Consider the following 230,686-nt stretch of genomic DNA (forward strand, 5'->3'; position numbering starts at 1 on the left):
GTGGACAGCCATACTTCCGAATTATGGCAGCAAATTTTATCGATTATTCAAACCAAATTAAGCAAGCCGAGCTTTGATACCTGGTTTAAGGCTACTAAAGCGATAACCTTCAACTCCCAGGTTCTCATTATCTCGGCACCTACAACGTTTGCTGTAGAATGGCTGGAAAGTCGTTACACCAAACTGGTAGGAGCAACCGTCTACGAAGTCACAGGGAAACAAGTGGATGTAAAATTCGTGATTGAAGAAAGCAAGCCGCCTGAGCTTGTGGTTCAGCAATCCGCTCCGACTCCCGTAGTATCAAGAGAAGAAGCACAAACGCATCTGCTTAATCCAAAGTACACTTTTGACACCTTTGTAATCGGCTCTGGGAACCGCTTTGCGCATGCAGCCTCACTGGCAGTGGCCGAAGCACCAGCCAAAGCATACAATCCCTTGTTTTTATACGGTGGAGTAGGTCTGGGCAAAACCCATTTGATGCACGCAATTGGGCACTATGTCCTGGAACATAACCCAAATAACAAGGTAATTTACATCTCGTCTGAGAAATTCACGAATGAATTTATCAATTCGATCCGTGATAACCGCGGTGAAAGCTTCCGTAACAAGTATCGTAATGTTGACATTTTGCTTATCGACGACATTCAATTCCTCGCTGGAAAAGAGTCTACACAGGAGGAGTTTTTCCATACTTTCAATGCGCTCCACGAAGAACGCAAGCAAATTATCATCTCCAGCGACCGACCACCAAAGGAAATTCCCACACTGGAAGAACGGCTGCGTTCCCGGTTCGAATGGGGCTTGATTACGGATATTCAACCACCAGATCTGGAGACCCGGATTGCGATTTTACGCAAAAAGGCTAAGGCAGAGAACCTTGATATCCCTAATGAGGCCATGATGTATATTGCCAACCAGATTGACACCAATATTCGTGAGCTTGAGGGTGCATTAATCCGGGTAGTTGCTTATTCTTCGCTTACCAACCAGGATGTAACCACTCATTTGGCAGCTGAAGCGCTCAAGGATATTATTCCTTCCAGTCGTCCCAAGATGATCACCATCGCTGATATTCAGCAAAAAGTCGGAGAATACTACAATTTGCGCCTTGAAGACTTCAAAGCACGCAAAAGAACCAAGGCCGTAGCGTTTCCACGTCAAATCGCAATGTATCTATCCCGTGAACTAACGGATTATTCACTGCCTAAGATTGGTGAGGCTTTCGGAGGACGTGACCATACGACCGTCATTCATGCGCACGATAAAATTACACAGGCATTAAAGGTCGATCAGGAGTTGTACAAAGTGGTAAATAATCTTGCGGAGAAAATTAAAAATCCTTCCTAAGAGGAACAAAGAGCCTATACACAATCTATACACATGTGGGTAGGCTTAATTTTATGCTGTTTGGTGGGGTTATCCACATATTCGTCGCCCCTACTACTAATACTATTAAATAACTATAATAATTCATCATGTAAAGACGCGTAATTAACAGACTCAAATCCATCGAAATTCCCAATTTTTCAGCTAGGAGTGAAATCATGAAAATAAGCATTCTTAAAAATGAGCTCAACGAATCCATTCAACACGTATCCAAAGCTATATCCAGCAGAACAACAATCCCTATTTTGACCGGTATTAAACTGGAAGTTAGCCATCAAGGCGTCACATTAACTGCAAGTGATACCGATATTTCTATTCAATCGTTTATTCCAGCAGAGAATGACAGCCACACCATCGTGAAGATAGATCAGCCAGGAAGTGTTGTTCTTCCCGCTAAATTTTTCGTCGAGATTATTAAGAAGCTGCCCTCCAAAGAAATCCACATGGAAGTAAAAGAAGGATTCCAAACGTACATTTCTTCCGGATCCACTGAGATTCAGATGGTAGGTTTAGACCCTGAAGAATTCCCAGTGTTGCCGAGCATTGAAGAGAATGACACGATCTCTCTACCAGGTGATTTGCTGAAAAATATGATTAAACAAACAGCCTTTTCTATTTCTACCCAAGAGACAACTCCGATATTAACGGGTATACTATGGAATCTGAGCGACAATGAGTTTAAGTTTACAGCGACTGACCGTCACCGCTTGGCAACAAGAGCTGCTAAACTTGAAGGCACGGAAAATGTCAATTTCGGAAATATTGTTATTGCCGGTAAAACCCTTAATGAGCTCAGCAAAATTATCCCTGACCAAAATATGCTGGTTGATATTGTCGTTGCGGATAATCAAGTTCTCTTCAAAATCGACAAAGTACTGTTTTATTCACGGATCCTTGATGGGATTTATCCTGATACTTCTAGAATTATTCCAACAACCTACAAAACAGAACTAACTTTAGATACAAAAAAATTAAGCGAATCGATTGATCGTGCTTATTTGCTGTCCCGGGAAGAGAAAACAAATATTGTTCGTATGCAGACGCTTGATCAAGGCGGTATTGAAATTTCTTCAAGCTCATCAGAGCTGGGTAAAGTTCGTGAGGAACTTGAAGTCATTGATTTCAAAGGTGAACCTCTCAAAATATCTTTCAACTCGAAATATATGCTTGATGTATTAAAGGTCATAGAGAGTGAGCAGCTCGTTATTGCATTTACAGGGATGATGAGTCCGATCATTTTGAAACCACTTGACCAAACCAATAGCTTGTATATCATTTTGCCTTACCGTACAACAAATTAATGCCAACATTCATGAACATGTGGATAAGTGGCTGAAAGGATAAAAACCATGAAAAAAATACTTATCCACAGTGGATACATTAAGCTGGACCAATTTCTGAAACTCGCAGATTGTGTATCCACAGGTGGAATGGCCAAAGCGTTATTGCAGGAAGGTCACGTTCTGGTCAACGGAGAGGTAGAGGAACGGCGCGGCAGAAAACTTTATCCGGGTGACAAAATCGAAGTGCAGGATAACGGGACCTTTGAGGTTGAAGGCGGAGGAGTAAAAGAGTAGTACGCTAGGGGAGGAACCATTTCGTGTTTGTTAAAAATATCGGTCTGCAGCATTATCGGAATTACGGGCTGCTGCGTCTGGAGAGCCTGGGCGATGTGAATCTGATTCTGGGTCAGAACGCCCAAGGCAAAACAAACCTCATGGAGGCATTGTTCGTCCTGGCGATGACCAAAAGCCACCGTACCTCTAAGGACCGCGAACTTATCTCCTTCGATGCCCCCGGAGATGCAGCTCAGATCGTTGCCGAGGTAGAACGAAAGTATGGCGATCTCAAGCTGGAGCTCACCCTATCTGCCAAAGGTAAAAAAGCCAAGATCAATGGCTTGGAGCAGCGGCGCCTTAGTGAGTTTGTTGGATCTCTGAATGTGGTCATGTTTGCACCGGAAGATTTAGAGATTGTAAAAGGAACCCCTGGCATCAGACGGCGTTTTCTTGATATGGAGATCGGCCAAGTCCAGCCTAGTTATCTATTTCACCTACAGCAGTATCAAAAAATTCTCTTGCAAAGAGGTAATCTCTTAAAGCAATTATGGGGAAAAGAGGCTGCAGGGAAAGAGCTTTTGGAAATCTGGGATGCTCAACTTGTAGAGCATGGTGTTAAAATCGTCAAAAAAAGGAAACAATTCATAAAGAAGCTGCAAATATGGGCTGAAAGCATTCACCGGGGGATTACGAACGGCGGAGAAGAACTGAAATTGCTCTATGTCCCCTCTTTCGGCGATCGGGATGAGGAAGATGAAGCTGTCTTATTAGACAATTTTATGTTAAAGTTATCACAAACGAGAGGACAAGAAATCAGGCGCGGCATGACGCTGACGGGTCCCCATCGGGATGACCTGTCCTTTTTTATCAACGGAAGGGAAGCTCAGGTCTACGGTTCTCAAGGACAGCAGCGTACCACGGCTTTATCGCTTAAGCTGGCGGAAATCGAGCTGATCCATGAAGAAATCGGAGAATATCCTGTGCTGCTTCTTGATGATGTTTTATCCGAGCTTGATCCTTACCGCCAGACCCAGCTTATTGAAACCTTTCAAAGCAAGGTACAGACATTCATTACCGCTACCGGAATTGAGGGTCTGAATGCCGATAAATTAAAGGACGCCAGCCTATTTCATGTTCATGATGGAAAAGTTGAGTTATAAAAGAGCGGAGGACGATCATGTATATTCATTTGGGCGGGGAGAAGATCATTAGGTCTTCGGAGTTAATTGCTATATTTGATATTTCGATTGAGAAATCTTCCAAGGTATCTAAGCAATTCGTTATTCACTCTGAGCAGGATAAGAAGCTTGAGCGGATTGGCGAAGAGGAAGCAAAATCTATTGTCGTAACTAAAAATATCGTGTATTACTCCCCCATTTCCTCCTCCACTCTTAAAAAAAGAGCCAAAAATTTGCTCGAAATATAACTTGCATTTGGTAACAAAGAGATAATCAGAAAGAAGTAGGTGAAGGCATGTCAATGAATCAACCGACATATGATGAGAGCCAGATTCAGGTACTGGAAGGGCTGGAAGCGGTTCGGAAACGTCCGGGCATGTATATTGGTTCGACTAGTTCTAAAGGTCTCCATCACTTGGTATGGGAGGTCGTCGATAATAGTATCGATGAGGCACTCGCAGGTTATTGTGACCGGATTCAAGTGATTATACATGAGGATAACGCGATCACTGTTATCGATAATGGACGTGGCATACCTGTAGGTGAGAATGTAAAGCTTAAGAAGTCGACGCTTGAAGTCGTAATGACCGTGCTGCATGCAGGCGGTAAATTCGGCGGTGGCGGATATAAAGTTTCCGGTGGTTTGCATGGTGTGGGTATCTCTGTAGTAAATGCCTTGTCTGAAAAGGTCCTTGTTAAGGTCAAACGTGACGGTCATATCTACCAACAGGAATATAGACGCGGTGCACCGCAGTATGATATCAAAATTGTTGGCGATTCAGATGAGACAGGAACGACTACAACCTTTCATCCGGATCCTGAAATATTTACGGAAACCACAGTTTTTGAATATTCGACACTGCTTACTCGTATTCGGGAGCTAGCTTTTCTTAACAAAGGAATCGAGCTTTCGCTTCATGATGAGCGGACGGATGTCACCAACGTGTTCAAATACGAGGGTGGTATCGTTGAATATGTGAAATATTTGAATGAGAAAAAAGAAGCACTACATGAGGATCCGATCTACGTGGAAGGCTCACGCGATATGATCCAAGTTGAAGTGGCTCTCCAATATAACGATTCGTATACTGAGAACATCTACTCTTTTGCGAATAATATTAATACGCATGAGGGCGGAACGCATGAATCCGGCTTTAAAAGTGCGCTGACCCGTATCATCAACGATTATGCTCGTAAAGCGGGAGTACTGAAGGATAGCAATTCGAATCTGACTGGTGATGACGTGCGTGAAGGATTGACAGCCATTATTTCTGTCAAAATTCCAGATCCACAATTCGAAGGTCAAACGAAAACTAAGCTCGGAAATAGTGAAGTGCGGGGTATCGTAGAATCACTGTTCGGAGAGAAATTACAAGAGTTCCTGGAAGAAAATCCAGCAGTATCACGTCGCGTTCTTGAGAAATCACTTTCCGCTTCACGCGCACGAGAAGCTGCCCGTAAGGCACGTGAGTTAACCCGTCGGAAGAGTGCGCTTGAAGTCAGTGCTCTGCCTGGTAAACTCGCCGACTGTTCATCCAAGGATGCCTCGATCAGCGAACTATACATCGTCGAAGGTGACTCAGCGGGTGGATCGGCTAAGCAAGGCCGGGATCGCCATTTCCAAGCGATTCTACCGTTGCGTGGTAAGATCCTAAACGTTGAAAAAGCTCGGCTTGACCGTATTTTATCTAACGCCGAGATTCGCGCCATCATTACGGCTTTGGGCACAGGGATCAGCGATGACTTTGACTTATCGAAGGCTCGCTACCATAAAGTCGTTATTATGACCGATGCCGACGTCGATGGAGCCCATATTAGAACGCTATTACTAACGTTCTTCTATCGTTACATGCGGAAGCTAGTAGACGCGGGTTATATCTATATTGCACAGCCTCCTCTCTTTAAGATTGAGCGCAATAAGGTTATCCGCTACGCAGGCAGCGAGAAGGAACGTGATGATATTATCGCTTCTTTTGGAGAAAATGCGAAGGTTAACGTCCAACGTTACAAAGGTTTGGGAGAGATGAATGCAACCCAACTTTGGGACACAACGATGGACCCAGAGACCCGTATGATGCTCCAGGTTACGATTGAAGATGCGATGCTGGCAGATAGTATTTTTGATACACTTATGGGTGACAATGTTGAACCAAGACGTGACTTTATCCATGAGCATGCCAAGAACGTTAGATACCTTGATGTGTAAGAAAAATATTTAATACAACCTCCGGCTTCTATTCCTAACGGAATGAGAACGCTGGAGGTTCTTTGATTTCAAGCTTCTTTTTAGGCTCTTGTAGATTGTTTATTGCGGGTCGAATAAGGGGATTTTCTTGCTTTTACACGTCCATAGGCTACGGCATAGCGATGTATTTTACGATAGATTGATTTATCAGGAAATAATTTGAATACAGCAATGGACGGAAGAGTGTTGACTTCCAGCAGCCACATATCCAGATGTTGATCCATGGCAATATCCAGACCAATCTCTTTGATTCCTGGATAGGCAGATTGAAGCTGTGTCGCAATTTGTATACCCAAAGCTTTTAAGTGATTGATCGTAACTAGGACTTGGGAGGGCGGCATATAGTTTTTTAGTAGAGTACTTACGGAAAGGATACTGCCTCCACTGTGATAATTGGTGACGATTTTTTGAGGGGCAGCTACTCTTCCAAGCATTCCTGTTGTTTCCCATACTCCTGATGGAGTCTTTTGGGTAAGAACCCGAAGATCAAAAGGGCGGTCTTGATGACGCAGAAGGTCAATCCCTTTTTGAATCAAATAGGTTCGATTCTGAATTCGTTTCTGTAAGTTCTCATACAGCTCTTCTGGTGAGAAAAACACTTCCGCAGTCTTCCCATATCTTAAAATATACAAGATCTGTTCTTCGGGCTCTTCTTTATTAACGTTATCGAGGTCGGTACCGTGTTCAGCTTTCTGTTTGCTAGTGCTAAGAGTTACAGTACGCTGCTCAGCTCTCATTACACCGATACCATAACTTCCCCGATCAGGCTTAATATAGACCATTGTATATAACGCAAGCATTTCCTTAAGAGCATTGACATCGAATTTACGGGTATCAGGCACATATTGCAATAGAGAGTGATTTTGAAGGATGACTTTCGTTTTAGCCCATTTGCTTGGGACGCGTTGAATCTTCATTATCTTCCTCCTTATGAGTTTTGTGCAGGAATAGGTCCTTTGGGTTCCTTGTTGTAAAAAATGCAGTGGCAGCATAATCTTTGACAGCTGAAAATCAGGACAAGCTACCTAAACAATGGTATAATATAAGGATATGGGGTTATGCCTTATCGAACGATATTAGGATAATAAAACCGTGTTTCTTGTCTTTACAGTCTATGTAGTAAAGATATTTGCGGAAAGGGCAAATACCCTGATAAGCGCAAAAAGAAATCAATATTAGAAGATAAAAGGCTATCATGTTTAATTGTGCTACTTTTGTGAAAGTAATATAATTAAGGGTAGCGGTTTTTTAACTGAAGGAGGTCCAGCAACTCATGGCTGAACAAAATAACCCACAAGTCAAAGATCGGGACATTGGCGTGGAAATGCGTGAATCCTTTATGGATTACGCAATGAGCATCATTGTTAGCCGGGCTTTGCCAGATGTGCGGGACGGACTCAAGCCGGTTCACCGACGCATTTTGTTTGCGATGTCGGAGCTTGGAATGTCTGCGGATAAGCCTCATAAGAAATCTGCAAGAATCGTTGGTGAGGTTATCGGTAAGTACCACCCTCACGGTGACTCAGCTGTCTATGAAACAATGGTACGGATGGCTCAGGATTTCTCGATGCGCTATATGCTTGTAGACGGTCACGGGAACTTTGGTTCGATTGATGGTGATATGGCCGCGGCGATGCGGTACACAGAAGCCCGTCTTTCCAAGATTGCAGGCGAAATGCTTCGTGATTTGAACAAAGAGACAGTTGACTTCGCACCCAACTATGATGGTGAAGAGAATGAGCCGGTTGTATTGCCAGCCCGTTATCCGAATCTGCTCGTAAATGGGGTATCTGGTATTGCTGTAGGTATGGCTACTAATATTCCACCGCATAACCTTGGTGAAGTTATCGATGGTGTGCAGGCGATGATTAAGAATCCTGATATCACGCCAATGGAATTGATGGAGTTTATCCAAGGTCCGGATTTCCCTACGGCTGGATATATTTTGGGTCGTGAGGGCATTCGTCAGGCTTATCGTACGGGTCGTGGTTCAGTAACCATGCGTGCGAAGGCAACGATCGAAGAGAACAACGGCAAGGCTCGCATCATTGTGCATGAGCTTCCATACCAGGTTAACAAAGCAAGATTGGTTGAAAAAATCGCAGAATTAGTACGTGAGAAACGGATCGAAGGTATAACGGATCTTCGAGATGAGTCTGACCGTAATGGTATGCGTGTAGTTGTTGAGATGAGACGCGATGTTAATCCAAATGTAGTATTAAACAATCTATATAAACATACTTCTATGCAATCCACATTTGGGATCAACATGCTTGCCATCGTAAATAACGAGCCGAAAATTCTTAATCTGCGTGATGTACTTTATCATTATTTGCAGCACCAGATTGAAGTTATTCGTCGTCGTACTATATTTGATCTTAAAAAAGCTGAAGCACGCGCTCATATCTTAGAAGGTCTGCGCATTGCGCTTGATCATCTGGATGAAGTGATTGCGTTAATCCGTGCTTCGCGGACAACTGATATAGCCCGCGAAGGATTAATGAGCACCTTTAGCCTCAGTTTAGAGCAGGCCCAGGCTATCCTCGATATGCGGATGCAACGTCTGACCGGTCTGGAACGGGAAAAGATCGAGAATGAATATAACGAATTGATCGTTAAAATTGCAGAGTACCGTGAAATTCTGGCTAACGAGCATCTTGTACTGGAAATCATCAGCAACGAGCTGCAGGATATCCGTGATAGATATTCTGATGAACGCCGGACAGAGATTACGGTTGGTGAAGAAAGTATCCTGGATGAAGACCTTATTCCACGTGAAGAGGTTGTTATCACTATTACACATACAGGATATATCAAACGTCTACCTGTCAGCACCTACCGCAGTCAGAAGCGCGGAGGTCGCGGAGTCATGGGGATGGACACCAAGGACCAGGATTTTGTGGAGCATCTCTTCGTGAGTAACTCTCATAACTATCTGATGTTCTTTACCGATAAGGGTAAAGTATACCGGATTAAAGCTTATGAGATCCCAGAATTGGGTCGTACAGCCCGGGGGACACCAATCATCAACCTGATTCAAATCGAACAAGGTGAGAAGATTAGTGCGGTAATCCAAGTGGAAGATGGCGATAGCGACAAATATTTGTTCTTTGCTACCCGCGAGGGTATCGTGAAGAAGACGCCTCTTGGGGATTATAATAACATCCGTAAAGGCGGTCTTATTGCTATTAATCTTCGTGAAGAAGATTCCCTGATCGAGGTTAAGCTGACTGATGGACAGCAAAATCTCATTATCGGTACAGCTCGCGGAATGTCGATTACGTTCTCAGAGAATGATGTGCGTTCTATGGGACGTAGCGCGACTGGCGTTAAGGGTATTACGCTTGACGGTAATGACCATGTTATTGGTATGGACTGTGTCGATAAAGAGCTTGAGGTTCTGATTGTTACTACCAAGGGTTATGGTAAACGGACACCAGCCGGTGATTATCGTTCCCAGACTCGTGGTGGTAAAGGGATCAAGACCATTAATCTCACAGATAAGAATGGTCCTGTAGTGGGTCTTAAGGTCGTTAAGAAGGATGAAGACTTAATGATCATTACGACTAGCGGTACCCTGATTCGTACCAGCATGGATGGAATCTCTACTATGGGCCGTTATGCTCAAGGGGTTAAGCTGATTAACATCCGTGAGGATGACGCAGTAGCTACCCTGTGTAGAGCTGACAAGAACGAAGAGGATGAATCTGAGGAAGTGGAAGGTCTGGAAGGCTTGGAAGGGCAAGAAGGCCTGGATGGGCAAGATACAGTCGAGGAATCTGGCGATATTGATCAGCCTGAGATCCTGACTGAGGACGAAGACACTGACTTAGAATAGGTTGAATTCAAAAAAGAGCAAGGGCTTCTATTCCAGAAGTTCTTGCTCTTTTTGCTGCTTTTTGAATGACCGATGCTTCATAAAATAAAATAAATATTTTGAAAGAATAGTTTTCACTGCACTAGTGTCTTCCATTTTTCCGTACTATAATTAGCCAATAGAATCCTATAAAGTACTAATTTCTCAGAAATTATCTGTCTTATCAATGTGAGGTAATGCTGGGTGTACGGCTTATAGAAATTAAGGGGCTGAGTATATGCCAAATATATTGGTTGGAGAAGTTAAAGCAGGCTCAAAGATAATAAAGGATGTAATTACACCTTTAGGGGGGACTTTATTCACTAAGGGAAAAATATTGCTCCCTCGTGATCTAGATATTTTACAGGCTTTTTTGATTGGGCAAGTGGAAATCGAAGGTGACCAAGGTGAGGCGAGTTCGGATGGAGCCAAAACAACAGCTAAGCAAGCTTCCCCTAAAGCTGGAGCCATTATCAACGAATCGATGTTGGCCAAGACTAATTCTCCTCTACATGATGAATACGATAAACTGCTCACTCTTATTAAGAACAGCTATCGATCGGTAACGGCAGCTTCACTTCCTATTTTTGAGCTGCGCAGTCAGTTAGAGACACTAATAGGTTATTTGAAGGATTATCATGTCTTGAAGTTTACACCGCGCACTTTAAAATATGAGGATTACAACTATCATAATGCTGTGTTGTCCGCGTTGACCTCCTATAAAATCGCTCAGTGGTGTGGGTACCCACAAAAGGATTGGATGCAGATTGCTTTTGCAGGATTATTACATGATATCGGCAATGCAAAAGTAGACAGCTCACTTTTACAGAAACCGGAGTCGCTTAACAATAGTGAAATAGAAGAGGTTCGCCGACACACTACATATGGTTATCAATTATTACGCAATGTTACAGCGATTAATGAAGGGGTAAGACTTGCCGCCTTGCAGCATCATGAGAAGGTTGATGGCTCTGGTTATCCATTGAAGCTGGATGGCAGTCAGATTCATTTCTACGCTAAAGTAGTCGCAGTAGCAGATATATTCCATGCTATGACCTTAGAAAGAGCCTACAGAAGAGCACAGTCTCCTTATTTGGTACTAGAGCAGATTCTGACAGAAAGCTTCGGTAAGCTTGACCCAGTGATTGTGCAGACGTTTATACAGAAGAGCACTGATCTCTTTAATGGCACTAGAATCAAATTAAGTGATGGCCGTCATGGGGAGATTATCTTCACTGATCGCGCAAACCCTACACGTCCGATGGTTAAAATTGAAGATACGATAGTTAACTTGATGTTGGAACGTGAATTGTATATTCAAGAGATCATTGCTTAGGGTGTAGTTACAAGGGAATAAGGCTGTGCTAGCCATTATATATCGCAGTATTGAGGCTTATGGCAGCACAGTCTCTCATTTATCTATTATATTTCAAAAAAACTCTTGCAATGAATCTCTATACATGATATATTCTAAGTCCGGCCAAGAAATACACATGCCGAGCTCGAAAATGAGGTTAAAAAAAGAGCTTGACATTAAATAGCCGAACATGATATAGTATAAGAGTTGCTGCTGAGACATTAAACGGCGTCAACGAGAACTTGATCTTTGAAAACTGAACAACGAGTGAGTAGGAAATCACGCAAGTGAAATCCAAAATTAGAGAATTAATTTTCTCGTCAGATGTTTCAAAATGAGCATATCGCTCTTTTCAATACTAATTGGAGAGTTTGATCCTGGCTCAGGACGAACGCTGGCGGCGTGCCTAATACATGCAAGTCGAGCGGAGTTATTTTGAAAGCTTGCTTTCAAAATAACTTAGCGGCGGACGGGTGAGTAACACGTAGGCAACCTGCCCTTCAGACTGGGATAACTACCGGAAACGGTAGCTAATACCGGATAATTTCTTTTTTCTCCTGAGAGAAGAATGAAAGACGGAGCAATCTGTCACTGAGGGATGGGCCTGCGGCGCATTAGCTAGTTGGTGGGGTAACGGCCCACCAAGGCGACGATGCGTAGCCGACCTGAGAGGGTGAACGGCCACACTGGGACTGAGACACGGCCCAGACTCCTACGGGAGGCAGCAGTAGGGAATCTTCCGCAATGGGCGAAAGCCTGACGGAGCAACGCCGCGTGAGTGATGAAGGTTTTCGGATCGTAAAGCTCTGTTGCCAGGGAAGAACGTCCGGTAGAGTAACTGCTATCGGAGTGACGGTACCTGAGAAGAAAGCCCCGGCTAACTACGTGCCAGCAGCCGCGGTAATACGTAGGGGGCAAGCGTTGTCCGGAATTATTGGGCGTAAAGCGCGCGCAGGCGGCTATTTAAGTCTGGTGTTTAAACCTTGGGCTCAACCTGAGGTCGCACTGGAAACTGGGTGGCTTGAGTACAGAAGAGGAAAGTGGAATTCCACGTGTAGCGGTGAAATGCGTAGATATGTGGAGGAACACCAGTGGCGAAGGCGACTTTCTGGGCTGTAACTGACGCTGAGGCGCGAAAGCGTGGGGAGCAAACAGGATTAGATACCCTGGTAGTCCACGCCGTAAACGATGAGTGCTAGGTGTTAGGGGTTTCGATACCCTTGGTGCCGAAGTTAACACAGTAAGCACTCCGCCTGGGGAGTACGGTCGCAAGACTGAAACTCAAAGGAATTGACGGGGACCCGCACAAGCAGTGGAGTATGTGGTTTAATTCGAAGCAACGCGAAGAACCTTACCAGGTCTTGACATCCCTCTGAATCTGCTAGAGATAGCAGCGGCCTTCGGGACAGAGGAGACAGGTGGTGCATGGTTGTCGTCAGCTCGTGTCGTGAGATGTTGGGTTAAGTCCCGCAACGAGCGCAACCCTTAACTTTAGTTGCCAGCAGGTTAAGCTGGGCACTCTAGAGTGACTGCCGGTGACAAACCGGAGGAAGGTGGGGATGACGTCAAATCATCATGCCCCTTATGACCTGGGCTACACACGTACTACAATGGCCGGTACAACGGGAAGCGAAGCCGCGAGGTGGAGCCAATCCCATCAAAGCCGGTCTCAGTTCGGATTGCAGGCTGCAACTCGCCTGCATGAAGTCGGAATTGCTAGTAATCGCGGATCAGCATGCCGCGGTGAATACGTTCCCGGGTCTTGTACACACCGCCCGTCACACCACGAGAGTTTACAACACCCGAAGTCGGTGGGGTAACCCGCAAGGGAGCCAGCCGCCGAAGGTGGGGTAGATGATTGGGGTGAAGTCGTAACAAGGTAGCCGTATCGGAAGGTGCGGCTGGATCACCTCCTTTCTATGGAGAATCGTTCTCTGCAATGAGGACATTCAAATCGGAAGCTCAGCTTCCAAAACTCAGGTTTAGGCCTGTTACTCACTCGTTGCTCAGTTTTGAGAGTTTAAGCTCTCAAGTAAGACTTGATCCTTGAAAACTGGATACCGAAACGAATTTGCGTTTTAGAACATCTTTTAGCAACTTGTGCAAACAAGTAAATGTTATTAGTGAGATGATTCCAAAGAGAATATCATCGTATGATATTTTCCTACGGAAGAATCAAGGTTAAGCTAATAAGAGCACACGGAGGATGCCTAGGCGCCAGGAGCCGACGAAGGACGTGGCGAACAACGAAACTGCCTCGGGGAGCTGTAAGCAAGCTTTGATCCGGGGGTGTCCGAATGGGGAAACCCAGCTGTGGTAATTCGCAGTTACTCATTTCTGAATACATAGGAAATGTAGAGGCAGACCAGGGGAACTGAAACATCTAAGTACCCTGAGGAAGAGAAAACAATAGTGATTCCGTCAGTAGCGGCGAGCGAACGCGGAACAGCCTAAACCTAAGAGCTTGCTCTTAGGGGTTGTGGGACGTCTCACATGGAGTTACAAAGGAATATGGTAGGTGAAGAGGTCTGGAAAGGCCCGCGATAGAGGTAAAAGCCCTGTAACCTAAACTGTGTTCTCTCCGAGACGGATCCCGAGTAGTGCGGGGCACGTGAAACCCCGTATGAATCCAGCAGGACCATCTGCTAAGGCTAAATACTACCTGGCGACCGATAGTGAAACAGTACCGTGAGGGAAAGGTGAAAAGCACCCCGGAAGGGGAGTGAAATAGAACCTGAAACCGTGTGCTTACAAAAAGTCAGAGCCCGATCTATGGGTGATGGCGTGCCTTTTGTAGAATGAACCGGCGAGTTACGTTTAACATGCAAGGTTAAGCCGAGAAGGTGGAGCCGCAGCGAAAGCGAGTCTGAATAGGGCGATTTAGTATGTGGACGTAGACCCGAAACCGTGTGATCTACCCCTGTCCAGGGTGAAGGTGCGGTAACACGCACTGGAGGCCCGAACCCACGTACGTTGAAAAGTGCGGGGATGAGGTGGGGGTAGCGGAGAAATTCCAATCGAACTCGGAGATAGCTGGTTCTCCCCGAAATAGCTTTAGGGCTAGCCTCGGTATAAGAGTAGTGGAGGTAGAGCACTGATTGGGTGCGGGGTCCGCAAGGATTACCAAGCTCAGTCAAACTCCGAATGCCATATACTTATTGCCGGGAGTCAGACAGTGAGTGCTAAGATCCATTGTCAAAAGGGAAACAGCCCAGACCATCAGCTAAGGTCCCCAAGTGTGTGTTAAGTGGGAAAGGATGTGGAGTTGCACAGACAACCAGGATGTTGGCTTAGAAGCAGCCACCATTGAAAGAGTGCGTAATAGCTCACTGGTCGAGTGACTCTGCGCCGAAAATGTAACGGGGCTAAACACACCACCGAAGCTATGGCTAGATACGTATGTATCTGGGGTAGGGGAGCGTTGTGTAGGGGTTGAAGGTGTACTGAAAAGAGCGCTGGACACTACACAAGTGAGAATGCCGGTATGAGTAACGAAAAGATCAGTGAGAATCTGATCCGCCGAAAGCCCAAGGTTTCCTGAGGAAGGCTCGTCCGCTCAGGGTAAGTCGGGACCTAAGGCGAGGCCGAAAGGCGTAGTCGAAGGACAACAGTTTGAAATTACTGTACCACCGTAATCCGCTATGAGCGATGGGGTGACGCAGGAGGGTAGTGACGCGGACTGATGGATGTCCGTCTAAGCAGTGAGGCTGATGTGTAGGCAAATCCGCACATCGATAAGGCTGGGCTGTGATGGGGAGCGAAAATTATAGTAGCGAAGGTCATGATCTCACACTGCCAAGAAAAGCCTCTAGCCAGGAGAAGGTGCCCGTACCGCAAACCGACACAGGTAGGCGAGAAGAGAATTCTAAGGCGCGCGGAAGAACTCTCGTTAAGGAACTCGGCAAAATGACCCCGTAACTTCGGGAGAAGGGGTGCCCCGGTAGTGTGAATAGCACGAGGGGGCCGCAGTGAAAAGGCCCAAGCGACTGTTTAGCAAAAACACAGGTCTGTGCGAAGCCGCAAGGCGAAGTATACGGGCTGACGCCTGCCCGGTGCTGGAAGGTTAAGGGGAGTGGTTAGGGGTAACCCGAAGCTATGAACCGAAGCCCCAGTAAACGGCGGCCGTAACTATAACGGTCCTAAGGTAGCGAAATTCCTTGTCAGGTAAATTCTGACCCGCACGAATGGCGTAACGACTTGGGCGCTGTCTCAACGAGAGATCCGGTGAAATTTTAATACCTGTGAAGATGCAGGTTACCCGCGACAAGACGGAAAGACCCCATGGAGCTTTACTGCAGCTTGATATTGAATTTGGGTACGATCTGTACAGGATAGGTGGGAGCCGTAGAAATCGGAGCGCAAGCTTCGGTGGAGGCGCCGTTGGGATACCACCCTGATCGTATCTAGGTTCTAACCTAGTGCCCTTATCGGGTACGGGGACCGTGTCAGGCGGGCAGTTTGACTGGGGCGGTCGCCTCCTAAAGAGTAACGGAGGCGTTCCAAGGTTCCCTCAGAATGGTTGGAAATCATTCGCAGAGTGCAAAGGCATAAGGGAGCTTGACTGCGAGACCTACAAGTCGAGCAGGGACGAAAGTCGGACTTAGTGATCCGGTGGTACCGCATGGAAGGGCCATCGCTCAACGGATAAAAGCTACCCTGGGGATAACAGGCTTATCTCCCCCAAGAGTCCACATCGACGGGGAGGTTTGGCACCTCGATGTCGGCTCATCGCATCCTGGGGCTGAAGTAGGTCCCAAGGGTTGGGCTGTTCGCCCATTAAAGCGGTACGCGAGCTGGGTTCAGAACGTCGTGAGACAGTTCGGTCCCTATCTGTCGTGGGCGCAGGAAATTTGAGAGGAGCTGTCCTTAGTACGAGAGGACCGGGATGGACGTACCGCTGGTGCACCAGTTGTTCCGCCAGGAGCATGGCTGGGTAGCTACGTACGGACGGGATAAGCGCTGAAAGCATCTAAGCGTGAAGCCCCCTCAAGATGAGATTTCCCAATTAGTAAGACCCCTTGAAGACGACGAGGTAGATAGGTTGGAGGTGGAAGTGCAGTAATGCATGGAGCTGACCAATACTAATCGGTCGAGGGCTTATCCTATACGTAGAATGCAGATTCGTTTCGGATTCAGTTTTCAGGCATCAAGCCTGAAATACGCTTAGAAATTCATTGTCACTTCTGGTGATGAACCGAATTTCACGCGGCAGCGTCTGTTTCACAGACGCATGTTTGGTGGCGATAGCGGAGGGGTTCCACGCGTACCCATCCCGAACACGACCGTTAAGCCCTCCAGCGCCGATGGTACTTGGACCGAAGGGTCCTGGGAGAGTAGGACGTTGCCAAGCACGCAAGACCACTGTTGAGTAATCGACAGTGGTCTTTTTGTTATGTATATTTACTTAAGGATTGTTGCAAATTAAATTATGTTTGACAGACTACAGTGTTTAACCCATAATACAATTCATACTAAACATATAAGAATTATAGGGGGAGCGAATTATGTCATACTTTAGTGTATCTATTAAGAAACCGATTCTGTTGGGGGCAATAGCAGTTTTGCTATTGATGTTAATTGCAGGGTGCTCGGGGTCTAATAATAAGGCTGATTCAAATAAAGAGGCACAGGAAAGTGCGAGTCCGGCAACTCAAAGTCCTCAAACTGCAGAACCTGCAACGGGAGGGACTTTCGTCTATGGACGACCTGCTTCTGTAACTTCGCTGGATTTGCATAATCAGATTACGTCCAACAATGCTTTTGCAATCGACAAAGTCTTTGAATCATTAGTCGCTTTTGACAGCGAAGGTGAAATTGTAGATTGGCTTGCTAAGTCACATAATATCAGTGAAGATGGTCTGACGTATACATTCGAGCTTCGTGATGGTTTGAAGTTTTCAAATGGTACGGATGTGACTGCAGAAGATGCTGTTTTCTCTCTTGAGCGGCACTTGAAGGTAGGCGGCCCGCTGGCAATATCTGCAAAGGTGGACACAATCAAAGCGCAAGATAACAAAACGCTTGTTATTACACTTAAAGAGCCTTATACACCATTTATCTCGGAGCTATCTAATTTCTCAAATGGTATCCTTCCTAACAATTTCGGTGGAGTATCCGAAGAAGAATTCTTCAAGAAACCAATCGGTACGGGACCTTTTGTTGTTGAAACATGGGACACTGCAGGTGATCTGACCTTCACTAAGAATACATTCTACTGGCAAGAAGGTAAACCCTATATTGATAAGCTTGTTTATAAGCTGATTGAAGATGACAGCCAAGCGATTAACCAGCTGAAGGCTGGAGAAGTTAATGCTATTGAATCTTTGGCTCTGCAAAATGCCAATGAGATTAAAGATGGGGCTGACACTAAAGTAGTTACTAACGGTAGTTGGGTGACAGAGCAATTGTTCTTTAATACGTTGGATGAACATTTTTCTGATGTGCATGTCCGTCGCGCTCTGGCGCTGGCGCTTGATCGTGAGGGCTTGACCAAGGCGCTAACCTTTGGTTATGCACAAACAGCAAACTCATTGCTGCCAACAACGATTCCTTATAACGCAAATGATACAATCAAAGCACTGAACTTTAATATCGAAGCAGCCAAGGAGGAGCTTGCAAAATCTGCCTTCCCTAATGGCTTCACTACCAAATTACTTGTAGCATCCGGTAATAGCACAAGAGCTCAAGAGGCACAAATTATTCAGGCAGCGGGTCAAACGATCGGGATTAAGATTGAGATTGAATCGATTGAACTTGCCACTTTCCGTGAACGTTTCTTCGCATATGATTTTGCGGCAATGCTGAACAGCGGTCAGGCGGATTCCCCTGAAGCGAACTCAATTATTGCTTTCCAAACTGATCCGGAAGGCTTCAGCAAATCATATTGGACGCATTATACAAATAATGAAGTTACGAAGCTTCTATATGAGGGACAAAAAACTGCGGATGGCGATGAACGTGCACAAATCTATACTAAGCTGCTGCAGACCCTTGCTGATGAAGTTCCGTATATTCCGCTTTACTATCCAGATGTTTTAAAAGGTATTCGTTCTTCAGTTGACGGTCTCGTTGTTCTACCGAACGGCAGTGCCCGTTTCGAAGATGTCCGCATCAGCCAATGATGAATCTTAAGCAGGCGTTAAATCAACCGAAAGGAAGCAAGGGTTCTTATAACTGGCTTGTGATATCTCTTATAAAAGCATTGGCAGTGATCTTCTGTGTAATGATAGCAGTCTTTTTCATCATTCGAATCGTGCCGGGAGATCCAGCAAAAATGATTTTGGGAGAATACAGCACCCCTGAGGCGCTCAAGAGTATGCATCATACTCTTGGGCTGGACCTCCCTTTATGGGAGCAATTCATCCGATTTGTGAAGACGCTGTTTACTCGAGGAGATACTGGAAACTCCATTATTATGGGGACATCAACAAGAGAGTTGATTACACAACGGGCCCCTGTTACTTTGCTGCTCATCGTGATGGCTTGTGTGTTGGCGATTTTTGTATCTCTTCTGCTCGCTACGGTAGCCGCTACGCATAAGGATAAACTGCTGGACCATTTGATACGTATTTTTCCTACAATTACTCTAGGTATGCCAATCTTCTGGGTTGGCTTACTTTTAATTTTGCTCTTTAGTGTCCGGCTTGGCTGGTTCCCTGTTGGGGGAGTAAGTGAAGGGTGGGTCGGAACCTTGCATAGTCTTGCACTTCCAGCAATCACTGTTGCTTTTTCACAGGTTCCTACGCTTGTTCGTTCATTAAGAGCGCAGATGCTTGAAGTGTTAGAATCGGATTTTGTAGTCACCCTTAAGGCTGCGGGCATACCAAACAGGGTTATTTTATTTAAACATGTGCTGCGCAACTCTGCTCTTCCTACGCTAATGCTGCTGGGTGTGAATATTTCTTATTTAATCGGAGGCACCTTGGTCGTTGAGCAGGTATTTGGAATTAAGGGAATTGGCAGCTTATTGTTCACTTCAATTTCGAAACGGGACTTTCCGGTTATTCAAGGAATAGCACTTTACTGTGCGCTATCTGTTGTGATCATCAGTCTCTTGATTGAAATCATTTCCTGGTGGCTTGATCCCAGAACGAAAGGAAAACAATGAAAACTATAAGACTAGACTCGCGATTGTATGAAGACGGTAAGGTAACAAGCGGCTTAAAGCGAATATGGAATACCCCTTCACTTTTAGTGGGAATTATTATGTTTGCAGCTCTTATTCTCTTGACTGTGTTTATACCTTATATAAGTCCTTATGACCCCTCTGAGCAAAATTTGAGTGCCTTTTTACAGCCTCCGTCAGCCGAACATTGGTTGGGAACTGATCAGTTAGGGCGTGATTTGTTTACTAGACTGATCTATGCAGCGAGGACTGATTTGAAAATCATGGTCTTGGCAGAAATCATTCCCTTTTGCACAGGTGTATTTCTAGGAATGCTGGCAGGATATTACGGCAAATGGATCGATACAGTTATTACGCTGTTGTCAGATACATTCATCGCCTTTCCTTTTTATCTGATCGTTATTATCGTTGCTTTTGCTAGTGGAGCAGGAGAACGAGGCATTTATATTACTTTTATCTTTGTAGGATGGATTGTCTTTGCCCGTGTCGTCAGAGGTCTTAGTGCTTCTTTTCGCAATCAGGAATGGGTGGCATCCGCTCAAACCTTAGGGCTACCTGGAGTGAAAATTATTTTACGTCATCTCCTGCCTAATGTACTTCCGCAAGCCGTGGTCGTCCTTATGACAGATATGATTGGATTGCTTGTTGCCATTGTTACGCTCGGGTATCTTGGTATCGGCATTACACCGCCAACTCCTGACTGGGGGACAATGATTTCAGATGGACAGCCCTTCATCACTACAGCTTGGTGGCTCTCGGCCGTGCCGGGATTTGCAGTGGTGTATACGGGGATAGCTTTGTCGCTCCTAGGTGATGGTTTGGCAGACATATGGAGGAAAAAATGATGTCTATACAACCCATTTTAGAAATAGAGGCGCTATCGCTGGCAGCTAAGTCAAATGAGAGATTGGTCAATAATGTTAGTTTTTCGCTGGGTAAAGGGGAGAGTCTGGGATTAGTAGGTGAATCGGGATCAGGAAAATCACTTACACTGCGTGCAATTTTAGGCTTGCTTCCAAATGGTGTTGAACAGACTGGTGGCACCATTAAAAGTGCCGTAAGCAGTGCAATGGTATTTCAAGATCCAAGAGGTGCGCTTGATCCGCTCTGTACGGTTGTCAAACAACTGGCTGAAGTTGTGTATTACAGACAGAGAGTAAGCCGTAAGACCTCGCGGGTAATTGCACTGGAACTGCTCGAAAGGCTTGGTCTCCCCGATTCATTGAAGAAAAAGGACCGGTATCCGAGTCAGCTGTCAGGCGGTCAGTGTCAACGGGTAGTCATCGCTCTGGCACTGGCGTGCAAGCCAGGCATACTTCTCTGTGATGAACCGACAACGGCGCTGGACGTCACGGTTCAACGGCAAATTATTGAGACGATCACGAGCCTCCAGCATGAGCTCAGTTTTGCCATGGTATTTGTTACGCATAACCTAGCGATTGCAGCAAACTTGTGTTCACGGCTATGTGTAATGAAACAGGGACAGATTGTTGAGCAGGGCAATACCCTTGATATTTTGCAAAATCCGAAAGACCCTTACACACAGATGCTGATTGATTCGGTGCTTCCTTTGCCAGAGCTTGAAAGGAGTAGAGAATCATGAAATTAGCCTTGCAAATAAAAGATTTAACTGTTGATTATGGCGGCTTTACTGCACTGGATCGTATCAATCTGAATCTTGAGCAGCACACCACCCTTGGGCTTGTTGGAGAATCCGGATCAGGGAAATCTACGCTGGCGCGAGTAATTGCTGGACTGATTGCCCCAAATGAGGGGCAGATTCTGTTGGGTACCCAAGAATTAAAAAAGAAAAGAAGCCGTGAGCAGCACAAAACAATCCAGATGATATTCCAAAATCCAGATGCTTCGCTAAATCCTAAACATTCGATTAGGCAAATTCTTTCCGAGCCCTTATTGTTTCATAAGATAGTGGGGCGTACAGGTGTTGAACAAAGATGCAAAGAGCTTTTGAATCAAGTTCATTTAGAACAGAAGGCCTTAGACAAATTCCCACATGAATTTTCCGGCGGCCAGCGTCAACGGATAGCGATCGCTCGTGCATTAAGTGTTGAGCCAAGCATCCTGATCGCGGATGAACCTACAAGTGCGTTGGATGTATCTGTGCAGCTTAGTGTGCTCGAACTGTTTAATACGCTGAAGGCTGAGCTTAATCTCACCATGCTTTTTATTTCTCATGATCTAGGTGTAATCAATGCAATTAGTGATACGGTAGCAGTTATGCGGCAAGGAAAGCTCGTGGAGCAGAGTCCGCGGGACCAATTCTTCATCCGTCCTAAACATGAATACAGTTATGAGCTGTTGTCAGCGGTTCCGAAAATGCCAAAATAAAGTACATCAGGAGGTTTTCTTATGAACCGAGAACATAAAGGATACGTGCCACTTTCACTGGCTGAGTACAATAAGCTAACACATTTAATTTCCAAAGTTTTGTTTACTGAGCACCCTCCAGTTATCATCCCGGCTGAGGCAATCCTTGGAATCGAGGCGGTAGCCGCCGGAATAGCTGCACCTGGTCGAACCATTGTAAATATAGTAACAGGTCCCTATGGAAGTTTATTTGGAAAATGGCTTGAGCGGGGTGGAGCAACGGTTGTTGAAGTAAAGGTTCCTTTTGATGAAGTGGTCACTAGCGACCAAGTTGCTTCCGCAATTAAGGAGTTTAAACCTTGTGCCCTTTCTTTTGTTCAAGCTGAAGTGGTTACTGGAGGCTCTAATCCTGCTAAAGAAATATTTGAAATTGCAAAAGAATTCAATCTTATTACTGTGTCGGACTCCGTATCTGCGGTTGGGGGAGAGGCCCTGCTGGTGGATGAATGGTCCGTTGATTTTGCAGTTATAGGTGCGCAAAAAGCCTTAGCTGGACCCAACGGTGTTAGTGCCGTAAGTATTTCTCCACGTGGCTGGGAATTTCTTGAGTCGAATGAAAATGCTCCACGCAATTCTATTTTATCCTTGCTGGATCTGAAACCATCACTGGGAGACGCCGCGCCACTGCGGGTTGCCCCAAACATTCCTACGCTGGAGGCTAGAGCCTTGATTCAAGCTTTGACACGAATTGAAGAAGAAGGATTGGATCAAGTAATCAAACGCCATGAGCGAGCCGCAGCAGCTGCTGTAGCTGGTATTAAATCCTTGGGGCTTGAGCCTTGGCAAAAGGACAGCAGACATTATTCTACGCTGACTACAACGGTGCGGATTTCTGAAAAGCAAGAGTTGCGGATTGAGCAGCCTATAGGCATTGTGGCTCCCGGAGACGGAGAATTATTTGGCCATCTTCTGCGGATCAACCATTTTGGAACGAATGCTGAGCGGCAAAGTGTGGAGAAGGCTATATCCACGCTTGCCGAACTGTTGAAACAAGACCCTGTTCAGGCATTAGCAGCTGTTCGGCTGGCATGGGGGGAATGAAGATGATCCTTAAGCATCCAGAGCTGCAAACGTTCAATGATATTTTTATAGCAGGTATCGAAGGCAGACGTTTTGATGTCGTGATAAAGGATGGTCGTTTTTCATCCATTACTGAAGCGGAGCCGCATCAAGTGGAGTCAAATCTTGCAGGAACAGATCTGTGGCTAAGTCCGGGTATTATTGATCTTCATACGCATTTAGCTTGGACAGATTTTGACCACTCTGATCAATTGAAGCGCGATGCCAACCAGATCGAAATTATGCAGGCACAAGCTTTTGAAGCTACTCTTAGGACGGGTGTAACGACTGCCCGTGATGCAGGTGGGATTCTGCCGAGCACAGTGCAGCATCTTGTTCAGCAATATCAGCATCCATTAAGAGTGCAGGCCAGTAGCGATATGATTGGAGCAGCAGATGCCCGTGGTCTCAAGCATTTAGAACAACGCATGGCGGAAATCTTTGCTACAGGAGCGGGTTGGATAAAAATCATGGCCACAGGCGGGCTTGGAGCACCTACCGAGAAAGTCGTTGACCCGATCTTTTCCGAAGAAGAGTTCGCGTTCATTGTTCGTAATGCACATGCCCATGATAAGAAGGTACTGGTTCATACCTGGGGTGGAGTGACGATAGACTGGTCCATCCAGGCCGGCGTGGCATCAATAGAGCATGGGATGTTTTTAACTGAGGATCAGGCAGGAAGACTTGCTAACTCGGGGGTAGCGTTTGTGCCCACCACATCAATTTATCGTATTGCTGCAGACCCAAAAGGCGTTCTAGCGTTAAACCCGATCATTTGCGACCGAGCTGCCCGAGCTACCGAATGTCATTCCAAGGCCATTCATTATGCAAAAAGAGAAGGCGTTCGTATTGGATTCGGTACAGATTATGCCACACCTGCACTACATGGCTATAACCTTCAAGAACTGGATACATTGATTGATTATGGCTTAACTCGGAGAGAAGCGTGGCAGGCTGCGACTAAAAGTGCTGCTGATATTCTGGGGAGCGGTAACGAGCTGGGGCAAATTGCAGAAGGCTTTATTGCAGATGCTGTTGTTTTCAAAGTGGATCCATACGAAGCGCACGATGCAGATGCCCTTCGAAACAATATCGTTGCCGTAATTACTGAAGCGAAGGAAGCGGAATTAATCTAGAATCGTCTAAGCTTCTTCTAAAAAAACAACTGTTATCTTCTGCAGTTGTTTTTTACTTTCTAGATAATTAGATGATAAGTGGAGGTAGTTATTATAATACGATAATACATAGATGATGCTTTATGCTTTTGATTTTATATAAAAAAACTCTTGCAATGAATCTCTATACATGATATATTCTAAGTCCGGCCAAGAAATACACATGCCGAGCTCGAAAAAGAAGTTAAAAAAAGAGCTTGACATTAAATAGCCGAACATGATATAGTATAAGAGTTGCTGCTGAGACATTAAACGGCGCCAACGAGAACTTGATCTTTGAAAACTGAACAACGAGTGAGTAGGAAATCACGCAAGTGAAATCCAAAATTAGAGAATTAATTTTCTCGTCAGATGTTTCAAAATGAGCATATCGCTCTTTTCAATACTAATTGGAGAGTTTGATCCTGGCTCAGGACGAACGCTGGCGGCGTGCCTAATACATGCAAGTCGAGCGGAGTCATTTTGAAAGCTTGCTTTCGAAATGACTTAGCGGCGGACGGGTGAGTAACACGTAGGCAACCTGCCCTTCAGACTGGGATAACTACCGGAAACGGTAGCTAATACCGGATAATTTCTTTTTTCTCCTGAGAGAAGAATGAAAGACGGAGCAATCTGTCACTGAGGGATGGGCCTGCGGCGCATTAGCTAGTTGGTGGGGTAACGGCCCACCAAGGCGACGATGCGTAGCCGACCTGAGAGGGTGAACGGCCACACTGGGACTGAGACACGGCCCAGACTCCTACGGGAGGCAGCAGTAGGGAATCTTCCGCAATGGGCGAAAGCCTGACGGAGCAACGCCGCGTGAGTGATGAAGGTTTTCGGATCGTAAAGCTCTGTTGCCAGGGAAGAACGTCCGGTAGAGTAACTGCTATCGGAGTGACGGTACCTGAGAAGAAAGCCCCGGCTAACTACGTGCCAGCAGCCGCGGTAATACGTAGGGGGCAAGCGTTGTCCGGAATTATTGGGCGTAAAGCGCGCGCAGGCGGCTATTTAAGTCTGGTGTTTAAACCTTGGGCTCAACCTGAGGTCGCACTGGAAACTGGGTGGCTTGAGTACAGAAGAGGAAAGTGGAATTCCACGTGTAGCGGTGAAATGCGTAGATATGTGGAGGAACACCAGTGGCGAAGGCGACTTTCTGGGCTGTAACTGACGCTGAGGCGCGAAAGCGTGGGGAGCAAACAGGATTAGATACCCTGGTAGTCCACGCCGTAAACGATGAGTGCTAGGTGTTAGGGGTTTCGATACCCTTGGTGCCGAAGTTAACACAGTAAGCACTCCGCCTGGGGAGTACGGTCGCAAGACTGAAACTCAAAGGAATTGACGGGGACCCGCACAAGCAGTGGAGTATGTGGTTTAATTCGAAGCAACGCGAAGAACCTTACCAGGTCTTGACATCCCTCTGAATCTGCTAGAGATAGCAGCGGCCTTCGGGACAGAGGAGACAGGTGGTGCATGGTTGTCGTCAGCTCGTGTCGTGAGATGTTGGGTTAAGTCCCGCAACGAGCGCAACCCTTAACTTTAGTTGCCAGCAGGTAAGGCTGGGCACTCTAGAGTGACTGCCGGTGACAAACCGGAGGAAGGTGGGGATGACGTCAAATCATCATGCCCCTTATGACCTGGGCTACACACGTACTACAATGGCCGGTACAACGGGAAGCGAAGCCGCGAGGTGGAGCCAATCCCATCAAAGCCGGTCTCAGTTCGGATTGCAGGCTGCAACTCGCCTGCATGAAGTCGGAATTGCTAGTAATCGCGGATCAGCATGCCGCGGTGAATACGTTCCCGGGTCTTGTACACACCGCCCGTCACACCACGAGAGTTTACAACACCCGAAGTCGGTGGGGTAACCCGCAAGGGAGCCAGCCGCCGAAGGTGGGGTAGATGATTGGGGTGAAGTCGTAACAAGGTAGCCGTATCGGAAGGTGCGGCTGGATCACCTCCTTTCTATGGAAAATCGTTCTCTGCAATGAGAACATTCAAATCGGAAGCTTAGCTTCCAAAACTCAGGTTTAGGCCTGTTACTCACTCGTTGCTCAGTTTTGAGAGTTTAAGCTCTCAAGTAAGACTTGATCCTTGAAAACTGGATACCGAAACGAATTTGCGTTTTAGAACATCTTTTAGCAACTTGTGCAAACAAGTAAATGTTATTAGTGAGATTTTTCTTCGGAAAATCAAGGTTAAGCTAATAAGAGCACACGGAGGATGCCTAGGCGCCAGGAGCCGACGAAGGACGTGGCGAACAACGAAACTGCCTCGGGGAGCTGTAAGCAAGCTTTGATCCGGGGGTGTCCGAATGGGGAAACCCAGCTGTGGTAATTCGCAGTTACTCATACCTGAATACATAGGGTATGTAGAGGCAGACCAGGGGAACTGAAACATCTAAGTACCCTGAGGAAGAGAAAACAATAGTGATTCCGTCAGTAGCGGCGAGCGAACGCGGAACAGCCTAAACCAAGGGGCTTGCCTCTTGGGGTTGTGGGACGTCTCACATGGAGTTACAAAGGAATATGGTAGGTGAAGAGGTCTGGAAAGGCCCGCGATAGAGGTAAAAGCCCTGTAACCTAAACTGTGTTCTCTCCGAGACGGATCCCGAGTAGTGCGGGGCACGTGAAACCCCGTATGAATCCAGCAGGACCATCTGCTAAGGCTAAATACTACCTGGCGACCGATAGTGAAACAGTACCGTGAGGGAAAGGTGAAAAGCACCCCGGAAGGGGAGTGAAATAGAACCTGAAACCGTGTGCTTACAAAAAGTCAGAGCCCGATCTATGGGTGATGGCGTGCCTTTTGTAGAATGAACCGGCGAGTTACGTTTAACATGCAAGGTTAAGCCGAGAAGGTGGAGCCGCAGCGAAAGCGAGTCTGAATAGGGCGAATGAGTATGTGGACGTAGACCCGAAACCGTGTGATCTACCCCTGTCCAGGGTGAAGGTGCGGTAACACGCACTGGAGGCCCGAACCCACGTACGTTGAAAAGTGCGGGGATGAGGTGGGGGTAGCGGAGAAATTCCAATCGAACTCGGAGATAGCTGGTTCTCCCCGAAATAGCTTTAGGGCTAGCCTCGGTATAAGAGTAGTGGAGGTAGAGCACTGATTGGGTGCGGGGTCCGCAAGGATTACCAAGCTCAGTCAAACTCCGAATGCCATATACTTATTGCCGGGAGTCAGACAGTGAGTGCTAAGATCCATTGTCAAAAGGGAAACAGCCCAGACCATCAGCTAAGGTCCCCAAGTGTGTGTTAAGTGGGAAAGGATGTGGAGTTGCACAGACAACCAGGATGTTGGCTTAGAAGCAGCCACCATTGAAAGAGTGCGTAATAGCTCACTGGTCGAGTGACTCTGCGCCGAAAATGTAACGGGGCTAAACACACCACCGAAGCTATGGCTAGATACGTATGTATCTGGGGTAGGGGAGCGTTGTGTAGGGGTTGAAGGTGTACTGAAAAGAGCGCTGGACACTACACAAGTGAGAATGCCGGTATGAGTAACGAAAAGATCAGTGAGAATCTGATCCGCCGAAAGCCCAAGGTTTCCTGAGGAAGGCTCGTCCGCTCAGGGTAAGTCGGGACCTAAGGCGAGGCCGAAAGGCGTAGTCGAAGGACAACAGTTTGAAATTACTGTACCACCGTAATCCGCTATGAGCGATGGGGTGACGCAGGAGGGTAGTGACGCGGACTGATGGATGTCCGTCTAAGCAGTGAGGCTGATGTGTAGGCAAATCCGCACATCATTAAGGCTAGGCTGTGATGGGGAGCGAAAATTATAGTAGCGAAGGTCATGATCTCACACTGCCAAGAAAAGCCTCTAGCCAGGAGAAGGTGCCCGTACCGCAAACCGACACAGGTAGGCGAGAAGAGAATTCTAAGGCGCGCGGAAGAACTCTCGTTAAGGAACTCGGCAAAATGACCCCGTAACTTCGGGAGAAGGGGTGCCCCGGTAGTGTGAATAGCACGAGGGGGCCGCAGTGAAAAGGCCCAAGCGACTGTTTAGCAAAAACACAGGTCTGTGCGAAGCCGCAAGGCGAAGTATACGGGCTGACGCCTGCCCGGTGCTGGAAGGTTAAGGGGAGTGGTTAGGGGTAACCCGAAGCTATGAACCGAAGCCCCAGTAAACGGCGGCCGTAACTATAACGGTCCTAAGGTAGCGAAATTCCTTGTCAGGTAAATTCTGACCCGCACGAATGGCGTAACGACTTGGGCGCTGTCTCAACGAGAGATCCGGTGAAATTTTAATACCTGTGAAGATGCAGGTTACCCGCGACAAGACGGAAAGACCCCATGGAGCTTTACTGCAGCTTGATATTGAATTTGGGTACGATCTGTACAGGATAGGTGGGAGCCGTAGAAATCGGAGCGCAAGCTTCGGTGGAGGCGCCGTTGGGATACCACCCTGATCGTATCTAGGTTCTAACCTAGTACCCTTATCGGGTACGGGGACCGTGTCAGGCGGGCAGTTTGACTGGGGCGGTCGCCTCCTAAAGAGTAACGGAGGCGTTCCAAGGTTCCCTCAGAATGGTTGGAAATCATTCGCAGAGTGCAAAGGCATAAGGGAGCTTGACTGCGAGACCTACAAGTCGAGCAGGGACGAAAGTCGGACTTAGTGATCCGGTGGTACCGCATGGAAGGGCCATCGCTCAACGGATAAAAGCTACCCTGGGGATAACAGGCTTATCTCCCCCAAGAGTCCACATCGACGGGGAGGTTTGGCACCTCGATGTCGGCTCATCGCATCCTGGGGCTGAAGTAGGTCCCAAGGGTTGGGCTGTTCGCCCATTAAAGCGGTACGCGAGCTGGGTTCAGAACGTCGTGAGACAGTTCGGTCCCTATCTGTCGTGGGCGCAGGAAATTTGAGAGGAGCTGTCCTTAGTACGAGAGGACCGGGATGGACGTACCGCTGGTGCACCAGTTGTTCCGCCAGGAGCATGGCTGGGTAGCTACGTACGGACGGGATAAGCGCTGAAAGCATCTAAGCGTGAAGCCCCCTCAAGATGAGATTTCCCAATTAGTAAGACCCCTTGAAGACGACGAGGTAGATAGGTTGGAGGTGGAAGTGCAGCAATGCATGGAGCTGACCAATACTAATCGGTCGAGGGCTTATCCTATACTTAGAATGCAGATTCGTTTCGGATTCAGTTTTCAGGCGATTAAGCCTGTAACACGCTTAGAAATTCATTGTCACTTCTGGTGATGAACCGAATTTCACGCGGCAGCGTCTGTTTCACAGACGCATGTTTGGTGGCGATAGCGGAGGGGTTCCACGCGTACCCATCCCGAACACGACCGTTAAGCCCTCCAGCGCCGATGGTACTTGGACCGAAGGGTCCTGGGAGAGTAGGACGTTGCCAAGCACATTAAGCCATTGTTGATTTATCAGCAGTGGCTTTTTTGTTTTTTTTGGACAAGAGTGATATTTGAAGGGGAGTACAACATCTGAAGGGGCTGTAATTGAGTGACATTTTTGTTACCGACGCTGAGGTCGATACAAGTATAATAGATAAGTGCAAATAATAAGCAACATCTCTAATACGAAGGAACTACTCATAAATTCTAACTTTGAATTTTCTTGTGTCTTTAGATGCATTGTGGAGGTAAGGAGGATTTAAGGCATGAAACAAACAAGAATTATTAAGATATTAATTTTTTCGTGTATAGTAGCTTTAATACTGGCAGGCTGCGGTACGAAAGCGCCCAGCTGGGATGCTTTTGAGGGTGCGCTAAACGAGAAGAATTTCCCTGTACCCCAAGAGGCGTACTCACCAGACCAGACTACGACAAACGTTGCTATGGATTATGTACGTTATTCTTTACCTGGATTAAAGGAGAAGAATGGTATCCCAGAGGAGTATATGGATACTATTAAGGCCTGGGGATGGGTTGAACAGGAAGAGGAGAATACCGATTCATCTGGTGTTTTTCAGAAGGATGGAGTAACGGTTCATTTAACAGTACATGATGATTATTTTATAGTTATGATTCCTAAAGAAAAGAAGGCCTTAATTAAAGGTCTTAAGACAAAATAAATAATCGCCGTCCTTTATGGATGGCGATTTATTTATATGCGAATACAGGTTAACCGTACTCTATTGAGAGTAATAGGAGGCATCGGTTGGATTAAACTTCAGCATGCCTTCCTTGTTGCGTTGATTTATTTTGAACAGTGTATAGAGACGGGGTAGTAAAAGCCACAAGTGGCAAATAATCAGGGATACTGTAAATGCCGGTGGTGACCAAAAAATAAAGAGAGCTGCAATACAAAGACCAATATAAAAATTATGTAACTGTACTTTACGGAAAATGCGGTAACTAATGTGTTGATCTGGCATGAAGCCAAGCCACGGGATTTTAAATGAGATGGACCATCTTTTTGAAATAGGATGCCCGGAGATTAGAAGTACTGAGCGTGAAATAACATATTGAACCCAGAACATAACCGGAGCAGCTATAATTAAGTAGAGAATACTCCACCAAGAAAGAAAGACTGTCTCGAGCACAAGGACCAAAAAAGGGAGCAAAATATAAACACGCAGCAGAGGTGCCGTTAGATTAATTTTTTTGATTAATTTATATTGATAGAATGTAGCAGCGCCTTTGGTGTTGGATTCCATATAAAATAGACTAACCTCCTCACAGATTCATATGTTCTTAATATCGGCGAATGAAAGCATTTTATTAAACTATGGGCGAATATTCACCGATATGGGGGCAGCGGAATATATATAATACACGAAACGAAGGATATGAAAAAACTATGAAAAGGTTTAAAATGATAGAAGGTGTATCATACTGTTCTTAAAAGAGTCAAGGTGGGATGGTTATGGAACAGCAAACCGGGCAAGCTTGTATCATTTGTGGACAGGAAAAAGAAGAAGGTATTGTGATTGTCTCGCATTTTATTTGTGAGGATTGTGAGGCAGAAATGATCCGTACCGAGGCAGAAGATGCTAAGTACCGTTTTTTTATTGGCCAGATGAAGAAGATCGGATTGCAAAAGAACGCTTAAGTAAGTAGAGTAACTCTGTTAATTGATGCGGATAAGAGAGCGGTCTGGATGAAAGATATAAGGACTGCATTAGAGATATTCATATACGGCTTCCTCGTTGTTTAAGCGGGGGGAGCCGTTTTGCTGTTCAGTCAGATGCTTTTATGAGGAAACATAGGAGTTTTTGAATATTTACGTTAAAATAGAAGGAACCCTATGGGAAGGAATTTAATATGAATAAATTACAACGATGTAGGGCGCCTGTATACGAAATGCTGGAGCAATATAGAATTGTGGGTAATATATCTTATCATGTGCCGGGACATAAAAATGGAGCGGCATATGACGGCGTAGAAGGCGCTGGGTATCTAGATGAGGTTATGAAGTACGATGTTACGGAGATTACCGGCACGGATGATCTTCATCATCCTGAGGGAGTCATTAAGGAAGCACAGGAGTTGGCTGCTGATTGCTTTGGAGCAGAGGAGAGCTTTTTTCTAGTTGGCGGAAGTACGGCGGGCAACCTGGCGCTGATTCTAACGGCTTGCCCCGAGCCTGGAATGATTCTGATCCTTCAACGAAATGTGCATAAATCAGTGATTCATGGGCTTATGTTAGCTGGAGTGCGGGCTGTTTTCGTCGAGCCGCTGATTGATCCACTCAGCGGCTTGGCAGTAGCGCCGGCGGCAGAAGCTGTTGAGGCTGCACTTGCAGCCTATCCTGAAGCCGCCGCTGTATTAGTCACCATGCCCAATTACTACGGCATGGGCAGTGACCTCGCGCCCCTCGCGCGTATCTGCCACGAAAGCGGAGTACCGCTGCTTGTCGATGAAGCGCATGGGGCGCATTACGGGCAGCACCCGGCACTGCCTGCCGGGGCGCTTGCTTGTGGCGCGGATGGCGTAGTGCAGTCCACGCACAAGATGCTCACTGCGATGACCATGGGCGCTATGCTGCATGTTCAAGGGCAGCGGCTCGACCGTGCCCTGCTCTCGCAGCGGCTCGCCATGGTGCAGAGCTCCAGCCCATCATATCCTATGATGGCGTCGCTTGATCTTGCCCGGCGGCTGCTGCACAGCCGGGGCAGCGATGCTTTCACGGCGGGGCTGGCCGCCGTGGATGTCCTGCGGCGCGGCCTTGCCGAGCTGCCGCGCTATGGATTGGTGCAGCCGGTAGAGCAGCTGCACGACGGTACGCCGCTGCATAAGGCGGCGTACGAGATGCAGGACCCCTTCAAAGTCGTCATTTATGACGCCACCGGGGTCCTAGGCGGTTTCGAGCTGCAGCGCAGGCTCGAAGCTAAGGGCTGTGTGCCGGAGATGAGTGACGACCGGCACGTAGTGCTGCTGTTCAGCCTCGGTTCGAAGGCTGAAGATGCAGCAAGGTTATTGCAGGCGCTGCGGGAAATAGAGTCGGAGGATACATCCGAATCACCGCACACCGCTGCCATTTCAGAATCTCGAAATATTTCCACGTGGAACAATTTGAATGTTTTACAAATCTCAGCACCTGTTCCCTTCTCTTTGAAGCCGGTATCAGTCAATGAGGTAGAAAGTATTAATCTTGAACACAGCGTGGGGAGAGTAGCTGCAGAAATGGTAATTCCCTATCCACCAGGCATTCCATTATTATATCCGGGTGAGGTCATCACAGATCAGATACAGCAAAGACTGACTGGTTTAGCTTATGGAGGCGCGAAGTTCCAGGCTTGTGCTGATCCGGTCTTGCAGCGTATTAAGGTATACAACATTCAGAAGGGCGGAGAAGTATAAGTGGGCAAAGAAGGTTTCTTCATAACATTAGAAGGGGGCGAAGGCTCCGGAAAAACAACGGTACTGGGCAGAGTAGCAGCATATTTGCAGAATCGGTCCATGCCCTATCGAATTACACGTGAACCTGGAGGCATAGAAATCGCCGAAAAAATTCGCTCTATTATTCTGGATCCTGCCCATACTGCAATGGATGCACGTACAGAGGCATTGCTGTACGCTGCATCAAGAAGCCAACATCTCGCTGAAGTAGTAGAGCCGGCTCTTAGAGAAGGGCTTACAGTCCTCTGTGACCGCTTTGTAGACAGTAGTCTCGTTTATCAAGGACATGCAAGAGGATTAGGTATGGAAGAGGTGTGGAGTATTAACCGCTTTGCTATTGGAAATCGCATGCCCGATCTAACCTTTTATCTGGATGTAGAACCTGAGATTGGATTATCACGGATTGCGGCCAATCAAGATCGCGAAGTCAATCGTCTGGATATGGAGAGTCTTGCCTTTCATCAGAAGGTTCGTGAAGGATATCATTTATTAATTAAGGCGAATCCGGAGAGAATAGTAGTTCTTGATGCAAACCGCCCTATTCATCTGGTAGAACAAGATATCGTGAGAACTCTTGAAGAGAGAGTATTAAAGGGTTTTTAGGGTGTTTTGTCTAATATAATAAGAGAAGTAGCATATAACTAAGCGTTTGCTTATGAAGTGAGGTTACTACTAAGAACACATTAAGTAGTAATACTCCATAAAACTTTTTTGGGAGGGAATGCGAAGATGAAGTTGATCATTGCAATTATCCAGGATAAAGACAGTAACCGGTTATCCAGTGAGCTAGTAAAAGCCAATTTCCGTGCTACCAAACTCGCAAGTACAGGTGGATTTCTGCGGGCGGGAAATACGACATTTATGATTGGGGTAGAAGACAGTCAGATCGAAGCTGTATTGAACGTTATCCGTAACAGCTGTAAAGTGCGTGAACAACTAGTCACTCCAGTAACTCCGATGAGTGGCACGACGGATTCCTATTTACCGCTCCCTGTTGAAGTACAGGTCGGTGGCGCTACTGTATTCGTGCTTCCTGTAGATCGTTTCGAACATTATTAAGTATAATATAAATGAGCAAGTCATTTACAAAAAAGGGGCGGTAGATAACCTTTGAAGATCAATCCGGGATATAGGCCCTTAAAGAGTGAGCTTCCAAATGCAGAAGGGGCTAATAAGCCTGTTCAGCAGAAATCGTTCTCTGACGTTTTTCAGCAGCAAGGTGAACAGAAAACCAAAGATGAACTAAACCGCCAGATCAAAGAAATACAGTCACAAGGCGACCGTTTATCTAAGTCTATGACCATTCGTGAACTCACCATTTACCGGATGATGATCAAAAGGTTTCTGGAAGAAACCGCTCGTAGAGGCGTTATACTGAAAGAGACACGTGGATGGGATAGACGTGGGCGGGGCAAGCGTTACAAGCTGCTTGAGGAAATTGATGCGGCTTTGCTATCTATGGCAGACGATCTGCTGAATAGTGAGCAGGGCCGAATAGATCTGTTGGGACGTGTTGGAGAAATTCGCGGGTTGTTAATCAACCTTTCTTTTTAAAGTTTTGGGAGGAAATTATGCCTTTTCATGATATAGTAGGCCAGGAGCATGCTAAACGGCTACTCCAAAATGCCTTGCGCAAGGACGCTGTGAGCCATGCTTATTTATTTACAGGACCAGCAGGCAGTGGACAAATGAAGACGGCGCTGATGTTTGCCCAAGCAATTTTTTGCACTGAAAGCAAGGATGACGCCTGTGGCGAATGTCTAGAGTGCCGAAAGGTTGAGCATGGAAACCATCCTGATTTGTCATTGCTGCAGCCCGACGGTGCAAGCATAAAAATAGATCAGATCCGTGAGCTGCAGCGTGTCTTTTCCTATCGATCTGAGGGTGTGAATCCAAAGATTTATATTATAGATGGGGCAGACAAAATGACGGTACAAGCTGCCAATAGTTTGTTGAAGTTTCTGGAAGAACCGCCAGCTCCGGCAGTAGGAATCCTAATATCTGATAATAGTCGTTCTTTATTGCCGACGATTCAGTCACGGACTCAGCGGATTCCATTTAGTCCGTTAAATCCGGATATTATGCTTCAAGCGCTAGCAAGTGAGGGTGTGCCGATCCCCTTAGCTCGATGTGCAGTATCACTCAGTTCGGGACTTGATGGTTGCAGGGAACTTTTGGAACAGAATTGGTTTGCAGAAATGAGAAATCTAGTGTTACAATTAGCTAAGGAGTCCTTAAGCAAGGGCAGCTCCACGGTAGCAACTGCCGGGCAGAAGCTGTTCAAGACTGGGCTCGCTGAACATTTGGATATCCTTTTCAGCATGTTCCATCTATGGTTTAAAGATATGCTCTACTTCCTGTACCGCAAGCATGAAAGTATCGTTTTTATAGATCAGTTAGACTTTATTTCCAGGCATGCCCGTGGGCGCAGTGCGGAACAATGGGTGGCTTATATGGGATATGCAGCAGAAAGTACTAAGAAGCTGCGTTCCAATGCCAATGCCCAGTTGTGTCTGGAGCAGTTCTTAATCCGACTGGAAAGTTAAAGGATTAGCAATGATATATCCTCCGGATGTCGCTTTACCTGGAAGTATCGTTTTAACAGACGAGGAAGGACAAGCATGGATCATCAGGGAGCGGACATGCCCATAGGTTCCTTTTACCGGCAAACAAGGGGGTTAATTTTTGTACAGCGTAGTAGGTGTCCGTTTTAAAAAAGCGGGTAAAATATATTATTTTGATCCACTTGATTTTCCGATTGAACGAGATCAATGTGTTATTGTTGAGACAGCACGTGGGGTGGAATACGGTAAGGTTGTCGTAGGCAAAAAAGAGGTGGAGGAGTCCGATGTTGTACTACCCCTCAAAAAAGTGATGCGTATTGCCGGAGAAACCGACGCACGCGTAGTTGAGGAGAACAAAAGCGCCGCTAAGGAGGCTTTTACCACCTGTTTAAATAAAATACGCGACCACGGTCTCAAAATGAAGCTCGTAGATGTAGAGTTTACTTTTGACCGTAATAAGATTATATTTTACTTTACGGCCGAAGGACGCGTTGATTTTAGAGAATTGGTTAAGGATCTGGCAAGTATTTTTCGGACCCGCATTGAGCTTCGGCAAATTGGGGTACGTGATGAAGCAAAGATGCTAGGTGGACTTGGACCTTGTGGACGAGTGCTTTGCTGCTCCTCTTGGTTAGGGGATTTTGAACCCGTATCCATAAAAATGGCCAAGGATCAGAACCTTTCACTTAATCCGACCAAGATTTCCGGACTTTGTGGACGTCTGATGTGTTGTTTGAAATTTGAGCATGACAATTATGAGAGTGTAAAGGAAGAAATGCCAGCGGTCGGCAAGATTGTCGTGACCTCATTGGGGGATGGCAAAGTAGTAGGAATCAATGCCGGAAACCGTACGGTTCATGTACAGTTGTTTGAAGTGGGCAAAGTTAAGGAACTTCCAATGGATGATGTTGTCGTCAAGTAAACCATATAAGGTTACTTTCGGGGTGGAAACTTGGAGAAGAAAAATATATTTGCACACATGCAGGATATGGAAGCGCAGATGGAAACGATGCGCGCCAATCTTGGAGAATGGAAACAGACGGTAAAAGAACTGATGGAAGCTAACCAGAGGTTAACTCTGGAGAATGAACAGCTTCGCAAAATTTTAAAGCGGGATGCACCTTTGGATCCTACCGTAGATTCTGCGGAGGCGGAAGCTCTTTTAGCTACCGGAGAGGGAACAGAAGAGGTTGTCGGGGAAGGTTATGACAACTTGGCTCGACTTTACCACGAAGGCTTTCACATCTGTAATGTTTATTTTGGACATTTACGCACGGAAGGTGACTGTCTGTTCTGTCTTTCTTTTCTTAATAAATGAGGATATCCAGCCGTAGGAGATTAATCCTACGGTTTTTTTTGAATTTTGGCCAATAGGCATATGCATCTGAAGCAAGTTTTTTTCAACAAAACCTTTAGGAGATTATTACATGAAGAATTCTTTTAATGATATATCTGTCCCCTTGTTACCGACGGAGCGGGTGGATGATTTACTAACGCATGACCTGCGCATTATTCAAAGTGATGAAGTATTTAGCTTTTCTATGGATGCTGTATTGCTTGCTCGTTTCGCCAGTGTTCCGCCACGTGGAAGAGTTCTAGATCTTTGTACGGGAAATGGTGTAATACCGATTTTAATGACTACCCGGACAAAAGCCTCTATAGAAGGTATTGAAATACAACCTCGTTTAGCTGATATGGCTCGTCGTAGTGTGGCTCTCAATGGCCTTCAGGATCAGGTTGTAATTCATGAAGGTGATTTACGCGAGTTATATACTACCGCAGGACATGGTGTGTATGATGCAATAACGGTGAACCCTCCTTATATGCCGCTTAATGGCAGTGATCTGAAGCTGAACAACCATCAGGCTATGGCTCGTCATGAGATAGGCTGTACTCTGGAGGAGGTTATTCAGGCTTGTGTGCGATTGGTTCGGACGGGCGGAAAGGTAAGTATGGTTCATAAACCACAACGGTTGGTTGATATTATCAGTCTTATGAGACAATATAGACTCGAGCCAAAGATTATTCGGTTTGTACATCCACGTGCCCATCTAGAGGCTAATATGGTATTAATCGAAGCTGCACGTGATGGAAAGCCTGAGGTTCGTTTACAACCACCGCTCATCGTATATAATGAGGACAATCAATACTGTCCAGAGATTATGGACATCTACTATGGTGCTAAAGAGGGTAAATCATGACGATATCATGCCAAAGCAGTTTTCAAAACAAGACCAATACCAGTACTCAGGAGACAACAGGGTCGCTTTTTCTGGTGGCTACACCTATCGGTAATCTGGAGGATATGACCTATCGTGCAGTCCGCACTTTACAGGAATGTGATATTATTGCCGCGGAAGATACGAGACAGACCCGGAAATTACTCAGCCACTTTGAGATTTCACCTTCGATGTTGTTTAGTTATCATGAGCATAATAAGGCCGCCAGTGGACCTGAGCTTGTACGCTATATAATAGAAGGAAAAAATTTGGCACTCGTCAGCGATGCCGGTTTACCAGCGATTTCTGACCCTGGAGCGGATCTTGTAGCCCTTGCTATAAGTCATGGAATTCCGGTGATTCCTATCCCTGGAGCTAACGCAGCGTTGTCAGCTTTGATCGCTTCTGGTCTATCTACGAATACGTTCACTTTTATCGGCTTTCTTCCCCGAGAGCGTAAGGACATCCGAGCAGTATTAAGTCCACTTCGTTCGGCTCAAGGAACTTTGTTGTTCTACGAATCTCCCCATCGCGTAGTTAAGACACTTGCTCATCTTCAAGAAGCATTCGGCAATCGCCAGATTGTGTTGGCACGTGAATTAACGAAAAGATATGAGGAGTTTCTACGCGGTTCAATTGAGGAATGTACACTTTGGCTTACTGAACATCCTCCGCTAGGCGAATATGTTATTGTCGTAGAAGGGGAGAGCAAGGAAGATGCAGAAATCGCAGAATCGGCGTGGTGGCGTCAGTTAAGCATTGAAGATCATGTAGCTCATTACGAAGCACAGGATGTACCACGGAAAGAGGCTATGAAAAAAGCGGCATCAGACCGGGGTGTAGCCAAACGGGATATTTATAATGCGTTGCTTGATAGAGCAGAAGAGTAAGTGTTGTAGACGAATTCTTAGAATAAATAAGGATTGTCGGAAACGGCCTGCCCGAGCTTGAGTGATTTATCTGTGGGTTAAATGTACTTTGTACAGTTATTTTTGAATTTTTTTATGTATTTGTTCGTTTAGTTGTACTTCATACAGTTATAAAGGTGGAAAGGATTGATTTCTCGGAGATATAGGAAATATAAGTGTACAAAATACAATTAATTCGTTTAATGGTAAAAAGCATTTAAAATAACTGTAAGAAATACAACTAAGTATTACTAGTTCCCTCTTGAAGCACATTGCCCTTAGGGAGGGGATAACCAGGAGGGCAAACCCAGACATAAAAAATACCTCCCGCGGTCACGGGAGGTCAAGGAGATATGAAAAGGTTAGAATTAACAATTTGATTAGTTCTATTATATACTATTTAATTTAGTTTGTCACAGGGGTAGGGATGGAAGAAATGCATTCATGACAAACTATTTTTCCTTTAAAGTAAGTTACGTTCTCAGCGTTGCCACAGAAAATGCAGGCAGGCTCATACTTTTTAAGCATAATCCGTTCGCCATCAACGTAAATTTCCAGTGCGTCCTTTTCGCCAATGCCAAGTGTACGGCGTAATTCAATAGGAATAACAACCCGTCCAAGTTCGTCTACTTTTCTTACAATTCCTGTTGATTTCATCATAACAATCGTTACTCCTCTCAATGTTCCAAAAACGTCATTATTCGACATTGTTCACTGTTTTATGATACTTATAATACCAACGATTCCCAAATCAGTCAACCTTTTTTCATAGGCTGAATAAGAAAATTTCCATAAGAACTTTGAATGTCCCTATAAAAATTAAGAATTGCCCTGAAAGCATTTTGTCGATTTACCAAGACCAAAAATGATACTTTTCGACAAAGTACGACATAATTACTTATTATATACTGATATTAGTTAAAATCATATTAAATTATTAGAAGGAGTTGATCTCATGAAGCAGCCGCTCACGGAAGAAAAGGTTTTCAAGGATCCCGTTCATAATTATATTCATGTACAGGATACGATTATTTGGCGACTAATTAATACAAAAGAATTTCAGCGTTTACGCCGGATTCGCCAGTTAGGTACCTCATATCTCACTTTTCATGGTGCAGAGCATAGTCGTTTTTCTCATTCTTTAGGAGTATATGAAATTACACGAAGAATCATTTCGCAATTTGAGCGCAGCGGATATAAGGATTGGATTCCTGAAGAAAGTTTGCTTACTTTGTGTGCGGCTTTGCTGCATGATTTAGGGCATGGCCCATTTTCACATTCTATAGAAGAAGCTTTTGAAATGAACCATGAGGATTGGACCTGCCGGATTATTTTGGAGGACACGGAGATTACCGAAATATTGCGTGATGTGGAGGAGGATTTTCCTCGTAAAGTAGCTTCAGTTATCTCTAAGACTTATGAGCATGAAATTGTTGTCAATTTGGTTTCCAGTCCGCTGGATGCTGATCGTATGGATTATTTGCTGCGTGATGCGTACTATACAGGTGTAAACTATGGAACCATCGACATTGATCGGATTTTGAGAATGCTTCGTCCTTATAATGGGCGGATTGTAGTAAAAGAATCAGGTATGCATGCCATTGAAGATTATTTAATGTCACGTTATCAAATGTACTGGCAGGTATATTTTCATCCGGTGACGCGCAGCTCTGAAATTATTTTGCGTCAAATCTTCCGTAGAGCTAAAGAATTGTTTCAAGAGGGGTACAAATTTCGCTTTATGATCGCTCCGCTGGAAGATCTCTTTCGAGGAGAAGTAACAGTGAAGCAATATTTAATGCTTGATGAGGCACTGGTACAGACTGCTTTTATGCAATGGACACTTGAAGAAGATGAGTTATTAAGCGACTTGTGTACCCGTTTTATTCATCGTAAACTGTATAAATATGTAGAGATTGAGAATTTGGATACAGATATGATTACGGAAATCTGCAGCAGTTTTGCGGGAGTGGGACTTAACCCAGAATATGACCTAGAGATTGATTATCCGACAGATTTGCCTTATGATGTGTTCCATCCAGGAGCAGCCTTCGACAATAATCAAATTTTACTGCTTGATCGGAATGAGCAATTGCGGGAAATTTCAGAGGTATCGGATATTGTGCGCTCAATAAGCGGAATTCATCGTGGCAGATATCATCTATATTTCCCACAGGATAAGCTGAAAAAAGCCCTTACACGCTTGCCCTCTTCTGTAGCAGAGATTTTTGCAAAATAATACAAATATTTATGGAACTATTGATAAAAACAACAAGGAGTGAGCTTTAAAATGTATCTGTTCGACACACATACACATCTAGATGCGCCTCAATTCGACGAGGATCGCGAGGAAGTTATTGCTCGTGCAGTAGAGGCCGGAGTTAGCAAGATGATCAATATTGGATTTAATCGGGAAACGATCCCTTCAACGATGAAGCTGGCTGAATCTTATGATTATATTTATGCAGCGGTGGGCTGGCATCCACAGGATGCGATTGATATGAAAGAGGGAGACCTCGATTGGATCGCCTCTCTTTGCAGCCATGAAAAAGTGGTGGCCATCGGAGAGATTGGATTGGATTATTATTGGGATACCTCTCCCAAGGATGTGCAGCAGGAGGTCTTCCGCAAACAAATCGGACTAGCCCGTGAACTAAAAATGCCAATCTGTATACATGACCGTGATGCTCATGAAGATGTTGTACGGATTTTACGGGAGGAAAAAGCAAATGAAATTGGTGGCGTGATGCATTCGTTCTCAGGCAGCTGGGAAACAGCAAAAATGTGTCTAGACCTTGGATTTCATTTGTCATTTGGAGGACCGATAACGTTCAAAAATGCCAGAGTGCCTAAAGAGGTGCTTGCACAGACGCCATTGGACCGATTATTGATCGAAACAGACGCTCCATATTTGACTCCACACCCCTTCCGTGGCAAGCGAAATGAGAGTGCTCATGTGAAGTTAGTAGCAGAGGCTGCGGCTGAAATTAAAGGGTTAACATGGGAAGAATTGGCTAAAATTACGTATGCGAACGCACTGGAACGATTTGGGATTGTCTGAAAACAGGAGTAAAACGGGTGAAAAATAGAGAATAGCCGATATATTAAACTTTTTTAATATAAAAACGGCTGATTATTACAATATTTTAACCATATATTTGCTTAAACGTGGTTGAATCGTCCTTTACAACATGCATCAAAACAGGATATCATCTTTTCAGTGATGTGAGCTGTTGTTATTGTGACAGCCATTGATTCATGGATCGTCTCGCTGAGTCTCCGTATGGAGAACGGGGGAACCAATATTGAACTGCCGCATGCCTGTATCTTGAATACGACTAGGAATTGCCGCAGAACAATATTTGATTTCTTCACGTGGTCTTTGGGGTGAATTTAAGGGCAACCGCCGTGAGCGGGTGACCTGAAATAGGGCGTCTCTCTTTCGTCCGAACCCGACAGCTAACCCCGTAAGCGCAAGTAAGAGAGGCAACCTCGTGCACAAACATTCCCGCGTATTCTGACATCGGAGAAGCCACGAAAGAGTCCTCAAGAGAACTCTTTTTAGGCTTCTTTATTTTTGAATAAACTGAATGTTGCCCGCATACTGTTATATAACAGGTGTGGGAGTAGCTGTGCCGAGCAGGCGATCCATGAGCAGGAGACGCTAAGTTAATACGTGCGTATCCTGTGACAATCTCAAATAGTTTCGTCAAAGAAATTCAGTCCTCATGATATACAAATTGACGACGAGGCTATGTAAGGAGGATGGAGAGAATGGGCTTATTCCAACCAGAGGTATCCCATGATTCGCAGTCATCCAGCAGGTCTTTCGCATTACGGTGGGAGCAAGTAAATACTCGCGTACTTTTACTTGCAGGTGTGATTTCAATCGCAATCGCGCTGTTAATTCTGCTGTACGTACACGGTCAAAGTAACAAACAATTTGTTTTAGTAATAGACGGGCAAACACAGACACTTGAAACGCGAGAAGCACTTCTTGGTGATGTGTTGGAGAAAGAGCAAATTTCGCTGCAGCCGCATGATGAATTATCTTTAGGTCTGAGTGATGAAATAAAAGACGGTGACCGTGTCGTTATCAATCGTGCGCAGAAATTTAGCCTTACTGCGGACGGAGCAACAAAAACGTTATATACGACCGAAGACACTATCGGTCAGGCGATTGACAAACTGGGTATCAACCTAGAAGGCTATGATAAGATTTTTCCTTCGTTAGACACCACCATCTCTGCTGACATGGAGATTAAGATCGTTCGTATCAACAAGCAAACGGTACAGCGAACAACTAACTTACCTTTCCGTGTTATTAAGACAGCAGATCCCTCCCTTACTGTGGGAACAGTTAGAGTGGCACAGGCAGGCAAACCAGGCGTCATGGTTCAGCATATTGAAAAGATCTATCAAGACGGAGAACTGGCCTCTATGCGCATGATCGGCAAGGAAGTACAAACGGTAACAAAAGATAAGATCATTGCCGTTGGTACTAAAGCACTTCCTAAGCCTACTGTAGTTGCTAAAGCTACAACAACTTCCAAATCAAGCACTACCTCCAAAACGACTAAAGTTAGCGCTAAGACTAAGAACGTCACAAGCAAGGCTGGCGTAGACTTTGAGTACAAGAAGATGATTAAGAACGTCTCCATGACAGCTTATTCGTCAGAAGAGCCAGGAATAGGTACTAAAACTGCCTCCGGAACACGCGTAACGGAAGGTCGTACAATTGCAGTAGATCCGAATGTAATTCCTATTGGCTGGTGGGTTTATATCGATGGGCTTGGATTCCGCCGTGCAGAGGATACGGGCGGTGCCATTAAAGGCAATAAAGTGGATGTCTATTATGATTCCCTGAGCCATGCTCGTAATTTCGGCCGTAAATCACGTACCGTATATGTGATTGGACCTGTGAAACCAGAGCTTAACTAGAACTGAAGCTTTTGCAAAAAATCCTTTGATAAGCTATAGTGATGATAACCGTTAAGGAACGCTGGATGATCATTTCGTTGATCGCAGAGCAACCGCTCATCACTTATACATTCTTTAACCAAAAGAAGAGGAGCGAATCCTCTTCTTTTTGCTTTTTTTGGAAGGAGTCAAGAAATATGATTAAGGAATTAATCGTCGTTGAAGGCAAAAGCGATACCGTAGCCATTAAGCGTGCTGTGGAAGCAGATACGATTGAGACAGGCGGCTCTGCTGTAAACCGGACTGTAATTGCGAAGATTGCGCTAGCTATGGAACGCAGAGGGGTTATTATTCTTACGGACCCGGACCATGCCGGGGAGCGAATTCGTAAAATCGTTTCAGCGAAGGTGCCGGGCTGCAAGCATGCTTTTATTCCGGAGAAGGACGCAACTCGAAAAGGGGATATCGGTGTAGAGAATGCATCGCCAGAGGCGATTCGTCATGCGCTGCGTAATGTACATACCTCTTTTGAAGGAGCACCTGCTTTGATTGGTATTGATGACCTTATGGCCGCTGGAATGCTTGTACACCCTCGGGCTGCTGAAAGACGTATGGCGCTTGGTAATTTGCTTGGAATCGGATATTGTAACGGCAAACAGCTGTACAAGCGGCTGGCGATGTTTGGGATTACGCGGGAGGAATTTGCCGGGGCTCTCGCCCAAATTGATCAGGGAGGCATTACTTCATGAGTGGTAGAGAGGAAATTTCGACTCCAAAACGGACCAAAGAGATTATTCAACGTTATGGATTCAAGTTCAAGAAAAGCCTGGGACAGAATTTTTTGATTGATCAAAATATTTTGGACAAGATTGTAGACGCTGCTGGACTAGATAGCGATTCTGGGGCGCTGGAGATCGGGCCGGGAATTGGAGCGCTGACGGAGCGTCTGGCACTAACAGCCGGTGCTGTAACTGCCGTAGAGATAGACCGTAGACTGATTCCAATATTAAAAGACGTACTTTCCCCTTATCCCCATGTTAAGGTTCGTAACGATGATGTCCTCAATGTGAACTTGCAGGAAATGTTCAAGGAAGATTTCACCACTGTGAACAAGGTCAGTGTGGTTGCTAACCTGCCTTATTATGTGACTACTCCGATTCTGATGAAGCTGCTTGAAGAGAAGCTTCCCCTTGATAACATCGTTGTAATGATTCAGAAGGAGGTTGCGGAGCGTATGGCTGCATCTCCAGGTGGAAAGGAATACGGAAGTCTTAGCATTGCCGTGCAGTACTACAGCGAGCCTGAGCTCGTCTGTATCGTGCCGCGTACGGTATTCATCCCTCAACCTAATGTGGAGTCTGCTGTTATCCGTCTGAAGGTTAGAGAGCATCCTCCGGTAAAGGTGGAGAGTGAGAAGCATTTCTTTGAAGTGGTTCACGCTTCTTTCACACAGCGCCGCAAGACGATTGCTAACAATCTGAAGGCTCGTTACTTCCCTGAACAAGGACGTGAGCAGCTGGAGGCTTTACTCGCAGAAGCGGGTATTGAACCGACCCGTCGCGGAGAAACACTCAGTCTTGAAGAATACGCCCGCTTAAGCGGTGTTTTGCTAGCCGCTGGAATTGAATAAGCAATAAGAAACGGTTGTTGTCTTAAAGGACGACAACCGTTTCTCGTAGAAATATAAGGATGTTATTCTGGTGGAGCATTATACATTCTTATATTTAAAAATATGGCGAGTTATGAACCAACTGAGGCCTTTGCCCATACGATGGGGTAGAGGTGGTGGTTGTAATGAATTTAGGAGACTTGGTCGTTCGCAAATCTTATGGCGGTGATTTAACATTTCGTGTAGATAATATCGTGCAGGATAGAGCCGTCATTAAAGGCACAGATTTCCGCCTGTTGGCGGATTCTCCCCTGGATGACCTGGTTCAAGTGCCTCCTACCCGAATAACGGAACGGGGACAGCAAGCACAAATCAAAGCGAAGGAATCACTGACACAGCTGCGGAAGGACCGTCAGGAGCAAAGTCAGCGGAGCGGGGGAACCCTAACAGAGGGGACATGGGCTCCACCGTCCAAGGAAGCTCCTTATTTTGAAGTGCCGGGTAAAGTACTGCATCTGGATGGCGATCCGGCATATTTGAATAAGAGCCTTAGCTTATACGAGCAGCTGCGGATTCCCGCTGAAGGGCATCATGTTCATGAATCTGCAATGGCTGATACGTTATACCGGCTGTTGCCCCGTGTACGCCCAGACATTGTAGTGATCACTGGTCATGATGGGGTACTGAAGCAACAGCATACTTACGATCTATATAGTCTGAATAGCTACAAAAATTCGCAAAACTTTATAGCTGCTATTAGGGTAGCTAGGGAGTATGAGCGGAATTTTGATGCGTTGACTATTGTTGCCGGTGCTTGCCAATCTCATTTCGAGGCATTACTTGGAGCTGGGGCTAATTTTGCCAGTTCACCTGGTCGAATTTTGATCCATGCTCTGGATCCCGTTTATGTAGCAGCAAAATCATCCTTTACTTCCATCAGGGATACTGTAAATCTTAGTGATGTTCTGAATAATACCATCAGCGGTAATCAGGGTATTGGTGGTGTTGAGACCCGTGGCAGCTTCCGTATCGGAATGCCGCGGCTGCAGAATCTGTCGGCGCTAAAAGTGACACCATCAGCCATTTAAGCGGCAGAGATAGGTCTATGGTTTCAGGAATATAGGTAATTTGAATGGGCTGAATAGAATATCCGAAAGAAAGGGTGAGCGCTGAGCTTAACCCTTTCTTTTTTTCTTTGTGATGCCTATATTACAGATAACAAGGATATTAGTCCGGCGCTGATTTCTCGCAAAAAAATTCCGTTGACAACGAAATATGCATCAACTATAATTAATTATTTATTTGCTTTGACATTGTCCTGAAAAAGTTGTATAATGGACAAGAAAAGAGGTGGTCGTCAGGTAATGGCTAATAACGCGCTGTTGGAAATCAAACGCAGTCTTGAAGCTCACGTCGGTCATAAGATCACATTGCGTGCAAACGGAGGTCGTCGTAAAACCGTTGAACGCACAGGTGTCCTGGAAGAAACGTACCCTTCTGTATTTATTGTCAAACTGGATCAGGAGCAGCAAACTTTTAAGCGAGTCTCCTATAGCTATGCCGATATACTTACTGAATCTGTGGAAATCACAGTTTGTGAAGACGATGGGCAGATGCGGATTATGTATATTAAAGCTTAATGTTTCACGAACAGTCTCCTTTGGAGGCTGTTTTTTGTTTGCGTTTTTTGGGACAAATATTTGGTGCATGATCCGTGTTCTAAGCAAGCATACTAATTGGGCAACGGGTTAATCATTTATTTTCATAAGGGAGGAATTCCGTAATGAGCCGCAGAAAACGAGGCATGATGTCGGAGGAACTGAAGACAGAGTTAGCCAAGGAGCTGGGTTTTTATGAAACCGTAGAACGTGAGGGCTGGGGTGGAATTACAACTCAAGACGCTGGCAACATGGTGAAAAAAGCGATACAGCTTGCTGAACAGGCCGCGCGGAAATCTTAAATTTTAGGCTATAAAGTGAATATTACTGAAAAAGGGTGCGTCTAAAAGGCGACACCCTTTTATTATTGGACTTCATTAGAAGTTTCTCATATAATATGTTAAGTTGTTTTTACGGGAAAAGCTGAAGGTGGGTGAACGCCTTGAAAATGTATGAAAAGGCACCAGCTAAAATTAATTTGATGCTGGATGTGCTGCACAAACGTGCTGACGGTTTTCATGAGGTGGAAATGATTATGACCATGGTAGATTTAGCAGACCGCTTAGAGCTGTCTGAGCTGCCAAGGGATACTATTATAATATCAAGTCAGGCTGGTTATATTCCCCTGGACGAGAAAAATTTAGCTTTCCAGGCGGCAAGGCTTATTAAAGACCGTTATAACGTGAAGAGTGGGGTACATATCCATCTGGATAAAAGAATTCCGGTTGCGGCTGGCCTAGCTGGCGGCAGCAGTGATGCCGCAGCTACGCTACGCGGTCTAAACCGTCTGTGGCGTCTCGGTATTCCTGCGCAGGAGCTACAGGAGCTTGGCGCTGAGCTGGGTTCAGATGTGCCTTTCTGCGTCACAGGCGGCACAGCCTTAGCTACAGGACGAGGCGAAAAGCTTACGCCAATCAACAACCCGCCACAATGTTGGGTTGTGTTGGCGAAACCACCGATCAATGTATCGACTGCAGAAGTGTATGGACGCGTTCGGAGCAATAATATAGCTGTGCATCCTTCTGCTCGAAAGATGCAGCAAGCGATTGAAGCAGGAGACTTTGGGGGCGTATGCAACCATCTAGGCAACGTGCTTGAAGATGTTACCCTAAGGCTGCATCCAGAGGTTCAGCAGCTCAAGGAAGCGATGATAAAGCTCGGAGCAGATGGGGTGTTGATGTCAGGCAGCGGACCTACCGTATTCGGTTTAGTGTCCAAGCAGTCTAAAGTAGCAAGGATTTACAACGGACTGCGAGGGTTCTGCAAGGAAGTCTACGCTGTGAGATCACTGAATTAGTCTGCTTCTCTTGTATAAACCCGTACAAAAGTGATATATTTTTCTAAAATATTCGGTTTTGGCGAGGAGCATTCCGTGAAGAAATTAAAAAGAAGCCAACGTTTGGTAGACATGACTCAGTTTTTACTTGAGCGGCCGCATGAACTACTGCCGCTGTCTATATTTGCCGATCGCTATGGAGCGGCTAAGTCCTCCATCAGTGAAGATTTGGCAATCATAAAAGAAGTATTTGAAGGTGAAGGCATCGGAGAGCTGCAGACTTTAGCTGGTGCAGCGGGTGGAGTTCGTTATATCCCAGTTATGCCTAAAGATATGGCGCTAACCTTTGTGCAGCGCTTATGTGTGCAGCTAGAGCAGACTGACCGGATATTGCCTGGCGGTTATTTGTATATGTCGGATCTACTTGGGTTGCCGTCTTTGATGGAACAGGCGGGTAAGATCATCGCAACGGCCTTTTACGGATCGGAAATCGATGTGGTGATGACCGTTGAAACGAAAGGCATTCCACTAGCCTATGCAACAGCAGCACAGCTAGGCTTGCCGGTAGTGCTTGTGCGACGTGACCATCAGGTTACAGAGGGATCAGCAGTAAGTATTAATTACGTATCAGGATCTCATAAAAGCATACACACAATGTCTCTCTCCAGACGGGCACTCAAGGAGAAATCGCGAGTACTTATCGTAGATGACTTCATGAAGGCGGGAGGGACTGTACGTGGTATGGTCGATCTGCTCGGTGAATTTAATGCCGAGGTTGCTGGGGTAGGCGTTTTAGTGGAATCAGGCGCTGTAGAGACGGAAGAGCGTCTGTTGCACGATTACGTGTCCTTGGTAAAACTAAGTGAAGTAGACTCCAAAGAGCGGAGAATTTCGGCGCATCCGGGCAACTACTTTTCCTCTTGATTAGCCATTCTCTTACATTTTCAAAAAGCGTGGAAATTGTCGAAAACGTAAGGAATATTAAGAAAACTACTCGATGTATGTCGAAAACAACATATCCCAAAAAATATATTTCTTTTTTAGGTATTTTATGGAATGAAAAAGAAGGAATTCGCTTTGCTGTGTGGAATTATACACCAAGTCTCTGATGGAAAAAGGTGGTGAACACACACATGCAAATTACGGATGTCAGACTCCGCCGCGTTAACTCTGAGGGGAGAATGAAAGCAATCGCATCCATTACCATCGATAACGAGTTTGTTGTTCATGACATTCGCGTCATCGATGGCAATAATGGGATGTTTGTTGCAATGCCCAGCAAGCGTACACCGGACGGCGAATTCCGCGATATCGCGCACCCGATCTCTTCGGGAACACGCGAGAAGATTCAATCCGCGGTTCTGGCCGAGTACGATCGCGCCGCTACGGAAGAAGAAGAAGTTATTGAAGAGGGAGCTTAGGCTTCCTCGGAAGACTGCTACCTTTTGGGTGGCGTAGGATCCGCCGTTTTTGATAAGATCACACCGACATACACTTCATGAATTAGCAGCCTGATCTTGCAAGAAAAGCTATTGCTGGTGAAGGATTTGACGACATCTTCGAAAGGCAGCGATAAATGCTTTTCTAACTTGGGGTTTATAGAAAAGAGAACCATGACTTCATGGTTCTCTTTTCTTTTTGCCCGGAATGAGATATATTCAGTAGTGAGTTCAAGAGTAGGAGGTTGGCATTCTTGAAAAGAATGGCTGTAGTACTTGCCGCAGGTCAAGGCAAGCGAATGAAATCTAAATTATATAAGGTGCTGCACCCCGTTTGCGGTAAGCCGATGGTAGGGCACGTGCTTGATACAGTAAAAGCGACCGGATGCCAGCGCACCGTTGTTGTTGTTGGGCATGGCGCAGAGAAAGTTAAGGCCTATGTAGGTGATGGAGCGGAATACGTGCTGCAGGAAACTCAGCTCGGCACTGGCCATGCTGTCAAACAAGCAAAGGATTTACTTGCTGGCGAAGAAGGAACAACTATAGTTATTTGTGGAGACACACCACTCGTAACCACGGAGACCCTGGAAGGACTCATGGCGCTTCATGAACAGCGTAATGCGGCTGCAACCGTATTGACAGCAGTTATGGAAAAGCCTACAGGCTACGGAAGAATTATTCGTGGTGAAGATGGCGGCGTTCTGAAGATTGTAGAGCAGAAGGATTGCACTACTGAAGAAGATGCGGTTCAGGAAATCAATACAGGCACTTATTGTTTTGATAATGCTAAATTATTTGCTGCACTCGAAAAGGTAACGAACAGTAATAACCAGCAGGAGTATTATTTGACTGATGTGATTGGGATTCTTCGTTCACAAGGGGATACCGTACTAGGATATCAGACCCATGACGCAGCTGAGTCTATCGGCGTTAATGATCGTTTAGCTTTGTCTGAAGCGGAAGCCTTTATGCGTCAACGTATTAATCGTAAACACATGCTCGGTGGTGTAACCATCATTGATCCAGCCTCCACTTATATCGGAGCAGATGTAGTTATCGGATCAGATACAACGCTTTATCCAGGAACCATCCTGAAAGGGAAGACTGTAATCGGGGACAATTGTGTGATCGGACCGGCTAGTGAAATCGAAGACTGTCAGATTATGGATGATGCGACGATTAAGCAGTCCGTATTGAATCAAGCTCAAGTCGGCGCACGGACAACCGTTGGGCCTTTTGCCTATTTGCGTCCAGGCTCTGTGCTTGGAGAAGAAGTTAAGGTTGGAGATTTCGTCGAGATCAAGAATGCTACTATTGGTGACGGTTCAAAAGTGTCACATCTTAGTTATGTCGGCGACGCATCTGTAGGTAAGAATGTAAACGTCGGGTGCGGTGCGATTACCGTTAACTACGACGGGTATAATAAATTCAAGACAACAATCGCAGACGATGCCTTTATTGGCAGTAATGTTAATCTTATTGCTCCAGTCACTGTGGGCAAAGGGGCTTTTGTTGTAGCAGGTTCGACAATTACACGTTCCGTTTCCGAGAACGATCTGGCTGTAGCTAGAGTAAGACAAGAGAACAAACCGGGATATGCAGAGAAGATCCGTTCCCGTGCTAAAGCGAAGAAAGACCACTCGAGTCCATCGTAAAGCGTTGCTAAGAAGCGCCGGACGGACTTATATTTCCGCGCCGGCGCCTTTGGAAAGCTAAATTCCGTCACGGAGGGTTTATATTTTATGACTTATTGTGATTCCAAGTTAAAGATTTTCACCTGTAACTCCAATCCTAAGCTAGCTAGTCAAATTGCTGATTACATCGGGATTCCGATGGGTGAATCACACACCACAAGTTTCAGCGATGGAGAAATTCAGGTCAAGCTGTCAGAAAGCGTTCGGGGATGTCATGTTTATATTGTTCAATCCACTTGTGGCCCTGTAAATGATAACCTGATGGAGCTTTTGGTTATGGTAGATGCGCTTAAACGTGCCTCTGCAAAAAGCATCAACGTGGTTATCCCTTACTACGGATATGCCCGTCAAGATCGTAAAGCCCGTTCCCGTGACCCCATTACCGCTAAGCTGGTAGCCAATCTAATTGAAAAGGCTGGCGCTCACCGTGTAATTACGATGGATCTTCATGCCATGCAGATTCAAGGATTCTTCGATATTCCAGTGGATCATTTGCTTGGTGTACCGATTCTGGCTCAGTATTTCCGTTCCAAACAAATCGAGAACCCAGTTGTCGTATCGCCGGATCATGGCGGTGTAGTACGTGCAAGAAAGCTTGCTGATTTCCTAAACGCTCCGCTGGCTATTATAGACAAGCGTCGTCCAGAACCTAACGTCAGCGAAGTTATGAACATCATCGGTAATATCGAAGGCAAAACAGCCATCCTGATTGATGATATCATCGATACCGCTGGAACTATCGTACTTGGTGCTAATGCTTTGATGGAAGGCGGCGTGAAGGAAGTATACGCATGCTGTACACACCCAGTATTGTCTGGTCCTGCACACGAGCGTCTGGAGAATTCTCCAATCAAAGAAATTATCGTGACGGATACCATTCCAATTCGCAGCGCGAATCCAACCTCTAAGCTCAAGGTGTTGTCCGTGGCTCCACTTATGGGTGAGGCAATTATCCGCGTTCATGAAGAGTTGTCGATTAGTAAATTGTTCGAGATTGAATAAATATAACGAATGAATAGTACAAAAGGGTTACACCTCCGTTCTCGGAGATGTAACCCTTATCGGCGTGCTACAGGTAGAACTACTGGATTCAATATCCGGGGCGGGAGACAAAGGTGAATAAACTGCGGTTATAGAGTGTCCCTTGTAGCTCCACGAAAGCTTCGTCTACCGCTGTTAATACACCGATATCAATATGCACGTCGCCCTTATATATTTCCACGGGTACAGCATATTGGATGTGGTACTGAAAATGGCGTTGATGTGTCAATAATTCGCCTTTGTGCGGCATGGGTTATCACCTGTCTTCGGAGTATAATTTCGCTCTGGTTGCACAGAGATATGTAGATTAGATCTATTGTACCAAAAACGGACTCCTCTTGCCGGAGAGCCCGAATGGAAAGGAAAGGTTCGATAATGAAATGGATTGTCGGATTGGGAAATCCCGGAACACAGTACGCGAAAACAAGGCATAATGTTGGCTTTATGGCTTTGGATGAGCTTGCCGCCCAGAACGGAATTGCCTTCAACCAGAGCAAATGTAAATCCGTCATCGGTGAAGGGGTCATTGGTGGCGTCAAAACCGTATTGATTAAGCCCATGACCTTTATGAACTTGTCCGGTGAGGCCGTTCGCGCTTATATGGATTATTACAAAGTTCAACTTGAAGATATGATCGTCGTTTATGATGATTTGGATACAGAAATCGGAAAAATCCGTTTGCGTTATCAAGGAAGCGCTGGTGGACATAATGGAATTAAATCCATCATCCAGCATGTAGGAACACAGAATTTCAATCGGGTACGAATGGGTATTTCTCGTCCTGAGCCAGGTTTTGCTATTGTCGATTATGTACTTTCTACTTTTCCTAAGAAGGAAAGCGATCCGCTTAAGCAAATGATCCTTAATACTTGTGATGCACTGGAATACAGCTTACAGCATTCATTCGAGCAGACGATGGCTAAGTTCAATGGTTAATCTGTAAACCCTGTTGTTTTTAAGGCTAAAGATGAAGCTGCCCGGACATACTGAAGGTATATAGTACCTTCAGGAGGCATATAGATGGCAATAAACTATGTTTGTAGGCACTGTAAGACATCTCTAGGCAGTATTAATAGAAGTGATGTTACAGAAATGCAGTTGGGCCTTCATTCCTTGACCCCTGCGGAGCGCAGAGATATAATAGCGTATAATTCAGAAGGTGAAATCACGGTAAAGGTTACTTGCGACTATTGCAAGGAGGCTTTAGAGAACAATCCGGAGCTTAGCCTGCTGACAAGTCCGCTTCAGTAAGGTGGAAGCGCCTGTCTCTATCGTCATCCGCAAGCCTTGGCGTTACAGCTGAGGCTTCTTTTCGATTCCAATCATAATAGGTGACGGTGGCTACGCCACCGTTAGCCTGTTTAGTAAGAGAGGTGCGCCTGTTGTTACAAGGTCTTATAGAAGCTTTTTCCAAGGATCCCGATTTCCAGTCTATCACCCATGGTGTTGCTGCAGGTATGAAAGAGCAGCTCATTTCGGGGCTTACAGGTTCTGCTAGACAGATTATGCTTGCAGCATTACATGAAGAGACAACTCGTCCCTTACTTGTAGTGACTCATAATATGTTTTCGGCCCAGAAGATGGCCGATGATTTGCAGGAAGCGCTTTCTCCTGACCGGGTTCTGCTCTATCCCGCCAATGAACTAGTGGCTGCAGAAGCGGCTGTATCAAGCCCAGAGACACTGGCTCAGCGTATAGATGTGCTGACCAAATGTGCTCAGGGCTTCCGTGGTATTGTTGTAGTTCCTTACTCAGGAGTGCGTAGATTGCTGCCAGCCCCAGAGGTTATGGCAGAGGCACAAGTCACCGTTTCCCAAGATGGAACGCTTGCTCTGGATGAATTTTTGATGTCCATGATTGAAATGGGCTATGAAAGAGTAGAGCGGGTTGAAAATCGTGGTGAACTGAGCGTACGGGGTGGAATAATTGATTTTTATCCAATGACATCTCCTTTGGCTTATCGGGTTGAGTTATTTGACGATGAGGTTGATTCCATAAGAACTTTTGATCCAGTGGATCAGCGTTCTATTGATAAGGTACGTAGTGTGAAGATTACACCGGCTAAAGAGATTATAGCTAGTAGATTGCGCCAGGAATCTGCTTCTGCTGAAGCCTCAGCTATGATGGAGCGACAGTTGGAGAAGATGGCGGATCGCCAGGCGAAGCTCAGGTTGCGGGAAGAAATTGGCCGTGAGCTGGAAATGCTGCGGGAAGGTACTTATTTCCCGGAGATCTATAAATATATCAGTCTTTTATATCCTGAACGCTCTCATTTATTTGATTACATGGCCCAGGATACCATTCTTATTCTAGATGAGCCGACAAGACTGCTCGAAACGGCGAGACAGCTTGAACGGGATGAATCGGAATGGAACCTGCATTTGCTGCAAAACGGCAAATCTTTACCGGATCTAGATCTCTCTGTCGATACGGATGTTGTTATGTATCAGCGCCCGTTCCAAAGTCTGTTTATGTCAATCTTTTTACGTCAGGTTCCGCATATTCAGCCTCAGAACATTCTTGGATTTATCAGTCGTGGAATGCAGGATTTCCATGGCCAGATGAATGTGCTGAAATCGGAGATGGAGCGTTGGCAGAAGTCCGGTGTTAAGGTAATGATGCTTGCGAGCAGTGAGGAACGGATTGAACGAGTGCGCAGAGTTCTTTATGATTACGGCATTAACGAGCCGATGATTGTACAAGGAAATCTGGGTTCTGGTTTTGAGCTGCCCTCTATTCATCTAGCAGTTATAACTGAGGGGGAAATGTTCTCTCAGAAGCAGCGGAAGGCACGGAAGATTTCCAAAGGAATAGATAATGCTGAACGGATCAAGAGTTACACAGAGCTGAAAATCGGTGATTATGTCGTTCACCAGAACCATGGTATCGGAAAATATATGGGAATCGGCACGCTTGAGGTCAGCGGTATTCACCGTGATTACATGCATATTCTGTATGCTGGCGGCGATAAGCTCTCAGTTCCGATTGAGCAGATTGACCTGATTCAGAAATATGTCGGTTCCGAAGATAAAGAGCCGAAAGTATATAAGCTAGGCGGCAATGAATGGACACGAGTCACCAATAAGGTTCGTTCCTCCGTTCAGAATATTGCTGATGATTTGATAAAACTATATGCTGAGCGCCAAAGTGCCGCAGGATATGGTTTTGAAAAGGATACACAGGAACAGCATGAATTTGAAGAAATGTTCCCTTACGAAGAGACCCGAGATCAGCTTCGGGCTATCGAAGAGATTAAGAAGGATATGGAACAAAACCGGCCAATGGACCGATTGCTTTGCGGTGATGTTGGATATGGTAAGACTGAAGTGGCTATTCGGGCGGCTTTTAAATCAGCGATTGAAGGTAAACAGGTGGCGGTGCTAGTCCCGACAACGATTTTGGCTCAACAGCATTATGAGACCTTCCGCGAACGTTTCGCTAATTACCCGCTTAATATTCAGGTCTTAAGTCGTTTCCGCAGCCGTAAAGAGCAGAACGAGACGATTAAAGGCGTTAGGGCAGGAACTGTCGACGTAGTTATCGGTACACATCGTCTGTTATCTCAGGACCTTGTATTCAAGGATCTGGGGCTATTAATTGTGGATGAAGAACAGCGTTTCGGCGTAACTCATAAAGAAAAGCTGAAAAAACTGAAAACGAATGTAGACGTTCTTACGCTGACTGCAACTCCAATTCCTCGTACGCTACATATGTCGATGCTCGGAGTGCGGGATTTGTCTGTCATTGAGACCCCGCCAGAGAACAGATTCCCTGTACAGACGTATGTAGTGGAGCATAGCCAGACCCTTACGCGGGAAGCTGTAGAGCGGGAATTAGCCCGCGGTGGTCAAGTCTATTATCTCTATAATCGTGTGCAGGGCATTCAAGAAATGGCTGCTCAAATCTCTATGCTTGTTCCTGAGGCTAGAGTTGGCATCGGACATGGTCAAATGTCGGAATCTGAGCTGGAGAAGACCATTCTCGATTTCCTTGACGGAGAATACGATGTGCTCGTCAGCACAAGTATTATTGAGACGGGCGTAGATATTCCGAACGTTAATACACTTATTGTGCATGATGCGGATAAAATGGGCTTGTCTCAGCTCTATCAGCTGCGTGGACGTGTAGGCCGGTCCAATCGGATCGCTTACGCTTATTTCACGTATCAACGGGACAAGGTTCTGACAGAGGTTGCAGAGAAACGTCTGCAGTCTATTAAGGAATTTACGGAGCTGGGCTCTGGTTTCAAAATAGCGATGCGAGATCTGTCTATTCGCGGTGCAGGCAACTTGCTGGGTGCAGAGCAGCATGGCTTTATCGCATCCGTGGGGTTTGATCTGTACTCACAAATGCTGGCGGAGGAAATTCGTAAGCGTAAGGTTACTGTGCTTGGGGAGGAAGATACATCCCTGAAAGAAGGCAATACAGTCATTGATTTGTCGATTGACGCGTATCTGCCGTCAGAGTATATTTACGACAGTATCCAAAAAATTGAAATTTATAAAAAAGTTGCGGCAGTAACCTCCTTCGATGATGCTTCCGAGCTTGAAGATGAGCTCTTGGATCGGTTCGGTGAGTTACCTGAAGCCGTGGTGAATCTACTATCGGTTGCTCGTTTGAAAGTGTATGGAAAAATGTATGGCATTGATTCCATGATTAGACGCGGAGATGATGTTACCTTGAATTTCTATGAGGGAAGTCTCGGCGCTTTAGACACAGCGAAACTCGCCAAAGTTGGAAATAGCTTCGAAAGACGTGTACAATTTGATAGGGATGCGAAAGCCAGTATCCGGGTCAAATCGAAAGATTTAAGTGATAAACAGCTGCTTGACTTGCTTGAACAGTTTCTTAAGGAAGCTAAACAGTCTTTTAAATCGAAGGGAGAACTACACAATGTCGTTAAATAAAACAAAATCATGGAAAGTGCTGCTCGTTTCATTGGCAGCGGCAGTTTCCTTTTCTATGCTAGCAGCATGTGGAAATAGTGCTGATGATAATCAAGCTGTAGCCACTTATAAAGGTGGAACGATTACACAAAAGGAATTTGCAATGGATCAAAAAATCATGAAATTCCTATCTCCACAACAAGCGCAATATTTAGAGATTGATGCGTTTAAGGAGTCCATTCTGAAGCAAGAAGTGGGCTTTGAATATTTGGCTTCCCAAGCAACGGATGAAGCGAAAAAGCAAGCGGAGAAAGAAGCCGATACTCAAATTGCAAGCATTAAGGAACAATTGGGCGATACCTATAAGAAGACACTGAAAGATGCTGACGTTACAGAGAAAGATATTCGTACTTATATGGAGCGTGTGCTGTCAGTTTATCAGGATATGCTGCTTAAAGTGACTGATGATCAAGTTGTCAAAGAATTCGAAGCGACTAAAGGCGACTTTACGGTTGCCACACTGCGTCATGTGCTAATTGGTCTGACAGATGCAGACAACAAAGAGCGTACCAGCGAAGAAGCGCTTAAAATAGCGAAAGAAGTTAAGGCGAAGCTGGATGGCGGTGCTGATTTCGCAGCCATCGCTAAGGAATATTCTGACGATACTGGCTCTAAAGAGGCAGGCGGAGAATATAAAGATAAAGCTGTAGGCACTTATGTGGATGAATTTAAGAAGGCTGCACAGACCTTGCCTCTAAATACCATCAGTGATCCTGTAGAAACTTCGTACGGTTACCACATCATCAAGGTGGAGTCCCGTACAGACAAGACTTTCGACCAGTTAACGGATGAGCAAAAAGAAGGCATTAAGAGCTCAATTGTATCCAAGAACCTAGAAACGTTCATGGAAAAGGATCTGGAAGGCATTATTGAGAACATCAATCTGCCAAAAAGCTCTGCTTCCGCAGATGAAACCGGAACAAATAGTGGAACAGAAGCCACTACAGCTCCAAGCGCATCCCCAAGTGCTACAGATGCCGCTGAATAAACATCGGTAAATATGGACAAGCTTACCTTAGAAAAGCCATCTTCACTTAAAGTGAAGATGGCTTTTTATTTCGCAGAAACGGTTGTAGAACTACCTTTATCTTGATGCAGATATTAATACATGTCAGCTTATGTATAAGGATCTGGGAAGAGATGAATACTATGGTCAGATATTACGATAAATCACTGGGATTATCCTTTCCCATAATGGACAGTAGTAAGACCATACTTCTTAAGAAAGCGGGGCACATGTGAAATGAAAGCTACTGGAATTGTTCGCCGTATTGATGACCTCGGACGCGTGGTTATTCCCAAAGAAATTAGACGTACTCTTCGTATTAGAGAAGGAGACCCACTGGAAATATTCGTCGATCGGGACGGTGAAGTCATTCTCAAGAAATATTCTCCGATTGGTGAGTTGGGTGACTTTGCAAAAGAGTACGCGGAGTCATTGTTCGAAGGTACTGGGCACATTACGATGATTGCTGATCGTGACACCTTCATTGCCCTTGCAGGCGGTTCCAAAAAAGATTATTTGGAGAAACAGGTGGGAGTGCTGTTGGAGAAAGTCATGGACAGCCGTAAGACTGTGTTAGAAACCAATGAAGGCAGTTATGAAATCGCTAAAGATCATCCGGATTTGGTGTCCTCATATGTAGCCTCACCGATCATTTCCGGTGGAGATCCTATTGGTTGTGTAGTGATGGTGAGCAAGGATGATTCGGCGAAGATGGCGCAAATGGAAATAAAAATGGCCGAAACGGCTGCCGCTTTCCTGGGCAAACAAATGGAGCAGTAATCTTAATTTAGACCCCGGTTTCCTTTTGGTAAGATATACAAAGGGCAAACGGGGTTTTGTCGTTTACACAAAACCGTTTCTACTTGTGGGCATACATAAGTTATAATATAGAAATTCATCCCATCAAAGTTGTAGAAGCAGGTATTATATGAAATCCAATACACAAACATCACGATTGCTGCAAGGCGCATTTATCCTTAGTGCCGCGGCCATTATCTCAAAGCTTATTGGCACACTCCAAAAAATTCCGCTGCAAAATCTAGGCGGAGATGCTGTATTTGGTATATACAACACAGTGTATCCCTTGTATACGATGCTGTTAACAGTAGCTATGCTAGGTCTGCCTGCGGCGATCTCCAAATTTGTCGCCGAAGCTTCGGCTGGGAGACGCGATGAAGAAGGCCGGCGGATTCTATTATTATCTGCGCTAATTACAGGCATCAGCGGCTTGGTTATCGGCGCCATCACCTATGTAGGTGCACCCATCATTGCCGAATGGGTAGGTAACTCACATGTAATGCCTGCCTTGCGGACAAGCGCCTGGGGTTTGGCAGTTGTCCCTGTCATGTCGGCCATACGCGGGTATTTTCAGGGGCTGCATAATATGGTTCCTACTGCCGTGTCACAGATTGTAGAGCAGTCTGTACGGGTTACAGTGATGATTGTTCTTCTTTTATATCTCACTTCGCAGGGAGCAGGAGCTGAGAGCATCGCTGCTGGCGCGCTGCTTGGTTCTGCCGGAGGGGGAGCCGCAGGGCTTGTAATTATGCTGCTGTACTTGAGACGTCCCCGCCGGAGGGTAAAACAGGAAGCTGCTGCTGAAGTAGCTGCTGCTGTCGAAAGTCAGCGTGTAAGAGCGCTGGATGCAGGACATGGACTAGGTTCCAAGCAAGGGTTTATGGGCATTAAAGCAGGTACACTGCTGGCTTATGGAATTCCCGTAATGCTAGGTGCACTGGCTATGCCTCTTATCGGTCTTGTAGATGTATTCACTGTGCCTCGACTGCTGTCGTCTGACGGAAGTGAAGTAGCTGCGATGGCCCAGTTTGGTGTGTACAATCGGGGTTTGCCACTTGTGCAGATTATAACGATGATTGCCACCTCACTGTCTGTTGTGTTCATTCCAGCTTTGGCGGAAGCGAAGTACAAGGGAGATATGAAGCTGATTGAGACCCGCTGCAGCTTGTCGCTGCGTTGGTTCTGGCTGTTAGGTCTAGCGGCCTCAGCGGGCCTTGCAGTGCTTGCTGAGCCGATTAATATGGCTCTTTACGGCGATACCGCTGGCAGCAGCACAATGACTTGGCTGGCTTTTACCGCTGTTGGCGGTACAGTCAGCATCATCTCTGCTGCGCTCCTGCAGGGCCTCGGCTACGTGCGCGCCCCGGCCCTGCACCTTTTGGCCGCCGCGCTGCTCAAGGCGGCCCTGAACCTGCTGCTGGTTCCGCAGCAGGGCATTACCGGCGCGGCCATCGCTGGCGTGGCTGCGCATTCGTTCGCAGCAGCGCTTAACGTGCTGCTGCTGTACCGCCAGGGCCATCTGCGGCTTCGCCTCGCAGATGCCCTGGCACGGCCCGCGCTGCTCACAGCGGGCCTGGCTCTTGCCGCCGCAGCTGCCAGCTGGGGCACTGGCGCCGCGGCTACGGCCGCTGGCATCGGCGGCGGACGCACCGCCAGCTTGGCGCAGAGCCTGCTCGGGGTACTCGCAGGCTGCGTTGTCTTTGCCGTAGGCGCGGTGGTGCTGCGGCTGCTCAGCGAAAGCGAGCTTCGCCAGCTTCCGGGCATCGGCCCGTCTCTGGCGGACAAGTTCAAAAAGCTGCGGTTATTTCCATAATTAACTCGCTTAAAAGGAGGAACACATATGAGTGCAACATTAACAGTTGTTGGTCTCGGGTCAGGTAATCCCGATCGCCTGACACTAGGAATTATAAAAAAACTGAAGGCAGCATCCGTTGTCTACGTTCGTACCCAAGAGCATCCAGTCATGGCTGCTCTCACCGAGCTTGAAATCGCCACGCAATCCTTTGATGGACTGTATGAAACATTATCTTCGTTTCCTGAGGTCTATACGGCAATTACTTCAAAATTGATTGAAGAGGCTCGCTCTGCCGCAGACGGTACAGATATTGTCTATGCGGTTCCGGGGCATCCCATGGTTGCAGAGTCAGCTGTTTCACAGCTGCGTCAGCGTTGCCCGGAAGAAGGAATAGAACTGCAAATATTAGGCGGGGAGAGTTTTCTGGACGAGGCGTTTGTACGACTGGGATTTGACCCTATTGAAGGGTTCCAGTTATTAGATGCTTCAGGCATTCGCAGCGCTCAGCTTCAACCTGAATTGCATACTCTGATTGGCCAGGTTTATGACAGCTTTACAGCTTCGGAGACAAAGTTATGTCTGATGGAGCTGTATCCGCCGGAATATGAAGTGGTGGTGGGTCATGCCCTTGGCGTGGAGAACGAAGAAAGCATTGTGACTGTTCCTCTATACGAATTGGACCGGCTTGAGGGTTATGGCAATTTGTCTCTGGTCTATGTACCTGCGAATCGTGATGAGAAGCTAAGAAGTCGTACTTTCGCTCGCTTGCATGAGATTGTCGATATTTTGCGCAGTCCGGACGGTTGTCCGTGGGATCGGGAGCAGACTCATGAATCTTTGCGTAAAAATCTAATCGAAGAAACCTATGAAGTGCTTGAGACGATTGATGAGGATGACCCAGACCATATGAAAGAGGAGCTGGGCGACCTTTTGCTGCAGATCATGCTGCACTCCCAAATGGAAGAGGAGCTAGGCACGTTTAACGTATTTGACGTCATAGAAGGACTGAATGATAAGCTTATCTTCCGCCATCCTCATGTATTTGGTGACAAGAATGCGAATGACGCTGAAGAAGCTCTGATCAATTGGGAGGGCATGAAGGCAGAGGAGAAGCGGCGGAAAGGCGTAAAGCCCGAGGAACTATCCGTACTCAGTGGAGTTCCGCGTGATTTGCCTGCTCTTATGAAGGCGTACAAGCTTCAGAAAAAAGCATCCAAGGTGGGCTTTGATTGGGACAACGCTACGGATTGCTTAGCTAAGGTTCGTGAAGAAATAGAAGAGCTGCAAGAAGCCATCGATACTGACGCAGCCGCGGAGGATCAAATCCTGGAGCTGGGCGATCTATTATTTGCTGTTACCAATGTTGCCCGATTTATTGGTGCAGATCCGGAAGAAGCTTTAACCCGGACCAACCGCAAATTTGTGCGTCGGTTTCAGTATATCGAGCAAAGTCTGCGAGCCAAGGGTGTGAGTGTAGAGGATAGCAGCTTGGAAGAGATGGAAGAGTTGTGGCAGGAGGCAAAGACTGAGGAACGAAAAGTATAGTGATTTTCTCAGACTATGTACGGTATACGGACCTTAAGATGAGGCAATGCTGTGAAAGTAGCATTCATCTCTGATTTAGATTATGGCGAGTAGTTTAATAGTGCTATAGAATAGATTCTGCGACGATTTCTGAGAAATAACTGTTTCTTTTTTTAAAAAACGACGATTCGTGGCAGGATTTTAAGATGACATCAAGAATATCATAAAGACGAAATGACGACTTGCCCCATAATATGGCGGTGAATCTCGTTTCATTTATTTTTTCGTATCCTAGGAGGAACTTTAAATTATGAACAAGACAGATTTGGTAAACAACATTTCCGAGAAAAACGGATTGGCAAAAAAAGATGTAGAAGCAGTATTGAACGGATTCTTGGGTGAGATCACAGAAGCTTTGGCAAAAGGCGATAAAGTCCAACTGATCGGTTTCGGTACATTCGAAACTCGCAAACGTGCAGGACGTACTGGTCGCAACCCGCAAACGGGCACAACGATTGAAATTCCAGAATCAACTGTACCGGCATTCAAAGCTGGTAACAAGCTTAAAGAAGCCGTTAACTAATGCGTCTTGACAAATTCCTGAAAGTGTCCCGATTAATCAAGCGCCGGACAGTGGCCAAGGATGTGTCCGAACAAGGCCGGGTGCTGATTAACGGGCGGGAATCTAAACCAAGTAGTGCAGTTAAGATCGGTGACGAGATTACTGTGCAATTTGGACAAAAGCTTGTAACGGTCAAAGTCGAAAAGCTAGTCGAAACGACGCGCAAGGACGAAGCCGCTGGTATGTATACTCTACTTCGGGAAGAGCCTGTTGCCAAAAGCAGCGGATTGGACTGGTAGGAGTAACATAATGAATAGTAAAAAAGAAGGTGCAACTCTACAATATGTAAAGTTGCACCTTCTTTTTTTCTTTTTGTCTCTCTTATTTTAGTGGATTGGAATGTTCTATAACTTCTTCTACTGCCATAGATTAGAGGTAAGAAGGAGGGGTACATGCTATGATCGAGCCAGGAAAGGTAAATAAACAGCATGATCTGCACATGCGCAGTCGTAAACAGCTAGAGTTGACGGGCGTGCAAAATGTGGAGAGCTTTGATAGCGAGGAATTTTTGCTTCGTACAGAACTCGGCCATCTCACCATTCGCGGGAATCATTTACATATCAAAAATTTAAGTCTGGAGAATGGACTGTTGTCCTTGGAGGGCAATGTACATTCCCTGATTTATCTAGATCCCGGATCGCAGGGCAAAAATAAAGGTCTACTCGGTAAGCTATTTAAATGAATCCTGCAGTTCAGTGGCTGACGCTGTTCTACATGATATTGGCCGGGGTGACAATGGGACTGGCCTATGACAGCTACCGGGTGCTGTCGCTCAAGTTCAATTTTCCCAAATGGCTGAATGCCATGCTTGACCTGCTGTATTGGCTTTGTGCTGCTTTGTTTGTTTTTAGAATGCTCTATGCCGGAAATCAGGGGCAATTGCGATTTTATGTCTTTTTAGGTTTATTTCTAGGAATATGGATCTATTTTTTGATCTTCAGTGTTACGGTGCGGCGTTTTGTGTTAATGTTAATTCAATCGGTTCAGTATATGTGCAGATTGCTATGGAGACTTATGGAGATTATGATAGGTAAACCTCTTCGCTGGCTTTGGCGCCTTATTATAGGGTTGCTAGTGCTGCTAGGTCGTATTTTATTATTCATCCTTAAGCTTCTGCTGCGTCTAACGAAGCCAATTTGGGTATTACCTGTAAGGTGGATTTCTCCATGGTTATCACGGCTTAAGCATAGCGCCTGGATCGTGAAGATCACTGGATGGATTACCAAATGGCGGAAACGCTGACCTTTGAATTAGGGGGTACGCTGCATGAACAGATTCACTGCGGAAGAGAAAAGTAATCCTAGCAAAAATTCGGCCGCAGGCGCGAAGAGAAGAAGATTCATGTGGATTCTCTTTGTGGCAGTATTTTTTGGCTGGGCGGGTTATACTTACTTCAATCAAAGTGCAGTTATTGCGGACAAGGGCGAGCAACTCGCCAAGAAACAAAAGACTAGCGAGAGTGTCACGTCATCTTTGAATCAACTGAAATATGAAGTGTCCAGACTTAATGATGATGAGTATATTGGCCAATTAGCGCGTAAATGGTACAATATCTATCCTCAAGGGGAAACTCCTATTCGAACAGAGCAATCAGAGCAATAATACTGGCTAAAAGAGGCTTTTACTCTGTTGCCTTGCTTTGCTCTTTACTGTATAATCAAATCACCGCAGACAGGATGACCTTAATATTCGTCTGTATATTTTTAAGGGAGGATCATTTTATTCTATGGCAATTGAAGTGGGCACCAAGTTAGAAGGCAAAGTGACAGGCATCACGCATTTCGGAGCATTTGTGGATCTGTCAGGAGGTGTCACAGGTCTCGTTCACATCTCGGAAATCGCCGATAATTACGTCAAGGATGTTAACGATCATCTGAAGATTAGTGATGTAGTAACCGTCAAGGTGATCAACGTCGATAAGGACGGCAAGATCGGACTTTCCATTAAGCAGGCTGTTGACAAGCCAGCATCGGAAGTACGTCCGCCTAGAGCTCCAAGACCAGAACGTCCTAGCGGCGGAGACCGTTTCGGCGGCGGTGGCGGCAGTGGTGGAGGCGGCGGTGGATTCAATCGTGAACGGGGTGGGCGTCCATTTAAGCCTGCAGCCGGTAAACCTTCATTCGAGGATAAAATGTCGCGATTCCTGAAAGACAGCGAAGAACGGATATCTTCGATTAAGAAGAACACAGAAGGAAAGCGCGGAGGCCGTGGAGCCAAACGCGTATAATCCAATACCTGTACATCATAAATAACCGCAAGGGCATTTCGCCCTTGCGGTTTTTTTGTCGTGTCATATAAACTTGCCGACAGCATCCATGTCATTTTCACATAACTCTAGGGCAATCGCTGGCGAATGACCGCCAGGCTTGCGCCTAAAACTGCACTGGAATCAAGCTTGAGGAGAAGCAAACTACTGCGCCGCAAGGGATCGCTCTATTTTTTTAGGAATAATGAACAAAGGCTTTTTTGTCGGAAATTTCTTATGACTGTCCCTCCATTTCTGACAAACTTTCTCAAATGACCCGCTATATAATGAGAACCATAAATTCTTAAACGGGTGGTGTAGGGTAATGAGTAAAAGCAATGTGGTGAATTTGCCAGAGTGGACAAGAGTGGGAAGCGAAGATAAGAAGCAGAGACAAGCCTTAGGCACGCGTATTATAGCTTGGGGTCAGAAGCAGCGTTATATTCAGCTTATAACAGCGAAGAAGTGGATGCTTCTGTTAAGTTTTATGGGGTTTCTGCTAGGTAGAGCTATGATCCTGGACGAGCTGTCCCCTTTTGCTGTCGCATATTTTGCCGTCATTGTGTTTATGCGTCGAGACTCTATTTTACCTGTAGCGGGTGCTATTATAGCTGGAAGTCTCTTCACTCCGTTTCCGGGTGCCTTGGTTACTACGGCTGAACTGATTATCTTCTTTCTTGTTTATAGAGGGCTTGAAAGTTTCGAACGAATAGATTTGTCCTATGCACCCCTTATGGTATTCGTATCCTCGTTTATGGTTGGCCTGTTCAAGATTGTTCTCGGACCTTCTCTTTCCTGGTACCCCTTTATGATGACAACTCTGGATGCTTTACTTGGGTTTGTACTTACTCTTGTGTTCATTCAGGCACTTCCTCTACTAACTTACAAACAAAAGAGCAGATCGCTGAGGAACGAGGAGGTTTTATGCCTTATTATTCTGTTAGCCTCCGTAATGACAGGCCTTGTGGGATGGACCCTTAATGGTTTGTCATTAGAGCATATATTGTCTCGTTATTTAATTCTGCTCTTTGCCATGGCAGGGGGCGCTCCCCTCGGTGCAGCTGTTGGGGTGGTGACGGGGTTGATCCTTAGTCTGGCCGATATCAGTGCTATCTATCAGATGAGTCTGCTTGCTTTTTCCGGAATGCTAGCGGGAATGATGCAAGGTGGGCGAAAGGGTGCGGTATCTATTGGCATGCTGCTAGGATCAACGATCCTTTCCGTCTATTTTACGGGTCCGGGTGATATGATGGCCTCAACATGGGAGACCTGCGCAGCAGTAGTGCTGTTTCTAATAACGCCTAAAACGATGATATCAGCGATAGCAAAATATGTACCGGGCACGTCAGATCATAGCCGATCTCAACATGAATATGCCCGCAGGGTCAGGGATCTGACTGCAGAACGGGTCACTCAATTCTCACAGGTATTCCAACAGCTCTCCAGTAGCTTTGGTCAGATTCCACGTGCCGGAGAAGTGGGCAAATCGGATCGTGAAATGGAAGATTTTATGAATACGGTCACAGAAGGAGCCTGCGCTGGCTGCATTCGCCGTACTCACTGCTGGGATGCAAAATTCTATCAGACATATAGATACATGACAGATATGATGACAACTGTTGAGGAATGCCCTGATATTACGGCTGCTCAGCTGCCACCGGAATGGAGCCGTATTTGTGGCAAAACCGGTGAAGTGCTTGAGGTCATGAAGGGACAATATGATCTCTACCAACATGATATGCGGTGGAAAAGACAAATATACGATAGTCGGCAATTTGTTGCCGAGCAGCTGTCCGGCGTGTCACAGGTTATGGAAGACTTGGCCAAGGAAATTAAGCGTGAGGGGCAGGCCATGTATCGGCAGGAAGCGCAAATCCGCGAGGCTCTTGAGAAATTGGGACTGTCTATTCATGGCATTGAAATTTTAAGTCTGGACCCCGGACGCGTAGAAATAGAAGTAGTGCACGCTTATAATCGCGGTTTTGATGAATGCCGTAAAATGATTGCCCCACTCCTCTCCGACATTCTGGATGAGAATATTGCTGTCATGAGTGAGACGGCGGTTCATCCCCGGGAAGGACTCTCGATGGTTACCTTTGGTTCAGCCAAAGCCTTTGAGGTAAATACGGGTGTGGCAGTTGTTTCTAAAGGTGGAGATATGCTATCTGGCGATAGCTTCAGCACCGTAGAGCTTGGCAATGGCACCTTTGCAGTATCCATTAGTGATGGAATGGGAAATGGTGAACGGGCAAGGATGGAGAGCAGTGCCGCACTCGGCATGTTAGAAAAGCTGCTGCAATCCGGTATGGATGAGAAACTGGCTGTAAAGTCGGTCAACTCAATTCTTTTATTACGCTCCCCTGATGAATTCTATGCTACTGTCGACATGGCTTTAATCGATCAATATTCTGCGCAGACAACGTTTATGAAGATTGCTTCTGCACCAAGCTTTATCCGGAGGGGGAGTGAGGTCATTCCAATAACCTCTAGCAATCTGCCGATAGGAATCATTAAAGATATTGATGTGGATTTAATCAGTATGCAGCTTCGCCCCGGCGATATTTTAATTATGATGACCGATGGTATTTATGATGCGCCTGGATATGCCGTTAATAAGGAGATATGGATGAAACGGATGATCCAAGAGCTTGAGGGTGATGATCCTCAAGCTCTAGCGGACAGCCTGTTGGAGAAAGTGATCCGTTACCAGGGCAATGAGATCCTTGATGACATGACTATTGTCGTCAGCCGTCTTGATCATTTCCATCCGGAATGGTCCAGCCTGCATATGCCGGGCATCGGCCGTATGGAGCGCCCGCGTACGGTAAGTTAGTTATTTTAGGTTTAGGTTTAGGTTTAGTAGGTTTTAATGTTGGGTACGCGCGAAGCGTCGTACTGCTTGTATAGTTTAAGGCACGCGTAAGATATCGTGCTGCTTGGGGGGCACGCGCGAAGCGCCGTGTTGCTTGTGGGTTTGTAGCACGTGTAAGGTGTGTGCTGATGGAGGTATTCGAGGCGAGTCCGTGACATGTAACTCGCCGGCCTCTACTATTCTCGTTTCAATGGTCGGCTGACTTGGGACGGAATCTGTAGATCTAAACTGTTTACTAGTGAAGGTATGGAACGGAGAGAAAGTTTGGAGCTGTAGAAGCGGAGCGTTCGCCTTTGTCCTCGGATTCCAACCGCGAGAGGCGGTTCTAATCAAGGAATCTGAGGACAACAGCGATCGAAAGCCCAAACATTTCTCGTAGTTCCCCTATTCACTAACCCCCTCTGTTTTGATCTAGACTCCTCACTTAACATCGACCGTTTGAAATCTCTCATTTCTGGATATGCTAGAAACAGAGGTTCAAACAAAGGGGGAGTTGAGGGTTATGAAGCAAATTATGCTCATTACTGACGGTTGTTCGAATGTAGGAGAAAGTCCGGTGTTGGCAGCGGCGCATGCCCTGCAGGAGGGAATCACCGTAAATGTGGTCGGTGTAGTTGATTATGGTACGATCGGTGAAATCGGCAGCCGGGAGATTGCCGACATTGCCAAGGCCGGGGGAGGCCTTAGCCGAATAGTCGGAACACCACAACTGGCGCAGACGATTCAGATGATGACACGCAAGACCGTGGTTCAGACGATCCAGCAGGCGGTTAATAAAGAGGTAAAAAAGATACTAGGCGACGGCTCACTGGATCAGCTGCCTCCTGTTCAACGTTCACAGGTTGTTACAGTTGTAGATGAACTGACAGAAACAACACCGTTGCGCATTGCACTTCTTATCGATGCCAGTGCCAGTATGAAACCTAAACTGGGTGCTGTGGAGGATGCAATTCGCGATTTGGCTCTCAGTTTAGAAGCACGGGAAGGCAAGAGTGAGATCGCTGTGTTTCATTTTCCCGGAAATAACAGCAGTGAAGATGCCAAGCTTGATCTAGATTGGACGCATGACATGTCAGGTATTCGTACGCTATTCTCTAAATTACACATGAGAGGCGCAACACCGACTGGCCCAGCTATTTTCAAGGTGCTTGAACATTATCGTTATGATACACTGGATGAACATCGTGGACGCCGACTAAGCGATGACCACGACGAAAGAGAAGGGATGATTGGTGGGTATGTCGTCTAATCCGTCCTATCCTACTGGTACCTTAATTAACGGCAAATGGCGGGGTAACCGTTATGTCGTTGAGCGGATGCTGGGAAGGGGCGCGAACGGAACCGTATATCTTGTGCAAAGAGAAGGCAGACGGGAAAGGTACGCGCTAAAAATCGGATACGATACACTTGAACTTCAATCGGAGATCAATGTGCTGACCTCGCTGCAATCGCGACGAAAGCGGAATGAACATCGGGCTCGTCGTGAGAATCCATTGTCTTCTTATTTTTTGGAAGCGGATGATTTTGCGAATGGGGATAATATCCCCTTCTATGTGATGAGGTATGTTGAAGGCAAACCGCTGCATCATTTTTTATCGAAAAACGGTCCCGATTGGTTAGGCCTGGTAGGTCTTGGTCTGCTTGAAAAGCTGCGCACACTGCATGAATGTGGATTTGTGTTCGGTGATTTGAAGCCCGAGAACGTCATGGTATCGAAATACGGTGAAGTGGAACTGATCGACTTTGGGGGCACAAGCCCTATTGGTCGTAGTGTGAAGCAGTTTACCGAATGGCATGATCGTGGTTTCTGGAATGCGGGCAGTCGAATCAGCGATGAGGGTTACGATCTTTTCGCATTTGCTGTGCTGTGTCTTCGTTTGCTCAATGAAGAAGGGCTCAAAAAGGCAGCCTTACAGCTGCCGCAGACGAGAAGTGTGGACGAATTATTTAAGCTGGCTAGAAATTTACCCAATAAGAAACTATCCTCCTGGATTTGTATGGCGTTAAAAGGGGGGTTCTCAGGCTCTGCGGATGCTACTGAGGTCTGGCGAAACCATATTTATAACTCGCGCAGAAAGCGCCCGGATAGTATGGACACCCCCCGGTGGTTAAAAAATGCATTCGCATTGTCTTTGTTTTTGCTCGCCTTTACGATTTATTGGGTATTCCGTTTTTGAACTCATACATATAGTTGGAGAGAGAGGGGGGCGCATATGGAGCAAATGAATGGACTGGTGGAGTCTGTATTGGAGTCAGCGGCCGAGCATGAGCTGTGGGCGCCCCATGACACCATTGTAGTCGCAGTTTCCGGCGGCCCGGATTCTGTGGCTCTTTTGCATGTTTTACATGAAATATCTTTAAAATTTATTCCGCTTACCTTAATATGTGCTCATGTGAATCATGGATTTAGACCGGAATCGAAGGAAGAGGCAGAGCTCGTACGTGGTATGGCTGAAGAACTGGGACTGCCCTTTGAGTTTGCGGAATTCGATATTCCCTCCTTGGCTAAAGAGAGTGGACTTGGTCCTGAGGGTACTGCACGTGAGAAGCGGTACGAATTTCTGATTGATACGGCACACCGATATGGGGCGCGTTCTGTTGCTCTGGCTCATCATGCTGATGATCAGGCAGAAACTGTAGTTATGCGTCTATTACGCGGAAGTGGCTTATCTGGACTGTCGGGTATCAAGTGGAAAAGAACAGAAAAAAAGGTGGAACTCATTCGCCCATTCCTACGTATTAACAAAACAGCACTTTTAGGGTTATGCCAAAATGAAGGTTTCACTTATGCTGAGGATGCCACCAATCTGCTGACGAAATACAAGCGAAATGCCATTCGTTTGGAAGTTCTCCCTTTTCTGGAAAAGTATAATGGCAGAGTGAAGCAATCCCTCGTACAGCTTGCGGAAATTGCGGGAGCTGAAGATGAGTATATGGAGACGTCTGCGGCAAAATGCTTTGAAGAGCTAGTTTCGGAAGGGGATGGGAAATACACCTTTAACAGAGCTTCATTTGCTGCCATACCCTCCGCTTTACAACGGCGTTTGATTAAACTAATATTAAATTATCTGTCGGCGGATTTATCTGCCCTTGATTTCCCCAAGATCGAAACTGTACGTCGGGGAACGCTGCAGAGCTATCCCACCACCTGGAGCTTGGATTTGGGTGGAGGCCTGACTTGTGTGCGGCAATATGATAGTATCTTGTTCTCGTCCAAGCCCACGACGCCACAGGCAAGCTATACATATCGTCTGTTTTTACCGGACTCTGAGCTTAAATTGGAGGAAATAGGTAAGGTGATGTCGATGGCGGTACTGGAGAGAGAAAACTTTTTTGTACAGGGGGAGGATTATGGGAAGATGTCGGCTTGGTTTGACCGTGATGAACTGGTCTTTCCACTGACGATACGATCCCGATTGCCTGGAGATACCATAAGGATCATGGGATTAAACGGAAGCAAAAAGGTAAAAGATATTTATATTGATGATAAAATACCTGCTTCCGAACGGTCATTGATTCCCCTCGTTTGTGATGGTTTGGGCAATATCGTCTGGATTCCGGGCGTAAGACGCTCGATGCATGCCGCAGTAGGGCGGCACACGACCTCCGTACTTCTATTGTCTCTGGCAGAGCTGGATGACCGCGAAGAAACGTAATGGTCGAAGTAAGTCTTTCATAGTATAACTTAGGAGGTTTCGCAAGTTGCAAAACGATATTCAAGAAGTATTGATCACCGAAGAGGAACTTCAGCAGAAAATTAAGGAGCTCGGTCGAACACTGAGCGAAGAATACGCAGGTCGTACCCCTTTAGTAATTTGTGTACTAAAAGGTGCGTTTATATTTATGGCAGATTTGGTTAAAGCCATTACAGTACCTGTTGAGATGGATTTCATGGCAGTGTCCAGCTATGGAGCATCCACCAAGTCCTCTGGAGTAGTCAAAATTATTAAGGATTTGGATGTATCGGTAGAAGGCCGCGATATCTTGATCGTTGAAGATATTATTGACAGTGGTCTTACACTCAGCTATTTAATTGAGTTGCTCCGCAACCGGAATGCTGCTACTATCTCTGTGGTTACCTTGTTTGATAAACCATCAGGCCGCACTGTTAATCTTGAAGCCAGCTACACAGGCTTCGTGTTACCTGACGAATTTGTAGTAGGCTACGGATTGGATTATGCCGAGCGGTATCGGAACCTCCCATATGTTGGAGTACTGAAACCTGAGATTTATTCCAATTGAACTAAGGACTGCCTCGATCATACGGATCGGATACCCACAACTTCCTTTATTTGAGGTGTCCCAAGAGGCTATGGTACAATAACTTGAGTGTTGTGAGAGGAGGTAGGGGATGAATCGGTTCATCCGGAATTCTGGTTTTTATTTGATTTTATTTTTAGTCGTGGTGGGTATTGTCCAGTTTGTGAGCAATGGAAATGAAGCCGCCGATTTCCCTAGATACGACGAGTTACGGCAGGAGATCAAGAACAACAATGTGAAGGATTTGACGGTTCAGTTTGAGGGTAATGCCTTTCTGGTCACAGGCGAGTATAGAGAGCTGCCTGCCGATACTAAATCGAAAAGCTTCTCCACATATATTCCTCCTACAGATGCCGCTATCAATGAACTGATTCAAGCCAGTGATGTTAATGGGATTGAATTAACTCAGAAGAAAATGGAAGGTACCAGCATTTGGCTGACATTCCTTTCTTCAATTATCCCACTGGTAATTATGTTCATCTTGTTCTTCTTCCTGTTTAATCAGGCGCAAGGTGGCGGCGGTAAAGTCATGAATTTCGGCAAGAGCAAGGCTCGGTTATATAATGAAGAGAAGAAGAAAATCAGCTTTGAGGATGTTGCAGGGGCGGACGAAGAGAAGCAAGAGCTTGTCGAAGTCGTTGAGTTCCTGAAAGATCCACGCAAATTTGCAGCTGTCGGCGCACGTATTCCTAAGGGCGTATTGCTTGTAGGTCCTCCGGGAACAGGTAAAACATTGCTTGCCCGTGCGGTAGCAGGTGAAGCTGGCGTTCCTTTCTTTAGTATTTCCGGTTCTGACTTTGTGGAAATGTTCGTGGGTGTCGGTGCTTCTCGGGTACGTGATTTGTTCGAGAATGCTAAGAAGAATGCTCCATGTATTATCTTCATTGATGAAATTGATGCTGTGGGTCGTCAGCGTGGTGCCGGTCTTGGTGGCGGACATGACGAGCGTGAGCAGACGCTTAACCAATTGCTGGTTGAGATGGATGGATTCGGTGGTAACGAAGGCATTATTATTGTAGCGGCGACTAACCGCGCTGATATACTTGATCCGGCATTGCTTCGTCCAGGACGTTTTGACCGTCAAATTACGGTTGACCGTCCTGATGTGAAAGGCCGTGAAGCTGTACTTAAGGTGCACGCTCGTAACAAACCGCTTACGAAAGATGTAAGACTGGATGTTGTTGCTAAACGCACAACCGGATTCACAGGTGCTGATTTGGAGAATCTGCTGAATGAGGCAGCTTTGCTAGCTGCACGCCGTAACCGTAAAGATATTTCCATGATTGAAGTGGATGAAGCTATTGACCGTGTTATCGTAGGTACTGAGAAACGCAGCCGTGTGATCAGTGACCGCGAGAAACGTATTGTAGCTTATCATGAAGCAGGCCATACTATTGCTGGTTACTTCCTTGAGCACGCCGATATGGTGCATAAAGTTACTATTATCCCACGCGGACGTGCAGGCGGATACGTTATTATGCTTCCGAAGGAAGATCGGATGATCGTTACCAAGCAGGAGCTTTTAGATAAGGTTACTGGATTACTTGGTGGACGTGTTGCCGAAGAATTGTTTATTGGTGAGATCGGTACGGGTGCATACAGTGACTTCCAACAGGCTACGCGCATCGTGCGTGCCATGATTATGGAGTACGGTATGAGCGATAAGCTTGGACCTATGCAGTTCGGATCTTCTCAAGGTCAAGTATTCTTAGGTCGTGATATTGGGCATGAACAGAATTACAGTGACTCCATTGCTTATGAGATTGATCAGGAAATGCAGAACTTTATTACTTCGAGTTACGAACGTTGTAAAGATCTGTTGATCAAACACTCCAAAGAAATGCACTTGATTGCCAATACATTACTTGAGAAAGAAACACTTGAGCTTGATCAGATCACACAACTGATTGAACAAGGATTCCTTTCCGAGGATGGTAAACCAGAGGGTGGCGAAGGTGTTGCCCATGAAGTTGGCGAGCCTGTCATCGACAATATCGGTGATGTGCGAGTTCGCATTCAAGGCAAGCCTGAGGATGAACAGTCCACACTTCCTGACTTATCAAAGGATATCCCGAATAACCCTGATTCTGAGGGTAATGATGGTTCCGGTGATGACAACAAAGGTGGGGGCACTAGCCTTACCTAATTGGGTCCACCATTCATATGATGTAAATTTATCCGGAGAACGTAACTGTTCTCCGGATTTTTTATTTTAATTTTTAAGGGATTCTATGCCTTAAAGCCTGTCCAGTTACATTGACAGGGGCTGGAACGTTGTGTACATTAGTGATTAATATTACTTACTATTTATATCAGCATGTTCATTTTTTCACCATGATGGCGCATGCCATTTGATAACATCATGTCGGCGAAAAGCCGCGAGGATTTAAGGGGGAGAACAATCGGTGGAAGCTCTGGCGCTTGAGCGCAAGCAGGAACAGAATCGAGAACTTCGTATACGTCTTGAACAGCTTAAAAAGGAACGAAACGCAATCATTTTAGCTCATTATTATCAGCGTGATGAAATTCAGGAGGTTGCCGATTTCCGGGGCGACTCTTTTTTACTCGCTCAGAAGGCTGCAGAGACAGATGCGGAAGTTATTGTATTCTGCGGTGTTCATTTCATGGGGGAAAGTGCAAAAATTCTAGCCCCGAACAAAACCGTCCTAATTCCTGATGAACGTGCAGGCTGTCCAATGGCAGATATGGTCAATGTAGACGGTTTACGTAAGCTAAAAGCTCAACATCCAAATGCTAAAGTAGTCACTTATATCAACTCGTCCGCCGAGATTAAAGCAGAAACCGATATTTGTTGTACCTCTGCTAATGCTGTGAAAGTAATCGAATCCCTTGACGCCGAAGAGATTATTTGGGTCCCAGATAAGAATCTTGGTCAATATGTACAAGATCAGACGGGCAAGAAGCTGATTATCTGGGAAGGCTATTGCAACACTCACGACATGTTGACCGTCAAAGATGTAGTAGAGATGAGAGCAAAATATCCAGATGCGGAATTTGTAGTTCATCCAGAGTGCCGTCCTGAAGTAGTGGCCATGGGTGACTATGTAGGCAGCACTACATCAATTCTGGAGTATTGCCGGAAATCGGATCGTAAGCAATTTATCGTTGGAACGGAAGATGGTACCGGATATCAGCTTCGTAAGGATAGTCCAGATAAAGAATTCCATTTTGCTACCAAATTTCTTGTTTGTCCTAATATGAAAGTTAATAATCTAAAAAAACTGGTGAAATGCCTGGAGACGATGAAGCCACAAATCTATGTACCGCCTGCTGTCGCCGACAAAGCCAGAACATCCCTAGAGCGCATGCTACAAGTCCGGTAGCATGCGCTACTCTTTCGTTGAAACAGGTGAAAAGCGGTCATGATTCCACAATATTTGGTTGATTTTGATCTTCGGGATATTCCTACGGTAAAGACAGATTGTATTGTTATTGGTTCAGGGATTGCCGGATTATTCACGGCTATTAAAGCCAGTGAAGATCGGCGTGTCATAATGATCACAAAGAAATCAGTAATGGAAAGTAATACTCGCTATGCACAGGGGGGGATCGCAGCTGTTATAGCTGAGGATGATTCCCCTGCATACCACCGGCAGGATACCTTAATGGCCGGTGCAGGTCTTTGCTCCTCAACAGCTGTCGATGCACTTGTTAATGAAGGGCCGGAAGGCGTTCATGAGTTAATTCGCTTAGGAACCCTGTTTGATAAGGAAGATGGGGTACTGGCTTTGACTCAGGAAGGAGCGCACAGCCACCGCCGTATTTTGCATGCAAATGGGGATGCTACTGGTTATGAGATTGTTCGTGCATTGGCGGAACAGGTAGCGGAACATGAGAATATTGAGGTCTGGGATGATCATTATGCTATCGATCTCATCACTGAAGGTGGCGAATGTGTAGGCGCATTATTGCAGCGGCCCGGTGGTGGACGGTTGTTCCTGCAAGGGGATGCGACCATTTTGTGCTCTGGTGGAGCAGGACAATTATATCGATACACTACCAACCCTGAGGTAGCTACAGGAGATGGTGTAGCGATCGCCTATCGCGCTGGTGCTCATATACGAGATATGGAATTTATTCAATTTCATCCTACAGCACTTAGTTACCCAGGAGCTCCTAGATTTTTAATCTCCGAAGCTGTGCGTGGGGAAGGAGCAGTCTTGCGCAATATTAATGGAGAGCGGTTCATGGAGCGTTATCATAACCTGCTTGAACTAGCCCCGCGGGATATTGTAGCGCGAGCTATTGTAAGTGAAATGGAACTTACTAAATCAACGTTCGTTTATTTGGATATTACACATGAATCTCCAGAGATGGTGAAGCATCGGTTTCCCACAATATATGAGACATGTATGGGCTATGGACTGGATATTACAAGTGATTGGATTCCAGTGGCTCCTGCTGCGCATTATATGATGGGGGGGATTAAGACCGATCTGAATGGAGAGAGTACCGTCCCGCGTCTGTTTGCTTGCGGAGAGGTTTCCTCCACAGGCCTGCATGGCGCTAACCGTTTAGCTAGTAATTCTTTATCTGAGGCCATTGTATTTGGACAGCGTATTATTGATCGGATTCATGAGCTTTCCCCGCTGGACCGTGATATTTTATCGGTTATCAGTAACGAGGGCCGTGTAGATTCGCCAACTCAAGCTATTGTGGAACGTCGTTTGAAGCTACAGAAGGTAATGGTTCGATATGCCGGACTACGTCGTAACGAAGAGATGTTACTTAAAGGATTAGATGAATTAAAACGACAGCTGCCAATCTTTGGATCAGCTTTGTCCAAACGTGAGGAATATGAATTTGCTAATATGCTGACCTGCTGTTTGCTTGTGACAGAGTCTGCTCTGGCACGGGAAGAGAGCCGTGGGGCGCATTACCGTGAGGATTATCCGCAGCGGGATGATGATCAGTGGCGTAAGCACCTGCTTCAAATTCGCGAACTGGGAATAGTGGAGGAATTAAGCGATGATGTTTAATGGTTACAATGAAGAACTAGTACAATCTATCAAGGCTTGGTTGCGGGAAGATGTTGGTTCCGGAGATGTAACCACGCAGATGACGATTCCAGTGGGCCATGAGTCCAAAGGGATTATTCATGCCAAGGAAGATGGGATAATTTGTGGCATCCCAATTGCAGAGCTGGTCTTTGAAATTGTGGATCCGGCGCTTAGTTTTACAGCCCTTGTCGAAGAAGGTCAAGCTGTAACCAAAGGGACTGTAATTATTGAGGTTGAGGGCAGCACACATGCGATTCTAACAGGTGAGCGGCTTGCGCTTAACTTGATGCAGCGTCTTTCGGGTGTGGCATCACGTACAGCTTCTTTCGTGCAGGTGCTGGAGGGATTACCGACTCGCTTAGTGGATACACGTAAGACAACACCAGGTCACCGGATGCTTGAGAAATATGCTGTTCGTATTGGTGGAGGCTTTAATCACCGTTTTGGCTTATATGATGCAGTTATGATCAAGGATAATCATATCAAAGGCGCGGGTGGTATTCGGCAGGCTGTAGGTCGTGCTCGGAAGAACATCCCGCATACGATGAGCATCGAAGTGGAGACCGAAAATTTAGAGCAAGTCGAAGAGGCGCTGGCAGCAGGTGCCGACATTATAATGCTCGATAACATGTCTAACGATATGATGAAGCAAGCCGTGGCTAGGATTAAATCCCAAGCTCCGCATGTTAAGACAGAGGCTTCTGGAAATGTATCGTTAGAAACCGTACGCGGGATTGCTGAAACGGGTGTGGATGTGATTTCTGTCGGGCGCCTTACGTACTCCTTCTCCAGTCTGGATATCAGTCTAGACCTTAATGCTAAGAAGGAAGGGCCTTTGTCATGATGCTTGCTGTCGATATCGGTAATACCAATATTGTTCTCGGTGTATATAGAAAACGCGAATTGCTGCATCATTTTCGGCTAAGCACTGCGCGCCAATCGACCGTGGATGAATATGGAGTAATGATACACAATCTTTTTCACATGTCAGGTATATCTGTCAAAGACGTTGAAGGTGTAATTATATCTTCTGTTGTTCCACCACTGGTTAAGACTATTGAGGATATGTGTATTAAATATATAGGGAAAGACCCATTGATTGTTGGACCAGGGATTAAGACGGGGCTTAACTTACGTTATGAGAATCCGCGTGAAATTGGCGCAGACCGGATTGTTAATGCAGTTGCTGCGATTGAACAATACAAATGTCCACTTGTGGTTGTTGATTTTGGTACGGCTACGACTTTTGATTGCATTGATGCAGGTGCTAATTATCTTGGTGGCGCGATAGTTCCTGGTCTAGGCATTTCAACAGAGGCATTATACCAGCGGGCATCTAAGCTGCCGCGAATTGAATTGGAGAAGCCTAAAAAGGTCATCGGGCGTAATACGGTGCATGCGATGCAGGCCGGAATTATTTTTGGCTATGCGGGTCAGGTTGAGGGCATCGTTAAACGAATTAAAGTCGAGATGAACGCTCCCGAACTGAAGGTTATTTCGACCGGAGGCCTCGCCTCGCTAATTGCGGGTGAAACGGACTGTATTGATGAAGTAAATCCTATGTTAACGCTAGAAGGATTAAGAATTATTTACGATCGTAACCAATAAAGATAAAGAAGCCTAAAAAGGCGAAGAGATAGGAGGGCTATGCACCCAATGGAAAAAAAGAAGGATCGACTAATCCGCGGCACGGCTCTTAATGGTAAAGTGAGAGCGTTTGCTGTCCGCACAACTGAATTGGTTGAAGAACTGAGACGCAGACACGATACGTATCCAACGGCTACAGCCGCAATGGGACGTACAGTTACCGCTGCAGCCATGATGGGCGCTATGCTCAAGGGTAGTGAGAAGCTGAGTATTATGGTTAAGGGGAATGGACCGATCGGACAAATCGTTGCAGAATCCAATGCATTGGGAGAAGTGCGTGGTTATGTGCATAATCCACACATTCATTTACCGAGCAATAGTATGGGGAAACTGGATGTAGCTGGAGCGGTGGGAACTGAAGGGTTCATTGATGTTATAAAAGATTTAGGCATGAAAGAGCCGTACCGAGGTAGTATTCCTATTATCTCCGGGGAGCTTGGCGATGATTTTACTTATTATTTTGCGGTTTCTGAGCAAACTCCAGCTGCGGTTGGCCTAGGTGTATTGGTAGATACCGATGAGTCGGTAATTGTGGCTGGAGGGTTTATTGTTCAACTTCTTCCTGGTCTGACAGATGCGGAGATTACTGAGATTGAAAAAGCTGTAGGGGCGATGCCTTCTGTAACAGCACTTCTCGATCAGGGGCTGGAGCCAGAAGAAATGCTGCGCTACCTTTTGCCGGATGCAGTGGTTATGGATGAACTGGATATTAACTTTGCTTGTCAGTGTTCGCGTGAGCGGGTAGAGCAGACATTGGTTAGCTTAGGGCGGGATGAACTGGAGAGATTAATTGCAGAAGATGAACAGGCTGAAGTCGTATGCCATTTTTGCAATGAGGCTTATGTTTTCAATAAGGACGATTTACAGGTCATTTTAGAACAAGCGAATTCGTAGGGCATTGGGATGATGACGAGACAGGAACGTGCACTTCGCAATACGGTTATTATTCTAGCTGTTGCAACTTTAATGCTCGGGGGTCTATTATTCTGGAGTTTGCGCGCCATGGCCCTACTTAAAGGAGATACAACAGACAATGAATCACCGGATGTAGCGACTGCAGGCGGACAACCGATAACGGATCAGCAGTGGATGGATGAGCTCAAAAAAAAGCATGGAGAAGAAGTGTTAATCAGTATACTTAACCATATTGTCGTGGACATGGAAGCTAAGGCTTTAGGAATTACCGTGACAGACGATGAGGTTAAGCAGGAACTGGCACGCACTATAGTTGGATACGAATCAGAAGCGCAATATTATGCTCAAATGCAATCTCAGCTGGGATTATCTCGTCAGGAAGTGTTCGCAGAGACAGCTTATCGTCTGTCCTTACAAGCGATAGCCACGGTGGGCATTACAATCAGTGATGCCGATATAGATGCTTATTTAGAGCAAAATGCCGAGCGCTTCGTTCCAAAAAAGGAAATGCAGCTTTCTATGATCAAGGTTTCATCCTATGAGGAAGGTCAGCAGGTAATGGATCGCTTGGAACAGGGTGAGGATTTCGCTGATTTGGCTAGGGAAGTGTCTATTGATGAAGAGAGTCGGCAGCATGGAGGCAGTTTAGGCAAAGTAGAGGAAGACGACCCTTTTTGGCCAGAGGGAATGTTAAAGACTGCGGCTGGATTGGATGTGGGTGATATAGCCGGTCCGATCGAGACAGGGGAAGACTTCGCCATTATTCGCTTGGAGAGTATTCACTCTCCAGAAATGCCAGATCAGAAAGAAATTCGGGCGCTTGTACGTCAAGAGCTGGCTTTGGAGCAAGCCCCTCCCTTGCAGCAGGTGGAAAGCAATTTACGCAATAAATATGAGGTGTCAATAAATATTGACAACAGCCTGCAAGATTGATAATATGATATTAACGTAAACCCTACCGTTTTAGTCGGAAATAACTGACGGTGGTCAACAATTTAAACTCCACACACAGAAGCATAAAGTCACAATTTACGTTCTTATATCGCATTTATCATTCTAAGGAGGTTTTTGCTCATGGCTAAAGTCGTTAACAACGTAACAGAATTGATCGGAGGTACTCCGCTCGTTCGTTTGAATCGTCTGGCACAGGAAGGCTCCGCAGATATTTATTTGAAATTGGAATATCAGAACCCGGGATCAAGCGTAAAAGACCGGATTGCAATCAGCATCGTGGAAGAAGCTGAGCGTGAAGGTCTACTGAAACCAGGAGGTACGATTGTAGAAGCTACTAGTGGTAACACTGGTATCGGCCTGGCACTTGTAGCTGCTGCTAAAGGTTATAAGGCAGTTATCGTAATGCCGGAAACAATGAGCTTGGAGCGCCGTAATCTCCTTCGCGCATATGGAGCGGAATTGGTGCTGACCCCAGGATCGGAAGGTATGAATGGTGCGGTTAAGAAAGCAGACGAAATTCTGAAGGAGAACCCAAGCTATTTCCCATCCGAGCAATTCAAGAATAAAGCGAACGTGAAGATTCACCGTGAGACTACTGGACCTGAAATCATTGACGCTATTGAATCCATCGGCGGTCCTTTGGATGCTTTTATTGCAGGTATCGGAACAGGCGGAACGATCACTGGTGCGGGTGAAGTGCTGAAAAGCCAATATCCTGATATTAAGATCTATGCTGTGGAGCCTGCTGCTTCCCCAATCTTGGCTGGAGGCAAACCAGGCCCTCACAAAATCCAGGGTATCGGAGCTAACTTCATCCCTGAGATTCTGAACCAAGATATCTATGATGAAATCATCCACGTTGAGAATGATGAAGCTTTCGAAACTGCACGTCGTGTAGCTAAAGAAGAAGGCGTCTTGTCTGGTATTTCTTCAGGTGCTGCTGTATTTGCCGCACTTAAAGTAGCCAAAGATTTAGGCCCTGGCAAAAAAGTAGTAGTCATTATCCCAAGTAACGGCGAACGTTACCTGAGCACACCACTTTACAATTTCGAAGCGTAATTGTTTGCAATAACGTAAATCTATAAGAGTCTTCATACCACTTTTTTGGTGGTGATGGAGACTCTTTTCGTTGATTTAAAAGGCATTAGGTACTGTGCATATATGGCAGGCTAGACGTGGTAATTTTATTATTGTTGAAAAAAGCTCTGGTTTTTGCAGAAAACGAAAAAATCATAATAATTTCCTATCGCTGAGGGCTTTTCAATAATGCCTTAAGTACAGTATACTGACAGGCAATATACTACTGATGATTGGACAAAACTAAGCAAATGCTTACGAAGCGAGTTTTGTCTCGAAGATTAAACTGTAAGATGATGTTAGACAAAACTTTTAGGAGGATGGCTTTGGAAATCATAACAACCTGGAACGAGTGGGAACAATGGGCTGCTGAAGACTGGAGCATGTTTCCCTTGATTATAAAATCCCCCCGGTGCACAAACGAATTACCCGCGTCCTGGGAGAAAGCCTGGGAGTTAGCTTCCCAGTATTCTGTAGTTTTAGAAAGTGGTAAGGGTGGCCGTTATACGTACTTGGGCTTGAACCCTGTTTCGATATTGAAGGGCAAGGAGGATAATGCGGAAGTATTTAGCTTCCCTACTGAATCTTTGGAATCAGCATCAGTGGACGAGGAGAGGATACCTGAGGCAACAACACTGCATGGACAACCGCTGGAGCTACTGCAGCAATGGATGTCGGATTTTACGTCGCCTAAGTTAAAGGATGAAGATGTTCCTACTTTTTCTGGTGGATGTATTGGTTTCCTTGGTTATGATGTGGTTCGTTCTTTGGAACGATTGCCGTCTCTTGCCCAAGATGATCCTGGTTTTCCTGATTATCTTTTTATGAGGTTTGACGAGATATGGATTTATGATCACGAAGAGCATGTGCTGTATTGTGCTGTTCACGTTCCAGTTCCAGCAGACTGTGGGATGGAAGAGCTGCAAAATCTTTATCTTGGCAGTATAGAACAGGCTGGACAAATGGTAGAGCAGTGGCAGCTGATATCTTCAGCTGCAGGATTGGATGATGAGGCTGTGGGCAGCATTGAGGCCCTTACAGTTTCATCAGGAGAGTGGCCGGGCATGGCTTCCGCCTTTTCGCCTGAGAAGTTTCAGCAGGCAGTGCTGGACGTTCAGGAATACATCCGCCAAGGTGATGTCTTCCAAGTGAACCTCTCGCTGCGCCAGGAGGCGCAGCTGAAGTCCCCGCCGGAGGATGTTTACGAGTGGCTGCGCAAGCTCAATCCGTCCCCGTACATGGGGCTCTTGCGGTCGCCCGGCTTCGCGCTGTCCAGCGCTTCACCGGAGCTGCTCGTCAAGCTGCACGGGGACAAAGTGAGCGCCCGGCCAATCGCCGGCACCCGGCGCCGGGGACTCACTCCCGCGGAGGATGCCGCCATGGAGGCGGAGCTTCGCGGGAGCGAAAAAGAGATCGCCGAGCATATCATGCTTGTCGATCTGGAACGCAACGACATCGGGCGTGTCGCTGCATACGGTTCCGTCAGCGTGCCGGAGCTGATGACGGTGGAGCGCTACTCTCATGTGATGCATCTCGTTTCGCAGGTAGAGGGCCAGATTGCGCCGGATAAAGACGCGTATGCGGTTATCGCAGCTTTATTCCCCGGGGGGACTATTACAGGGGCTCCCAAGGTAAGGACAATGGAGATTATTGAAGAATTGGAGCCGGTTCGACGTGGACCCTATACAGGATCGATGGGTTTTATTGACTATAACGGCAATATGGAATTAAATATTATTATAAGAACGCTGGCTGTAAAAGACGGGGTCGGATATATTCAGACAGGTGCCGGCATAGTGATCGATTCCGATCCCTACCGTGAATACCGTGAATGCCATAATAAAGCCAAAGCGGTAGTGAAGGCAGTACTCTGTAGTGAACTGCAGCAGGAATTGCCAGCTACCAGCGGAGCCGAAGGGGGAGTAGCACTGTGATCTTGGTCATCGATAATTATGATTCCTTTACGTATAACCTCGTACAGTATTTAGGTGAGCTTGGGGAAGAGGTTAAAGTGCACCGCAATGATGAAATTACCATCGAAGAGATTGAAAAGCTGGCACCTGACCATATTCTAATTTCACCAGGCCCATGTACGCCAAATGAAGCGGGAATTAGTCTGGAATTGTTGCATCATTTCAAGGGGATCATTCCGATCTTCGGCGTATGCCTTGGACATCAAGCGATTGGACAAGCATTTGGTGGCAATGTCATCCGTGCTGAGCGTTTGATGCATGGGAAGACATCGCCTATTTACCATAACGGGACCTCAGTTTTTGAAGGTCTGGAGTCTCCATTTACAGCTACCCGATATCATTCACTGATTGTAGAGCGGGAGAGTCTCCCAGATTGCTTGGAGATTACGGCTGAGACTGAAGAAGGGGAGATTATGGCATTGCGCCATAAAGAATACCCTATTGAAGGTGTGCAGTTCCACCCGGAATCTATTATTACGGATCATGGTCATACGATGCTGCGTAATTTCTTGAAACGGAGAGCCGGAGAAACGGCATGAAATATATAGGATTTAACAATGGTGTCATTGACGCCCGAGAAACCGTGGTTTCTGCCTTGGATCACGGCTTTTTGTACGGCATTGGCTTGTTCGAAACCTTTAGGACCTATGGGGGAGTTCCCTTTTTGCTGGAGCGTCATTTGAAGCGTATGGCAGAGGGTTGCAAGGCACTGGGCATTCCATTTGAAGCAGAAGCGGCACATCTACTTGACTGGATTAAGCGCGTTATGGACAAAAATGAATTAAAAGAAGCTTATATACGCTATACCGTAACAGCCGGTGAGGATGTTCTCGGATTACCTGCTGGTGATTATCAAAAGCCTAATCATTTGTTGTACATCAAAGCGCTGCCGAAAGTACCAGATAAACTCTATAGTGAAGGCAAAGAGCTGCAGCTGTTGTCCTTGCGGCGTAATACTCCTGAGGGAACAGTGCGATTCAAGTCGCTGCATTATATGAATAACATTCTGGCTAAGCGAGAGCTTAGAGGGTATGCTTCTGCGGCAAATGGTGCTGAAGGACTAATGCTGACGGCAGAAGAATTTATTGCCGAGGGCATTGTCAGCAACATCTTTTTTGTAAAAAACAACAGGCTCTATACCCCAGATCTTACAACAGGGATACTTCCGGGAATTACCCGGGAAATGGTAATGGAGCTGGCTCTTAGTGCAGGCCTTAGTGTTGAAGAAGGAACATATCACTGGGAGCAGTTAAAAGCTGCTGATGAAGTGTTTCTTACCAATTCCGTACAAGAAATCGTTCCTGTTACTGGGGTGTGGCACGGAGATGCAAGATTTACTATAGGTACTGGCCAGTGTGGAACAATTACTGCTGGCTTGATTTCATTATATAGAGATAGGACGGCGATTTCGAAATGAGACCAGTCCTCTTTAAGCGGACATACCGTTGTGGAAATACAGACTTGGAGTTAGGAAATCGAACATTGATTATGGGCATCCTTAATGTGACCCCTGATTCTTTTTCAGATGGAGGACTTTGGGATCATCCGGACAAAGCAGTTGAGCATGCGCTGCGTATGGCTGCAGAGGGTGCTGATATTATTGATATCGGCGGTGAATCTACTCGTCCTGGCCATCAACCGGTGGGACTTGAAGAGGAGTTAGCCCGTGTATTGCCTGTGATCGAGAGTATTCATAAGGCGGCACCTCACCTTCCGTTATCTATCGATACCTATAAAGCTGAAGTAGCCCGCCAAGCTATAGCTGCGGGTGCCCATATCATTAATGACATATGGGGTTGTAAGGCCGATCCGGAAATGGCGGCAGTGGCCGCTGCTGCTGACTGTCCTATTATTTTGATGCATAACCGGCAGGACCGTAATTATACGAATCTGAGTGCGGATATGTCGGCTGACCTTAAGGAAAGTATTGATCTTGCGGTAGCCGCAGGTGTTAAGCCGGCCAATATCATATTGGATCCAGGTATCGGCTTTGCTAAGGATTATAATGAAAACCTGCAGGCAATGACGCTTTTAGACGGGTTGACTGAGTTAGGTTATCCGTTGTTACTGGCGACTTCCCGCAAAAAATTCATCCGCACGGTACTTGATTTGCCGTCTGATGATGTTGTGGAAGGCACCGCAGCTACAGTAGCTTTTGGGATAGCTCAGGGTTGCCAGATCGTACGTGTACATGATGTATCTCTGATTAAACGAACGGTTAAGATGTGTGATGCGATGTTGTATGCTGCACCTCCAGTGGTGCGTGAATAGCTATATTTTACGAAAAAGGGCGGATTAACCATGGATAAAATGACAATGCATCGCATGGAATATTACGGATACCACGGTGTATTTGAGGAAGAACGTAAGCTGGGACAACGTTTTTACATTGATTTAGAGCTGGAGCTTGATTTGCAGGGTGCGGGCTTGAATGATGATTTGAGTCAAACCGTGAATTATGCTGAAGTTCATGAATTAGTCAAAAACATTGTCGAAATAAAGTCTTTTAAGTTGATCGAAGCTTTGGCAGAATATATTGCATCCTCCGTACTGGACACTTATACTGTTATCAATGCAGTAACGGTTAAGGTAACTAAACCCCATCCGCCTTTCGACATTCATTTTCAGGGAGTGACTGTAGAGCTGCGCAGAACTAGAAAGTGAGAACAAGGTCCATGAATATACATTCCACCTCTGAAGAATCAGAGGCTTATATTGCTTTAGGGGCTAATTTGGGTGACCGCGAGGGTACACTGTCAGAGGCTTTGAACAGACTGGACGCTCATGATGAAATATCTGTGGTCCGCTGCTCCAAAGTTTACGAGACAGAGCCAGTAGGTTATTTAGATCAGCCGCAGTTTCTCAATATGGCAGCAGCTTTGCGAACGACACTTGCGCCCGAGTCCTTGCTGGAAGTGATGTTGGGGATTGAAACGCAGTTGGGTCGTATCCGGGATATCCGCTATGGACCGAGAACGGTAGATTTGGATTTGTTGTGGGTTGAGGGTCAGGTGCTCGATACACCACATTTAACGTTACCGCATCCACGCATGTTAGAGCGTGCTTTTGTATTGTTTCCGCTCAGTGACATCGTTCCACAGAATGAACAATCTTCCGGACTTCGCAAGCTGATTACAGCAGCGCTTCAAGACATAGACGGGAAGGAAGGAATTCGGTTGTGGACAACAAGCGTTTGGGACGGAGGGTCAGGGCATTCCGTAAGCTAAAAGGGTATACTCAACAGGATCTTGCGGATCTTGCCGGAATTTCCTTGGCTGTGCTTGGTGCAGTCGAGAGGGGTAACAGACGATTAGAAGATCAAATTTTAGATAAAATTGCGAATGTTCTAGGGGTTACAACAGAAGAGCTTGTGGATCCCAACTCATAATTTCCAAGAATTAAAAGGCAGGAAGTGATACGAATGCTGAAGATTGGCGATATCGAGATGAAAAATCAGGTTGTTCTGGCACCTATGGCTGGCGTGTGCAATCCGGCTTTTCGTCTGATCGCTAAGGAATTTGGTACAGGTCTGGTCTGTGCGGAAATGGTAAGCGATAAGGCCATTATTCACGGAAATACACGTACTCGCGAAATGTTGTTTGTAGATGAACGGGAGAAACCGCTTAGTTTGCAGATTTTTGGCGGGGATAGAGAATCACTGGTGCAAGCAGCAAAAGTGGTTGATAAAGAAACCAATGCTGATATTATCGATATCAATATGGGATGCCCAGTGCCTAAAGTAACTAAATGTGATGCGGGAGCCCGCTGGCTTTTGAATCCCGACAAAATCTATGAAATGGTCTCTGCGGTTGTCGATGTTGTCGATAAACCCGTAACCGTGAAAATGCGGATTGGCTGGGATAGCGAGCATATTTTTGTCGAAGATAATGCGCGTGCGGTTGAACGTGCCGGGGGTAAGGCTGTCAGCGTACACGGTCGTACCCGGGAGCAGCTTTACACAGGCCATGCGGACTGGAACTATATCAAGATGGCAAAAGAAGCAGTTTCTATTCCTGTTATTGGCAACGGGGATGTTAATACACCTGAAGATGCTCGGGCTATGTTGGATCAGACTGGCTGCGATGGCGTAATGATCGGGCGTGGAGCACTCGGCAATCCTTGGATGTTGTATCGTACGATTCAATATTTGAGCACCGGCGAGCTTATGCCTGAACCTGGCTTGGATGAGAAGATTAAGGTTGCTATTCTTCATATGGATCGACTGGTAGCTCTTAAGGGAGAAGCTGTAGCTGTCCGTGAGATGCGTAAGCATATGGCCTGGTACTTAAAAGGCTTGAAGGCTGCCGCTAGAGTGAAGGATGTTCTCATGACAGAAACAAAACGCGATGGAATGGTGAGGATATTGAATGATTTTGTCGTTCAATTAAAGCATGAAGAAGAGAGCAAGGGCATTGAAATGTCTTCTTCTGCTGTATAATCACCTTTTTTCTGCTGATATTTGAACACATCTGACTTTATATGTGGTGTCATTGACATTTTGTAGCGGTTCCAATATAATTTCACAGTATAAAATCGCCGTTACAGTAAGAGCAATGCAGCAGGGAGGGTTCTTATCCTTCTAGATTAGCATATAGTATGGTGTTTTCAATAATTGTATACGACAGGAGAATCGGTTGAGATGAGCGATAAAGAAGTCATCCTTACGCCGGACGGGCTAAAACGTCTGGAAGATGAGCTGGAGACCCTCAAATCCGTAAAACGCCGTGAGGTTGCTGAACGGATTAAGGTAGCGATTGGCTACGGAGATATCAGTGAGAACTCGGAGTATGAAGACGCGAAGAATGAGCAAGCTTTTATCGAAGGACGCGTTCTAACTTTGGAGAAGATGCTTCGCAACGCGCGTATCATCAATAGCGACGAGATCGTTACTGACGTAGTAAGTATTGGTGTTACTGTAAGTGTCGAGGATTTGGAATATGGGGACACTATGGAGTATACGATCGTAGGTACAGCAGAGTCTGATCCACTGAATAACAAGATTTCCAATGAAAGTCCGGTAGGCAAAGCTATTATCGGGAAAAAAATAGGTACGGTTGTTGATGTTTCTACACCTGCAGGAGTTATTCAATATAAAATTCTCGATATCAGAATGAAGTAATATACAGACCTTAATGTCTGTAAATAGATGTGCTGCCGTATGTATTAGTCATTTCACTGTACATAGGTAGATAAGGGAACATGTTTGGGAAAGCTTCCTTAGGGAAGCTTTTTTCAAATCATCCAGAAACGATAGGTAAAACAAACTGCTTATATTTTGAGCTGGAACGGGACTGTCCTCTAACTATGGAGACGGAGCCGTTTCTTCTTGTGTATATGATATTACTGAGTTATAAGGGGATGAATCGCATGACCGAGGAAATGAACAATGTGGACAATGCAGAGAACGAACTTAGTGAGCTTTTGCAGATCCGCCGTGCCAAACTGGACGAGCTAAGAGGACTTGGTATTGATCCTTTTGGCAAAAAATACGAGCGCACAGCTAACGCTGGCGATATCGTAGCTAAGTATGATGGACTTTCCAAAGAGGAATTGGACGAGCTTTCTGTTGAAGTGAGCATTGCTGGACGTATTATGGCAAAACGCGTTATGGGTAAAGCCAGCTTTGCGCATATCCAGGACCTTAGTGGAAGAATTCAGCTTTATGTTCGTCAAGACAGCATTCCTGAAACTCAATACGCGGCGTTTAATGTTCTCGATCTGGGAGATATTATTGGCGTTCGTGGAACAGTATTCAAAACCAAAACAGGCGAGACCTCCATCAAAGTGCATAATCTCGAAGTCTTGTCCAAATCCCTGCTGCCACTTCCTGAGAAATATCATGGTCTTAAAGATGTAGAACTGCGTTATCGCCAGCGCTATGTTGATTTGATTATTAATCCGGAAGTTCAACAGACCTTTATTGCCCGTTCAAGAATTATTCAATCGATGCGTCGCTATTTGGATTCACTTGGTTATCTTGAAGTTGAAACACCTACACTTCATACGATCGCCGGCGGAGCAGCTGCGCGTCCGTTTATTACTTACCACAACACACTTGAAATGCAGCTGTATATGCGGATTGCTATCGAGCTTCACTTGAAACGCCTTATTGTTGGCGGTTTGGAAAAAGTGTACGAAATCGGCCGTGTATACCGTAACGAGGGAATGTCGACTCGTCATAATCCAGAGTTTACTATGATTGAGTTGTACGAAGCATATGCTGACTACAAGGACATCATGAATCTCACGGAGAATATGATTGCACATATTGCCCAAGAGGTATTAGGTACACAACTGCTGGATTACCAAGGCAAAGAGGTAAATCTGTCTCCAGGATGGCGTCGTGTAACTATGGTTGATGCTGTTAAAGAAGTAACCGGTGTTGATTTCAGTGTTCACATGACAGATGACGAAGCACAAGCTTTGGCAAAAGAACATCGTGTGCCTGTTGAGAAACATATGACGTTCGGTCATATCCTTAACGCTTTCTTCGAGCAATTTGTAGAGGAAACTCTAATTCAGCCAACCTTTGTAATGGGACACCCTGTTGAAATTTCACCACTTGCGAAGAAAAACGATGAGGATCCACGCTTTACCGATCGTTTTGAGCTGTTTATTGTGGGTCGTGAGCACGCTAATGCATTTAGTGAATTGAATGATCCGATTGACCAACGTCAACGCTTTGAGGCACAGATCCAGGAGAAAGAGCAAGGTAATGACGAAGCTCATGAGATGGACGATGATTTCATCCGCGCCCTGGAATATGGTATGCCACCTACTGGCGGACTGGGAATCGGCGTAGACCGTCTGATCATGCTGCTTACCAATTCTGCATCGATTCGCGATGTATTGCTGTTTCCACATATGCGTAACCGTACTGAATAGTATCTATACAACACAGGGCTTAAGGGGGCTGTCTAAGGACAGTTCTCTTGGCTACTGTTGATTAGAAGCGGTGCTTTCACTTCATTGCTCCTATAGAATGTAGAGATTTAATATTAGTTTCAAAAAAACTCTTGCAATGAATCTCTATACATGATATATTCTAAGTCCGGCCAAGAAATACACATGCCGAGCTCGAAAATGAGGTTAAAAAAAGAGCTTGACATTAAATAGCCGAACATGATATAGTATAAGAGTTGCTGCTGAGACATTAAACGGCGCCAACGAGAACTTGATCTTTGAAAACTGAACAACGAGTGAGTAGGAAATCACGTAAGTGAAATCCAAAATTAGAGAATTAATTTTCTCGTCAGATGTTTCAAAATGAGCATATCGCTCTTTTCAATACTAATTGGAGAGTTTGATCCTGGCTCAGGACGAACGCTGGCGGCGTGCCTAATACATGCAAGTCGAGCGGAGTTATTTTGAAAGCTTGCTTTCAAAATAACTTAGCGGCGGACGGGTGAGTAACACGTAGGCAACCTGCCCTTCAGGCTGGGATAACTACCGGAAACGGTAGCTAATACCGGATAATTTCTTTTTTCTCCTGAGAGAAGAATGAAAGACGGAGCAATCTGTCACTGAGGGATGGGCCTGCGGCGCATTAGCTAGTTGGTGGGGTAACGGCCCACCAAGGCGACGATGCGTAGCCGACCTGAGAGGGTGAACGGCCACACTGGGACTGAGACACGGCCCAGACTCCTACGGGAGGCAGCAGTAGGGAATCTTCCGCAATGGGCGAAAGCCTGACGGAGCAACGCCGCGTGAGTGATGAAGGTTTTCGGATCGTAAAGCTCTGTTGCCAGGGAAGAACGTCCGGTAGAGTAACTGCTACCGGAGTGACGGTACCTGAGAAGAAAGCCCCGGCTAACTACGTGCCAGCAGCCGCGGTAATACGTAGGGGGCAAGCGTTGTCCGGAATTATTGGGCGTAAAGCGCGCGCAGGCGGCTATTTAAGTCTGGTGTTTAAACCTTGGGCTCAACCTGAGGTCGCACTGGAAACTGGGTGGCTTGAGTACAGAAGAGGAAAGTGGAATTCCACGTGTAGCGGTGAAATGCGTAGATATGTGGAGGAACACCAGTGGCGAAGGCGACTTTCTGGGCTGTAACTGACGCTGAGGCGCGAAAGCGTGGGGAGCAAACAGGATTAGATACCCTGGTAGTCCACGCCGTAAACGATGAGTGCTAGGTGTTAGGGGTTTCGATACCCTTGGTGCCGAAGTTAACACAGTAAGCACTCCGCCTGGGGAGTACGGTCGCAAGACTGAAACTCAAAGGAATTGACGGGGACCCGCACAAGCAGTGGAGTATGTGGTTTAATTCGAAGCAACGCGAAGAACCTTACCAGGTCTTGACATCCCTCTGAATCTGCTAGAGATAGCAGCGGCCTTCGGGACAGAGGAGACAGGTGGTGCATGGTTGTCGTCAGCTCGTGTCGTGAGATGTTGGGTTAAGTCCCGCAACGAGCGCAACCCTTAACTTTAGTTGCCAGCAAGTAATGTTGGGCACTCTAGAGTGACTGCCGGTGACAAACCGGAGGAAGGTGGGGATGACGTCAAATCATCATGCCCCTTATGACCTGGGCTACACACGTACTACAATGGCCGGTACAACGGGAAGCGAAGCCGCGAGGTGGAGCCAATCCCATCAAAGCCGGTCTCAGTTCGGATTGCAGGCTGCAACTCGCCTGCATGAAGTCGGAATTGCTAGTAATCGCGGATCAGCATGCCGCGGTGAATACGTTCCCGGGTCTTGTACACACCGCCCGTCACACCACGAGAGTTTACAACACCCGAAGTCGGTGGGGTAACCCGCAAGGGAGCCAGCCGCCGAAGGTGGGGTAGATGATTGGGGTGAAGTCGTAACAAGGTAGCCGTATCGGAAGGTGCGGCTGGATCACCTCCTTTCTATGGAGAATCGTTCTCTGCAATGAGAACATTCAAATCGGAAGCTAAGCTTCCAAAACTCAGGTTTAGGCCTGTTACTCACTCGTTGCTCAGTTTTGAGAGTTTAAGCTCTCAAGTAAGACTTGATCCTTGAAAACTGGATACCGAAACGAATTTGCGTTTTAGAACATCTTTTAGCAACTTGTGTAAACAAGTAAATGTTATTAGTGAGATTTTCCTACGGAAAAATCAAGGTTAAGCTAATAAGAGCACACGGAGGATGCCTAGGCGCCAGGAGCCGACGAAGGACGTGGCGAACAACGAAACTGCCTCGGGGAGCTGTAAGCAAGCTTTGATCCGGGGGTGTCCGAATGGGGAAACCCAGCTGTGGTAATTCGCAGTTACTCATACCTGAATACATAGGGTGTGTAGAGGCAGACCAGGGGAACTGAAACATCTAAGTACCCTGAGGAAGAGAAAACAATAGTGATTCCGTCAGTAGCGGCGAGCGAACGCGGAACAGCCTAAACCTAAGAGCTTGCTCTTAGGGGTTGTGGGACGTCTCACATGGAGTTACAAAGGAATATGGTAGGTGAAGAGGTCTGGAAAGGCCCGCGATAGAGGTAAAAGCCCTGTAACCTAAACTGTGTTCTCTCCGAGACGGATCCCGAGTAGTGCGGGGCACGTGAAACCCCGTATGAATCCAGCAGGACCATCTGCTAAGGCTAAATACTACCTGGCGACCGATAGTGAAACAGTACCGTGAGGGAAAGGTGAAAAGCACCCCGGAAGGGGAGTGAAATAGAACCTGAAACCGTGTGCTTACAAAAAGTCAGAGCCCGATCTATGGGTGATGGCGTGCCTTTTGTAGAATGAACCGGCGAGTTACGTTTAACATGCAAGGTTAAGCCGAGAAGGTGGAGCCGCAGCGAAAGCGAGTCTGAATAGGGCGATTGAGTATGTGGACGTAGACCCGAAACCGTGTGATCTACCCCTGTCCAGGGTGAAGGTGCGGTAACACGCACTGGAGGCCCGAACCCACGTACGTTGAAAAGTGCGGGGATGAGGTGGGGGTAGCGGAGAAATTCCAATCGAACTCGGAGATAGCTGGTTCTCCCCGAAATAGCTTTAGGGCTAGCCTCGGTATAAGAGTAGTGGAGGTAGAGCACTGATTGGGTGCGGGGTCCGCAAGGATTACCAAGCTCAGTCAAACTCCGAATGCCATATACTTATTGCCGGGAGTCAGACAGTGAGTGCTAAGATCCATTGTCAAAAGGGAAACAGCCCAGACCATCAGCTAAGGTCCCCAAGTGTGTGTTAAGTGGGAAAGGATGTGGAGTTGCACAGACAACCAGGATGTTGGCTTAGAAGCAGCCACCATTGAAAGAGTGCGTAATAGCTCACTGGTCGAGTGACTCTGCGCCGAAAATGTAACGGGGCTAAACACACCACCGAAGCTATGGCTAGATACGTATGTATCTGGGGTAGGGGAGCGTTGTGTAGGGGTTGAAGGTGTACTGAAAAGAGCGCTGGACACTACACAAGTGAGAATGCCGGTATGAGTAACGAAAAGATCAGTGAGAATCTGATCCGCCGAAAGCCCAAGGTTTCCTGAGGAAGGCTCGTCCGCTCAGGGTAAGTCGGGACCTAAGGCGAGGCCGAAAGGCGTAGTCGAAGGACAACAGTTTGAAATTACTGTACCACCGTAATCCGCTATGAGCGATGGGGTGACGCAGGAGGGTAGTGACGCGGACTGATGGATGTCCGTCTAAGCAGTGAGGCTGATGTGTAGGCAAATCCGCACATCGATAAGGCTGGGCTGTGATGGGGAGCGAAAATTATAGTAGCGAAGGTCATGATCTCACACTGCCAAGAAAAGCCTCTAGCCAGGAGAAGGTGCCCGTACCGCAAACCGACACAGGTAGGCGAGAAGAGAATTCTAAGGCGCGCGGAAGAACTCTCGTTAAGGAACTCGGCAAAATGACCCCGTAACTTCGGGAGAAGGGGTGCCCCGGTAGTGTGAATAGCACGAGGGGGCCGCAGTGAAAAGGCCCAAGCGACTGTTTAGCAAAAACACAGGTCTGTGCGAAGCCGCAAGGCGAAGTATACGGGCTGACGCCTGCCCGGTGCTGGAAGGTTAAGGGGAGTGGTTAGGGGTAACCCGAAGCTATGAACCGAAGCCCCAGTAAACGGCGGCCGTAACTATAACGGTCCTAAGGTAGCGAAATTCCTTGTCAGGTAAATTCTGACCCGCACGAATGGCGTAACGACTTGGGCGCTGTCTCAACGAGAGATCCGGTGAAATTTTAATACCTGTGAAGATGCAGGTTACCCGCGACAAGACGGAAAGACCCCATGGAGCTTTACTGCAGCTTGATATTGAATTTGGGTACGATCTGTACAGGATAGGTGGGAGCCGTAGAAATCGGAGCGCAAGCTTCGGTGGAGGCGCCGTTGGGATACCACCCTGATCGTATCTAGGTTCTAACCTAGTACCCTTATCGGGTACGGGGACCGTGTCAGGCGGGCAGTTTGACTGGGGCGGTCGCCTCCTAAAGAGTAACGGAGGCGTTCCAAGGTTCCCTCAGAATGGTTGGAAATCATTCGCAGAGTGCAAAGGCATAAGGGAGCTTGACTGCGAGACCTACAAGTCGAGCAGGGACGAAAGTCGGACTTAGTGATCCGGTGGTACCGCATGGAAGGGCCATCGCTCAACGGATAAAAGCTACCCTGGGGATAACAGGCTTATCTCCCCCAAGAGTCCACATCGACGGGGAGGTTTGGCACCTCGATGTCGGCTCATCGCATCCTGGGGCTGAAGTAGGTCCCAAGGGTTGGGCTGTTCGCCCATTAAAGCGGTACGCGAGCTGGGTTCAGAACGTCGTGAGACAGTTCGGTCCCTATCTGTCGTGGGCGCAGGAAATTTGAGAGGAGCTGTCCTTAGTACGAGAGGACCGGGATGGACGTACCGCTGGTGCACCAGTTGTTCCGCCAGGAGCATGGCTGGGTAGCTACGTACGGACGGGATAAGCGCTGAAAGCATCTAAGCGTGAAGCCCCCCTCAAGATGAGATTTCCCAATTAGTAAGACCCCTTGAAGACGACGAGGTAGATAGGTTGGAGGTGGAAGTGCAGCAATGCATGGAGCTGACCAATACTAATCGGTCGAGGGCTTATCCTATACTTAGAATGCAAATTCGTTTCGGATTCAGTTTTCAGGCGATTAAGCCTGTAACACGCTTAGAAATTCATTGTCACTTCTGGTGATGAACCGAATTTCACGCGGCAGCGTCTGTTTCACAGACGCATGTTTGGTGGCGATAGCGGAGGGGTTCCACGCGTACCCATCCCGAACACGACCGTTAAGCCCTCCAGCGCCGATGGTACTTGGACCGAAGGGTCCTGGGAGAGTAGGACGTTGCCAAGCACACAAGACCACTGTTGAGTAATCGACAGTGGTCTTTTTGTTATGTAAATAGAGAATTCATTAGGCTATATTTTGAAATACTATGATGGAGATAAGCGTGGGTAATAAGATGAGCAGAAATGCATTGTGGATTTTTTATACACTATATGTCCACTGAGCACGGACTAACGTCCAATAATTCGCTTACTCGGGGGCCGTTTTTTGAATACCTACTCTGATGATGTAATGTTCTTGACAGTCCAAATGCCCTTTGCTAAGATGGCAATAATATATTTTTGGATAAGCATCTCAAACCTTAATTGAAGATCTACACTTGTTCAGCCCCCAGATGTACAGAATTGTCTGTCGTGAATGGACTGGAGTCAAAGGTTCTTCTTTCATAAAGTTTGTAGGCGGGTATAATTTAAAACAACCGAGGAGGAATGACCCAGGTGTGGAAAGATAAGTTTGGTAAAGAAGGTCTAACTTTTGATGATGTGCTGCTGGTTCCGCGTAAATCTGAGGTACTGCCTAAAGAAGTGGATTTGACCACAGTTCTAAGTAAGAATGTGAAGTTGAATATTCCACTTATGAGTGCAGGTATGGACACAGTCACAGAAGCAGCCATGGCCATTGCAATTGCTCGTGAGGGTGGCATCGGGATTATACACAAGAATATGCCTGTAGAGCAGCAAGCGGAAGAAGTAGATCGTGTGAAGCGTTCCGAGAGCGGAGTTATTACGAATCCATTCTCACTTACGGCAGAACACATGGTATCTGATGCAGAGCTTTTAATGGGTAAATATCGCATTTCCGGAGTGCCGATTGTAGACAGTGACAATAAACTTGTCGGTATTCTAACTAATAGAGACTTACGCTTTATTCATGATTTCAATATTCAGATTAAAGAAGTTATGACACATGAGAATCTTGTAACAGCTGCTGTGGGTACAACCCTTCAGGAAGCAGAAGGTATCCTGCAACGTCATAAGATCGAGAAGCTTCCCCTTGTGGACGAGAATAATATTCTTAAGGGTCTCATCACCATTAAGGATATTGAAAAAGCTATTCAATTCCCTAACGGAGCCAAAGATGCACATGGCCGTCTACTTGTTGGAGCAGCTGTTGGTATCTCTAAAGACACGTTCGAACGTACTGCAGCATTAGTAAAAGCTGGTGTGGATCTGATCGTCGTCGATTCTGCACATGGTCACCACATTAATATTATTGAAGCGGTTCGCCAAATTCGTGAGTTGTATCCTGATCTTACGATTGTTGCTGGTAACGTAGCTACAGGCGAAGCAACCCGTGAACTTATTGAAGCTGGTGCATCTGTAGTTAAAGTAGGTATTGGACCAGGATCGATCTGTACAACACGCGTTATCGCTGGTATCGGCGTACCTCAGGTTACAGCCATTTATGATTGTGCGACAGTTGCTCGTGAGTATGGAATTCCTATTATCGCTGATGGCGGTATTAAGTATTCTGGGGAGATCACAAAGGCTATCGCAGCTGGTGCTCATGCTGTAATGATGGGAAGTATGTTTGCGGGTACAGAAGAAAGCCCAGGGGAATCTGAGCTCTATCAAGGCCGTAAATTTAAAGTATATCGTGGTATGGGCAGCATGAGTGCCATGAAACAAGGCAGTAAAGACCGTTATTTCCAAGATGATGATAAAAAGCTCGTTCCTGAAGGAATTGAGGGACGTATTGCTTTTAAAGGGCCTCTTTCTGACACTGTTCATCAATTGATCGGCGGATTGCGCTCAGGTATGGGCTATTGCGGTACGAAGTCATTGGAAGAACTGCGTAACGATACTTCTTTCATTCGCATCACAAGTGCTGGACTTCGTGAGAGCCACCCGCATGATGTGCAAATTACAAAAGAAGCACCAAACTATTCCGTATAATGGACTAACCGTATTATTTTTTGGACAGACAGGACTATTTCGTCCTGTCTGTCTTTTTTTGCGGGTACCCCTGTGTTAGAATAGAACAAGCTATTGATATGAGATTTAAAGGAGAGTCGTAATCATTGAAGCACAAACGAAAATTTAATGGTAAGCAAATTGTAATTAAGACAGCGACTGTAGGTCTGCTTTTAAATATGTTAATGAACCCAGTAATTCCAGCATTGGCTGAAGCGGGCAAAACTCCGGTTACAACCGAAGGTGCCGCAACTACTACTGAAACTGCACCCAAGACCAACGCAGTTAAGATCCCTTCTGTGGAATCTCTTAACTTGGAATTGAGTTCTGCTATTCTAATAGAACCAACTACAGGCCAAGTACTTATGGCTCTAAATCCAGATACACCACTCCCACCTGCGAGTATGACCAAGATGATGACTGAATATCTTGTATCTGATGCCGTGAAAAAAGGAGACATCTCTTGGGATCAGAAAGTTATCATTCAAGAGAATGCTTCCAAACAGGTCGGATCACGAATTTTTCTGGCAGCTGGAGATGAACATACGGTTAAAGAGCTATACATAGCGATGGCCGTAGGATCGGCGAATGATGCCACAGTTGCTTTGGCAGAATTGGTATCGGGTTCAGAAGAACAATTCGTAGAACTAATGAATCAGACTGCACAGAAGATGGGCATGAAAAATACCTATTTTATTAACTCAACTGGACTTGATCGGGCAGACATGCCGAAGAAATTCCGTCCTGATCTTGATAAAGAGACTGTAATGTCAGCTAGAGATGCAGCTACTCTTGCTAAATTTATAGTTACTGACCACCCGGACTTCACTGAATTTACAACGATTCAGTCTTATAAATTCCGTGATCGGGATACAGCGCCGATCATTAACTACAACTGGATGCTGGAAGCTAACAAAAGTATCCCCAACTTTAAGGCATATGCTTATCCAGGTCTAGATGGACTGAAGACTGGCCATACCACAAATGCAGGTAACTGCTTTACAGGTACTGCTGTGCGTGATGGAATGCGTCTAATCAGTGTTGTTATGGGTGCTAATTCAGAGGCACATCGATTCACAGAAACTAAAAAAGTGCTCGACTACGGGTTTAACAACTTTGAAATCAAACAGGTTGTAGCTCCGAAGGCTGTTATTGCTGGCACGGAAACAGTTCCGGTACTGAAAGGCAAGAATAAAGATGTTTCTATAGTTACTGATGAAGGAGTTTCTTTCATTGTTCCTAAGGGAACTGTTTCTCCTGAAGTTACTACAACTGTTGTAACAAATGACCCTGCAACTTTGGTTGCTCCTATAGCCCAATCCTCTAAAGTAGGTAAAGTTACCTATTCCTACAAGGCTGAAGGCATGCAAGCAGCACAGGAGAAAACAGTTAATCTGATCACTGTAGAGGAAGCTGAGAAAGCTGGCTGGTTCAAGTTGTTCCTTAGAGCGATTGGCGATTTCTTCGGTGATTTATTTTCAGGGATCAAGAACTTGTTCTAATGCAGTTCGGTGTCGAAATCAGCAGTAAATCCGAGTAAATGGGTTGTAGATTTCCCTTCATTGGGGTAAAATTACAAGTTAGATTAAGATAGATCATTCGGGGGGTTAGGACATGGAAACAGGTACATCGCGAGTTAAAAGAGGCATGGCAGAAATGCAAAAAGGCGGCGTCATTATGGACGTCATGAATGCAGAGCAAGCAAAAATTGCTGAGGCTGCTGGTGCAGTTGCTGTTATGGCTCTGGAACGCGTACCTTCTGACATTCGTGCAGCTGGCGGTGTAGCACGGATGGCCGATCCTACAATTGTAGAAGAGGTTCTCAAAGTGGTAAGTATCCCTGTTATGGCTAAGGCTCGTATCGGCCATTATGTAGAAGCGAAAGTTCTAGAATCTTTGGGTGTTGATTACTTGGATGAGAGTGAAGTTCTTACTCCTGCTGATGAAGTATTCCATATTGATAAACATGAGTTCACCGTTCCTTTTGTATGTGGAGCGAAGGATCTGGGAGAAGCACTGAGACGTATTAACGAAGGTGCCTCCATGATCCGTACAAAAGGTGAACCAGGAACAGGCAACATTGTTGAGGCCGTGCGTCACATGCGCTTTATCAACAGTCAAATCCGTAAAGTAACGAATTTGTCCAAGGACGAGCTATATAATGAAGCAAAGAACCTGGGAGTTTCCTACGAGCTGTTGCTCGAAGTGCATGAGCTTGGCAAACTGCCGGTTGTTAACTTTGCCGCTGGGGGTGTAGCTACACCTGCCGATGCTGCTCTTATGATGCATTTGGGTGCTGATGGTGTATTCGTAGGTTCGGGTATTTTTAAATCGGACAATCCTGAGAAATTTGCGCGTGCGATTGTTGAAGCCACTACACACTATACTGATTACAAACTGATTGCTGAAGTATCCAAGAACCTTGGTGCACCAATGAAGGGGATTGATATTGTAACTCTCACCCCGGCTGAACGTATGTCGGAGCGTGGCCGTTAATAGAGAGAAGGTTGTAGGATGAAGATAGGAATATTGGCGCTTCAAGGCGCTGTTACGGAGCATATTGTTAGTATAGAGAAGACCGGTGCAGAAGGCGTGCCTATCAAGCGTGTGGAGCAGCTAGAAGAAGTTGAAGGCCTGATTATCCCCGGCGGAGAAAGTACAACGATTGGAAAGCTAATGCGGAAATATGGTTTCATAGAAGCCATCCGTGATTTTTCTGATCAGGGCAAGCCTATTTTTGGCACATGTGCGGGTATGATCGTGCTGGCCAAAAAAATTGCCGGTGGTGAACCGGGGCATTTGGAGCTGATGGATATTACCGTAGCCCGGAATGCATTCGGCCGCCAACGGGAAAGCTTTGAATGTGATCTGGAGGTTAAAGGCATTGATGAGCCGGTTCGTGCTGTATTTATACGTGCACCGCTTATCAACGAGGTAGGACCGGGAGTTGATGTGCTTACAGTCTATAATGATGAGATTGTAACCGCGCGCGAAGGGAACTTGCTGGTGTCTTCTTTTCATCCAGAACTGACCGATGATTTCAGACTGCACCAATATTTTGCCGATATGGTAGAGGCGAATAGGGAAGTCCAACAACAAAATTGCATATAAAGAACATCCTGACTCTTTCAAAGCTGTAATCAGCATTTTGAAAGAGTTTAGGCTGTTTTCAGGAGGGAAACATTGTGTTAGATGTAAAAATACTACGTAGTGATTACGCAAGAGTGGAAGAGGCTTTAGAAAAACGGGGCAAATCGCTGGACTTAATTGCTGATTTTCCACAACTTGATTTGCGTCGACGTGAATTACTGCAAGAAACCGAAGGTCTTAAGAACCGTCGTAATACAGTTTCGGGTGAAGTAGCGAAAAAGAAAAAGAACGGCGAGCCAGCGGATGACCTAATTACAGAAATGCGTACGGTATCTGACCGTATTAAAGAGCTTGATGATGAAGTACGTGAACTGGAAGCTCAGATTGCTGATCTTACTATGAATATCCCTAATATTCCTCATGATTCAGTTCCAGTAGGGAAGTCTGAGGATGATAACGTTGAATTACGCCGCTGGTCGGAGCCCAAAGAGTTCGGATTCACTCCGAAATCACATTGGGAGCTTGCGCAGCAGCTTGATATTATTGATTTCGAAGCTGCAGCAAAGGTTACAGGATCCCGGTTTGTTTTCTATAAAGGACTTGGAGCACGTCTAGAACGGGCGCTGATTAACTTTATGATGGATCTTCACAGTGGTGAGCATAACTATGAGGAAATGCTGCCGCCTTACATTGTGAACAAAGATAGCTTGTATGGTACAGGACAACTGCCTAAATTCGAAGAGGATCTGTTCAAGCTGCGGGATACCGAATACTATTTGATTCCTACAGCTGAAGTACCGGTAACGAACTACTATCGCGAAGAGATTTTGACGGCAGCTGACCTGCCTAAATACCATGTAGCTTACAGCTCTTGTTTCCGTTCTGAGGCGGGCTCGGCGGGCCGTGATACTCGCGGTTTGATTCGCCAGCATCAATTCAACAAGGTAGAGTTGGTGAAGCTCACCACCCCTGAATCCTCTTATGAGGAATTAGAAAAAATGACAGCAGACGCTGAAAGTGTGCTGCAGCTGTTAGGACTGCCTTATCGTGTACTTGGGTTATGTACGGCTGATATGGGCTTTACATCGGCTAAGACGTACGATCTGGAAGTGTGGTTGCCTGAGAGTGGGATGTACCGTGAGATCTCCTCTTGCTCAAATACAGAAGATTTCCAAGCGCGCCGGGCAAATATTCGTTTCCGTAAGGATCCAAAATCGAAGCCTGAATTTGTTCATACGCTGAACGGCTCTGCTTTGGCGGTTGGACGTACAGTTGCTGCAATTCTTGAGAATTATCAGCAAGAGGATGGCAGTGTTCTGATTCCAGAATGCCTACAACCTTATATGCGCAATGTAAAATCGATACAACCAAAAACTATTTAAAGATATAGTTGCTTTTTCTTTGCATAGTATGGTACAATCCTAATGCATGTGAAATTTAAGTGCATTTGGAGAGGTACCGAAGCGGTCATAACGGGGCGGTCTTGAAAACCGTTAGGGTGCAAGCCCACATGGGTTCGAATCCCATCCTCTCCGCCATTCCTTTATGAACTTAAAGAATAATTAGATAGAAACCGTTCCCTCTGGGGGACGGTTTTTTGTTTTGTTTGGTAGACCGAGCTCTATTGAGAATAAAAAGCTTCATTTCTCCGCAATGTATTAGAGAAGGAGGATGATCATAATCATGGATAGATCATTAGAAGTTGATCAGCATAAGCTTGTCTCAGCCTGGCAGGAGCGTTTGCCGGCGTTGATGGATGATGGGGATAGTTTCAGTGTGCTGGCGGATAATGGGGATCCGAATAGCTTGCTGATTCATTTTAATGCGGCAGGTCATCAAGGCTATTCATTGGATTTTCGCTGCAAGTATGTAGATAGCAGAGAAGTGGCAGTGGATCTGCTGGATGTGGAACAGAGCGGTCTCCATATTGATGAGCGTAGTGATGCCGTACAGCAGCTGGCACAGCAATACTCACGGCAAATTCATGAATGTGCTCAGGCTCTTCAGAACTTGACCAATCCTTAGGAGGAATGAAAATGTCGAAACCAAAAAGTATCCCTGTTCCTGGGGCAGAGCCAACAAGTGGTGAGCGGAGAAAAGACCATACACCTTCAGGTCCAGAACCGCTTTCAGGTTCTAAAAAGGTGAAACAAGCGAACCATGTTGACCACCATAATCCACAAGGTTAACAAATAAAAACGTTAAGAATTTTAAAGAAGTGTTTCTTGATTTTTACAAATGGTTTATCATAGGAGGGGGAGAGATTTCTTTTACAATGGGAGAGGAGAACAATAATGAACAAAAAGTGGGGTTTGTCGGCCGCTGCATTGCTGCTTACAGCAGCAGTAATTCTGCCGGGATGTGCAAGTAAACAGGAGGCGCCAAAAGAGGCCTTAAAATCAGCCGCTACTAAAGCGACTACAATGTCATCTTATGAGATGAAGAGTAAATTCACGATCAACGATCTTACGATCGAGACTTCTGACGCTGAATCTGCTGCAATGACTACACAGGTACTTAGTATGCTTAAGAATGCTGATATTACCGTTGATGGGGTATATCAAGCAGAGCCAATGCAGACAGAACTAACTATGGTTCTGAATCTGAAGGGCGATATGAGCATGAGCTTTAATGTTCCTATGGTAATGACTGCCGAGAAGTTGTATGTTAAGATTCCATCTATTCCTTTCGTACCGATTCCTGAGACGATCCTCAATAAGTTTGTAGAGGTTGATCTGAAGGCGTTGGCAGAGCAGGAGGGTGCAGAATTTAACCCAAGTACGATGGATACTCAGAAAATGCAGAAGCTGTCTAATGAAGTGGTGGACGCTGTCCTAGCTGAATATGACGAAGAAAAATATTTTAACGAGATTGATCCCAAAGATGCTAATTTACCAGAAGGCGTGGAAGCTAAACAAGTCGTTCAGTTCCAAGTGACTAACGATAATGTTAAAGAAGCAATCACTATCTTGGTGAATAATGCCCTGCCTAAAATCATTGATATCGTAAGCAAGGAAGAATACAAGGATATGCTGCAGATTAAAGATGCAGATCTAGCTAAGGCTAAAGAAGAACTGACATCAGGTGAAGCTAGAACTGAATTGGATAAGGGCTTAGCTGATCTTGATAAGTACCTTACCATCAACCAGTTCCACTATAATACTGCGATCAATAAAGATGGATACGCTGTGTATCAGGATTTATTGATGGATGTTAAAGTAAATGATCCGGAAGATGGCACAAAAGTAGCCTTCTCAGTAAATGGAACGGGCCAATACAGTAAGATCAACGAGAAGCCGGTATTCAAGATTGGTATCCCTCAAGGTGATGATGTAATTACAATGGATCAACTTGGAGAAGAATTCGGTGGTATGGGAACTTATTAATCCCAGTTACAAGATTAAGACCCGCATGATGCGTATATTATACGCCCATGCGGGTCTTTTTTTAGGAAAAAAAGTAGCACTCATTCCTGCGACAATGCAGAATCTTATTTCCGTTCCTCAGTCAGCACATCTTCGGTTAAGATTGCGTAGGTTTGGTGATCCTGCCACTGTCCATTTATTTTAAGATACTGACGGGCGATCCCTTCAGGTTTGAACCCACTCTTCTCCAGGACTCTTCGGGAAGCTTCATTATGCAATAAAATAGCTGCTTGAACTCTATGTAGACCTAAGGCCCGGAACGCATAGCCAAGGACTAATCCGACTGCTGCTGTCATATAACCTTGTCCTTGCATCCGATGATCCATTAAATATCCTAAATCAGCATATTGTGCTATACCTCGTGAGACGTTGGACAATGTGATCTGACCGATTAGCTGTCCATCCAGCAGATAAATGCCGAACATATAAGCTCTGTCCTGTAGGCCGTCCTCAATACGCTGATTGATGATCTGTTGTTGACTCTCCAGGGTAAAGAAGTGCTCATCACGTTTTGGCTCAAACGGTTCATGGGTTACCCGGTTATTTAAACGAAGCTCCAGCAGGCTCTGTGCATCCTTAAGCTCAAGTGGAGAAATATAGATGCCTTGAGAGGTATGATATAGAGTAAGGGTCATTTAGGAGTCCTCCTTTTGTTTTATTGGCTTTTTACGTAAACGGCGAAAGAAGGAGGTGAGTAGATCTGCACATTCTTCTTGTAAAACACCCTGTATTACCTCAGTTCTATGATTAAATCGCGGTTCTTCAAGCAAGTTCATGAGGGTCCCGGCACATCCAGCTTTAGGGTCAGGCGTTCCATATACCGTGAGAGGCACTCTGGACTGCACTATTGCTCCTGCACACATCGGACAAGGTTCTAGGGTGACGTACAGCTGGCAATCCAGCAGACGCCAAGAATTCATGACATTGCTGGCCTCACGAATGGCTACCATCTCTGCATGGGCTGTCGAATCCATTGTCGTTTCTCGTAAATTGTATCCACGTCCTATAATTTCACCATGTCGAACAATGACAGCGCCAATAGGAACCTCACCTAATGCCTCAGCTTTACGTGCTTCTGCGATCGCCTGCCTCATCCAATATTCATGAACCGCTTGTATATCTTCTGGCGATTCATTGGCTTTAATATTCAAGATCATCTTCCCTTCTTCTGTAACCATTGTACAACGAACAAATATTCGTTCTTAACAAAATGTGTATAACTCTGTGGATAACAGCCTACTTATACACATTTTTGTACACATCGGACTTTAATAATTTGTTTATATGTGCATAAGATGTGGATGGTTTCTTATATATTGTAGAGAAACACCTTTTGAATTTCAATATTTCGTGAATTAATAGGCTTGTTTTAAATGTCCTTTTCAAATGAGGGGGCAAAAGGTATGATGTTTATTATAGGCTCCGCAAGGATTTACCAGTGGATAAGAGGTGAATAACAGTTTGTCCATAAAGACAAAACTATCTGCTATTATTTTTGGAGCGGTACTGCTAATTTTAGCATTAAACCAGACATTTAACCTTTATGCCGCTCAGAATAATCTAAGAAATGAAAACGTAAATAATATGCAGATCACCGCTATGCAAATGGCTGTTTCTGTAGAACAAAGTAACTATAGCTCTAACTATGTAGAATATCAAATTGCGCATAACTTAAGAATGGCTGCCATCTTTGCCTCTAAGGAATTGGGTCCGGATTATAAGAATATAACCAATGCTCAACTTAAGGCCCTAACTTCCAAGTTGGGCGTGTCTAATATTTCAATTCTGGTAAAGACTGATAATGATATCGTGGTGACAAAGGCATCAAATCCTATTGATATTGGAATGTCCACTCAAGGTTGGGGGTACTGGTACCTTGCCCTTTTGGAGTTATTTGATAATCAGGAAGTCACTGTGGGACAAGGTCAGGCATTGGATCATTTTTGGTCAGGCCCATTTGAATATTCAACCTACAATCCCGATTTCATTGAGAAGTGGGGTTATTATCATGATGAAGCAAGCAATTACATCATTAATCCTGTTATTCTCAATACTGCGGCTAGTGAATATGTCAAAATCACCAATCCCGATCAAATTGTAGAGCGAACCAAAGAAGTTAATCCAGGGATTTTAGAGCTTACAGGATTTAATCCAACAACATTTGGTTTAGCGAGTATGGCGGGCGATGGAAGCGATGCATTTAAAAAGAAACTTGGCAACCGCCCAATTAAGTTCGGTACCTATACTTATGGTAATGTGGAGCAAGATAAAGCGGCCATTCTATTAGCTCAGCAGAAGCAGAAGCCAGTTACACTGGAGACGAGGGTACATGGGAAAAGAGTGCTTAAAAGCTTCATCCCTATTCAGAATCCTAAAATGGAGCCCTACGTAATCGGTGTAGTTTTGGATTATTCTGTGATTTCATCCGTAGTTCATGAACAATTAGCCAATTATTTGACTACGTCTCTGTTGTTGCTGGCATTATTTTTGCTATGTAGTTACATACTTTCAGGTTTTGTTACTCGTCCAATTCAGGCTATACTTGCCAAAGTCAATGATGTAGCGCGAGGTAAGTTCGAACCTCCATTAAAGGTAACCTCTCGTGATGAGTTAGGTCAATTAGCCTTGCGGATTAACGCTATGACTTCTCATCTTATGCAACGCACCAATCGTCTTAAGCAGACGCTGGAAGAGAACCGGGCGGTTAAGGAGCATTTGGAATCCGTAATTAACGGGACGTCTGATGCGATTCATACGTTGGATATGGAGGGACGAATCACTAGCACTAACAGGGCCTTTGAGGAGCTGTATGGATGGAGTGCAACAGAAGTGATCGGCAATATGCCATATCTTGTACCCGCGACAGCGCTTAAGCAAGAGGAAGAGCGGCTGGACGCGTTAAGAAATGGTGCAGTTCTGCCGCCGATTGAGACAGTGAGACTTAAACGGGACGGATCATTAGTTGAGGTTAGCGTTAGTACCTCGATAATTCGAGATGAAGAGGGTTATCCCCATTCCTTTATTCACGTTTCTCGTGATATGACGGAACGCAATCGAATGGAGGAGCTGCTTAGACGCTCTGAGAAACTAACTACAGTCGGCCAATTGGCCGCAGGAGTAGCTCATGAGATTCGTAACCCTCTTACCACATTAAAAGGATTTCTACAGCTTCAACAGGAGAAGGAGCTCTTGGTTCCGCTTCATGTAGAGCTGATGTTATCCGAGCTGGAGCGGATTAATCTTATCGTCAGTGAATTCTTAATCCTGGCTAAGCCGCAAGCCGTTCATTTTCAGGAAAAAGATCTTCGCTACATATTAGGTGATGTAGTTTCTCTATTGGATAGTCTCGCTCATCTACATGATATTCAATTTAGTACGAAATTCTCTGAACAACCTGCTACTGTACATTGTGAAGAGAACCAGCTGAAGCAGGTATTCATTAATATTGTTAAAAATGCAATTGAGGCTATGCCTGAGGGTGGCGTCATTTCAATGGAACTGTGGAACTCTGTGGATTGCGTCTTTATAGTAATCAAAGATCAGGGTGAAGGGATTCCAGAGGACGTGCTGCCTAAGCTGGGTGAACCGTTCTTCACGAATAAGGAATCGGGGACTGGTCTTGGGTTAATGATTAGCCAGCGTATTATTCAGGCTCATAAGGGTCATTTGGAAATACAAAGTGAAGTTGGCCGGGGGACAACCGTTATGATTAAGCTGCCTGCAGCTGGAGGGGGTACACCTTGGCTTAACATTAAGGATGAACGGAGTGAAGAACAACGTGAGAATTAATAAATTCATCAGTGAGACAGGGTACTGTTCACGCCGAGAAGCAGACAAGCTTGTGGATGCCGGCAGAGTTACGATCAACGGAGAGCCTGCTGTGCTGGGCAGTCAGGCTGTTCCGGGCGATGATGTGCGAATAGATGGTATAGCGCTTGAAACCTCAAGCCAGACGGTCTACATTGCTCTAAACAAGCCGGTAGGGATTACATCAACCACAGAACAGCATATCAAGGGGAATATTGTCGATTTTGTAGGTCATCATGAGCGTATATTCCCGATTGGTCGTCTCGATAAGGATTCGGAAGGATTAATCCTGCTTACCAATGATGGCGACATCGTTAATAAAATTTTGCGGGCGGAAGGCCGGCATGAAAAAGAATATGTGGTTACCGTGGACAGACCCATTACGCCTTCGTTTATTACCGGCATGTCCAGCGGTGTGAAAATATTAGGTGAGAAGACGCTGCCCTGTGAGGTCACGCGTATTACGGAGCGTGTCTTCCGTATTATTTTGACAGAGGGCAAAAATCGCCAGATTCGTCGTATGTGTAGCGCTTTTGGCTATGAGGTTCGAAAGCTGCAACGCATTCGGATTATGAATATTCGCCTGGGGGCATTGCAAACGGGAGAATGGCGGGAACTGTCTGCTGATGAGAAGAAAGAGCTTGGAGCTACGCTGAACTACGAGTTACTGTAGGAGTGTCATTACAATAATACAGTTCCATATAGAATGTAGTACTGCAACAAAAAAAGAGCTGTCCGGGGTCTAAGACCTTTGGACAGCTCTTTTTATTACCTTACGAAATCACTTATTCAGCAGAGGGAACAATCCCTGTAAACTCTTTGGTTTCTTGATATTTTCGAATAATGGAAACCTCTACCCGGCGATTCTTGCTTCGACCGGTAGCTGTGTCATTATCGGAAATAGGATGATACTCGCCGTATCCAATCGCACTAAATTTGCGTGGATTTAGATTTGTGTTCTGCAGCAAAATCTTCATGAACTGAAGTGCCCGATCCGCACTCAGATCCCAGTTGGATGAATAGTTGCTATTAGAAATCGGAATATCGTCGGTGTGCCCTTGCACTACTACATCATAATCCGGGAATTGCTGCAGCATCGTTGAGATGGATTTAGCTAATTGCCGCGAATCATCCTTAACAATGGCTTGGCCAGAAGCGAACAATGCGTTATCACTGATCGTAATCATTAGCTGAGATTGATTAAGCTTCGTACTGAGCAGATCCGTTAGACCGTTGCTCTTAATATATTGATCGAATTGTTTCTTAAGCTTCTCTAAATCCTCTTGTTCCTTTTGTCGTAGCTTTGCCATTTCTGCTTCTTCAGCTTTCTTGGAAGTAGAGCTACCCATCTTATCATTTTTCCCTAGATCTTCTTGAGTCTTACTAGGCATTGCTGCCCGCTCTTCAAGAATACCTGTACCGCCATTAAGTGCGGAACTGAAGGCCTGACTCATCTCTTCAAATTTCTTGGCATCCGTTGCACTCATAGAATACATAACGATGAACAGAGCCACCAGAAGAGTCATGAGGTCGGAGTAAGGTAACAGCCACGATTCATCGGCATGTTCTTCATGCTCTTCGTGTCTAGTCTTTTTGCTCACCTGATCCACCGTCCTTCTCATTTAACTTAACGCGTTGCGAAGGTGTTAGGAATACAGCAAGCTTCTGATTGATGGCAATAGTAGATACACCGGACTGTATGGACAAAAGACCTTCGACCATCATCATTCGAACTTCGATTTCTTGTTTGGAGAGACGTTTCAGCTTATTAGCAATAGGATGCCATAATACGTAACCTGTAAAGATACCAAGCAATGTGGCGATGAAGGCAGCCCCGATTGCCGCAGCCAGTTTGTTCATATCACTCATATCAGCCAGAGCGGCGATGAGACCGATAACCGCCCCGAGCACCCCGAGGGTAGGAGCATACATACCTGCCTGTGAGAAAATGAGGGCTCCTGCTTTATGTCTATCCTCTGTGGCGTGGATATCCTCCATGAGGACATCGCGGACAAAATCCTGATCATTTCCATCAATAATCATCCGCATGCCGTTTCTGAGGAAGTTATCTTCTATTTCATCGACCTTTGATTCTAGAGCCAACAGACCTTCACGCCGTGTGATAGAAGCCCATTCCATGAACATAGTGATTAATTCGGGTTTACTGATTAATTTCTTTTTGATAAAAATCATTTTGAACAGACTTGGAATCTTTTTGACCTCGTTGAAAGGAAAGGCCATGAAAATAGAAGCTGCCGTACCCACCAAGATAATAACGTAAGCAGCGGGTGTGGCCAAAGCATGAAGTGGAGCGTGCTTGAGGATCATGCCCCAGATTACAGCAACCAAACCAAAAATTAAACCAATTATTGTTGAAATTTCCATTTTGCACCTCGTCCGTGAGATTTAAGATGTGTTCCGACAATGCCGCGTATATCATCCTTGAAACAGCGGCAGGGCACTCTGTGCGAAACCGAATTAACGTATATTCTTATTTATCGACATCATTCGGTTTTTTGTGAAGTCATTTTTTCGGCTATAATGGATAAGGTAAGTAATTATTCATCTGTGAAGAAAACGGAGTGATATACGTGGGTGTAAAGCATGGTAGAGATTACGGTGAAATTCTAACCGATTTGACCGAAGCCGTCGGACGAATTTCCGATGGATATTTATTTTTTGAGATGGATCCGGACGAGTGGCAGGAACTACCCCAAGAATCAAAGCTGGAGGTATGGGAAGCATTGGCTGAGGATCTTTTCTTCGCGCTGGGTAATGAACCTATGATTGAAGTGGGGAGCGGCGTAATTATTTACGATAAGGACACGCACCGCATTAATATTCTAGTTGGCGAAGAGGATTTGGCTTCAGTAGTTTTGATTTAGGCAGAGGAGACGTCTGGACGTAATTTGCCCGTAGTTAGTAGCCCGTGTTAAAATTGATAAAGCCGAGTTATAATCGCTGGGATTTGTGAATACATTTAATCGAAAATATCGCCTTTATCCTGGCACATCCCTTGGACCTCAGAAGCTAAGGGATGTTTTGTTTAACGCCTAAGACAAGTAAAGGGAACTACGCACTTTACTGCAATTTTTTGTAAGGGAGGAAACGAATTGTTATTTACGGAAGAGGAACTGCGTGAGGAGATCACCAAGCTGGAGGGCTGGAAACTGGAAGATAATGTTATGGTGCGAAAATATATGTTCAGCCAATATATGAAGGGCATTGCGTTCGTTGATGAAGTAGCCACGATTTCAGAAGCCTTCGATCACCATCCACATATTACGATTGATTATAAAACAGTTACCCTGCGCCTGAAATCTAATGAAGAAGATGGGATTACAGCTCTAGATCTTCGAGAGGCGCATGAATTTAATGAAGCCTTTGAAAAAAATCATTAGTTTAGCCAAAATCATAAAATAAACGCCCGTGCACAGATAGTCACCTATCTCATACACGGGCGTTTTTGGTTGCTTGGCTGGTTACTTTTTCTCTGAGAGCCAGAGTGCGACGTTGGCGATCTCTTCAGGAGCTAGCTTCTCCTTAAAGGAAGGCATTTGGCCACGTCCTTTGGTGACGATGCTGTAGATTTCCTCAGCGTCATGCTGACCGCCTTCATTCTGAAGACTTGGTCCAACTCCACCTTGAAGCTGATCGCCGTGACAGGTGATACAGCTGGCTTTCACGGTTGCTTCTGCCTTTGCGGCGTCCAGTTGAACTACCGGCATCGTGGGCTTATTTTCTTCTGCTACCTCTTCTTTACCCGGAAGTGTAAACATGAGTACTACCGCAAAGGCACAGGCGGCAAAAAACAAACCGCTCATGATCCATTTCTGCATCCCAATTCGTCCCTTCTATGTAAGCTGCTCCCTACATTATAGCTTATGGTGAAGCGTTATCATAGGGTTTGTGACAAAAAAATGAACGAGAATACAATCATTCTTATGAAATATCTGGTATTTAATATCATTTGTCATAGACCATGCAATAAAAAGGTTTGTCTCCTGTAGGTGTGCGGCGTTCATACGTATCTGTAATCGTAAATCCACATTTTTGATAAGTTCGAATGGCGCGTTGGTTCCAGGTCAGGACTTCCAGATCTATCTCACGATCAGGATAACGACTCAAGGCTGTCTGGACGATGGCATCTACGAATAGTTTGCCTAAACCATGGCCGCATAGATCGGGGCGCATCCCAACTCCTAAACGGACGACTCCTTCCATCGGGAACAACTGTGCGAATCCGCACAAAACCTTATTTTCATTTAATATGGAGATATATTGTTCCTCCCGGAGCTGCGGATCACCAAACTCGATGCCAAGAGCCTGCATCTGCTCCCACGGCATCCAGCCATAAATATTATATGGGGGCGTATAGCTCCACTTACAAATAGCTTCTCCGTGAATTGCCTCCATAGGAACAACATGAAAAGTTACCGAGGGGTTTATCATAAGGTCAACGATCTCCTTTCACGAGGACATTGCTATATTACTAATTATATACAAAATGGGGGAGGTTCGACTCAGAAACTTTATATGAGGGGAATGTTTTACAAATTATGAGAGGGGTAAATAAGTAATAAGACAAAAAAACAAGCTCTCCTCCAAGAGTACCTTGGAAAAGAGCCTATGTACGTTATTTATTGCACATCATCATTGTCTTCCGATTCAGCAGCAACCGATTGGTAAGCGTCTGTGCTCATAATGCGCTTGGCACCAACGTAGCGTTTCACGTAGTAGCTATCACTCAGAGAGCTAATCGTAACACCGCGTGAGGTAGAAGCGTGTGCGAACTTACCTTCACCGACATAAATGCCGACATGGGAGACACCTTTGCCACTTGTATTGAAGAATACAAGGTCTCCGGCTCTTATATCATCACGGGAGATTGCTGTGCCCATTTGATATTGGGAACCTGATTGGTGTGGAAGGTTAATGCCAATCTTATCAAACACATACATTGTAAATCCGGAGCAATCAAATCCGTTAGTGGATATACCGCCGGATACGTATTTAGTACCGATGGCCTTGTCAATCACTTTATCCATTTTGGAATCTGCGAAAGCGCTTCCTGCTCCGATGGTGAGGATGATGGAAAAGCTTAGTACTGCTGCTGCTAACTTCTTCTTCAAAAGTGTATACCCCTTCCAAATGCCTACGAGGTTAGCTTAAGGGTTCGGTTGAAGGTCCCCTATGACCCCTCTATATAATGGAGGTCAATTCACCCAAAGTTGGTTCCCCCGTTTTCCTAATAGTTAGGAAACTCGGCTCATACTGTTGATTAGGATTAGCTTGTAATCAATACATGACAAAACCTTTGTAAATAACAACTTAATGATTACAAAAATGTTACTAAAATCTCACTGCGCTAATTGTAACAAACAGAAAGCCGCTTGGCAATCGTTTTTAACATATTAATGCAGAAAAATTGGCATTTTTACGGTAGAAAGGCATATGTAAGCGTTAATAATGACCTAATTTTTAATATAATTGCAATTTTTATCAAATAAACGTGTTTCAATTGGGCTCTAATAGTGTAAAAATATATTATGGAATAAAGAAAAACCCGAATTTGATTACGGGCATAATCAGATTCAGGTTCATATAGTTGTAATTGTGAGGTTATAGTTGTGAGGAAGGTTTCAATCGAAGGCTACAGCTTGATAAGCTGAAGTACTCATTACTCTTTTAGCGCCAACATAACGATTGGCCCAGTAGGCCTGACTGAGTGAAGTGATGGTCACTCCACGCGAAGAGGACGATTGTGCGAATTTTCCGTTTCCAACATAAATGCCGACATGGGATACTCCATTGCCAAGTGTGTTAAAGAACACTAGATCACCAGAACGCAGATTGCTTTTGGATACAGCAGTTCCAACGCTATATTGAGCTTTTGATGTACGAGGTAAAGTAAGACCCACATTCTTGAATACATACTTTGTAAATCCAGAGCAATCAAATCCGGCAGTGCTTGTACCTCCGGTTTTATAGGCAACTCCAATAGTCTTTGAGATTACAGAGTCCATTTTAGAGTCGGCAAAGGCGCTTCCTCCACCAATAGATAATGCCATTACAAGTCCTAGCGCCGCAGCGACGCATTTTTTTCTTAAATTATGTCTTTTCAAAAGATGTACTCCTTCCAAGGCCTGCGAGGTTAGCTTAAGGGTTCGGTAGAAGATTCCCTATGATCCCTGTAAAGCGAGATCAATTCACCCAAAATATGGTTCCCCCACTTCCCGGTGCAAAGGAATTAGGCGTGTTAAGCACCAGAGAATGACGTTTCGACAGTTACACTTACGATAAATACATTTAGTTATGTAGGAATCGTTTCAATTGATTACAAAATTGTTACTAATAGCACAGGACTTATTGTAACAGAGCTTTTACGATTTTGCAAATACTCTTAAGTTATCCGTAATGAGAAAAAGTCCCAGCTCCTGAATACAGGAATTGGGACCTTTTTATTATGTCAAATAAGGTTGATTTATTGTGGAAATGCTTTGCTACGCCATAGATGATATTGTGCAGAGATTCCCCACATTTTTAAGAGCGTAGAAGGTAGTGGTGAGATTTGCCGTATTATAAGTGCCGGTAGGCCGGGACAGAACAGACCCGTCAGTCCGCACACTAGCAGTAAGAGCAGGCCTCCCGCCCCAAGTACAATGGAAACACCTATAGCAGGAATCAGTGACCGCAAGCAGATGATCAGTGAGGAGAACATTCCTGTACCGCCGGTGTAACCAAACTGCATATATAGAAGAAACAGGCGCACGATAAAAATATATATAAGCCATGCCAATACGTATGGTACTAAATGAAGTAACAAAGCGTAGTTAAACAAAGAGGATAAGAACAGCCCGTACATTTTTGGAGCAAGCCAGTAAAGCGGCAGCAGGGTCAGCACCCATTCGATTAGGCTAAAGACTAAGACAGGTAGTCCATAGATCTTCATGCCAGGGAAAAAGAACAGTCCACGCTCGCCCTTTCGCTCCTGGTGGAGCTCATGCAGCAATCCTGCCCTTATGAAAGGGGAAAGCAGAAGTCGCAAGACAACAAGCGCCAGAAGCATCCATAACCAAGTGCGTATCGCAGGGTCCGTATTCAAGCTGAACTGTCCCTCGATATAATACAACAGTCTGCCCATACCGCTGCCTCCGGCGTCTTTATCCGGATAGCGCAGTAGAATTGGAATAATAGCAGATCGGATGAAACCATACATAAAGTAGCCCCAGATCAGTCGGTAGATGAAGAGCAGAATTAAAATATAAAATTGCTCCTTCATGCTTTGCCAGCCGCGGGTTATCGATGTTCTCACAATCATTCACCTCACCAGACAAGAGTTCCGAGCACGGTTTCAAGTAGTTTAGTTACACTTAATGTCCAGCGAGAGAGCGTCTTGGGCTCTATTTCCGCCAGCCTAAAGTTGTTTAGATGTTTGCTCTCCAATAAGATGGAATGTTCAGGGTCAATCTCAGCAGAGAGAAGAGGCTTATCGCTTAACAATTGAAACGTAGTCTCTGCTCCTTCACCGTTCCAGACCCGCTGCACCGAAGAGCTGTCGGCGAATGTGAATTTCACGGGAACATCAACGTAATGGCTCCCTTTGTTTGAAATCTTCACTAATGATTCGTAGCTTGGAGCATCGCCGCTGTTATTTTTTTTAAAAGTAATCGTATCTACTGAGAAGTCAGGCGCTCCATCACCATAAATGTAATCATCGAAATAGGCCTGCCATGATTTTTTGGTTACCTTCTCAACGACTTTCTGAAAATCTGACGTAGCAGGATGCTGGAAACGGAACTTACGAGCGTAGGAGGACATGATGTTGTTCATTGCTTTGGTACCTACCTGGCGTTCGATATCTTTAAGTACAAGCTTGCCGCGGATATAAACATTTCGGCTATAGGAATCCGCCCCTGCATATTTCCACGTTTCCAGATTTAACGGCTCAGGTATAGTCACCAGGCTGGCCTGTAAAGGCAAATTAGACTTGATACCGTATTCTTGCTCCATAAGTCTGTCTTCGGCATAGGAAGTGAAGCTTTCATCCAGCCAGGCCTCCTCGAATTCATTACTGGCTACCATACCGTAGAAGTATTGATGGCCGATTTCATGAATGACGGTTCTTTCAAGTGAGGTATCTGGAGAAGAATCCGCGGCCCCAAAGGCTGTAATAAGGGTAGGGTATTCCATTCCTCCAGCACCGTTGCCCTCCTTAGGTGGGACGACAATAGACAGCGTAGAGTAGGGATAAGGACCATACCATTTGCTGAAGTAGGTCAGGGCAGCCTTGGCAGCCTGAAGGTAACGCTCTTTTAAATCTTTGTGTAGTGGGTCGAGATACACCTTAATTCGTACTCCAGGCACCTCCGGCGTAGAGAAGGCTTCCTCAGCTACTGTAAAATCAGGGGAAGCGGCCCAAGCGAAATCGTGGACATCATCGGCGTAGAACTGATATATTTTCTGATCTTGTTTGAGCTTGGCATTTTTTACAGGAAATCCGGTCGCTGCCACCGTATAGTTGGAAGGGACGGCAATCGTTACATTAAAGATGCCAAAATCACTGTAAAACTCAGAAGTCCCGTGATACTGATGCAGGTCCCAGCCTTCTTCTTTAACTCCGCGTGTGCCCTTAGGCTCGTATACACTAAGCTTAGGAAACCATTGCCCAGCCATAACGAAGTTACCTGAAGCACCCATGCGAGCAAAGATTTTGGGCAGCTGGACTTCATACTGAAGCTTAAGTGTTACACTTTCCCCACCATTAACAGGCTGAGGAAGATGTACCTTTAGGAGCGTCTTATCGTTGATATTGCCGTCATCAGGTTGGACATATTGCACTCTTTGCATTAGCGAAGTTCCTTCTGTCGTGCGCAGATCGGTCAGCGTCATATTTCCGAAGCCGTTCTCAGGCATGCTGTCGCCTCTGAGCGTCCCCCCGGATTCCTTCATAAAGGTGGTATCTGATGAGGCAAATGCATTTGGATACATGTGAAAATATAAATCACTTACTGGCTTTACTCCGGGGTGTGTCCAGGTTACTGTCTCAGAAGCTTTTAAGGTTTCTGTGTCAGGAACAAGCTGGACATCAATGTGATACTCGACTACCCGCTGGCTTAAAGCCTCCTCTGCCGGGACGGGCGCGCTCTCAGGCAATACCTGCTGTGGTACGGCTGCAGGCGCTGTGCCGCTGGAGGACTTGGCCTCTTTTGAAGCAAAGCTAGTAACAGAAGCTGTAGAGCTATCCCCTGAAAAGGCCCATATTCCTCCTCCTAGCAGCGCGAGGATGGCCAGGGTCGCAAAGATGATGTACTTTAATGACAGTGACTTCATAGTGTGATTCCTCCCGTGACAAGCATCTACGGGATGTATATGTTTGCAATCGCCGCATTATTAGCTAAAATTAAATTATTCGTAAGAGGAAGGGTGTGCACTCGTGGACAACATACAACCGGAGGGCAAGAAACAGATTGCCTTAAATATTGTGAACGCTAAAAGTAAACATAAAGGCTTTGGAGCAGGCTCTATAGATCTCAACAACGTTTCACCTGTCATTATTGATGGTGATGTGGCGGTTATTGATATCGGTGCCATGCATGCCAAGAGCAAAGTGGAAAAAGGAATTAAATTTTCCATGAATCGTGAAGATGTACCGAATGGAAGACAGGTTTGGGTGGTATGGGTAGCGGTAGACCGTACATTGGAAGCTCAATTTTATGGTGGAATCACAGCCTGTGAAATGTGGATTGATACAGAAGCGCGCCGCGGATGGAAAATTCTTGCCGAGCATGTCAATAAGCTGGATGCAGCTCTTAAACGCAAGATCGATGTGGCAGGGCTTGGAGCCATTGAGAAGTCGGCGCTCAAATCCCTTCTGATCTCTCATAATGAAGCATGGTGGAATGCATCCTCAGATGAGCTTAAAGCTGCACTGACTGAATAGTATAGGAGCCTCCAGAAGGGTTATCCGATATAGAAAAAGCTTCGACCTCCGGAAATAGGAGCGTCGAAGCTTTTTTAATTTATGATTTGCTTGTGCTGCTAAGCTTGCGTTTGAGCTGACTCACTCTCGCTTGGCTAATACCGAGGATTTCTGCAAGCTCTTTTTGGTTGGCATAGGGATGATCTTCAATAGCTTGTTCTAGGCGTTGGCACATTTCCTCTGTCTTTGACTTTCGGATACTGGTGTTTTGCTCCGATGCCTCAACAACAAAATCTTCACGTGACTCTGGCAATTGAGACATGCGTTCAGGATCGACAATTTCTTTTAGACAGTTGCTACAAATAAACTGCTCTTTATAGTAGGTGACATGGTCGTGGCTTCTGCAAAATGTACACTCTGTCGAGGTGTACTTCCTAAGGACGATGATTTTTTCGTCTAAAACAAAAAATTCGATAGGATCACCAATGTCGATATTACGCGTCATACGGATTTCTGCGGGAACCACAATTCTCCCAAGACTGTCTAAACTCCGGATCATGCCTGTATCCTTCATCCCATGTCCCTCATTTACATCATTATATTTTGGTTTCTAATAACTATTATAGCAGTAATTGAGAGTTAAGAGAATGGGGTAAGCATAATAAATAAAACGGTTACATCCCTTGTGCGATAAGTGATATTTGAGTTTGGCAATCCTGTTGTTACTACAATATATAACTTATAAAAAAGGAAAAACCCCTTCAATATAAATGAAGAGGCTAATTCAACCACCAGCGTTTAATGTTCTTCCACAGGGAACGGTTTTCTTCAGCAGAATCTACCTTACTTTGTGTGTCATCGACAGCAGGAGCGGAGCCTGTGCCATGCAGTTCGCAGTATTCGGTGGGCTCAGTTCCACTAATAAAAGTTTCCAGTTCTTTGTCGGGACATGCTGCTGTAGCAAGTTTGCCGGATTGCGGATTGACGTATACGCTGACTACTCCATCTGGAATAGGGAAAATTTTTGGAGGGACATTTTCCAGCGCTTTTTCAGTAAATTGGGCGAAAATGGGGGCTGCGCGCCGTCCGTCGGTAGTTGCGATGTCGCGCCCCTTGTCGTAACCAACCCAGACTGCAGTTGATAGCTCCGGGGTGAAACCTACCATCCAGCCATCTGTATCCGTGGTGCCGGTCTTGCCGGCTACCGGACGTTTGATTATCGAAGCCACACGATTACCCGTCCCCCCAGTCTCGAATACTCCCTCCATTAAACGAGTCAGTACATAGGCAGCTGAAGGTTCTACGACGGTTACTCCTTTGGGTTGAGGTGCTTCATACAGGACCATGCCATTTGAATCGGTTATTTTTAGAATGGCTGTGATCGGCATTTTCTGACCGCCGTTTCCAATTACAGTGAAAGCTGCAGCCATTTCAAGCGGACTGATCGGTGAAGTGCCTAGTGCCAGTGAAGGTACGCTTTGAAGTGGACTGTCAATGCCCATCTTCGCAGCCATCTCGCTTACTTTATCCGCGCCGATCTTCATAATTGTATTAACAGCATAGATATTATCGGATGCTGCGATAGCTTGCCGCATATTAATTTCACCCAGATACTTATCCCCAAAGTTTCGGGGCTGATACGTTTTGCGGTTGTTATCATAATGAAACATCGTTGGCTGACTATTAAAGACCGAAAGTCCTGTCATCTCTTTGGATGAGAGTGCGGCCAAATACATAATCGGCTTAAAGGAAGAACCCGGCTGGCGTGTGGTGGCCAAAGCATGATTGTACTGGTTGGTACGATAATTTTTTCCGCCGACCATTGCTTTGATGTAACCGGTGCGAGGATCGATGGATACAAGTGCAGTATCCAGATCACTAGTTTGATCCATCTCTTTGTCAACGGCATTTTCTGCGGCATGCTGCATGTCAGGGTCAAGGGTGGTATAGACATTTAATCCGCCTTGCTCCAGCTCATCATTACTGATGTGGAGAGACTCTATGGCCAAACTGCGGATATAATCCCGGAAATAAGGCGCAACTACAAGCGTATCCTTTTGTCCTTGCGGCTTGAAGTTTAAGTTCTCCTGGACGGCTTGTCCCGCTTCTTCCTGAGTGATATTGCCTAAATTGGCCATGACGGTCAGGATGATTCTCTGGCGCTTTTTAGCATTGTCCATGTGGTTGTAAGGTGAATAATAGGTAGGTCCCTTTGGAATCCCAGCCAGCATGGTACTCTCTGCCAGGTCTAAATCCGCTGCAGATTTACCAAAATACATCCGTGAGGCTGCTTCAATGCCGTAAGCACCGTGGCCATAGTAGATATTATTTAAATACATGTTCAGGATTTCATCTTTGCTGTATTTCATCTCCAACTGCATCGTATAGACAGCTTCTTTAGCCTTGCGCGTCCATGTTTTTTCATGGGATAGGTAGAGGTTACGTGCGAGCTGCTGAGTTAGCGTACTAGCACCCTGCGACCGGTTTCCCTCTTCCAGATTGACTAGAACAGCTCGCGCCATCCCCTTCAGATCAAATCCGGAATGTTCATAAAATTTACGATCCTCGACTGCTAGTGTAGCTTCAATGAGCAGGGGAGAAATTTGACTTAATTTGACGGGTTCGCGGCTGCGGCCGTCTGAGGTAAAGGTGGCAAGAATATTGCCCCGGGAGTCAAACAGCTTGGAGCGCACATCATCGCTAATCGGTGGAAGATCTTTTTGATATAGATAACCGAGCAGAGCTCCGGTGGTTAATACAAATAATATGATCAAGGCTGCCAGCAGCCGAAATAAACGCCGGAAGCGGCTTTTTCGTTTCGGTGGATTCGTTGATTCGCGTGTCATGGCACCAGACTCCTTTCTCTCATATTATGGGGAAGGATCTGGAAGGATATTCATTAGGGATATGGAGGGTAACAAATTGTTTCTATTTTGTGATTGTTTAAGGTAGATAGGCCATCATCTCTGGCGGTATAACAGAGTAGGGATTGTAAGTAAGGGTATATACATATTAGGAGGTGTCATCATGAAATGGACGAAAAAGATTCATAAGACGACAATAACCGCCCTCTCGGCGACGCTTATTATGGTATCAGGCTGGAGTGCACCAGTAAGTTCTGTACATGCTGCGGCTGCACCAGAACCAGAACCAGCGACTTGCGGCACAGGAGATCACGGCTTGCTACAGGCCCTGCAAAACAAGCACTCAGGTGATATATCCACACCGCTTAGCTTTTCTGATGTTCAGTTTTTGAAAGGGAATACCGGACGGGCAGCAGGTAATGGATTTATGATTGGTACCTCTGACGGAGGCTGCCATTTTCAAGAGATCTATCAAGGCCAATGGAGCTTCAAACAATTCGATTTTCCCGATAATGTACATGGCTTTGCTCTTGCTTCTGTAGAGGAGGGGCAGGCTCAATATTTAATCGGTACCTCTAACGGTGGCTCGGAGTGGAAGAGACTTTCGAACAAAGCCGTCAGCTTTGAAAGAATAAATTTTATCGATAGTAAGAAAGGTTTTGCTTATGAGAGAGCCGCAACGTATCACACCAAAGACGGGGGGCTGAGCTGGAGTAAGATTTCCACCCCACCCAATACAAGAGGTGCTTATTTTAGTGACCGGAATACCGGCTGGGCGGTTGTAATCGTGCCGGGAAGCGGGTATCGGGTAATGAAGACCACAGATGGAGGGGCAACTTGGAGCCTTTCACTTAAGGCGGCTTTTGCCGAGCCCGAGTTTGGACAAATCTCCGCTAAGGGAGATCAGGTCGCTGTAGTGCTCTATGGCGGTACGGGGATGAGTCAGACCTCCTACTCGCTGTATGAAAGTGCGAACAGGGGGAAAAGTTGGAATCGTGTGATCGCTCAGGAAACTGCGGGCGGCGGACCTGCGCCAGGAAGTGGCAAGGCTGAATTCAATAAAGGGCCAGCTGCTGGCAAACCTGGGAACCTGCAGCTTGTGGGAAACAGCACCTCCTTTTTAGTGGGGTTTTCCCCAGCAGCAGAGAAAGTGGCGGTTGGACGCTCTTATAACGGCGGTAAGCAATGGACTAATCTTCCGGCGCTCGCTGGTTATGAGGGGGTAATCTCCTTCACTAGTAATAAAGAGGGCTGGCTCGCCATCCGTGAGCTTGATTACTCTTCCTTGTATGTGACCAAAGACGGCGGAGCTTCATGGGAACGCAGGTTTTCTTTGAAAGTGATGACCCAATAATTCTTTACAGTGCAAGAATATAAGGGTCCGATGTATTGTGAAAATCGCAAATAGACAGCAGAGCAGCGATTCTCCGGATACTTGGGGAATCGCTGCTCTGTATTTTTGTCGTTGGTATCTTTGCTTGCTTCAATAGTACCCTTATCAGTGCCCTAATCAGATCCCTCATCCTCGGAGGGTTACGGACCCAGATGACGTTATTTGCAAATTTTCGGCCTTTGGGATAGAGTTTCGGACTCCAGTAACACTATTCTCTAGAAAGAGGTTCACATGGGTTGTTTTTTAGGCTAATAGCGACTATGAAGTCCGTTATCGCACCAAATATGGAATCATACTGCGCATAGGGTCATTTATGTCCGATAGGTGCTTGGTAGGTGCAAATATTATCGAAGTAAATGATATACATAGAGAATGGACGTTCAAAGTGTGCTTTTAATCATCAATATGGTAATATTTTATGTGCTTATGAAGATATGCTTGATTCTGTATTGAAATGCTTCTTTGAACTGGATTATAGTGTACAATGGGAAAGCGAAATAGGCCTTTGATTAATATAAAAATGTTTAAGCTTTGCCATTAGACGTTTTTCTTATGCAGAATGCAGAGGCTTGCAGAATGGAGGAACGTGTGATGCCTGAAATACAGTCTGACAAATATGATGTCTCTATTACGCTCGTGAGCCTTCAAGATGGTCAGCGAAATGTTATGGAAGCGAATGGAGAAGTAACATCCAAAGGACCGCATCTATATATTCAATATGAAGAATTAGAGCAGGGTCCTCGCGGGGAGGAAGTTTCTGTTCGTACAACGATAAAGATTGCAGGTAATCAACTGAAGCTAATCCGCCATGGCGGGATTCAGTCAGAGCAGAGCTTTGAAGCTGGACGGCGTCTGCCAGGATTCTACCGCTCGCCATATACGCAGTTCAATCTTTCTACGGAAACGAACAAGCTGGAAGTTGTGCGCGAAGGGCGCTCTTTAACGGTTGCCTGGGAATATGATTTGTACGTTTACGAGGAATTGACAGGAAAGTTCGCTATTAGTTTGCATATACAGGAGGAACCGAAATTATGACACATAGTAAGAATCCGTTAGAGCTTGTAAATGAACGGGTAAAAGAAGCCATCGCCGATGCGATTGTGAATGCTGGGCTGGTTGCACCGGAAGAGGTTCCGGATATTGTACTGGAAGTACCAAGAGATAAGGCGCACGGTGATTTGGCTACGAACGCTGCTATGCAGCTGACCAAAATTGCTAAACGTAATCCACGCCAGATTGCTGAAGCTATTATTGAGCATTTGGATACGAGCAGAGCTTCTATTGAGAAAGCGGAAATTGCAGGACCAGGCTTTATTAACTTTACCCTGTCTAAGAACTACTTGTACCCAATCATCAGCCTTGTTGCTGAGCAGGGGGATGACTATGGCCGTATTAATCTGGGTCAAGGTCAGAAGGTTGAAATGGAGTTCGTCAGTGCCAATCCAACAGGTAGCCTACATTTAGGGCATGCCCGTGGTGCTGCTGTCGGTGATGCGCTGTGTAATGTGCTTGATTATGCAGGTTATGAGGTGACCCGGGAATATTATATTAATGATGCCGGTAACCAAGTGGCTAATCTTTGTAAATCCATTGAAACCAGATACCTGCAGGAGCTGGGTCAAGAGGCAGAAATGCCGGAAGATGGTTACCATGGTGAGGATATTAAGGGTTTTGCGAAGGAGCTTGTGGCAGAAAAGGGCGATACCTTGCTCGAGATGAGCCCTAGTGAGCGCGCTGCTTTTTTCCGGACCTATGGACTTAATAAAGAGTTGGATAAAATCAAACGTGATCTAGGTCTTTTCCGTGTAAACTTCGATATCTGGTTCAGTGAAACCTCGCTGTATGAGAACGGAGAAGTACTGCGTTCGCTGGACGAGCTCCGTGATCGTGGAGAAGTGTATGAGCAAGATGGGGCAACCTGGCTGCAAACGACAAAATACGGCGATGATAAAGACCGTGTCTTGATCAAAAATGACGGCACATATACCTACCTTACCCCGGATATTGCTTATCACAGCGATAAGTATGGCCGCGGTTACGATAAAATGATTAACATTTGGGGCGCTGATCACCATGGTTATATTCCGCGGATGAAGGCGGCAATGTCAGCCCTTGGCAATGATCCTGAGAAGCTAGTGGTTCTGATTGCTCAGATGGTCAGCCTGTTCCAGAATGGTGAAAAGGTCAAAATGTCCAAACGTACCGGCAAAGCGGTTACGATGGAAGATTTGATGGAGGAAGTAGGGATCGATGCGATTCGTTATTTCTTCACCATGCGCAGCATGGATTCTCATCTTGATTTCGATATGGATTTGGCGATCTCTACTTCTAATGAAAATCCTGTATTCTATGTTCAATATGCGCATGCGCGTATTTGCAGTATTTTCCGTCAGGCAGAGGAGCAAGGGATTTCTATCCCTGATTACGCTGAAATTGACTTCTCCAAGCTGACAGCAGTGCATGAATATGACCTGCTGCGCAAAATTGGTGAGCTCCCGGCAGAAATCGCTGTTGCGGCTGAAGGTTATGCTCCACATCGCCTCATTCGTTATGTATATGAGCTGGCTGCGATGTTCCACAGTTATTACAAAGCTGAACGTGTAATTACTGAGGATGCTGCTCAAACCGTGGCGCGTCTTGCTCTGCTTGGCGCAACACGTACTACTATTGCCAATGTACTGCGTCTTGTCGGAGTTTCTGCACCGGATCGCATGTAAATCAACAGCAAACGACAAAAAATCCGCCTTCCGGTTTCCTGGGGGGCGGATTTTTCTTTGCTGCCGATCTTCGCACCGGCATCAGCTGCGCTAACGTCAGAGTGACCCACCCGGTGCCCGGGCGGGGTCTACACGTTCGCGGAGACCGAACGCTTCGCCCTTACTCCTGCTCTCAGCAGGCGTAGGGCATCGGCAGAGCCGCCGCCTAAGGATGCGCGGCGCTGCCCCTTACGCAGCCGCACCGGGGACGCGGTGCGGCGCAAGAGCAGCTTCAGCTCCCTTGGCGTGAGGCCCGGTCGCAGTGCGAGCAGCAGTGCTGCGGCTCCCGTGACATGCGAGGTCGCCATGGAGGTGCCGCTCATTTCTTTGTAGCCCTCCTTCAGCCAGCAGGAGGGCACGCCTTCGCCGGGCGCGTATACATCGATATATGAACCGCGATTGCTGAAGCCGGCAACCCGGTGTCTTTTATCGATGGCGCCCACGGCTATCGTCTCGGGATAACGTGCGGGATAGTCCCCGCCACGTTTGCCGTCATTCCCAGAGGAGGCAATGACGGCGATTCCGGCCCGATACGCTTTTATAACCACATTGTGGAGCGCCTTGCTTCTAGTCTTCATTCCAAAGCTCATATTAATGACGTCGATTCGGTTCTGGACACACCAATCAATACCTAGCACAATATCGGATACATAGGCTGATCCACTATGATCAAAAGCCTTGACTGGATATAGCAGCGCTCGCGGCGCCACTCCCATCATTCCGCGATTCCCCCCTGCTGCCGCTAAGGTTCCGGCGATATGAGTTCCGTGCCCATTATCATCCAGCGGCAGCATTCCGCGGTGTAGTAGGTTGACTCCAGTGGCTAATGAATGCTTCAGATCGGGATGACGGTAATCCGCGCCGGTGTCAATGACGCCGATTTTGACGTGAACTCCGGTTGATTTAGACCATGCCTGAGGAGCATGAATCGCTTTCACCCCCCATGGGAGCGCTGCGATTCCGCTTTTTTCGTTAGCTATGGAATGGATTTGGATTTGCAGATCGTCCTCGACATTTAGAAGGTCTGCAAATCGGTTCATCAGCTTTCCGGCGGCAGCGGGCACGAAGAAGGCCCGAATCAGCGGAGATACCTGTACTTGCCGCAGCTCGGGCTGCTTTGCTTTTAGAGCCTTCCATTGTGAGAAAGCTCCGGCATACTGGCGGGGATCGTTGAAGGTAAGAATACGCCGCTCACCATTTTTTGGGGCAACCGATATTTCTTCAAGAAGCATGTTCCAAAATTTGTAATAGTCCATAGGTTTCGCTGTCCCTCCTCGGTGCCCTGCTGCCATATTGTATGAGCGGAGGGAGGGGTCCGAATGGGAACTTGCCCTTTTTTAAGGAAATGGGCTGCCCAGCGTGTCAAAAGACGGCGCTTTACATAAAATAAACAGAAGAGATTAAAACTCTCTTTGTAACATCCCGTAAGGAGCCGATCCTTGGCGTGGATACAGTCATGCGCGGAGGTCTTCCTCCGCCTTTTTAAATCCCATTTCTAAAAACTTTGGGTGCGGCGAACCTTGCTACAATTACATATCAACTCTTCTTGATGAAGACAGGTTTCCTGTATGGATAATAAGCAGGAGGCTTTTTCTGTTGGACGGTTCTTGCATTTGACTTGCATTTTGTTGTTAAATAGGTTTTACTTAGTTTTGTTAATGGATATTATTGAAATAAACCGTAATGTGAACAATGCGTGAGAGGAAGTGTCCTTTAGTGAGTACGCCACTCAATTTAAAGCTAGACCCTGAGAAAGTTAAAGAAATGCCAATGGTGGATCTTGCCTTTCTGGTGCTTAAAGCAGCCAATACACCGTATTATTACCGTGATCTGATGGTCGAGGTAGCCAAGTTACGCGGCATGACCGATCAAGAAAGCCAAGATACTATTGCCCAGTTATATACCGAGATTAACATTGACGGGCGTTTTGCCTGTGTCGGAACCAACCTTTGGGGACTGAAACGCTGGTATCCTCTTGAGCGCTCCGATGATCCGGTTGGTAACACTAAACGGGTGCGCATCATCAACGATGAAGACGATGATTTGGAAGATGACGATTTTGCTGATGAAGAAGAAAACTACACAGCTGAAGAAGAGGATTTCGACGCTATCGATGAAGATCGCGACGACCTCTATTCTGACGACGACAGCGAAGAAGAAGTCGACGAAGATGTCGTGATCGATGAAGATGACATAGACGAAGACGATACGGACGAAGACGATGCAGAAGATGGCGACGATGAAGATTCCGAGGATGACAAGTAAGATCAATAATCAGAAGAGTCTTGTCTGTGGCATAATTCCTCCCTTGACAGTGGGGGATCGTCAGAGTAAACTATTGCATGGGCTTATCATGTAAGTTAATAAACGTGTTTTCTAAAATAAAAAGTGCCCCGGTTCTACGGGTGTCACTTTTTTGTTTTTTTAGATGCAAAGTAGCTGTAGATTAATGGAATTTGAGGGATGACCGTTTATGTTTTCCCCGGTGAATTAAACTTTTGATTTCCCCTGTTTTGATGATAGTAAAACGGGTTACGATAAACACCATGTGCCGCTTTTATGTTTGGACTTTATTTAGGAGGGTTTTACAGTGACAAAGTATATTTTTGTAACGGGTGGCGTTGTGTCTTCCCTGGGTAAAGGCATTACCGCCGCTTCGCTGGGCAGGCTGCTCAAGAACAGAGGTCTAAAGGTAACGATTCAGAAATTTGATCCGTATCTTAACGTAGACCCTGGAACAATGAGCCCTTACCAGCACGGAGAAGTCTTCGTAACGGATGACGGTGCAGAGACTGACCTTGACCTTGGGCACTATGAACGGTTTATTGATATCAATCTGTCGAAGAACAGCAATGTGACGACAGGTAAGATCTATTCATCCGTAATCAGCAAGGAACGTCGTGGAGAGTACTTGGGTGGAACTGTACAAGTTATCCCGCATATTACGAATGAGATCAAAGAACGCGTGTTCCGCGCGGGCCGCGAGACCAACTCTGATGTTGTTATCACAGAGATCGGCGGTACTGTAGGGGATATTGAAAGTCTTCCGTTCCTGGAAGCGATTCGTCAAATCAAGAGTGATATTGGCCGGGAAAATGTGATGTATATCCACGTAACCTTGATTCCTTATATCAAGGCTGCTGGAGAAGTGAAGACGAAGCCGACACAGCATAGCGTTAAAGAGCTGCGCAGTATCGGTATTCAACCGAATGTCATCGTGTGCCGTACGGAATATGAGCTTTCCGCAGATATGAAAGCCAAAATCGCACTCTTTTGCGATATTGATGCTAATGCTGTTGTGGAATGCCGCGATGCTTCGACGTTATATGAAGTTCCATTGAACCTTCGTGATGAAGGATTGGACGAGATTGTTGTTAATCATTTGAAGCTTACAACACCTGCGCCAGATATGCGCGAATGGGAAAGTATGCTTAGCCGGATTCAGAAATTAGAGAAGACAGTAGAAATCGCAATTGTAGGTAAGTACGTAGCACTGCATGACGCTTATTTGAGCGTTGTTGAATCACTTTCACACGCAGGTTTTGCTGCGAATGCAGAGGTTAAGATCCGCTGGGTGAATGCAGAGGAAATTACGGATGAGAACGTGGACGAAATGCTGCGTGGTATTGGCGGTATTCTTGTTCCTGGTGGTTTCGGTGATCGGGGAATCGAAGGTAAAATCTCCGCTATTCGTTATGCCCGTGAGCAATTGATACCTTTCTTTGGAATTTGCCTTGGAATGCAGGTTTCTGTAATTGAGTATGGCCGTTCTGTTCTTGGACTACAAGGTGCAAACAGCTCCGAAATCGATCCAAATACACAATATCCATTGATTGATTTGCTTCCTGAGCAAAAAGATATTGAAGATATGGGTGGCACTATGCGTCTTGGGTTGTATCCTTGTAAGATTATTCCGGACTCTCTGGCAATGTCTTGCTATGATGATGAACTGGTATATGAGCGTCATCGTCACCGGTATGAGTTCAACAATACTTACCGTGATGAAATTGAAAAAGCGGGACTGGTTATCTCCGGAACTTCTCCGGATGGCCGTCTAGTTGAGATCGTAGAGCTTCCAGAGCATCCGTGGTTCCTCTCGGTTCAATTCCACCCGGAATTCACTTCACGTCCGAACCGTCCGCAACCGCTATTCCGTGAATTTGTCAAAGCCTCTTTGACGCATTCCGAGCAGCAGTAATTTATACACAGACAGAAAGAACCCATCGGTTCTTAAATAGTCTAAGAGAGCCTTCATCCGAAGGCTCTCTTTTTGTATTACCCTTTAATAGAAATATTGTAACTGACATTTATTTCATTTTAGACTCTTTATTTACCCATTTTATCCAATTAGCAGGATTTGGACAGTAAAGCACGAATAATAGGTTTCGTATGGAGTAGTTTCTAAAGGGGCCGGTCGCTGTGGAGAGCGCGGTATAGTCAATCTGCCTTAATTTCTGGGAGGGTATCGTATGGAAAAGAAGAAAGTATTAATTGTCGATGATCAGAACGGGATCCGGATTCTTCTTATGGAAGTGTTCAATAGTGAGGGATATACAACATTTCAAGCGGCTAACGGAAAATTGGCATTAGACATTGTTCGCAGCGAGTCACCCGATTTGGTCTTACTCGATATGAAAATACCGGGAATGGATGGACTCGAGATCCTGAAGCATCTAAAGGAGATCAATCCGTCCATTAAGGTCATTATGATGACGGCATATGGTGAACTGGACATGATTAAGGAGGCGACCAAGCTAGGGGCGTTAATGCATTTTACAAAGCCGTTCGACATAGACGAAATGCGCGTAGCGGTAAACATGCATCTTCATAACAAGTCTGTGGATCAATGCAGTTAGAACGGTGATTTCTGTATCGGTCCTATTTCGCGTGGTGACTCCGAAGAGGATGAGTCTAATTGCTATATGGGCTGGATAAAAATCGTCCCACCGGGACATTTTTTTGTTTACCCTATTTAGTATTTGACACAGGATGTGCTATAATAAGCCTGTATGTGATGTCGGTTTAAAAACATAGCCAACCAACATTCTTAGGAGGATGAAACCATGCCATTAGTATCTATGACAGACATGTTGAACAAAGCACTTGAAGGAAAATATGCAGTAGGTCAGTACAACATTAACAACTTGGAGTGGACTCAAGCTATTCTTGGTGCCGCTGAACAAGAAAAATCACCAGTAATCCTTGGTGTATCTGAAGGCGCAGCACGCCACATGGGCGGCTTCACTACTGTTGTTAAAATGGTTGAAGGTCTAATTATTGACATGAATATCACTGTTCCTGTAGCTATCCACCTTGACCATGGATCTAGCTTTGATAAATGTAAAGCAGCAATTGATGCTGGATTTACATCCGTAATGATCGACGGTTCCCATCACCCAATCGATGAGAACATCGATATGACTAAAAAAGTCGTTGAATATGCTCACGCTAAAGGCGTTTCTGTAGAAGCTGAAGTAGGTACTGTTGGTGGACAAGAAGACGACGTTATCGGCGGCATCATGTATGCTAAGCTTGATGAGTGCGTACGTATTGTGAAAGAAACAGGTATCGACACCCTGGCTCCTGCACTTGGTTCCGTTCATGGACCTTACCATGGCGAGCCTAACCTCGGATTCAAAGAAATGGAAGAAATCCGTGACGCTACTAACATCCCAATGGTTCTTCATGGTGGTACAGGTATTCCTGAACATGACATCAAGAAAGCCATCTCCCTGGGTACTTCCAAAATCAATGTGAACACTGAGAACCAAATCGTGTTCGCAAAAGTTGTTCGCGAAGTTCTAGCTGCTAAACCTGATGCTTACGATCCACGTACATTCATCGCACCAGGTCGCGATGCAATCAAAGAAACCGTTATTGGTAAAATTCGCGAATTTGGATCCAACAACAAAGCCTAATCATTGTAGCTTCCGCCTCAGGTGGACAAGCAATTTGTTAAAGGATAGGGCTATTACTCTGTCCAGTTGAATAGTTTGATGAGGAAAGCACACCGCTTAGCCGGTGTCTTTCCATTTTCATCACTAAAAGTCCACAGCACGTATTGCCCACCCAGCTGCAATACACGTAGGGGGAAATTGATAAATCTATGGAAAAATTAATGATTGGCGGTGGACGTCCGCTAGAGGGCGTTGTAACCATCAGTGGAGCAAAGAATAGTGCCATTGCGCTTATTCCTGCGGCAATTTTGGCCGAATCTGAAGTTGTTCTGGATAATTTACCGTCCCTTAGTGATGTAGCCGTTTACTCCGAAATCTTGCAAGAGCTTGGCGCTAATGTATCCTGGTCAGGCAATCAGATGAGAATTGACCCTTCACGTATTGTATCTATTCCAATGCCCAATGGGCCGGTTAAGAAACTTAGAGCTTCGTATTATATGATGGGAGCTCTGCTTGGAAGATTCAAAGAAGCGACAATAGGTCTTCCTGGTGGCTGTAATTTTGAACCTCGTCCAATTGATCAACATATCAAGGGATTCGAGGCTTTGGGAGCAACAGTTACCAACGAACATGGTTCTATCCACTTATATGCAAAAGAGCTACGCGGTGCGAAGATTTATCTGGACGTATCAAGCGTAGGTGCCACTATAAACATCATGCTGGCGGCTTCACGAGCCAAAGGCTCTACAATTATTGAAAATGCGGCTAAAGAGCCTGAGATTATAGATGTAGCTACCCTATTGAACTCTATGGGCGCTGTTATTAAAGGCGCTGGTACAGAAACCATCCGGATCGAAGGGGTCTCGGAAATGCACGGTTGCCGTCATTCCATTATTCCCGATCGGATTCAAGCAGGAACTTATATGATTGCCGCTGCGGCTACGCGTGGTAATGTGTTGATAGATAATGTTATTCCTAAGCACTTGGAAGCCTTAACAGCCAAGCTTTTAGAGATGGGCGTGGATATTGAAGAGCTTGATGAAAGTATCCGAGTTATAGGTAGAGCTAATTATGAACATGCAGATGTTAAAGCACTGACCTATCCTGGATTTCCTACAGATTTACAATCTCCTATGACAAGTATGCTGACACAGGCAGAAGGGGTTAGTGTGCTTAGCGATTTCGTCTACAGCAACCGCTTCAAGCATGTGCCAGAGTTGGTAAGAATGGGCGCAAAGATTCGTGTTGAGGGCCGATCTGCAATTATTGAGGGCAGTAAACTTAATGCTGCAAAAGTAAAGGCAGCTGATCTGCGTGCGGGTGCAGCCCTTGTCATTGCCGGGTTAACAGTAGAGGATGGTATTACAGAAGTGACCGGCGTAGAGTATATTGATCGTGGTTATGATAATTTAGTGAGCAACCTTCGGCAACTTGGTGCTCATGTTTGGCGTGAGAATGAATAATATTAGGATATCCCGCTTGGAAGGAGTATTAATTTGCGGACAAACCGCATATTTCCTTCCATTTGGGGTAATACTAACCTAATGAGCATTTTAATAGAATCATATTTTTGCCTAGTAGATAGACTAGGAAGAACTCATTTAAAAATTGAATAGGTGGTTATTACATGGATCTTCAAATTTCCGATCTGGAAGAAATGAAGCTGACCGAGTTATATAAGCTGGCCAAGAAATACCAGATTCCTTATTACGGACAGCTGAAGAAACGGGAACTGATCTTTGCGATCCTTCGGGCACAGGCAGAGCAGAGCGGTCTCATGTTTATGGAAGGCGTACTAGAAATTTTGCCTGAGGGCTATGGATTTCTTAGGCCGATTAACTATTTGCCCAGCGCTGAAGATATTTACATCTCAGCTTCACAAATTCGTAAGTTTGATCTCAGAAGCGGAGATCTTGTGTCTGGTAAATGTCGGACACCAAAAGAAAATGAACGATATTTTGGCCTGCTTCAAGTCAATGCCGTTAATGGCGAGAACCCTGCTAGTGCAGCGGAGCGTCTTCATTTTCCAGCATTAACACCACTTTATCCGCAAGACAAGCTACCGCTTGAAACATCCCCTACTCATTTGTCTACCCGAATAATGGATTTGCTCGCTCCTGTAGGATTGGGGCAGCGGGGTTTGATTGTAGCACCTCCAAAAGCAGGAAAAACGCTCCTCTTAAAAGAAATAGCCAATAGTATTTCCACTAATAATCCTGAGATTGAGCTCTTTGTATTGCTGATTGATGAACGTCCTGAAGAAGTAACCGATATGCAGCGTTCTGTAAAAGGCGAAGTGGTTGCATCGACGTTTGATGAGCTTCCAGAGAATCATATTAAAGTGGCTGAGCTTGTGTTGCAAAGGGCACTTCGTTTAGTTGAGCACAAGAAGGATGTAGTTATTCTTTTGGATAGCATTACGCGTCTGGCGCGTGCTTATAATCTGGTGGTTCCACCATCTGGACGTACACTTAGCGGGGGGATTGACCCGGCGGCTTTTCACCGGCCGAAGCGGTTTTTTGGTTCTGCACGGAATGTGGAAGAAGGCGGCTCATTAACTATTTTGGCAACAGCATTAATAGATACTGGCTCGCGTATGGATGATATTATATATGAAGAATTTAAGGGTACCGGTAATATGGAGCTTCATTTGGACCGCAAATTGGCGGAACGCCGGATATTCCCAGCTATCGATATTCGTCGTTCAGGTACACGTCGCGAAGAAGTGCTCTTGAGCAAAGAAGAACTGGATACGATTTGGGCGATTCGCAAAAATATGAACGAATCCTACGATTTTGTGGAGGGATTCATCAAAAAGCTGCGTGATACGAAGACTAATGCTGAGTTCTTGGCATCCTTTGACGTTGCCGGGGCAAAAACAACACCAAACGGGACTGCAAGTAACGGGGGCACCTCCAACAGTGGTACAGCTGCTCGTCGTACCACGCGGGCGAAGACACCTTCAGTACCTACAACTTGAGAATTGATAATAAGAGGAGACTAACATGTATTTGGTATATGCCGACGGGCAAGGAAACGTATATGATCATCCCGAACTGTACGGGCTAGCTCGTAGCGGGGATATGATTGTTGAAATGCTGGAGGAAGAATTAATTCCATTACCAGAAGGTGCTACGCTCGTGGGCTTGCCTAGTACACGTGCTGTGGGTATGAATCCTGAGACGGGTGAAATGATGTCTTTGCCGGAAGGCTCGCAGGCTGTCGGAGCGCTGCTGCCGCAAGGCTATACTCGTCTATGTCTTCCTGGTTATGTGAAGACAGATAAGTCTTATAAGCTTCCTCTGTTTGGGTATTCGGCTGTAGTGTGGAAGGATGGCGGGTTCTATGTTGCGGCAGACCCTACCGATAATCCAGAGAAATGGAATCCACTTAATTGTGACAAAGAAGATCTTGAAGTCAGCGTTGGTGAGATGACAGCCAAATATCCTGATAACCGTCTCTATGAGCATCTTTCTAACTGTGCGCTTGGCTATGAATGCCTGACTTCCTCCAATACCTTTTTAGGGCGTTGGGAGGGCGGTGTACCCGTCTCTTATTCATGTAATGCTGGATGTTTTGGCTGTATTTCTGAGCAACCTGATGATAGCGGCTTTGTATCTCCGCAGACTCGGATGAATTTCCGGCCTACGGTCAACGAAATTTCACAAGTTATGTTGGAGCATTTAAAGACGCCTGAATCGATTATCAGCTTTGGACAAGGCTGTGAAGGGGAACCTTCCACGCAGGCAAAACTTATTATAGAAGCTATTCGTGAAGTGCGCTCGATTACTGATATGGGCTATATCAATATCAACACCAATGCGGGATTAAGCGATCATATGCGAGGAATCGTTGATGCTGGGCTCGATTTGATGCGTGTCAGCACAATCAGTGCCCTTGATGACCATTATAATGCTTATTACAAACCACGCGGTTATACATTGGCCAATGTAGAGAAATCTTTGAAATACGCTGCTTCGCAGGGGGTTTACACATCGATCAATTATCTAATCTTCCCTGGAGTGACTGATCGCGAAGAAGAGATTGAAGCGATGCTGGAGTTTGTAAGACGTACTGATCTGAGGCTTATTCAGATGCGTAATCTAAACATTGACCCGGAGAGCTATTTAGAGTTGATTCCTCCTGCCCAGGGTGAAATCCTTGGGATGAAGACGATGCTTGATATTTTCCGCGATGAACTGCCGGATGTAGTTATAGGCTCTTATACACATGTGCCACCAGCAGATATGGCGCGGGCTAAGCGGCGGGGAATCAATATTTAAGCGGCTAAAATGTAAAAATGAAACATATTGCCCAATTCGATATTTCGTGCTAAAATACCACAGTGTAATCATATAACTCTGGGTCCGCATGAGGCTTAGGGCATGAGAGGTGAAATTCAAAATGCAAGAAGCAATTCAACCAAAGTATAATGTAACTAAGGTAACCTGCGCATGTGGCAACACTTTCGAAGCTGGCTCTGTTAAACAAGAGCTTCGTGTCGAAATTTGCTCCAACTGCCATCCGTTCTTCACTGGCAAGCAGAAGTTCCTGGATGCCGGCGGTCGCGTAGATAAATTTAAGAAGAAATATGGTATCTAATTTGAACAGTCGCTTTGCGGCTTAACGGTTAGATTGAGCCCCCAGCTGTATAGCTGAGGGGCTCATTTTATGTCTTGGAGTTGATTTTTGTCCGAGCGTGAGCTATACTTATCTTCGCCGTGCTAGACGGGGAGGTAGCGGTGCCCTGTAACTCGCAATCCGCTGTAGCGAGGTTGAATTCCTGTTAGAGGTGCTATCGATGTGAGGCCTTGGTTCCTACGGGCTGTGTTGACAGTTGGGTCCTCCGCAATGAGTGCTTATGAACCTGGTCAGGTCCGGAAGGAAGCAGCCATAAGTAAGATTACTCTTGTGCCGGAGGGTGGCCTAACTCGAGCAGTCATGTAGGGTTGCCGCTTGGATCGTAGCCATCAATAACAGGTGCACGGTTTATAATTCTGTTTATCATAGCATCTTTGCCACAAGCAAAGATGCTTTTTGTTTTTGGTCAATAGCCGATGAATATAGTATAATAAATTTGCGACAAATGCCGGGAAAGCGGCAGCTTAAGAGAGGGTAATGCATAGTGGAACATATCGCGCTGTACCGTGCTTGGCGGCCGCAGTCGTTTCAAGACATGGTTGGACAACAGCACATTATCCAAACGCTGCAGAACGCAATTCGTGAACAGCGGGTTTCGCATGCCTATCTGTTCAGCGGTCCGCGGGGAACTGGTAAGACAAGTGCTGCTAAAGTCTTAGCTAAAGCGGTTAACTGTGAACGTGGGCCAGGTCCGGAACCTTGTAACGAATGTCCATCCTGCCTGCGAATCGCTGCGGGTAATGTAATGGATGTGCAGGAAATAGATGCGGCATCAAACCGGGGCGTAGAGGAGATCCGTGATCTGCGTGAAAAGGTGAAGTATGCACCTACCGAGGTACGCCGTAAAGTGTATATCATTGATGAAGTGCATATGCTGACTACAGAAGCTTTTAATGCTCTATTAAAGACGTTGGAGGAACCTCCGTCACATGCGATGTTTATTCTTGCGACAACGGAACCTCACAAATTGCCAGCGACAATAATTTCCCGTTGTCAGCGTTTTGACTTCCGTAGAGTGGCGTTAGAAGAACAGACCGCCCATCTGACTGCTATTTGTGAGAAGGAAGGGATTACAGCGGATAACAACGCATTGCAGTATATTGCCCGTCTATCTGATGGCGGTATGCGTGATGCATTGAGCTTGCTGGATCAGATTTCATCCTTTACAGATGGTAATGTTACGTACGAACAAGTGTTAGGAATGACAGGAGGAATTCCCTCCGAGCAATTTGCACGTCTTGCCACTGCCATATTGGAAGGTGATATGGGTCTTCTTCTGGAGCTCGTTGAGCAGCTTATGCATGAAGGTAAAAGTGCAGATAAATGCCTAGAGAATCTCATGTATTATTTCCGAGATTTATTGATGATTAAGATGGTACCCGAGGCCGATCAATTAACAGAGCGGGTGCTGAATCCTGCTGAATTTAAAGATATGGCCACCGCATTTTCTCGGGAGCGTCTATTTCAGATTGTAGATACAATCAATAAATACCTAGGTGAAATGAAATACGCAACACATCCTCAGACACTGTTTGAAGTGGCGCTGATGAAGCTTTGCAGCTTGCAGCAAGAGGTAAGTCAGAGCGCCGCATTTGCTCCGTTAGGTGAAACAAATGCCGGAGTAGGCGCGAATAATTCGAGCGTTGACTCTGGTGAACTGGATCTTCTCAAAAGACAGATCGCAGCACTGGAGAAGAAGCTGGAACAGGCTATGCAATCCGGTGGTATTTCCGGAGGAGGGCGTGATGGTGCTCCTGCACCGAAATCGCATGCGGTTCCAACACCGCGGGTTTCTTCAGCCTCAAAAATGCCTCCTAACGTAGATAAGTTTATTGCTGGTAAAGATAGTCCCGATTTTGCAGCAATCTATAAACAGTGGAGCCTTGTCCTGCAGGGAGTAAAAGAGGAAAAGGTAACGGTTCATGCATGGTTTGTAGACGGTGAGCCAGTATCGATTATGGAGGATGCGGTGCTTGTTGCATTCAAGAACACGATTCACCGCGATACTACTGAGAAGCCGGCAAACAGACAGGTTATTGAGAGTGTGCTTGCAGCGCGTCTAGGCAAACCTTATAGACTTGTAACCATGATGCTTCGTGACTGGAATGAAGCTGCCCAGAAGTCTGTGGGACAGACTGGCAAAGAAGAACTGCAGCTGGAGCATGAACACGATACTGCAGAAGCTAAACCTGAACCTTGGATTGATGAGGCTATCCAGCTTTTTGGAGAAGACCTTGTTGTCATAAAAGAGTAATATAAACATACTAGCGCTAATTGCGCATTCCAAAGGAGAGACGAAGTATGAATAATATGAACCAAATGATGAAGCAAGTTAAGAAAATGCAGGAGCAAATGCTCAAAGCTCAAGAGGAACTCGGAGGCAAGGTTATTGAGGGTTCATCAGGTGGCGGCGTAGTTACTGTCCAAGTAAACGGCCACAAAAAATTGCTGTCTATTCAAATTAAACCGGAAGCCGTTGATCCGGAAGATGTTGAAATGCTGCAAGATCTTGTAATCACTGCTGTAAATGATGCATTGACTCAAGCTGAAGAGCTTGCTAACAATGACATGGGTAAATTCACTGGTGGAATGAAGATCCCAGGCTTGTTCTAATAGCCCACTCCACTTCAGTCTAAAGGAGAATTATTAATTTGTATTATCCCGAACCGCTAGCTAAGCTGATCGATGCTTTTACGCGTTTGCCCGGGATTGGACCGAAGACAGCCGCCCGGTTAGCTTTTCATGTGCTTAACATGAAAGAGGATGAAGTCATTGATTTTGCAAAAGCGCTAGTAAGCGTCAAACGCAATCTTCACTATTGCTCGGTCTGCTGTAATATTACGGATACGGACCCATGTAAGATATGTCAGGACAAAACTAGAGATCCTTCAGTGATATGTGTGATACAAGACTCTAAGGATTTGGTGGCTATAGAACGAACCAAGGAGTTTAATGGGTATTACCATGTTCTTCAGGGCGCAATTTCACCTATGGAAGGTATCGGCCCTGATGATATTCGCTTGAAAGAATTATTGACCCGTCTGAGTGATGAGAGAGTAAGCGAGCTTATTATGGCGACCAACCCCAACATCGAGGGAGAAGCAACGGCGATGTACATTTCTCGTCTTGTTCGGCCGTTTGAGATTAAAATCACCAGGATAGCTCATGGCTTGCCTGTAGGTGGCGATCTTGAATACGCTGATGAAGTTACCTTGTCCAAAGCGTTGGAAGGCCGTCGCGAGCTATTCTAGCAGCTCTATAGTGGTATTTTTCAAAAAGGAAGCCCTCGGGTTTCCTTTTTTTTGTTCTAAGTTTGTCCCTATCCCGATATGAATGAGAATAACGAGATGTGTATTTTGCATCAAAATTATTCTGAGGAGGAATTGAAATGGGATGGTGGAGAGAGCTGTGGCGGGGAGTGGATAAGGAACAAGGCAAAAAGGAAAGTGAGGGGTGGGAAACCCTCTTAGAGGTCCGTAAGGCGCATTCAGAGTGGGAGAGGGCTTACCTGATGTTCGACGAGGCGTTGGGACAGGATCAGATAGATTACGCGATATATATTTTGGAGGCGGCAGAACGTAAATATCAGATACATCTCAAACATGCAAAAAGCTTAGGGTTGAACAGCAGTCAAATTTAAGGGCTTGTAAATAATTGTATAAGGGGGATCTACATGCTTAGAATGGTAGCTATGGGCGTATTGATATTATCCGTTATCTTATTAGGTTTAGTTATATTTAGAAAAAAGCTGGGTTTTGGGTGGCTAAGTTTATTTGGGGTTCATTTGGTATTGGCTGCACTTGGGATATATGTAGTGAACTTCTCAGGTTTGCTCACGCAGGTGTATATCCCTTTGAACCCTGCAACTATAGGCGCAGTAACGGTTCTTGGGCTTCCTGGCGTGGTTATGTTGCTCGGATTAAGAATAATTTTATTTTAATGCTTGACGTGGCTTTGAAAAATATGATACATTAAGTCTCGCCCGTTTGGACAAGCTGTTGATTAACAACTTGCTGAAATGGTCAAGCAAAAAAAGAAATTAAAAAAATGCTTGACGAAAACAAAGGCACTGTGATATATTATAAAGGTCGCTGCTGACAAGCAACGACGACGAAAGATGAGACATTGATCTTTGAAAACTGAACAACGAGTGAGTAGGAAATCACGCAAGTGAAATCCAAAATTAGAGAATTAATTTTCTCGTCAGATGTTTCAAAATGAGCATATCGCTCTTTTCAATACTAATTGGAGAGTTTGATCCTGGCTCAGGACGAACGCTGGCGGCGTGCCTAATACATGCAAGTCGAGCGGAGTTATTTTGAAAGCTTGCTTTCAAAATAACTTAGCGGCGGACGGGTGAGTAACACGTAGGCAACCTGCCCTTCAGACTGGGATAACTACCGGAAACGGTAGCTAATACCGGATAATTTCTTTTTTCTCCTGAGAGAAGAATGAAAGACGGAGCAATCTGTCACTGAGGGATGGGCCTGCGGCGCATTAGCTAGTTGGTGGGGTAACGGCCCACCAAGGCGACGATGCGTAGCCGACCTGAGAGGGTGAACGGCCACACTGGGACTGAGACACGGCCCAGACTCCTACGGGAGGCAGCAGTAGGGAATCTTCCGCAATGGGCGAAAGCCTGACGGAGCAACGCCGCGTGAGTGATGAAGGTTTTCGGATCGTAAAGCTCTGTTGCCAGGGAAGAACGTCCGGTAGAGTAACTGCTACCGGAGTGACGGTACCTGAGAAGAAAGCCCCGGCTAACTACGTGCCAGCAGCCGCGGTAATACGTAGGGGGCAAGCGTTGTCCGGAATTATTGGGCGTAAAGCGCGCGCAGGCGGCTATTTAAGTCTGGTGTTTAAACCTTGGGCTCAACCTGAGGTCGCACTGGAAACTGGGTGGCTTGAGTACAGAAGAGGAAAGTGGAATTCCACGTGTAGCGGTGAAATGCGTAGATATGTGGAGGAACACCAGTGGCGAAGGCGACTTTCTGGGCTGTAACTGACGCTGAGGCGCGAAAGCGTGGGGAGCAAACAGGATTAGATACCCTGGTAGTCCACGCCGTAAACGATGAGTGCTAGGTGTTAGGGGTTTCGATACCCTTGGTGCCGAAGTTAACACAGTAAGCACTCCGCCTGGGGAGTACGGTCGCAAGACTGAAACTCAAAGGAATTGACGGGGACCCGCACAAGCAGTGGAGTATGTGGTTTAATTCGAAGCAACGCGAAGAACCTTACCAGGTCTTGACATCCCTCTGAATCTGCTAGAGATAGCAGCGGCCTTCGGGACAGAGGAGACAGGTGGTGCATGGTTGTCGTCAGCTCGTGTCGTGAGATGTTGGGTTAAGTCCCGCAACGAGCGCAACCCTTAACTTTAGTTGCCAGCAGGTAATGCTGGGCACTCTAGAGTGACTGCCGGTGACAAACCGGAGGAAGGTGGGGATGACGTCAAATCATCATGCCCCTTATGACCTGGGCTACACACGTACTACAATGGCCGGTACAACGGGAAGCGAAGCCGCGAGGTGGAGCCAATCCCATCAAAGCCGGTCTCAGTTCGGATTGCAGGCTGCAACTCGCCTGCATGAAGTCGGAATTGCTAGTAATCGCGGATCAGCATGCCGCGGTGAATACGTTCCCGGGTCTTGTACACACCGCCCGTCACACCACGAGAGTTTACAACACCCGAAGTCGGTGGGGTAACCCGCAAGGGAGCCAGCCGCCGAAGGTGGGGTAGATGATTGGGGTGAAGTCGTAACAAGGTAGCCGTATCGGAAGGTGCGGCTGGATCACCTCCTTTCTATGGAGAATCGTTCTCTGCAATGAGGACATTCAAATCGGAAGCTCAGCTTCCAAAACTCAGGTTTAGGCCTGTTACTCACTCGTTGCTCAGTTTTGAGAGTTTAAGCTCTCAAGTAAGACTTGATCCTTGAAAACTGGATACCGAAACGAATTTGCGTTTTAGAACATCTTTTAGCAACTTGTGCAAACAAGTAAATGTTATTAGTGAGATTTTTCTTCGGAAAAATCAAGGTTAAGCTAATAAGAGCACACGGAGGATGCCTAGGCGCCAGGAGCCGACGAAGGACGTGGCGAACAACGAAACTGCCTCGGGGAGCTGTAAGCAAGCTTTGATCCGGGGGTGTCCGAATGGGGAAACCCAGCTGTGGTAATTCGCAGTTACTCATTTCTGAATACATAGGAAATGTAGAGGCAGACCAGGGGAACTGAAACATCTAAGTACCCTGAGGAAGAGAAAACAATAGTGATTCCGTCAGTAGCGGCGAGCGAACGCGGAACAGCCTAAACCTAAGAGCTTGCTCTTAGGGGTTGTGGGACGTCTCACATGGAGTTACAAAGGAATATGGTAGGTGAAGAGGTCTGGAAAGGCCCGCGATAGAGGTAAAAGCCCTGTAACCTAAACTGTGTTCTCTCCGAGACGGATCCCGAGTAGTGCGGGGCACGTGAAACCCCGTATGAATCCAGCAGGACCATCTGCTAAGGCTAAATACTACCTGGCGACCGATAGTGAAACAGTACCGTGAGGGAAAGGTGAAAAGCACCCCGGAAGGGGAGTGAAATAGAACCTGAAACCGTGTGCTTACAAAAAGTCAGAGCCCGATCTATGGGTGATGGCGTGCCTTTTGTAGAATGAACCGGCGAGTTACGTTTAACATGCAAGGTTAAGCCGAGAAGGTGGAGCCGCAGCGAAAGCGAGTCTGAATAGGGCGAATGAGTATGTGGACGTAGACCCGAAACCGTGTGATCTACCCCTGTCCAGGGTGAAGGTGCGGTAACACGCACTGGAGGCCCGAACCCACGTACGTTGAAAAGTGCGGGGATGAGGTGGGGGTAGCGGAGAAATTCCAATCGAACTCGGAGATAGCTGGTTCTCCCCGAAATAGCTTTAGGGCTAGCCTCGGTATAAGAGTAGTGGAGGTAGAGCACTGATTGGGTGCGGGGTCCGCAAGGATTACCAAGCTCAGTCAAACTCCGAATGCCATATACTTATTGCCGGGAGTCAGACAGTGAGTGCTAAGATCCATTGTCAAAAGGGAAACAGCCCAGACCATCAGCTAAGGTCCCCAAGTGTGTGTTAAGTGGGAAAGGATGTGGAGTTGCACAGACAACCAGGATGTTGGCTTAGAAGCAGCCACCATTGAAAGAGTGCGTAATAGCTCACTGGTCGAGTGACTCTGCGCCGAAAATGTAACGGGGCTAAACACACCACCGAAGCTATGGCTAGATACGTATGTATCTGGGGTAGGGGAGCGTTGTGTAGGGGTTGAAGGTGTACTGAAAAGAGCGCTGGACACTACACAAGTGAGAATGCCGGTATGAGTAACGAAAAGATCAGTGAGAATCTGATCCGCCGAAAGCCCAAGGTTTCCTGAGGAAGGCTCGTCCGCTCAGGGTAAGTCGGGACCTAAGGCGAGGCCGAAAGGCGTAGTCGAAGGACAACAGTTTGAAATTACTGTACCACCGTAATCCGCTATGAGCGATGGGGTGACGCAGGAGGGTAGTGACGCGGACTGATGGATGTCCGTCTAAGCAGTGAGGCTGATGTGTAGGCAAATCCGCACATCGATAAGGCTGGGCTGTGATGGGGAGCGAAAATTATAGTAGCGAAGGTCATGATCTCACACTGCCAAGAAAAGCCTCTAGCCAGGAGAAGGTGCCCGTACCGCAAACCGACACAGGTAGGCGAGAAGAGAATTCTAAGGCGCGCGGAAGAACTCTCGTTAAGGAACTCGGCAAAATGACCCCGTAACTTCGGGAGAAGGGGTGCCCCGGTAGTGTGAATAGCACGAGGGGGCCGCAGTGAAAAGGCCCAAGCGACTGTTTAGCAAAAACACAGGTCTGTGCGAAGCCGCAAGGCGAAGTATACGGGCTGACGCCTGCCCGGTGCTGGAAGGTTAAGGGGAGTGGTTAGGGGTAACCCGAAGCTATGAACCGAAGCCCCAGTAAACGGCGGCCGTAACTATAACGGTCCTAAGGTAGCGAAATTCCTTGTCAGGTAAATTCTGACCCGCACGAATGGCGTAACGACTTGGGCGCTGTCTCAACGAGAGATCCGGTGAAATTTTAATACCTGTGAAGATGCAGGTTACCCGCGACAAGACGGAAAGACCCCATGGAGCTTTACTGCAGCTTGATATTGAATTTGGGTACGATCTGTACAGGATAGGTGGGAGCCGTAGAAATCGGAGCGCAAGCTTCGGTGGAGGCGCCGTTGGGATACCACCCTGATCGTATCTAGGTTCTAACCTAGTACCCTTATCGGGTACGGGGACCGTGTCAGGCGGGCAGTTTGACTGGGGCGGTCGCCTCCTAAAGAGTAACGGAGGCGTTCCAAGGTTCCCTCAGAATGGTTGGAAATCATTCGCAGAGTGCAAAGGCATAAGGGAGCTTGACTGCGAGACCTACAAGTCGAGCAGGGACGAAAGTCGGACTTAGTGATCCGGTGGTACCGCATGGAAGGGCCATCGCTCAACGGATAAAAGCTACCCTGGGGATAACAGGCTTATCTCCCCCAAGAGTCCACATCGACGGGGAGGTTTGGCACCTCGATGTCGGCTCATCGCATCCTGGGGCTGAAGTAGGTCCCAAGGGTTGGGCTGTTCGCCCATTAAAGCGGTACGCGAGCTGGGTTCAGAACGTCGTGAGACAGTTCGGTCCCTATCTGTCGTGGGCGCAGGAAATTTGAGAGGAGCTGTCCTTAGTACGAGAGGACCGGGATGGACGTACCGCTGGTGCACCAGTTGTTCCGCCAGGAGCATGGCTGGGTAGCTACGTACGGACGGGATAAGCGCTGAAAGCATCTAAGCGTGAAGCCCCCCTCAAGATGAGATTTCCCAATTAGTAAGACCCCTTGAAGACGACGAGGTAGATAGGTTGGAGGTGGAAGTGCAGCAATGCATGGAGCTGACCAATACTAATCGGTCGAGGGCTTATCCTATACTTAGAATGCAGATTTGTTTCGGATTCAGTTTTCAGGGAGTCAAATTCCTGTTTGGATTGCTGTGGTACTGATATCGTTTGGAGAGATACCCAAGTGGCTATAAGGGGACCCTCTGCTAAGGGGTTAGACTGCGTAAGCGGTGCGTGGGTTCGAATCCCACTCTCTCCGCCATTTTCAATCCATAGCAATACTAATTATTGTGGCGGTGTAGCTCAGCTGGCTAGAGCGTACGGTTCATACCCGTGAGGTCGGGGGTTCGATCCCCTTCGCCGCTACCATAATACCTGGAGGCTTAGCTCAGCTGGGAGAGCATCTGCCTTACAAGCAGAGGGTCGGGGGTTCGATCCCCTCAGCCTCCACCATTTTCATCTTTTTAGAATTGCTTTTACACCGTGCCGGTGTAGCTCAACTGGTAGAGCAACTGACTTGTAATCAGTAGGTTGGGGGTTCAAGTCCTCTCGCCGGCACCATTTTTATTTAATGCGGAACCGTGGTGTAGTTGGCCTAACATGCCTGCCTGTCACGCAGGAGACCGCGGGTTCGAATCCCGTCGGTTCCGCCATTTTTTCCACAAAATGAGTGGGAAGTGTAAGACTTTTCCGCTTAATTGTCATGTAATCTTATGGCTCGGTAGCTCAGTCGGTAGAGCAGAGGACTGAAAATCCTCGTGTCGGCGGTTCGATTCCGTCCCGAGCCACCTTTTTTGGGGGATTAGCGAAGTGGCCAAACGCATCAGACTGTAAATCTGCTCACGTACGTGTTCGGTGGTTCGAATCCATCATCCCCCACCATTTATGAGCCATTAGCTCAGTTGGTAGAGCACCTGACTTTTAATCAGGGTGTCGAAGGTTCGAGTCCTTCATGGCTCATCCCAAACAGAAAGTCATCACCTTAGGGTGGTGGCTTTTTTTGTGTTTTTATGTCGTATTATAGTAGCGCGCTGCTGTAGTGATTAACATAATATTAGAGAATATGCTAAAATAGGCGAAAAGAGCAAAAGTGGTGGAGTATGGTGACTATGGATAGCGAAACATTGCGGAAAAAGTTAGAGCAGCTCACCGGAAAGAAAACCGGAATCAAGCAGTTAGGGAGGCAACATTCAGCTTCTCTTTTTAGCCTGGGATTGGAAGCACAAGAACAGCCGGTAATCCATGAGGGTCATCTTTGGGCACCATTATATGAGACTGATGGACGTGTAACCGCTGTCTGGGTGGAATTGGATGGACTTAACTCTTTGGAAATACAATTAGTGAATTATGCGGTTCGAAACTTTGCAATTGCACTAAAAGCTACTGGGGTTAGAGAAGAAGGGGAAGCGGAGGCTCGGCAGCTGGGTACCTGGTTGAACACCGAACTGGAGCAAGAGAAAAATGACTCTGAGATACCCGATGAGATGGCTCTAAAGGGACGTTTATTCGGAGATATGGTTCCATTCCTACTTAGCAGTGAGAATGCACATAGCCCGCAGATCACTTATCGTTCCTTAATGAAGCTGTTGCGCAGCTATTTTGAGAATGAAATTCTGCTTATACCTCTTCAAGAAAAAGAATGGTTAATATTGGCCCGGAAGGAATTACTCACGGGCGGAGATGATAAGGATGAGGAAGAAGAGAGCGTAGATGAAATTCTGGCTCAGACAAGCATGGGCTTACACGAACTGATAGCCAGCGAATGGGTAGGTGTATTCCATTTGGCTGTAGCTCCGGCTATCGTTCCTGTTAAGGGATTGACGGGATCCGTGGCCTTGCTGAGAGAGACTATTGTACTCGGACGAATTTTCCAAGTGGGTGAATATATTCATTTACCTTGGGAGCTGCATTTGGAACGTTTGGTTAACAGCATTCCTGATGCACGGCGTAAACAGTTACTTGGACAGATTGGCGACTATTCTTCCGTATTATCAGATAAAGAAATGCTGATGACTCTGGAGACGTTTTTTGAGATGGATTGTAATGTAAGTGAAACAGCCAAGAAGCTATATATTCATCGCAACACGCTTTTATACCGTCTGGACAAGATAAAGCAGGAGACGGGTGCCGATGTGCGTAGCTTTGGGGACGCTGCTATTGTGAAGCTTACTATGCTTTTGTATAAAGTGACGAAAAGGAAATAGGTTTTTTGTGAACGTTACAAATAGCCACCGTGTCCCGTCTAGGGTAATATAAATGTACAAGGAAAAAAGAATTTTTCAATTAATCAATAATTAACTCGAGGGGGAAATACAATGGCAGGCGTACGTTTAGAGCATATTTTCAAAAAATACCCGGGTTCAGATAAAGCAACAGTAATGGATATCAATCTTGATATTAAAGATAAGGAATTTCTAGTATTGGTTGGACCATCCGGTTGCGGTAAATCCACAACTTTGCGTATGATTGCTGGTCTGGAAGAAATCTCCGAAGGTAAAATGTACATTGGCGATCGTGTAGTCAACGACGTTGCACCTAAAGACCGCGATATCGCGATGGTATTCCAATCCTACGCCCTGTATCCGCATATGAGCGTATACCAAAACATGGCTTTCGGTTTGAAACTTCGTAAAGTGAAGAAAGATGAAATCGACAAGAAAGTACGTGAAGCTGCTAGAATTCTCGATATCGAGCATTTGCTAGATCGTAAACCAAAAGCACTTTCCGGTGGTCAACGCCAACGTGTAGCTTTGGGACGCGCTATCGTACGTGATCCACAAGTCTTCTTGATGGATGAGCCTCTTTCCAACTTGGATGCTAAACTTCGTGGTCAAATGCGCGCTGAAATCACTAAACTGGTTAAACGCCTTGAAACCACTTGTATCTACGTAACGCATGACCAAACAGAAGCTATGACAATGGGTGACCGTATCGTAGTTATGTATGATGGTATCATTCAACAAGCTGCTTCCCCTGAAGAGTTGTACAATGAACCAACTAACCTGTTCGTAGCTGGATTTATCGGATCCCCTACAATGAACTTTATCAATGGTACTTTGTCCGAAGCAAACGGTTCTGTCCGTTTCCGTGCTGAGAACCTTGATGTTGAAGTACCAGGCGGAAAAGCTCAAATCATCCGCAGCAAAGGCTACATTGGCAAAGAAGTAATTATGGGCGTTCGTCCAGAAGATATCCATGAAGAGCCAGTATTCTTGGAAGCTTCCCCGAACACAATCTTTACTTCATTGGTTGATGTAACTGAAAACCTTGGTCACGAAATGCTCCTTTACTTGAGCGGCCTTGGTAAATCTACTGTAATCGCTCGTGTAGATGGACGTTCCACTACTCGCGAAGGCAGCAAGCCAAAATTGGCTATCGATATGAACAAAGTTCACTTCTTCGATAAAGAATCCGAAGTTAACATTCTGTTGGGATAAGATCGCAGGATCTTTTCTCTCTTGATAAAGCCACCCGAAAGGGTGGCTTTATTGTTTAATTAGGGTCGTAATGGATAGGCGTTAAGATTGCATTCACAAGCGTTATCAATTAAGATAGCAGGAGAATTACCTCCGGAATTGTAATGAGATCGCTGTCAACCGGACGCAGTAAGCGGACATATACCGCAGGTGACGAAAGGACGAATTTACATGGCTAAGAAAGTAAAAGTATCTGAATTGGTACAACATTTTCAATTAGAGGTTATTTCCGGCCAGGAAGGTCTAAAGCGACCTATTACGGTCGATGACCTGAATCGCCCTGGACTAGAGATTGCTGGTTATTTCGAATATTATCCGGAAGAACGTGTTCAACTATTAGGTAAGACAGAACTCGCATTCTTCTCCATGCTGCCTGAAGCTGAACGTAAAAGTAGGCTTCGTGGAATCTGTAATGACAATACACCTTGTATCGTAATTACCCGTAGTTTGGATGTGCCACAGGAGTTAATTGATATAAGTAATGAAAAGGGACTTCCTGTGCTTCGTAGCTCGATGGCTACGACTATTTTCTCCAGCCGTTTGACGAGCTTCTTAGAAGGGAGATTAGCCCCTACAGCAACGATTCATGGTGTACTCTGTGATGTATATGGTGTAGGTATGCTGATTACTGGTAGTAGTGGTATTGGTAAGAGTGAGACAGCCCTTGAACTTGTAAAACGTGGACATAGACTGATCGCTGATGATGCCGTGGAAATCCGCCAGACTTCAGATAACCAGCTGCATGGTACAGCCCCTGAGTTGATCCGTCACTTGTTGGAAATTCGCGGAGTAGGTATCATTAACGTAATGACACTTTTTGGTGCGGGTGCTATCCGTAATCATAAACGGATTACACTTGTCGTTAGATTAGAGGCTTGGCAGCAAGACAAGCAGTATGACCGGCTTGGACTTGATGAGGAAACGACGCGGATTATTGATACCGATGTTCCACTTGTAACCATTCCTGTACGTCCAGGACGTAACCTTGCCGTTATTATTGAGGTTGCTGCGATGAACTATCGCCTGAAGCAAATGGGCTTTAATGCAGCCCTGCAGTTTACGAATAAGTTAACTGCGACCATATCTGAGGATATGGACGATCTCGATTAGGAGTGTGAGACAATGTTCCCATTAGCAATAGATCCTATTGTATTCTCAATTGGATCACTGCCTGTACACTGGTACGGGTTAATACTAGGGGTCGGTGCACTCGCGGGATTATTTCTTGCGATCCGCGAGGGCAAACGGTTCGGAATCCCGCAAGAATTCTTTATGGATATGCTGCTACTGGGTGTACCCTCGGCAATTATAGGGGCACGGATTTATTTTGTAGCTTTTAAATGGGACGATTATAAGCAAAATCTGATAGACGTCTTTAAGATCTGGAATGGCGGCATCGCCATTTACGGCGCATTAATAGGAGCGATTATTTGCGGAATTATTTATTTCCGTTATAAGGGTTACCCTTTCTGGCGTATTGTTGATATTTGCGCACCTGGACTACTGGCGGGTCAAATGATTGGCCGCTGGGGAAACTTTGTCAACCAAGAGGCATACGGCAGCGTAGTTGAGGAATCTTTTTTACGGGATAAACTGCATTTACCTGACTTCATCGTTAATCAAATGTACATAGGGGATGCTTTTCATCATCCGACTTTCCTGTATGAATCTCTTTGGAGCTTACTAGGGATTGCGTTATTGATGGTTCTCCGTCGTCAGAAGTTTGTACGTGCTGGAGAAATCTTCATGTCTTACTTTATATGGTATTCCATCGGTCGGTTCTTCATCGAGGCTGTGCGTACTGACAGTTTAGCTTTTAACGGAAGTGCAGGACTGGCTTCGTTTATAAATGGCTTATGGAGTCCGATGGAATGGTTAGGTTTTGAACAAGGATATCTGGATCCTGCCTATGGTAATATTCGTATTTCTCAGCTGCTTTCTCTACTGATTATTGTGGCAGCTATATTGCTGATCGTTATTCGCAGAGTAACCGGAGAGCCTAAAGCACATTATTCTGACCCTATCGTATGTACTAAACCGATCCAAGCAGATACTGTAGTGCCAGAAAGCGCAGTAAATACACCGCAGAAAACTCGTCAAGGAACACAACCTGAGCAAGGACAGCCAGCGGATGGAGATAAGAAGGAGCAGTAAAACTTATGATAGAATGCGTTCTTTTTGATCTGGATGGAACGATTGTCGATACGAATGAGCTAATCATTAGTTCATTTATGTACGCGCTGAAGGACAATGGTCTGGCTCCACTGACCAGAGAAGAGATAATTCCGCATATGGGAACAACCCTTCAGCAACAGATGAGAGTATTCTCTGGACTAGAGGATGTAAATGGTACGTTAGAAAAGTCCTATCGTTCTTATAATAATGAGCATCATGATGAGTTAGTGCGGTCCTTCCCGCTTGTAAAGGAGACCATTGAGGAGCTCTCGCGTCGTGGGATCAAACTTGGGATTGTAACTACTAAGATCCGTCCAACAACGATCAAGACTCTGGAAAGGTTCGATTTGCTTAAGTACATGGATACGATTGTGACTGTGAACGATGTTACTGAACCAAAGCCACATCCGGAGCCCGTTCTGACAGCGGTCAAAAACCTTGGCGTTGATCCTCGTAAAACCTTAATGATAGGTGACAGTGCGGTTGATATTCAATCAGCCAAAGCTGCCGGTGTATACGCTGTTGGAGTATCTTGGTCTTTGAAGGGCGAGGATACGCTCCGCAAGTATGATCCGGACTTTATCATCCATAACATGAAGGATATTATAGAAATAATGGAGCGAGGAACGAATGAATCGTGAGAAACGTAACCCGTTATCCAGTAGAAGGTCATAACTCACTTTGGTATATTTACCGTACGGTCAGCCCTTGGAAGGGTGTCCGCAACTTTATTTTTATTCAGATTGCCCGCTATTGTCCGATTCTACCGTTAAAGAATTGGATCTATCGACGGATGCTGGGGATGAAGGTTGGTAAACACACGGCTTTTGGTCTTATGGCAATGGTGGATGTGTTTTTTCCGGAGAAAATAACGGTAGGTGAGAATTCTATTATTGGTTATAACACGACGATTCTGGCGCATGAGTATCTGATCAAGGAATATCGCCTGGGCGAAGTGGTGATCGGTGAAAATGTATTGATCGGCGCGAATACAACGATTCTTCCCGGTGTAACCATTGGAGATTGGGCAGTTATAGCTGCTGGCTCCGTGGTGCACAAAAATGTGGCAGCTGGCTCTTTTGTCGGAGGCAATCCACTGCGAGAGCTGCGCCCCTCTTCAACGGAAGAACATGCGGAACAAGTGTAAACGATGCTTTTTTAACCCTGCAGTTACATATTGCGTTTTTTTAGCGCAGGTTCTGCAGGGTTTCTTGCGTCTTAGAGAAGATTATTAAGGAAACTTTAAGTTCTTCTTAAGTTTTTAGAACAGATACATTCGATATAATTAGCGTTAGTGATAAGGCGAATCCCACGCTAGGCATTCAGCTTCAAATATCAGAATGTAAAATCAGCAGGTGCAGGCTTCCTGGTATTTTCAGTTTCCACATTCCGCTTAGCGTCTCTATGAACAACCATCATAGTAGAGAAGAGGAATATAATATGAACACTGCGAGACAGGAAAGGCTGCCCCAGCTGGATATCTTCAGAGCATTAGCGATCTTAGGCGTATTGCATGTGCATTCCTCATCCTTTGCCGCTGGAGAGCAGGCACTGCATTCACCTTATTATTACTGGCTGAACTGGATCAACATTTTCTTTAAATTCGGTACGCCCTCATTTATTTTTCTGAGCAGCTTTGTATTGTTTTATAATTATTATGGGCGCCCTGTGACACGCAACTTGATTATTAATTTCTACCGTCGTCGATTAAAGTATATTTTATTGCCTTATCTGCTAGCCTCTATGGGCTATTACGCACTAACCTTATATGTGAACGGACGATTGACCCAGAACCTCGGTGGCAACCTGTACAGCTTTATTAGAGCGTTATTCTCAGGTTCCGCATATGCGCATTTGTATTTTGTATTTATCAGCATTCAGTTTTATTTGCTTTTTCCAGTACTGCTTAAGCTACTCCAGAGTTCCCGCTTTTTAATAAAATGGGCGATTCCACTCGGATTGGCACTTCAGTGGGGGTTTATTTTCTGGAATAAATACGAACTGCACATTGTTGAAAAAGGGAGCTTGGCGATCTCTTATCTGGCTTATTATATGATGGGTGCTTATATCGCAATTCATTTTGAGAAGGTGAAGACGTGGCTGATGAAGCCATGGAGGCAGCTAACTGCCAAGCAAAAAGGATGGACTGCCCTATTAGTGAGCGGGTGGTTAATTGCTGCCTTTATCCATGTGCAGCTATGGTATGTGGCCCGCCATATTGGGGTGTGGACGGATTCGTTGTGGTACGAGCTATTATGGAATGTCCATACGATGTTATCAGCATTGGTTCTGTTGTATGCTACATTTCTGATCTATCGTAAGGCTCCTCGCGGGATTGTTGCTTTTTTTACTCGTTTGGGTGAACTCTCCTTTGCGATATATTTGATTCATCCGCTATTGCTGGCGGTATATCGCAGGTTCAGATATCATATTCCCCTAGAGTCGCTAACATATGTTTTGTTCATCTACGGAGGGCTTGTGGTCGCACTGGGAGGGAGCTGGCTTATTGTGCAGTTTGCTTTCCGGCGAGTTCCGGGATCATGGATTATTTTTGGAAGCGTGCCTCGCTCTTTGGAGTCCAGTCCGCAGGAAAAGTCAGGTTATATCCCTGAGGAACGGGCAAAGGGATTCGTGCAGCAGGAGAAATAACGTTAAAAGAAGGTCTCATACACGCACACGCTTAAACGTGGGAAGGTAGCCTTCATAATACTTGATTAAAAAGGCATCACTTCGATGCGGAGCTTAACAGGAGGAAAGATTATGAGACAAAAAGAAAGAATTCCGCAGCTGGATATTTTTCGGGCGATTGCTATTTTTGCAGTGCTGGCTATTCATGCTACTTCACGAACGTTGGCGGAGACACTAGGCACAAACATGTTTCATCCGTTCTTATTTATTAATAAATTCAGCCAGTTCGCCGTACCTTCATTCATATTTTTGAGTGGGTTCGTGCTCTTCTATAACTATATTGACCGTCCGCTGGGTGGCAAAACGCTAGGAAAGTTCTACTCTAGAAGGCTGCTTTATATTATTGTGCCTTATGTAGTATTTTCACTGCTGTATTTTGCGTTAAAAATGAATGCCGGGAATACTTGGGGCTTACCTCCGGGGGAGATGGCTTCTAAGCTATGGAAGTATTTATGGACAGGAACGGCATATACGCATCTGTATTATATTATTATCATTATTCAGTTTTACGTGTTATTTCCGCTTATTTTGTGGTGCTTGCAAAAGGTTCGTCATCTGGCGGCTTGGGCGCCGCTGATCGGGTTATTACTACAGTGGGGTTTTGTGCTGCTGAATAAATACATGACCAATCATGGGTATTGGCAGTTATCCAAGGGGAGTCTGGCGATTACTTATTTCTCGTATTTCCTGCTGGGTGCTGGGATTGCGGTGTATTATTCTTCTTTGAAAAAATGGCTAGTGCCTTCACGTGAAGGCTGGCGCGCCGGTAAAGGTCCGGTTTGGATTACGTTGTGGTTGTTATGGATTGTAGCAGGGGTTGTTCATGTTGAGCTATGGTTTAACAACTACACGAAAAAAACTGTCATCAACAGCTTATGGTATGAGGGTTTCTCTAATCTGCATGCGCTACTCTCTTGTGTGGTGCTGTTGCAAATCTCCTTCTTGCTCTATGGAGCGGGTCGTAGCTTGCTGACAAGACTTTTGGTATCCGTAGGAGCATGCTCCTTCGGGATTTATCTATTGCACCCTATGCTGCTATATTTCTATAGAAAATTACCGTTTCACGGGGGTTCTCTTGCGTACATCGCAGCGATTGCAGGAGGATGGCTTGTTGCGCTGCTGGTCTCATGGCTGGCAGTGGCTCTCGTCTTCCGGTATGTGCCTGCGTCTTGGATTATTTTCGGATCAGGCGCACCAAAGAAAGCTAAAACAGGTTCCCAAAGCGCATAGTTTACTGCTAGGTAATATAAAAGCGTCGGTCTCCCGTATGTGCGGGTTGACCGGCGCTTTTTATTTTTTGCTCTATTCTCCAGCTTGTTCCCGCTGAAACTCCGCAATAGCTTGATACTGGCTTTCCAGACTACGGTAGACGGAAATATAAATCGGCAGCAGCTGCTTGTACACTTTGGTATGTTCATCAATCGGATCATGCTGGTAAGTTGAGCCGATCATGTCGAATACAACATCGAAGGAGTCCACACGGCCCGTTGCGTAAAGACCAAGCACTACTGCTCCGAGGCAGGAACTTTCGATACTCTCCGGAATGATGACCTCTTGATCAAAAATATCAGACATCATCTGCCGCCAGACTGAGGAGCGGGCGAAGCCGCCTGTAGCCAGAATTTTGCTAGGACGCCCGATTTGCTCTTCCATAGCCAGCAGAACCATATACATATTGAAAATTACGCCTTCTAGTACCGAGCGAATCATATGCTCCTTATGGTGATTCATAGAAAGGCCGAAGAAGGAGCCACGAGCATCAGGATTCCACAGCGGTGCCCGTTCACCAGTTAAGTAAGGATGGAACAGAAGACCACCGCTACCTGCCGGAACTTGTTCCGCGATGCGAGTTAGAACCTCGTAAGGGTCAATGCCAAGACGTTTGGCGGTTTCGACTTCAGAAGCAGCGAACTCATCCCGTACCCAGCGGAACAACATACCGCCGTTATTAACGGGTCCTCCGATCACCCAATGTTTTGGGGTTAAGTTATAACAGAAGGTCCGTCCTTTAGGGTCGGTAAGCGGGTGTTCCACTACGGTGCGAATCGCTCCGCTTGTTCCAATCGTAGCAGCCACTACACCGGGTTTAATCGCGCCTACGCCAAGGTTGGACAAGACGCCATCACTGGCTCCTACGACAAAAGGTGTGGCCGGGAGCAGTAACAGCTCCTCTGCTAGACCGGGAAGCAGGCCTTGCATGATCTCTGTGGTGGGAACAAGCCGTGAGAGTTGATCTGGTGAAATATGGGCTATCTCCAGGGCCTCTTTATCCCACTCCAAAAGTTCAAGGTTGAGCATGCCTGTAGAAGAGGCAATGGAATGATCAATGATGTATTCGCCGAACAGCCGAGCGAATATGTATTCTTTTATAGAAATGAATTTATAGGTTTGTTGGAACAACTCAGGCTGCTCTTCCCGAAGCCACATTAGCTTGGTAATCGGTGACATAGGATGAATAGGCGTTCCTGTGCGCAAATACAACTCATGTCCGTTAAACTCGTTCTTCAGGCGAAGTGCAGACCCGGCACTACGGTTGTCAGCCCAAGTGATGCAGGCAGTAAGTGGTTTACCTAGCTGATCAATTGCAATGACACTGTGCATGGCTGAACTGAAAGAGACGAATAGGATCTTATCTGGAGTTACGGCGCTTTGCCGCATGACATTAGAGATGGTATGAAAGACTGCACCTAGGATTTGCTCTGGGTCCTGCTCCGCTATAGAAGGGGAGGGTTGATGCAAGGGATAACCCATATTCGCTTGTGAAACTATGGCTCCATTCTCCTCGAAGAGAACTGCCTTTGTACTTGTAGTACCAATATCAACGCCAATCATATAGGATTTAGTCAAGCGTTAGCCCTTCTTTCTAGGTGAAAGTATATTTTTAGAACACCAATTACAAAATTATGAAGTACAATCGTATTAGCTCATTATAGTATTCGATAAGCGGGGAGGCAAAAATAAAGAAAATGCCAAACGCTCGACTAAGGGTTTGATTGACGAAAAAGCAGTGAACATGATACGATATTGAAAATACTTTAATTTGCTACCACTTTACCATAGTAAAGTAAACATAAACAGTATCTAATGATAACTGACGAGGTGAACAATGAAGATGTCCAAACCAAAGGGATTTGAGAAGCCGTCTGGCGTTCGGGACTATCTGCCCCGGGCCGTAACGAAATTACGCAAAATTGAGAACGATGTACTGCATTGCATGAGTCGCTGGGGATATCAGCAAATGATGACTCCAACGTTGGAATATTACGATACAGTTGGCGTGGCTAGCTCTACGTCCGACCAGAAGCTCTATAAATTACTTAACAATCGTGGTCAGGCTTTGGTGCTTCGATCAGAAATGACTGCCCCGGTTGCCCGTGTTGTTGCCTCTCTATTGAAGGATGAGCCACTGCCATTGCGTCTGTCATATCACGCGAATGTATTCCGTGCTATTGAGGAAGAAGCGGGGCGGGAAGCGGAGTTCTTCCAGACAGGTGTAGAGCTGGTAGGTGATGATTCACCAGAGGCCGATGCGGAGGTAGTGGCGCTTGCTATTTCTTCGCTGCAAGCCGCGGGTGTGAAGTCTTTTAAGATCGCTATGGGGCATGTAGGCTTTCTGAATGGGTTATTTCAAGAGGCACTTCCTGAACTGCCTGAGGCTCAAGAGGAGCTGAAAAGTCATTTGCTGGGCCGTGACTATGTTTCTTTCCGGGAGACTTTACGGCGGCTGGATCTTACAGAAGCGCAGAAGAACGAACTGGATGGTCTGCTGCGTCTGCGCGGAGGCAAGGAGATTTGTGGACAGGCGCTAGAGCTGAGCAATCATCCGCTCGCGCGTCATTCGATTGATCATTTGTGCAAGGTGTGGGAGGTGCTGGTCTCTTACGGCGTATCACAGCATGTACTGATTGATCTGACGATGATCGGGGACTTTTCCTATTATACAGGCATGACTTTTGAAGGTTATGCAGCGGAATTAGGATTTCCGGTATGCAGCGGTGGTAGATACGACAATCTGCTGCAACAGTTTGGGCGTCCGATCCCATCCACAGGATTTTCCTTAAAAACGAATCGCATCCTGGATGGTGTAACTGGAGTGGTCGAAGAGGAAGAGCTGCCTATTTTGATCCAATATGATGCGATTCGCAGAAAAGAAGGCTTGGAAGAGGCAACACGCCTGCGGTCAGAGGGTCATGCAGTCGTTACTAGACTTGCTGCAGGTCCAGAAGAGCTTGAAACGGTGAAGCGTTTGGATACGGACACGGTTGAAGCAGAGGGTGTACGGTACGGTGAAATCTATACATTCGTATCTTTTGTAAGTGAGCATGGCTGAGGATATCGCTAGTACAAAAAGCGATTAACATAAATTTTGCATGGAGATGGAAAAGGAGGCAACTTAACAATGGCACAGATATTGAAGGTGGCTATGCCAAAAGGCCGGATTTACGAAAAGGCTGCTGAGCTGTTCCGCCAGGCAGGTCTTCCGATTCCACCGGACGGTGAGGCATCACGCAAGCTTGTTATTCCACTGCCTGAGGCAGGGATGGAGTTTATATTGGCGAAACCAGTAGATGTACCTACATATGTAGAATATGGCGTGGCGGATATTGGGATCGTGGGCAAGGATGTTTTGCTGGAGGAAGATCGTGATGTATACGAGCTGCTTGATCTTGGCATTGCCCGCTGCCGGATGTCTATCATCGGATTGCCGAACTGGCAGCCGGGGATTCAGCAGCGTGTAGCGACGAAATATCCGAATGTAGCTTCAAGGTATTTTAGGGAGCAGGGCCAACAGGTCGAGGTCGTGAAGCTGAATGGATCCATCGAGCTTGCACCACTAATTGGTCTGGCCGATCGTATCGTGGATATGGTAGAGACCGGGCAAACGCTGCGGGACAACGGATTAATCGAAATGAAGAGTATATTCGAAATTACAAGCCGCCTGGTGGCGAATCGTGTGAGCTATCGGATGAAAAATGAAGAGATACAGCAACTGTGTGACCGACTACAGGCAGTTATAGGGCAACCTAATTTGCGGTAGGCGGCAACAGATGTTAGGGGTAAAGGGAGGAACCAGCGATGAAGGTTGTGTCGAGCAAGGACTTTAAGCTAGAGCGGGAAGTGGAGTATGGTACGCCAGAGCAAAATCAGGCGGTAAAGGAAATTGTGGCCGCCATTAAAAAAGAAGGAGACACGGCGCTTCTTCGCTATACGGAGCAATTTGACCGGGTCGTACTTACGCCGAATCAGCTGCGGGTAACCCCGGAAGAGCTTCAGGCAGCATATGGCCGAGTAGAGCAATCTTTCGTATCCGCTATTCAAGCGGCTGCAGCCAATATCCGGGCGTTCCATGCCAGACAGAAACGGAATTCATGGATGGACTTGCAGCCGGATGGCACGATCTTGGGGCAGATTATTCGTCCGCTGAAGCGGGTAGGGGTATATGTACCTGGTGGCAAAGCAGCTTATCCCTCCTCGGTGCTGATGAACGTGATCCCAGCTCAGATCGCGGGTGTGCCGGAGATCGTCATGGTGACTCCGCCATCCACCGGCGGCAAAGAAGGGATTGACCCTTACATCCTGGTTGCTGCTGCAGAAGCAGGTGTTAATGAAATCTACCGTGTGGGCGGAGCACAGGCGGTAGCTGCTTTGGCTTTTGGTACGGAGAGCATAGCGCCGGTAGATAAAATATGTGGGCCCGGCAACATATACGTTGCGCTGGCTAAACGCGAGGTATATGGCGCCGTGGATATCGACAGTATCGCGGGTCCCAGCGAAATTGTCGTGCTGGCAGATGAGACCGCTGAGCCGGCCTATGTCGCAGCGGATCTGCTCTCGCAGGCCGAGCATGACGAGATGGCCTCGGCGATTCTGGTCACGCCATCGCAGAGCCTGGCGGATAGCGTGGCGGCCGAAGTGGAGCGTCAGCTGCAAGAACTGCCGCGTCAGGCGATCGCCCGTTCTTCCGTAGAGAATTACGGCGCGATCATTGTTGTGGAATCTATGGAGGAAGGGATCTCCGTAGTGAATAGACTGGCACCAGAGCATCTGGAGATTGTTGTCGAAGATCCTATGGGCCTCGTTGGCAGCATTGAGAATGCTGGAGCCATCTTCCTGGGAGCGTATAGCTCCGAGCCCGTGGGTGATTATTTTGCCGGGCCAAATCATATTATCCCAACCAATGGGACCGCACGTTTCTCGTCACCAGTGGATGTGGATGATTTTATTAAAAAATCAAGTCTGATCTATTACAGTAAGGAAGCACTCTTGCGTGATGGGAAGACCATTATAGAGCTGGCACGCCGCGAAGGGTTAGAAGGCCACGCACGAGCCATTGAGATTCGACTCAAGAACGAAGGAAAAGGTGGAGACGGATATGGAGAACAATAACGAACAGGCCTTGCGCCAAGCTGGATTAAGCCGCAAAACAAACGAGACGGATATAAAGTTGTCTCTTAATGTAGATGGAAGTGGAGTTTCAGAGCTGGAGACGGATGTTCCTTTTCTGAATCATATGTTGGATCTGTTCACGAAGCACGGACAATTTGACCTGTCTGTACAGGCACGTGGAGACATCGAGATTGATGACCACCACACGGTTGAAGACATTGGGATCTGCCTAGGGCAGGCGCTGCACGAAGCACTGGGTGATAAAAAAGGAATCAAACGTTATGCGAGTGTTTTTGTACCGATGGATGAGGCTTTGGCGCAGGTTGTGATCGATATCAGCAATCGCCCGCACTTTGAATATCGTGCAACCTATCCTTCACAGCAGGTAGGCAGCTTTTCGACGGAGCTTGTTCAGGAGTTCCTGTGGAAGTTCGCGCTCGAAGCACGGATTACGTTGCATGTTATCGTACACTACGGTTCTAACACTCATCACATGATTGAGGCTGTATTCAAAGCGCTTGGACGGGCGCTGGATGAGGCAACTTTGATTGATCCACGTGTGAAGGGTGTGCCTTCTACGAAGGGAGTGCTGTAGGATGACTGTTGCAATCGTCGATTATGGCATGGGCAACCTGCACAGTGTGAGCAAGGCGGTAGAACGTCTCGGTTATGAGTGTGTAGTGACGGGTGATGCCGAGCAAATTCTCGCTGCTGATAGTGTCATTCTGCCAGGTGTCGGTGCATTTGGCGATGCGATGGGGCATTTGCGGGAGAATGGTTTGGATCTTGTCGTCAAACAGGTAGCCGCTGGAGAGCAGCCTCTGCTTGGGATCTGTCTTGGCATGCAGCTGTTGTTTAGCACCGGTGAAGAGCATGGCAGCCATGAGGGGCTAGATATTCTCTCGGGTTCAGTGGTGCGGTTCACTCCTAGAGATGGCTATAAGGTGCCGCATATGGGGTGGAACAAGCTCAGCTTTAGACAGCCGGAGAATCCGCTTTTTGTTGGCCTTGAGGAGGGGCATGTGTATTTTGTCCACTCTTATCACGCGCTTGTAGCAAAAGAGAGTGATCTGCTGGCTGTCACAGATTACGGTTACCCAGTCACGGCTATTGTCGGGCAAGATAATGTGTTCGGTATGCAGTTCCATCCGGAAAAAAGCGGAGAGCTGGGAATCAAGCTGTTGGGTAATTTTTTGAAATATAAGAAAGTATAAGTTTCACAATACACTTTATCCTTATATTTCTCGCTTAAACGCTTACCGTCCTTATAAGGACGACGAAGGCGTTTATACTTGAAGATTAAGAGAGAGCGGGCGTAAGCCACGCTATAAATATAATGTAACGAAAGTGGGGAGCGCCAAATGTCTTCTTTTATTGTATATCCGGCGATTGATATCCGGGATGGAAAGTGCGTCAGGCTGCAGCAGGGGGATTACAATCAGGAAACGATATACAATGATAGTCCACTAAAGGTGGCAAAATCATGGGAAGAGCAAGGTGGAAAGTTCATTCATTTGGTGGACTTAGATGGTGCGAAAGCAGGTCATCCTGTGAACGATGCGATCATCGGTGCTATTGCTGCTAATGCTAACGTTCCTGTGCAGGTGGGCGGCGGTCTTCGCAATCTTGCGGACGTAGAGAAATTGCTCGGACTTGGCGTTAGCCGCGTTATTATTGGTACTGCTGCGATTAACGATCATGCTTTTACCGAAGAGGTATTGGCAAAATACGGCGATAAAGTAGCGATCGGCATTGATGCGCGCAACGGTTATGTTGCGACACACGGCTGGCTGAACACTTCCGAAGTTCGTGCTGAAGCTCTTGCCAAAGAATTGGCGGCAAAAGGAGCCGAGACGTTCATTTACACCGACATCTCCCGAGACGGGATGATGCAGGGGCCGAACGTGGACGGTATCCTGTCCATGGCGCAAGCCAGCGGTAAAACAGTGATCGCCTCCGGCGGAGTCACCAGTCTTGATGATCTGTTGCGTCTGAACGTGCACAGCGGCAGCGGTGTGGGTGGAGCTATTGTTGGCAAGGCGTTATACACGGGCAATATTGATCTTTCTGAAGCTTTGCGAGCGCTTGGGCAGAAGTAGCGTTGGGCGAACGCGCTAATTGATGAGCGGATGAACAAAAGACGACATGGGTTAGCCAAGGAATAGTGGATCAATGAAACAGACAGAACCAACAGTGGGTTAAAGAAATAGACTTAACAGTAACGTAGTGAACACAAATCACTAAATCACAAAAACTGATCGATAAACGAGCGAATGAACAAAAAGACAACAGTTGAGCAATCCAATGAGCAGTGGATAAAAGAAATAGACGTAACAGTAAATGAGTAACTAATAATAATTAAATGAACGCCCAGAGAAGCAAACTAGCAAAAGTTAAACGAACAAACTAGTAAACCAGCAAAAGGGCTAAACAACAAAGCAACAAAAGAGCTAAAACAAACCAGCTGACCAATAAAGCAACAAACCCAACTAGCTAATGTGTTTCACTTTGTACAATCAAAACTGGTTAAAAATCTCCTTTTCGTGGATTCTACAGGAAACTATTGCACGAAATGCAACACACTGCTCAACTAGAGGGTATGAGTTCGATTCTATTGCACTGAGTGCAATAGAATGTTGAACTAAGCTGATTATCGGCTAAAACCCGCTGCACAATCTGCTACAATAGGCGTAATTAGGCGGCGGGAAGGGTATTTTTCCTCGGATGATGATTTAAGTGTACTTTATACAGCTATTTTTCACATTTAGAGCTGATTAGCTAATTTAGTTGTATTTCGTGCAGCTATAACTCAGAGATGAGTTGATTTATAAGCTCATCCTCAGATTTAGTTGTACGAAATGCAGTTAAAAGAGTGGCTTGCAAAAAGGCTGATAAAATAACTGCACGTTGTGCAACTAAATACTCGTGGGCTTGCAGGTGGCGCGAGCTCTTCCGACCACATAAGGGTCAAAACCGCGGAACTTGAAGGTGTTATGGGTCAAGGAAGCGGCCACGAAGGGGTTAGCGATCATAGCACATGTTCAGCCGTGTGGGCTATGGTTCAGCCGGATGGGTTATGATTCGCCCATGTCAACAATCAAGGTTACCAGAGGGCAGCGGCCCTTGGGCTCCCCCTGGGCTAAGAGAGCTTTAGGGGGACCGACACACTTTAGGCGTTTGAAACGCTTTTTAAAGAAAGGGGGATTTCATAATGTTAGCAAAACGTATCATCCCTTGTCTTGACGTTAAGGATGGACGGGTAGTCAAAGGCGTTAACTTTGTGAATCTGCGTGATGCTGGAGATCCGGTAGAGCTAGCGGCACTGTATGACCGCGAGGGCGCAGACGAGCTTGTGTTTCTAGATATATCGGCTTCCGTAGAAGGTAGAGCAACGATGATCGAGGTTGTGCGGCAGACCGCCGGTGAGATTGCCATTCCTTTTACAGTGGGTGGAGGGATCTCTACAACTGATGATATGAAAAGGATTCTTCGTGCAGGCGCAGACAAAATCGGCATTAATACGGCAGCCATCACTAATCCTCAGTTAATTTTGGACGGCGCTCGCCGATTTGGCTCCCAGTGTATTGTAGTAGCGATAGATGCTAAATATAATGAGGCTTTTGGTGAATGGGAAGTGTACACTCATGGCGGGCGTAAGCCCACGGGCATCCGTGCTCTGGCTTGGGCTAAAGAAGCTGAGAAGCTGGGCGCAGGCGAGATTTTGCTCACTAGTATGGATGCAGATGGCACAAAAGACGGCTTCGATCTGAAGCTAACCTCGGCAGTATGCGATTTGCTCAGCATTCCTGTGATTGCTTCTGGCGGCGCTGGGAAGAAGGAGCATTTTTACGATGTATTTACGGAAGGGAAAGCCGATGCGGGACTTGCGGCGACCATTTTTCACTATAAAGAGATTGCAATTAATGATTTAAAGGCAGATTTGAAGCAAAAAGGGGTAGAAATCCGATGAGCGAAACACAAAAGAATACAACAATAAGCCAAAAAGAAGCTCTGGCAGGCATTCGCTGGAATGAAGCCGGTCTGGTGCCTACGGTTGTTCAGGATGCTAGCAGTTTAGAGGTACTGATGGTTGCTTATATGAACTCCGAATCGTTACAGCTATCACTGGAGAGTGGTCAGACTTGGTTTTGGAGCCGCTCACGCAGCGAACTTTGGCATAAAGGCGGAACCTCAGGCAACACACAAGCTATTACCTCCATATCCTATGATTGTGATAGCGACACACTACTCGTGAAGGTTGTGCCTGAAGGACCAGCTTGCCATACTGGAGCTACGTCATGCTTTTTCCGTGAGATTCCTTTGAATAACCCAACAACAGATGCCTCGAAACCAGTGTCTAGTTTGACAGATGGTGAGCGTTTTGCTGTTCTTGGTGAGCTGGAGCGTGTGATTGCTGAGCGGGAAGTAGAACGCCCGGAAGGCGCGTATACCACTTATTTGTTTGATAAAGGCGTGGATAAGATCCTCAAAAAGGTAGGCGAGGAAGCTTCCGAGACCATTATTGCCGCCAAAAATAAAGATAACGCCGAGCTGCGCCTTGAAGTCAGCGATCTGATCTATCATCTGTTGGTATTGCTACAAGAACGTAAGCTTCCACTGGATGAGATTATGGAAGAGTTGAGTACCCGTCACGAACGCCCACGCCGGGATCAGTACTAAGGGGGACTGAGTGATGCATATTGATTACCACACGCATCATGAACGCTGTGGCCATGCCGTGGGTAAGCTTGAGGAGTACGTGCAGCGCGGGATAGAGCTTGGACTTCAGCAGCTGGGGTTATCTGACCACTTGCCGCTTATCCACGTAGATCCCGCCAGCTATTATCCTGAAATGGCTATGCCAATGGCTGAGCTGCCTCGTTACGTGGAGGAATGTCTAACCCTAAAGGAGCGTTACCGTGGAGTCATAGATCTGCGGGTGGGGCTGGAAGCCGATTATATCGAAGGCTACGAAGAGCAAATCCGCGAGGTTTTGTCACCGTATCCATGGGATTATCTTATAGGTTCTGTGCATTTTCTTGGGGAGTGGGATATAACGGATCATCGCCAGGTTCATGGTTGGGAAGGCAAAGATGCGCTAGAGGTATATCGTCTTTATTACGATGCGGTAAAGAAGTCGGCGTTATCGGGATTATATGATATTATAGGACATATGGATGTTATTAAACGGTTCGGTTATGGTCCACAAACACCGGAGGGCAAGGCTGAGGTGAAGGCGCTGGAGCTAGAGACCTTAAAGGTTATAGCGGATAGCGGAATCGCCATGGAGCTGAATGCTTCCGGACTTACGAAGCCTTGCGCTGAGATGTTCCCGGCGGAGCACCTGCTACAGGAGGCCCTAAAGCTCGGCATACCGCTGACATTAGGCTCCGATGCACATGATCCTGCCAAGCTGGGGGACGGGCTGCAAGAGGCGCGTAGCATGCTTTGGCACACTGGTTTTCGTGAGCTGGCTGTATTTGAGGGACGCCGCCGTACCACTGTTCAGTTCAAACTATAATAATTTATAATCCGCAGGAGGGTATTATGCATCATCAACAATTACGTATTTTTTCCGGTTCGTCGAATCCAAAGTTAGCGGCTGATATTGCGGAGCGACTTGGTGTTGAATTGGGGCAGATAAAGCTGACCCGCTTTATGAGCGGCGAGATTTACGTTCATTACGAAGAAAGCATCCGGAACTGCGACGTATTTTTGGTGCAATCCCTTTCGCATCCCATTAATGAGATGTTCGTGGAACTGCTGGTGATGATAGATGCTGCCAAACGGGCTTCAGCTCGCACAGTGAACATTATTGTGCCGTATTATGGATATGCTCGGCAGGAGCGGAAGTCCGCACCTCGTGAGCCGATCTCGGCTAAGATGGTGGCTGATGTGCTGACGACCGCTGGAGCAACCCGCGTAATCACCATCGATTTGCACGCAGCGGCGATTCAAGGCTTTTTCAACATTCCGGTCGATCATCTGACTGCACTCGATTTGATCAGCAGCCATTTGAAAGCCAAGGCAATGTCTGATCTGGTCATTGTTTCCCCGGATGCAGGGCGTGCGTCTATGGCTGAGAAGCTGGCGAATAAGCTGGATTCACCTTTTGCCATTATGATCAAGAAGCGTCCAGCCCATAATGAATCGGTAATCACTCATGTGATTGGTGATGTCGAGGGACGGACACCAATCATTATTGAGGATCTGATCGATACTGGGACGACCATTGTGAATGTGGTAGAAGGTCTGAAGGAGAGAGGTGCGAAGGACAGTATTGTCTGCGCGACGCACGGATTATTCTCAGGGCCCGCGCTACAGCGGCTTGACCATCCTTCTATTCAGGAAGTGGTTACGACAGATTCTATTGCACTGCCTGATGACCATTCAAGTCGGTTTACGGTACTATCTGTTGCACCGATGCTTGCCCAGGCTACGCACATCATCCTTGAGGGTGGTTCAATCGATAAGCTATTTAGAGACGCGGGAATTTAATTCCCCGTCTTTTTTATTTTTTGTCAAAAAAGATGTTGTAAGCAGAGTGGTAGAGTCTTTCTCAACTTGAGATTCTCGCTGTCACATGTGGTATACTGTGTGGAGATACCCGCGCCCAATAAGGGAACGGAATAGCGATTAAGGATGGAGCTCCGGCATACCCCATAGGGCGCCGCCCTCCTATTTTTCGTTAGTATAAGGAAGCTTCTTATAAGGGAGGTGCCTTGCTTCCATGATTGAGAGAACTTCAGAGTATGAACTGGGGAATGATAATGTGATTCCTGTAACTCTGAATGCCAATTTTTTCTTTGAAAGAGCCGTTCGGTCCTTGGATCGCTTTCAATATGATAAGGCATTAAAGAATTTTCGCAAAGCTGTAGAGTACGAGCCGGAGAATCCGGTCAATCATTGCAACGTGGCTGGCGTATTATCAGAAATGGGTAATTATGAAGCGTCCAATGACATTTTAACCCATGTACTGGAGAATATTGATCCGGCAATGACGGAATGTTATTTCTATATGGCTAACAACTTCGCCAATATGGAAAGCTATGAGGAGGCAGAACGCTCACTCGTCACTTATCTCGAAGAAGATGTGAACGGTGAATTTCTGGCCGAATCGGAAGAATTGATGGAGCTGCTGCAATATGAGCTGGACCGTCCTGCTCCACTTATCCGGATTAGAAGCCGGGAAGGTGTAATAGAGCATGAGCGAGCCCGAGCACTGTTGGAGGAGGGCAAGTTTACACAAGCCGTCACTTTGCTTGAAGAGATTGTGAGCAATACGCCTGACTTCCTGGCGGCACATAACAACCTAGCCCTAGCGTATTTTTACATGGGTCGTTTTACCAAAGCTAAGGAATGTATTATGCGGGTGCTGGAGCAGGACTCCGGGAATCTGCATGCACTCTGTAACTTAGCGATCTTCCTTCAGTATGAAGGCGACCGCGGGCAACTGGATGGATTGTTACGCCTTCTGGAGACCACTATTCCGTTTCATCAGGAGCATCTGTTCAAAATGGCCACCACCATGGGGATTCTGGGACGCCATAGAACCGCCTATGGCCATTTTAGACGTCTGTTGAAGGATGAAGAGGTCGGTGGCGACGCCAGTCTCTATCATTATTGTGCGGCTGCTGCCAGCAATAGTGGCCTGTATACAGAAGCCCAGCGCTGCTGGCAGAAGGCGGCTAAGCTCGATCCGGAATCGGCTGTGCCGAGATTTTTTCTAGCTCAGCTGCAGCAGGCGCAGGGGGAAGGCAAAACGCTGTCGCTGGTCAGCTACAACTATCAGCTTCCTTTTCAGGAGCAGCTGAAGCTGTGGAAGGACAACAAGGGCAGCTTTACCGAAGAGGTACGGAACAATCCGCTGCTTCGCTCTTCCTTCTTCTGGGCGCTCCGCTACGGGGATGCCAATACGAAGCTTCAGGTTACAGAAGCTCTGCGGTGGATTGAAGATGAAGAGATGTCCGAAATTCTGCAAGGACTTCTGAAGCAGCAGCCCTTGCAGGAAGAAAAGCTGCAAGAAGCGGCACTTCTTAGTCTGCAGCGGCTGATTGGAAGTGTTCCTGAAGAGAATGTGCTTCAGGAAGTCAAAGAAACCTCTTCCCCGCGTCTGAAGGGACTGCCGGAATGGAGAGAGGATTGGCAGAAAGTTATCGATCAGACCCTTAGTATGATGGATCGAAGATATGATGCAATCCATAAAAAAGATGCTGAATTACTTTGGAAGCAATTTCTGAGCAGCCTTTATCCGGATATTCCGTTTATCCGTCATGCGAATGGCTGGTGTGCTGCCTTAGAATATCTAATTGCTAAAACGCATAACCTGCCGGTCACCTACCGTGAAGTAGCTCAGCGTTACAATGTTTCTGTATCTATGGTCAGTCGTTATGCTCGGCGCATAGATGAGGAATGTAGTTTCGAGGGAAGTGTGAGCGACAGTCTTCCGCCATTTACCGAGAATATCTAAAACGATCATGTAGTATTTCGTAGAAACGGAGCCCTTTTTATATGTCTTGCGTAAACGCTAATGTTCCTTATAGGGGCACCGAAGGCGGCTATGCATGCCAAAAAAGGGCCCGTTTCTTCTAAATAAACCCTATTGTGAGGAGGCCACTGTTATGTACAAAACGATTGTAATCGGAACAGGCCCAGCCGGGCTTACTGCTGCAATTTATTTGGCACGTGCCAACCTAAACCCACTTGTGATTGAAGGTATGCAACCAGGTGGACAACTGACAACGACAACAGAAGTCGAGAACTTCCCAGGCTTTCCTGAAGGAATTCTAGGCCCGGATTTAATGGACAACATGCGCAAGCAGGCTGAACGTTTTGGAGCTGAATTTAAGAATGGCTGGGTGGATTCAGTTGATTTTTCACAGCGTCCATTTAAAGTGACTGTAGATGGATTGGGAGTATTAGAAGCGGAGTCAGTGATCATCTCAACCGGCGCATCTGCCAGATATTTAGGAATCCCCGGGGAGCAGGAGAATGTGGGCCGTGGGGTCAGCACTTGTGCTACTTGTGACGGATTCTTTTTCCGTGGCAAAAAGATTATTGTCGTCGGTGGTGGAGATTCAGCGATGGAGGAAGCCAGCTTTTTAACCCGATTCGCTTCCAATGTAACATTGGTTCACCGTCGTGATGAGCTTAGAGCTTCGAAGATTATGCAGGCTCGCGCACGGGATAACAGTAAGGTATCGTGGGCTCTTAACCGTACACCGCTTGAGGTTACAACCGACGAGTCTGGCGTTAAAGGGCTGACGGTTCGCAACAATGAGACGGGAATTGATGAACTCATCGAAGCGGACGGAGTGTTTGTCGCGATCGGGCACACGCCGAACACCGGATTTTTAGGGGGACAAATTACGACCGATACCAACGGCTACATTGTGGTCAACCCTGGAACGACAGAAACGAACATCCCGGGCGTATTCGCTTGTGGCGACGTGCAGGATACCCGTTATCGTCAGGCAATTTCTGCAGCCGGATCTGGCTGTATGGCAGCAATGGATGCCGAGAAGTACCTAGAGGGCACGATGGTGCATGACTGGAGCGAAACACTGGATAGTTAATTTTGCGAGAAATCGTAGTCCGATGACATATAAGCAGGTTATCCTTTTTCTAAAAGGTTGCCTGCTTTTTTTATAATGGTGGGGCCGTGTCCGGAAATTAAATATGTTGTTTATTTATTACCGCTCAGAAGTTAAAATAACTGTAACAATGTCCTTATAAAAAGACTTGCGCATTTTAAAAATACGTTTACAATGAAGATATAATGTTAACGTGAACAATTTATATTAATACCTATTACAAGCAATGATTTTAAGTTTAAAATATTTATTGGGAAATCAACTGATTAAATTAATGTTCACGTTAAACTTTGTGTAACTCCCATTCGAACTTAAAGGAGAGCAGCAAACCTCATGAGTAAAAAATTCATGGATGAGAACTTTCTATTGTCGAGCGAGACCGCAATTAAGCTATTTCATAATCATGCGAAAGACATGCCCATTATCGATTATCATTGCCACCTCAGTCCAAAAGAAATTTATGAGAACAAAACGTTCAACAATATTACCGAAGCTTGGCTGTATGGCGACCATTATAAATGGAGAGTGATGCGCGCTAACGGTATAGAAGAGAAATTCATTACTGGCGATGCCAGTGATTATGATAAATTTATGGCCTGGGCTAGAACGGTTCCGATGATTATCGGGAATCCGCTATACCATTGGACGCATCTGGAGCTGCAACGTTTCTTCGGTGTATATGAGTTGCTGAATGAAGCTAACGCACCAAAAATTTGGGATGAAGTGAATAGACAGCTACAAAGTGAAGGATTCGGAGCAAGAGATTTGATCATTAAATCGAAGGTGACTACGGTTTGTACTACCGATGATCCTGTAGATAATCTAGAATATCATGAGAAAATCAGTAATGTGAGTGGGTTCAATGCTAGCGTTGTGCCGGGATTCCGGCCAGATAAAGCGCTTGAAATCAACCGTCCTACCTTCCAGCCGTGGGTAGCCCAGCTAAGCGAAGTTTCGGGAATGGCTGTTGAGAATTACGGACAGTTTCTTGCAGCATTGGAGAGCAGAGTTAGATTCTTCCATGCCAGAAGCGGCCGTGTATCTGACCATGCTTTGGATGCGGTAATGTTTGAGCCTACTACCTTGGAGGAAGCTACAGCTATATTTGCTAAAGCACTTCATGAAGGCACTGTAAGTGAGAGTGAAGAAAAGAAATATAAAGGATTCACGCTAGTATTCCTCGGCAAATTGTATAACGAGCTGGGTTGGGCGATGCAATTCCATATTCATGCGCTTCGGAATAACAACAGCGTAATGTTCGGACGTCTCGGACCTGACACGGGTTATGATTCCATCAATGACGGCGTGATTGCTAAGCCTTTGGCGGGTCTGCTCGATGCGCTGGATCGTGAGAATGCATTGCCTAAGACCATTTTGTACTCACTGAACCCTAATGATAATCATGTTATTGCCAGTTTAATGGGCAGCTTCCAGGGCGGTGGTATTCCAGGCAAGATTCAATTCGGAACCGCATGGTGGTACAACGACAATAAAGACGGCATGCTGGAACAGATGAAGACACTTGCTAATCTAGGCGTACTTAGCCAATTTGTTGGGATGTTAACAGACTCCAGAAGCTTTTTATCGTATACCAGACATGAGTACTTTAGAAGAATCTTGTGTGATCTGGTAGGCTCTTGGGTAGAGGCTGGAGAAGCCCCGGATGATATGGAGTTACTGGGCAGTATGATTGAGAACATCTGTTACAATAACGCTGATCATTATTTTAATTTCTCGAAACAGGCATTGGTGACTAGGTAATCGTTATGATATCCTTACATGGAAGAGCCAAACCCGTTTGATAAGGAAGGTTGACCCATGGCACCTACAATCAAGGATATCGCCAAATTGGCGAATGTATCGCATACAACTGTATCGAGAGCACTTAACAATAGTCCACTAATTAAAGAGGTCACACGTAAAAAAATTGCCGAGATCGCTGCGCAAGTGGGCTACGTCCCTAATTACAATGCCAAAAGCCTTGTGATGCAGCGATCCTATACCATTGGTCTGTTCTTCACGAGTATTGCCAACGGCACAACTTCGGGTTTCTTCTCTGACACGATTCGTGGTGTAAATAGTGTCATAGATGTAGAGTACAATCTGTTCATCCGTGGGATCGACGATTATGCGGAATATTCCTCTATTCATCGCAAACGTTTTGATGGAATTATTCTAATGAGCCAGAGTGAAGCAGATAATAAATTCATTTACCATGTTGTCCAGCAAGGCATTCCAATCGTTGTGCTGAACCGGCAAATTGATGACCGCTCCATTATTAACATCATCTCGAACGACCGGGAAGGTGCTTATAATGCAGGCAAATACCTGATCGAAAACGGGCATCAAGACATTGCAATTATTGAAGGTGTCGAGGGCTTTAAATCCACACAGGAACGCAGAGATGGCTTTATAAAAGCTTTGATTGACCATAATATCCCTGTTCGTAATGACTACATGATAAGTGGTAATTATGATATGCAAAGTGGATATGAGGCGATGGGCAAGCTACTGGATCTCGAGAAACCACCAACTGCTGTATTTTGCTCCAATGATGATATGGCGATTGGGGCTATGAAAGGTGTGTTTGAGCGAGGGCTGCAGGTGCCAAATGATATCTCTGTTGTTGGTTTTGACGACATTGGGTTTTCACTTTTTGCCAATCCTTCACTCACCACGGTCAAACGTCCTATTGAGAAGATTAGTGAGCAAGGCGCTCGCCAGCTGTTAAGCTTGGTCAAGGAGCCCTCAGAAAAAGACGGGCGGATCTCGATCGAGACAGAGCTTATTGCCAGAGAATCAGTCAGGAAGTTGCAGAAGTAGAGGCTGCGCATAGCAGCCTAATACTTTACTATCGTAAAGGGTTGCTATCTAAAATTTTCACGTGTGCATATATTTAATTAATTATCAATATAAATATGATTTTATATAGTTTGTTTAATTAGTTTATCGTGTGCATTTACTATTAGGAGGCGTTTATATGAAAAGATTAAATAGCGATAATTGGACAGCTTACAAGCAGTATCCTGAGAAGGTCCTACAATTTGGCGAAGGCAATTTCATGCGCGCTTTTGTAGATTGGCAGATTCATACCATGAATCAAAAAACGGATTTCAATGGTGGAGTGGTTGTTGTACAGCCGCTGGCTAACGGACTGGCGGAAATGCTAAATGATCAGAATGGGCTGTATACCCTTTATCTGCAAGGCATTAAAGACGGAGCGGCTGTAAAAGAGCACGAGGTAATTAATTGTATTACGCGGACGCTTAATCCCTATTCACAGCATGAGGAGTATATGAAGCTGGCTGAGAACCCTGAGCTGCGCTTTATCGTGTCTAATACTACTGAAGCGGGAATTGCTTTTGAAGCCGGCGACAAGTTAACCGATACGCCGCAGAGTAGTTTCCCGGGCAAGCTGACGGCCTTATTGTACAAACGTTATCAAATTTTTAATGGGGATGCTTCTAAAGGTTTTATCATCATTCCATGTGAGCTGATTGACCGGAATGGTGATGAGCTCAAAAAGGTTATTTTGAAATATGCTGAGCTGTGGAATCTTGGAGAAGGTTTTGTGAACTGGTTGAATGAAGCTAATACCTTCTGCTGCAGTCTGGTGGACCGCATTGTTCCCGGTTATCCAAGAGACAGCATTGCCGAGATTACAGAAGAGTTGGGTTATGAGGATAAGCTGGTCGTTGTCGGCGAGCAATTCCATCTTTGGGTGATTGAAGGACCGCAGTGGATTAAAGAGGAGTTCCCGGCTGAACTAGCAGGTCTTAATGTGCTGGTGGTGGATGATATGGCCCCTTATCGCACTCGAAAAGTGAGGATTTTAAACGGAGCTCATACAGCTATGACACCAGTAGCGTATTTGTACGGTATTGATACGGTTGCTGAGGCCATTGAGCACGAAGAGGTTGGGGCGTACGTGAAGTCTTTAATCTATGATGAAATTATTCCAACGCTGGATCTGCCGGCAGAAGAATTGAATTCTTTTGCAGACGCGGTATTAGAAAGATTCCTGAACCCTTATGTGCAGCATTACTTGATGAGCATTTCCCTTAATTCTATATCGAAGTTTAAGACAAGAGATCTGCCTTCTTTACTGCAATATGTAGAGGCCAAAGGACAATTGCCTGAAAAGCTCGTCTTCTCATTAAGCGCATTAATTGCCTTCTATAGAGGACGCAGAGGGGAAGAAAACATTCAACTGGCTGATGATGCGGATATTTTGGAATGGTTCGCCTCCTTATGGGGAGGATGGGATGGCACAGACACCGGGCTGCGCGCACTGGCCGTCGAAGTACTTGCCGCAACCAATCGCTGGGGCTGTGATCTGAATGAAGTGGCTGGACTTACTGACAAGGTGACAGAAGGACTGATTGCGATTGAGAAAAATGGCATGAAGCAAGCCTTAAAAGCGTTCGTGAAGAGACCGGCACACAACTAATACCCTGGAGGTGACAATGATATGATCAAGACGATGAAAGAAGTATTGCAGATTAATGAGGCTGATAATGTCGCTGTTGCACTTAAAGACTATAAAGCAGGCGACACCATTGTGATTGGTTCAAAAGAGATTAAAATTACTGAAGATATCGCTAGAGGCCATAAAATTGCACTGTCCAGCATTAGCGAAGGTGAAAACGTATTGAAATATGGTTACCCCATTGGTCATGCTATAGCGTCTATCGCGCCGGGGCAGTGGGTGCATACCCATAACACTAAGACAAACCTAACAGGGGTAGAGGAATATACCTTTGAGCAGAAGCTGACGCCGAATCCTTTTGCAGCGGAGAATTTGACCTTTAAGGGGTATCGCCGCTTTGATGGATCTGTAGGTATCCGCAATGAGCTGTGGATCGTCCCTACTGTTGGTTGTGTGAATGGAGTGGCGGAGCAGATCATCAATATTTTCAAAGCAGAGGTTGGGGATATCGCACCTTTCGATAACGTGCTCGTGCTTAAGCATAACTACGGTTGCTCCCAGCTGGGCGATGATCATGACAATACACGTACGATACTGGCTAACGCGGTTAAACACCCGAATGCGGGCGGCGTGCTTGTGCTCGGATTGGGCTGTGAGAATAACAATTTGCATATTTTTAAAGATATGCTTGGCAGTTATGATGAGGATCGTGTGCGTTTCCTTGTCTCCCAGGAGGTTGGGAATGAGATTGAAGAAGGCGTGAAGCTGCTGAAGGAAATCTATAATAATGTCCAAGGCGATCAAAGGGAAGAGGTATCACTCTCTGAGCTGAAAATCGGTCTGAAATGTGGAGGCTCCGACGGGTTATCCGGTATTACTGCGAATCCGCTCCTTGGACGTCTGTCTGATTATATGGCTGCTCAAGGCGGGACCACTGTACTGACTGAAGTACCTGAAATGTTCGGTGCCGAAAAAATTCTAATGGAACGTGCTGCGGACGAAAATATTTTCCACAAAATTGTCGATCTCATTAATGACTTTAAGCAGTATTTTATGGACTATAAACAGCCGGTATATGAAAATCCTTCTCCAGGGAATAAAGCCGGAGGGATTACTACGCTTGAGGATAAATCATTGGGTTGTACTCAAAAATCCGGGAACGCTACAGTGATGGATGTACTCAAGTATGGAGAGCTTATCACTAACAAAGGCTTAAATCTCCTTAACGCACCTGGCAATGATCTAGTGGCTTCCTCTGCACTGGCTGCTGCTGGCTGCCAATTGGTGATCTTTACGACCGGGCGGGGAACACCATTTGGTACATTCGTGCCAACGATGAAGGTATCTACCAATACCCCATTGTATGAAGGCAAACGTCACTGGATCGATTTTAATGCAGGTGTATTGGTGGAAGATGGTTCTCCAGATGAGGTCCTGCGCAGCTTCATAAACTATATTATTTCGGTGGCCAGCGGTGAATGGGTTAATAATGAAAAGAATAATTTCCGTGAGATCTCCATATTCAAAACAGGAGTAACGCTATAATAAATAATTAATTAATGACAGATCAGGCTGTCTCTTATGCTTTTTAAGCGTAGGGGACAGTTTTTTTTAGGTTCAAAGCATACATAATTCGTCTTTAAAAGAACGATAATTGCATTCTTGGAAATTAGTGATTGCAATCACAATGGTCCTGTACGGCCTGTGCTAATCTTTTATTGAGAATAGTTCTCACATAAAGGAGAAGAGTCAAATGGAAAAAGTGCTGAGTTTGGATGAATCTATATTCGAGATGGTATCACGGCATCCGGAGGTCATCGAGATTATGGTAGAGCTGGGCTTTAAGGATATTGCCAAGCCTGGCATGCTGCAGACCGCTGGCCGTTTCATGACCTTATCCAAAGGAATTAAGCTGAAGAAAATGGATCTCGAGCACGTGAAGCTAACTTTTGAACGTCATGGTTTCGAGATTATTTAATAAAGGAGTGTTAATATGAGCGAACTAATTAACAACCGTGAAGTTGATGTGCCGGAACAGACTCGTCGCCAGGCTATGCTTAAGGAAATTATTAAAGAGCTGCATGCAGGCAAAAGTGTAGAAGAGGTTAAGGCGCGGTTCGCCGAAGCTGTGGGTGATGTTACCGTAGCGGAGATTTCCGCGATGGAGCATTCATTAATGACCGAAGAAGGAATTTCGGTATCCGAGGTCCAACGTCTTTGTTCGGTGCATACAGCCATCTTTAAAGGCTCTATTGAGCAGATTCACCGCTCGTCTAAGCCCGAGGAGCAGCCAGGCCATCCAGTACACACCTTCAAATTGGAGAATCGTGAGATCGAAAGACTTGTTAACTTCCGCATGGATCTGCACGCAACAAAGTTTCAAAAGAACGATAGTGAGGAATTGATCTTCAAGTTGTTGGAGGATCTTAGCTTGCTGCTGGATCTTGATAAGCACTATAGCCGAAAAGAAAATCTGCTGTTCCCATACCTCGAAAAATACGGCATTTATGGCCCAACCAAGGTAATGTGGGGAGTGGATGATAATATCCGCCGTATGATTAAAGAGGCAAAAGCAGTGCTCAGCACTTATAGCGGAAACGCAGCAGAAATAGGCGTTCAGCTTGAGGAGATCATCAAGGAAGTTAATGAAATGATCTTTAAGGAGGAAAATATTCTACTGCCCATGGCCCTGGACAAACTGACGGAAGATGAATGGGTCAAAATCGCCCGGGAGAGCGATGAGATCGGGTTCTGCCTAACCGCACCAGAGCAGGAGTGGATCCCTGAGCGGGCTGCAGATCCGGAAGGCGCAGTGCCGGAAGAAACAGAAGGAGCGACGCCGCAAGGCGGGTTCATCCGTTTTGAGACAGGGTTGTTGTCACTGCATCAGCTCGAGACCGTACTCAACCATCTGCCTGTAGATCTAACCTTCATTGATGAGAATGATGTCGTTCGATATTTTTCACACGGGAAGGAACGTATCTTTGCTCGAACTAAAGCGGTTATCGGCCGTACAGTACAGAACTGTCATCCCCCGCAAAGTGTTCATGTGGTAGAGAAGCTTTTGGAAGACTTTAAGGCAGGTCGTAAGGATGCTGAAGACTTCTGGATCAACATCAAGGATAAGTTTATCTACATCCGTTACTTCGCTGTACGAGACGAGTCAGGCCAATATATGGGCACGCTAGAGTTCACACAGAATATCGCTCCAATCCGAGCACTAGAGGGACAAAAGCGCATTTTATCAGAATAAATCGGTACGTTGGGTTATTTTCCAGATAATAATATAGGTACAAGACTCTCTTACTTAGGTGTAAGGGGGTCTTTTTAGAATATAATAGAGTATACTCTTAAAATAAGGAATTCCCGGGTGTGTTGTCTTTCCTTGACCACAGAGAGGGCTTCTATTATAGTTGGTACTTAGGATTAACTATTTTAGTATAAAAAAAGGTGGCTTGTTACATGTCTGAGAATATCTACGTTGGCGTGGATTTGGGTGGAACTGCAATTAAGGTTGGAATCTGTAATGCTGAAGGTACCCTGCTACATACTTATGAGGGACCTACAGGAACTGCAGAGGGTGTCGATACTGTTATCGATAATATCGAGAAGTATGTACGCCAAATTGTGGAGGATTCCCCGTACTCTTGGGATCAGCTTGCAGGTGTAGGAGCGGGTGTAGCCGGGTTCACAAATATTCGTGAAGGAATCATCATCCTTGCGCCTAACATAGGATTTAGAGATGTGCCGATCCGTTCCATTTTGGAAGATCGTTGGAACAAGCCTGTCAAAATAGACAATGATGCGAATGTGGCTGCACTGGGGGAAGCTTGGAGTGGTGCGGGACGTGGCGTTGATAACTGTGTCTGCTATACGCTTGGAACAGGTGTCGGTGGCGGAATCATTATTAATGGAAAGATTTATCAAGGTTTTGCGGGACTAGCTGGTGAGCTTGGACATATCACAGTAGTGCCGGATCTGGAAGCTATTCAATGCGGCTGTGGCAACATGGGCTGTCTGGAAACCGTTTCCTCCGCTACAGGTATTATCCGCATGGCTAATGATGCAGTAGCTCGTGGCGATCGTACTTCCCTCTCTATGGTAGAGAAGATTGCTGCGAAAGAAGTTTTTGATGCGGCTAAGGCTGGCGATGAAGTAGCTATCCGTATAGTGAATCGTGCAGCGTACTATCTGGGTAAATCCATGGCTTCTGTGGCGGCTGTGCTTAACCCTGAAGTATTTATCGTTGGCGGCGGTGTGTCTAAGGCTGGAGATATTCTATTTGATGAGGTTCGTCGTGTGTTTGCGAAATTGACACCGGCTCCGCTTCAAACTGGTGTTTCGATTATTCCAGCTGAGCTTGGCAATGACGCAGGTATTGTTGGGGCTGCCGGCCTTTTGCTGCGTTCTTAAAAGACGGGAAGTATTCATATACTAAATCTAGGGAGGGGACGCTTTTATGACCGAATTGGACAATACCCCAACGGCTGGAGCCACCCTGATTATTATTACGGGAATGTCAGGTGCGGGGAAGACAATTGCTGTACAGAGTCTGGAAGACCTAGGGTTCTTCTGTGTCGATAATTTACCACCGGTGCTGATTCCCAAGTTCGCAGAGCTAATTGAACAGTCGAAGGGTAAGATTGCCAAGGTAGCCCTTGTAATTGACCTGCGTGGTCGAGAATTCTTCACTGCTTTGTCTGAGTCTCTTGCCTATATCAAGGATGAGTCAACCATTGGCTGTGAGATCTTGTTTTTGGATGCTACAGATTCAGTACTTGTTCAGCGTTACAAGGAAAGTCGACGTCATCATCCATTAGCACCTAAGGGGCTGCCGCTTGATGGTATCAAGCTAGAACGTAAGATGCTTGAAGAATTGAAAAATTCAGCTACGTTATGTTTAGATACCAGCAGTATGAAGCCTGTGCAGCTTAAGGAGAAGATCATTTCACGGTTTTCGCATCTAGGAAAAAGTACGCTTTCCGTCAATATTACATCCTTCGGATTTAAGTACGGTATTCCTATTGATGCAGATCTTGTCTTCGATGTCCGCTTCTTGCCTAACCCACATTATGTGGACCATCTGCGGCCTAAAACCGGCCAGGATAGTGAAGTCTACGATTATGTAATGAAGTGGCCTGAAACACAGGTGTTCCTGACCAAACTGCTCGATATGCTTCATTTTCTAATTCCGCAATATCGTAAGGAAGGTAAGTCCCAGATTATCATTGGCATTGGCTGTACGGGAGGTAAACACCGTTCCGTAGCCATATCCGAGTATTTGGGTAAAATGCTGGGCGTTAGCGAGACGGAATCCGTAACCGTTAGTCATAGGGATTCCGAGCGTGATCGGCACTAGAGAGAAGGGGTCATAGTGGCTGAAGAACAAAGACAGCGTCCACGTATCGTCGTTATGGGCGGTGGCACGGGGTTATCTGTCATGCTTCGTGGTTTAAAAGAGAAGCCATTAGATATTACTGCTATTGTTACCGTTGCCGATGATGGGGGAAGCTCTGGTATTTTACGCAGTGAACTGCAAATGCCTCCTCCTGGGGACATCCGCAACGTATTGACAGCTATGGCTGATGTTGAGCCGCTCATGGCAGAGATTATGAGATACCGTTTCAACACGGGTGAGGGACTAGCTGGTCATAGTCTCGGCAACTTGATTCTTGCTGCGCTCACGGATATATCCGGCGATTTCGTTACGGCTGTTCGGGAGCTCAGTAGATTATTCGCTGTTCGCGGCCGGGTATTGCCTGCGGCCGGTGAAGCTGTAATCCTGCATGCAGAAATGTCGGACGGCACGATTATCACAGGGGAGTCCAAAATCCCTGAAGCTGGCGGGATCATCAGACGAGTGTCTTTGGAGCCGCCAGATGTAGAACCGTTGCCCGAAGCGCTTGAGGCGATTCGGAATGCAGATGCGATCCTGCTGGGTCCTGGCAGTCTGTATACGAGCATTCTTCCCAACCTGCTTGTTCCGAAACTGGCAGAAGCGGTTGTATCTTCGAATGCTATCAAAATTTTCGTCTGCAACGTAATGACTCAGCCGGGTGAAACGGATAACTATACCGTCAGCGATCATCTTCAAGCTGTATATGATCATATCGGGATCGATTTATTCGATTATGTTATTGTTAATGACGGTGAGATTCCGGAACAGGTCCAGACGAAATACGCCGAGAAGGGCGCGCGCCCGGTGCAGCTTGATAAAGAAGCGCTGGATGGCAATGGATACAAGGTTATAGCCGATAAACTGGTTTTATTCCGAACTTATTTGAGACATGATACCGATAAGCTTAGCCATCACATTTATCAGCTTGTGCAGGATTGGATAAACAGAAACCCTAGGGTATAACTTATAGATGAGAATGAAGTACTTATCAAGAAAGAGGTGAGACCCTTGTCTTTTGCGGCCCTTACCAAAAAAGAGCTGACGATGGTGGAGAGTGAACCCTGCTGCGAGAAGGCGGAAATGTCAGCGCTTATCCGTATGAATGGATCTGTGCAGCTTTCAAGCAAAAAGGTTATTCTCGACATTTCGACGGAGAACGCCGCGATTGCAAGGCGGGTATATTCTTTACTTAAGAAATATTACCAGGTCCATATTGAGCTACTCGTGCGTAAAAAAATGCGTTTGAAGAAAAATAACGTCTATATCGTCAGAATTCCAAACCGTGTACAAGAGATCCTAAAGGATCTTAGAATTGTGTCGGAAGGATTTATTTTTACCGATGGTATTGATGATGAGATTGTTGGGAATAACTGCTGCAAGCGTGCTTATTTGCGTGGTGCCTTTCTGGCTGGCGGATCGGTTAATAATCCGGAAGGCTCCTCCTACCATTTGGAGATTTCCTCGATGTATGAGGAACATTGTAAAGCATTAGTGGATCTGGCTGGGGAATTCCACTTAAATGCACGCTGTATTGAACGTAAAAAAGGATTCATTCTTTACATTAAAGAAGGCGAGAAGATCATTGAATTCTTAAGTTTGATTGGAGCGCATCAGGCGTTGTTCAAATTTGAGGATGTAAGAATTATGCGCGATATGCGTAATTCCGTGAATCGGATCGTGAACTGCGAGACCGCAAATCTCAACAAAACAATAAGTGCTGCGGTGCGGCAGATTGAGAATATCAAGCTGTTGCAGCGAGAAATGGGACTGGAGAATTTGCCGGATAAACTGCGTGAAGTAGCAGAAATTCGAATGGCGCATCCAGATATCAACCTCAAGGAGGTTGGTGAAATGCTCAAAGGTACAGTCAGTAAGTCGGGAGTAAATCATCGGCTTCGTAAGATTGATGAGCTGGCGGACAAGGTTCGAGGCGGCTAATTACTTTTTTTCTAGTGTGGTTTACGTTATAATGATATAATAATATAAAATTAATGTGAAACTTTTGGGGAGAACTCAATTAGGGGGTAAGCGTTTCATGACAAAGCACCCGGTAGTTGTTCGGTTGAAGACAGGGCTTCATGCCCGACCGGCAGCATTGTTTGTGCAAGAAGCTAACAAGTTTTCGTCGGAGATTTTCGTGGAAAAAGATGATAAAAAAGTAAATGCTAAAAGTATTATGGGGATTATGAGCCTCGCTATCAGTTCCGGCACGGAGATTTACATTAGCGCGGACGGTGCGGATGCCGATCAAGCTGTAAACGCTTTGACAAGTCTGGTCAGCAAAGAAGAGCTTGAGAACCAATAATAGGAAGACAACATCGTTTCTGCTAGGAAGACTTTATTTATCGCATGACCAAAAGCCCTTCGGGGCTTTTTTTAATACCAAAAAATAGATTGAGACGTGCAACATTTACCAAAATGACTCGTCTAGAGGATAATAACAAATCACAAGAAATGAAAGGGGCTGGCAAATATGAAAGGTTTATTGAAGAAAATTGGTTCAGTGATGATCGTAGGGAGCTTGTTAATTGGAGGGATCAGCATGAGTGGTGTTTTCCAAGGTCCTGAAAAGGCTTACGCAGATGAAGTGCAGAAAAATGTCGTTAGTGTAGTAGGTAAAGGCGAATTGTCCCTCAAGCCGGATATCGTATACTTGACCATCGGTGTGGATACTACGGCCACAACTGCGCAAGAAGCGCAGAAGACCAATGCCGCTAAAATTCAGAAGATTATGACTTTACTAAAGAATACTTGGAAAATTGCAGATAAAGATATTCAAAGCACGCAGTTTTATGTGCAACCCAATTATAGTTACAGCGAAAAAGAAGGACAGCAAGTGAAGGGATACAACGCCAATCATACGCTGTTAGTGTCTTATAGAGATCTGACTAAGGTTGGTGAATTGCTGGACGCTGCATCTGCGGCAGGGGCGAATAATATCGGAAATGCACGTTTTTCTGTGGAAGATACTTCTGCATTTGAAGCTCAGGTGATTGAAAAAGCGATGGCGAATGCAGATGTTAAAGCAGGGGCTATTGCTAAGGCAGCTAAACGCAGCTTGGGTCAAGTGATCACGGTCAGCCAAAATGATGGCGATATCACTCCGGTTTATTTTGAACAGAATCTAAAAATGAATATGGCTGCAGCAGATGCTGGTGCAAGTACATCCGTGCAACCTGGTGTAGTTAAAGTTACAACTCAGCTAAGCGTAATGTATGAATTGAAATAGTATCAGAACAAGGTGAATGCAGAGAGGAGAGGTGATCTTCCACTAGTAATAGTGGGGGGCGCCTCTTTTTTTGTGTAAGTTCTCTACGATTCTGTTTAATAAATTGGAAAGGAGAGGAAAAATAAGATGATGAATATTATTTCAAAAGAATCAGTACGCAAATGGGGCATAGGTCTGATGTCGGCAGGTTTATTGTTTGGTGGAGGTCTGCTGCCCAGCGAAACGGGTTATGCAGCAGCTAGTAAAACGGAGAATAAAGCTATTGATTCGCGTATCGTTTTAAAGGCAAACGGGATAAATTCGTTACAGGAAGGTATTTTGAAGGAAGGACAGGCCTGGATTCCCATAACTTTTATGCGAGATGTGTTGGGATTACCGCTTGCGTATGATAAGAAGGAAAATGCATACATGATTGGAAAAGGATCGGCCAAGGCGAAGTTGATGTTATCCAGTTACGGTACTTCTGTGTGGGTGAATAACTATTTCATTCGAGAGTATGAAGGGAAGTTAATTAATAATCGCCTCTACGTTCCATCAGGTTTGTTAAATGATTATATGGGTTATAAGGTAGATTGGAGTCGGGCCGCCAGTAAGCTGAATGTGGTGAACAGACCGCAGAACGCGCTGACGGTAACCACGGAAACTTATGCTAAAGATCGGACAGAAGCTTTTATTCAGCTTGATTATCCGAAGATCAGTGGATTGGGCAATTCCAGTGCGCAACAAGCTATTAATAATACTTTGAAGGAAAGTGTTATGAAATTCGCGGCGGGTGCAGAACAGGATATCTCCGATCGAGATGGAGCAGAGCCCAAATACACCTATGATTCAGGTTATGTAGTGACCTACAATCAGAATGGTGTGATCAGCATAGTGATGCATCAGTATAGTGATACGGGCGGCGCTCATGGAATGACTAACCGTGAGGCATTCACCTTCTCGCTTAAAGATGGTAAACGTCTATTGTTGGGCGACCTGTTTGGAGCTAATCCAAACTACAAAAAACAGCTGAATGCTAAGTTGAGCAAGCTGCTGAAGGCAGAGGATAGTTATTTGGGAGGATTCAACGGATTGAATACGGAGAAATATTTCTATCTGAAGGATGACAAGGTTGTTCTGTTCTTCCAATTATATGAGTACACAGCGTATGCTGCAGGCTTCCCTGAGTATACCTTTAGTTTCAAAGAGCTTTTGTCGGATGGCAGTAGCCCGTTTGCTGGCATGAAATAAATGGAGATACCTCGTCTCCGCTAATGTCAGCACAAGGCATCTCCCCCTTACCGGAGTTGTCTCTAGTTCATATGCTAAAGGGAGTAACTAGTTTATGAACGGGGGAGAGCTATGGGCTACCAATATACTGCAATTGGCGATTCCTTGACGACTGGATTTGGTGCTCTGCCAGGTAACGGTTTTGTTCCGGTGTACCGTAGAATGGCAGAAGGGAGACTGCGGACTACTGTAGCCTCTACGAATTTAGGCGTGAACGGAATGACTACTTCAGAGCTGGAGCAGCGGCTGCGCGGAAATTCCATGATGCGTGAGGCCGTTCGAGAAGCCGATATCATCACTGTGTCTATCGGTGGTAATGATTTGATTCACGCGGCCAAATCAGCAGCAAGACAGCAAGGGGACTTATCCGCACAACTGCGCAGATCGCTTCAGGAATGCAAACAAAATTTCTCTGCAATTATGAATATCCTTATACAATTGAAGGCGAGGACGCGTAGACCTTTTATCATTAGAATTGTGGGATTATATAATCCCTATCCTCAGGTGGTTGGTGCGACAGAATGGGTCAGACAGTTTAATCAATACGCAGCACAGTACAGCAGCCTAGTATGTGGATTTGCTTCGATTTACAGTGAGTTCGCAGGAAATGAGAGAGGGCTGTTATCCATTGATCATTTGCATCCGAATGGCCGGGGTTATCGCGTAATTGCCGAGAAGCTGGATGCACTAGGTTATGGAGGGCTGAATTGATTGGATTTAGGTCTTCTATAAAATATAAAGAGGCTGTGCCCTATCCGTTATGGTTAGGGCACAGCCTCTTTATATTTTTACTTTATAGCTTACACACCGCTAGGCAATGTCTTCTCGATTACTTTATCTACGATACCGTATTCAGCCGCGTCTGCAGCAGTCATGAAGTAGTCGCGATCTGTATCCTTCTCAATACGTTCTAGAGGTTGACCCGTACGTTCTGCTAGAATACGGTTCAGCTTATCGCGCAATTTGAGGATGCGGCGGGCACGGATTTCAATGTCCGTTGCTTGACCTTGAGCACCACCCAGAGGCTGGTGGATCATGATCTCGCTGTTAGGCAGTGCGAAGCGTTTGCCTTTGGCGCCAGCGTTTAGCAGGAAAGCTCCCATGGAAGCTGCCATACCCACACAGATGGTGGAAACGTCTGGTTTAATGTACTGCATTGTATCAAAAATAGCCATACCTGCAGTAATGGAACCGCCTGGGCTATTCACGTAAAGGTGAATGTCCTTGTCAGGATCTTCGGCAGCCAAGAACAGCATTTGTGCGATGATAGAATTGGCTACCACGTCATTAACCTCCGTTCCAAGGAAAATGATGCGGTCCTTCAGCAGGCGGGAATAGATGTCATAAGCGCGCTCGCCGCGGTTGCTCTGTTCTACTACCATAGGAATATAACTCACGTGGAAAACCTCCTTGATATTGGTTCTTCAAATGTATTCATTTTTACTCTTGCCGTATTACCCACATGATAAACAAATTCAAACAAAAAGTCAAAGAAAGTCAAACTTATATTCAAAAAAAAGAGCCGACAAGCGGCTCTTTGGTTAAGTAGTAGTATAGGCACTACTAAATTATGTGCAAAAATGAAATTAATGGCGCGCCCGCCAAGAATCGAACTTGGATCTCAGGCTTCGGAGGCCTACGTCATATCCATTGGACCACGGGCGCAACAAAAATGATTATAATACAATTTTTACACAATTGCAATGTAATATTAATACTGGACAAGCGCTCTAGGGGCAGGCATCGGGCGCTATATCTTTTTCTGACCTTATTAATGTATAAGAAGACAAGTGCTTGAGAATTCTACTCTCGGAAGACTTGCGCTTCGAGCAATATTTGGTTAGAATATGGGTGGGACTTAAAAAGTTTACCCGGGACGTTTTGAGACCATGAACAAGGGAATAGAGGAAGACGAAGTTGCAGGAGTGAAAGTATGCGTAATTTATTAGATATCCAAAAGCAGCTTCTGCCTGATCTCATGGAAACCCTTAAGAGACGGTACACGATTCTTCATCAGATCATGCTGTCCGATATTATTGGGCGCAGAACGCTAGCCGCTTCGCTAGATATGACTGAGCGGGTACTGCGTGCCGAGACGGATCTTCTGAAATCGCAAGGGCTTATTGAGATCGAGAGTGTTGGCATGCGCATTAGCGCTGCTGGACGTAGACTGCTTGATTTGCTAGAGCCGGTTGTTAAGAGCCTATTTGGTCTGGATGAGCTGGAAGAGAAAATTCGAGCAACGTATGGTCTGGATAAAGTTATTGTAGTACCGGGTGATTGTGAGTCATCGCCGTTCACCAAACGAGAGCTTGGCCGGGCGGGTGCGAAAGCGCTGCTGAGTATACTTCGCGCAGATGATACAGTTGCCGTCACAGGTGGATCGACGCTTGCCGATATGGCTGATCAACTGACACCGCCGTTGTCCCTTTCCTATAAGAACGCTTGGTTTGTTCCGGCGCGTGGAGGATTAGGAGAGAGTATGGAGATTCAAGCCAACACGATTGCCTCAACAATGGCAAAGCGGGTTGGAGCCAACTACCGGTTGTTGCATGTCCCTGATTTGCTTAGTGGGGATGCATACCAATCGCTGGCACTTGACTCTAATATTGGAGAGATTGTACAAACCATCCGCAGTTCGCGTATTATTGTACATGGGATTGGGGATGCCATTGAAATGACCCGCCGCCGCAAACTGGACGAGGCTACAGTCTCGGAAATCCAGGGTGAAGGGGCAGTGGCCGAATCTTTTGGCTATTATTTCAATGAAGAGGGTCAGGTTGTCCATACCATGCTTACGATGGGTCTACGTCTAGAAGATATTATTCGGACAGAGAAAGTCATCGGTATTGCAGGAGGCAAACCCAAGGCCAAAGCCATTCATGCCATGCTGCGTTTCGGGCAGGAGAATATTCTCGTCACGGACGAGGCTGCCGCAGTAGAAATAGGCAAGGAAATTGACAATCAACTACAGCTATCTTCGTAGTTTTTAGATTGCAGGCAATAACATACTTCTTGCATCATACTTAACATTGTTGTCATGACAGACCTCACCGTCTGTTTTGAATAAATAAAACGAATTCTAGGAGGAACTATTCAATGAGTGTAAAAGTTGGAATTAACGGTTTTGGACGTATTGGACGCCTTGCTTTCCGCCGTATTCAAAATGTAGAAGGTATCGAAGTGGTAGCAATCAACGATTTGACTGACGCTAAGATGCTTGCTCATTTGCTTAAATATGATACAACTCAAGGTAAATTCCAAGGTGATGTTGAAGTGCATGATGGCTTCTTCAAAGTCAATGGTAAAGAAGTTAAGGTTCTTGCTAACCGCAACCCTGAAGAATTGCCATGGGGCGACCTAGGCGTTGATATCGTACTTGAGTGCACAGGTTTCTTCACAACTAAAGAAGCAGCTGAAAAACACTTGAAAGGTGGAGCTAAGAAAGTAGTTATCTCCGCTCCAGCTACTGGCGACATGAAAACTGTCGTTTACAACGTTAACGATGACATTCTTGATGGTACTGAGACTGTTATTTCCGGCGCATCTTGCACAACTAACTGCCTAGCTCCAATGGCAAAAGTACTGAACGACAAGTTCGGTATCGTTGAAGGCTTGATGACTACAATTCATGCTTACACTGGCGACCAAAACACTTTGGATGCTCCACATGCTAAAGGTGACTTCAGACGCGCTCGTGCAGCAGCTGAGAACATCATTCCTAACACTACTGGTGCTGCTAAAGCAATCGGTCTGGTTATTCCAGAACTTAAAGGTAAATTGGATGGTGCAGCTCAACGTGTTCCAGTTGCAACTGGTTCCCTGACTGAGCTTGTAACTGTTCTTGGTAAGAGCGTTACTGTTGAAGAAATCAACGCAGCAATGAAAGCAGCTTCCGATCCAGACACTTATGGTTACACTGAAGATGAAATCGTATCTTCTGACATCAAAGGTATGACTTTCGGATCCCTGTTCGATGCTACACAAACTAAAGTATTGACTGTTGGCGACAAACAACTGGTTAAAACTGTTGCTTGGTATGACAATGAAATGTCCTACACTGCACAATTGGTTCGTACTTTGGAGAAATTCGCTAAAATCGCTAAGTAATTGACTTGATATAAGCAACATCTATAGAGCGGAAACAGAAATTCCTTGTTTCCGCTCTTTCTAAATGTATTTCTTGTTTCCTGCTAGAAACAATTTTGGGTGTGGAGGAATTAATCATGAACAAAAAAAGCGTCCGTGATGTAGAAGTAAAGGGTAAGCGCGTATTTGTACGCGTGGATTTCAACGTACCTGTAGAAGACGGTAAAATTACTGATGATACTCGTATTCGCGAAACACTTCCAACCATTAAATATTTGATCGAGAACGGTGCAAAGATCATTCTTGCGAGTCATATGGGTCGTCCTAAAGGCGAATTCGTAGATTCCATGCGTTTGACTACTGCTGCTGAACGTCTGTCCGAGCTTCTTGGCAAACCAGTAGCTAAAGCTGACGAAGCAATTGGCGAAGCTGTAAAAGCAAAAATCGCTGAGCTAGGCGAAGGCGACGTACTTGTACTTGAGAATGTTCGCTTCTACCCAGGTGAAGAGAAAAACGATCCTGAACTGGCTAAACAATTCGCTGAACTGGCTGATTTGTTTGTTAATGATGCGTTTGGCGCGGCTCACCGTGCACATGCATCGACAGAAGGTATCGCTCATTTCCTGCCGGCTGTATCCGGTCTTTTGATGGAGAAAGAATTGTCCGTTCTTGGTAAAGCTCTTTCTAACCCAGAACGTCCTTTCACTGCGATCATCGGGGGTTCGAAAGTTAAAGACAAGATTGATGTTATTGATAACTTGTTGTCTTTGGCTGATAACGTCCTGATCGGCGGTGGATTGTCTTATACATTCACTAAAGCACAAGGCTTTGAAATCGGTAAATCACTAGTAGACAACGACAAACTTGACGTTGCTCTTGGATTCATCGAAAAAGCAAAAGCACTTGGTAAAAACTTCATGCTTCCTGTTGATGTTGTTGTTGCTGATAAATTTGGTGCTGACGCTAACACTAAGATCGTTGATTACAATGAAATCCCAGAAGGTTGGGAAGGACTTGATATCGGACCTAAGACTCGTGAACTTTATGCCGATATTATCAAGAACTCCAAGCTGGTTGTCTGGAATGGACCTATGGGCGTATTCGAAATCGATAAATTCGCTGAAGGTACACTTGCAGTAGCAAAAGCTTGTGCAACTACTGAAGGTTACACTGTTATTGGTGGCGGAGATTCCGCAGCAGCAGCAGAGAAATTCCACCTGGCTGATCAAATGGATCATATCTCCACTGGTGGCGGTGCATCCCTTGAGTTCATGGAAGGCAAGGCGCTTCCTGGCGTAGAAGCACTGAACGATAAGTAAGACCTAAGAAGGAGGCAACATAAGTCATGAGAACACCTATTATTGCAGGTAACTGGAAAATGTTCAAAACAGTTCCTGAAGCAGAAAGCTTTATTGCTGAAATTAAAGGCAAAGCAGAAGTAGAAGGCGTTGAGACTGTAATCTGCGCTCCATTTACTAACCTGCCTGCACTTGTAGCAGCTGCAAAAGGTACTAACATCAAGATTGGTGCACAAAACCTACACTTTGAAGATAACGGTGCTTACACAGGCGAGATCAGTGGTGTAATGCTAAGTGATCTTGGTGTGGACTATGTTATCATTGGCCACTCTGAGCGTCGTGCTTATTTTGGCGAAACGGATGAAATCGTGAATAAGAAAATGCATGCTGCATTCCGTCACGGAATTACTCCTATCGTATGTGTTGGCGAAAAGCTCGAAGAGCGTGAAGCTGATCAAACTAAAGCAGTATGTAAAGTACAAACTGAAGCTGCATTCCAAGGTCTTAGTGCCGAGCAAGCAGCAAAAGTTGTTATTGCATACGAACCTATCTGGGCTATTGGCACAGGTAAATCTTCCACTTCCCAAGATGCTAACGAAGTTATTGCTTACATCCGCAGTCTTGTAAAAGATCTGTATGATGCAGCAACAGCTGAAGCTGTTCGTATTCAATACGGCGGCAGCGTGAAGCCTGAGAATGTAACTGAGTACATGGGCCAAAGCGACATCGATGGTGCGCTTGTTGGCGGTGCCAGCTTACAACCGGATTCCTTCGTTCAATTGGTTGAGGGGGCGAAGTAAGATGTCAGCTCCAAAACCCGTAGCTTTGATCATCATGGATGGTTTTGGTTTGCGTGGAACGACAGAAGGTAATGCCGTTGCTCAAGCCAACAAACCTAACTATGACCGTTACCTGAAACAATATCCTAACACTACACTCACTGCTTGCGGTGAAGCTGTAGGCCTTCCGGAAGGGCAAATGGGCAATTCCGAAGTAGGGCATTTGAATATTGGTGCAGGCCGGATCGTTTATCAGGATTTGACTCGTATCGATAAATCGATCCGCGAGGGCGAGTTCTTCGATAACGAAACCCTGGTTAGTGCAGTGAGAAATGCTAAGAACACTGGCAAAAAGCTTCACCTATATGCGCTTGTATCCGACGGAGGGGTACATAGCCATATTAACCACCTGTTTGCTATGCTTGACCTGGCTAAAAAAGAAGATATGCATGAAGTGTATATCCATGCTTTTATGGACGGCCGTGACGTAGCTCCTGATAGTGGGAAGAAGTTTGTCCAAGATCTAGTAGCTAAAATCGAAGAGGTTGGCGTGGGTACAATTGCAACGGTGTCCGGACGTTATTACGCAATGGATCGTGATAAACGTTGGGAACGTGTAGAGAAAGCCTACCGTGCTATGGTTTATGGTGAAGGCCCTAAATACACGGATGCTGTGCAAGCCATCACTTCATCTTATGAAAACTCGGTATTTGATGAATTCGTTGAACCTAGTGTAATTGTAGACAGTGAAGGCAAACCTGTAACGGCAGTAGAGAGCGGCGATTCCGTCGTGTTCCTCAACTTCCGTCCTGACCGTGCTATTCAATTGTCACAAGTGTTCACGAATCAAGATTTCCGCGGTTTCGACCGTGGTCCTTTGTTCCCGCAAAACCTGCACTTCGTATGCCTAACTACTTTCAGCGAAACGGTACAAGGTTATGTAGCCTACTCACCGAAGAACCTGGATAACACATTGGGTGAAGTGCTTGTTCAACAAAACAAGAAGCAACTGCGCATCGCGGAAACTGAAAAATATCCGCATGTAACCTTCTTCTTCAGCGGTGGACGTGACGAGGAGCTTCCTGGGGAAACCCGGATCTTAATCAACTCTCCTAAAGTGGCAACCTATGATCTTCAACCTGAGATGAGCGCATACGAAGTGGCTGCAGCCTGCGTAGCGGAAATCGAAGCGGAAAGACAGGATGCTATCATTCTTAACTTTGCCAATCCTGATATGGTTGGACACTCCGGCATGCTGGAACCAACAATCAAGGCTGTAGAAGTGACGGATGAGTGTGTGGGTAAAGTAGTGGATGCGGTTGTTGCCAAAGGTGGCGTTGCAATTATTATCGCTGACCATGGTAATGCAGATATGGTATTTGACGAGAACGGTCGCCCGTTCACAGCTCATACAACCAATCCTGTTCCGTTCATCGTGACTACTGAGAATGTTGTATTGCGTGAATCCGGTATTCTTGCAGACGTAGCACCAACAATCCTAGATTTGATGGGACTTCCTCAACCTGCGGAAATGACCGGACAATCCATGATTGCTAGCCGTAAGTAAGGTAAGGTATAACGCCTTTGATTTTAAGCTATACAAGTAAGACCAAAACAATGTTAAAAGGAGATTAACTTACATGACTATTATTTCTGATGTATATGCTCGCGAAGTCCTTGACTCCCGTGGTAACCCTACAGTAGAGGTTGACGTTTATCTGGAATCCGGTGCTAAAGGCCGCGCTATCGTTCCTTCCGGCGCTTCCACTGGTGCTCACGAAGCTGTAGAACTTCGTGATGGCGACAAATCCCGTTACATGGGTAAAGGCGTTCTGAAAGCTGTTGAGAACGTAAATGAAATCATCGCTCCAGAAGTTATCGGTATGGACGCTCTTGACCAAGTGGGCATCGACAAATTGATGATTACTTTGGACGGAACTCCTAACAAAGGTAAATTGGGCGCTAACGCAATCCTAGCTGTATCCATGGCAGTAGCTCGTGCAGCTGCAGCAGCTTTGGATATTCCTTTGTACGTATACCTGGGCGGATTCAACGCTAAAACTCTTCCAGTACCAATGATGAACATCATCAATGGTGGTGAGCATGCGGATAACAACATCGACGTTCAAGAGTTCATGGTTCTTCCTGTAGGAGCTCCAAGCTTCAAAGAAGCTCTTCGCACAGGTGCTGAAATCTTCCACAACTTGAAATCCGTACTTCAATCCAAAGGCCTGAACACAGCTGTTGGTGACGAAGGTGGTTTCGCACCGAACCTTGGTTCGAATGAAGAAGCAATCACTACAATCATCGAAGCTATTGAAAAAGCTGGTTACAAACCAGGTGTTGACGTATTCTTGGGTATGGACGTTGCTTCCACTGAGTTCTACAAAGACGGTAAATACACCCTTGCTGGCGAAGGTAAATCTTACACTTCCGCTGAGTATGTTGACCTTCTTGCTTCATGGGTTGAAAAATATCCTATCATCACAATCGAAGACGGTATGTCCGAAGACGACTGGGATGGCTGGAAATTGCTTACTGAAAAATTGGGCGACAAAGTCCAATTGGTTGGTGACGACTTGTTCGTAACTAACACTGAGCGTCTTGCAACAGGTATCGAAAAAGGTATCGGTAACTCCATCTTGGTTAAGGTTAACCAAATTGGTACATTGACTGAAACTTTTGATGCTATCGAAATGGCTAAACGTGCTGGTTACACAGCAGTTATCTCCCACCGTTCCGGTGAATCCGAAGATAGCACAATCGCTGACATCGCTGTTGCGACTAATGCTGGTCAAATCAAAACAGGTGCTCCTTCCCGTACAGACCGTGTTGCTAAATACAACCAATTGCTTCGCATCGAAGATGAGTTGGGTGAATTGGCTCAATACAACGGCCTGAAATCCTTCTACAACCTCAAAAGATAATCTGCTTTTATAGCAGACTTCTAAGACCCGCCGTTATGGCGGGTCTTTTTTATGATTTGAAGAAGATAGACTTCAATAGGTTTATCCTTATCTTGCAAGAAAAGCTACGACTTAACAGTCTAAGCTGTTGTATTACCGACAGCGCTATGATAAAATAAGAATACTGTTTATGTATCGTGATAACCTAAATTACCATAGATAGTGATGCTTAGGCGTAGGAGGTGGAAGTGAATGGATATCTTTTTGAAAGTTGTGCTCCTGATTTTTTCCGTCGGTCTTATTGCGGTCGTTCTTCTGCAAAAGGGGAAAAGCGCGGGTCTTTCCGGTGCCATCTCTGGCGGTGCTGAGCATCTCTTTGGTAAAACAAAAGCTCGTGGTATGGAGCTCGTACTACAACGTGTAACTGTTGGACTTGCTGCTGGTTTCTTCATCATGGCGATTCTAGCTGCAGTTCTAATCGACTAAAAGATCTACCGTAAGCCCTCGCTCTGTTCTAAATGGAATAGAGCGGAGGCTTTTTTGTTATATTAAAAGGAGTTAAAAAGCACCTAAGGGTGCTTTTCTTTTCATATTCGCAAAGAAAAAGGCTGGATCGATAGGAAGTAAACCTGAAGTCGGCATGGATGTATTTCAGCATTTAAAGGAAATTTTGTACTGTGTTAACCTTTGGATGACAGTAACAGGGATGCGCAGGATTGATTTCGTGTATACTAGGGTATGAAGTAGTAAAGGTAAAATTTACTTGGCATTACTGCAGGGCAGGACAAGATATACATATTTGCCAGCGGCTTGAAGCCGCGGAGGGCTGGGGTGACGAACATGATAACACAAGAAATATTACTCGATTTCATGCGGGAAACTGCATATAAACCAATGACTTATGAAGAGCTGGTGAGTCATTTTGCTCTAGAGGATAGCGAGGGGTTTAAAAAGTTCGAGGAACTGCTGATTGAATTAGAGCAGGATGGAAGAATTGTATTAACCCGTACTGCACGTTATGGCGTGCCAGAACGGATGGATTTGCTGCGTGGACGTTTACAAGCACATGCGAAGGGTTTTGCTTTTCTAATCCCGGATGATCGTGATCATCCTGACGTATATATCCATGCAAATGATCTTAAGGGAGCAATGAATGGCGATATCGTTCTGATTCGTATTACCTCTAAAAGTCCGTCCGGCGGACGTATGGAAGGCGAAGTAGTACGTATTGTAAAACGTGGCGTGTTGCAGACGGTAGGTGTATTTCAGAACCTGGAGACCTATGGTTTTGTGCTGCCTGATGATAAGCGGATTAATCGTGATATTTTTATTCCGAAACAATCCTTTAAAGGTGCTGTTGATGGTCAAAAGGTCGTTGTGCGAATTGTGAGTTATCCGGAAGGCCGAGCAGCGGCAGAAGGTGAAATTATTGAGATTCTCGGACATAAGGATGATCCGGGTGTTGATATTCTTTCCATTATCCGCAAACATCAATTGCCTGAGGCATTTCCAGCTGAAGTGATGGATGAAGCCGATAGCGCTCCTGATTCAATTACAGAAGAGGAGATTGCGGAGCAAGGAAGACGCGACCTGCGCGGACTGAACATTGTTACGATTGATGGCGAAGATGCTAAGGATTTGGATGATGCGGTAAACGTACAGCGCTTGGAGAATGGACATTACAAGCTGGGCGTCCATATAGCAGACGTAGGTTATTATGTGCGTGAAGGCTCTGAGCTGGATAAAGAAGCCTATGACCGCGGTTGTAGTGTGTATTTGGTAGACCGGGTTATTCCGATGCTGCCGCACCGCCTATCGAACGGGATTTGCAGCTTGAATCCTCAGGTAGATCGGTTAACAATGTCCTGTGAAATGGAATTTAACGAGCAAATGAAGGTTGTGAAGCACGATGTCTTTACGAGCGTGATTCGCACCAAAGAGAGAATGACTTACTCCAATGTTCGTAAAATTCTCGAAGACGAAGATCCAGAGCTGTTGGAACGTTATAGTCCACTGATTGACGATTTCCGCCTCATGAAGGAATTGGCGATGAAGCTGCGCGATGCGCGGATGCGCCGGGGTGCGGTTGATTTTGATTTTGAAGAGAGCAAAATCATCGTGGATGAGAACGGCAAGGCTGTAGATATCGTGAAGCGTGAACGTTCTGTAGCGGAACAGATTATCGAGGAGTTTATGCTGGCGGCAAATGAAACAGTTGCTGAGCATTTCCACTGGTTGAAGGTTCCGTTCCTTTACCGGATTCACGAAGATCCAGACCCAGAGAAGCTGCAGAATTTCATGGCTTTTGCGGCCAACTTCGGATATCACGTGAAGGGCCGTGGCAATTCGGTTCATCCACGTGCTTTGCAGGATCTGTTGGAGCAAATCCAAGGCACAAAGGAACAAACGGTCATCAGTACGATGATGCTGCGTTCCATGAAGCAGGCAAAGTATGATGCAGAGAGCACGGGCCATTTCGGACTGGCTGCAGAATATTATTCTCACTTTACTTCTCCAATTCGCCGGTACCCCGATCTGGTCATTCACCGCGTAATGCGTGAAGTGATTGAGAATGGAGGGGCACTGACCCAGAAGCGGCATGATTATTTGTCTAGCCGGATGCCTGACATTGCTCAGCAGTCTTCGGAACGCGAGCGTGTGGCGGTAGAAGCTGAACGCGATACGGAGCAACTGAAGAAAGCAGAATACATGCAGGATAAAGTAGGCGAGGAATTCGAGGCTATGGTCAGCAGTGTGACCAGCTTCGGAATGTTCATCGAGCTGGATAATACCGTCGAAGGTCTTATTCGTCTCAGTGCAATGAGCGACGATTATTATCACTTCGACGAAGGTCATATGGCGCTCATTGGCGAGCGCACATCGCGTGTGTTCCGCATTGGTGACGAGGTGAAGATCCGAGTCGCGAAAGTAAATATGGATGACCACACGATCGATTTCGAGTTGGTCGACATGAAGCCACGCGCGCCAGGCGAGCACCGCGGTGGTGGCTTTGCGGGCGGCCGCGGAGGCAAGGGCGGCCGTTCGGGCGGCGGCTTCATTAAGCCGGCCGGGGGCAAAGGCGCCGCGGGCAAGGGACGCGGCGGTAAAGGCAAGCCCGGCGGCGGCGCTGCAAACGCGGGCAAGGGCAAGCCGGGCGCAGGTGTGCGCGCCGGTGATGGGCCGCGCGAAGCGGCCGGTGTTGGCGCAGCGGGCGGACGCGGTAAGCGGAAGCGCGGGCGCGAGGCCGGCGAGGATGCGAGCCGGGTAGTTGCTGCGCCGGGCGCAGAGCGCGGAGGCGAAGCCGGCGGCAACGCAGGCGCGCCGCGTGAGCGCAGCGGCGGGCGAGGCCGCGGCGGAGACACCGGCGGTGCCGGTGGTGGACGCGGCATCAGCTTCGGCTTTGGCTCCGGCAAAGGCGGATACGGCGCTCCTGCGTCCGACTCCTCCGGCGGCGAAGCGCGGGGCGTGGACGGCAGCACGAAGTTCCGCAGCCGCGAGGATCGCGGGGGTAACTTTGGCGGTGGAGAAGGCCGTAACGGCGCTCCTACAGGCAAAGGCCGCCGCAAAAAGAAAACCAAGGGCGGGGTGTTCATCGGCCAGTCCGTGACACCAGGCAACGTAGAGACATCTGAGCAAGTCACTTCTAAACGAAGTGACAATAATGGCGGCGCTCCAGAAGGAGCACCACGTAAGCGTAAAAAGAAATAAATGACGGTTATGCGCTGCATAACTCTATAACGATACTAAGCACCGTCCCTCCTGTGGCGGTGCTTTTTAACTAACTAATCATCAACATGGTTAATTGCATTATGTGCAGTTAAATTTGGGTTATGTAGTAAAAGTGGTAGCTAATTGCATTTTGTACATCTAAATCTGATCAGTTACCCATAATTGGTCCGATTTCGCTTTTTTAGCTGCAGAAAGTGCAACTAATTAGTTTTTTGGCGGTGATAAGGCTTAAATAGTTGCGCGAAATACATTTATATAGAAAAACGTAGGTGATAGCAAGTGAATAGGTAGAGGATAGGATAGGTACAGTATAGGATTGCACAGTATAGGTAAAAGCAGCACTATTTAAATAGGCGTCGAATAGATGTATATCCAAGAAGAGGGAAGCGGATAATTGAGAACAAATAGGTAATAAGTAAATAGGGTAGATGGATATAGATATGTGGAGATTAGTGGAAAAACTCCAGATCAACTCAGCTTAATGCTTTTTTGTAACAAATGCTAGATATTGGGTAATGTTACTGACAACTCTATGACAAATTAGGTGAAGTATATTTGGTTGAAGGTTCCTTGCGCTCACTTGATTCCATTTGTTACAATATAGATCAGACGTTCGATGGCTGTGTCGTTTAAGATTAGACAGACATGGTTACTTTAACTTATGAATATGATTCAAGGAGTGATTCTCATGGGTAAAAAAGCAGACGGGAAAGTACTTGCCCAGAACAAGAAAGCTTCCCATGATTATTTTATTGAGGATACTTATGAAGCTGGCTTGGTGCTGACGGGTACAGAGATCAAGTCGCTGCGTAATGGCCGCGCTAATATTGGAGATGCTTTTGCTACGATCCGTAATGGCGAGATTCAGATTCACAACATGCATATCAGCCCTTTTGAACAAGGTAACCGTGCCAATCCTACCGATCCCACACGCACACGTAAATTGTTAATGCATAAGGAGCAAATTCATAAACTGCTGGGCTTGTCCAAGCGAGATGGGTTTACGATTGTGCCACTTAAGATTTATGTGCGGAATGGCTATGCGAAGCTGCTGATTGGTCTTGGTAAAGGTAAAAAAGAGTATGACAAACGTGACTCGGCTGCCAAGCGAGATGCTCAACGTGATATCCAGCGTGTACTGCGTGATAAGCAAAAGATCGCCAGATAATCTGGGAGAACTAGACGATTCAAATGAGTTCCAGTTTCAACCTTCAATTCCTTTAACCCACGTGTTAAAGTGTTGATAAATGTGCTATACTGAGTAAGTAAGTTAGTTATTGCTTCGTTACAGTTTTCTTGAATAAGAAGCTGTAGATTGGATCTCTCTTGCTTGGAAGATCCGCTTGATCCGAAGCGCCCTTTTTAATGAGGGGCCGTTCTTGGATTCGACGGGGGTAGTTCGAGCATGAGTAGCGAGTAGTGGGGACGCGTCCGCTTCATCAACGCTAAAGCCTATTAAACGGCAAACAACAAAACAACTACGCTTTCGCAGCCTAAGAAACTGTGTGCGTGCTTCTACTCTGCATCGCCCATGTGACAGGGATAGGGGCTAACAAATAGTGGGATACGCTGTCTCATCTCCGCCTGCGGTGAGCTGAAGAAGACAATCAGGCTGACCCAACGTATAGCCGGTTACGGGGCGATACTCGGGTGACATCAAAACTGTGACTACACTCGTAGAAGCTTATGTGCCGTTATCTTCGGACAGGGGTTCGACTCCCCTCGGCTCCATATGGAGTTTTAGAAAAAGCGACCTTTAGGGGTCGCTTTTTTGTATCCTCATAATTAAAGTTAGGCAATGCTTTTTAATGATTTCAGCCAATTTCACATGTGTACTTGTGGTTTATCATGTCTACTATGAGGTCTCGGAATGTTTGGTATGCATATTTTTAAACTGCAAAAGATTTCTCTACCACCACGAATACCATCCGCATGAGGATGGTTCCCATACTATGGTTAACGGTACCCTTTTGCAAAGTTTCTTTGTTATAATTATTATAATAAATCTCTTCATTGGCTGGTGATTATGAATGAGTGAGAAATTTTGGTTAGTAGTACAGTATCCTCTAAAAAGTGAAAAAGGAAGCCAACGTGATAACTGGTTAAGAGATAAAGTCATGGAATACCTGGACATATCTCTAGTAGATACTAACTTAGGTTGTGTTGATGGCTTTGATATGGGTAAATGCATTTCCGACCCGAAAAAATATGCTCTTAATATATTTTGTATCATTACGGAAGAAGAACGGAGTATAGCCTTGATAAAGAGAGTGTTAAGAGATAGCAGGCTTGATTATACTCGTATAAAAATTGCTACAATGCCCTATGGAAAAGAAGAAACATATAGTCTTAAATTTTCCTATAAAAAGGGTGTTACCGATTTTTCGCTATAGCACAGTTTTGAGTTTAGAATTACAACTACACCGTAAACAATTTTCTGGTGGGAGTCATGAATTTTGTGACATCAAAACTGTAACTACACTACATTAGTAGAAGCTTATGTGCCGTTATCTTCGGACAGGGGTTCGACTTCCCTCGGCCCCATAAGCAAAAACCCGCTGAGATAGCGGTTTTTTGCTGTTTAGTGATTGAATTGTAGACCGAATGCAGACAATGAATTATGGGGAACTAATATATTCATTTTTGTAGACATGTTGTCTACGTCTAAAATTAGATCATTCACTTTGAAGTTAATAATTAGTGGCACATTTTCCGAAACTACATCTATAAGAGCTCGAACTGATATAAGATTAGATTATGGCATTAAGCAATCAAAAGCAAAAACATTCGGAGGAATTACTATTATGAGTTTTACTATTGATTATGTTAAAAATAAAAACAGAATTATTGTAACATCGGACGGTATGGAAGTTGAGGATGCCTTTGCGTACGCAGAACAATTTCCGAAAGTACTGAAGAAAACTAAGCGAGGGTTTACAGGTATGACTGTAATTACTGGTGGCCTGGTATTTAAGCAAGAGGTGATGGCAATTCTTGCTCCAACTGGTGAAGATGCTGTGAAAGCTGGAATCTCTACAAAACATAAATGGGTGTATGTTGCGCCTACCGCGTTCTACAAAACGCAAATGAATCGTATGTTTAAAGATATTGCAAACTTGTACGAATCGATAGAAGAAGCTGAAGCGTATCTTGATTCCGCAGGGAATTAGCAACTTCTAAAAACTTTAGTAAACCTTCTGGTAGCATACATAAGGTTATCGTTCTTTATTCAACGTTGTGGTTGGTGATCATAATTGTTGCTTGGATCCAGCCATCATCTATAGCGCCAAAGGTACTTTCTGCGTATTGAAGAAGCACTGTGATGAACCGATATATTCAGGATTAACTTATATAATTGGATCACTATACTAAGGAGTTATTCCTATGATCAGTCTCCTTAATCAGAATGACTCATCAAATATTGGATAGAATGCTTCTAGGGGACATCAAAACTGTAACTACACTCGTAGAAGCTTATGTGCCGTTATCTTTGGATAGGGGTTCGACTCCTCGGCTCTATTTGAAACCCGCTGATAAAGCGGTTTTTTTCTTGTTTATGGACTAAATTGCAGTCAAGGGATAAAAGGCTAACCTAAGATGTGATGAGTACATAAGGAGATAAATGAAAACCAGTACACTTATGCTATAATTTAATAAAGTGCTTCTGTGCTTTTAGAAAAATTGGAATAAAGGATGCATTGATCAACCATGTATGAGAATCAGACTTCTATGCACCACAAGCTGTTTATTATCGGCGCAGGTGCTGCTGGATTAATGGCCGCTGTTACCGCGCGGGATATGGGTATCGATACTGCCATTCTGGAGAGTAACGACCGGATTGGAAAGAAAATATTAATGACAGGTGATGGGCGCTGCAACATTACAAATGAATCCACTGCAACGGGTACAGATGAAGCAATCGCTTTATCGCGCAAGTATCACAGTAATCAGGCCGGATTTCCACTTGCGGTATTGCAGCAATTTGGCATCCGTCAGACCATTGATTTTTTCTCCTTTCTCGGGCTTCCGCTTACAAGATTGAAGGATGGCTTGATGTACCCGATGTCGCTGCAGGCAGCAGCGGTGCTGGATATTTTCCAGCTTGCGCTGGAGGATCGGAATGTTCCGGTGTACCTCAATAACAAAGTGTTGGATGTTACTGTTTCGAAGAATCATCCGCGCTTCAAGATAAAATGCCAAACGGAGACAGAGGAGGAGGTTGTTTATACTAGCGACTATCTACTTCTATCTGCGGGTGGCCTTGCCGGTCCAAATGCGGGAAAAGAACCTCCTGGGTATACACTTGCTGAACGTCTGGGACACACCCTGATTGAGCCTTTACCGGCCATTGTGCAACTGAAGCTGCAATATCCGAATATGAGAGCACTGTCCACTATCAAATCTCAGGGACAAGCTCATATTATTGTAAACGGTAAAGTCATCGGCAGTGAACAGGGCGAAATTGCCTTTACGGACTATGGTATTACTGGTCCGCCAATTCTCCAGCTAAGCAGGAAGGCTGCGTATCATCTTGCAAGAGGAGAACAGGTGAAATTATCGGTGGATCTGATGCCTGGCCGCAAGGAGGAAGAGTTAGTTGAGTTTTTAGAAAGGCTCTGGGAGACTTTTGGACACCGGACGGTTGCAGATTCTCTCGTTGGCATCTTTAACAAGAAGCTTGTTACGATCCTACTCAAGGAGACCGGCTTAGATCAGCAGCCACAGCTGCTTTGCCAGGCTCTGTCGTTGAAAACTAAGGAGAAATTTTATCGAATCTTGAAGCGCTGGGAATTTAAAGTGACGGATACCAATGGCTTTACGAATGCACAAGTGACAGCTGGCGGCATCGATACGTCGGAAATAATCGAAGGAACGCTGGAATCCAAGCTAGTACCTGGGCTTTATTTGGCTGGCGAAGTGATGGATGTGGACGGAGACTTCGGCGGCTATAACCTACAATGGGCCTGGAGTTCCGGATATGTGGCCGCCATGGCGCTAGCTAAGTCAATTCAATAAATTTATTAGGAAAAGGGATGCATCAATTAACATGTATAAGGATCAGACTTCTAAGCACCACGAGCTGTTCATTATCGGTGGGGGTGCTGCAGGTCTAATGGCTGCAGTTACAGCGAGGGATCAAGGTATTGATACAGCAATTATTGAAAGCAATGACCGGCTGGGGAAGAAAATAATAACGACGGGTAACGGGCGTTGCAACATTACGAACCAATCCACCGCCACCGGTACGGATGAAGCGGCCGCTTTATCACGCAAGTATCACAGTAATCAGGAAGGATTCCCAATACATGTATTGCGGCAATTCGGTGTCCGCCAAACGATCGAATTTTTCTCCTCGCTCGGGCTTCCTTTTGTAAGCTTGGAGAATGGCCGGATGTATCCGATGTCGCTGCAGGCGGCTTCGGTGCCGGGTGTATTTAAGCTGGCGCTGGAGGATCGGAATGTTCCCGTATATTATAAACATAAAGTGTTGGATGTTACCGTTTCGGCGGGACATCCGCGGTTCGCGATAACCTGCCAGACGGAGACAGAGGAACAGGTTGTGTATACCAGCGACTATCTTTTTCTATGTGCAGGCGGCCTTACCGCTCCCAAAACGGGAACGGACGGCTCCGGTTATACGCTTGTCCAACGTCTGGGGCACACCTTGATCAACCCGGTGCCAGGTATTGTACAATTGAAGCTGGATTATCCGTATTTGAAGGAACTATCGGGCATCAAATTTGAGGGAGAGGCCCATGTTATCGTAAACAATGAAGTCATCCGCACTGAGTCTGGTGAGATTCTTTTTACGGACTATGGTATTTCGGGCCCGCCCATACTTCAGCTCAGCAGAAAGGCTGCGTATAATCTCGGAATAGGAGAATCGGTGACATTGTCGGTTGATTTAATGCCGGAGCGCACGGAGGAAGAGTTAATTGATTTTCTGGAGATCCACTGGGGGATCTTCGGACACCGGACGGTTGCCGATTCCCTTATAGGTATCGTCAGCAAGAAACTGATTCCAGTTCTGCTGAAGGAGGCTGGAATTGATCAACAGTTGCACCTGCTTTGTCAGGATCTTTCGTGGAAAACAAAAAAAATATTTTATAAAATCTTGAAGCGTTGGGAATTTAAAGTGACCGATACCAATAGCTTTACTAATGCACAAACAACAGCTGGTGGCATCGATACGACGGAGCTAACCGAAGGAACGTTGGAATCTAAGTTAGTCCCTGGACTGTATTTGGCAGGTGAGGTGATGGATGTCGATGGAGATTGCGGCGGCTATAACCTGCAATGGGCCTGGAGCTCCGGCTATGCCGCCGCGATGGCGCTTGCTGATCGACGTGCTAGCACCACGTAAGGGGGCAGATGGTTGCTGACTCTTAAACGATCACCTATTACTAGGCAGAGGTTTGCTGTAACAAGTCTGGTTTTAGTAATGTGAAAGCGATGAGGGTTGTTTCTCATCGCCTTTTTGTGATTTTTTAAAGTTTGGTGCTCATTAAAAATGATTGTTGGGGTTTAGCGAAATATCAATATTCGTTGCTTAACTCTGATGTCTTCATTTTACCTCAACTTTATTGTCGTCCCTTTATTAATCCTTAAGTTTATCAATTAGAGCTAGTATTCGTCTATTTTTTGTATCTTCCTTTTTAGCAAGCTCAATATAATTAATCTGCTCTCGTTTAATGTAATCAGGCTGGTTTAGAAATGTATTCAGCATGTGGTACTCTTCAAGGTTTGTAGTAATGTAATCTGGCACAATCAGTTTACGATTTTCCTCGCATTTCTTAAGTATTATATGTAATGTATCACCGAGCTCTTTGTGTAATGCTCTTCGAATAAATTCGTTATAAACAAAATAATGCCCATTCTTTGACGGCAATAAAGTATGGTCAAATTCGTACCCGTCAACAGAGATTTGAATAGGTACTTTACCATTAGTATTGAATATCTCCCTTACTGAATAGGGGAAATAGACTACTTTCCATTTCATTTTACCTTCCAGCAGCTTTATCTCACTATCAAATTCATAAACCATATTAAATAACACTCCTCGTGGTAAAGAAGCTGATTTCGGTCACTCATTTTATCATAGCCACTTTGCTGTTTCTAGGTGATTCGAATTCAATATGCTGTTGCAATAACCTATATGATGTTGAACATGCCTTATCTGCATGAGGATAACATCAGTTTTAGTTATTTCTTCGTATAGTACACATGGTTCCAATAATCTGCAGTCAGTAAGTTCATCAAAAAAATTACGAGCCACACTCAATATCTCCTCTAGGTACGTCGTCATTTCCTCCTTAGTAGGGTAGTCAGAGCACTCCTTATCTAAGTCTTCTGTTATATCTTTACCGAAGTCAGGTATTTTGAATTCTTCATCCTTCTGCTGCCTAAACCAAAATTTCATGCTGGTTGTAGCGTGGAATATATGCTTCCAGTATTTATGCTTGGCATTCTTCCAAAAATGATCAGGACATACTTCGATAAGATTCTTCAACATTTCTACGGTTGGATCAAACTGTCTTCTTAAAACAGCCACCATCTTATCACTCATGTTCATCAACTCACTTCTTGAATTTTAGAATCTTAACTTTATTCTTGTTCTCCACAAATAAAACCAAAACCTTCCAATTGATGATGGTGCATTTGGAAAATTTGTGAAACATGCTCAATCATAAACCCATAAAATGTATAAATGTCACATCATAATTTAATGGCTGCTGTCGCTATTTAATTAAAATTAAAAGTATTGCAATATAGGATAGGTTCGCGATTCAATCCTAAAAAATTTATTACTTATACTGGAGGAACCTCTAGAAGATGAACCCACAACTGTTACAGGATTTTCCGTTCTTTGAACATCTTGATGATGAATATTTAGCTGAAATTACTAAGGTATGTGGCGAGCGTACTTATATAAAAGGAGAGTCCATCTTTTTTGAGGGTGAAGAGGGAGAGGAGCTCTATCTGGTTCTATCTGGAGTTGTTCAAATCTATCAAGATAACCACTCTAGGGATGTAGTACTCTCTATTTTTAGAGTAGGTGATTTCTTTGGAGAGATGGCTTTGTTGCAAAATGAAAGAGCGCGCTCTGCTTCTGCGAGGACCATTGAGAAGTCTACCTTATGTATTTTGAAAAAACGCGATTTCATTCCTTTACTAAAAAGTAATCCGGAAATACTAATCGGCATTTTGGAAACAGCATTAGATCGTCTGCGTGATGCCAATAAATTAATAACAAACTTAACCGTTATCGACGTGCGTACGCGTATTGCTCGCGTGTTGTTGCGTCTAACAGAACAGCACGGAGTGCCCTCTGATGAAGGTGTTCTAATCGATTTGAAATTAACGCATCAACACCTGGCGGATATGACAGGAACGGCGCGTGAGACCGTGAAAAAATCATTGCTTGGATTACAGGATGAGCAGTTGATACGTATTGATTAAAGGAAATACATTATGATGCGGCTCCATAGGTAGTAAAAGAAAAGACACCTTGAAGGGTGTCTTTTTACGTTATTGCAGCTTAAAAAGAAGATTCCAACAGTATTCCCGACTTTAATGAAAGTTCCCGGTTTCATTTTCCGTGAATTTGCCGTCGCTGTCATGCTGAGATTGCTTGCGGCGATCATTACGGGCTTGTTGCTGCTGTTGGGCTTCCAGGCTGTTTACGGGCGTGGCTTCCAAATCTTTTACAGTGTTGATCAGATTCTTGTCTGGTTTATTTGCGCTCAATTGAAAATTCCTCCTTGTTTACCTAATGGTTGTGAATTTTATTATGTGCTGGCTACTGTGTGGCTATTCGTGTTGTATGATCACAATCCATTCGCTGTCCTATAATCATTAGCTCAGAACACGGTTAGATATGGGAGATATGAGTAAATGATTGTTTCGGAACCTTTTTTAGTTTTGATATGTTGAACGTGTTCTGGTTCCAGAATTTGTATTATTTTCGAAGGGATACAGGGGCTAGATGCAGGATCTCTTTCTAAATATTTAGGAGGTGAAAAGAGAAACTTCATTTTTTGCAAGCGGTTACAATAATATCTGCAACAAATTAAATCGGGAGGAAATAAAATGAAAAAAAGAGTTGCAAAGGTAACCAGTATTGTTGTGTTGTTTTCTCTTGCTCTTTCTTTAATAGTAGGTGGATGGACAAATACGGTGGTGCATGCTGCTGGTCTTGCGGTAACAGGCAGTGGAGGCTGGAATGAAACGGCATATGTGGAATGGTCACCTGTAAGCAATGCGACAGGGTATAACGTTTATGTTAAATTGGCAAGTGCAGCGGATTCTGGGTATCAACAAATTAATAATGAGTTAATCCGCAAATATTCTTCCTACTGGAGAGCAGATGCTGTTGGGCTTGCAGCCGGTAATTATGTGATGAAAGTTGAAGCTACCTTGTCAGGGGGTGGGACGGTAAGTGCGGTTTCAAATCCACTATCCGTAACGTCATATGACCGCTCAGGATTTGCTTTTTCGACTAGTTCGCAATATGGTACAGGATCAGGGGCTTATAATGAGAATGGAACCCTCAAGAATGGTGCTCAAGTGCTGTATATAACATCTCAGAATGCGCAAACCGTAACCCTTGGTGTGAAAATCAACAGCTCCGGCGCTGTACAAACAGGGGTTGGTCTGGGTGGTATTCTGACACTGAGACAAAAAGGTTATGATACAACTCCACTTGCGATCCGAATTATCGGAAAAGTTACAGCTGCTGATCTGAGTGGACAGCTTAACAGCAGTGGGTATCTTGAAGTCAAAGGTAAAAACAATTATTCGGAAATGAATATTACTATTGAAGGTATCGGGAATGATGCTTACGCGTACGGTTGGGGAATGCTTCTAAGATATGTAGGTAATGTGGAAGTAAGAAACCTGGGTGTAATGTTATTCCCTGACGATGGCATTTCAATGGATTCCGGCAATATGAATGTCTGGGTGCATAATAATGATATTTTTTATGGAGCTGCTGGAGGCGATGCAGACCAAGCCAAGGGCGACGGTTCCACAGACCTTAAAAATGGATCCAACTATATTACAATCTCTTACAACCATTACTGGGATTCCGGAAAATCCTCGCTAGTTGGTTTGAGTGAGCCGGCTGAATTTTTTGTTACCTTCCACCACAACTGGTTTGACCATTCGGACTCCCGTCATCCGCGGATTAGAGTGGCTTCCGTCCATATCTATAACAACTTTTTCGATGGTATCTCCAAATACGGTGTGGGTGTAACTACAGGTGCTTCAGCTTTTGTAGAATCTAATTATTTTAGACATGCTAAATTTCCAATGATGATCTCCTTACAAGGTACAGATGCTTTAGGGGAGGGTACGTTCTCAGGCGAAAATGGAGGTGTGATTAAAGCCTATAACAATCTTATTGTAGAGGCTTCAAGTCTCATCTATGCGAATTCAAACACAGGGACAGCTCCTGCTAATGCTACCTCATTTGATGCTTACTTAGCTTCGTCAAGAAATGAAACCGTCCCAAGCTCATACAAAGCACTAAAAGGCGGAACAGCCTATAATAACTTCGACACGAGCGTAAATACAGGAGTGAACGTATCTAATATTGATAACGTAAGCAATGTTGAACAGATTGTTATGGCAAAAGCCGGACGTCTGAATGGCGGAGACTTCACATGGGAATTTAATGATTCAGTGGATGACGTTTCGTATGCGCTGAATACAGCGCTGATGTCTGCAATCAGAGGCTACACAACGGGACTTGTCTCTGTAGGGGGGAATTCAAACCCAACGAATCCGACTCCGACTCCATCAGTAACACCTACGCCAACAGTAACTCCTGTGCCAACAGCGACCCCAGCTCCAACAGCAACTCCTGTACCAACGGCGACTCCAGCACCGACGACAACGCCAGTGCCGACAGCGGGAGCAACCGTTCACAACTTTACTACGGATGGAACAACAAGCAGCTTCTTCAATATCCAAGGCAATCTCTCAACAAGTAAGGGAACTGTGGCATATCAGGGTTTAACCCTATCCCAATGTCTAAAAATTGAGAGTGCAACCAGCATTCAATTCACTTCTGCTAAAGCTTCAGCGCTAACCCTAGTGTTCAACACAGAGGGAACGAAAATCAAAGTGGATGGAACAAGTTACCCTATAACCAATGGCATTGCCACTGTCTCTCTGGCCGCAGGTGCGCATACCATTACAAAAGATAGTACGGCGAATCTGTATTATATGAAGCTGGAATAGGGAACTGACCGCCTCTACTTTAATATGGAGTATCAGAAAAGCGACCTGTAGGGGTCGCTTTTCTTTGCTTTTTCTTATGGTCTTATTACTTGAGTTATTGTCGATTGAAAAACTATCAATTTTGTGTTGATTTGATTAATCTTTATCATCAACCAAATCAATAATCTCACGAATATCCTCAATATTTAAAGCTTCTGCAATTTTGCTTATATGACTAAAGTTAATATTCTCCCTTTTTCCATTAGCTAACTCACTTAATGCAGCATGTCGGACATCGGATATTCTGGACAATTCTCGTAGGGAAATCTTATGTTTTTTGGTCAATTCTGATATTTTTACTATAACTCTCTTTCCCACTTCTAATCCCCTCACTAACTCTGAGTTTTCATCTTGACTATACGCATAAGCGTAACGTATAATAATTCCATAACTGGTACGCTTATGCGTATTGAATGCGTATTTTTAATTCTCACCAAAAAAATGTATCTCATATGAGAAGTTGAGGATAAGTGGTGGATATGAGCCTTTATTTAATTCGTATCACTAGAAGCAAACTATAATGAAAATAAATCTCCTCAAATATCTAAAAATGGAGGCTCCTATGCCCAACATTCTCGAATCTCTATACCACGGCAGCTTATTTCCCAGCGTGGATTTCATCTCCAAGGATCCCAGCTACCGTCCGAAGGGGATTTTGATGAGCTGGAGTCTTTATTGGAACTGTATTCTCAAGCCCAGGGGATGGAGATGACTGCTGCATTTGTGTGTGGATTCAAGACCGGAGCGGCAATGATGATTGAAATCTTAGTTGATGATTAATAATAGGATAGTTTCTCTTCATAAGTAGTTTCCTCAAATACTTTCTTGGATTAGCTTTCCCCTCAAGACACCAATCAAGGTGTCTTTTTAGCCTATCAATAAGACTATGTCCTTCCTATGAAGGAATATCCTTACATTCTACCGAATTCCCTACATATTAATTCTAAATACGCGAACACAGAAGGAATAGCCATGGACGAAGAAAGATACCTGATTATTGTTAAAAACAAAGACCGCACCTCAGAAATCGCATCATATGAACAGTTGGGCGTAAACATAAGGTTGATTTATCGTAGTTCTAATAAACCCTATTATTACAATGCAAGTGATGTAATGATTCTAGACAAGCCCGTTATTACAGCAATCACCAAAGAGCAAGTGGTGTTTCATCGGGATAACCCTCTTAGCAATGTTATGCGAGTGCTGGATTTCGGATCTCGGATTCGTGTGTTTTTTAAGGATGGAACCAATCGGGTGTATGAAGCCGTGCATGTTCGAATCGAGAGCAGCGGAGTGAAGAGCTCAGATGCGTTGAAGGTCATGGAGTATTGGCGTGCCATTTCAGGGCATATTGAGGGCGGAGAAGATCAGCCGGAGATGGACGCTTTTTTAAAAAAGGAATTTGCCAAGCTCAGTTTTGTACACCCAGAAAGTGTATTGAGTCACTATGTTAATGGGTCTCCGGTGAGCGAGGATGTCACTGTTGAATTACAGCCGATCTTCCCATTCAGGTATAACCTTAGCCAAAAGACGGCCCTGGATCATGCCTTACGAAGTAAGATCAGTATCATTGAAGGCCCTCCAGGTACAGGCAAAACCCAGACCATTCTCAATATATTGGCCAACCTGGCTGTGATGCAAGAGAAGAAGGTGGCTGTGGTCTCAGGCAACAATGCGGCGGTGCAGAATGTGCGCGATAAGCTGGAGGCGGAGGGTTATCCCTTTTTGGTTGCGGGGCTTGGCAATAATGAGAATAAAGAAAATTTCTTTGCGAATCTGCCTGTCGCCGAGGTCTCTGGCTGGGAAAGCGAGTTGCCTGAGGCGGAGCTACTATCCAAGATACAGGAGCTGGATGGTCGTATTAATCGGCTGATGGTACTGGATATGGAGAAGGCGCGTTTGAAGCAACAGCTGTCGGCGTATGTGCTGGAGCAGAAGCATTTTGAGAACTACTACACCAAGCAGAATATAGAGCCATTAGAGAAGTTGTCATTCTATCATGAGACGCCTGAGCGGATGCTTGAGTTCATGAAGGATAGCCACCTTGCGGTGAGAAAAGGTAAAGAGAATGGTCTTTTGTACAAGTTCAAGCTTTTTGTCAAACATGGGTTCACGGAGCTTAAATATTTGAAGGAACAGGGGGCAGATGTGATTCTGAATGTTCAGCGGAAGTTCTATATTCTGCGGATTGAAGAGCTATCGGGTCGTATTGTAAGGATTGAACAAGAGCTGCAGTCTGCGTCCTATCAGCCTTTACTAAAGGAACACCAGCAGTGTTCCGTTCAGCTTTTCCAACATAAGTTGTATGAGAAATATCGTAATCTCCCTCGGTTGAAATGTAATGCAAAAGATTATCGGCAGAGCAAAAACTTTAAGTCATTCATCGAATATTATCCGATTGTCCTAAGCACGACTCATTCTTTGCGTAATTGCGTGCCGGCCAATGATCTGTTTGACTACGTTATTATTGACGAGTCTTCTCAGGTAGATCTGGTGACAGGCGCACTTGCGCTATCCTGTTGCAAACGTGCGATCATTGTTGGGGATACCAAACAGCTGCCGCAAATTGTGAGTATGGAGATTGAGAAGAAGGTTGGATGTGCTGCATCCGCTAACATCGACGAAGCTTATAATTATTTCCAACACAATCTACTGTCATCCATGCTTGCCCTATATGGAGATGATATTCCCAAAGTGATGCTTAAAGAGCACTATCGGTGCCATCCCAAAATCATTCAGTTTTGCAATCAAAAGTACTATAATGGCGATTTAATTACTTTTACGACTGAAGAGGATACAGAAGTTCCACTGCTGATTTACAGGACTGCGCCGGGTAATCACTTGCGAGAAGTAACCATTGGTGAGAAGAAAGGGAAGTTCAACCAGCGGGAGCTGGATGTCATTGAAGGGGAGATCCTTGCGGGTTGGGAGGAAGTAGCGGCTGGTCAATCGGATATTGGCTTCGTCACACCTTACCGCAAGCAGGTAGAGAAAGCAGCAGGACAGTTTGTCGATGATATCGAGAGTGACACGATACATAAATATCAAGGCCGGGAGAAGTCTATTATGATTATGTCTACAGTGTTGGATCAGACACGCTCTGGCAAAATAGGTATGAAATTTGTGAATGATCCCTGTAAGGTTAATGTGGCCGTATCCCGTGCGCAGAAGAAGTTTATTCTGATAACGGATCATGCCCTATTTCGGAAATATGGTAATGAAATTGGGGATCTCACACGGTATATGGAGTATAGCACGCTGGATGAGAACGTGGTGGACAGTGAGATAGTATCCATATTTGATCTGTTGTATCAGGAGTATTCGGGTAAGCTTCGGGCATTTAGAGAACGGGCTAAGAGAGTTAATGTATCTAAATTCAAATCGGAAAATCTGATGCAGGCACTGCTTGAGGGGCTTTTACAGGAGCCGGTTTATAGCGGATTTACACTCGGCAATCAGGTTCTTCTCAAGAATCTATTCAAGGATGTGACTAGATTGAAAGACCAGGAGCGGCGATATATCAGTAATAGAGCCTCTGTGGATTTTGTCATTTATCATAAGTTGGATCGGAAAGCGGCGCTTGCCATTGAGGTAGACGGATTTGCTTTTCATGAGAATAAACCGGAACAGAGAGAGCGGGATAAAATGAAAGATACTATTTTTAATACATATGGAATAAAGTTAAAAAGGTTCGCAACTAATGAGAGCTCAGAGGAGAGAAAGATCAGGGAGCTGCTGGATGCTATTATGCAATCAAGCTGATGTTTAATAATCACAGTACTCCGTAAGTCCACCTTTCAGTTTCTAAGAAAGCTGCTGTAAGTAAAGTAAAAGACATCTTAACTGTGTCTTTTACTTTACTATATAAGCACGTTTCAGCGCTTCAGGATAGTTGACCAGCCTATACTAATTCTCGGTTATTCCCCATACCGGTCAATCGCCATAGCTGCCGACTTCAGCATGCGCCGCTTAAGATGCTCACCCTCGACGATTTTTACGCGCAGGCCAAGAAAACGGATTTTGGACAATAGGAATTCGCTGCCGTCTCTCATGTAGATGACTTTGATTCGATAGATGCCCGAATTTTCATCAAAGGACACGGATTTATCAAAACAGGAAAAGGCGTACAGAATTCGGGACAGCTCAGCATTAAAGGTGGGAATGACTTGAATACATGCACATTCTTTCTGATCCTCTAATAATCGCGTTATTCTTGCTTTTAAGTCATCAATCCGTTTGGCAGGGAAGGGAGCTACTTCAACAGAAACAATGTTTTTTAGTTTAGTGGACATAAGAGAACGTTGCCGGGTGCTGTACCATTGCAAATACCACTCCCGCTTATACATGTTGTATTCCAGCTTATGAGGGAACCCGGCTTGGTCAGTTCGTTGGCCTCCATGCTTAATATGGAAAGTAATAAGGATCGCTTGATTCTGCATGATTATACGGCGGAGTGTACGAAGCATTGGGTGATAGACCTGCCGCTCTTTGCTTTTAGCTTTCTCCATAATAATTCCCTGCACTTCTGTGGACGCTTCTGCCTCCAATATGGAGTTCAATTCACTTAAGGTATCCAGTGTAAAAGCTGCTTCTGAGGCCGGGTGCATTAACATGGTTTTCAGCCAGGAACGTTCCTGGGAGGTCAGCGCTAATGAACCCACTTCGTCGAGGCGTGAAATGATTTGGAAGTTAAATATTTTCTCAAATGGATTCATAATAGCTGTGAATCTCCTTCCACTCCGCGATAAATTGCTTACGCAGCCAAGGGGGTTCTAATACCTCGCAGCTCGAACCAAAGCTTCGTAACCACGGCTTAATTTCATAAATACCATTCACTGTGATCTCATAAAGGAATGTAGAATCGGACTCTTCCGTAATTACTCCCCACTGTCCCTGCGCTTCAACCCGCTCCCGAATAAAATTAACACCAGAGCGATTGGGGTTATAAAATCTCGCCACCACTTTAATTGCACTGGTGGTATCTATAACCCAGCTGTTTGTCATCTGCTCTTCCAGATTGCTGAGTTTCTGAGCAAACTCTGATTCTTCCACAGTGTCGCCCTCCTCAATTTGAGTAAGGCCCTCCATTCGGAATTTCATGATGCCCATACGTGAATTATGTCCGATTAAATACCAGCGCCCATATTGATGGTCATAGATGACGCGGAGCGGAAGAACGGTTTCTGTGACGCCCCTTGTTTCCCGCTCAAAGAGAGGATTGGTATTCTGAGAGGCGTAGTTTTTGCCCTTTTTAGGGGATAGATATAGAAACTTAATTTTTTTTCGCTGCTGAATCGCTGCAAAAATTGTGTATAGGTGTGCCTCGTCAAGAATACGTGAATGATAATTATACTTGTATCTATGGGTTTCCGTAGCTTCGGGGTTATAACCCCGCTTCCGCAGGACCTTTTTTAAGGTGTCGCGCAGCAGGTAACCTTGCACCGACGGAGTCTGCGTGTTGGCGATGACATCAACATAGTCGTAAAGATCCAAGAGCTGATCGCCCGATAATTGATCAATCAGATCGTTAGCAGCCTTGTATCGATAAGGACGGCCCTCATTTACACGAAGAATAACGCCAACTTCCTCAAGATATTTCAGATCTCCACGGATGGTCTTCTCATCGGGCATTGGACAATCGGTTGGCATTTGCTCACTGCAGACATCCTGTAGATCTTTAGCCGTTAGCTCCTGAGTCTGAAGCGCAGTTAATAGTAGAGTAAGCCGGATGCTCTCCGTTTCCTTAAGCGACTTCGCCCGGAACAAGAACAGGAGCAGCGGGTCGGCAGATTCATAATAGTTATAGCGGAGCCATTCAGAGAGTTCCGTTCCTTGTTCTGTAGGCAGGTCTTGTTGTAATACGGTTACCATGCCCTTCAGGTTGCGCAGCGTTTTGTCATAGGTATGTACAGAAATGCCGAGACGATCGGCGAATTGTTGTCTGCTGTAAGCTCCCCCCGCTAAAGAGAGCATGCGAAGAAATTGAATCTCCTTGTCAAAACTTTCCCGGGCCATTTGTATCCCTCCAGCCTGTAGCGAATCCATTAGAAATAGTAGTACTTATTATATTAAGCACCAGAGTTGAATAAAATGGAAGTATTTTTGGCCGCCGCCATACTTCCGCCCTGTTCGTTACAGGGAAGATGAGCGAAGATAGATCCATGAAGCCGAAGCAATTCTGAAGAGGCGTTCGAATAGTATCAATGGTAGAGAATAGGGAAGTAACCGATCTGGAGGGATGAAGATGGATCCTATAAACAAGCTTATCTGTGAGCAGCTGGAACAGATTGAATATGAGGAGCAAGTTACAATATTGTATGCCTGCGAATCAGGCAGCCGGGCCTGGGGATTCCCATCGCAGGACAGTGATTATGATGTGAGATTTATTTATCTGCATAAACCGGAATGGTATCTATCTATTTTTGATAAGCGGGATGTGATCGAGCGTCCTATTAACAATATGCTTGATATCAATGGCTGGGATTTGCGTAAAGCACTGAATTTATTCCGGAAGTCAAATCCACCGCTGCTGGAGTGGCTGCAATCACCCATTCAATATGCAGAAAAGTACAGTATAGCAGAGAAGCTTAGAAGCATCTCCCCGTACACATTTTCGCGGAAGTCTTGTATGTACCATTATTTAAACATGGCAAGAGGGAACTACCGTGATTATCTGCAAGGCGAACAGGTCAAGATCAAAAAGTACTTTTATGTGCTTCGTCCCGTTCTAGCTTGTGAGTGGACTCACCGATATGGAGAGATGCCGCTGATGGAGTTCGATGTACTGGTAGAGCGGCTTATTCCGAAGGATGAAGAGCTGTGGCAGGTGATTCAGCAATTGCTGGCACGAAAAAAATCCGGTGAAGAACTAGACTACGGACCGCAGCTAACCGTGATTAACGATTATTTAGAAGAACAGTTCCAAGTGTTGGATAAGGTGGCGGCGTCCTTGAATGCTAAGGAGAACAACAGAGATCATCAGCTGGATGCTCTATTTCGAGAAGCTTTACAGGAAGTATGGGGACGGGCCCTATAGAAAGATTGATAGGAGGAAGATGGTAGTGGCTATTGTACAACTGAAATCTACGAATCCAAAATTCACTTTTTTAATTAAAAAAAATCCAGTGACAGGTATGCAGCTTCGTCCGGTTCGTCAGGGAGTGGCTTATGGATGGTATTCTGATGAGGCAACTTATAACGTTTATTTTAAGGATGCAGATAACGATATATCCTACAAGCAGAACGGAAGCGAGAGCTTTGAGTATTTAAATGTCTCCCGGTTTAATACACCTCTATTTCCGCTTAATGCGGTCAATGAGTTTTTCTCTACACCCTTCAAAGCCCAGGATGAACGGGATGCGGAAGGATATGAGCATTCTTTTTTCATTAATATGGTTCAGGTTGAGCGGATACACTATATTGAATTTTTCCAAAAGCATTTAAAGGGATATACCTTCTCCTTGCAGCATCAGGCACATAAGAGCTATTCACTGACGATTACCACACATAAAAGCTTGTATCACCTCTTGCATGTTGTTGGTGTGCTGTCCTTGTTCTTATCCATATTTGGGGATGAGTACATAGATATTTCGGATGCTATTTTGGATAAATATATCCGCAGCCTTAACGTCATTGATGCACCCTTTTATATAAGAAGTCTATTTGCAAGGAATTTCCTTACCTCAAAGGAACGGTTCAAGCGATATAAAGCCTCCATCGAACAAACGGACCAGTATTCTATTGGGCTGGAGTATGGCGGTACTGCGATGCAGCGGCGTACTTTTATTTCGAGTGTGCTTCCATTCAATAAGCCGATTCTGGACATCGGTTGCGGAGAAGGTTTCTATGCAATTCCGTTTGCCGGGAAAATAGAGAGTACCTATTATGCGGTAGATATAGCTGAGGAGCTGCTGGAGGTTGTGAATCGGAAAGCGAAAGCTAAGGACATTGATAACATTGCAACCTTTGGCTCACTGGACCATTTTCTGGAGTCGTACAACGGGGAGCAGGTTGATGTGATTCTAACAGAAGTTGTAGAGCACATGAGCGAAGGTGAGGCAGCAGAGCTTATTCAGCAAATAATCGGTAATGTGAATTTTCAACAGCTTATTGTGACCACACCGAATGCTGATTTCAATCGTTATTATGAGCTGGAAGGATTCCGGCATGAGGATCACAAGTGGGAAATGGGACAGCAAGCGTTCGGGCAATGGGTTTTGGATACGATTCAAGGTTTAGCAGTCGAGGTCGAATATTTGATGGTTGGTGACCGGGTTGGCGAGATCCGTACGACGCAATGCGCTATTGTGCGAAGAAAGGAGGAATAGACAGTGGAAATTCAAACGCGTGTACATACCATATTTCTGCTTGTAGGAGCAACGGAATGCGGGAAATCAACTTTTGCTAAAGAAGTTCTGATCCCGCAGTTAAAACTAGAGGATGCCTCCAAAGGTTTACGTACGAATGTGCAGTATTTATCCTCGGATAGTATCCGTCAGGAGATATTGGGCTACGACTATGATAAGTATGATCAGGTTATGCTGGAGGCGAGTTCGCATACCTTTCAATTATTGTTTGAGAGATTGAAGTTAGTCACTTCTTTTCCGATTAATGCGGAGTTTGTGGTGATGGATACCATTGGGCTATCCGAAGATTATCGTAGTAAAGTCCGTGAGATCGCCGGGCAAAATAATTACAATCTGGAGGTTATTCTGTTTGATTACCGCAAACGGGAGGATTACTACGCCTCAGAGCGCTCGAAGAAGCTGATCTCCAATCATTTAAACCGGCTCAGAAAAGAAGTCTTGCCTGTTCTGTCACGGGAAGGTTACAACAAGATTCATAAAGTGCGTGCTAAAGATTTTATTCTCGAGGGTGAAGGGATACCTAATCCGGACTACCGGGTGATTATACAGGATTGGGATACTTACGCATCTACGGTACTTCTACAAGCACAAGAGTATATTGTGGTTGGGGATGTTCATGAGTGTGTCGAAGAGCTTCAGGGACTATTACGTAATTACGGCTATCGGGAGCACGAAGGTAAGTTAAGTGCAACAGATAAGCTCAGTAACACACGAGTCATTCTTGCTGGTGACTGGATTGATAAGGGTAAAAAGACGCGGGAGACGATTGAGTTCTTATTTGATAACCGCGAGCATTTCCTATTTGTTATGGGCAATCACGAGAACTTTGTATACAAGTACGTAAAGGGGGAGATTCAAGGAACCGATCCGGAACTGCTAAGAACGTACTTTGATTCCACCCAAGTGCTTAAGGAGGATCCCGCGCTTTTTAGTAAATTTTCGGCTTTAGTGGAGCAATCCCAGTCCTTTTACCGCTATATCGGTATGCAAGGTCCTTCTTTTTATGTTACCCATGCTCCTTGCCGTAATAAGTACATTGGTAAGCTGGATACGAATTCACTACGCCATCAGCGTAACTTTCGGCTGGATCGTGAGGTTTCCTTTGAGGAACAGCTTGATTTCCTAAAGCAAGAGGCTGTGAGTAATCACCCCTTTCATCTCTTCGGACATATTGCAGCCAAGCAGACTTTTCGGATCAAAAACAAACTCCACCTCGACACAGGGAGTGCGCAGGGTAATGAACTAACTTCTGTTCGCATGTCGTTTAAACCTTTCTATAAAAGTCAAAAATCGCATGTGACTACGGTGCACGAAGAGCTAACTATCCTGTTCCGGGAAAAGCAAACCGTATCCTTGCTGGAGCTTGATTACGAGTCTGTGCGCAGACTGCAGTATTCCTCGCAGAACCGGGTCAACTTCATCTCCGGGACGATGTCACCTGCGGATAAGGATGTGGCTGCCGGTGAGCTTGAGTCTCTGCAAAAAGGGTTGGATTATTTTGCCGAACGTCGTATTTCAGAAGTCGTTCTGCAGCCTAAATATATGGGATCACGCTGTAGTTTGTACCTTTATCGGGATATAGAGCAGTGTTACGCAATTAGCCGGAACGGCTATAAGGTTCAGGCGGTCGATCTGACGCCTATCTACGAACAGCTGCTTCATAAATTCGGAACCTATATGGCTGAGCAGGGGATCCGTGTGCTTTTACTGGATGGCGAGCTGCTGCCTTGGAAAGCGCTTGGGGATGGGTTAATTGAGCGTCAGTTCCGGCCAATTGGCAAAGCGCTGGAGACAGAGCTGGATTTCTTAAGACAATATGGATTTGAGGAGTCACTGGGTAAACTGATACAGGATTTTGAAGTAAGCGGGTTTGAACAAGACCAGCACCATATGTCGAAAGAGACGCTTAACAATAACTATGGGTCTCATGTTTACCAGACTTTTAAGCATGTCCGTGACATAAGAGAATCGTATGTAGATCTTGACCAGCGTGACGAAGCCTACCGAGTATACAAGCAGCAACTGGAGCTGTATGCGGGTGATGCGGAATTAACATACAAACCTTTTGCAATCCTGAAGGAAGTGCTGGAGAATGGCGCTGAACGGGTACCTGACGGCAAAACCTCCGAATTATACAGGTTCTTAAACGAGGATGAATCTCTGGTTCTGGACTTGAAAGAGCCTGATGCTTACATCAGAGCAGAGGAGTATTTCGCAAAGATAACGGTAGAGAAACATATGGAGGGAATTGTAATCAAACCGGAGCAAGAACAGCAGGGGGTAGTCCCATACATGAAGGTCCGCAATCCGGGCTACCTGTCGATCATCTACGGGTACGACTACAAGTTTCCACATAAGTATGCCAAGCTGATGAAGCAGAAGAATATCGCTCCTAAGCTTCGTACGTCCTTAATCGAACACCGGCTGGGCAGACAAATGCTAGAAGTGAAGCTGGATGAGATCTCGTCTGACAACGAGGACTACAAGCAAATTGCAGCAAACTTGTTATTCGAGGTAACGAAAGAGAAAGAGATCGACCCGAGGTTGTAGAGGATTGTTACAGGCGAAGAAACTTGGTTTGCCAATTATGAGAATGAGTTCAGGCTGTCGGGAAGGTCCCGGCAGTCTTTTTTTCGTTCGGGGAGGAAGCGGAAACAGCTATCTTGCAACAAACAGACAAATTAATGCAAGAAAACGTAAGATAGTGGTCATAGGCCTTTTTTGATAATAATATGAAACCTGAGAGGAGGCAGCACAACTTGGAAATCATTTTTGAAGAGGACATAGAAATGGACCGGGGTACTACGAAAGTAACAACCCACCCGGCTGAAAAGGAACATTGGGCAAATATCGAAGTAGCCATTCAAACATCGGAGAAACGGATCATGGTCATCAACGCCAAAAATGATCGCAATGTCTCGATTGTATCCAGCTCAATCGCGGTCATAGAGCCGGAAGGCCGTATGTGCAGTGTACGTGTAATTACGGGAGAAATGTTTCTTCTTAATACACGATTGAAATTTGTTGAAGAAGTTCTGAATTCACCTCAGTTTATAAAAATTAATAATCAGACCATAATCAACACCAGCTACATAAAAGAGTTCTCAGCAACGGATAATGCGAGAATAAAAGTGATTCTGACGAATGGTTCTTGTTATTTTGTCAGCCGCTATTATATTAAAAATTTCAGGAGGAACTATCATGGTTAATCAATTAAAAAATTCATTTTTTCAGGTGTTTACTTTAACTTCTTTATGGATAACGCTACTGTTAACTGTGTTTTTCAAGGATCAATCTATTGATATGTTATATCTATGGCGTATTGCAGGTATCGCCATTATTTCCGCGGGGATATTCGGAGTGATGTACAATGTGTTGTGGAACTATTTCACGTTAAGACCGCTTTGGAATATTCTGATTTCTTCGACCTTCAGTATATTTGGCGGAATGGGAATGGTGTGGTTATTCTCAAAAGAAATGTTCAACTTCATAAGCCCCTGGTTGCCTGGAATGTTGTTGTTATCGGTTATACTGCACACTATAGCTTTCTATTTCTACGCCAGAATTAATAGCAGGAAACAAGCTGAGGAGTTAAATAAAATTTTGAAATAACCTCGTTCTAATTGTAAAAACAGGAGGACGCACCTTATCGGTCCGTCCTCCTATCTATTCCTCATAAATACGCTTTAACCCATAATAACGAGCACGTTGTTTTCTGGCGCCATTTTGGCGACGGGGATCAGGTTGCCTTGAATTTCTTCACCGTTAATAACGATATGGGTAACCCCTTTTTGTACACCTTTCTTGTTCTCCACCTGGATGTTCAGCTTCTTCCCACGGAATTCCCGGACCATGGAAAAGTCTGTCCAGTCGGAAGGAACACACGGGTTGAGGCGAAGGCCATCAAATTGCGGTTGAACCCCCATAATACCTTCCACCAAGGAGACCATCACGGTTGAAGCGGTGCCGGTCAGCCAGTGGACATGGGCCCGGCCTTGATATGGGCTGTCCTTGGACTCGACAAACTGGCCATGTACATAAGGCTCGAGTTTGCGGATTTCGGCCTTATCGTTCATGCTGGCCGGACTGCAATTCAGGAAGTATTCGAACGCGCGCCCACCGTTGCCAATCATGGTTTCCGCCAGAATGAGCCATCCCTGCGGCTGGCTGAAGATGCCGCCGTTTTCCTTAGTTGAGGCGTTGAAAAGAGCCATCAACGCTACTGGCAAACCGTATTCACGGAACGGTGGGTAGAATAACATAGTGCCGTAATCGGTCCGCAGATTCTCATACACTTTGTCCATGGAGAGCTTCGCCTGATCCGGGCGGGCTGCACCGCTTAATACGGCCCAGCTTTGCGGATTAAGCCAAATTTTGGCCTCATCATTCTCCCAGGAGCCGATGGTATAGTTGTCTTCTGTAAATCCGCGGACGAATTGATCGTTCTCCCAAGCGTGCTTTTGAATGTTATCGTCCAGCTCATCAAGCAGGCCCTGCGCCCATTGAATGTCTTCAGGCTTGTTCTTATTTTGTGCAATTTCCATGAACACCTTGAATGCCATATACAGCTGGAATGCGACGAACAACGACTCGCCCTTCGCTCCAAGCCGTAGACAATCGTTCCAGTCGGCATGAAGCCCAACCGGCATGCCGTGTGCGCCCATACGATCCAGACTGAACTGAAGCGCCTGGCGCAAATGCTCGTACACAGTGCCCTCACCTTTATCCGAATAAGGGATTATTTCATCTGTAAAATCCCAGTTGCCACTTTCATTCAAGTATTTAATGACGGTTGGGAACAGCCATAAAGCGTCATCGGCCCGATAATGGGGATGACCAGTTTCCCGTACATATTCCGGATCATCCGGTGTGCCCTCATGCCCAGGATTGTGGTCAAATTTCACCAACGGAAGTCCACCGCCGTTGGAAACCTGGGCGGATATCATCAGTCTAAGACGTTCAAGGGCCATCTCATGATCCAGATGAATGATGCCTTGAATATCCTGCACCGTATCCCGATAGCCCAGTCCATTACGAAGACCGGAGTATTGGAAAGAGGCTGCTCGTGACCAGATGAAAGTGATAAAGCATTGATATGCATTCCAAGTGTTGATCATGTTGTTCAGGTTATCGCTTGGTGTCTGGACCTGGAAGCGGTTAAGCTTGCTGTGCCAGAATGCTTTTAACTCTTCGAGTTCTTTATCTACCACGGACAAGTCTTTATAATGGCTGAGAATCTCGGAAGCGCCTTTCTCATCATACTGTCCCAGTAGAAATGCGATTTCTTTCTCTTCTCCCGGCTGCAAATCTACGTTAAGCTGCAGGGCACCGCAGGAGTTAGTATTGTAGTTTAATGAATTGGAGCATTGGCCGTTCTCGACAGAGGCTGGATTGCCATAACTGCGGTAATCGCCTAGGAACGTATCCCGGTCACCGTCATAAGCGGTAACTTCTGCACCTGCAGCGCCGAAGAATCTCCAGGTCTGTTCTTCGGGGGTGTTTTCATTGATGACTTGAAGGATCATATTATTTTTATAGTAGGTCCGTGAAATAAACAAAGTGTACTGAAGGTTGACGGTATCCTGCTCGTAGTTGTTATTGTTGGTTAATTCAACAAATCCGAAGAGAGCCAGCTTGCGTGCTTTGGAGTCATCATTGCGCACCTTCATGCGCCACACCTCGTAGGTTTTGTTCAGTGGCACATAATATAATGATTCTGTATGGATGTTATCGTAATCCGAGACGAGGTTCGTGTATCCGGTTCCATGATGGCATACGGACTTATATTGCTCCAGATCTTTACCCACAGGCTGCCAGGAGCCGGACCAATAATCCCCGTTCTCCAAATCTCTCACGTAAATATAGCGTCCGGGCTCGTCCTTAGAGTTGAAGTGGTAACGGATATGCCGCCCATTTGCGCCAGATTTTACAAAGCTATAACCGCCTGCGTTACCTGAGATGATCGCGCCATATTCCGGCGAGCCGAGGTAATTCGCCCAAGGGGCAGGCGTATTTGGCTTGGTAATGAGGTATTCCTTGTTTTTTTCATCAAAATAACCATATTGCATAACCATTCCTCCTATTAAGTGGTTAATGGGTCAATCTATAAACGCGCGTTCACAAAGGGGTCAAATATCCATGTGTAATTTTATTATAAGATACTTTTAGTAAATCGATAACCCTATATTTTAGCGAAAAAACGAACAAAAATGCTAACTTTTTTGGTAGGTGTAAAGCGAAAGACACCTTGAAAGGTGTCTTTTTTTATTTTTGCGGCATGTCTACTCCACTAAAACACCATTAACAAACGTCATAGTTTTATCTTTGAATTCAAGAATAAACTTGTTTGGAAAATCCAGATCGGTATGAATCTCCGTCCCCAACATAACTTTTTTTCCTACATCATCAAAGGGATTATGAAGTAAACCTCTAGGCGTATACCTAGTTTCAGAACCGATTACATTATTATTCTCATCGCGGATAAATTTAGTTTTTCCTGAGAACACGAGGTCCTTGCCATTTTCCAAAGTTAGATGAACCTCCAAACGATCCTTTGTCTTCTGATAATCTATGACTACATCTTTAGAGGATACAGGGAAACCGATAACAAAAAATCCAATAAGGGCCGTAGCCAGTATAAGTACCGATAAGACGGAAAAAATGAGAGTTTTTATATTCTTTTTTTTCACTTTTTTAAAATAATTGAGTTTGTTAACTTCCTCTTTATCAATAATAGGCACACTTAGATTTGCTGTGGCGGTCATTTCATTATAGGATTGAAGGCAGCTTTCACAGGATTGCAGGTGTTTTTCGATTTCTTCGTTACTATGTACAGAGGTTAGCTTTTCAATATAGGAAGGTAATAAATCCTGAATAATCTCGCATTTCATGAAGATCTTCCTTTCATCAATTTTTGTTTTCCACGGTAAAAGGTAACTCTTGCCCAGGTTTCATCTCTTCCAAGAATTTCGCCAATTTCCCGAAAACTGAATTCTCCGGTTAAACGCAGATATAATACTTCTTTGGTATTTGGATCAAGTAAATGAAGTTGTTTAAATAAATCCATTTTGTCCTGAGCAAAAATGAACTGGGATTCTGTTGAATTTGCGTTAGCCAAAGAAGCGTCTTCTAATTCCTCAGACTTCCGCTTGCGCTGCTTGTCCAGCTCCTGATACCACACATGTTTAGCAATTTGACAGAGCCATACGTATACTTTGCAGGTCCCATCGTATTTGTCTATCGATTTTATAGCTCTATAAAAAGTTTCTTGGGTAATTTCTTCTGCCAGCAAGTGATTATGACAAAGGCTAAATACGAATTTATATACTTGGGTTGAATATTCCCTGTATAATTGCTCGTTGTCCTGCATCCATTCACCTCCTCAAGTTATATATCCGTAAAAAGCTATAAACGTTACAAGTTTTTTTAAAAAAATTGATTTATACAATTATCGCTTTCAACCCCGGTATGTGAGGGAATTAAGGAAGTTCAGCGTTAAGGCTGGTTTCACAGTAGGTTTACCCTTTATAATTACATGAGATCTTATTGTACAAGTTACAAGGGGGTTCATATATGATAACAAAGGTAAACCGGCAGTTAAATGAGGGTCCTAAAATTCAAAAAGAACAAGAGCTTGTTACCAAAATGATTCGTATATATTGTAAGAAAAAACATCATCATAAGGGGTTTTGTGAGGAATGTCAGGAATTAAATGAGTATGCGCTGAAGAGGCTAGCCTATTGTAAATTTGGTGAAGAGAAAACAGCTTGTGCCAAATGTCCTGTTCATTGTTACAAACCGGATTATCGCCAAAGAATTAAAGGGGTTATGCGTTTTTCTGGTCCGTGGATGCTGCTCTATCATCCCATTGAGTCGATTAGGCATATTCCGCTACCCAATAAATTGAGAAAATAAGTGAAAACCGGACATCATTTGATGCCCGGTTTAATGTATTTTTAGGTATTATTCTCCCAGCTTTTCAGCCTTCACCAAAATCTCTCGCAAAACACGGGCAACCCGGCTTTTTCTTCTCTTTACTTTTACACTTATTCGTCTTAACGACTCTTGGTATACGGCGGTATCCTTGGGTTCATAGAGCTGTTTGGCGGCAATCCGTAACGTTCTTCTCATTAATATTGCTGATGAACGTGTTAACTTCGTTCGGTATCCTCTGCGCAAGACCCGTATAGTATGTTTGTACTTCTCTAAGTCTTCGTTTGGGGGAACAAGGGCGAACAGATTTAGGGAGGAGTCATTGAATCCGTAGCTTTTGAACATGATTTTTAGATTCTCAATATTTATGAGATTTCCTCTGAAGTGGGTTGGATGTTCTTGGTGAACGCCGACAACTTCTTTGATGCTGTGAAAAGGGATTTTTAATCGATGCAGTCGATACCCAAGGTCCCAATCTTCGAGTCCATAGAGGATAAACTGTTCATTAAAACCTCCAGCACGAGTTAATTGGCTGCGTCTTATGGACACACAACGTGTGACGAGTAACATCCAAGGGGCTACATCTGTGCTGGCAAATTGTTTTTTAGTATTTGGAGGAACTCTTGAGGGAAAGGTGACTTTTGATAACGTCTCCGTCTGCTGAAGGATATCATTGGGTGTGATTAATGGGATGATTTCAGTCGCTGATTCGAAGTCGGGATTCCATAAGTTAGAAGGCGAAAGTGTATTGCGGCAATGCTCTTTTTCTTCAGGAGAAAAGTCTGGGTAGTAGTGGGTATAAGCGTCATCCCATGAGTGTGGAATACCTGAAATTATGGACTTAGGATATTTACGGTGATACTGGTTTACGATCCTAATGAAGTCAGGGAATACTAGAAAATCCGCATCGCAGAAGATGACGTATTTCCCTTTTGCCTGACTCAGCCCCAGATTTCTCACGGCAGAACGGCCGCGTTGTTCCTGCTGAGCGACATAAATAAGCGGATAAGAAGTTTGAAAGCTTTCGACCATTTCCTTGGTACCATCTGTAGAACCGTCATCTGCGACGATCACCTCGAATCGATCCTTCGGATAGGTCTGTGTCTCGAATGAAGTGAGTGTAAGTAGCAGCTGCTGAAGTCGGTTATAGGTTGGAATTATGATGCTGTAACGGATAGCCAGAATGATCACCCCCACCATTTAATAAAAGCCCTTGAATAGGATAAATAATAACAATATATTCAGGGACTTTAGCCTGGTCTAGTCAAACGCCTTTAAGGATCGAAATAGGCAGTGGACAGGGGCCAATATGGGATGATCTTTAAAAAAGACAGCCCCTAAAGGAGATCTATCGATTCCTTTAGGGGCTGCTCCTTTTTATTTTCTATTTTCCACTAGGTAATAATTTATTCAATAAGATCGCTGCCAATGAAGCAGCTAGGATAGGTGAGCCTAATAAATACTGCACGAATGTAGGTAAAGAATTCAAGTAGTCACCAGGAATGAGTACCAACGCCAAGGTGATGATCATAGGTAAGGCAATAATGTACATTTCTTTTTCGCCGATAGTTACATTCTTCATTACTTGCACACCATTAATTGCGATGATGCCGCAGATGATGGCGAAGACGCCGCCGATTACAGCGGATGGAATGGAAGAGATCAAAGCGGCGAGTTTACCAGAACAACCAAAGAGGACAAACCATCCTCCTACAGCGAGAAAGACCCGGCGGCTGGCAACACCTGTAATGGAGATGATCCCTGCATTAGTTGAATAACCTGTAACAGGAGTCGAACCGAGCACAGAGGCAATAAGACAGCCAATTCCTTCTCCAATTACGCCGCGGTTAATATTTTTGTCTGTCAAAGGTTTATTGATTACATTGCTGACCGCAAACCAGGTGCCTGTTGTTTCAGCCAGCAGCACGATATAAATAATAACCATGGTGATAATAGCTGAAAAGTTAAAGGAAAAGCCGAAATCAACAAAAGCGATCCGCGGCATGCTAAACCATTTGGCGTTGCTTATCGCTGAGAAATCTAAAACGCCCATAATATTAGCGGAAATACATCCGACTACTAACGCCATCATTACGGAAAGAATTCGGAAGATAGATCCTTTATTACGGAACAAAGTACCAAGAACCACAAAAACAAGTAGTGTAGCGCCTGAAATGAGGGCTAATAATACATTTTGATTAATTGAAGCGCCGGAGGCTCCGTAGATATTATCTCTGATCGCAACAGGCAATAAAGATAGACCTACAATGAAAATGATTGTGCCACCTACGATAGGCGGGATAAAGTTTTTAACGATTTTATTAAAAATCCCCGCATAACCCAAAATAATAACCAGGATAGCCCCGATTAAGCTGGCACCTAACACGGAGCTCCAACCGAGCTCCCCACCACCACTAGCCGCATAAATACTGACGATCGCACCCAGCGGAACATAAGAAGGACCTTGAGCGATAGGCAGCTTCATACAGAAATAGGTTTGCACAATCGTTGCAAGTCCTGCGGCAATAAAGGTGGATTGGATTAACGCGCTGGACTGATTGGGCTGTAAGCCGATTAACATCGCAATAAGGAATGGCACTACATAGACATCCATAGCCAATACATGTTGAAAGCCGAGAATGACGGATTTACTAAATGAAACTTTTTCATCGGGTAGAACAGTTAGTAGCTGTGATTCTAAATGTGCTTGCTCTTGTACGTTTGCTTGTGTTTTCACTCCGATGCCCACCTTAAGTTTTCTAGTTTAATTAATCTTTAACGCGAATGAACTTTTTCACCCTGTACCCAGACTTCACGGATATTTTCAGGTCTAGCCAGGTACATTATCTTTTGAAAAATATCTTGCAAATCTTCACTCTCATCAAAGACGGGCAATTTCGCCGAGGGTACCTTCGTATCGATTATTTGAACATCCCATGCATAACCTTCTAGTAACCGGCCGATAGGTAAGCTTAAGCTTTCTCCGCCGCCAGCGGTAGCAAGATAAAAGGATTCATGGATCGTAATTCGTGATCCGGGTACTCCGCGGTTTTGTGCAGAAAGTGAGGGATTCACACCATCCTCCAGCATTCTTGAAGACATTACGGCTTGTCTAATGTTATCGAAGAGACTAGGTGAAAAACCTCCGGAAATATCAGAGCCTAAACCAATCTCAACGCCTTTGGCATGGAAGTCAGCGATCGGAATGACACTATTGGCAAAATACGCGTTGGATATCGGACAATGAGCAATAGCTGTTCCTGTCTCTGCAAACAAATTCACATCATCTTCATCTAAAAAATTACAATGTGCCATTACAGATTTATCACTGAGCAGACCAAAATCATGCAAGGCAAAAGCATCGTTCTTCTGGAACCGTTCTTGCACATAACCGTGCGCCCAATCACTTTCACTACAGTGCGATTGAACATACGTATCATATTTAGCGGCTAGTTCTCCCAAGCCTTGTAAAGCCTCATTAGTGCAGCTTGGAATGAACCTTGGTGTCACTACTGGATATACGCCTTGTTTAGTAGATTTAGCGAGTTCTTGTACAGCTAGTATAAATTCTTCCGTATCCACTAGTGCGGTATGGGTGTCGGAGTCGCGGTAATTCTCAGGATTTCCCTGCGGATCGTCCATAACCACTTTTCCAACGAGTCCACGTTGCCCTTTTTTCGCACATATTTTAGCCAATAATAAACTGGCCTCTTTATGCACCGTTGCAAAATAAAGTGCTGTAGTTGTTCCGTTTGCGAGCAAAGTGCCAACCACGTCATCGTAGACTTTTTTTGCAAAAGCCAGGTCCGAGAATTTAGACTCCAGTGGGAAGGTAGAAGTATTTAGCCAATCATAGAGTGGAATATCTAATGCAGTTCCAGATTGAGCCCATTGTGGCGCGTGAACATGCAGGTCGATAAAGCCGGGCAAAAAATACTGGCCTTCAGCTAATACATGAAAATTGTCCTGACCTTGATAAGCATCAAGCAAGGGTTGATAGTCGGGGTGCTTCGGTGCAACAATCATTTCTATCATCCCATCCGTGTTGATACAGAAAAGATGGTCCTTTAAAATTTGAATTTCTTTTGGGGATAGGCTAGAAAATGAAGTGCCTAGGAATATTTGCATATATTTTCTCATAATTTCCGCCTTAATGTTCGTCTTTTGGTGTGCATTCGTTATTATAATCCGTGAAAAAGGATAAGTCCAGACCAAAAGTCGAATAAAGGCGTAATTGACGGATAGGAGGAGCTGAGGAATTGAAAGCGAATATGACGCATAGACGTCACGTTCGCTAGGCTAGAATACAGAAAAAGATAGAGGGAAGTAAAATGCCAAAACATGAATATAGAAAGCATGAAAAGGAGTTATATCAACCCAAAGCTAAGCCGCAATTATTAGAAGTTGGGAAACAGAAATTCATCTGTATAAAAGGTAAAGGTGATCCTAATCATGAGGATTTTTCAGAAAGAGTCGGGGTTCTATACTCTCTGGCCTATGCGGTGAAAATGATGCCTAAAAATGGATTTACTCCGGAGGGTTATTTTGATTATACGGTATATCCACTCGAAGGATTATGGGATTTGACAGAGGAAGGTAGAAATCACAAGGATTTAATAAAAGATGAATTACTATATACAATAATGATAAGACAACCGGATTTTGTAACAAGAGAGACGGTAGAAAGAGCTTTTGAGATAGTAAATAAAAAGAAACCTCACCCCCTATTGAAAGAGGCATATTTTGATGAATTAGAAGATGGCTTATCGGTGCAAATCTTGCATATTGGTTCATATGATAGTGAACCTGAATCATTCCAACAATTAAAAATGTTTATAGATGAAAACAATTATGTGCTAAAAACGCTTGTTCATAGAGAAATTTATCTGTCGGATGCTAGAAAAGTAGAACACGAAAAGTTGAAAACCATTTTAAGATATAGAATTAATAAAAAATAGCAGGTCGGCTTCGATTCCTTTACGGTTATAGGAAATGAATGCGGTTACCATCTTGTGATATAATAGATGAAATCGATCGATAGTTTGAGAAAATTGGATTAGGAGTGTTGCCTGGATGAGAAGATACAACATTTGGCGCCCGTTGATGTTAATTATTGTTGCTGTACTTACAAAAAGCTTGGTCACTAACCTGTGCATTTTGTTTGGTATGCAGGCTGAAGCAGCGAGTAGTATGGGAACGCTGGGCATGGTCATTGCCGGTTTAGTGATGTACAATCGCATGACAAATCGCCGTCGTAAATAAGGTGGCCGGATAGATTATAAACGTCTGGTTATTATGTTATAGTAAAGATTGAAATAAAACTTGTATCGACCTGAAAAGGAGTACTTCATGACACAGTTTGTCTACAAACAAATTATTGATGACTTAAAAATGAAAATTTTTGCTGGGCAGTTTCCCGATATGAAATTACCGGATGAACGAACGCTTAGTGAAACTTATCAAGTGAGTCGTAGTTCTATTAAAAGTGCTCTGACTAAAATGGCAAATGCCGGCATTATTTTTAAAAAGCGTGGCTCAGGGACATTTATAAATCCTTTATACATAAAAAATGAATCTATTTTTAACTACGAAGGCTCTAATTTAGGTGTCACCGACAATTTTCAAATGAATGGGAAGAAGCCAAAGATTAAAGTTCTGAAATTCGAGGTCATTCCACCAACGGAAGAACTGCAACGGGATCTGTTTTTAGGACCACATGATTTTGTATACAAAATCGTTCGCTTGCGTCTTTTTGATGATGAACCCTTTATGATTGAAACGGGTTATATCCCAATCAAAATCGTGCAGAACTTAAATCAGACTATTATTGAAGGATCTATCTTTAATTATTTGGAGGATTCACGGAACCTGGCGGTAACCAAATCCTTTTTATCGATATCCGCAGAACCCTCTGAGGCTACGGATCAAGAGCTGCTGCATTTGCAGGCGAATGAACCAGTAAGCATTATGGAAGGGATTTTCTTTTTAGATAATGGCACACCCTTTGAATTCTCCCATATGCGCTTCCACTATAAATACTTAAAATTTAATACCTTTGTGTCCGTTCATTAAAAGTAAGACTGGGGAATTTTTCTCGGTCTTATTTTTTTTATTTTGCGCAAAATAGATGAAGGACGAGTAGCAAATATCCCCGCAAACTACAGCCCATATTTTTACATATATATTAATATTGACGTATTTTTACAGACAATTGACACCGTTTTTCATACTATGTTCATATTTTCACAAAATTGGACCGTATCATTTGTTGAAAAGGTTGAATTAATTTTTGGCGGCGGTATGATGTACTTGTGGAAGAAATTACGGCAATGTAGACACAGAAAAAATTTTGGGGAGTGGAAGAAATGGTATTATCCATGGATGTTGATTACTCATCAAAAACTTATTTAGAGAAGCTTGATGCATACTGGCGCGCAACTAACTACATCTCTGTAGGTCAACTGTATTTGAAAGATAATCCGTTGTTAAGAGAACCGCTGAAAGAAGCAGACGTAAAGATTAAGCCAATTGGACACTGGGGAACTATTCCCGGCCAGAACTTTATTTATGCCCATTTGAATCGGGTCATTACTAAATATGATTTGAATATGTTCTATATCGAGGGTCCTGGTCATGGCGGTCAGGTCATGGTTTCGAACTCCTATCTCGATGGTAGCTATACTGAAATTTATCCGGAAATTACACAAGATATCTCAGGTCTGAAGAAATTGTT

Annotated in this window: 196 protein-coding genes, 10 tRNA genes, 11 rRNA genes, 2 other RNA genes and 3 riboswitches (1 of these 222 cut by a window edge); of the genes, 187 read left to right on the forward strand and 32 right to left on the reverse strand. The window is 45.5% G+C overall.

Annotation, left to right across the window (positions count from 1 at the left end):
• From dnaA to gyrB, 6 genes are all read left to right on the forward strand, one after another.
• On the forward strand, positions 1-1,347 hold the full coding sequence (gene dnaA, locus MHH86_RS00005) for a chromosomal replication initiator protein DnaA (protein ID WP_036677741.1): 1,347 nt from the start codon (positions 1-3) through the stop codon (positions 1,345-1,347).
• A gap of 197 nt (positions 1,348-1,544) precedes the next feature.
• A complete protein-coding gene (gene dnaN / locus MHH86_RS00010; protein ID WP_036677739.1) occupies positions 1,545-2,687 on the forward strand; it encodes a DNA polymerase III subunit beta in 1,143 nt (380 codons plus the stop codon).
• A 48-nt stretch (positions 2,688-2,735) separates the two neighbouring features.
• On the forward strand, positions 2,736-2,963 hold the full coding sequence (yaaA, locus tag MHH86_RS00015; protein ID WP_036677736.1) for a S4 domain-containing protein YaaA: 228 nt from the start codon (positions 2,736-2,738) through the stop codon (positions 2,961-2,963).
• A gap of 23 nt (positions 2,964-2,986) precedes the next feature.
• A complete protein-coding gene (recF, locus tag MHH86_RS00020) occupies positions 2,987-4,105 on the forward strand; it encodes a DNA replication/repair protein RecF (protein WP_342479585.1) in 1,119 nt (372 codons plus the stop codon).
• Positions 4,106-4,122: 17 nt separating this feature from the next.
• Entirely contained in the window at positions 4,123-4,371 is a 249-nt protein-coding gene (locus MHH86_RS00025) for an extracellular matrix/biofilm biosynthesis regulator RemA family protein (RefSeq protein ID WP_076316117.1), read from the forward strand.
• Positions 4,372-4,418: 47 nt separating this feature from the next.
• The gene (gyrB, locus tag MHH86_RS00030) at positions 4,419-6,329 is read left to right on the forward strand and encodes a DNA topoisomerase (ATP-hydrolyzing) subunit B (RefSeq protein ID WP_036677726.1); all 1,911 of its coding nucleotides are present in this window, start codon (positions 4,419-4,421) and stop codon (positions 6,327-6,329) included.
• An 80-nt stretch (positions 6,330-6,409) separates the two neighbouring features.
• Here gyrB and MHH86_RS00035 read toward each other — a convergent pair whose 3' ends face one another.
• A complete protein-coding gene (locus MHH86_RS00035) occupies positions 6,410-7,285 on the reverse strand; it encodes a YheC/YheD family protein (RefSeq protein WP_052096700.1) in 876 nt (291 codons plus the stop codon).
• 356 nt (positions 7,286-7,641) lie between these two features.
• Here MHH86_RS00035 and gyrA point away from each other — a divergent pair, with 356 nt between their 5' ends.
• From gyrA to MHH86_RS00115, 16 genes are all read left to right on the forward strand, one after another.
• Entirely contained in the window at positions 7,642-10,206 is a 2,565-nt protein-coding gene (gyrA, locus tag MHH86_RS00040) for a DNA gyrase subunit A (protein ID WP_036677722.1), read from the forward strand.
• Between the two features lie 256 nt (positions 10,207-10,462).
• Positions 10,463-11,560 carry an HD-GYP domain-containing protein gene (locus MHH86_RS00045; RefSeq protein WP_038567989.1) on the forward strand — a complete coding sequence of 366 codons (1,098 nt, stop codon included), beginning with the start codon at positions 10,463-10,465 and terminating at the stop codon, positions 11,558-11,560.
• 380 nt (positions 11,561-11,940) lie between these two features.
• Positions 11,941-13,498 (forward strand): 16S ribosomal RNA (locus tag MHH86_RS00050).
• Between the two features lie 262 nt (positions 13,499-13,760).
• A 23S ribosomal RNA gene (locus MHH86_RS00055) occupies positions 13,761-16,686 on the forward strand.
• A 128-nt stretch (positions 16,687-16,814) separates the two neighbouring features.
• Positions 16,815-16,931: ribosomal RNA gene (rrf, locus tag MHH86_RS00060) — 5S ribosomal RNA — on the forward strand.
• The 16S, 23S and 5S rRNA genes sit together here, the layout of an rRNA operon.
• 154 nt (positions 16,932-17,085) lie before the next feature.
• The gene (locus MHH86_RS00065; RefSeq protein ID WP_036682548.1) at positions 17,086-18,702 is read left to right on the forward strand and encodes an ABC transporter substrate-binding protein; all 1,617 of its coding nucleotides are present in this window, start codon (positions 17,086-17,088) and stop codon (positions 18,700-18,702) included.
• Entirely contained in the window at positions 18,699-19,688 is a 990-nt protein-coding gene (locus MHH86_RS00070; protein WP_063829812.1) for an ABC transporter permease, read from the forward strand. Before MHH86_RS00065 ends, MHH86_RS00070 begins: the two co-directional genes overlap by 4 nt.
• Positions 19,685-20,551 carry an ABC transporter permease gene (locus MHH86_RS00075; RefSeq protein ID WP_143763191.1) on the forward strand — a complete coding sequence of 289 codons (867 nt, stop codon included), beginning with the start codon at positions 19,685-19,687 and terminating at the stop codon, positions 20,549-20,551. The genes MHH86_RS00070 and MHH86_RS00075 overlap by 4 nt, the downstream gene beginning before the upstream one ends.
• Positions 20,536-21,309 (forward strand): ABC transporter ATP-binding protein, encoded by a 774-nt coding sequence (locus tag MHH86_RS00080; RefSeq protein WP_342479586.1) that lies wholly within the window; start codon positions 20,536-20,538, stop codon positions 21,307-21,309. The genes MHH86_RS00075 and MHH86_RS00080 overlap by 16 nt, the downstream gene beginning before the upstream one ends.
• The gene (locus MHH86_RS00085) at positions 21,306-22,055 is read left to right on the forward strand and encodes an ATP-binding cassette domain-containing protein (protein WP_076142584.1); all 750 of its coding nucleotides are present in this window, start codon (positions 21,306-21,308) and stop codon (positions 22,053-22,055) included. Before MHH86_RS00080 ends, MHH86_RS00085 begins: the two co-directional genes overlap by 4 nt.
• A gap of 21 nt (positions 22,056-22,076) precedes the next feature.
• On the forward strand, positions 22,077-23,135 hold the full coding sequence (locus MHH86_RS00090) for an aminotransferase class V-fold PLP-dependent enzyme (protein WP_076106941.1): 1,059 nt from the start codon (positions 22,077-22,079) through the stop codon (positions 23,133-23,135).
• Between the two features lie 2 nt (positions 23,136-23,137).
• Entirely contained in the window at positions 23,138-24,289 is a 1,152-nt protein-coding gene (locus MHH86_RS00095) for an amidohydrolase family protein (protein WP_076317339.1), read from the forward strand.
• Between the two features lie 425 nt (positions 24,290-24,714).
• Positions 24,715-26,272, forward strand: a 16S ribosomal RNA gene (locus MHH86_RS00100).
• A gap of 231 nt (positions 26,273-26,503) precedes the next feature.
• Positions 26,504-29,429: ribosomal RNA gene (locus MHH86_RS00105) — 23S ribosomal RNA — on the forward strand.
• Positions 29,430-29,558: 129 nt separating this feature from the next.
• Positions 29,559-29,675: ribosomal RNA gene (gene rrf, locus MHH86_RS00110) — 5S ribosomal RNA — on the forward strand.
• A 258-nt stretch (positions 29,676-29,933) separates the two neighbouring features.
• Positions 29,934-30,347 carry a hypothetical protein gene (locus MHH86_RS00115; protein ID WP_036678856.1) on the forward strand — a complete coding sequence of 138 codons (414 nt, stop codon included), beginning with the start codon at positions 29,934-29,936 and terminating at the stop codon, positions 30,345-30,347.
• Positions 30,348-30,407: 60 nt separating this feature from the next.
• Here the strand turns inward: MHH86_RS00115 and MHH86_RS00120 are convergent, their stop codons facing one another.
• Positions 30,408-30,932: a hypothetical protein gene (locus MHH86_RS00120; protein WP_036678854.1), complete on the reverse strand. Its 525-nt coding sequence runs from the start codon at positions 30,930-30,932 to the stop codon at positions 30,408-30,410.
• Positions 30,933-31,141: 209 nt separating this feature from the next.
• Here MHH86_RS00120 and MHH86_RS00125 point away from each other — a divergent pair, with 209 nt between their 5' ends.
• The 10 genes from MHH86_RS00125 (at position 31,142) to rsmI (ending at position 38,790) form a co-directional block, all read left to right on the forward strand.
• Positions 31,142-31,327 carry a sigma factor G inhibitor Gin gene (locus tag MHH86_RS00125; protein WP_036678851.1) on the forward strand — a complete coding sequence of 62 codons (186 nt, stop codon included), beginning with the start codon at positions 31,142-31,144 and terminating at the stop codon, positions 31,325-31,327.
• A gap of 212 nt (positions 31,328-31,539) precedes the next feature.
• Positions 31,540-33,078: an aminotransferase class I/II-fold pyridoxal phosphate-dependent enzyme gene (locus MHH86_RS00130; RefSeq protein WP_342479587.1), complete on the forward strand. Its 1,539-nt coding sequence runs from the start codon at positions 31,540-31,542 to the stop codon at positions 33,076-33,078.
• Positions 33,079-33,720, forward strand: a complete 642-nt coding sequence (gene tmk, locus MHH86_RS00135) for a dTMP kinase (protein WP_076099910.1) — start codon at positions 33,079-33,081, stop codon at positions 33,718-33,720.
• Positions 33,721-33,846: 126 nt separating this feature from the next.
• The gene (locus MHH86_RS00140; protein ID WP_036678844.1) at positions 33,847-34,176 is read left to right on the forward strand and encodes a cyclic-di-AMP receptor; all 330 of its coding nucleotides are present in this window, start codon (positions 33,847-33,849) and stop codon (positions 34,174-34,176) included.
• A 51-nt stretch (positions 34,177-34,227) separates the two neighbouring features.
• On the forward strand, positions 34,228-34,671 hold the full coding sequence (locus MHH86_RS00145; RefSeq protein ID WP_036678842.1) for a YaaR family protein: 444 nt from the start codon (positions 34,228-34,230) through the stop codon (positions 34,669-34,671).
• 17 nt (positions 34,672-34,688) lie between these two features.
• On the forward strand, positions 34,689-35,663 hold the full coding sequence (gene holB / locus MHH86_RS00150) for a DNA polymerase III subunit delta' (protein ID WP_036678839.1): 975 nt from the start codon (positions 34,689-34,691) through the stop codon (positions 35,661-35,663).
• Between the two features lie 139 nt (positions 35,664-35,802).
• On the forward strand, positions 35,803-36,603 hold the full coding sequence (locus tag MHH86_RS00155) for a stage 0 sporulation family protein (RefSeq protein ID WP_036678838.1): 801 nt from the start codon (positions 35,803-35,805) through the stop codon (positions 36,601-36,603).
• 30 nt (positions 36,604-36,633) lie between these two features.
• Positions 36,634-36,999, forward strand: a complete 366-nt coding sequence (gene yabA / locus MHH86_RS00160; protein WP_036678835.1) for a DNA replication initiation control protein YabA — start codon at positions 36,634-36,636, stop codon at positions 36,997-36,999.
• A gap of 109 nt (positions 37,000-37,108) precedes the next feature.
• Positions 37,109-37,882 (forward strand): tRNA1(Val) (adenine(37)-N6)-methyltransferase, encoded by a 774-nt coding sequence (locus MHH86_RS00165; RefSeq protein ID WP_076225107.1) that lies wholly within the window; start codon positions 37,109-37,111, stop codon positions 37,880-37,882.
• On the forward strand, positions 37,879-38,790 hold the full coding sequence (gene rsmI, locus MHH86_RS00170; protein ID WP_076225106.1) for a 16S rRNA (cytidine(1402)-2'-O)-methyltransferase: 912 nt from the start codon (positions 37,879-37,881) through the stop codon (positions 38,788-38,790). The genes MHH86_RS00165 and rsmI overlap by 4 nt, the downstream gene beginning before the upstream one ends.
• A gap of 423 nt (positions 38,791-39,213) precedes the next feature.
• Here the strand turns inward: rsmI and MHH86_RS00175 are convergent, their stop codons facing one another.
• Entirely contained in the window at positions 39,214-39,468 is a 255-nt protein-coding gene (locus MHH86_RS00175) for an AbrB/MazE/SpoVT family DNA-binding domain-containing protein (RefSeq protein WP_036678829.1), read from the reverse strand.
• A gap of 295 nt (positions 39,469-39,763) precedes the next feature.
• Here MHH86_RS00175 and MHH86_RS00180 point away from each other — a divergent pair, with 295 nt between their 5' ends.
• From MHH86_RS00180 to MHH86_RS00240, 13 genes are all read left to right on the forward strand, one after another.
• Entirely contained in the window at positions 39,764-41,047 is a 1,284-nt protein-coding gene (locus MHH86_RS00180) for an HD domain-containing protein (protein WP_076225105.1), read from the forward strand.
• A 51-nt stretch (positions 41,048-41,098) separates the two neighbouring features.
• Positions 41,099-41,869, forward strand: coding sequence for a TatD family hydrolase (locus MHH86_RS00185; RefSeq protein WP_036678823.1), 771 nt, complete (start codon positions 41,099-41,101; stop codon positions 41,867-41,869).
• Between the two features lie 198 nt (positions 41,870-42,067).
• Positions 42,068-42,297: riboswitch (cyclic di-AMP (ydaO/yuaA leader) on the forward strand.
• Positions 42,298-42,582: 285 nt separating this feature from the next.
• Positions 42,583-43,749, forward strand: coding sequence for a 3D domain-containing protein (locus tag MHH86_RS00190; protein ID WP_036678820.1), 1,167 nt, complete (start codon positions 42,583-42,585; stop codon positions 43,747-43,749).
• A 176-nt stretch (positions 43,750-43,925) separates the two neighbouring features.
• Positions 43,926-44,477, forward strand: a complete 552-nt coding sequence (gene rnmV / locus MHH86_RS00195) for a ribonuclease M5 (protein ID WP_036678817.1) — start codon at positions 43,926-43,928, stop codon at positions 44,475-44,477.
• A complete protein-coding gene (gene rsmA / locus MHH86_RS00200; RefSeq protein WP_036678815.1) occupies positions 44,474-45,358 on the forward strand; it encodes a 16S rRNA (adenine(1518)-N(6)/adenine(1519)-N(6))-dimethyltransferase RsmA in 885 nt (294 codons plus the stop codon). Before rnmV ends, rsmA begins: the two co-directional genes overlap by 4 nt.
• A gap of 164 nt (positions 45,359-45,522) precedes the next feature.
• Entirely contained in the window at positions 45,523-46,425 is a 903-nt protein-coding gene (gene yabG, locus MHH86_RS00205; RefSeq protein WP_036678813.1) for a sporulation peptidase YabG, read from the forward strand.
• Between the two features lie 276 nt (positions 46,426-46,701).
• Complete coding sequence (locus MHH86_RS00210) at positions 46,702-46,977, forward strand: Veg family protein (RefSeq protein ID WP_019914493.1); 276 nt, start codon at positions 46,702-46,704, stop codon at positions 46,975-46,977.
• A 143-nt stretch (positions 46,978-47,120) separates the two neighbouring features.
• Positions 47,121-47,297: a small, acid-soluble spore protein, alpha/beta type gene (locus MHH86_RS00215; protein WP_036678812.1), complete on the forward strand. Its 177-nt coding sequence runs from the start codon at positions 47,121-47,123 to the stop codon at positions 47,295-47,297.
• A gap of 140 nt (positions 47,298-47,437) precedes the next feature.
• On the forward strand, positions 47,438-48,292 hold the full coding sequence (ispE, locus tag MHH86_RS00220; protein WP_036678809.1) for a 4-(cytidine 5'-diphospho)-2-C-methyl-D-erythritol kinase: 855 nt from the start codon (positions 47,438-47,440) through the stop codon (positions 48,290-48,292).
• 75 nt (positions 48,293-48,367) lie between these two features.
• Positions 48,368-49,195: a pur operon repressor gene (purR, locus tag MHH86_RS00225; RefSeq protein WP_036678807.1), complete on the forward strand. Its 828-nt coding sequence runs from the start codon at positions 48,368-48,370 to the stop codon at positions 49,193-49,195.
• Between the two features lie 209 nt (positions 49,196-49,404).
• Positions 49,405-49,692 (forward strand): septation regulator SpoVG, encoded by a 288-nt coding sequence (gene spoVG / locus MHH86_RS00230; RefSeq protein ID WP_020425826.1) that lies wholly within the window; start codon positions 49,405-49,407, stop codon positions 49,690-49,692.
• Between the two features lie 272 nt (positions 49,693-49,964).
• Positions 49,965-51,365, forward strand: a complete 1,401-nt coding sequence (gene glmU, locus MHH86_RS00235) for a bifunctional UDP-N-acetylglucosamine diphosphorylase/glucosamine-1-phosphate N-acetyltransferase GlmU (RefSeq protein WP_036678799.1) — start codon at positions 49,965-49,967, stop codon at positions 51,363-51,365.
• 87 nt (positions 51,366-51,452) lie between these two features.
• Entirely contained in the window at positions 51,453-52,406 is a 954-nt protein-coding gene (locus tag MHH86_RS00240; RefSeq protein WP_036678796.1) for a ribose-phosphate diphosphokinase, read from the forward strand.
• Between the two features lie 88 nt (positions 52,407-52,494).
• Here MHH86_RS00240 and MHH86_RS00245 read toward each other — a convergent pair whose 3' ends face one another.
• Positions 52,495-52,695, reverse strand: coding sequence for a hypothetical protein (locus MHH86_RS00245; protein WP_036678792.1), 201 nt, complete (start codon positions 52,693-52,695; stop codon positions 52,495-52,497).
• 125 nt (positions 52,696-52,820) lie between these two features.
• Between MHH86_RS00245 and pth the strand changes: the two genes are divergently transcribed.
• From pth to MHH86_RS00485, 48 genes are all read left to right on the forward strand, one after another.
• Positions 52,821-53,381: an aminoacyl-tRNA hydrolase gene (gene pth / locus MHH86_RS00250; RefSeq protein WP_036678864.1), complete on the forward strand. Its 561-nt coding sequence runs from the start codon at positions 52,821-52,823 to the stop codon at positions 53,379-53,381.
• Positions 53,382-53,465: 84 nt separating this feature from the next.
• Positions 53,466-53,696: an anti-sigma-F factor Fin family protein gene (locus MHH86_RS00255; protein WP_036678789.1), complete on the forward strand. Its 231-nt coding sequence runs from the start codon at positions 53,466-53,468 to the stop codon at positions 53,694-53,696.
• 131 nt (positions 53,697-53,827) lie between these two features.
• The gene (gene mfd, locus MHH86_RS00260; protein ID WP_038568019.1) at positions 53,828-57,352 is read left to right on the forward strand and encodes a transcription-repair coupling factor; all 3,525 of its coding nucleotides are present in this window, start codon (positions 53,828-53,830) and stop codon (positions 57,350-57,352) included.
• On the forward strand, positions 57,339-58,379 hold the full coding sequence (locus MHH86_RS00265) for a peptidylprolyl isomerase (protein ID WP_036678785.1): 1,041 nt from the start codon (positions 57,339-57,341) through the stop codon (positions 58,377-58,379). The genes mfd and MHH86_RS00265 overlap by 14 nt, the downstream gene beginning before the upstream one ends.
• Positions 58,380-58,634: 255 nt before the next feature.
• Positions 58,635-59,177 carry a stage V sporulation protein T gene (spoVT, locus tag MHH86_RS00270; protein WP_036678783.1) on the forward strand — a complete coding sequence of 181 codons (543 nt, stop codon included), beginning with the start codon at positions 58,635-58,637 and terminating at the stop codon, positions 59,175-59,177.
• Positions 59,178-59,325: 148 nt separating this feature from the next.
• Positions 59,326-61,008 carry a polysaccharide biosynthesis protein gene (locus MHH86_RS00275; protein ID WP_076225104.1) on the forward strand — a complete coding sequence of 561 codons (1,683 nt, stop codon included), beginning with the start codon at positions 59,326-59,328 and terminating at the stop codon, positions 61,006-61,008.
• A gap of 27 nt (positions 61,009-61,035) precedes the next feature.
• A complete protein-coding gene (gene mazG / locus MHH86_RS00280; RefSeq protein ID WP_038568022.1) occupies positions 61,036-62,535 on the forward strand; it encodes a nucleoside triphosphate pyrophosphohydrolase in 1,500 nt (499 codons plus the stop codon).
• A 289-nt stretch (positions 62,536-62,824) separates the two neighbouring features.
• Positions 62,825-63,097 carry an HU family DNA-binding protein gene (locus MHH86_RS00285; RefSeq protein ID WP_036678778.1) on the forward strand — a complete coding sequence of 91 codons (273 nt, stop codon included), beginning with the start codon at positions 62,825-62,827 and terminating at the stop codon, positions 63,095-63,097.
• Positions 63,097-63,375, forward strand: coding sequence for an RNA-binding S4 domain-containing protein (locus tag MHH86_RS00290; protein WP_036678775.1), 279 nt, complete (start codon positions 63,097-63,099; stop codon positions 63,373-63,375). The genes MHH86_RS00285 and MHH86_RS00290 overlap by 1 nt, the downstream gene beginning before the upstream one ends.
• Positions 63,376-63,533: 158 nt before the next feature.
• Positions 63,534-63,818, forward strand: a complete 285-nt coding sequence (gene yabP, locus MHH86_RS00295) for a sporulation protein YabP (protein WP_036678773.1) — start codon at positions 63,534-63,536, stop codon at positions 63,816-63,818.
• A complete protein-coding gene (yabQ, locus tag MHH86_RS00300; protein WP_036678771.1) occupies positions 63,815-64,378 on the forward strand; it encodes a spore cortex biosynthesis protein YabQ in 564 nt (187 codons plus the stop codon). Before yabP ends, yabQ begins: the two co-directional genes overlap by 4 nt.
• A gap of 24 nt (positions 64,379-64,402) precedes the next feature.
• Complete coding sequence (locus MHH86_RS00305) at positions 64,403-64,738, forward strand: septum formation initiator family protein (RefSeq protein WP_036678769.1); 336 nt, start codon at positions 64,403-64,405, stop codon at positions 64,736-64,738.
• A gap of 124 nt (positions 64,739-64,862) precedes the next feature.
• Positions 64,863-65,363, forward strand: a complete 501-nt coding sequence (locus tag MHH86_RS00310; protein ID WP_036678766.1) for a S1 domain-containing RNA-binding protein — start codon at positions 64,863-64,865, stop codon at positions 65,361-65,363.
• 343 nt (positions 65,364-65,706) lie between these two features.
• The gene (gene spoIIE / locus MHH86_RS00315) at positions 65,707-68,214 is read left to right on the forward strand and encodes a stage II sporulation protein E (RefSeq protein ID WP_076317139.1); all 2,508 of its coding nucleotides are present in this window, start codon (positions 65,707-65,709) and stop codon (positions 68,212-68,214) included.
• 541 nt (positions 68,215-68,755) lie between these two features.
• The gene (locus tag MHH86_RS00320) at positions 68,756-69,502 is read left to right on the forward strand and encodes a VWA domain-containing protein (RefSeq protein ID WP_038568031.1); all 747 of its coding nucleotides are present in this window, start codon (positions 68,756-68,758) and stop codon (positions 69,500-69,502) included.
• The gene (locus MHH86_RS00325; RefSeq protein ID WP_094902328.1) at positions 69,486-70,430 is read left to right on the forward strand and encodes a serine/threonine protein kinase; all 945 of its coding nucleotides are present in this window, start codon (positions 69,486-69,488) and stop codon (positions 70,428-70,430) included. Before MHH86_RS00320 ends, MHH86_RS00325 begins: the two co-directional genes overlap by 17 nt.
• Positions 70,431-70,466: 36 nt before the next feature.
• Complete coding sequence (tilS, locus tag MHH86_RS00330; protein WP_076317140.1) at positions 70,467-71,909, forward strand: tRNA lysidine(34) synthetase TilS; 1,443 nt, start codon at positions 70,467-70,469, stop codon at positions 71,907-71,909.
• A gap of 46 nt (positions 71,910-71,955) precedes the next feature.
• Positions 71,956-72,495, forward strand: coding sequence for a hypoxanthine phosphoribosyltransferase (hpt, locus tag MHH86_RS00335; protein WP_036678757.1), 540 nt, complete (start codon positions 71,956-71,958; stop codon positions 72,493-72,495).
• Between the two features lie 109 nt (positions 72,496-72,604).
• The gene (gene ftsH / locus MHH86_RS00340; RefSeq protein ID WP_036678755.1) at positions 72,605-74,659 is read left to right on the forward strand and encodes an ATP-dependent zinc metalloprotease FtsH; all 2,055 of its coding nucleotides are present in this window, start codon (positions 72,605-72,607) and stop codon (positions 74,657-74,659) included.
• A 259-nt stretch (positions 74,660-74,918) separates the two neighbouring features.
• Positions 74,919-75,857 (forward strand): quinolinate synthase NadA, encoded by a 939-nt coding sequence (nadA, locus tag MHH86_RS00345; RefSeq protein ID WP_036678753.1) that lies wholly within the window; start codon positions 74,919-74,921, stop codon positions 75,855-75,857.
• 39 nt (positions 75,858-75,896) lie between these two features.
• Complete coding sequence (gene nadB / locus MHH86_RS00350) at positions 75,897-77,513, forward strand: L-aspartate oxidase (RefSeq protein ID WP_076317141.1); 1,617 nt, start codon at positions 75,897-75,899, stop codon at positions 77,511-77,513.
• Positions 77,503-78,378 (forward strand): carboxylating nicotinate-nucleotide diphosphorylase, encoded by an 876-nt coding sequence (gene nadC / locus MHH86_RS00355; RefSeq protein ID WP_036678747.1) that lies wholly within the window; start codon positions 77,503-77,505, stop codon positions 78,376-78,378. The genes nadB and nadC overlap by 11 nt, the downstream gene beginning before the upstream one ends.
• On the forward strand, positions 78,375-79,142 hold the full coding sequence (locus MHH86_RS00360) for a type III pantothenate kinase (protein ID WP_036678745.1): 768 nt from the start codon (positions 78,375-78,377) through the stop codon (positions 79,140-79,142). The genes nadC and MHH86_RS00360 overlap by 4 nt, the downstream gene beginning before the upstream one ends.
• 48 nt (positions 79,143-79,190) lie before the next feature.
• Positions 79,191-80,075 (forward strand): Hsp33 family molecular chaperone HslO, encoded by an 885-nt coding sequence (gene hslO, locus MHH86_RS00365; protein ID WP_036678742.1) that lies wholly within the window; start codon positions 79,191-79,193, stop codon positions 80,073-80,075.
• Positions 80,076-80,084: 9 nt separating this feature from the next.
• Positions 80,085-81,029, forward strand: a complete 945-nt coding sequence (locus MHH86_RS00370; protein WP_081384451.1) for a peptidylprolyl isomerase — start codon at positions 80,085-80,087, stop codon at positions 81,027-81,029.
• A gap of 141 nt (positions 81,030-81,170) precedes the next feature.
• Positions 81,171-82,109, forward strand: a complete 939-nt coding sequence (gene cysK / locus MHH86_RS00375; RefSeq protein WP_036678737.1) for a cysteine synthase A — start codon at positions 81,171-81,173, stop codon at positions 82,107-82,109.
• Positions 82,110-82,510: 401 nt separating this feature from the next.
• On the forward strand, positions 82,511-84,061 hold the full coding sequence (locus MHH86_RS00380; protein ID WP_235219415.1) for an anthranilate synthase component I family protein: 1,551 nt from the start codon (positions 82,511-82,513) through the stop codon (positions 84,059-84,061).
• Positions 84,058-84,639: an aminodeoxychorismate/anthranilate synthase component II gene (pabA, locus tag MHH86_RS00385; RefSeq protein WP_036678733.1), complete on the forward strand. Its 582-nt coding sequence runs from the start codon at positions 84,058-84,060 to the stop codon at positions 84,637-84,639. The genes MHH86_RS00380 and pabA overlap by 4 nt, the downstream gene beginning before the upstream one ends.
• On the forward strand, positions 84,636-85,517 hold the full coding sequence (locus tag MHH86_RS00390) for an aminotransferase class IV (protein ID WP_076317144.1): 882 nt from the start codon (positions 84,636-84,638) through the stop codon (positions 85,515-85,517). The genes pabA and MHH86_RS00390 overlap by 4 nt, the downstream gene beginning before the upstream one ends.
• Complete coding sequence (gene folP / locus MHH86_RS00395) at positions 85,514-86,371, forward strand: dihydropteroate synthase (RefSeq protein WP_076099927.1); 858 nt, start codon at positions 85,514-85,516, stop codon at positions 86,369-86,371. The genes MHH86_RS00390 and folP overlap by 4 nt, the downstream gene beginning before the upstream one ends.
• Positions 86,372-86,401: 30 nt before the next feature.
• Positions 86,402-86,764 (forward strand): dihydroneopterin aldolase, encoded by a 363-nt coding sequence (folB, locus tag MHH86_RS00400; RefSeq protein ID WP_036678726.1) that lies wholly within the window; start codon positions 86,402-86,404, stop codon positions 86,762-86,764.
• 11 nt (positions 86,765-86,775) lie between these two features.
• Entirely contained in the window at positions 86,776-87,327 is a 552-nt protein-coding gene (gene folK, locus MHH86_RS00405; RefSeq protein ID WP_036678725.1) for a 2-amino-4-hydroxy-6-hydroxymethyldihydropteridine diphosphokinase, read from the forward strand.
• Complete coding sequence (locus tag MHH86_RS00410; protein ID WP_076099929.1) at positions 87,279-87,488, forward strand: helix-turn-helix transcriptional regulator; 210 nt, start codon at positions 87,279-87,281, stop codon at positions 87,486-87,488. The genes folK and MHH86_RS00410 overlap by 49 nt, the downstream gene beginning before the upstream one ends.
• Positions 87,489-87,521: 33 nt before the next feature.
• Positions 87,522-88,538, forward strand: a complete 1,017-nt coding sequence (gene dusB, locus MHH86_RS00415; protein ID WP_036678722.1) for a tRNA dihydrouridine synthase DusB — start codon at positions 87,522-87,524, stop codon at positions 88,536-88,538.
• A 201-nt stretch (positions 88,539-88,739) separates the two neighbouring features.
• Positions 88,740-89,219 (forward strand): transcription elongation factor GreA, encoded by a 480-nt coding sequence (gene greA / locus MHH86_RS00420; protein WP_036678719.1) that lies wholly within the window; start codon positions 88,740-88,742, stop codon positions 89,217-89,219.
• Between the two features lie 248 nt (positions 89,220-89,467).
• On the forward strand, positions 89,468-90,985 hold the full coding sequence (gene lysS / locus MHH86_RS00425) for a lysine--tRNA ligase (protein WP_038573979.1): 1,518 nt from the start codon (positions 89,468-89,470) through the stop codon (positions 90,983-90,985).
• 406 nt (positions 90,986-91,391) lie between these two features.
• A 16S ribosomal RNA gene (locus tag MHH86_RS00430) occupies positions 91,392-92,949 on the forward strand.
• A gap of 232 nt (positions 92,950-93,181) precedes the next feature.
• Positions 93,182-96,108, forward strand: a 23S ribosomal RNA gene (locus tag MHH86_RS00435).
• A gap of 129 nt (positions 96,109-96,237) precedes the next feature.
• Positions 96,238-96,354 (forward strand): 5S ribosomal RNA (gene rrf / locus MHH86_RS00440).
• Between the two features lie 431 nt (positions 96,355-96,785).
• Positions 96,786-98,243, forward strand: coding sequence for an IMP dehydrogenase (gene guaB, locus MHH86_RS00445; RefSeq protein WP_036679982.1), 1,458 nt, complete (start codon positions 96,786-96,788; stop codon positions 98,241-98,243).
• A gap of 125 nt (positions 98,244-98,368) precedes the next feature.
• Complete coding sequence (locus MHH86_RS00450; protein WP_036679981.1) at positions 98,369-99,763, forward strand: D-alanyl-D-alanine carboxypeptidase family protein; 1,395 nt, start codon at positions 98,369-98,371, stop codon at positions 99,761-99,763.
• 112 nt (positions 99,764-99,875) lie between these two features.
• Positions 99,876-100,757, forward strand: coding sequence for a pyridoxal 5'-phosphate synthase lyase subunit PdxS (gene pdxS, locus MHH86_RS00455; protein WP_342479588.1), 882 nt, complete (start codon positions 99,876-99,878; stop codon positions 100,755-100,757).
• Positions 100,758-100,775: 18 nt separating this feature from the next.
• The gene (gene pdxT / locus MHH86_RS00460) at positions 100,776-101,372 is read left to right on the forward strand and encodes a pyridoxal 5'-phosphate synthase glutaminase subunit PdxT (RefSeq protein WP_076179682.1); all 597 of its coding nucleotides are present in this window, start codon (positions 100,776-100,778) and stop codon (positions 101,370-101,372) included.
• Positions 101,373-101,446: 74 nt separating this feature from the next.
• Positions 101,447-102,733, forward strand: coding sequence for a serine--tRNA ligase (gene serS / locus MHH86_RS00465; RefSeq protein WP_038568043.1), 1,287 nt, complete (start codon positions 101,447-101,449; stop codon positions 102,731-102,733).
• 67 nt (positions 102,734-102,800) lie between these two features.
• A tRNA-Ser gene (locus MHH86_RS00470) sits at positions 102,801-102,889 on the forward strand.
• A 145-nt stretch (positions 102,890-103,034) separates the two neighbouring features.
• Entirely contained in the window at positions 103,035-103,376 is a 342-nt protein-coding gene (locus MHH86_RS00475; RefSeq protein WP_036679977.1) for a hypothetical protein, read from the forward strand.
• 11 nt (positions 103,377-103,387) lie between these two features.
• On the forward strand, positions 103,388-103,540 hold the full coding sequence (locus MHH86_RS00480) for a small acid-soluble spore protein P (protein ID WP_076138623.1): 153 nt from the start codon (positions 103,388-103,390) through the stop codon (positions 103,538-103,540).
• A 105-nt stretch (positions 103,541-103,645) separates the two neighbouring features.
• Positions 103,646-104,737, forward strand: a complete 1,092-nt coding sequence (locus MHH86_RS00485; protein WP_076138622.1) for a hypothetical protein — start codon at positions 103,646-103,648, stop codon at positions 104,735-104,737.
• A 104-nt stretch (positions 104,738-104,841) separates the two neighbouring features.
• On the opposite strand, the gene MHH86_RS00490 is transcribed toward MHH86_RS00485, so the two are convergent.
• The gene (locus MHH86_RS00490; RefSeq protein ID WP_076142537.1) at positions 104,842-105,411 is read right to left on the reverse strand and encodes a GNAT family protein; all 570 of its coding nucleotides are present in this window, start codon (positions 105,409-105,411) and stop codon (positions 104,842-104,844) included.
• The gene (gene tadA / locus MHH86_RS00495) at positions 105,412-105,927 is read right to left on the reverse strand and encodes a tRNA adenosine(34) deaminase TadA (protein WP_256721116.1); all 516 of its coding nucleotides are present in this window, start codon (positions 105,925-105,927) and stop codon (positions 105,412-105,414) included. It abuts the gene before it with no gap.
• A 310-nt stretch (positions 105,928-106,237) separates the two neighbouring features.
• Between tadA and MHH86_RS00500 the strand changes: the two genes are divergently transcribed.
• A complete protein-coding gene (locus tag MHH86_RS00500; RefSeq protein WP_342479589.1) occupies positions 106,238-108,565 on the forward strand; it encodes an ATP-binding protein in 2,328 nt (775 codons plus the stop codon).
• Positions 108,555-109,256 carry a 23S rRNA pseudouridine(2604) synthase RluF gene (gene rluF / locus MHH86_RS00505; protein WP_036679985.1) on the forward strand — a complete coding sequence of 234 codons (702 nt, stop codon included), beginning with the start codon at positions 108,555-108,557 and terminating at the stop codon, positions 109,254-109,256. The genes MHH86_RS00500 and rluF overlap by 11 nt, the downstream gene beginning before the upstream one ends.
• Before the next feature lie 112 nt (positions 109,257-109,368).
• Here the strand turns inward: rluF and motB are convergent, their stop codons facing one another.
• The gene (gene motB / locus MHH86_RS00510) at positions 109,369-110,184 is read right to left on the reverse strand and encodes a flagellar motor protein MotB (protein ID WP_036679969.1); all 816 of its coding nucleotides are present in this window, start codon (positions 110,182-110,184) and stop codon (positions 109,369-109,371) included.
• Positions 110,168-110,968, reverse strand: a complete 801-nt coding sequence (gene motA / locus MHH86_RS00515) for a flagellar motor stator protein MotA (protein ID WP_036679967.1) — start codon at positions 110,966-110,968, stop codon at positions 110,168-110,170. The genes motB and motA overlap by 17 nt, the downstream gene beginning before the upstream one ends.
• A 206-nt stretch (positions 110,969-111,174) precedes the next feature.
• Here motA and MHH86_RS00520 point away from each other — a divergent pair, with 206 nt between their 5' ends.
• On the forward strand, positions 111,175-111,468 hold the full coding sequence (locus MHH86_RS00520; RefSeq protein WP_036679966.1) for a hypothetical protein: 294 nt from the start codon (positions 111,175-111,177) through the stop codon (positions 111,466-111,468).
• Between the two features lie 228 nt (positions 111,469-111,696).
• Positions 111,697-111,984, forward strand: coding sequence for a 4a-hydroxytetrahydrobiopterin dehydratase (locus tag MHH86_RS00525; RefSeq protein ID WP_036679964.1), 288 nt, complete (start codon positions 111,697-111,699; stop codon positions 111,982-111,984).
• A gap of 81 nt (positions 111,985-112,065) precedes the next feature.
• Here the strand turns inward: MHH86_RS00525 and MHH86_RS00530 are convergent, their stop codons facing one another.
• The 6 genes from MHH86_RS00530 to MHH86_RS00555 form a co-directional block, all read right to left on the reverse strand.
• The gene (locus tag MHH86_RS00530) at positions 112,066-112,422 is read right to left on the reverse strand and encodes a cytochrome c (protein WP_036679962.1); all 357 of its coding nucleotides are present in this window, start codon (positions 112,420-112,422) and stop codon (positions 112,066-112,068) included.
• Positions 112,423-112,549: 127 nt separating this feature from the next.
• The gene (locus MHH86_RS00535) at positions 112,550-113,035 is read right to left on the reverse strand and encodes a GNAT family N-acetyltransferase (protein WP_076142534.1); all 486 of its coding nucleotides are present in this window, start codon (positions 113,033-113,035) and stop codon (positions 112,550-112,552) included.
• A gap of 188 nt (positions 113,036-113,223) precedes the next feature.
• Entirely contained in the window at positions 113,224-113,676 is a 453-nt protein-coding gene (locus MHH86_RS00540; protein ID WP_232061490.1) for a C40 family peptidase, read from the reverse strand.
• Between the two features lie 44 nt (positions 113,677-113,720).
• Positions 113,721-113,863, reverse strand: a riboswitch (cyclic di-AMP (ydaO/yuaA leader).
• Between the two features lie 362 nt (positions 113,864-114,225).
• Entirely contained in the window at positions 114,226-114,654 is a 429-nt protein-coding gene (locus MHH86_RS00545; protein ID WP_052097401.1) for a C40 family peptidase, read from the reverse strand.
• 57 nt (positions 114,655-114,711) lie between these two features.
• Positions 114,712-114,850: riboswitch (cyclic di-AMP (ydaO/yuaA leader) on the reverse strand.
• 217 nt (positions 114,851-115,067) lie between these two features.
• Positions 115,068-115,898, reverse strand: a complete 831-nt coding sequence (locus tag MHH86_RS00550) for a hypothetical protein (protein ID WP_076179687.1) — start codon at positions 115,896-115,898, stop codon at positions 115,068-115,070.
• 11 nt (positions 115,899-115,909) lie between these two features.
• Positions 115,910-117,916 carry a M1 family metallopeptidase gene (locus tag MHH86_RS00555; protein ID WP_076179683.1) on the reverse strand — a complete coding sequence of 669 codons (2,007 nt, stop codon included), beginning with the start codon at positions 117,914-117,916 and terminating at the stop codon, positions 115,910-115,912.
• 103 nt (positions 117,917-118,019) lie between these two features.
• Between MHH86_RS00555 and MHH86_RS00560 the strand changes: the two genes are divergently transcribed.
• A complete protein-coding gene (locus MHH86_RS00560) occupies positions 118,020-118,526 on the forward strand; it encodes a YwhD family protein (RefSeq protein WP_036679953.1) in 507 nt (168 codons plus the stop codon).
• Positions 118,527-118,605: 79 nt separating this feature from the next.
• Here MHH86_RS00560 and MHH86_RS00565 read toward each other — a convergent pair whose 3' ends face one another.
• A complete protein-coding gene (locus MHH86_RS00565; RefSeq protein WP_076100082.1) occupies positions 118,606-119,079 on the reverse strand; it encodes an AbrB/MazE/SpoVT family DNA-binding domain-containing protein in 474 nt (157 codons plus the stop codon).
• A gap of 205 nt (positions 119,080-119,284) precedes the next feature.
• Complete coding sequence (locus tag MHH86_RS00570) at positions 119,285-121,351, reverse strand: PBP1A family penicillin-binding protein (protein ID WP_076179684.1); 2,067 nt, start codon at positions 121,349-121,351, stop codon at positions 119,285-119,287.
• A gap of 181 nt (positions 121,352-121,532) precedes the next feature.
• Between MHH86_RS00570 and MHH86_RS00575 the strand changes: the two genes are divergently transcribed.
• From MHH86_RS00575 to argS, 3 genes are all read left to right on the forward strand, one after another.
• Positions 121,533-122,723, forward strand: coding sequence for a sialidase family protein (locus MHH86_RS00575; protein ID WP_051491097.1), 1,191 nt, complete (start codon positions 121,533-121,535; stop codon positions 122,721-122,723).
• Between the two features lie 630 nt (positions 122,724-123,353).
• A complete protein-coding gene (locus MHH86_RS00580) occupies positions 123,354-123,797 on the forward strand; it encodes a DUF1934 domain-containing protein (RefSeq protein WP_036679946.1) in 444 nt (147 codons plus the stop codon).
• The gene (argS, locus tag MHH86_RS00585; protein ID WP_036679944.1) at positions 123,794-125,479 is read left to right on the forward strand and encodes an arginine--tRNA ligase; all 1,686 of its coding nucleotides are present in this window, start codon (positions 123,794-123,796) and stop codon (positions 125,477-125,479) included. Before MHH86_RS00580 ends, argS begins: the two co-directional genes overlap by 4 nt.
• A 128-nt stretch (positions 125,480-125,607) precedes the next feature.
• On the opposite strand, the gene MHH86_RS00590 is transcribed toward argS, so the two are convergent.
• Positions 125,608-126,774, reverse strand: a complete 1,167-nt coding sequence (locus tag MHH86_RS00590) for a S8 family peptidase (RefSeq protein WP_036679942.1) — start codon at positions 126,772-126,774, stop codon at positions 125,608-125,610.
• Positions 126,775-127,234: 460 nt separating this feature from the next.
• Here MHH86_RS00590 and rpoE point away from each other — a divergent pair, with 460 nt between their 5' ends.
• The 32 genes from rpoE to MHH86_RS00750 all read left to right on the forward strand — a co-directional run bounded on the left by rpoE (position 127,235) and on the right by MHH86_RS00750 (position 154,496).
• The gene (rpoE, locus tag MHH86_RS00595; protein WP_036679939.1) at positions 127,235-127,783 is read left to right on the forward strand and encodes a DNA-directed RNA polymerase subunit delta; all 549 of its coding nucleotides are present in this window, start codon (positions 127,235-127,237) and stop codon (positions 127,781-127,783) included.
• 325 nt (positions 127,784-128,108) lie between these two features.
• Positions 128,109-129,716: a CTP synthase gene (locus MHH86_RS00600; protein ID WP_036679937.1), complete on the forward strand. Its 1,608-nt coding sequence runs from the start codon at positions 128,109-128,111 to the stop codon at positions 129,714-129,716.
• 271 nt (positions 129,717-129,987) lie between these two features.
• Positions 129,988-130,374, forward strand: a complete 387-nt coding sequence (locus MHH86_RS00605) for a response regulator (protein ID WP_036679935.1) — start codon at positions 129,988-129,990, stop codon at positions 130,372-130,374.
• Positions 130,375-130,581: 207 nt separating this feature from the next.
• Positions 130,582-131,436, forward strand: coding sequence for a class II fructose-1,6-bisphosphate aldolase (gene fba, locus MHH86_RS00610; protein WP_036679934.1), 855 nt, complete (start codon positions 130,582-130,584; stop codon positions 131,434-131,436).
• A 188-nt stretch (positions 131,437-131,624) separates the two neighbouring features.
• Positions 131,625-132,878: a UDP-N-acetylglucosamine 1-carboxyvinyltransferase gene (locus MHH86_RS00615; RefSeq protein WP_036679932.1), complete on the forward strand. Its 1,254-nt coding sequence runs from the start codon at positions 131,625-131,627 to the stop codon at positions 132,876-132,878.
• Between the two features lie 164 nt (positions 132,879-133,042).
• On the forward strand, positions 133,043-134,395 hold the full coding sequence (gene rho / locus MHH86_RS00620; RefSeq protein WP_036679930.1) for a transcription termination factor Rho: 1,353 nt from the start codon (positions 133,043-133,045) through the stop codon (positions 134,393-134,395).
• Positions 134,396-134,420: 25 nt separating this feature from the next.
• A complete protein-coding gene (locus tag MHH86_RS00625; protein WP_036679929.1) occupies positions 134,421-135,698 on the forward strand; it encodes a radical SAM protein in 1,278 nt (425 codons plus the stop codon).
• 121 nt (positions 135,699-135,819) lie between these two features.
• Positions 135,820-136,017 (forward strand): 50S ribosomal protein L31, encoded by a 198-nt coding sequence (gene rpmE / locus MHH86_RS00630; protein WP_036679927.1) that lies wholly within the window; start codon positions 135,820-135,822, stop codon positions 136,015-136,017.
• Between the two features lie 117 nt (positions 136,018-136,134).
• Positions 136,135-136,403, forward strand: an RNA gene (ffs, locus tag MHH86_RS00635) — signal recognition particle sRNA large type.
• A 137-nt stretch (positions 136,404-136,540) separates the two neighbouring features.
• Complete coding sequence (dnaX, locus tag MHH86_RS00640; RefSeq protein ID WP_036679925.1) at positions 136,541-138,310, forward strand: DNA polymerase III subunit gamma/tau; 1,770 nt, start codon at positions 136,541-136,543, stop codon at positions 138,308-138,310.
• Positions 138,311-138,357: 47 nt separating this feature from the next.
• Positions 138,358-138,669: a YbaB/EbfC family nucleoid-associated protein gene (locus MHH86_RS00645; RefSeq protein WP_036679924.1), complete on the forward strand. Its 312-nt coding sequence runs from the start codon at positions 138,358-138,360 to the stop codon at positions 138,667-138,669.
• Between the two features lie 38 nt (positions 138,670-138,707).
• Positions 138,708-139,307, forward strand: a complete 600-nt coding sequence (gene recR / locus MHH86_RS00650; protein WP_036679922.1) for a recombination mediator RecR — start codon at positions 138,708-138,710, stop codon at positions 139,305-139,307.
• A 137-nt stretch (positions 139,308-139,444) separates the two neighbouring features.
• The gene (locus tag MHH86_RS00655; RefSeq protein WP_036679920.1) at positions 139,445-139,696 is read left to right on the forward strand and encodes a DUF2508 family protein; all 252 of its coding nucleotides are present in this window, start codon (positions 139,445-139,447) and stop codon (positions 139,694-139,696) included.
• A 33-nt stretch (positions 139,697-139,729) separates the two neighbouring features.
• Positions 139,730-139,996, forward strand: a complete 267-nt coding sequence (locus MHH86_RS00660; RefSeq protein WP_036679918.1) for a pro-sigmaK processing inhibitor BofA family protein — start codon at positions 139,730-139,732, stop codon at positions 139,994-139,996.
• Between the two features lie 302 nt (positions 139,997-140,298).
• Positions 140,299-141,856, forward strand: a 16S ribosomal RNA gene (locus tag MHH86_RS00665).
• 232 nt (positions 141,857-142,088) lie between these two features.
• Positions 142,089-145,015, forward strand: a 23S ribosomal RNA gene (locus MHH86_RS00670).
• Between the two features lie 82 nt (positions 145,016-145,097).
• Positions 145,098-145,189: transfer RNA gene (locus tag MHH86_RS00675), tRNA-Ser, on the forward strand.
• Positions 145,190-145,219: 30 nt separating this feature from the next.
• Positions 145,220-145,296, forward strand: a tRNA-Met gene (locus tag MHH86_RS00680).
• 8 nt (positions 145,297-145,304) lie between these two features.
• Positions 145,305-145,380, forward strand: a tRNA-Val gene (locus tag MHH86_RS00685).
• A 32-nt stretch (positions 145,381-145,412) separates the two neighbouring features.
• Positions 145,413-145,488: transfer RNA gene (locus tag MHH86_RS00690), tRNA-Thr, on the forward strand.
• A gap of 14 nt (positions 145,489-145,502) precedes the next feature.
• A tRNA-Asp gene (locus tag MHH86_RS00695) sits at positions 145,503-145,580 on the forward strand.
• A 62-nt stretch (positions 145,581-145,642) separates the two neighbouring features.
• A tRNA-Phe gene (locus MHH86_RS00700) sits at positions 145,643-145,715 on the forward strand.
• Between the two features lie 8 nt (positions 145,716-145,723).
• Positions 145,724-145,809, forward strand: a tRNA-Tyr gene (locus tag MHH86_RS00705).
• Between the two features lie 5 nt (positions 145,810-145,814).
• Positions 145,815-145,887: transfer RNA gene (locus MHH86_RS00710), tRNA-Lys, on the forward strand.
• A gap of 149 nt (positions 145,888-146,036) precedes the next feature.
• Positions 146,037-147,131 (forward strand): helix-turn-helix domain-containing protein, encoded by a 1,095-nt coding sequence (locus MHH86_RS00715; RefSeq protein WP_036687042.1) that lies wholly within the window; start codon positions 146,037-146,039, stop codon positions 147,129-147,131.
• Positions 147,132-147,242: 111 nt separating this feature from the next.
• Positions 147,243-148,364, forward strand: coding sequence for a sn-glycerol-3-phosphate ABC transporter ATP-binding protein UgpC (gene ugpC / locus MHH86_RS00720; RefSeq protein ID WP_036687044.1), 1,122 nt, complete (start codon positions 147,243-147,245; stop codon positions 148,362-148,364).
• Between the two features lie 210 nt (positions 148,365-148,574).
• On the forward strand, positions 148,575-149,513 hold the full coding sequence (gene hprK / locus MHH86_RS00725) for an HPr(Ser) kinase/phosphatase (protein ID WP_036687047.1): 939 nt from the start codon (positions 148,575-148,577) through the stop codon (positions 149,511-149,513).
• 12 nt (positions 149,514-149,525) lie between these two features.
• Positions 149,526-150,557: a prolipoprotein diacylglyceryl transferase gene (gene lgt, locus MHH86_RS00730; RefSeq protein ID WP_036687048.1), complete on the forward strand. Its 1,032-nt coding sequence runs from the start codon at positions 149,526-149,528 to the stop codon at positions 150,555-150,557.
• A gap of 5 nt (positions 150,558-150,562) precedes the next feature.
• The gene (gene ppaX / locus MHH86_RS00735; RefSeq protein ID WP_036687051.1) at positions 150,563-151,219 is read left to right on the forward strand and encodes a pyrophosphatase PpaX; all 657 of its coding nucleotides are present in this window, start codon (positions 150,563-150,565) and stop codon (positions 151,217-151,219) included.
• Entirely contained in the window at positions 151,216-151,725 is a 510-nt protein-coding gene (locus MHH86_RS00740; protein ID WP_170914218.1) for an acyltransferase, read from the forward strand. The genes ppaX and MHH86_RS00740 overlap by 4 nt, the downstream gene beginning before the upstream one ends.
• A 293-nt stretch (positions 151,726-152,018) precedes the next feature.
• Positions 152,019-153,227, forward strand: coding sequence for an acyltransferase (locus MHH86_RS00745; RefSeq protein ID WP_036687056.1), 1,209 nt, complete (start codon positions 152,019-152,021; stop codon positions 153,225-153,227).
• A 111-nt stretch (positions 153,228-153,338) separates the two neighbouring features.
• Positions 153,339-154,496: an acyltransferase gene (locus MHH86_RS00750; RefSeq protein WP_076272828.1), complete on the forward strand. Its 1,158-nt coding sequence runs from the start codon at positions 153,339-153,341 to the stop codon at positions 154,494-154,496.
• A 72-nt stretch (positions 154,497-154,568) separates the two neighbouring features.
• On the opposite strand, the gene gntK is transcribed toward MHH86_RS00750, so the two are convergent.
• Positions 154,569-156,098 carry a gluconokinase gene (gntK, locus tag MHH86_RS00755; RefSeq protein WP_342479774.1) on the reverse strand — a complete coding sequence of 510 codons (1,530 nt, stop codon included), beginning with the start codon at positions 156,096-156,098 and terminating at the stop codon, positions 154,569-154,571.
• Between the two features lie 280 nt (positions 156,099-156,378).
• Here gntK and MHH86_RS00760 point away from each other — a divergent pair, with 280 nt between their 5' ends.
• The 26 genes from MHH86_RS00760 to MHH86_RS00885 all read left to right on the forward strand — a co-directional run bounded on the left by MHH86_RS00760 (position 156,379) and on the right by MHH86_RS00885 (position 184,282).
• Positions 156,379-157,596: an ATP phosphoribosyltransferase regulatory subunit gene (locus MHH86_RS00760; RefSeq protein ID WP_036687060.1), complete on the forward strand. Its 1,218-nt coding sequence runs from the start codon at positions 156,379-156,381 to the stop codon at positions 157,594-157,596.
• Between the two features lie 69 nt (positions 157,597-157,665).
• Positions 157,666-158,304, forward strand: a complete 639-nt coding sequence (gene hisG, locus MHH86_RS00765; protein WP_036687062.1) for an ATP phosphoribosyltransferase — start codon at positions 157,666-157,668, stop codon at positions 158,302-158,304.
• A gap of 38 nt (positions 158,305-158,342) precedes the next feature.
• Positions 158,343-159,653 carry a histidinol dehydrogenase gene (hisD, locus tag MHH86_RS00770; RefSeq protein ID WP_036687064.1) on the forward strand — a complete coding sequence of 437 codons (1,311 nt, stop codon included), beginning with the start codon at positions 158,343-158,345 and terminating at the stop codon, positions 159,651-159,653.
• The gene (gene hisB / locus MHH86_RS00775; protein WP_036687073.1) at positions 159,640-160,248 is read left to right on the forward strand and encodes an imidazoleglycerol-phosphate dehydratase HisB; all 609 of its coding nucleotides are present in this window, start codon (positions 159,640-159,642) and stop codon (positions 160,246-160,248) included. Before hisD ends, hisB begins: the two co-directional genes overlap by 14 nt.
• A 1-nt stretch (position 160,249) precedes the next feature.
• Entirely contained in the window at positions 160,250-160,867 is a 618-nt protein-coding gene (gene hisH / locus MHH86_RS00780) for an imidazole glycerol phosphate synthase subunit HisH (protein ID WP_036687074.1), read from the forward strand.
• Between the two features lie 147 nt (positions 160,868-161,014).
• Positions 161,015-161,752, forward strand: coding sequence for a 1-(5-phosphoribosyl)-5-[(5-phosphoribosylamino)methylideneamino]imidazole-4-carboxamide isomerase (gene hisA / locus MHH86_RS00785; RefSeq protein WP_036687075.1), 738 nt, complete (start codon positions 161,015-161,017; stop codon positions 161,750-161,752).
• A gap of 1,112 nt (positions 161,753-162,864) precedes the next feature.
• On the forward strand, positions 162,865-163,623 hold the full coding sequence (gene hisF, locus MHH86_RS00790; protein WP_036687077.1) for an imidazole glycerol phosphate synthase subunit HisF: 759 nt from the start codon (positions 162,865-162,867) through the stop codon (positions 163,621-163,623).
• Positions 163,620-164,333, forward strand: coding sequence for a bifunctional phosphoribosyl-AMP cyclohydrolase/phosphoribosyl-ATP diphosphatase HisIE (gene hisIE, locus MHH86_RS00795; RefSeq protein WP_036687080.1), 714 nt, complete (start codon positions 163,620-163,622; stop codon positions 164,331-164,333). Before hisF ends, hisIE begins: the two co-directional genes overlap by 4 nt.
• A gap of 13 nt (positions 164,334-164,346) precedes the next feature.
• Positions 164,347-165,174, forward strand: a complete 828-nt coding sequence (gene hisJ / locus MHH86_RS00800; protein WP_076224850.1) for a histidinol-phosphatase HisJ — start codon at positions 164,347-164,349, stop codon at positions 165,172-165,174.
• A gap of 26 nt (positions 165,175-165,200) precedes the next feature.
• On the forward strand, positions 165,201-166,151 hold the full coding sequence (locus MHH86_RS00805; RefSeq protein WP_036687083.1) for a ribose-phosphate pyrophosphokinase: 951 nt from the start codon (positions 165,201-165,203) through the stop codon (positions 166,149-166,151).
• A 232-nt stretch (positions 166,152-166,383) separates the two neighbouring features.
• The gene (locus MHH86_RS00810) at positions 166,384-168,123 is read left to right on the forward strand and encodes a tetratricopeptide repeat protein (protein WP_051491491.1); all 1,740 of its coding nucleotides are present in this window, start codon (positions 166,384-166,386) and stop codon (positions 168,121-168,123) included.
• A gap of 151 nt (positions 168,124-168,274) precedes the next feature.
• Positions 168,275-169,228, forward strand: coding sequence for a thioredoxin-disulfide reductase (gene trxB, locus MHH86_RS00815; protein WP_036687084.1), 954 nt, complete (start codon positions 168,275-168,277; stop codon positions 169,226-169,228).
• A 351-nt stretch (positions 169,229-169,579) separates the two neighbouring features.
• Entirely contained in the window at positions 169,580-171,007 is a 1,428-nt protein-coding gene (gene uxaC / locus MHH86_RS00820) for a glucuronate isomerase (protein ID WP_038568112.1), read from the forward strand.
• Between the two features lie 57 nt (positions 171,008-171,064).
• Positions 171,065-172,069 carry a LacI family DNA-binding transcriptional regulator gene (locus MHH86_RS00825; RefSeq protein WP_076147713.1) on the forward strand — a complete coding sequence of 335 codons (1,005 nt, stop codon included), beginning with the start codon at positions 171,065-171,067 and terminating at the stop codon, positions 172,067-172,069.
• 157 nt (positions 172,070-172,226) lie between these two features.
• Positions 172,227-173,696, forward strand: a complete 1,470-nt coding sequence (locus MHH86_RS00830) for a tagaturonate reductase (RefSeq protein WP_076147711.1) — start codon at positions 172,227-172,229, stop codon at positions 173,694-173,696.
• 33 nt (positions 173,697-173,729) lie between these two features.
• The gene (locus MHH86_RS00835) at positions 173,730-175,220 is read left to right on the forward strand and encodes an altronate dehydratase family protein (protein ID WP_036687136.1); all 1,491 of its coding nucleotides are present in this window, start codon (positions 173,730-173,732) and stop codon (positions 175,218-175,220) included.
• 208 nt (positions 175,221-175,428) lie between these two features.
• Entirely contained in the window at positions 175,429-175,653 is a 225-nt protein-coding gene (locus MHH86_RS00840) for a DUF1858 domain-containing protein (RefSeq protein ID WP_036687092.1), read from the forward strand.
• Between the two features lie 15 nt (positions 175,654-175,668).
• Complete coding sequence (locus tag MHH86_RS00845; protein ID WP_076317017.1) at positions 175,669-176,928, forward strand: DUF438 domain-containing protein; 1,260 nt, start codon at positions 175,669-175,671, stop codon at positions 176,926-176,928.
• Between the two features lie 209 nt (positions 176,929-177,137).
• The gene (locus MHH86_RS00850; RefSeq protein ID WP_036687097.1) at positions 177,138-178,088 is read left to right on the forward strand and encodes an ROK family glucokinase; all 951 of its coding nucleotides are present in this window, start codon (positions 177,138-177,140) and stop codon (positions 178,086-178,088) included.
• A 46-nt stretch (positions 178,089-178,134) separates the two neighbouring features.
• Positions 178,135-179,034, forward strand: a complete 900-nt coding sequence (rapZ, locus tag MHH86_RS00855; protein ID WP_036687099.1) for an RNase adapter RapZ — start codon at positions 178,135-178,137, stop codon at positions 179,032-179,034.
• Between the two features lie 54 nt (positions 179,035-179,088).
• Positions 179,089-180,036: a YvcK family protein gene (locus MHH86_RS00860; RefSeq protein WP_169744815.1), complete on the forward strand. Its 948-nt coding sequence runs from the start codon at positions 179,089-179,091 to the stop codon at positions 180,034-180,036.
• Positions 180,037-180,081: 45 nt separating this feature from the next.
• On the forward strand, positions 180,082-181,011 hold the full coding sequence (gene whiA / locus MHH86_RS00865; protein WP_036687104.1) for a DNA-binding protein WhiA: 930 nt from the start codon (positions 180,082-180,084) through the stop codon (positions 181,009-181,011).
• Positions 181,012-181,108: 97 nt separating this feature from the next.
• Positions 181,109-181,378: an HPr family phosphocarrier protein gene (locus tag MHH86_RS00870; protein ID WP_036687106.1), complete on the forward strand. Its 270-nt coding sequence runs from the start codon at positions 181,109-181,111 to the stop codon at positions 181,376-181,378.
• A 168-nt stretch (positions 181,379-181,546) separates the two neighbouring features.
• Entirely contained in the window at positions 181,547-182,302 is a 756-nt protein-coding gene (locus MHH86_RS00875) for an SIMPL domain-containing protein (protein WP_076147709.1), read from the forward strand.
• A gap of 126 nt (positions 182,303-182,428) precedes the next feature.
• On the forward strand, positions 182,429-183,532 hold the full coding sequence (locus MHH86_RS00880; protein WP_076224844.1) for a DUF4163 domain-containing protein: 1,104 nt from the start codon (positions 182,429-182,431) through the stop codon (positions 183,530-183,532).
• Positions 183,533-183,643: 111 nt separating this feature from the next.
• Positions 183,644-184,282, forward strand: a complete 639-nt coding sequence (locus tag MHH86_RS00885; protein WP_076317018.1) for a GDSL-type esterase/lipase family protein — start codon at positions 183,644-183,646, stop codon at positions 184,280-184,282.
• 89 nt (positions 184,283-184,371) lie between these two features.
• On the opposite strand, the gene clpP is transcribed toward MHH86_RS00885, so the two are convergent.
• On the reverse strand, positions 184,372-184,968 hold the full coding sequence (gene clpP / locus MHH86_RS00890; RefSeq protein WP_036687113.1) for an ATP-dependent Clp endopeptidase proteolytic subunit ClpP: 597 nt from the start codon (positions 184,966-184,968) through the stop codon (positions 184,372-184,374).
• A gap of 193 nt (positions 184,969-185,161) precedes the next feature.
• A tRNA-Arg gene (locus MHH86_RS00895) sits at positions 185,162-185,236 on the reverse strand.
• Positions 185,237-185,504: 268 nt separating this feature from the next.
• Between MHH86_RS00895 and MHH86_RS00900 the strand changes: the two genes are divergently transcribed.
• The 14 genes from MHH86_RS00900 to MHH86_RS00965 all read left to right on the forward strand — a co-directional run bounded on the left by MHH86_RS00900 (position 185,505) and on the right by MHH86_RS00965 (position 202,736).
• On the forward strand, positions 185,505-186,557 hold the full coding sequence (locus tag MHH86_RS00900; protein WP_036687118.1) for a sugar-binding domain-containing protein: 1,053 nt from the start codon (positions 185,505-185,507) through the stop codon (positions 186,555-186,557).
• A 113-nt stretch (positions 186,558-186,670) separates the two neighbouring features.
• Complete coding sequence (gap, locus tag MHH86_RS00905; protein WP_076317019.1) at positions 186,671-187,681, forward strand: type I glyceraldehyde-3-phosphate dehydrogenase; 1,011 nt, start codon at positions 186,671-186,673, stop codon at positions 187,679-187,681.
• Positions 187,682-187,797: 116 nt separating this feature from the next.
• Complete coding sequence (locus MHH86_RS00910; RefSeq protein ID WP_036687122.1) at positions 187,798-188,979, forward strand: phosphoglycerate kinase; 1,182 nt, start codon at positions 187,798-187,800, stop codon at positions 188,977-188,979.
• A 26-nt stretch (positions 188,980-189,005) separates the two neighbouring features.
• Positions 189,006-189,758 carry a triose-phosphate isomerase gene (gene tpiA, locus MHH86_RS00915; protein WP_036687124.1) on the forward strand — a complete coding sequence of 251 codons (753 nt, stop codon included), beginning with the start codon at positions 189,006-189,008 and terminating at the stop codon, positions 189,756-189,758.
• 1 nt (position 189,759) lies between these two features.
• Positions 189,760-191,304: a 2,3-bisphosphoglycerate-independent phosphoglycerate mutase gene (gene gpmI, locus MHH86_RS00920; protein ID WP_036687125.1), complete on the forward strand. Its 1,545-nt coding sequence runs from the start codon at positions 189,760-189,762 to the stop codon at positions 191,302-191,304.
• A gap of 73 nt (positions 191,305-191,377) precedes the next feature.
• A complete protein-coding gene (gene eno, locus MHH86_RS00925) occupies positions 191,378-192,664 on the forward strand; it encodes a phosphopyruvate hydratase (RefSeq protein ID WP_036687130.1) in 1,287 nt (428 codons plus the stop codon).
• A 231-nt stretch (positions 192,665-192,895) separates the two neighbouring features.
• Positions 192,896-193,129, forward strand: coding sequence for a preprotein translocase subunit SecG (gene secG, locus MHH86_RS00930; protein WP_036687153.1), 234 nt, complete (start codon positions 192,896-192,898; stop codon positions 193,127-193,129).
• Positions 193,130-193,483: 354 nt separating this feature from the next.
• Entirely contained in the window at positions 193,484-196,351 is a 2,868-nt protein-coding gene (rnr, locus tag MHH86_RS00935) for a ribonuclease R (protein WP_076317026.1), read from the forward strand.
• A gap of 709 nt (positions 196,352-197,060) precedes the next feature.
• Positions 197,061-197,540, forward strand: coding sequence for an SsrA-binding protein SmpB (smpB, locus tag MHH86_RS00940; protein WP_036687155.1), 480 nt, complete (start codon positions 197,061-197,063; stop codon positions 197,538-197,540).
• Between the two features lie 201 nt (positions 197,541-197,741).
• Positions 197,742-198,106, forward strand: a transfer-messenger RNA (tmRNA) gene (gene ssrA / locus MHH86_RS00945).
• Between the two features lie 296 nt (positions 198,107-198,402).
• Complete coding sequence (locus MHH86_RS00950) at positions 198,403-198,765, forward strand: hypothetical protein (RefSeq protein ID WP_036687156.1); 363 nt, start codon at positions 198,403-198,405, stop codon at positions 198,763-198,765.
• Positions 198,766-199,056: 291 nt separating this feature from the next.
• Positions 199,057-199,542: a hypothetical protein gene (locus tag MHH86_RS00955; protein WP_143766154.1), complete on the forward strand. Its 486-nt coding sequence runs from the start codon at positions 199,057-199,059 to the stop codon at positions 199,540-199,542.
• Between the two features lie 538 nt (positions 199,543-200,080).
• Entirely contained in the window at positions 200,081-201,388 is a 1,308-nt protein-coding gene (locus MHH86_RS00960; protein WP_170914217.1) for an aminoacetone oxidase family FAD-binding enzyme, read from the forward strand.
• Between the two features lie 31 nt (positions 201,389-201,419).
• Positions 201,420-202,736, forward strand: coding sequence for an NAD(P)/FAD-dependent oxidoreductase (locus tag MHH86_RS00965; RefSeq protein WP_036687159.1), 1,317 nt, complete (start codon positions 201,420-201,422; stop codon positions 202,734-202,736).
• A 234-nt stretch (positions 202,737-202,970) separates the two neighbouring features.
• Here MHH86_RS00965 and MHH86_RS00970 read toward each other — a convergent pair whose 3' ends face one another.
• Positions 202,971-203,417, reverse strand: a complete 447-nt coding sequence (locus MHH86_RS00970) for a YdeI/OmpD-associated family protein (protein ID WP_342479590.1) — start codon at positions 203,415-203,417, stop codon at positions 202,971-202,973.
• A 51-nt stretch (positions 203,418-203,468) separates the two neighbouring features.
• Complete coding sequence (locus MHH86_RS00975) at positions 203,469-203,939, reverse strand: DinB family protein (RefSeq protein WP_162164288.1); 471 nt, start codon at positions 203,937-203,939, stop codon at positions 203,469-203,471.
• A gap of 266 nt (positions 203,940-204,205) precedes the next feature.
• On the opposite strand from MHH86_RS00975, the gene MHH86_RS00980 reads away from it, so the two are divergent.
• The gene (locus MHH86_RS00980; RefSeq protein ID WP_036687166.1) at positions 204,206-204,832 is read left to right on the forward strand and encodes a Crp/Fnr family transcriptional regulator; all 627 of its coding nucleotides are present in this window, start codon (positions 204,206-204,208) and stop codon (positions 204,830-204,832) included.
• 111 nt (positions 204,833-204,943) lie between these two features.
• Here MHH86_RS00980 and MHH86_RS00985 read toward each other — a convergent pair whose 3' ends face one another.
• Positions 204,944-205,120, reverse strand: coding sequence for a hypothetical protein (locus MHH86_RS00985; RefSeq protein ID WP_169744731.1), 177 nt, complete (start codon positions 205,118-205,120; stop codon positions 204,944-204,946).
• Positions 205,121-205,462: 342 nt separating this feature from the next.
• Here MHH86_RS00985 and MHH86_RS00990 point away from each other — a divergent pair, with 342 nt between their 5' ends.
• Positions 205,463-207,616 (forward strand): pectate lyase, encoded by a 2,154-nt coding sequence (locus tag MHH86_RS00990; protein ID WP_076101088.1) that lies wholly within the window; start codon positions 205,463-205,465, stop codon positions 207,614-207,616.
• A gap of 135 nt (positions 207,617-207,751) precedes the next feature.
• Here MHH86_RS00990 and MHH86_RS00995 read toward each other — a convergent pair whose 3' ends face one another.
• A complete protein-coding gene (locus MHH86_RS00995; protein ID WP_036687168.1) occupies positions 207,752-207,973 on the reverse strand; it encodes a helix-turn-helix transcriptional regulator in 222 nt (73 codons plus the stop codon).
• A 357-nt stretch (positions 207,974-208,330) separates the two neighbouring features.
• On the opposite strand from MHH86_RS00995, the gene MHH86_RS01000 reads away from it, so the two are divergent.
• Positions 208,331-208,435 carry a DUF6809 family protein gene (locus MHH86_RS01000; RefSeq protein ID WP_327196848.1) on the forward strand — a complete coding sequence of 35 codons (105 nt, stop codon included), beginning with the start codon at positions 208,331-208,333 and terminating at the stop codon, positions 208,433-208,435.
• 192 nt (positions 208,436-208,627) lie between these two features.
• Positions 208,628-211,417 (forward strand): AAA domain-containing protein, encoded by a 2,790-nt coding sequence (locus MHH86_RS01005; RefSeq protein ID WP_036687169.1) that lies wholly within the window; start codon positions 208,628-208,630, stop codon positions 211,415-211,417.
• A gap of 155 nt (positions 211,418-211,572) precedes the next feature.
• Here the strand turns inward: MHH86_RS01005 and MHH86_RS01010 are convergent, their stop codons facing one another.
• Together MHH86_RS01010 and MHH86_RS01015 are read right to left on the reverse strand one after the other, a co-directional pair.
• A complete protein-coding gene (locus MHH86_RS01010; protein WP_036687170.1) occupies positions 211,573-212,370 on the reverse strand; it encodes a WYL domain-containing protein in 798 nt (265 codons plus the stop codon).
• Positions 212,357-213,670, reverse strand: coding sequence for a WYL domain-containing protein (locus MHH86_RS01015; RefSeq protein ID WP_076224808.1), 1,314 nt, complete (start codon positions 213,668-213,670; stop codon positions 212,357-212,359). Before MHH86_RS01015 ends, MHH86_RS01010 begins: the two co-directional genes overlap by 14 nt.
• Before the next feature lie 229 nt (positions 213,671-213,899).
• Between MHH86_RS01015 and MHH86_RS01020 the strand changes: the two genes are divergently transcribed.
• From MHH86_RS01020 to MHH86_RS01040, 5 genes are all read left to right on the forward strand, one after another.
• Positions 213,900-214,691 (forward strand): nucleotidyltransferase domain-containing protein, encoded by a 792-nt coding sequence (locus MHH86_RS01020; RefSeq protein WP_342479591.1) that lies wholly within the window; start codon positions 213,900-213,902, stop codon positions 214,689-214,691.
• Between the two features lie 25 nt (positions 214,692-214,716).
• On the forward strand, positions 214,717-215,982 hold the full coding sequence (locus MHH86_RS01025) for a class I SAM-dependent methyltransferase (RefSeq protein ID WP_036687179.1): 1,266 nt from the start codon (positions 214,717-214,719) through the stop codon (positions 215,980-215,982).
• Between the two features lie 3 nt (positions 215,983-215,985).
• Positions 215,986-218,571, forward strand: a complete 2,586-nt coding sequence (locus MHH86_RS01030; RefSeq protein WP_076317021.1) for a metallophosphoesterase — start codon at positions 215,986-215,988, stop codon at positions 218,569-218,571.
• A 209-nt stretch (positions 218,572-218,780) separates the two neighbouring features.
• Positions 218,781-219,230: a LytTR family DNA-binding domain-containing protein gene (locus MHH86_RS01035; RefSeq protein ID WP_038568151.1), complete on the forward strand. Its 450-nt coding sequence runs from the start codon at positions 218,781-218,783 to the stop codon at positions 219,228-219,230.
• Positions 219,223-219,633 (forward strand): hypothetical protein, encoded by a 411-nt coding sequence (locus MHH86_RS01040; protein ID WP_036687183.1) that lies wholly within the window; start codon positions 219,223-219,225, stop codon positions 219,631-219,633. The genes MHH86_RS01035 and MHH86_RS01040 overlap by 8 nt, the downstream gene beginning before the upstream one ends.
• A 74-nt stretch (positions 219,634-219,707) precedes the next feature.
• Here MHH86_RS01040 and MHH86_RS01045 read toward each other — a convergent pair whose 3' ends face one another.
• The 3 genes from MHH86_RS01045 to MHH86_RS01055 form a co-directional block, all read right to left on the reverse strand.
• Complete coding sequence (locus tag MHH86_RS01045; RefSeq protein ID WP_076141439.1) at positions 219,708-222,089, reverse strand: N,N'-diacetylchitobiose phosphorylase; 2,382 nt, start codon at positions 222,087-222,089, stop codon at positions 219,708-219,710.
• A 213-nt stretch (positions 222,090-222,302) separates the two neighbouring features.
• On the reverse strand, positions 222,303-222,911 hold the full coding sequence (locus tag MHH86_RS01050; RefSeq protein WP_076317022.1) for a zf-HC2 domain-containing protein: 609 nt from the start codon (positions 222,909-222,911) through the stop codon (positions 222,303-222,305).
• Entirely contained in the window at positions 222,908-223,390 is a 483-nt protein-coding gene (locus MHH86_RS01055; RefSeq protein WP_038568157.1) for a sigma-70 family RNA polymerase sigma factor, read from the reverse strand. The genes MHH86_RS01050 and MHH86_RS01055 overlap by 4 nt, the downstream gene beginning before the upstream one ends.
• Before the next feature lie 203 nt (positions 223,391-223,593).
• Between MHH86_RS01055 and MHH86_RS01060 the strand changes: the two genes are divergently transcribed.
• A complete protein-coding gene (locus MHH86_RS01060; protein WP_036687189.1) occupies positions 223,594-223,935 on the forward strand; it encodes a nitrous oxide-stimulated promoter family protein in 342 nt (113 codons plus the stop codon).
• A gap of 48 nt (positions 223,936-223,983) precedes the next feature.
• On the opposite strand, the gene MHH86_RS01065 is transcribed toward MHH86_RS01060, so the two are convergent.
• The 3 genes from MHH86_RS01065 to guaD all read right to left on the reverse strand — a co-directional run bounded on the left by MHH86_RS01065 (position 223,984) and on the right by guaD (position 228,093).
• Entirely contained in the window at positions 223,984-225,135 is a 1,152-nt protein-coding gene (locus MHH86_RS01065; protein ID WP_076274191.1) for a glycosyltransferase, read from the reverse strand.
• Positions 225,136-225,337: 202 nt separating this feature from the next.
• Complete coding sequence (locus MHH86_RS01070; RefSeq protein WP_076317023.1) at positions 225,338-226,690, reverse strand: solute carrier family 23 protein; 1,353 nt, start codon at positions 226,688-226,690, stop codon at positions 225,338-225,340.
• 38 nt (positions 226,691-226,728) lie between these two features.
• The gene (gene guaD / locus MHH86_RS01075) at positions 226,729-228,093 is read right to left on the reverse strand and encodes a guanine deaminase (protein WP_076317024.1); all 1,365 of its coding nucleotides are present in this window, start codon (positions 228,091-228,093) and stop codon (positions 226,729-226,731) included.
• Between the two features lie 191 nt (positions 228,094-228,284).
• Between guaD and MHH86_RS01080 the strand changes: the two genes are divergently transcribed.
• The 4 genes from MHH86_RS01080 to MHH86_RS01095 all read left to right on the forward strand — a co-directional run.
• On the forward strand, positions 228,285-228,911 hold the full coding sequence (locus MHH86_RS01080) for a GyrI-like domain-containing protein (protein ID WP_076105224.1): 627 nt from the start codon (positions 228,285-228,287) through the stop codon (positions 228,909-228,911).
• Positions 228,912-229,026: 115 nt separating this feature from the next.
• Entirely contained in the window at positions 229,027-229,215 is a 189-nt protein-coding gene (locus MHH86_RS01085; RefSeq protein ID WP_076101096.1) for a hypothetical protein, read from the forward strand.
• An 87-nt stretch (positions 229,216-229,302) separates the two neighbouring features.
• The gene (locus tag MHH86_RS01090; RefSeq protein WP_036687196.1) at positions 229,303-230,025 is read left to right on the forward strand and encodes a GntR family transcriptional regulator; all 723 of its coding nucleotides are present in this window, start codon (positions 229,303-229,305) and stop codon (positions 230,023-230,025) included.
• 293 nt (positions 230,026-230,318) lie between these two features.
• Positions 230,319-230,686, forward strand: partial view of a phosphoketolase family protein gene (locus tag MHH86_RS01095; RefSeq protein WP_342479592.1) — the start only. 2,014 nt of this gene lie beyond the right edge of the window; the window shows 368 of its 2,382 coding nt (coding positions 1-368); its start codon is at positions 230,319-230,321; its stop codon lies off the right edge, out of view.

Source organism: Paenibacillus sp. FSL F4-0097 (assembly GCF_038593125.1).
Taxonomy (GTDB): domain Bacteria; phylum Bacillota; class Bacilli; order Paenibacillales; family Paenibacillaceae; genus Paenibacillus_AQ; species Paenibacillus_AQ odorifer.

What these genes read in the sequence shown, in the direction of transcription:
- dnaN (WP_036677739.1), top strand. Translation starts at nt 1,545, where the DNA reads ATGAAAATAAGCATTCTTAAAAATGAGCTCAACGAATCCATTCAACAC.
- yaaA (WP_036677736.1), top strand. Translation starts at nt 2,736, where the DNA reads ATGAAAAAAATACTTATCCACAGTGGATACATTAAGCTGGACCAATTT.
- MHH86_RS00025 (WP_076316117.1), top strand. Translation starts at nt 4,123, where the DNA reads ATGTATATTCATTTGGGCGGGGAGAAGATCATTAGGTCTTCGGAGTTA.
- gyrB (WP_036677726.1), top strand. Translation starts at nt 4,419, where the DNA reads ATGTCAATGAATCAACCGACATATGATGAGAGCCAGATTCAGGTACTG.
- MHH86_RS00035 (WP_052096700.1), bottom strand. Translation starts at nt 7,285, where the DNA reads ATGAAGATTCAACGCGTCCCAAGCAAATGGGCTAAAACGAAAGTCATC.
- gyrA (WP_036677722.1), top strand. Translation starts at nt 7,642, where the DNA reads ATGGCTGAACAAAATAACCCACAAGTCAAAGATCGGGACATTGGCGTG.
- MHH86_RS00045 (WP_038567989.1), top strand. Translation starts at nt 10,463, where the DNA reads ATGCCAAATATATTGGTTGGAGAAGTTAAAGCAGGCTCAAAGATAATA.
- MHH86_RS00065 (WP_036682548.1), top strand. Translation starts at nt 17,086, where the DNA reads ATGTCATACTTTAGTGTATCTATTAAGAAACCGATTCTGTTGGGGGCA.
- MHH86_RS00070 (WP_063829812.1), top strand. Translation starts at nt 18,699, where the DNA reads ATGATGAATCTTAAGCAGGCGTTAAATCAACCGAAAGGAAGCAAGGGT.
- MHH86_RS00075 (WP_143763191.1), top strand. Translation starts at nt 19,685, where the DNA reads ATGAAAACTATAAGACTAGACTCGCGATTGTATGAAGACGGTAAGGTA.
- MHH86_RS00080 (WP_342479586.1), top strand. Translation starts at nt 20,536, where the DNA reads ATGGAGGAAAAAATGATGTCTATACAACCCATTTTAGAAATAGAGGCG.
- MHH86_RS00085 (WP_076142584.1), top strand. Translation starts at nt 21,306, where the DNA reads ATGAAATTAGCCTTGCAAATAAAAGATTTAACTGTTGATTATGGCGGC.
- MHH86_RS00090 (WP_076106941.1), top strand. Translation starts at nt 22,077, where the DNA reads ATGAACCGAGAACATAAAGGATACGTGCCACTTTCACTGGCTGAGTAC.
- MHH86_RS00095 (WP_076317339.1), top strand. Translation starts at nt 23,138, where the DNA reads ATGATCCTTAAGCATCCAGAGCTGCAAACGTTCAATGATATTTTTATA.
- MHH86_RS00115 (WP_036678856.1), top strand. Translation starts at nt 29,934, where the DNA reads ATGAAACAAACAAGAATTATTAAGATATTAATTTTTTCGTGTATAGTA.
- MHH86_RS00120 (WP_036678854.1), bottom strand. Translation starts at nt 30,932, where the DNA reads ATGGAATCCAACACCAAAGGCGCTGCTACATTCTATCAATATAAATTA.
- MHH86_RS00125 (WP_036678851.1), top strand. Translation starts at nt 31,142, where the DNA reads ATGGAACAGCAAACCGGGCAAGCTTGTATCATTTGTGGACAGGAAAAA.
- MHH86_RS00130 (WP_342479587.1), top strand. Translation starts at nt 31,540, where the DNA reads ATGAATAAATTACAACGATGTAGGGCGCCTGTATACGAAATGCTGGAG.
- MHH86_RS00140 (WP_036678844.1), top strand. Translation starts at nt 33,847, where the DNA reads ATGAAGTTGATCATTGCAATTATCCAGGATAAAGACAGTAACCGGTTA.
- holB (WP_036678839.1), top strand. Translation starts at nt 34,689, where the DNA reads ATGCCTTTTCATGATATAGTAGGCCAGGAGCATGCTAAACGGCTACTC.
- MHH86_RS00165 (WP_076225107.1), top strand. Translation starts at nt 37,109, where the DNA reads ATGAAGAATTCTTTTAATGATATATCTGTCCCCTTGTTACCGACGGAG.
- rsmI (WP_076225106.1), top strand. Translation starts at nt 37,879, where the DNA reads ATGACGATATCATGCCAAAGCAGTTTTCAAAACAAGACCAATACCAGT.
- MHH86_RS00175 (WP_036678829.1), bottom strand. Translation starts at nt 39,468, where the DNA reads ATGATGAAATCAACAGGAATTGTAAGAAAAGTAGACGAACTTGGACGG.
- MHH86_RS00180 (WP_076225105.1), top strand. Translation starts at nt 39,764, where the DNA reads ATGAAGCAGCCGCTCACGGAAGAAAAGGTTTTCAAGGATCCCGTTCAT.
- MHH86_RS00185 (WP_036678823.1), top strand. Translation starts at nt 41,099, where the DNA reads ATGTATCTGTTCGACACACATACACATCTAGATGCGCCTCAATTCGAC.
- MHH86_RS00190 (WP_036678820.1), top strand. Translation starts at nt 42,583, where the DNA reads ATGGGCTTATTCCAACCAGAGGTATCCCATGATTCGCAGTCATCCAGC.
- rnmV (WP_036678817.1), top strand. Translation starts at nt 43,926, where the DNA reads ATGATTAAGGAATTAATCGTCGTTGAAGGCAAAAGCGATACCGTAGCC.
- rsmA (WP_036678815.1), top strand. Translation starts at nt 44,474, where the DNA reads ATGAGTGGTAGAGAGGAAATTTCGACTCCAAAACGGACCAAAGAGATT.
- yabG (WP_036678813.1), top strand. Translation starts at nt 45,523, where the DNA reads ATGAATTTAGGAGACTTGGTCGTTCGCAAATCTTATGGCGGTGATTTA.
- MHH86_RS00210 (WP_019914493.1), top strand. Translation starts at nt 46,702, where the DNA reads ATGGCTAATAACGCGCTGTTGGAAATCAAACGCAGTCTTGAAGCTCAC.
- MHH86_RS00215 (WP_036678812.1), top strand. Translation starts at nt 47,121, where the DNA reads ATGAGCCGCAGAAAACGAGGCATGATGTCGGAGGAACTGAAGACAGAG.
- spoVG (WP_020425826.1), top strand. Translation starts at nt 49,405, where the DNA reads ATGCAAATTACGGATGTCAGACTCCGCCGCGTTAACTCTGAGGGGAGA.
- MHH86_RS00240 (WP_036678796.1), top strand. Translation starts at nt 51,453, where the DNA reads ATGACTTATTGTGATTCCAAGTTAAAGATTTTCACCTGTAACTCCAAT.
- MHH86_RS00245 (WP_036678792.1), bottom strand. Translation starts at nt 52,695, where the DNA reads ATGCCGCACAAAGGCGAATTATTGACACATCAACGCCATTTTCAGTAC.
- pth (WP_036678864.1), top strand. Translation starts at nt 52,821, where the DNA reads ATGAAATGGATTGTCGGATTGGGAAATCCCGGAACACAGTACGCGAAA.
- MHH86_RS00255 (WP_036678789.1), top strand. Translation starts at nt 53,466, where the DNA reads ATGGCAATAAACTATGTTTGTAGGCACTGTAAGACATCTCTAGGCAGT.
- MHH86_RS00265 (WP_036678785.1), top strand. Translation starts at nt 57,339, where the DNA reads ATGTCGTTAAATAAAACAAAATCATGGAAAGTGCTGCTCGTTTCATTG.
- spoVT (WP_036678783.1), top strand. Translation starts at nt 58,635, where the DNA reads ATGAAAGCTACTGGAATTGTTCGCCGTATTGATGACCTCGGACGCGTG.
- MHH86_RS00275 (WP_076225104.1), top strand. Translation starts at nt 59,326, where the DNA reads ATGAAATCCAATACACAAACATCACGATTGCTGCAAGGCGCATTTATC.
- mazG (WP_038568022.1), top strand. Translation starts at nt 61,036, where the DNA reads ATGAGTGCAACATTAACAGTTGTTGGTCTCGGGTCAGGTAATCCCGAT.
- MHH86_RS00285 (WP_036678778.1), top strand. Translation starts at nt 62,825, where the DNA reads ATGAACAAGACAGATTTGGTAAACAACATTTCCGAGAAAAACGGATTG.
- MHH86_RS00290 (WP_036678775.1), top strand. Translation starts at nt 63,097, where the DNA reads ATGCGTCTTGACAAATTCCTGAAAGTGTCCCGATTAATCAAGCGCCGG.
- yabP (WP_036678773.1), top strand. Translation starts at nt 63,534, where the DNA reads ATGATCGAGCCAGGAAAGGTAAATAAACAGCATGATCTGCACATGCGC.
- yabQ (WP_036678771.1), top strand. Translation starts at nt 63,815, where the DNA reads ATGAATCCTGCAGTTCAGTGGCTGACGCTGTTCTACATGATATTGGCC.
- MHH86_RS00305 (WP_036678769.1), top strand. Translation starts at nt 64,403, where the DNA reads ATGAACAGATTCACTGCGGAAGAGAAAAGTAATCCTAGCAAAAATTCG.
- MHH86_RS00310 (WP_036678766.1), top strand. Translation starts at nt 64,863, where the DNA reads ATGGCAATTGAAGTGGGCACCAAGTTAGAAGGCAAAGTGACAGGCATC.
- spoIIE (WP_076317139.1), top strand. Translation starts at nt 65,707, where the DNA reads ATGAGTAAAAGCAATGTGGTGAATTTGCCAGAGTGGACAAGAGTGGGA.
- MHH86_RS00320 (WP_038568031.1), top strand. Translation starts at nt 68,756, where the DNA reads ATGAAGCAAATTATGCTCATTACTGACGGTTGTTCGAATGTAGGAGAA.
- tilS (WP_076317140.1), top strand. Translation starts at nt 70,467, where the DNA reads ATGGAGCAAATGAATGGACTGGTGGAGTCTGTATTGGAGTCAGCGGCC.
- ftsH (WP_036678755.1), top strand. Translation starts at nt 72,605, where the DNA reads ATGAATCGGTTCATCCGGAATTCTGGTTTTTATTTGATTTTATTTTTA.
- nadB (WP_076317141.1), top strand. Translation starts at nt 75,897, where the DNA reads ATGATTCCACAATATTTGGTTGATTTTGATCTTCGGGATATTCCTACG.
- nadC (WP_036678747.1), top strand. Translation starts at nt 77,503, where the DNA reads ATGATGTTTAATGGTTACAATGAAGAACTAGTACAATCTATCAAGGCT.
- MHH86_RS00360 (WP_036678745.1), top strand. Translation starts at nt 78,375, where the DNA reads ATGATGCTTGCTGTCGATATCGGTAATACCAATATTGTTCTCGGTGTA.
- hslO (WP_036678742.1), top strand. Translation starts at nt 79,191, where the DNA reads ATGGAAAAAAAGAAGGATCGACTAATCCGCGGCACGGCTCTTAATGGT.
- MHH86_RS00370 (WP_081384451.1), top strand. Translation starts at nt 80,085, where the DNA reads ATGATGACGAGACAGGAACGTGCACTTCGCAATACGGTTATTATTCTA.
- cysK (WP_036678737.1), top strand. Translation starts at nt 81,171, where the DNA reads ATGGCTAAAGTCGTTAACAACGTAACAGAATTGATCGGAGGTACTCCG.
- MHH86_RS00380 (WP_235219415.1), top strand. Translation starts at nt 82,511, where the DNA reads ATGTTTCCCTTGATTATAAAATCCCCCCGGTGCACAAACGAATTACCC.
- MHH86_RS00390 (WP_076317144.1), top strand. Translation starts at nt 84,636, where the DNA reads ATGAAATATATAGGATTTAACAATGGTGTCATTGACGCCCGAGAAACC.
- folP (WP_076099927.1), top strand. Translation starts at nt 85,514, where the DNA reads ATGAGACCAGTCCTCTTTAAGCGGACATACCGTTGTGGAAATACAGAC.
- folB (WP_036678726.1), top strand. Translation starts at nt 86,402, where the DNA reads ATGGATAAAATGACAATGCATCGCATGGAATATTACGGATACCACGGT.
- folK (WP_036678725.1), top strand. Translation starts at nt 86,776, where the DNA reads ATGAATATACATTCCACCTCTGAAGAATCAGAGGCTTATATTGCTTTA.
- dusB (WP_036678722.1), top strand. Translation starts at nt 87,522, where the DNA reads ATGCTGAAGATTGGCGATATCGAGATGAAAAATCAGGTTGTTCTGGCA.
- greA (WP_036678719.1), top strand. Translation starts at nt 88,740, where the DNA reads ATGAGCGATAAAGAAGTCATCCTTACGCCGGACGGGCTAAAACGTCTG.
- lysS (WP_038573979.1), top strand. Translation starts at nt 89,468, where the DNA reads ATGACCGAGGAAATGAACAATGTGGACAATGCAGAGAACGAACTTAGT.
- pdxS (WP_342479588.1), top strand. Translation starts at nt 99,876, where the DNA reads ATGGAAACAGGTACATCGCGAGTTAAAAGAGGCATGGCAGAAATGCAA.
- pdxT (WP_076179682.1), top strand. Translation starts at nt 100,776, where the DNA reads ATGAAGATAGGAATATTGGCGCTTCAAGGCGCTGTTACGGAGCATATT.
- MHH86_RS00475 (WP_036679977.1), top strand. Translation starts at nt 103,035, where the DNA reads ATGGATAGATCATTAGAAGTTGATCAGCATAAGCTTGTCTCAGCCTGG.
- MHH86_RS00480 (WP_076138623.1), top strand. Translation starts at nt 103,388, where the DNA reads ATGTCGAAACCAAAAAGTATCCCTGTTCCTGGGGCAGAGCCAACAAGT.
- MHH86_RS00485 (WP_076138622.1), top strand. Translation starts at nt 103,646, where the DNA reads ATGAACAAAAAGTGGGGTTTGTCGGCCGCTGCATTGCTGCTTACAGCA.
- MHH86_RS00490 (WP_076142537.1), bottom strand. Translation starts at nt 105,411, where the DNA reads ATGACCCTTACTCTATATCATACCTCTCAAGGCATCTATATTTCTCCA.
- motA (WP_036679967.1), bottom strand. Translation starts at nt 110,968, where the DNA reads ATGGAAATTTCAACAATAATTGGTTTAATTTTTGGTTTGGTTGCTGTA.
- MHH86_RS00530 (WP_036679962.1), bottom strand. Translation starts at nt 112,422, where the DNA reads ATGCAGAAATGGATCATGAGCGGTTTGTTTTTTGCCGCCTGTGCCTTT.
- MHH86_RS00535 (WP_076142534.1), bottom strand. Translation starts at nt 113,035, where the DNA reads ATGATAAACCCCTCGGTAACTTTTCATGTTGTTCCTATGGAGGCAATT.
- MHH86_RS00545 (WP_052097401.1), bottom strand. Translation starts at nt 114,654, where the DNA reads ATGGCATTATCTATTGGTGGAGGAAGCGCCTTTGCCGACTCTAAAATG.
- MHH86_RS00555 (WP_076179683.1), bottom strand. Translation starts at nt 117,916, where the DNA reads ATGAAGTCACTGTCATTAAAGTACATCATCTTTGCGACCCTGGCCATC.
- MHH86_RS00565 (WP_076100082.1), bottom strand. Translation starts at nt 119,079, where the DNA reads ATGAAGGATACAGGCATGATCCGGAGTTTAGACAGTCTTGGGAGAATT.
- MHH86_RS00570 (WP_076179684.1), bottom strand. Translation starts at nt 121,351, where the DNA reads ATGACACGCGAATCAACGAATCCACCGAAACGAAAAAGCCGCTTCCGG.
- MHH86_RS00575 (WP_051491097.1), top strand. Translation starts at nt 121,533, where the DNA reads ATGAAATGGACGAAAAAGATTCATAAGACGACAATAACCGCCCTCTCG.
- MHH86_RS00580 (WP_036679946.1), top strand. Translation starts at nt 123,354, where the DNA reads ATGCCTGAAATACAGTCTGACAAATATGATGTCTCTATTACGCTCGTG.
- argS (WP_036679944.1), top strand. Translation starts at nt 123,794, where the DNA reads ATGACACATAGTAAGAATCCGTTAGAGCTTGTAAATGAACGGGTAAAA.
- MHH86_RS00590 (WP_036679942.1), bottom strand. Translation starts at nt 126,774, where the DNA reads ATGGACTATTACAAATTTTGGAACATGCTTCTTGAAGAAATATCGGTT.
- MHH86_RS00605 (WP_036679935.1), top strand. Translation starts at nt 129,988, where the DNA reads ATGGAAAAGAAGAAAGTATTAATTGTCGATGATCAGAACGGGATCCGG.
- fba (WP_036679934.1), top strand. Translation starts at nt 130,582, where the DNA reads ATGCCATTAGTATCTATGACAGACATGTTGAACAAAGCACTTGAAGGA.
- MHH86_RS00615 (WP_036679932.1), top strand. Translation starts at nt 131,625, where the DNA reads ATGGAAAAATTAATGATTGGCGGTGGACGTCCGCTAGAGGGCGTTGTA.
- rho (WP_036679930.1), top strand. Translation starts at nt 133,043, where the DNA reads ATGGATCTTCAAATTTCCGATCTGGAAGAAATGAAGCTGACCGAGTTA.
- MHH86_RS00625 (WP_036679929.1), top strand. Translation starts at nt 134,421, where the DNA reads ATGTATTTGGTATATGCCGACGGGCAAGGAAACGTATATGATCATCCC.
- rpmE (WP_036679927.1), top strand. Translation starts at nt 135,820, where the DNA reads ATGCAAGAAGCAATTCAACCAAAGTATAATGTAACTAAGGTAACCTGC.
- MHH86_RS00645 (WP_036679924.1), top strand. Translation starts at nt 138,358, where the DNA reads ATGAATAATATGAACCAAATGATGAAGCAAGTTAAGAAAATGCAGGAG.
- MHH86_RS00655 (WP_036679920.1), top strand. Translation starts at nt 139,445, where the DNA reads ATGGGATGGTGGAGAGAGCTGTGGCGGGGAGTGGATAAGGAACAAGGC.
- MHH86_RS00660 (WP_036679918.1), top strand. Translation starts at nt 139,730, where the DNA reads ATGCTTAGAATGGTAGCTATGGGCGTATTGATATTATCCGTTATCTTA.
- MHH86_RS00715 (WP_036687042.1), top strand. Translation starts at nt 146,037, where the DNA reads ATGGATAGCGAAACATTGCGGAAAAAGTTAGAGCAGCTCACCGGAAAG.
- ugpC (WP_036687044.1), top strand. Translation starts at nt 147,243, where the DNA reads ATGGCAGGCGTACGTTTAGAGCATATTTTCAAAAAATACCCGGGTTCA.
- hprK (WP_036687047.1), top strand. Translation starts at nt 148,575, where the DNA reads ATGGCTAAGAAAGTAAAAGTATCTGAATTGGTACAACATTTTCAATTA.
- lgt (WP_036687048.1), top strand. Translation starts at nt 149,526, where the DNA reads ATGTTCCCATTAGCAATAGATCCTATTGTATTCTCAATTGGATCACTG.
- ppaX (WP_036687051.1), top strand. Translation starts at nt 150,563, where the DNA reads ATGATAGAATGCGTTCTTTTTGATCTGGATGGAACGATTGTCGATACG.
- MHH86_RS00745 (WP_036687056.1), top strand. Translation starts at nt 152,019, where the DNA reads ATGAACACTGCGAGACAGGAAAGGCTGCCCCAGCTGGATATCTTCAGA.
- MHH86_RS00750 (WP_076272828.1), top strand. Translation starts at nt 153,339, where the DNA reads ATGAGACAAAAAGAAAGAATTCCGCAGCTGGATATTTTTCGGGCGATT.
- gntK (WP_342479774.1), bottom strand. Translation starts at nt 156,098, where the DNA reads ATGATTGGCGTTGATATTGGTACTACAAGTACAAAGGCAGTTCTCTTC.
- MHH86_RS00760 (WP_036687060.1), top strand. Translation starts at nt 156,379, where the DNA reads ATGTCCAAACCAAAGGGATTTGAGAAGCCGTCTGGCGTTCGGGACTAT.
- hisG (WP_036687062.1), top strand. Translation starts at nt 157,666, where the DNA reads ATGGCACAGATATTGAAGGTGGCTATGCCAAAAGGCCGGATTTACGAA.
- hisD (WP_036687064.1), top strand. Translation starts at nt 158,343, where the DNA reads ATGAAGGTTGTGTCGAGCAAGGACTTTAAGCTAGAGCGGGAAGTGGAG.
- hisB (WP_036687073.1), top strand. Translation starts at nt 159,640, where the DNA reads ATGGAGAACAATAACGAACAGGCCTTGCGCCAAGCTGGATTAAGCCGC.
- hisH (WP_036687074.1), top strand. Translation starts at nt 160,250, where the DNA reads ATGACTGTTGCAATCGTCGATTATGGCATGGGCAACCTGCACAGTGTG.
- hisA (WP_036687075.1), top strand. Translation starts at nt 161,015, where the DNA reads ATGTCTTCTTTTATTGTATATCCGGCGATTGATATCCGGGATGGAAAG.
- hisF (WP_036687077.1), top strand. Translation starts at nt 162,865, where the DNA reads ATGTTAGCAAAACGTATCATCCCTTGTCTTGACGTTAAGGATGGACGG.
- hisIE (WP_036687080.1), top strand. Translation starts at nt 163,620, where the DNA reads ATGAGCGAAACACAAAAGAATACAACAATAAGCCAAAAAGAAGCTCTG.
- hisJ (WP_076224850.1), top strand. Translation starts at nt 164,347, where the DNA reads ATGCATATTGATTACCACACGCATCATGAACGCTGTGGCCATGCCGTG.
- MHH86_RS00805 (WP_036687083.1), top strand. Translation starts at nt 165,201, where the DNA reads ATGCATCATCAACAATTACGTATTTTTTCCGGTTCGTCGAATCCAAAG.
- MHH86_RS00810 (WP_051491491.1), top strand. Translation starts at nt 166,384, where the DNA reads ATGATTGAGAGAACTTCAGAGTATGAACTGGGGAATGATAATGTGATT.
- trxB (WP_036687084.1), top strand. Translation starts at nt 168,275, where the DNA reads ATGTACAAAACGATTGTAATCGGAACAGGCCCAGCCGGGCTTACTGCT.
- uxaC (WP_038568112.1), top strand. Translation starts at nt 169,580, where the DNA reads ATGAGTAAAAAATTCATGGATGAGAACTTTCTATTGTCGAGCGAGACC.
- MHH86_RS00825 (WP_076147713.1), top strand. Translation starts at nt 171,065, where the DNA reads ATGGCACCTACAATCAAGGATATCGCCAAATTGGCGAATGTATCGCAT.
- MHH86_RS00830 (WP_076147711.1), top strand. Translation starts at nt 172,227, where the DNA reads ATGAAAAGATTAAATAGCGATAATTGGACAGCTTACAAGCAGTATCCT.
- MHH86_RS00835 (WP_036687136.1), top strand. Translation starts at nt 173,730, where the DNA reads ATGAAAGAAGTATTGCAGATTAATGAGGCTGATAATGTCGCTGTTGCA.
- MHH86_RS00840 (WP_036687092.1), top strand. Translation starts at nt 175,429, where the DNA reads ATGGAAAAAGTGCTGAGTTTGGATGAATCTATATTCGAGATGGTATCA.
- MHH86_RS00845 (WP_076317017.1), top strand. Translation starts at nt 175,669, where the DNA reads ATGAGCGAACTAATTAACAACCGTGAAGTTGATGTGCCGGAACAGACT.
- MHH86_RS00850 (WP_036687097.1), top strand. Translation starts at nt 177,138, where the DNA reads ATGTCTGAGAATATCTACGTTGGCGTGGATTTGGGTGGAACTGCAATT.
- rapZ (WP_036687099.1), top strand. Translation starts at nt 178,135, where the DNA reads ATGACCGAATTGGACAATACCCCAACGGCTGGAGCCACCCTGATTATT.
- MHH86_RS00860 (WP_169744815.1), top strand. Translation starts at nt 179,089, where the DNA reads ATGGGCGGTGGCACGGGGTTATCTGTCATGCTTCGTGGTTTAAAAGAG.
- MHH86_RS00870 (WP_036687106.1), top strand. Translation starts at nt 181,109, where the DNA reads ATGACAAAGCACCCGGTAGTTGTTCGGTTGAAGACAGGGCTTCATGCC.
- MHH86_RS00875 (WP_076147709.1), top strand. Translation starts at nt 181,547, where the DNA reads ATGAAAGGTTTATTGAAGAAAATTGGTTCAGTGATGATCGTAGGGAGC.
- MHH86_RS00880 (WP_076224844.1), top strand. Translation starts at nt 182,429, where the DNA reads ATGATGAATATTATTTCAAAAGAATCAGTACGCAAATGGGGCATAGGT.
- MHH86_RS00885 (WP_076317018.1), top strand. Translation starts at nt 183,644, where the DNA reads ATGGGCTACCAATATACTGCAATTGGCGATTCCTTGACGACTGGATTT.
- MHH86_RS00900 (WP_036687118.1), top strand. Translation starts at nt 185,505, where the DNA reads ATGCGTAATTTATTAGATATCCAAAAGCAGCTTCTGCCTGATCTCATG.
- gap (WP_076317019.1), top strand. Translation starts at nt 186,671, where the DNA reads ATGAGTGTAAAAGTTGGAATTAACGGTTTTGGACGTATTGGACGCCTT.
- MHH86_RS00910 (WP_036687122.1), top strand. Translation starts at nt 187,798, where the DNA reads ATGAACAAAAAAAGCGTCCGTGATGTAGAAGTAAAGGGTAAGCGCGTA.
- tpiA (WP_036687124.1), top strand. Translation starts at nt 189,006, where the DNA reads ATGAGAACACCTATTATTGCAGGTAACTGGAAAATGTTCAAAACAGTT.
- gpmI (WP_036687125.1), top strand. Translation starts at nt 189,760, where the DNA reads ATGTCAGCTCCAAAACCCGTAGCTTTGATCATCATGGATGGTTTTGGT.
- eno (WP_036687130.1), top strand. Translation starts at nt 191,378, where the DNA reads ATGACTATTATTTCTGATGTATATGCTCGCGAAGTCCTTGACTCCCGT.
- secG (WP_036687153.1), top strand. Translation starts at nt 192,896, where the DNA reads ATGGATATCTTTTTGAAAGTTGTGCTCCTGATTTTTTCCGTCGGTCTT.
- rnr (WP_076317026.1), top strand. Translation starts at nt 193,484, where the DNA reads ATGATAACACAAGAAATATTACTCGATTTCATGCGGGAAACTGCATAT.
- smpB (WP_036687155.1), top strand. Translation starts at nt 197,061, where the DNA reads ATGGGTAAAAAAGCAGACGGGAAAGTACTTGCCCAGAACAAGAAAGCT.
- MHH86_RS00950 (WP_036687156.1), top strand. Translation starts at nt 198,403, where the DNA reads ATGAGTGAGAAATTTTGGTTAGTAGTACAGTATCCTCTAAAAAGTGAA.
- MHH86_RS00960 (WP_170914217.1), top strand. Translation starts at nt 200,081, where the DNA reads ATGTATGAGAATCAGACTTCTATGCACCACAAGCTGTTTATTATCGGC.
- MHH86_RS00965 (WP_036687159.1), top strand. Translation starts at nt 201,420, where the DNA reads ATGTATAAGGATCAGACTTCTAAGCACCACGAGCTGTTCATTATCGGT.
- MHH86_RS00970 (WP_342479590.1), bottom strand. Translation starts at nt 203,417, where the DNA reads ATGGTTTATGAATTTGATAGTGAGATAAAGCTGCTGGAAGGTAAAATG.
- MHH86_RS00975 (WP_162164288.1), bottom strand. Translation starts at nt 203,939, where the DNA reads ATGAGTGATAAGATGGTGGCTGTTTTAAGAAGACAGTTTGATCCAACC.
- MHH86_RS00980 (WP_036687166.1), top strand. Translation starts at nt 204,206, where the DNA reads ATGAACCCACAACTGTTACAGGATTTTCCGTTCTTTGAACATCTTGAT.
- MHH86_RS00990 (WP_076101088.1), top strand. Translation starts at nt 205,463, where the DNA reads ATGAAAAAAAGAGTTGCAAAGGTAACCAGTATTGTTGTGTTGTTTTCT.
- MHH86_RS01005 (WP_036687169.1), top strand. Translation starts at nt 208,628, where the DNA reads ATGGACGAAGAAAGATACCTGATTATTGTTAAAAACAAAGACCGCACC.
- MHH86_RS01010 (WP_036687170.1), bottom strand. Translation starts at nt 212,370, where the DNA reads ATGAATCCATTTGAGAAAATATTTAACTTCCAAATCATTTCACGCCTC.
- MHH86_RS01015 (WP_076224808.1), bottom strand. Translation starts at nt 213,670, where the DNA reads ATGGCCCGGGAAAGTTTTGACAAGGAGATTCAATTTCTTCGCATGCTC.
- MHH86_RS01020 (WP_342479591.1), top strand. Translation starts at nt 213,900, where the DNA reads ATGGATCCTATAAACAAGCTTATCTGTGAGCAGCTGGAACAGATTGAA.
- MHH86_RS01040 (WP_036687183.1), top strand. Translation starts at nt 219,223, where the DNA reads ATGGTTAATCAATTAAAAAATTCATTTTTTCAGGTGTTTACTTTAACT.
- MHH86_RS01045 (WP_076141439.1), bottom strand. Translation starts at nt 222,089, where the DNA reads ATGCAATATGGTTATTTTGATGAAAAAAACAAGGAATACCTCATTACC.
- MHH86_RS01050 (WP_076317022.1), bottom strand. Translation starts at nt 222,911, where the DNA reads ATGAAATGCGAGATTATTCAGGATTTATTACCTTCCTATATTGAAAAG.
- MHH86_RS01055 (WP_038568157.1), bottom strand. Translation starts at nt 223,390, where the DNA reads ATGCAGGACAACGAGCAATTATACAGGGAATATTCAACCCAAGTATAT.
- MHH86_RS01060 (WP_036687189.1), top strand. Translation starts at nt 223,594, where the DNA reads ATGATAACAAAGGTAAACCGGCAGTTAAATGAGGGTCCTAAAATTCAA.
- guaD (WP_076317024.1), bottom strand. Translation starts at nt 228,093, where the DNA reads ATGAGAAAATATATGCAAATATTCCTAGGCACTTCATTTTCTAGCCTA.
- MHH86_RS01080 (WP_076105224.1), top strand. Translation starts at nt 228,285, where the DNA reads ATGCCAAAACATGAATATAGAAAGCATGAAAAGGAGTTATATCAACCC.
- MHH86_RS01085 (WP_076101096.1), top strand. Translation starts at nt 229,027, where the DNA reads ATGAGAAGATACAACATTTGGCGCCCGTTGATGTTAATTATTGTTGCT.
- MHH86_RS01090 (WP_036687196.1), top strand. Translation starts at nt 229,303, where the DNA reads ATGACACAGTTTGTCTACAAACAAATTATTGATGACTTAAAAATGAAA.